The sequence below is a fragment of the Ruegeria sp. K5 genome (genome assembly GCF_056531805.1).
This window is the reverse complement of record NZ_JBQFML010000001.1, coordinates 612729-837221: the sequence shown is the minus strand read 5'-3', so window position 1 is coordinate 837221 and position 224493 is coordinate 612729. Positions and strand designations below refer to the sequence as shown.

At 59.0% G+C, this 224493-nt stretch carries 225 protein-coding genes, 5 tRNA genes, 1 other RNA gene and 1 pseudogene (2 of these 232 running past the window's edge); 123 read left to right on the top strand and 109 right to left on the bottom strand.

Annotated features, from left to right (window positions below; genetic code table 11):
• Window positions 1–1027, bottom strand: partial view of a dihydroorotase gene (pyrC, locus tag ACR0MO_RS04275; protein WP_170451124.1) — the 5' portion only. It extends 11 nt beyond the left edge of the window; only the first 1027 of its 1038 coding nucleotides appear in the window; it begins with the start codon at window positions 1025–1027; the stop codon falls past the left edge of the window.
• Between the two features lie 133 nt (window positions 1028–1160).
• Between pyrC and ACR0MO_RS04270 the strand changes: the two genes are divergently transcribed.
• The gene (locus ACR0MO_RS04270; RefSeq protein WP_170518257.1) at window positions 1161–2069 is read left to right on the top strand and encodes an AAA family ATPase; all 909 of its coding nucleotides are present in this window, start codon (window positions 1161–1163) and stop codon (window positions 2067–2069) included.
• Window positions 2070–2127: 58 nt separating this feature from the next.
• On the top strand, window positions 2128–3384 hold the full coding sequence (locus ACR0MO_RS04265; RefSeq protein WP_480889861.1) for a vWA domain-containing protein: 1257 nt from the start codon (window positions 2128–2130) through the stop codon (window positions 3382–3384).
• A 3-nt stretch (window positions 3385–3387) separates the two neighbouring features.
• Here the strand turns inward: ACR0MO_RS04265 and ACR0MO_RS04260 are convergent, their stop codons facing one another.
• Window positions 3388–3888, bottom strand: coding sequence for a hypothetical protein (locus tag ACR0MO_RS04260; RefSeq protein WP_170451001.1), 501 nt, complete (start codon window positions 3886–3888; stop codon window positions 3388–3390).
• Window positions 3889–4108: 220 nt separating this feature from the next.
• Here ACR0MO_RS04260 and ACR0MO_RS04255 point away from each other — a divergent pair, with 220 nt between their 5' ends.
• From ACR0MO_RS04255 to ACR0MO_RS04235, 5 genes are all read left to right on the top strand, one after another.
• The gene (locus ACR0MO_RS04255) at window positions 4109–5077 is read left to right on the top strand and encodes an XdhC family protein (protein ID WP_170518262.1); all 969 of its coding nucleotides are present in this window, start codon (window positions 4109–4111) and stop codon (window positions 5075–5077) included.
• Entirely contained in the window at window positions 5074–6075 is a 1002-nt protein-coding gene (locus ACR0MO_RS04250) for a molybdopterin-binding protein (protein ID WP_480889858.1), read from the top strand. Before ACR0MO_RS04255 ends, ACR0MO_RS04250 begins: the two co-directional genes overlap by 4 nt.
• A gap of 153 nt (window positions 6076–6228) precedes the next feature.
• Window positions 6229–6714, top strand: a complete 486-nt coding sequence (locus ACR0MO_RS04245; RefSeq protein WP_170518265.1) for a (2Fe-2S)-binding protein — start codon at window positions 6229–6231, stop codon at window positions 6712–6714.
• A gap of 79 nt (window positions 6715–6793) precedes the next feature.
• Window positions 6794–9205: a xanthine dehydrogenase family protein molybdopterin-binding subunit gene (locus tag ACR0MO_RS04240; RefSeq protein ID WP_480889856.1), complete on the top strand. Its 2412-nt coding sequence runs from the start codon at window positions 6794–6796 to the stop codon at window positions 9203–9205.
• A 43-nt stretch (window positions 9206–9248) separates the two neighbouring features.
• A complete protein-coding gene (locus ACR0MO_RS04235) occupies window positions 9249–10040 on the top strand; it encodes an FAD binding domain-containing protein (protein ID WP_480889853.1) in 792 nt (263 codons plus the stop codon).
• 47 nt (window positions 10041–10087) lie between these two features.
• On the opposite strand, the gene ACR0MO_RS04230 is transcribed toward ACR0MO_RS04235, so the two are convergent.
• On the bottom strand, window positions 10088–10987 hold the full coding sequence (locus ACR0MO_RS04230; RefSeq protein WP_480889850.1) for a MurR/RpiR family transcriptional regulator: 900 nt from the start codon (window positions 10985–10987) through the stop codon (window positions 10088–10090).
• 89 nt (window positions 10988–11076) lie between these two features.
• On the opposite strand from ACR0MO_RS04230, the gene ACR0MO_RS04225 reads away from it, so the two are divergent.
• Window positions 11077–11838: a beta-keto acid cleavage family enzyme gene (locus ACR0MO_RS04225; RefSeq protein ID WP_480889847.1), complete on the top strand. Its 762-nt coding sequence runs from the start codon at window positions 11077–11079 to the stop codon at window positions 11836–11838.
• Window positions 11835–13157, top strand: coding sequence for an aspartate aminotransferase family protein (locus ACR0MO_RS04220; protein WP_480581394.1), 1323 nt, complete (start codon window positions 11835–11837; stop codon window positions 13155–13157). The genes ACR0MO_RS04225 and ACR0MO_RS04220 overlap by 4 nt, the downstream gene beginning before the upstream one ends.
• Before the next feature lie 8 nt (window positions 13158–13165).
• Here the strand turns inward: ACR0MO_RS04220 and ACR0MO_RS04215 are convergent, their stop codons facing one another.
• The 8 genes from ACR0MO_RS04215 to cobA all read right to left on the bottom strand — a co-directional run bounded on the left by ACR0MO_RS04215 (window position 13166) and on the right by cobA (window position 20159).
• Window positions 13166–14407: an aromatic ring-hydroxylating oxygenase subunit alpha gene (locus ACR0MO_RS04215; RefSeq protein WP_480889843.1), complete on the bottom strand. Its 1242-nt coding sequence runs from the start codon at window positions 14405–14407 to the stop codon at window positions 13166–13168.
• Between the two features lie 110 nt (window positions 14408–14517).
• Window positions 14518–14979 (bottom strand): translation initiation factor IF-3, encoded by a 462-nt coding sequence (gene infC / locus ACR0MO_RS04210; protein ID WP_480582217.1) that lies wholly within the window; start codon window positions 14977–14979, stop codon window positions 14518–14520.
• Window positions 14980–15224: 245 nt separating this feature from the next.
• Window positions 15225–16076: a ferredoxin--NADP reductase gene (locus ACR0MO_RS04205; protein WP_170450982.1), complete on the bottom strand. Its 852-nt coding sequence runs from the start codon at window positions 16074–16076 to the stop codon at window positions 15225–15227.
• 106 nt (window positions 16077–16182) lie between these two features.
• Window positions 16183–16590, bottom strand: coding sequence for a DUF934 domain-containing protein (locus ACR0MO_RS04200; protein ID WP_480889841.1), 408 nt, complete (start codon window positions 16588–16590; stop codon window positions 16183–16185).
• Entirely contained in the window at window positions 16587–17348 is a 762-nt protein-coding gene (locus tag ACR0MO_RS04195; RefSeq protein ID WP_480625956.1) for a phosphoadenylyl-sulfate reductase, read from the bottom strand. Before ACR0MO_RS04195 ends, ACR0MO_RS04200 begins: the two co-directional genes overlap by 4 nt.
• A complete protein-coding gene (locus ACR0MO_RS04190; RefSeq protein ID WP_480889837.1) occupies window positions 17338–19002 on the bottom strand; it encodes a nitrite/sulfite reductase in 1665 nt (554 codons plus the stop codon). Before ACR0MO_RS04190 ends, ACR0MO_RS04195 begins: the two co-directional genes overlap by 11 nt.
• A gap of 66 nt (window positions 19003–19068) precedes the next feature.
• On the bottom strand, window positions 19069–19383 hold the full coding sequence (locus tag ACR0MO_RS04185) for a DUF2849 domain-containing protein (RefSeq protein ID WP_170450972.1): 315 nt from the start codon (window positions 19381–19383) through the stop codon (window positions 19069–19071).
• Window positions 19383–20159, bottom strand: coding sequence for a uroporphyrinogen-III C-methyltransferase (gene cobA / locus ACR0MO_RS04180; RefSeq protein ID WP_480625958.1), 777 nt, complete (start codon window positions 20157–20159; stop codon window positions 19383–19385). Before cobA ends, ACR0MO_RS04185 begins: the two co-directional genes overlap by 1 nt.
• A 144-nt stretch (window positions 20160–20303) precedes the next feature.
• On the opposite strand from cobA, the gene ACR0MO_RS04175 reads away from it, so the two are divergent.
• Window positions 20304–20783 carry an Lrp/AsnC family transcriptional regulator gene (locus ACR0MO_RS04175; RefSeq protein ID WP_170518306.1) on the top strand — a complete coding sequence of 160 codons (480 nt, stop codon included), beginning with the start codon at window positions 20304–20306 and terminating at the stop codon, window positions 20781–20783.
• 148 nt (window positions 20784–20931) lie between these two features.
• Here the strand turns inward: ACR0MO_RS04175 and ACR0MO_RS04170 are convergent, their stop codons facing one another.
• Window positions 20932–22113, bottom strand: coding sequence for a cytochrome P450 (locus ACR0MO_RS04170; RefSeq protein ID WP_170453043.1), 1182 nt, complete (start codon window positions 22111–22113; stop codon window positions 20932–20934).
• 47 nt (window positions 22114–22160) lie between these two features.
• On the opposite strand from ACR0MO_RS04170, the gene ACR0MO_RS04165 reads away from it, so the two are divergent.
• The 6 genes from ACR0MO_RS04165 to ACR0MO_RS04140 all read left to right on the top strand — a co-directional run bounded on the left by ACR0MO_RS04165 (window position 22161) and on the right by ACR0MO_RS04140 (window position 29108).
• Window positions 22161–23894: an ATP-binding protein gene (locus ACR0MO_RS04165; protein WP_170450966.1), complete on the top strand. Its 1734-nt coding sequence runs from the start codon at window positions 22161–22163 to the stop codon at window positions 23892–23894.
• The gene (locus ACR0MO_RS04160) at window positions 23891–25120 is read left to right on the top strand and encodes a sigma-54-dependent transcriptional regulator (protein ID WP_480889834.1); all 1230 of its coding nucleotides are present in this window, start codon (window positions 23891–23893) and stop codon (window positions 25118–25120) included. Before ACR0MO_RS04165 ends, ACR0MO_RS04160 begins: the two co-directional genes overlap by 4 nt.
• 368 nt (window positions 25121–25488) lie before the next feature.
• Entirely contained in the window at window positions 25489–26490 is a 1002-nt protein-coding gene (locus ACR0MO_RS04155; protein WP_170621739.1) for a DctP family TRAP transporter solute-binding subunit, read from the top strand.
• A 114-nt stretch (window positions 26491–26604) separates the two neighbouring features.
• Window positions 26605–27282 carry a TRAP transporter small permease gene (locus tag ACR0MO_RS04150; protein ID WP_480889831.1) on the top strand — a complete coding sequence of 226 codons (678 nt, stop codon included), beginning with the start codon at window positions 26605–26607 and terminating at the stop codon, window positions 27280–27282.
• Window positions 27282–28658 carry a TRAP transporter large permease gene (locus tag ACR0MO_RS04145; protein WP_170450958.1) on the top strand — a complete coding sequence of 459 codons (1377 nt, stop codon included), beginning with the start codon at window positions 27282–27284 and terminating at the stop codon, window positions 28656–28658. The genes ACR0MO_RS04150 and ACR0MO_RS04145 overlap by 1 nt, the downstream gene beginning before the upstream one ends.
• A gap of 138 nt (window positions 28659–28796) precedes the next feature.
• Window positions 28797–29108 carry a DMT family transporter gene (locus ACR0MO_RS04140; RefSeq protein ID WP_170450956.1) on the top strand — a complete coding sequence of 104 codons (312 nt, stop codon included), beginning with the start codon at window positions 28797–28799 and terminating at the stop codon, window positions 29106–29108.
• Between the two features lie 15 nt (window positions 29109–29123).
• On the opposite strand, the gene tpiA is transcribed toward ACR0MO_RS04140, so the two are convergent.
• Window positions 29124–29873 carry a triose-phosphate isomerase gene (gene tpiA / locus ACR0MO_RS04135; RefSeq protein WP_480889829.1) on the bottom strand — a complete coding sequence of 250 codons (750 nt, stop codon included), beginning with the start codon at window positions 29871–29873 and terminating at the stop codon, window positions 29124–29126.
• A 126-nt stretch (window positions 29874–29999) separates the two neighbouring features.
• On the opposite strand from tpiA, the gene ACR0MO_RS04130 reads away from it, so the two are divergent.
• Entirely contained in the window at window positions 30000–30911 is a 912-nt protein-coding gene (locus tag ACR0MO_RS04130; RefSeq protein WP_480889826.1) for an isopenicillin N synthase family dioxygenase, read from the top strand.
• On the opposite strand, the gene ACR0MO_RS04125 is transcribed toward ACR0MO_RS04130, so the two are convergent.
• Entirely contained in the window at window positions 30908–31273 is a 366-nt protein-coding gene (locus ACR0MO_RS04125) for a HesB/IscA family protein (RefSeq protein ID WP_480889824.1), read from the bottom strand. The two genes, ACR0MO_RS04130 and ACR0MO_RS04125, sit on opposite strands and share 4 nt — an antisense overlap.
• Window positions 31274–31469: 196 nt before the next feature.
• Here ACR0MO_RS04125 and ACR0MO_RS04120 point away from each other — a divergent pair, with 196 nt between their 5' ends.
• Complete coding sequence (locus ACR0MO_RS04120; protein ID WP_480872817.1) at window positions 31470–31808, top strand: hypothetical protein; 339 nt, start codon at window positions 31470–31472, stop codon at window positions 31806–31808.
• 222 nt (window positions 31809–32030) lie between these two features.
• On the opposite strand, the gene ACR0MO_RS04115 is transcribed toward ACR0MO_RS04120, so the two are convergent.
• From ACR0MO_RS04115 to ACR0MO_RS04105, 3 genes are all read right to left on the bottom strand, one after another.
• Window positions 32031–32393 carry an SUF system Fe-S cluster assembly protein gene (locus tag ACR0MO_RS04115; RefSeq protein ID WP_170450947.1) on the bottom strand — a complete coding sequence of 121 codons (363 nt, stop codon included), beginning with the start codon at window positions 32391–32393 and terminating at the stop codon, window positions 32031–32033.
• 90 nt (window positions 32394–32483) lie between these two features.
• Window positions 32484–32762 carry an NfeD family protein gene (locus ACR0MO_RS04110; RefSeq protein ID WP_170450945.1) on the bottom strand — a complete coding sequence of 93 codons (279 nt, stop codon included), beginning with the start codon at window positions 32760–32762 and terminating at the stop codon, window positions 32484–32486.
• Complete coding sequence (locus tag ACR0MO_RS04105) at window positions 32762–33652, bottom strand: SPFH domain-containing protein (RefSeq protein ID WP_170450943.1); 891 nt, start codon at window positions 33650–33652, stop codon at window positions 32762–32764. Before ACR0MO_RS04105 ends, ACR0MO_RS04110 begins: the two co-directional genes overlap by 1 nt.
• Window positions 33653–33828: 176 nt before the next feature.
• Between ACR0MO_RS04105 and ACR0MO_RS04100 the strand changes: the two genes are divergently transcribed.
• The 4 genes from ACR0MO_RS04100 to lon all read left to right on the top strand — a co-directional run bounded on the left by ACR0MO_RS04100 (window position 33829) and on the right by lon (window position 39057).
• Window positions 33829–34740, top strand: coding sequence for a nucleoside hydrolase (locus ACR0MO_RS04100; RefSeq protein WP_170450941.1), 912 nt, complete (start codon window positions 33829–33831; stop codon window positions 34738–34740).
• A 63-nt stretch (window positions 34741–34803) separates the two neighbouring features.
• Window positions 34804–35934, top strand: a complete 1131-nt coding sequence (gene tgt / locus ACR0MO_RS04095; protein WP_170450938.1) for a tRNA guanosine(34) transglycosylase Tgt — start codon at window positions 34804–34806, stop codon at window positions 35932–35934.
• 92 nt (window positions 35935–36026) lie between these two features.
• On the top strand, window positions 36027–36422 hold the full coding sequence (locus ACR0MO_RS04090; protein ID WP_480889820.1) for a DUF6636 domain-containing protein: 396 nt from the start codon (window positions 36027–36029) through the stop codon (window positions 36420–36422).
• 226 nt (window positions 36423–36648) lie between these two features.
• On the top strand, window positions 36649–39057 hold the full coding sequence (lon, locus tag ACR0MO_RS04085) for an endopeptidase La (RefSeq protein WP_480625966.1): 2409 nt from the start codon (window positions 36649–36651) through the stop codon (window positions 39055–39057).
• Between the two features lie 50 nt (window positions 39058–39107).
• Here the strand turns inward: lon and ACR0MO_RS04080 are convergent, their stop codons facing one another.
• The 3 genes from ACR0MO_RS04080 to ACR0MO_RS04070 form a co-directional block, all read right to left on the bottom strand.
• The gene (locus ACR0MO_RS04080) at window positions 39108–40694 is read right to left on the bottom strand and encodes an APC family permease (protein WP_480625967.1); all 1587 of its coding nucleotides are present in this window, start codon (window positions 40692–40694) and stop codon (window positions 39108–39110) included.
• Between the two features lie 106 nt (window positions 40695–40800).
• A tRNA-Val gene (locus ACR0MO_RS04075) sits at window positions 40801–40875 on the bottom strand.
• A gap of 111 nt (window positions 40876–40986) precedes the next feature.
• Complete coding sequence (locus tag ACR0MO_RS04070) at window positions 40987–41724, bottom strand: porin (RefSeq protein WP_480625968.1); 738 nt, start codon at window positions 41722–41724, stop codon at window positions 40987–40989.
• A 334-nt stretch (window positions 41725–42058) separates the two neighbouring features.
• On the opposite strand from ACR0MO_RS04070, the gene ACR0MO_RS04065 reads away from it, so the two are divergent.
• The 4 genes from ACR0MO_RS04065 to ACR0MO_RS04050 all read left to right on the top strand — a co-directional run bounded on the left by ACR0MO_RS04065 (window position 42059) and on the right by ACR0MO_RS04050 (window position 46256).
• A tRNA-Asp gene (locus ACR0MO_RS04065) sits at window positions 42059–42135 on the top strand.
• A gap of 45 nt (window positions 42136–42180) precedes the next feature.
• Window positions 42181–42257 (top strand) — tRNA-Asp (locus ACR0MO_RS04060).
• 179 nt (window positions 42258–42436) lie between these two features.
• Window positions 42437–45295, top strand: a complete 2859-nt coding sequence (gene uvrA / locus ACR0MO_RS04055; RefSeq protein ID WP_170621747.1) for an excinuclease ABC subunit UvrA — start codon at window positions 42437–42439, stop codon at window positions 45293–45295.
• Window positions 45296–45386: 91 nt separating this feature from the next.
• Window positions 45387–46256 carry a fused MFS/spermidine synthase gene (locus tag ACR0MO_RS04050; protein ID WP_170621748.1) on the top strand — a complete coding sequence of 290 codons (870 nt, stop codon included), beginning with the start codon at window positions 45387–45389 and terminating at the stop codon, window positions 46254–46256.
• A 1-nt stretch (window position 46257) separates the two neighbouring features.
• On the opposite strand, the gene mmsB is transcribed toward ACR0MO_RS04050, so the two are convergent.
• From mmsB to ACR0MO_RS04030, 4 genes are all read right to left on the bottom strand, one after another.
• Window positions 46258–47130, bottom strand: a complete 873-nt coding sequence (gene mmsB, locus ACR0MO_RS04045; RefSeq protein ID WP_170450924.1) for a 3-hydroxyisobutyrate dehydrogenase — start codon at window positions 47128–47130, stop codon at window positions 46258–46260.
• Window positions 47131–47133: 3 nt separating this feature from the next.
• On the bottom strand, window positions 47134–48174 hold the full coding sequence (locus ACR0MO_RS04040; protein ID WP_170450922.1) for an enoyl-CoA hydratase/isomerase family protein: 1041 nt from the start codon (window positions 48172–48174) through the stop codon (window positions 47134–47136).
• 7 nt (window positions 48175–48181) lie between these two features.
• Window positions 48182–49324, bottom strand: coding sequence for an acyl-CoA dehydrogenase family protein (locus ACR0MO_RS04035; protein ID WP_480889816.1), 1143 nt, complete (start codon window positions 49322–49324; stop codon window positions 48182–48184).
• Window positions 49325–49438: 114 nt separating this feature from the next.
• Complete coding sequence (locus ACR0MO_RS04030; RefSeq protein ID WP_170734676.1) at window positions 49439–50554, bottom strand: carboxylate-amine ligase; 1116 nt, start codon at window positions 50552–50554, stop codon at window positions 49439–49441.
• A 140-nt stretch (window positions 50555–50694) separates the two neighbouring features.
• Between ACR0MO_RS04030 and ACR0MO_RS04025 the strand changes: the two genes are divergently transcribed.
• A complete protein-coding gene (locus ACR0MO_RS04025; RefSeq protein WP_480889814.1) occupies window positions 50695–51546 on the top strand; it encodes a class I SAM-dependent methyltransferase in 852 nt (283 codons plus the stop codon).
• A 71-nt stretch (window positions 51547–51617) separates the two neighbouring features.
• The gene (locus tag ACR0MO_RS04020) at window positions 51618–52094 is read left to right on the top strand and encodes a fasciclin domain-containing protein (RefSeq protein WP_170450914.1); all 477 of its coding nucleotides are present in this window, start codon (window positions 51618–51620) and stop codon (window positions 52092–52094) included.
• A 69-nt stretch (window positions 52095–52163) separates the two neighbouring features.
• On the opposite strand, the gene ACR0MO_RS04015 is transcribed toward ACR0MO_RS04020, so the two are convergent.
• Together ACR0MO_RS04015 and ACR0MO_RS04010 are read right to left on the bottom strand one after the other, a co-directional pair.
• On the bottom strand, window positions 52164–52748 hold the full coding sequence (locus ACR0MO_RS04015) for a L,D-transpeptidase (protein WP_170453041.1): 585 nt from the start codon (window positions 52746–52748) through the stop codon (window positions 52164–52166).
• Between the two features lie 203 nt (window positions 52749–52951).
• Complete coding sequence (locus ACR0MO_RS04010) at window positions 52952–54451, bottom strand: CoA-acylating methylmalonate-semialdehyde dehydrogenase (protein ID WP_170450912.1); 1500 nt, start codon at window positions 54449–54451, stop codon at window positions 52952–52954.
• A gap of 105 nt (window positions 54452–54556) precedes the next feature.
• Between ACR0MO_RS04010 and ACR0MO_RS04005 the strand changes: the two genes are divergently transcribed.
• The 3 genes from ACR0MO_RS04005 to coaD all read left to right on the top strand — a co-directional run bounded on the left by ACR0MO_RS04005 (window position 54557) and on the right by coaD (window position 56532).
• On the top strand, window positions 54557–55459 hold the full coding sequence (locus ACR0MO_RS04005) for a LysR family transcriptional regulator (RefSeq protein WP_170621753.1): 903 nt from the start codon (window positions 54557–54559) through the stop codon (window positions 55457–55459).
• Between the two features lie 59 nt (window positions 55460–55518).
• Window positions 55519–55956 carry a CBS domain-containing protein gene (locus ACR0MO_RS04000; RefSeq protein ID WP_170621754.1) on the top strand — a complete coding sequence of 146 codons (438 nt, stop codon included), beginning with the start codon at window positions 55519–55521 and terminating at the stop codon, window positions 55954–55956.
• Window positions 55957–56040: 84 nt separating this feature from the next.
• Window positions 56041–56532 (top strand): pantetheine-phosphate adenylyltransferase, encoded by a 492-nt coding sequence (gene coaD / locus ACR0MO_RS03995; protein WP_170450906.1) that lies wholly within the window; start codon window positions 56041–56043, stop codon window positions 56530–56532.
• On the opposite strand, the gene gap (ACR0MO_RS03990) is transcribed toward coaD, so the two are convergent.
• From gap (ACR0MO_RS03990) to gap (ACR0MO_RS03980), 3 genes are all read right to left on the bottom strand, one after another.
• Window positions 56524–57528 carry a type I glyceraldehyde-3-phosphate dehydrogenase gene (gene gap / locus ACR0MO_RS03990; RefSeq protein WP_170450904.1) on the bottom strand — a complete coding sequence of 335 codons (1005 nt, stop codon included), beginning with the start codon at window positions 57526–57528 and terminating at the stop codon, window positions 56524–56526. The two genes, coaD and gap (ACR0MO_RS03990), sit on opposite strands and share 9 nt — an antisense overlap.
• 93 nt (window positions 57529–57621) lie before the next feature.
• Window positions 57622–57765 carry a hypothetical protein gene (locus ACR0MO_RS03985; RefSeq protein ID WP_170450902.1) on the bottom strand — a complete coding sequence of 48 codons (144 nt, stop codon included), beginning with the start codon at window positions 57763–57765 and terminating at the stop codon, window positions 57622–57624.
• 71 nt (window positions 57766–57836) lie between these two features.
• Entirely contained in the window at window positions 57837–58838 is a 1002-nt protein-coding gene (gene gap / locus ACR0MO_RS03980; protein ID WP_170450900.1) for a type I glyceraldehyde-3-phosphate dehydrogenase, read from the bottom strand.
• A 181-nt stretch (window positions 58839–59019) separates the two neighbouring features.
• Between gap (ACR0MO_RS03980) and ACR0MO_RS03975 the strand changes: the two genes are divergently transcribed.
• Together ACR0MO_RS03975 and ACR0MO_RS03970 are read left to right on the top strand one after the other, a co-directional pair.
• Complete coding sequence (locus ACR0MO_RS03975) at window positions 59020–59991, top strand: DUF808 domain-containing protein (RefSeq protein WP_480889811.1); 972 nt, start codon at window positions 59020–59022, stop codon at window positions 59989–59991.
• A gap of 89 nt (window positions 59992–60080) precedes the next feature.
• On the top strand, window positions 60081–60881 hold the full coding sequence (locus tag ACR0MO_RS03970) for a thioesterase family protein (protein ID WP_480889808.1): 801 nt from the start codon (window positions 60081–60083) through the stop codon (window positions 60879–60881).
• A gap of 48 nt (window positions 60882–60929) precedes the next feature.
• Here the strand turns inward: ACR0MO_RS03970 and tkt are convergent, their stop codons facing one another.
• Window positions 60930–62951: a transketolase gene (tkt, locus tag ACR0MO_RS03965; protein ID WP_170450894.1), complete on the bottom strand. Its 2022-nt coding sequence runs from the start codon at window positions 62949–62951 to the stop codon at window positions 60930–60932.
• A gap of 236 nt (window positions 62952–63187) precedes the next feature.
• Between tkt and ACR0MO_RS03960 the strand changes: the two genes are divergently transcribed.
• Genes ACR0MO_RS03960 through ACR0MO_RS03950 form a run of 3 tightly spaced genes read left to right on the top strand, consistent with a single transcriptional unit; the run spans window position 63188 to window position 64787 of the window.
• Entirely contained in the window at window positions 63188–64045 is an 858-nt protein-coding gene (locus tag ACR0MO_RS03960) for a coiled-coil domain-containing protein (RefSeq protein ID WP_170621758.1), read from the top strand.
• Window positions 64045–64440, top strand: coding sequence for a cell division protein ZapA (locus ACR0MO_RS03955; protein ID WP_170621759.1), 396 nt, complete (start codon window positions 64045–64047; stop codon window positions 64438–64440). Before ACR0MO_RS03960 ends, ACR0MO_RS03955 begins: the two co-directional genes overlap by 1 nt.
• Window positions 64437–64787, top strand: a complete 351-nt coding sequence (locus tag ACR0MO_RS03950; protein ID WP_170621760.1) for an MliC family protein — start codon at window positions 64437–64439, stop codon at window positions 64785–64787. The genes ACR0MO_RS03955 and ACR0MO_RS03950 overlap by 4 nt, the downstream gene beginning before the upstream one ends.
• Before the next feature lie 7 nt (window positions 64788–64794).
• Here ACR0MO_RS03950 and grxD read toward each other — a convergent pair whose 3' ends face one another.
• From grxD to ACR0MO_RS03925, 5 genes are all read right to left on the bottom strand, one after another.
• The gene (gene grxD, locus ACR0MO_RS03945) at window positions 64795–65157 is read right to left on the bottom strand and encodes a Grx4 family monothiol glutaredoxin (RefSeq protein WP_170450887.1); all 363 of its coding nucleotides are present in this window, start codon (window positions 65155–65157) and stop codon (window positions 64795–64797) included.
• Window positions 65158–65227: 70 nt separating this feature from the next.
• Window positions 65228–65464 carry a BolA/IbaG family iron-sulfur metabolism protein gene (locus tag ACR0MO_RS03940; RefSeq protein ID WP_039530494.1) on the bottom strand — a complete coding sequence of 79 codons (237 nt, stop codon included), beginning with the start codon at window positions 65462–65464 and terminating at the stop codon, window positions 65228–65230.
• Window positions 65465–65609: 145 nt separating this feature from the next.
• The gene (gene purL / locus ACR0MO_RS03935; RefSeq protein WP_480872788.1) at window positions 65610–67769 is read right to left on the bottom strand and encodes a phosphoribosylformylglycinamidine synthase subunit PurL; all 2160 of its coding nucleotides are present in this window, start codon (window positions 67767–67769) and stop codon (window positions 65610–65612) included.
• Window positions 67770–67959: 190 nt separating this feature from the next.
• Window positions 67960–70212 (bottom strand): mechanosensitive ion channel family protein, encoded by a 2253-nt coding sequence (locus tag ACR0MO_RS03930; protein ID WP_480889805.1) that lies wholly within the window; start codon window positions 70210–70212, stop codon window positions 67960–67962.
• A gap of 270 nt (window positions 70213–70482) precedes the next feature.
• A complete protein-coding gene (locus tag ACR0MO_RS03925) occupies window positions 70483–71391 on the bottom strand; it encodes a LysR family transcriptional regulator (protein ID WP_170450880.1) in 909 nt (302 codons plus the stop codon).
• A 169-nt stretch (window positions 71392–71560) separates the two neighbouring features.
• Between ACR0MO_RS03925 and ACR0MO_RS03920 the strand changes: the two genes are divergently transcribed.
• The 10 genes from ACR0MO_RS03920 (at window position 71561) to ACR0MO_RS03875 (ending at window position 83006) form a co-directional block, all read left to right on the top strand.
• Window positions 71561–74980 carry an indolepyruvate ferredoxin oxidoreductase family protein gene (locus tag ACR0MO_RS03920; RefSeq protein WP_480889803.1) on the top strand — a complete coding sequence of 1140 codons (3420 nt, stop codon included), beginning with the start codon at window positions 71561–71563 and terminating at the stop codon, window positions 74978–74980.
• Between the two features lie 79 nt (window positions 74981–75059).
• Entirely contained in the window at window positions 75060–75938 is an 879-nt protein-coding gene (locus ACR0MO_RS03915) for a lysophospholipid acyltransferase family protein (RefSeq protein ID WP_170518396.1), read from the top strand.
• A gap of 8 nt (window positions 75939–75946) precedes the next feature.
• The gene (locus ACR0MO_RS03910) at window positions 75947–76756 is read left to right on the top strand and encodes an aspartate/glutamate racemase family protein (protein ID WP_170518399.1); all 810 of its coding nucleotides are present in this window, start codon (window positions 75947–75949) and stop codon (window positions 76754–76756) included.
• A gap of 94 nt (window positions 76757–76850) precedes the next feature.
• Window positions 76851–77879 (top strand): N-acetyl-gamma-glutamyl-phosphate reductase, encoded by a 1029-nt coding sequence (gene argC / locus ACR0MO_RS03905; protein WP_480889801.1) that lies wholly within the window; start codon window positions 76851–76853, stop codon window positions 77877–77879.
• Between the two features lie 7 nt (window positions 77880–77886).
• Window positions 77887–78333 carry a cytochrome c maturation protein CcmE gene (gene ccmE / locus ACR0MO_RS03900; protein ID WP_170450870.1) on the top strand — a complete coding sequence of 149 codons (447 nt, stop codon included), beginning with the start codon at window positions 77887–77889 and terminating at the stop codon, window positions 78331–78333.
• A 150-nt stretch (window positions 78334–78483) separates the two neighbouring features.
• A complete protein-coding gene (locus ACR0MO_RS03895) occupies window positions 78484–79095 on the top strand; it encodes a holin-associated N-acetylmuramidase (protein ID WP_480889799.1) in 612 nt (203 codons plus the stop codon).
• Window positions 79086–79664: a holin family protein gene (locus ACR0MO_RS03890; protein WP_480889796.1), complete on the top strand. Its 579-nt coding sequence runs from the start codon at window positions 79086–79088 to the stop codon at window positions 79662–79664. Before ACR0MO_RS03895 ends, ACR0MO_RS03890 begins: the two co-directional genes overlap by 10 nt.
• A gap of 75 nt (window positions 79665–79739) precedes the next feature.
• Window positions 79740–81704, top strand: a complete 1965-nt coding sequence (locus tag ACR0MO_RS03885) for a heme lyase CcmF/NrfE family subunit (protein ID WP_480890877.1) — start codon at window positions 79740–79742, stop codon at window positions 81702–81704.
• Window positions 81701–82156, top strand: coding sequence for a cytochrome c-type biogenesis protein (locus ACR0MO_RS03880; RefSeq protein ID WP_170734692.1), 456 nt, complete (start codon window positions 81701–81703; stop codon window positions 82154–82156). The genes ACR0MO_RS03885 and ACR0MO_RS03880 overlap by 4 nt, the downstream gene beginning before the upstream one ends.
• Window positions 82157–82229: 73 nt before the next feature.
• A complete protein-coding gene (locus ACR0MO_RS03875) occupies window positions 82230–83006 on the top strand; it encodes an enoyl-CoA hydratase-related protein (protein WP_480889794.1) in 777 nt (258 codons plus the stop codon).
• A 6-nt stretch (window positions 83007–83012) separates the two neighbouring features.
• Here the strand turns inward: ACR0MO_RS03875 and bmt are convergent, their stop codons facing one another.
• Window positions 83013–84029 (bottom strand): betaine--homocysteine S-methyltransferase, encoded by a 1017-nt coding sequence (gene bmt, locus ACR0MO_RS03870; RefSeq protein ID WP_480889792.1) that lies wholly within the window; start codon window positions 84027–84029, stop codon window positions 83013–83015.
• Window positions 84030–84154: 125 nt separating this feature from the next.
• Window positions 84155–84475, bottom strand: a complete 321-nt coding sequence (locus ACR0MO_RS03865; RefSeq protein ID WP_170450857.1) for a DUF1476 domain-containing protein — start codon at window positions 84473–84475, stop codon at window positions 84155–84157.
• Window positions 84476–84663: 188 nt separating this feature from the next.
• On the opposite strand from ACR0MO_RS03865, the gene purC reads away from it, so the two are divergent.
• From purC to ACR0MO_RS03835, 6 genes are all read left to right on the top strand, one after another.
• Window positions 84664–85419 (top strand): phosphoribosylaminoimidazolesuccinocarboxamide synthase, encoded by a 756-nt coding sequence (gene purC / locus ACR0MO_RS03860; RefSeq protein WP_480889789.1) that lies wholly within the window; start codon window positions 84664–84666, stop codon window positions 85417–85419.
• A 264-nt stretch (window positions 85420–85683) separates the two neighbouring features.
• Window positions 85684–85914, top strand: a complete 231-nt coding sequence (gene purS, locus ACR0MO_RS03855) for a phosphoribosylformylglycinamidine synthase subunit PurS (RefSeq protein WP_117872765.1) — start codon at window positions 85684–85686, stop codon at window positions 85912–85914.
• 25 nt (window positions 85915–85939) lie between these two features.
• Window positions 85940–86608: a phosphoribosylformylglycinamidine synthase subunit PurQ gene (purQ, locus tag ACR0MO_RS03850; protein WP_170450854.1), complete on the top strand. Its 669-nt coding sequence runs from the start codon at window positions 85940–85942 to the stop codon at window positions 86606–86608.
• 36 nt (window positions 86609–86644) lie between these two features.
• Window positions 86645–88423, top strand: a complete 1779-nt coding sequence (locus ACR0MO_RS03845; protein ID WP_480625980.1) for a sensor histidine kinase — start codon at window positions 86645–86647, stop codon at window positions 88421–88423.
• An 11-nt stretch (window positions 88424–88434) separates the two neighbouring features.
• Window positions 88435–89769, top strand: a complete 1335-nt coding sequence (locus ACR0MO_RS03840; RefSeq protein ID WP_170450850.1) for a sigma-54-dependent transcriptional regulator — start codon at window positions 88435–88437, stop codon at window positions 89767–89769.
• A 518-nt stretch (window positions 89770–90287) separates the two neighbouring features.
• On the top strand, window positions 90288–93140 hold the full coding sequence (locus tag ACR0MO_RS03835; RefSeq protein ID WP_480889786.1) for an Rne/Rng family ribonuclease: 2853 nt from the start codon (window positions 90288–90290) through the stop codon (window positions 93138–93140).
• 50 nt (window positions 93141–93190) lie between these two features.
• Here ACR0MO_RS03835 and ACR0MO_RS03830 read toward each other — a convergent pair whose 3' ends face one another.
• The gene (locus ACR0MO_RS03830; RefSeq protein WP_170450846.1) at window positions 93191–93424 is read right to left on the bottom strand and encodes a sulfurtransferase TusA family protein; all 234 of its coding nucleotides are present in this window, start codon (window positions 93422–93424) and stop codon (window positions 93191–93193) included.
• Window positions 93425–93537: 113 nt separating this feature from the next.
• Here ACR0MO_RS03830 and ACR0MO_RS03825 point away from each other — a divergent pair, with 113 nt between their 5' ends.
• The 4 genes from ACR0MO_RS03825 (at window position 93538) to ACR0MO_RS03810 (ending at window position 97849) form a co-directional block, all read left to right on the top strand.
• The gene (locus ACR0MO_RS03825; RefSeq protein ID WP_170450844.1) at window positions 93538–94290 is read left to right on the top strand and encodes a cytochrome c biogenesis protein CcdA; all 753 of its coding nucleotides are present in this window, start codon (window positions 93538–93540) and stop codon (window positions 94288–94290) included.
• A gap of 55 nt (window positions 94291–94345) precedes the next feature.
• The gene (locus ACR0MO_RS03820) at window positions 94346–95548 is read left to right on the top strand and encodes a hypothetical protein (RefSeq protein ID WP_170450842.1); all 1203 of its coding nucleotides are present in this window, start codon (window positions 94346–94348) and stop codon (window positions 95546–95548) included.
• Entirely contained in the window at window positions 95545–96894 is a 1350-nt protein-coding gene (locus tag ACR0MO_RS03815; RefSeq protein WP_480889784.1) for a cytochrome P450, read from the top strand. The genes ACR0MO_RS03820 and ACR0MO_RS03815 overlap by 4 nt, the downstream gene beginning before the upstream one ends.
• Window positions 96895–96967: 73 nt before the next feature.
• The gene (locus ACR0MO_RS03810) at window positions 96968–97849 is read left to right on the top strand and encodes a fructose bisphosphate aldolase (RefSeq protein WP_170621770.1); all 882 of its coding nucleotides are present in this window, start codon (window positions 96968–96970) and stop codon (window positions 97847–97849) included.
• A 3-nt stretch (window positions 97850–97852) separates the two neighbouring features.
• On the opposite strand, the gene ACR0MO_RS03805 is transcribed toward ACR0MO_RS03810, so the two are convergent.
• The 4 genes from ACR0MO_RS03805 to fumC are packed head-to-tail and all read right to left on the bottom strand — an operon-like array spanning window position 97853 to window position 100303.
• Window positions 97853–98455, bottom strand: coding sequence for a DNA-3-methyladenine glycosylase I (locus ACR0MO_RS03805; protein ID WP_170450836.1), 603 nt, complete (start codon window positions 98453–98455; stop codon window positions 97853–97855).
• 59 nt (window positions 98456–98514) lie between these two features.
• A complete protein-coding gene (locus ACR0MO_RS03800; protein WP_170621772.1) occupies window positions 98515–98736 on the bottom strand; it encodes a ribbon-helix-helix domain-containing protein in 222 nt (73 codons plus the stop codon).
• Entirely contained in the window at window positions 98733–98909 is a 177-nt protein-coding gene (locus ACR0MO_RS03795) for a DUF4169 family protein (protein ID WP_170450832.1), read from the bottom strand. The genes ACR0MO_RS03800 and ACR0MO_RS03795 overlap by 4 nt, the downstream gene beginning before the upstream one ends.
• Window positions 98909–100303 (bottom strand): class II fumarate hydratase, encoded by a 1395-nt coding sequence (gene fumC, locus ACR0MO_RS03790; RefSeq protein WP_480889781.1) that lies wholly within the window; start codon window positions 100301–100303, stop codon window positions 98909–98911. Before fumC ends, ACR0MO_RS03795 begins: the two co-directional genes overlap by 1 nt.
• Before the next feature lie 207 nt (window positions 100304–100510).
• Here fumC and ACR0MO_RS03785 point away from each other — a divergent pair, with 207 nt between their 5' ends.
• Window positions 100511–101074 (top strand): hypothetical protein, encoded by a 564-nt coding sequence (locus ACR0MO_RS03785; protein ID WP_170450829.1) that lies wholly within the window; start codon window positions 100511–100513, stop codon window positions 101072–101074.
• A 29-nt stretch (window positions 101075–101103) separates the two neighbouring features.
• Here ACR0MO_RS03785 and ACR0MO_RS03780 read toward each other — a convergent pair whose 3' ends face one another.
• The 9 genes from ACR0MO_RS03780 to ACR0MO_RS03740 all read right to left on the bottom strand — a co-directional run bounded on the left by ACR0MO_RS03780 (window position 101104) and on the right by ACR0MO_RS03740 (window position 108102).
• Window positions 101104–101562 (bottom strand): ClpXP protease specificity-enhancing factor SspB, encoded by a 459-nt coding sequence (locus ACR0MO_RS03780; RefSeq protein WP_170450827.1) that lies wholly within the window; start codon window positions 101560–101562, stop codon window positions 101104–101106.
• Between the two features lie 76 nt (window positions 101563–101638).
• Window positions 101639–102892: a chromate efflux transporter gene (gene chrA / locus ACR0MO_RS03775; RefSeq protein ID WP_480889778.1), complete on the bottom strand. Its 1254-nt coding sequence runs from the start codon at window positions 102890–102892 to the stop codon at window positions 101639–101641.
• Window positions 102889–103704, bottom strand: a complete 816-nt coding sequence (locus ACR0MO_RS03770) for a chromate resistance protein ChrB domain-containing protein (protein WP_480889775.1) — start codon at window positions 103702–103704, stop codon at window positions 102889–102891. The genes chrA and ACR0MO_RS03770 overlap by 4 nt, the downstream gene beginning before the upstream one ends.
• Before the next feature lie 129 nt (window positions 103705–103833).
• Window positions 103834–104265: an ester cyclase gene (locus ACR0MO_RS03765; protein ID WP_170450821.1), complete on the bottom strand. Its 432-nt coding sequence runs from the start codon at window positions 104263–104265 to the stop codon at window positions 103834–103836.
• A 100-nt stretch (window positions 104266–104365) separates the two neighbouring features.
• Window positions 104366–104713: a transfer-messenger RNA gene (ssrA, locus tag ACR0MO_RS03760) on the bottom strand.
• 36 nt (window positions 104714–104749) lie between these two features.
• Window positions 104750–105112: a DUF4345 family protein gene (locus ACR0MO_RS03755; RefSeq protein WP_480889771.1), complete on the bottom strand. Its 363-nt coding sequence runs from the start codon at window positions 105110–105112 to the stop codon at window positions 104750–104752.
• Between the two features lie 64 nt (window positions 105113–105176).
• Window positions 105177–105827, bottom strand: coding sequence for a hypothetical protein (locus ACR0MO_RS03750; RefSeq protein ID WP_480889768.1), 651 nt, complete (start codon window positions 105825–105827; stop codon window positions 105177–105179).
• Between the two features lie 13 nt (window positions 105828–105840).
• Window positions 105841–107241 (bottom strand): selenium-binding protein SBP56-related protein, encoded by a 1401-nt coding sequence (locus ACR0MO_RS03745; RefSeq protein WP_170518475.1) that lies wholly within the window; start codon window positions 107239–107241, stop codon window positions 105841–105843.
• Between the two features lie 129 nt (window positions 107242–107370).
• The gene (locus ACR0MO_RS03740; RefSeq protein WP_170518477.1) at window positions 107371–108102 is read right to left on the bottom strand and encodes a GntR family transcriptional regulator; all 732 of its coding nucleotides are present in this window, start codon (window positions 108100–108102) and stop codon (window positions 107371–107373) included.
• A gap of 86 nt (window positions 108103–108188) precedes the next feature.
• On the opposite strand from ACR0MO_RS03740, the gene ACR0MO_RS03735 reads away from it, so the two are divergent.
• From ACR0MO_RS03735 to ACR0MO_RS03645, 19 genes are all read left to right on the top strand, one after another.
• Complete coding sequence (locus ACR0MO_RS03735; protein ID WP_170450812.1) at window positions 108189–108980, top strand: DUF2182 domain-containing protein; 792 nt, start codon at window positions 108189–108191, stop codon at window positions 108978–108980.
• A 4-nt stretch (window positions 108981–108984) separates the two neighbouring features.
• Window positions 108985–109689 carry a DUF1326 domain-containing protein gene (locus ACR0MO_RS03730; protein ID WP_170450809.1) on the top strand — a complete coding sequence of 235 codons (705 nt, stop codon included), beginning with the start codon at window positions 108985–108987 and terminating at the stop codon, window positions 109687–109689.
• A complete protein-coding gene (locus tag ACR0MO_RS03725; protein ID WP_480889766.1) occupies window positions 109689–110216 on the top strand; it encodes a DinB family protein in 528 nt (175 codons plus the stop codon). The genes ACR0MO_RS03730 and ACR0MO_RS03725 overlap by 1 nt, the downstream gene beginning before the upstream one ends.
• On the top strand, window positions 110217–111320 hold the full coding sequence (locus ACR0MO_RS03720) for a dimethylsulfoniopropionate demethylase (protein WP_480889763.1): 1104 nt from the start codon (window positions 110217–110219) through the stop codon (window positions 111318–111320).
• 103 nt (window positions 111321–111423) lie between these two features.
• Window positions 111424–112419 carry an acryloyl-CoA reductase gene (gene acuI, locus ACR0MO_RS03715; RefSeq protein WP_170450802.1) on the top strand — a complete coding sequence of 332 codons (996 nt, stop codon included), beginning with the start codon at window positions 111424–111426 and terminating at the stop codon, window positions 112417–112419.
• 168 nt (window positions 112420–112587) lie between these two features.
• Complete coding sequence (frr, locus tag ACR0MO_RS03710) at window positions 112588–113151, top strand: ribosome recycling factor (RefSeq protein ID WP_170450800.1); 564 nt, start codon at window positions 112588–112590, stop codon at window positions 113149–113151.
• A 9-nt stretch (window positions 113152–113160) separates the two neighbouring features.
• Entirely contained in the window at window positions 113161–113892 is a 732-nt protein-coding gene (locus tag ACR0MO_RS03705; protein WP_170450798.1) for an isoprenyl transferase, read from the top strand.
• Complete coding sequence (locus ACR0MO_RS03700; RefSeq protein ID WP_170453037.1) at window positions 113889–114671, top strand: phosphatidate cytidylyltransferase; 783 nt, start codon at window positions 113889–113891, stop codon at window positions 114669–114671. Before ACR0MO_RS03705 ends, ACR0MO_RS03700 begins: the two co-directional genes overlap by 4 nt.
• The gene (gene dxr / locus ACR0MO_RS03695; protein WP_170450795.1) at window positions 114671–115843 is read left to right on the top strand and encodes a 1-deoxy-D-xylulose-5-phosphate reductoisomerase; all 1173 of its coding nucleotides are present in this window, start codon (window positions 114671–114673) and stop codon (window positions 115841–115843) included. Before ACR0MO_RS03700 ends, dxr begins: the two co-directional genes overlap by 1 nt.
• Before the next feature lie 4 nt (window positions 115844–115847).
• Window positions 115848–117200 (top strand): RIP metalloprotease RseP, encoded by a 1353-nt coding sequence (gene rseP, locus ACR0MO_RS03690; RefSeq protein ID WP_170621781.1) that lies wholly within the window; start codon window positions 115848–115850, stop codon window positions 117198–117200.
• Between the two features lie 79 nt (window positions 117201–117279).
• Window positions 117280–117408 carry a hypothetical protein gene (locus ACR0MO_RS03685; protein ID WP_480708172.1) on the top strand — a complete coding sequence of 43 codons (129 nt, stop codon included), beginning with the start codon at window positions 117280–117282 and terminating at the stop codon, window positions 117406–117408.
• A 127-nt stretch (window positions 117409–117535) separates the two neighbouring features.
• Window positions 117536–119896: an outer membrane protein assembly factor BamA gene (gene bamA / locus ACR0MO_RS03680; RefSeq protein WP_170450791.1), complete on the top strand. Its 2361-nt coding sequence runs from the start codon at window positions 117536–117538 to the stop codon at window positions 119894–119896.
• A gap of 6 nt (window positions 119897–119902) precedes the next feature.
• Window positions 119903–120487, top strand: a complete 585-nt coding sequence (locus ACR0MO_RS03675) for an OmpH/Skp family outer membrane protein (protein WP_480889760.1) — start codon at window positions 119903–119905, stop codon at window positions 120485–120487.
• Window positions 120488–120559: 72 nt separating this feature from the next.
• Entirely contained in the window at window positions 120560–121033 is a 474-nt protein-coding gene (gene fabZ, locus ACR0MO_RS03670; protein ID WP_170450786.1) for a 3-hydroxyacyl-ACP dehydratase FabZ, read from the top strand.
• On the top strand, window positions 121030–121815 hold the full coding sequence (lpxA, locus tag ACR0MO_RS03665) for an acyl-ACP--UDP-N-acetylglucosamine O-acyltransferase (protein ID WP_480889758.1): 786 nt from the start codon (window positions 121030–121032) through the stop codon (window positions 121813–121815). Before fabZ ends, lpxA begins: the two co-directional genes overlap by 4 nt.
• Before the next feature lie 4 nt (window positions 121816–121819).
• The gene (locus tag ACR0MO_RS03660) at window positions 121820–122614 is read left to right on the top strand and encodes an LpxI family protein (protein WP_480581247.1); all 795 of its coding nucleotides are present in this window, start codon (window positions 121820–121822) and stop codon (window positions 122612–122614) included.
• Window positions 122614–123780, top strand: coding sequence for a lipid-A-disaccharide synthase (gene lpxB / locus ACR0MO_RS03655; RefSeq protein WP_480889754.1), 1167 nt, complete (start codon window positions 122614–122616; stop codon window positions 123778–123780). The genes ACR0MO_RS03660 and lpxB overlap by 1 nt, the downstream gene beginning before the upstream one ends.
• Window positions 123773–124348 (top strand): hypothetical protein, encoded by a 576-nt coding sequence (locus ACR0MO_RS03650; RefSeq protein ID WP_480872754.1) that lies wholly within the window; start codon window positions 123773–123775, stop codon window positions 124346–124348. The genes lpxB and ACR0MO_RS03650 overlap by 8 nt, the downstream gene beginning before the upstream one ends.
• 83 nt (window positions 124349–124431) lie before the next feature.
• Window positions 124432–124977, top strand: a complete 546-nt coding sequence (locus ACR0MO_RS03645) for a carboxymuconolactone decarboxylase family protein (protein ID WP_170518515.1) — start codon at window positions 124432–124434, stop codon at window positions 124975–124977.
• Here ACR0MO_RS03645 and mnmA read toward each other — a convergent pair.
• The gene (mnmA, locus tag ACR0MO_RS03640; RefSeq protein WP_480889752.1) at window positions 124974–126119 is read right to left on the bottom strand and encodes a tRNA 2-thiouridine(34) synthase MnmA; all 1146 of its coding nucleotides are present in this window, start codon (window positions 126117–126119) and stop codon (window positions 124974–124976) included. The genes ACR0MO_RS03645 and mnmA overlap by 4 nt on opposite strands.
• A 129-nt stretch (window positions 126120–126248) precedes the next feature.
• On the opposite strand from mnmA, the gene sciP reads away from it, so the two are divergent.
• The 5 genes from sciP to ACR0MO_RS03615 all read left to right on the top strand — a co-directional run bounded on the left by sciP (window position 126249) and on the right by ACR0MO_RS03615 (window position 132040).
• Window positions 126249–126542 carry a CtrA inhibitor SciP gene (gene sciP, locus ACR0MO_RS03635; RefSeq protein WP_170450771.1) on the top strand — a complete coding sequence of 98 codons (294 nt, stop codon included), beginning with the start codon at window positions 126249–126251 and terminating at the stop codon, window positions 126540–126542.
• Window positions 126543–126626: 84 nt separating this feature from the next.
• A complete protein-coding gene (gene ctrA, locus ACR0MO_RS03630) occupies window positions 126627–127343 on the top strand; it encodes a response regulator transcription factor CtrA (RefSeq protein ID WP_170450769.1) in 717 nt (238 codons plus the stop codon).
• A 123-nt stretch (window positions 127344–127466) separates the two neighbouring features.
• Window positions 127467–129719 (top strand): NAD-dependent DNA ligase LigA, encoded by a 2253-nt coding sequence (ligA, locus tag ACR0MO_RS03625; RefSeq protein ID WP_480889749.1) that lies wholly within the window; start codon window positions 127467–127469, stop codon window positions 129717–129719.
• Window positions 129716–131806, top strand: a complete 2091-nt coding sequence (gene recG, locus ACR0MO_RS03620) for an ATP-dependent DNA helicase RecG (RefSeq protein WP_480889746.1) — start codon at window positions 129716–129718, stop codon at window positions 131804–131806. The genes ligA and recG overlap by 4 nt, the downstream gene beginning before the upstream one ends.
• Before the next feature lie 111 nt (window positions 131807–131917).
• Window positions 131918–132040, top strand: a complete 123-nt coding sequence (locus tag ACR0MO_RS03615; RefSeq protein WP_480581227.1) for a hypothetical protein — start codon at window positions 131918–131920, stop codon at window positions 132038–132040.
• A gap of 186 nt (window positions 132041–132226) precedes the next feature.
• Here ACR0MO_RS03615 and ACR0MO_RS03610 read toward each other — a convergent pair whose 3' ends face one another.
• Complete coding sequence (locus ACR0MO_RS03610) at window positions 132227–132865, bottom strand: MarC family protein (RefSeq protein ID WP_170450764.1); 639 nt, start codon at window positions 132863–132865, stop codon at window positions 132227–132229.
• 59 nt (window positions 132866–132924) lie between these two features.
• A complete protein-coding gene (locus ACR0MO_RS03605; protein WP_170450762.1) occupies window positions 132925–133377 on the bottom strand; it encodes an iron-sulfur cluster assembly scaffold protein in 453 nt (150 codons plus the stop codon).
• Window positions 133378–133425: 48 nt separating this feature from the next.
• On the opposite strand from ACR0MO_RS03605, the gene hisI reads away from it, so the two are divergent.
• Window positions 133426–133815 carry a phosphoribosyl-AMP cyclohydrolase gene (gene hisI / locus ACR0MO_RS03600; protein ID WP_170450760.1) on the top strand — a complete coding sequence of 130 codons (390 nt, stop codon included), beginning with the start codon at window positions 133426–133428 and terminating at the stop codon, window positions 133813–133815.
• A 54-nt stretch (window positions 133816–133869) separates the two neighbouring features.
• On the opposite strand, the gene gluQRS is transcribed toward hisI, so the two are convergent.
• The 4 genes and pseudogenes from gluQRS to ACR0MO_RS03580 form a co-directional block, all read right to left on the bottom strand.
• On the bottom strand, window positions 133870–134751 hold the full coding sequence (gluQRS, locus tag ACR0MO_RS03595) for a tRNA glutamyl-Q(34) synthetase GluQRS (protein ID WP_170450758.1): 882 nt from the start codon (window positions 134749–134751) through the stop codon (window positions 133870–133872).
• The gene (locus ACR0MO_RS03590; protein ID WP_170450756.1) at window positions 134748–135362 is read right to left on the bottom strand and encodes a methyltransferase domain-containing protein; all 615 of its coding nucleotides are present in this window, start codon (window positions 135360–135362) and stop codon (window positions 134748–134750) included. The genes gluQRS and ACR0MO_RS03590 overlap by 4 nt, the downstream gene beginning before the upstream one ends.
• Before the next feature lie 37 nt (window positions 135363–135399).
• Complete coding sequence (gene trmFO / locus ACR0MO_RS03585) at window positions 135400–136740, bottom strand: methylenetetrahydrofolate--tRNA-(uracil(54)-C(5))-methyltransferase (FADH(2)-oxidizing) TrmFO (protein ID WP_480889744.1); 1341 nt, start codon at window positions 136738–136740, stop codon at window positions 135400–135402.
• Between the two features lie 257 nt (window positions 136741–136997).
• A pseudogene (locus tag ACR0MO_RS03580) lies at window positions 136998–137792 on the bottom strand (enoyl-CoA hydratase); the annotation flags it as partial.
• 49 nt (window positions 137793–137841) lie between these two features.
• Between ACR0MO_RS03580 and ACR0MO_RS03575 the strand changes: the two are divergent.
• On the top strand, window positions 137842–138285 hold the full coding sequence (locus ACR0MO_RS03575; protein ID WP_480889742.1) for a PaaI family thioesterase: 444 nt from the start codon (window positions 137842–137844) through the stop codon (window positions 138283–138285).
• A gap of 60 nt (window positions 138286–138345) precedes the next feature.
• Here ACR0MO_RS03575 and ACR0MO_RS03570 read toward each other — a convergent pair whose 3' ends face one another.
• On the bottom strand, window positions 138346–138573 hold the full coding sequence (locus tag ACR0MO_RS03570; protein WP_170450749.1) for a YjiS-like domain-containing protein: 228 nt from the start codon (window positions 138571–138573) through the stop codon (window positions 138346–138348).
• 99 nt (window positions 138574–138672) lie between these two features.
• Here ACR0MO_RS03570 and ACR0MO_RS03565 point away from each other — a divergent pair, with 99 nt between their 5' ends.
• A complete protein-coding gene (locus ACR0MO_RS03565) occupies window positions 138673–140076 on the top strand; it encodes an aminotransferase-like domain-containing protein (RefSeq protein ID WP_480889739.1) in 1404 nt (467 codons plus the stop codon).
• A gap of 4 nt (window positions 140077–140080) precedes the next feature.
• Here the strand turns inward: ACR0MO_RS03565 and ACR0MO_RS03560 are convergent, their stop codons facing one another.
• A complete protein-coding gene (locus ACR0MO_RS03560; RefSeq protein ID WP_480889736.1) occupies window positions 140081–140827 on the bottom strand; it encodes a glycoside hydrolase family 19 protein in 747 nt (248 codons plus the stop codon).
• Between the two features lie 259 nt (window positions 140828–141086).
• On the opposite strand from ACR0MO_RS03560, the gene rplM reads away from it, so the two are divergent.
• Window positions 141087–141545: a 50S ribosomal protein L13 gene (gene rplM / locus ACR0MO_RS03555; RefSeq protein ID WP_039536983.1), complete on the top strand. Its 459-nt coding sequence runs from the start codon at window positions 141087–141089 to the stop codon at window positions 141543–141545.
• Between the two features lie 6 nt (window positions 141546–141551).
• Entirely contained in the window at window positions 141552–142037 is a 486-nt protein-coding gene (gene rpsI, locus ACR0MO_RS03550; protein ID WP_170518545.1) for a 30S ribosomal protein S9, read from the top strand.
• A 57-nt stretch (window positions 142038–142094) separates the two neighbouring features.
• Here the strand turns inward: rpsI and ACR0MO_RS03545 are convergent, their stop codons facing one another.
• From ACR0MO_RS03545 to ACR0MO_RS03505, 9 genes are all read right to left on the bottom strand, one after another.
• Entirely contained in the window at window positions 142095–143255 is a 1161-nt protein-coding gene (locus ACR0MO_RS03545; protein ID WP_170450741.1) for an ABC transporter substrate-binding protein, read from the bottom strand.
• Window positions 143256–143281: 26 nt separating this feature from the next.
• Window positions 143282–145168, bottom strand: coding sequence for an AMP-dependent synthetase/ligase (locus tag ACR0MO_RS03540; protein ID WP_170450739.1), 1887 nt, complete (start codon window positions 145166–145168; stop codon window positions 143282–143284).
• 5 nt (window positions 145169–145173) lie between these two features.
• Window positions 145174–145947 (bottom strand): ABC transporter ATP-binding protein, encoded by a 774-nt coding sequence (locus tag ACR0MO_RS03535; protein ID WP_170450737.1) that lies wholly within the window; start codon window positions 145945–145947, stop codon window positions 145174–145176.
• On the bottom strand, window positions 145944–146708 hold the full coding sequence (locus tag ACR0MO_RS03530) for an ABC transporter ATP-binding protein (RefSeq protein WP_170450735.1): 765 nt from the start codon (window positions 146706–146708) through the stop codon (window positions 145944–145946). The genes ACR0MO_RS03535 and ACR0MO_RS03530 overlap by 4 nt, the downstream gene beginning before the upstream one ends.
• Window positions 146705–147802, bottom strand: a complete 1098-nt coding sequence (locus ACR0MO_RS03525; protein WP_170621795.1) for a branched-chain amino acid ABC transporter permease — start codon at window positions 147800–147802, stop codon at window positions 146705–146707. The genes ACR0MO_RS03530 and ACR0MO_RS03525 overlap by 4 nt, the downstream gene beginning before the upstream one ends.
• A 3-nt stretch (window positions 147803–147805) precedes the next feature.
• Window positions 147806–148681, bottom strand: a complete 876-nt coding sequence (locus tag ACR0MO_RS03520) for a branched-chain amino acid ABC transporter permease (RefSeq protein WP_170450732.1) — start codon at window positions 148679–148681, stop codon at window positions 147806–147808.
• Window positions 148682–148750: 69 nt separating this feature from the next.
• A complete protein-coding gene (locus ACR0MO_RS03515; RefSeq protein WP_480626003.1) occupies window positions 148751–149779 on the bottom strand; it encodes an alcohol dehydrogenase catalytic domain-containing protein in 1029 nt (342 codons plus the stop codon).
• Between the two features lie 190 nt (window positions 149780–149969).
• Window positions 149970–150527: a hypothetical protein gene (locus tag ACR0MO_RS03510; protein ID WP_480780586.1), complete on the bottom strand. Its 558-nt coding sequence runs from the start codon at window positions 150525–150527 to the stop codon at window positions 149970–149972.
• A gap of 232 nt (window positions 150528–150759) precedes the next feature.
• Window positions 150760–150849 (bottom strand) — tRNA-Ser (locus ACR0MO_RS03505).
• A gap of 123 nt (window positions 150850–150972) precedes the next feature.
• On the opposite strand from ACR0MO_RS03505, the gene ACR0MO_RS03500 reads away from it, so the two are divergent.
• The 9 genes from ACR0MO_RS03500 (at window position 150973) to ACR0MO_RS03460 (ending at window position 158402) form a co-directional block, all read left to right on the top strand.
• A complete protein-coding gene (locus ACR0MO_RS03500) occupies window positions 150973–151815 on the top strand; it encodes a DUF2059 domain-containing protein (RefSeq protein WP_170518569.1) in 843 nt (280 codons plus the stop codon).
• Window positions 151812–152615 carry a DUF2059 domain-containing protein gene (locus ACR0MO_RS03495; RefSeq protein WP_480780587.1) on the top strand — a complete coding sequence of 268 codons (804 nt, stop codon included), beginning with the start codon at window positions 151812–151814 and terminating at the stop codon, window positions 152613–152615. The genes ACR0MO_RS03500 and ACR0MO_RS03495 overlap by 4 nt, the downstream gene beginning before the upstream one ends.
• Window positions 152616–152822: 207 nt before the next feature.
• The gene (locus ACR0MO_RS03490) at window positions 152823–153434 is read left to right on the top strand and encodes a 50S ribosomal protein L21 (protein WP_480780694.1); all 612 of its coding nucleotides are present in this window, start codon (window positions 152823–152825) and stop codon (window positions 153432–153434) included.
• 11 nt (window positions 153435–153445) lie between these two features.
• Window positions 153446–153715, top strand: coding sequence for a 50S ribosomal protein L27 (gene rpmA, locus ACR0MO_RS03485; protein WP_039535512.1), 270 nt, complete (start codon window positions 153446–153448; stop codon window positions 153713–153715).
• Window positions 153716–153810: 95 nt separating this feature from the next.
• Window positions 153811–154419, top strand: a complete 609-nt coding sequence (locus ACR0MO_RS03480; RefSeq protein WP_480581192.1) for a LysE family translocator — start codon at window positions 153811–153813, stop codon at window positions 154417–154419.
• The gene (locus ACR0MO_RS03475; protein WP_170450716.1) at window positions 154416–154952 is read left to right on the top strand and encodes a GNAT family N-acetyltransferase; all 537 of its coding nucleotides are present in this window, start codon (window positions 154416–154418) and stop codon (window positions 154950–154952) included. The genes ACR0MO_RS03480 and ACR0MO_RS03475 overlap by 4 nt, the downstream gene beginning before the upstream one ends.
• 37 nt (window positions 154953–154989) lie before the next feature.
• Entirely contained in the window at window positions 154990–156024 is a 1035-nt protein-coding gene (obgE, locus tag ACR0MO_RS03470; protein ID WP_170621802.1) for a GTPase ObgE, read from the top strand.
• Window positions 156012–157118 (top strand): glutamate 5-kinase, encoded by a 1107-nt coding sequence (gene proB / locus ACR0MO_RS03465; protein WP_170518581.1) that lies wholly within the window; start codon window positions 156012–156014, stop codon window positions 157116–157118. The genes obgE and proB overlap by 13 nt, the downstream gene beginning before the upstream one ends.
• Window positions 157119–157139: 21 nt before the next feature.
• The gene (locus ACR0MO_RS03460; RefSeq protein WP_170518584.1) at window positions 157140–158402 is read left to right on the top strand and encodes a glutamate-5-semialdehyde dehydrogenase; all 1263 of its coding nucleotides are present in this window, start codon (window positions 157140–157142) and stop codon (window positions 158400–158402) included.
• Here the strand turns inward: ACR0MO_RS03460 and ACR0MO_RS03455 are convergent.
• On the bottom strand, window positions 158399–158995 hold the full coding sequence (locus ACR0MO_RS03455; RefSeq protein WP_170518587.1) for a histidine phosphotransferase family protein: 597 nt from the start codon (window positions 158993–158995) through the stop codon (window positions 158399–158401). The genes ACR0MO_RS03460 and ACR0MO_RS03455 overlap by 4 nt on opposite strands.
• Window positions 158996–159035: 40 nt before the next feature.
• Between ACR0MO_RS03455 and ACR0MO_RS03450 the strand changes: the two genes are divergently transcribed.
• From ACR0MO_RS03450 to tsf, 5 genes are all read left to right on the top strand, one after another.
• Entirely contained in the window at window positions 159036–159218 is a 183-nt protein-coding gene (locus ACR0MO_RS03450; RefSeq protein ID WP_170450705.1) for a DUF3553 domain-containing protein, read from the top strand.
• Between the two features lie 99 nt (window positions 159219–159317).
• Entirely contained in the window at window positions 159318–160073 is a 756-nt protein-coding gene (olsB, locus tag ACR0MO_RS03445; protein WP_170518591.1) for an L-ornithine N(alpha)-acyltransferase, read from the top strand.
• Window positions 160074–160078: 5 nt separating this feature from the next.
• Complete coding sequence (gene olsA / locus ACR0MO_RS03440) at window positions 160079–160915, top strand: lyso-ornithine lipid O-acyltransferase (RefSeq protein WP_170450701.1); 837 nt, start codon at window positions 160079–160081, stop codon at window positions 160913–160915.
• Between the two features lie 166 nt (window positions 160916–161081).
• Window positions 161082–161861 carry a 30S ribosomal protein S2 gene (gene rpsB, locus ACR0MO_RS03435; protein WP_170450699.1) on the top strand — a complete coding sequence of 260 codons (780 nt, stop codon included), beginning with the start codon at window positions 161082–161084 and terminating at the stop codon, window positions 161859–161861.
• A 77-nt stretch (window positions 161862–161938) separates the two neighbouring features.
• Entirely contained in the window at window positions 161939–162814 is an 876-nt protein-coding gene (gene tsf, locus ACR0MO_RS03430) for a translation elongation factor Ts (protein ID WP_170450697.1), read from the top strand.
• Between the two features lie 369 nt (window positions 162815–163183).
• Here tsf and ACR0MO_RS03425 read toward each other — a convergent pair whose 3' ends face one another.
• From ACR0MO_RS03425 to ACR0MO_RS03415, 3 genes are all read right to left on the bottom strand, one after another.
• Window positions 163184–163939, bottom strand: a complete 756-nt coding sequence (locus tag ACR0MO_RS03425) for a LuxR family transcriptional regulator (RefSeq protein WP_170518593.1) — start codon at window positions 163937–163939, stop codon at window positions 163184–163186.
• Window positions 163936–164385 (bottom strand): type II 3-dehydroquinate dehydratase, encoded by a 450-nt coding sequence (gene aroQ / locus ACR0MO_RS03420; RefSeq protein WP_170450693.1) that lies wholly within the window; start codon window positions 164383–164385, stop codon window positions 163936–163938. Before aroQ ends, ACR0MO_RS03425 begins: the two co-directional genes overlap by 4 nt.
• A 122-nt stretch (window positions 164386–164507) precedes the next feature.
• Window positions 164508–165509 (bottom strand): NADPH:quinone oxidoreductase family protein, encoded by a 1002-nt coding sequence (locus tag ACR0MO_RS03415; RefSeq protein WP_480889727.1) that lies wholly within the window; start codon window positions 165507–165509, stop codon window positions 164508–164510.
• 125 nt (window positions 165510–165634) lie between these two features.
• Here ACR0MO_RS03415 and ACR0MO_RS03410 point away from each other — a divergent pair, with 125 nt between their 5' ends.
• Window positions 165635–166453: an SDR family oxidoreductase gene (locus ACR0MO_RS03410; RefSeq protein ID WP_480889724.1), complete on the top strand. Its 819-nt coding sequence runs from the start codon at window positions 165635–165637 to the stop codon at window positions 166451–166453.
• Window positions 166454–166468: 15 nt separating this feature from the next.
• Window positions 166469–167497, top strand: a complete 1029-nt coding sequence (locus tag ACR0MO_RS03405) for a phosphotransferase family protein (RefSeq protein WP_480889721.1) — start codon at window positions 166469–166471, stop codon at window positions 167495–167497.
• A 17-nt stretch (window positions 167498–167514) separates the two neighbouring features.
• Here the strand turns inward: ACR0MO_RS03405 and ACR0MO_RS03400 are convergent, their stop codons facing one another.
• Window positions 167515–168120, bottom strand: coding sequence for a DsbA family protein (locus ACR0MO_RS03400; RefSeq protein ID WP_480889719.1), 606 nt, complete (start codon window positions 168118–168120; stop codon window positions 167515–167517).
• Between the two features lie 171 nt (window positions 168121–168291).
• Between ACR0MO_RS03400 and ACR0MO_RS03395 the strand changes: the two genes are divergently transcribed.
• Complete coding sequence (locus tag ACR0MO_RS03395; protein WP_480889717.1) at window positions 168292–169512, top strand: serine hydrolase domain-containing protein; 1221 nt, start codon at window positions 168292–168294, stop codon at window positions 169510–169512.
• Window positions 169513–169561: 49 nt separating this feature from the next.
• The gene (locus tag ACR0MO_RS03390; RefSeq protein ID WP_480889716.1) at window positions 169562–170431 is read left to right on the top strand and encodes an acyl-CoA thioesterase; all 870 of its coding nucleotides are present in this window, start codon (window positions 169562–169564) and stop codon (window positions 170429–170431) included.
• Here ACR0MO_RS03390 and ACR0MO_RS03385 read toward each other — a convergent pair.
• The 12 genes from ACR0MO_RS03385 to ACR0MO_RS03330 form a co-directional block, all read right to left on the bottom strand.
• On the bottom strand, window positions 170428–171195 hold the full coding sequence (locus ACR0MO_RS03385; protein WP_170518616.1) for an SDR family oxidoreductase: 768 nt from the start codon (window positions 171193–171195) through the stop codon (window positions 170428–170430). The genes ACR0MO_RS03390 and ACR0MO_RS03385 overlap by 4 nt on opposite strands.
• A 163-nt stretch (window positions 171196–171358) precedes the next feature.
• On the bottom strand, window positions 171359–172588 hold the full coding sequence (locus ACR0MO_RS03380; RefSeq protein ID WP_170518620.1) for an acyl-CoA dehydrogenase: 1230 nt from the start codon (window positions 172586–172588) through the stop codon (window positions 171359–171361).
• A gap of 135 nt (window positions 172589–172723) precedes the next feature.
• Window positions 172724–173413 (bottom strand): phosphate regulon transcriptional regulator PhoB, encoded by a 690-nt coding sequence (phoB, locus tag ACR0MO_RS03375; protein ID WP_170450676.1) that lies wholly within the window; start codon window positions 173411–173413, stop codon window positions 172724–172726.
• 12 nt (window positions 173414–173425) lie between these two features.
• Window positions 173426–174127: a phosphate signaling complex protein PhoU gene (gene phoU, locus ACR0MO_RS03370; RefSeq protein ID WP_170450675.1), complete on the bottom strand. Its 702-nt coding sequence runs from the start codon at window positions 174125–174127 to the stop codon at window positions 173426–173428.
• 25 nt (window positions 174128–174152) lie between these two features.
• Window positions 174153–174941, bottom strand: coding sequence for a phosphate ABC transporter ATP-binding protein PstB (gene pstB / locus ACR0MO_RS03365; RefSeq protein ID WP_480582213.1), 789 nt, complete (start codon window positions 174939–174941; stop codon window positions 174153–174155).
• Between the two features lie 23 nt (window positions 174942–174964).
• Complete coding sequence (gene pstA / locus ACR0MO_RS03360) at window positions 174965–176296, bottom strand: phosphate ABC transporter permease PstA (protein ID WP_480889712.1); 1332 nt, start codon at window positions 176294–176296, stop codon at window positions 174965–174967.
• Window positions 176293–177765, bottom strand: a complete 1473-nt coding sequence (gene pstC / locus ACR0MO_RS03355) for a phosphate ABC transporter permease subunit PstC (RefSeq protein ID WP_480889709.1) — start codon at window positions 177763–177765, stop codon at window positions 176293–176295. The genes pstA and pstC overlap by 4 nt, the downstream gene beginning before the upstream one ends.
• Before the next feature lie 86 nt (window positions 177766–177851).
• Window positions 177852–178892 (bottom strand): substrate-binding domain-containing protein, encoded by a 1041-nt coding sequence (locus tag ACR0MO_RS03350; protein WP_170630032.1) that lies wholly within the window; start codon window positions 178890–178892, stop codon window positions 177852–177854.
• 191 nt (window positions 178893–179083) lie between these two features.
• The gene (locus ACR0MO_RS03345; protein WP_170518626.1) at window positions 179084–180130 is read right to left on the bottom strand and encodes an ATP-binding protein; all 1047 of its coding nucleotides are present in this window, start codon (window positions 180128–180130) and stop codon (window positions 179084–179086) included.
• A gap of 28 nt (window positions 180131–180158) precedes the next feature.
• On the bottom strand, window positions 180159–180683 hold the full coding sequence (locus tag ACR0MO_RS03340) for a gamma carbonic anhydrase family protein (protein WP_480889706.1): 525 nt from the start codon (window positions 180681–180683) through the stop codon (window positions 180159–180161).
• Window positions 180680–181321 (bottom strand): guanylate kinase, encoded by a 642-nt coding sequence (gene gmk, locus ACR0MO_RS03335; RefSeq protein ID WP_170450661.1) that lies wholly within the window; start codon window positions 181319–181321, stop codon window positions 180680–180682. The genes ACR0MO_RS03340 and gmk overlap by 4 nt, the downstream gene beginning before the upstream one ends.
• Before the next feature lie 17 nt (window positions 181322–181338).
• The gene (locus tag ACR0MO_RS03330; RefSeq protein ID WP_480889704.1) at window positions 181339–182229 is read right to left on the bottom strand and encodes a YicC/YloC family endoribonuclease; all 891 of its coding nucleotides are present in this window, start codon (window positions 182227–182229) and stop codon (window positions 181339–181341) included.
• Between the two features lie 297 nt (window positions 182230–182526).
• Here ACR0MO_RS03330 and ACR0MO_RS03325 point away from each other — a divergent pair, with 297 nt between their 5' ends.
• Entirely contained in the window at window positions 182527–183147 is a 621-nt protein-coding gene (locus ACR0MO_RS03325) for a PAS domain-containing protein (protein ID WP_480889701.1), read from the top strand.
• 51 nt (window positions 183148–183198) lie between these two features.
• Here the strand turns inward: ACR0MO_RS03325 and ACR0MO_RS03320 are convergent, their stop codons facing one another.
• Window positions 183199–184569 (bottom strand): class II 3-deoxy-7-phosphoheptulonate synthase, encoded by a 1371-nt coding sequence (locus ACR0MO_RS03320; protein ID WP_170450655.1) that lies wholly within the window; start codon window positions 184567–184569, stop codon window positions 183199–183201.
• A 168-nt stretch (window positions 184570–184737) separates the two neighbouring features.
• Between ACR0MO_RS03320 and ACR0MO_RS03315 the strand changes: the two genes are divergently transcribed.
• Window positions 184738–185742, top strand: a complete 1005-nt coding sequence (locus ACR0MO_RS03315) for a GlxA family transcriptional regulator (RefSeq protein WP_170450653.1) — start codon at window positions 184738–184740, stop codon at window positions 185740–185742.
• Here ACR0MO_RS03315 and ACR0MO_RS03310 read toward each other — a convergent pair whose 3' ends face one another.
• Complete coding sequence (locus ACR0MO_RS03310) at window positions 185743–186837, bottom strand: PQQ-dependent sugar dehydrogenase (RefSeq protein ID WP_170450651.1); 1095 nt, start codon at window positions 186835–186837, stop codon at window positions 185743–185745.
• A 161-nt stretch (window positions 186838–186998) separates the two neighbouring features.
• On the opposite strand from ACR0MO_RS03310, the gene ACR0MO_RS03305 reads away from it, so the two are divergent.
• The 8 genes from ACR0MO_RS03305 (at window position 186999) to ACR0MO_RS03270 (ending at window position 194080) form a co-directional block, all read left to right on the top strand.
• Window positions 186999–188180 carry an ABC transporter substrate-binding protein gene (locus tag ACR0MO_RS03305; RefSeq protein WP_170450650.1) on the top strand — a complete coding sequence of 394 codons (1182 nt, stop codon included), beginning with the start codon at window positions 186999–187001 and terminating at the stop codon, window positions 188178–188180.
• Between the two features lie 126 nt (window positions 188181–188306).
• Window positions 188307–189095, top strand: a complete 789-nt coding sequence (locus ACR0MO_RS03300) for an ABC transporter ATP-binding protein (RefSeq protein WP_170450648.1) — start codon at window positions 188307–188309, stop codon at window positions 189093–189095.
• A 108-nt stretch (window positions 189096–189203) separates the two neighbouring features.
• Window positions 189204–189917, top strand: a complete 714-nt coding sequence (locus ACR0MO_RS03295; protein ID WP_170518649.1) for an ABC transporter ATP-binding protein — start codon at window positions 189204–189206, stop codon at window positions 189915–189917.
• A gap of 316 nt (window positions 189918–190233) precedes the next feature.
• On the top strand, window positions 190234–190578 hold the full coding sequence (locus tag ACR0MO_RS03290; RefSeq protein WP_170450644.1) for a hypothetical protein: 345 nt from the start codon (window positions 190234–190236) through the stop codon (window positions 190576–190578).
• Window positions 190579–190837: 259 nt separating this feature from the next.
• Window positions 190838–191191, top strand: a complete 354-nt coding sequence (locus ACR0MO_RS03285; RefSeq protein ID WP_170450642.1) for a hypothetical protein — start codon at window positions 190838–190840, stop codon at window positions 191189–191191.
• 117 nt (window positions 191192–191308) lie between these two features.
• Complete coding sequence (locus ACR0MO_RS03280; protein ID WP_170450640.1) at window positions 191309–192319, top strand: branched-chain amino acid ABC transporter permease; 1011 nt, start codon at window positions 191309–191311, stop codon at window positions 192317–192319.
• Complete coding sequence (locus tag ACR0MO_RS03275) at window positions 192316–193629, top strand: branched-chain amino acid ABC transporter permease (RefSeq protein ID WP_170450638.1); 1314 nt, start codon at window positions 192316–192318, stop codon at window positions 193627–193629. Before ACR0MO_RS03280 ends, ACR0MO_RS03275 begins: the two co-directional genes overlap by 4 nt.
• Before the next feature lie 196 nt (window positions 193630–193825).
• Window positions 193826–194080, top strand: a complete 255-nt coding sequence (locus tag ACR0MO_RS03270) for a hypothetical protein (RefSeq protein ID WP_170450636.1) — start codon at window positions 193826–193828, stop codon at window positions 194078–194080.
• A gap of 1 nt (window position 194081) precedes the next feature.
• On the opposite strand, the gene ACR0MO_RS03265 is transcribed toward ACR0MO_RS03270, so the two are convergent.
• Window positions 194082–195629, bottom strand: a complete 1548-nt coding sequence (locus tag ACR0MO_RS03265; RefSeq protein ID WP_480889698.1) for a helicase HerA-like domain-containing protein — start codon at window positions 195627–195629, stop codon at window positions 194082–194084.
• A gap of 454 nt (window positions 195630–196083) precedes the next feature.
• On the opposite strand from ACR0MO_RS03265, the gene ACR0MO_RS03260 reads away from it, so the two are divergent.
• Window positions 196084–196662: an invasion associated locus B family protein gene (locus ACR0MO_RS03260; protein ID WP_170450634.1), complete on the top strand. Its 579-nt coding sequence runs from the start codon at window positions 196084–196086 to the stop codon at window positions 196660–196662.
• Window positions 196663–196714: 52 nt separating this feature from the next.
• Here the strand turns inward: ACR0MO_RS03260 and ACR0MO_RS03255 are convergent, their stop codons facing one another.
• Genes ACR0MO_RS03255 through ACR0MO_RS03240 form a run of 4 tightly spaced genes read right to left on the bottom strand, consistent with a single transcriptional unit; the run spans window position 196715 to window position 200957 of the window.
• Window positions 196715–197923: a beta-ketoacyl-[acyl-carrier-protein] synthase family protein gene (locus ACR0MO_RS03255; RefSeq protein ID WP_170450633.1), complete on the bottom strand. Its 1209-nt coding sequence runs from the start codon at window positions 197921–197923 to the stop codon at window positions 196715–196717.
• A gap of 9 nt (window positions 197924–197932) precedes the next feature.
• A complete protein-coding gene (locus ACR0MO_RS03250; RefSeq protein WP_170450632.1) occupies window positions 197933–198190 on the bottom strand; it encodes an acyl carrier protein in 258 nt (85 codons plus the stop codon).
• Between the two features lie 32 nt (window positions 198191–198222).
• Window positions 198223–199314, bottom strand: coding sequence for a UDP-3-O-(3-hydroxymyristoyl)glucosamine N-acyltransferase (lpxD, locus tag ACR0MO_RS03245; protein WP_170450631.1), 1092 nt, complete (start codon window positions 199312–199314; stop codon window positions 198223–198225).
• 35 nt (window positions 199315–199349) lie between these two features.
• The gene (locus ACR0MO_RS03240) at window positions 199350–200957 is read right to left on the bottom strand and encodes a L,D-transpeptidase scaffold domain-containing protein (RefSeq protein ID WP_170450630.1); all 1608 of its coding nucleotides are present in this window, start codon (window positions 200955–200957) and stop codon (window positions 199350–199352) included.
• A 352-nt stretch (window positions 200958–201309) separates the two neighbouring features.
• Between ACR0MO_RS03240 and mepK the strand changes: the two genes are divergently transcribed.
• Entirely contained in the window at window positions 201310–201879 is a 570-nt protein-coding gene (gene mepK, locus ACR0MO_RS03235) for a peptidoglycan L,D-endopeptidase MepK (protein WP_170450628.1), read from the top strand.
• A 109-nt stretch (window positions 201880–201988) separates the two neighbouring features.
• Here the strand turns inward: mepK and ACR0MO_RS03230 are convergent.
• The 10 genes from ACR0MO_RS03230 to iscR all read right to left on the bottom strand — a co-directional run bounded on the left by ACR0MO_RS03230 (window position 201989) and on the right by iscR (window position 209787).
• Window positions 201989–202065 (bottom strand) — tRNA-Arg (locus ACR0MO_RS03230).
• A gap of 66 nt (window positions 202066–202131) precedes the next feature.
• Window positions 202132–203352, bottom strand: coding sequence for a cysteine desulfurase (locus ACR0MO_RS03225; RefSeq protein WP_170450626.1), 1221 nt, complete (start codon window positions 203350–203352; stop codon window positions 202132–202134).
• 12 nt (window positions 203353–203364) lie between these two features.
• Window positions 203365–203931 carry a YIP1 family protein gene (locus ACR0MO_RS03220; protein WP_170450624.1) on the bottom strand — a complete coding sequence of 189 codons (567 nt, stop codon included), beginning with the start codon at window positions 203929–203931 and terminating at the stop codon, window positions 203365–203367.
• Entirely contained in the window at window positions 203928–204413 is a 486-nt protein-coding gene (locus ACR0MO_RS03215) for a YIP1 family protein (protein WP_170450622.1), read from the bottom strand. Before ACR0MO_RS03215 ends, ACR0MO_RS03220 begins: the two co-directional genes overlap by 4 nt.
• Window positions 204413–205693, bottom strand: coding sequence for a SufB/SufD family protein (locus tag ACR0MO_RS03210; RefSeq protein ID WP_170450620.1), 1281 nt, complete (start codon window positions 205691–205693; stop codon window positions 204413–204415). The genes ACR0MO_RS03215 and ACR0MO_RS03210 overlap by 1 nt, the downstream gene beginning before the upstream one ends.
• The gene (sufC, locus tag ACR0MO_RS03205) at window positions 205693–206448 is read right to left on the bottom strand and encodes a Fe-S cluster assembly ATPase SufC (protein WP_170450618.1); all 756 of its coding nucleotides are present in this window, start codon (window positions 206446–206448) and stop codon (window positions 205693–205695) included. Before sufC ends, ACR0MO_RS03210 begins: the two co-directional genes overlap by 1 nt.
• A 49-nt stretch (window positions 206449–206497) precedes the next feature.
• Window positions 206498–206701, bottom strand: a complete 204-nt coding sequence (locus tag ACR0MO_RS03200) for a hypothetical protein (RefSeq protein WP_170450615.1) — start codon at window positions 206699–206701, stop codon at window positions 206498–206500.
• The gene (gene sufB, locus ACR0MO_RS03195) at window positions 206701–208221 is read right to left on the bottom strand and encodes a Fe-S cluster assembly protein SufB (RefSeq protein ID WP_170518684.1); all 1521 of its coding nucleotides are present in this window, start codon (window positions 208219–208221) and stop codon (window positions 206701–206703) included. The genes ACR0MO_RS03200 and sufB overlap by 1 nt, the downstream gene beginning before the upstream one ends.
• An 18-nt stretch (window positions 208222–208239) precedes the next feature.
• A complete protein-coding gene (locus tag ACR0MO_RS03190; protein ID WP_480581117.1) occupies window positions 208240–209283 on the bottom strand; it encodes a cysteine desulfurase family protein in 1044 nt (347 codons plus the stop codon).
• A gap of 45 nt (window positions 209284–209328) precedes the next feature.
• A complete protein-coding gene (gene iscR, locus ACR0MO_RS03185) occupies window positions 209329–209787 on the bottom strand; it encodes a Fe-S cluster assembly transcriptional regulator IscR (protein ID WP_170450610.1) in 459 nt (152 codons plus the stop codon).
• A gap of 177 nt (window positions 209788–209964) precedes the next feature.
• On the opposite strand from iscR, the gene ACR0MO_RS03180 reads away from it, so the two are divergent.
• The 6 genes from ACR0MO_RS03180 (at window position 209965) to ACR0MO_RS03155 (ending at window position 215806) form a co-directional block, all read left to right on the top strand.
• Complete coding sequence (locus ACR0MO_RS03180) at window positions 209965–210618, top strand: alpha/beta hydrolase (RefSeq protein WP_170450609.1); 654 nt, start codon at window positions 209965–209967, stop codon at window positions 210616–210618.
• Entirely contained in the window at window positions 210618–210863 is a 246-nt protein-coding gene (locus ACR0MO_RS03175) for a hypothetical protein (protein ID WP_170450608.1), read from the top strand. Before ACR0MO_RS03180 ends, ACR0MO_RS03175 begins: the two co-directional genes overlap by 1 nt.
• A complete protein-coding gene (locus tag ACR0MO_RS03170; protein WP_480889695.1) occupies window positions 210860–212023 on the top strand; it encodes an HD domain-containing protein in 1164 nt (387 codons plus the stop codon). The genes ACR0MO_RS03175 and ACR0MO_RS03170 overlap by 4 nt, the downstream gene beginning before the upstream one ends.
• A gap of 380 nt (window positions 212024–212403) precedes the next feature.
• On the top strand, window positions 212404–212739 hold the full coding sequence (locus ACR0MO_RS03165; RefSeq protein ID WP_480889691.1) for a DMT family transporter: 336 nt from the start codon (window positions 212404–212406) through the stop codon (window positions 212737–212739).
• Between the two features lie 76 nt (window positions 212740–212815).
• Window positions 212816–214633 carry a translational GTPase TypA gene (gene typA, locus ACR0MO_RS03160; protein WP_170518697.1) on the top strand — a complete coding sequence of 606 codons (1818 nt, stop codon included), beginning with the start codon at window positions 212816–212818 and terminating at the stop codon, window positions 214631–214633.
• A gap of 462 nt (window positions 214634–215095) precedes the next feature.
• Window positions 215096–215806, top strand: a complete 711-nt coding sequence (locus ACR0MO_RS03155; RefSeq protein WP_170518700.1) for a hypothetical protein — start codon at window positions 215096–215098, stop codon at window positions 215804–215806.
• A 77-nt stretch (window positions 215807–215883) separates the two neighbouring features.
• On the opposite strand, the gene ACR0MO_RS03150 is transcribed toward ACR0MO_RS03155, so the two are convergent.
• From ACR0MO_RS03150 to recA, 4 genes are all read right to left on the bottom strand, one after another.
• Window positions 215884–216507 (bottom strand): transglutaminase-like cysteine peptidase, encoded by a 624-nt coding sequence (locus ACR0MO_RS03150; protein ID WP_170450598.1) that lies wholly within the window; start codon window positions 216505–216507, stop codon window positions 215884–215886.
• Between the two features lie 372 nt (window positions 216508–216879).
• On the bottom strand, window positions 216880–217167 hold the full coding sequence (locus ACR0MO_RS03145; RefSeq protein WP_170450596.1) for a DUF1330 domain-containing protein: 288 nt from the start codon (window positions 217165–217167) through the stop codon (window positions 216880–216882).
• A 1-nt stretch (window position 217168) separates the two neighbouring features.
• Window positions 217169–219841 (bottom strand): alanine--tRNA ligase, encoded by a 2673-nt coding sequence (gene alaS, locus ACR0MO_RS03140; protein WP_480889687.1) that lies wholly within the window; start codon window positions 219839–219841, stop codon window positions 217169–217171.
• 177 nt (window positions 219842–220018) lie between these two features.
• Window positions 220019–221086, bottom strand: a complete 1068-nt coding sequence (gene recA, locus ACR0MO_RS03135) for a recombinase RecA (protein WP_170450592.1) — start codon at window positions 221084–221086, stop codon at window positions 220019–220021.
• Between the two features lie 192 nt (window positions 221087–221278).
• Here recA and ACR0MO_RS03130 point away from each other — a divergent pair, with 192 nt between their 5' ends.
• Window positions 221279–221872 (top strand): gamma-glutamyl kinase, encoded by a 594-nt coding sequence (locus tag ACR0MO_RS03130; RefSeq protein WP_170450590.1) that lies wholly within the window; start codon window positions 221279–221281, stop codon window positions 221870–221872.
• 88 nt (window positions 221873–221960) lie between these two features.
• Here ACR0MO_RS03130 and ACR0MO_RS03125 read toward each other — a convergent pair whose 3' ends face one another.
• Window positions 221961–224252 (bottom strand): two-component system sensor histidine kinase NtrB, encoded by a 2292-nt coding sequence (locus ACR0MO_RS03125; protein ID WP_480780608.1) that lies wholly within the window; start codon window positions 224250–224252, stop codon window positions 221961–221963.
• A gap of 111 nt (window positions 224253–224363) precedes the next feature.
• On the bottom strand, window positions 224364–224493 hold the 3' portion of the coding sequence (locus ACR0MO_RS03120; RefSeq protein WP_480889683.1) for an RsmB/NOP family class I SAM-dependent RNA methyltransferase. Its footprint extends 1028 nt past the window's final position; 130 of the gene's 1158 nt are visible here — the last part of the coding sequence; its start codon lies off the right edge, out of view; its stop codon occupies window positions 224364–224366.

Sequence of the window (224493 nt, the reverse complement as noted above, 5' to 3'; positions counted from 1 at the left end):
GCCAGTGCAGGGGAAAACCGGGGTCGAACACGGTAACCGGGCCATCTCCGGTTTCGATCTTGTCGGGGTATTCGACCGGTTCGCCTTTGGTCAGCGTGATCGAACCTTCGTTCACAGGCAGGCCATAGAAGGCAGGCCCGTTCAGGGAAACGAACCCTTCCAGCTTGTCCAACGCCCCTTCGCGGTCGAACATCTCGGCCACCAGCGACATGGTGTTGGTCGCCGTGAAGCACCCCGCGCACCCACAGGCCATTTCCTTGTTGTCATCGGTATGAGGCGCGCTGTCGGTGCCCAGGAAATAGCGTGGATCACCCGAGGTCGCGGCTTTCAGCAGCTCTAACCGATGCTCCTCGCGCTTGGCGACGGGCAGGCAGTAGTAATGCGGTTTGATCCCGCCAACCAGAATGTGGTTGCGGTTGATGATCAGGTGATGCGCCGTGATTGTTGCGCCCAGATCGGTGTCGTTGGCTTTGACGTACTGAACACCGTCACGGGTCGTAATATGCTCCATCACCACCCGCAGGCCCGGCGTGGACTTGCGGATCGGGTCCAGAACGCGGTCGATGAACACCGCCTCGCGGTCGAAAATGTCGATCTCGGCATCTGTCACTTCACCATGCACACACAGGGGCAGGCCAATCTCGGCCATGCGTTCCAGCACAGGGCGTACATTGTCGAAATTCCGCACGCCGGAATGCGAATTCGTCGTGGCCCCCGCCGGATACAACTTGACCGCCTTGACCAGCCCGCTTGCATGGGCAGCGGCCAGATCGTCCGGGTCCGTATCCTCGGTCAGGTACAGGGTCATCAGTGGTTCAAAGGATATCCCCTCGGGCAGCGCGGCCATGATGCGCTCGCGATAGGCGGCGGCATGGGCACCGGTCACCACCGGGGGCACCAGATTGGGCATGATGATCGCACGGCCAAAATGGCGTGCGGTTTCGGGCAGAACGGCCTGCAGCATCGCGCCATCGCGCAGATGCAGGTGCCAGTCGTCGGGGCGGCGGATCGTGATGCTATCGGTCATGACGCACCCGCTAGCACAGACCCCGCCGCCGGAAAAGACCTTGTCAGCGCGCAGGATCGCCGTACCTCTTCCCCCACCGCAGGCTTGACGAAGACCCCGGCCCATGACCTGTTAGGCCGCAAGGAGAACATGCATGACCCAACCAAGTTCCATTGATGCCGTTCAGCAAACACTGGGCGCGCAAGGTTACGTGTGCGGCCGGGCATTGGCGACGGTGGTTTTTCTGGCGCTCAAGCTGGGCCGCCCGCTGTTTCTGGAAGGTGAGGCAGGCGTTGGAAAGACCGAAATCGCAAAGGCATTGGCCGCGGGTTTGGGGCGCCGCCTGATCCGCCTGCAATGCTATGAGGGGCTGGATGCCTCCTCAGCCGTCTATGAATGGAACTTCCCGGCGCAAATGGTTGCCATCCGCACGGCTGAGGCCGCAGGCGGTGCGGACCGAACAGCCCTGCAAACCGAGCTGTTCTCGGACGATTACCTGATCGAACGCCCTTTGCTGCAAGCCATGCGACCGGATGAGCACGGCGCGCCGGTTCTGCTGATAGACGAACTCGACCGCACCGATGAACCTTTTGAGGCGTTCCTGCTGGAAGCGCTCAGCGACTTTCAGGTCACAATCCCCGAACTCGGCACCGTCCACGCGCCCGAACCGCCCATCGTCATCGTCACCTCGAACCGCACGCGCGAGGTGCATGACGCCCTCAAACGCCGCTGCCTCTACCACTGGGTCGACTACCCCGACTTCAACCGCGAGATCGAAATCCTGCACGCCCGCGCGCCCGAGGCCGCCGAGGCGCTCAGCCGCGAGGTTGTCGCCTTTGTTCAACGCCTGCGCACCGAAGACCTGTTCAAAAAGCCGGGTGTGGCTGAAACCATCGACTGGGCCAAATGCCTGCTGGCGCTGGACGTCATCAATCTCAGCCCCGAGGTTATCGGCGATACGCTCGGCGCGATCCTGAAATACCAGGACGACATCCAGAAACTGCAAGGCTCTGAGGCCAAACGCATTCTGGATGAGGCAAAAGCCGACCTCGAACCCGCTTGATGCTTCTTCTGTTTAAAAATACCTCGGGGGTATGGGGGCAGAGCCCCCATGAAAGGTAATGGCCGAACACCTCACGCTCGACACCCCCGCAGATCCGAAACTGGCGCAAAACATCACCCATTTCGCCCGTGCGCTGCGCAAGGCGGGACTGCCCATCGGGACAGGTCGGGTGGTCGACGCAATTCGTGCCGTGCAGGCGGCGGGTTTCACCCAACGGCAGGATTTCTACTGGACCCTGCATGCCTGTTTCGTGAACCGACCTGAACATCGCACCGTCTTTGCACAGGTTTTTCGCCTCTACTGGCGCGACCCGCGCTATCTGGAACACATGATGTCCATGATGCTGCCCGCCATTCGGGGCGTGCAGGAAGAACGTAAAGCAGACGCTGCCGAAAAGCGCGCAGCCGAGGCGCTGCTGGACGGGGTTGACCGTGATCTGCCCGAGGCTGCGGAAGATGAAGGCGAAACCGAGCTCGACATTGACGCCTCGCAAACCGCGTCTTCCGAAGAACGCCTGCGCAGTCTGGATTTTGAGCAGATGAGCACGGATGAAATCGCGCAGGCCAAACGCCTTCTGGCGCGTCTTGCCTTGCCGGTTCATCCGATTGCCAGCAGGCGGGCGCAGGCCAACCCTCTGGGCCACCGCATCGACCGCGCCAGAACCCTGCGCGCAGCCATGCGTCAGGGTGGTGAGATACGGGACATTGCGCTGCAAAAACCTAGGCCACGCTGGCCCAATCTTGTGGTTCTTTGCGACATCTCGGGTTCAATGAGCCAATACAGCCGCTTGATCCTGCATTTCCTGCACACCGTCTCGAACGCCAAAGGCGCGGGATGGGCCAAGGTCCACGCTTTCACCTTTGGCACAAGACTGACCAATATCACCCGCCACTTGCACCAACGCGACGTGGACGCCGCGCTGGCCGCCGCCGGGGCCGAAGCGCAGGATTGGGAGGGTGGCACACGGATCGGGGACTGTCTGCACGCGTTCAACCGCGACTGGTCGCGGCGCGTGATGGGGCAGGGTGCCGTTGTTCTGCTGATCTCGGACGGGCTGGATCGTGGCGACACGGACGCCTTGGCGAAAGAAACCAAACGTCTGCACCTGTCGGCGCGCCGTCTGATCTGGCTCAATCCGTTGCTGCGATGGGATGGGTTCGCACCAAAGGCGCAGGGTGTGGCTGCCATGCTGCCGCACGTGGACAGCTTCCGCGCCGGTCACTCGATTGCATCGCTCGAAGATCTGGCGACCGTCATTTCGGAACCACAGGATGTAGGTGAGAAAGCGCGGCTGATCTCCGCGCTTTCCGGCTAAGCGTCAGCCCAGCTGTTTTTCATTGCACTCGCGCGCCATTTCGATGGCTTTGTAAGTGCCGGTCAGATCGACAGTGAATCCAAAGGATTTTTCCGGGAACACGATCATGACCTTCTGTTTGGCCAGATCTTCCGCGAATTGCGGATCGTCCGACAGCACGTAGCCGCCTGAATATCCCTTGGTGATGTTTCCCTTCATGCCCGTGGCCTCGCCCAGATACAGGTTGTCGCCCAGAATGATCGCCACGGCTTCTTTCTCACCGCGCTTGATGTCCGTTTCGGCTTTGGTAAAGACGCCGACATAGCCCACGGCGCGATCCTCGGTCAGGCCCATTTGAACCACGTTTTCCGAGTCATCGATCGCTTCGATCAGGCAGGATTTCTTTTCATTGTCGATGAAGACCTTCCAGCCTTCGACCTCGCCATAGCGTTCAAATGTATCAGCCCAGGCTGCGGTTGACGCCAACAGCCCAAAGGCTGCGCCGAGTGTAAGAATGCGTTTCAACTCTCTGTCTCCGTTTTGAAAATGGGGGCACGTCCGGGATTGGCCCCGAAGGTAGCTGCAGGCTAAAAGCACGGGCGCAGACAATCAATGCTTTGCTTATGTGAATACGAAGGAGCCTTCGCCCCCAAGCGACCTCGTCCTTGAGCGGGGACCGCCCCCCACATGCTTTTCTTCCCGCTTTTCCTGACTATGTTGAGTCCGATGACCTCAGGAGGCTTCGATGGAGCGATTCGACAACAGCCCGGAAACCGCTTTGGACTGGCACCGCAAAGGACGCGGTGCGGCCTTGGCGACGGTGGTCGAGACCTGGGGCAGCGCACCGCGCCGGGTGGGCGCTCAGTTGGTGATTGGCGGTGATGGGCGGATCGAAGGGTCCGTGTCCGGCGGGTGCGTCGAAGGCGCGGTGATTGTCGAGGCGCTGGAAGCCATTGATGAGGGCGAGGCACGATTGCTGGAGTTTGGTGTCAGCGACGAAGACGCCTTTGCTGTGGGTCTGGCCTGTGGCGGCACCATCCGGGTTCTGGTTGAACCGGTTGGCCGCGTCCTGCCAGAATCGATGCTGGCCGAACTGGTCGCCGCGCGGGCAGCGCGCGAGCCGCTGGCTTATGAGGTCAATATCAACAGCGGCCACCGCGCCCTGCGGCGCAACAAATACCCCGACCGACTGCGTATGGACCGGTCAGGGTTCGAAGAGGATGCAGAGACCTTTGTCGCCGTCCATAACCCGCCGTTGCGCCTGATCGTCGTCGGTGCGGTTCACATCGCGCAGGCTCTGGTGCCAATGGCGCGGATTGCGGGATATGACCCGGCCATCGTGGACCCGCGCGATGCCTTCGCGTCGGATGCGCGTTTTCCCGGTGAAAAGATTCTCACCGATTGGCCGGACGAAGCCGTTTTGAAACTGGGACTGGACACGCGCACAGCGGTTGTTCTGCTGACCCATGACCCCAAGCTGGACGACCCCGCGCTGCAAGCCGCGTTGGAGGCGGACGTGTTCTACATCGGCGCGCTGGGGTCAAAGCGAACCCATGCCAAACGGGTCGAGCGTATGGTTGCTGCCGGGTTTACCGATGCGCAGATCGGCAGAATACACGGGCCAATTGGTCTGGACATCGGGGCCACTGATCCTTCGGAAATTGCCGTTGCGATCCTGGCTCAGATGACGGCTGTTCTGCGAGGCAAGGCATGAAGTTTGGCCCGGTGCCCGTAGCCGATGCAAGCGGGGCGATTCTGGCGCATTCGGTCATGGCCGCGGACCGCAAACTGCGCAAGGGTCTGAGACTGACCGAAGATCACATCGCACAACTGACACAGGCCGGTTTGACCGAAATTGTCGTGGCCCGTCTGGAACCCGGCGACTGTCACGAGGACGAAGCGGCTACGCTGCTGGCCAAGGCTTTGGTACCTGACCCGGCAGCGGCGAACCTGCGCGTGACCGAAGCATTTACGGGGCGCGTCAATCTGCTGGCCAACGGGCCGGGCGTCGTGGCGCTGGACGTGGCCGCGCTGGAGCAATTTAATCAGGTCAACCCAATGATCACCGTCGCCACAGTTCCGCAGCATCAGCAGATGAGCGACGGCGGAATGGTCGCGACGATCAAGGTTATTTCCTACGCCGTGCCCGAAGTAGACGTTCAGCGCGCAGCAAGCCTTGCGCAAAGCGCAATTCAACTGATTGCGCCGGTTCACAAGACCGCTGGTCTGATCGTGACGGATATTCCCGGCGGACCACCGAACGAAAAAGGCATCGCGGCCATGCGGGGGCGGGTCGAACTGTTGGGGATGGAGTTGTGCGACGTGCAGATCGTCGCGCATGACACCGATCCCCTTGCGAAGGCCATTGCCGGAACGCAGGGCGACGTTCTGATGATCCTGACCGCCTCGGCCACCTCGGATGTGGATGATGTGGCACCTTCGGCTGTGCGGGCAGCGGGTGGGGCGGTGGATCGGTTCGGCATGCCGGTCGATCCCGGCAACCTGCTGTTTCTGGGCGCGATGGGGGATCGGCCCGTGATCGGCCTGCCGGGTTGCGCACGCTCGCCTGCTTTGAACGGCGCGGATTGGGTTCTGTCCCGCGTTGCCTGCGGTGTCGAGACCACAGGCGCGGATATTGCGGCCATGGGTGTGGGCGGATTGCTCAAGGAAATCCCGACACGACCTCAGCCGCGCGCCCAGCGCAGGCCGTGACGCTACGGCATTTTGACCTCTATCCCCGCCACTTTAGGTTATGAGTGTTAAGCGACGCTTGGGGCGTTGAACGCGACAAGATTTTTGTTCTCAAACGAAAATTCCCGTGTTTAACTCGGTCGCAAGGGAGAAAATCAAAACTGGGAGGAACTCATGACACAGGTCTCAATGACCGTGAACGGTAAATCCGTAAGCGGTGACGTCGAAGGCCGGACCCTGCTGTCCAGCTTTCTGCGCGACCACCTGTCGCTGACGGGCACACATGTAGGCTGCGACACGGCCCAATGCGGCGCCTGTGTGGTGCATGTGAATGGTGAGGCGGTCAAATCCTGCAACATGCTGGCGCTTGAGGCTGATGGGGCCGACGTGGGTACCATCGAAGGGCAGGCCAATCCGGACGGGTCGCTGAATGTCATTCAGCAGGCATTTCAGGATCACCACGGGCTGCAATGCGGGTTCTGCACGCCGGGTATGGTGATGAGTGCCGCGGCCCTGCTGAATGACAGTCCGCGCCCGACCGAGGCCGAGATCCGCAAGTATCTGGAAGGCAACCTGTGCCGTTGCACCGGATACCACAACATCGTCAAGGCGATCATGGCCGCTTCGGGTCAGGACGCCAGCAGCATCGCTGCCGAATGATGCCACTGCGGGCGTAAGGGAGACGCCCGTGGGATGACAGAGGATGCATCCGCATCCGTTTATGGGAGGAGAACAAGCAATGCCCAAAGACAGTGGCATCGGAGCCAGTTCCAAGCGCCGCGAGGACGTGCGCTTTCTGACCGGAGCAGGCAATTACACCGACGACATCAACGTACATAACCAGGCCTATGTGCATTTCCTGCGGTCCGACATAGCGCATGGGCGGATCAAATCCGTCGATACTTCGGCGGCCGAGGGGATGCCGGGTGTGGTCAAGGTTTTCACCGGCAAGGATTTCGAAGGCGTGGGCGGGATGCCCTGCGGCTGGGAAGTGACCGACAAGCACGGCGCGCCCATGCAGGAACCTCCGCATCCGATTCTGGCCCAGGGCAAGGTGCGCCATGTAGGCGATCCGATTGCCGCCGTTGTGGCCGATAGTCTGGAACAGGCCCGCGACGCCGCCGAGGCGATTGAGGTCGATATCGAAGAACTGCCTGCCGTGATCGACATGAAGGCCGCCGCGCAGGATGGGGCGACGCTGGTCCATGACGATCTAAAAAACAACATCTGCTATGACTGGCAGTTGGGTGAGGCCGACGATGCCAAGGTCAATGAGGTGTTTGCCAACGCGGCGCATGTGACCACTCTGGATCTGGTGAACAACCGATTGGTTGCTAACCCGATGGAGCCGCGCGTTGCTGTCGCTGAATACGCTCGGGCGACCGAGGAATATACGCTTTATACCACCTCGCAGAACCCGCATGTGATCCGTCTGCTGATGTGCGCCTTTGTTCTGGGCCTGCCTGAACACAAGGTCCGTGTGGTCGCGCCGGATGTTGGCGGTGGTTTCGGCACCAAGATCTTCCACTATGCGGAAGAGGCGTTCGTGACATTTGCCGCCAAGGCCTGCGGCCGTCCGGTCAAATGGTCGTCCAGCCGGTCCGAGGCGTTCATGTCGGATGCTCATGGTCGCGATCATGTCAGTACCATCGAACTGGCGCTGGATGCCGATAATAACTTCATCGGTCTGCGCACGAATACCTTCGCGAATCTTGGGGCGTATCTGTCGACCTTCTCGAGTTCAGTGCCCACATGGCTGCACGGCACGTTGATGGCGGGCAACTACAAGACGCCGGTCATTCAGGTGAACGTTAAGGCGATGTTTACGAACACTGTTCCGGTGGATGCTTATCGCGGTGCGGGTCGACCCGAGGCGACGTTCCAGTTGGAACGCGTGGTGGACAAGGCCGCGCGCGAGTTGGGCGTCGATCCGATTGCCCTGCGCCGCCAGAACTTTGTCACCCAGTTCCCCTATGACACGCCGGTGGCGCTGACCTATGACACCGGCAACTACAATGGGACTATGGACAAATTGGAGGCCGCCGCCGATCTGGCGGGCTTTGCCGCGCGCCGGTCGGCCAGTGAAGCCAATGGAAAACTGCGTGGTCTTGGCATCAACTGCTATATCGAGGCGTGCGGGATTGCGCCCTCGAACATCGTTGGCATGTTGGGGGCCCGCGCGGGTCTTTATGACGCGGCGACGGTGCGGGTGAATGCCACCGGTTCGATCAGCGTCATGGTCGGCGCGCATAGCCACGGGCAGGGGCACGAAACCGCTTTCCCGCAGGTTGTGGCCGACATGATCGGCATCGACGAGTCGATGGTTGAGATTGTGCATGGTGACACCTCGAAGATCCCGTTTGGGATGGGGACCTATGGGTCTCGGTCTCTGGCGGTCTGTGGCTCGGCCATGGTCAAGGCGACAGAGAAGGTGATCGAGAAGGCCAAGAAGATCGCCGCCCATCTGCTGGAAGCGTCCGAGGCTGATATCGAGCTGAAGGATGGTCAATTCAGCGTGGCAGGCACCGACAAGTCGGTGGCCTGGGGCGATGTGACCCTGACCGCCTACGTGCCGCATAACTACCCGCTGGAGGTGGAGCCCGGGCTGGAAGAGACCGCGTTCTACGATCCGGCCAACTTCACCTTCCCGGCAGGGGCCTATGCGTGTGAGGTCGAGGTCGATCCTGAAACCGGTCAGGTCAGCATCGAAAAGTTCACCGCTGCGGATGACTTCGGCAACATCATCAACCCTATGATCGTTGATGGTCAGGTTCATGGCGGGATCGGGCAGGGGATCGGTCAGGCCCTGCTGGAGAACTGCGCCTATGACGAAAACGGGCAACTGCTGAGCGCGTCTTTCATGGATTACGCGATGCCACGCGCAGATGACGTGCCGTTTTATGGCGTGGATCATTCCAGCCAGACGCCGTGTACGCATAACCCGTTGGGGGTGAAAGGCTGTGGTGAGGCCGGGGCGATTGGCTCTCCGCCTGCGGTGGTCAATGCGGTGCTGGATGCGCTGAATTCGGGCGGCAAGGCGGTCGATCACATCGACATGCCCGTGAGCCCGTCGCGCGTTTGGGGGGCGAAAAACAGCGGAGAGTTTGGGGTGCGAGGGGCCACCCCTTCGCGCTCCCCGGGATATTTATAGCCAGATGAAGGGCGGATCCGCGCCTTTCGGAAAGGAAGACGAAATGTACAATTTCGAGTTTGAGAAGCCCTCGACCATCGCGGATGCGGTTGCTGCGTTAGGGTCTGAAGATGCGCAGGCGCTGGGGGGTGGGCAGACGCTGATTCCGACTCTCAAGCAGCGGTTGGCTGCGCCGTCGAAACTGGTGTCGATGAGCGGGATTGCCGAGATGCAGGGGGTTTGCATCGAGGATGACGGCTTGGTCGCTATTGGCGGGGCGACACCACATGCGGTGGTGGCGCGCGAGGCTGCGGGAAACTATCCGGCGTTGGCAGCGCTGGCGGGCCAGATCGGTGATCCGGCGGTGCGTAATCGCGGCACCCTTGGCGGGTCCATCGCCAATAACGATCCGGCGGCGTGTTATCCGGCTGGTGTGTTGGGATCGGGCGCGACGGTTGTGACCAATACGCGGCAGATTGCGGCGGATGATTTCTTTGACGGCATGTTCAGCACGGCACTGGATGAGGGTGAGATCATCACATCGGTCCGGTTCCCGGTGCCGCAGGCGGCGAGTTATCAGAAGTTCCTGCAGCCAGCCTCGCGCTTTGCCCTGGTCGGTGTGTTTGTGGCGCGGTTCTCGGATGGTGCACGTGTTGCCGTGACGGGGGCCAGCGAGGATGGCGTGTTCCGGTGGTCCGAGGCCGAGGCGGCGCTGAAAACTGCGTTCCGTCCTGATGCGTTGATGGATCTGAAGGTCAACCCGATGAACATGATTGCCGATCTGCATGGCAGCAAGGAATACCGTGCGCATCTGGTTGGGGTGATGACCAAGCGGGCCGTTGAAGCCTGTATGTGAAGCTGGCAGGTTTTTCTGGAAAGCCCCGGCCCGTGCGCCGGGGCTTTTTATGTGCTGCGTATTCTGGGCAGTTTCGGGGCCTGCCAATAGGCGCCTGTATCCTCGCGAGCCTTTTCATAGGCTTCGACCCGGCGTCTGGCGTCTTCGCCACCCGCGGAGAAGAGATGGCTTAGAAGGCATTCCAGCACGGCCATCGCCCCGGAAAAGCTGGAGAAATGGTGCATCGACCGCGTGCTGATCTGTAAGCTGACATCGGGTCGCAATCCCGGCGCGATCACATCGCTGTCCGAGATCAGGATGATCCGGACCCCTTTGTCTGCCGCAAAGCGCATGGTGCGGATGGTTTCTGCCGAATAGGGCCGCAGGGTCATGGCCAGCAGGCAATCGTTGCTGTCCGCGTCCAACAGGTCGTCGGTGGCAGAGCCCATGTGCCGTGGCACCAGTTGCAGGCCGGGATGGGCCATGCGGCCTGCGTAGTGGAAATAGTAAGCCAGGGCATAGCTGGCCCGCGTCGCGGTGATGAAACAGCGCTGCGCGTTCAGAATAAGGTTGGTCGCGTCCCTGACGTCGCCGGGGTCCATCAACCGCAGTGATCTTGTAACCACATTCAACTCGTTGCGGGCGAAATCGGCCTGGGCTGCGCTGAACGGCCCGTCTGTCCCTTGGCGTGACAGCCAGTCCTGATGCAGGCGGTCCTCTCCGTCCGTGACCAGAGCATGCCGGAACGGGCGGCGGAAGGCGTCGTAGCCGTCAAACCCCATACGCTGGGCAAGGCGCACAAGGACGTTTGAACTGACACCGATCTTCTCGGCTGTGATGCGGATCGGGTCGAGGCCAAAGTCGCCGGGATGGTCGATCACGTATTTGGCCGCCGCCTGCAATTGCGCCGGCATGTGGTCGATGTCGTGTCTGAGAGCGTTGGTCAACTGGTTGAGGGTGTCGGTCATGGTGTGAAAGAAAACATATGTTTTTAAATTATCCAATTGAAAACGTCCGGGGCATGGATAGATCGGCTATGTGTTTGACGGAGCAACCGATGACCGACCTGCCAAAGCAACCCTACATCCTTGTCGCACCCAATGGCGCGCGGCGCGGGCATGTGGATCACCCGCACTTGCCAGTTACCATGGAAGAGACGGTCCAAACCGCGCGGGCGTGTCGTGAGGCTGGGGCAGATGGCTTGCATCTTCATATTCGGGATGCGCACGGGCAGCATTCGCTGGATGCAGGGCGGTATCTCGAAGCCGTCGTGGAACTGAAAAAGCAGGTGCCCGATCTGGACATTCAAATCACGACCGAAGCTGCGGGCATTTATGGCGTTGATGCCCAGTATGGGTGTTTGCGACAGGTGCGGCCCGGTTGGGCATCGGTCTCGGTGCGCGAGATCGCGCGGGCGCCAGAGATGGCGGATCGTGTCTATGGGCTGTGTCAAGATCAGGGGACGCGCGTTCAGCATATTCTGTATGATGCCGAGGATGCCGCATTGCTGACCGAATGGCAGCGCGCAGGCACTGTCCGAGAGGGGCAGGAGGATCGCCTGTTGGTTCTGGGACGCTATTCGACCGGTCAGGTTTCGTCGCCCGAGGATCTGGATCAGTTCCCGCAGGATCGCTCACCTTGGATGGTGTGCGCCTTTGGGCCGCGTGAACATGCGTGCTTGTACAAGGCCGCGCAGCGCGGCGGTGATCTGCGGGTCGGGTTCGAAAACAGTCTGACGAATTCTGACGGACAGCCATGGGCTGACAATGCGGCGTCGGTTGCGGCGCTGGTGTCTTTGATCAAGGGAGTTTCGAAATGAGCCATGTTTTTCCGCGCCACACCAAGGCTGCTTTGCCCGTCGCCGCCGGGGGCGAGGGGTGTTACCTGATCGATGCCGACGGTAAACGATATCTGGATTGTGGCGATGCGGCGGTGTCCTGTCTGGGGCATTCCAATCCTGCCGTTATCGAAGCGGTTCAAAAGCAGGTCGAACAGATCGCTTTTGCTCATAGCGGGTTCATGACCTCGGAACCTGCCGAGGCGCTGGCGGATTTGCTGATCGAGCATGCTCCGGGTGATCTGGATCGGGTGTATTTTGTCTCGGGCGGGTCCGAGGCGACCGAGGCCGCGATCAAGCTGGCGCGGCAGTATTACCTTGAGATCGGCCAGCCCGAGCGCCGCCATGTAATCGCACGGCGGCAAAGCTATCACGGCAACACGCTGGGGGCCTTGTCGGCGGGCGGCAATGCCTGGCGGCGCGCGCAATTTGCGCCGATGCTGATCGAAATGACCCATATCGCGCCCTGCTATGAATATGCCGAGAAGCCCGAGGGTGAGAGCAGTTTTGACTACGGCCAACGTGTCGCCAATGAGTTGGAGGCCGAAATTCTGCGGCTTGGTCCCGAGACGGTCATGGCGTTCATGGCCGAGCCGGTTGTCGGGGCGACGCTGGGCGCTGTTCCGGCGGTGGACGGGTATTTCAAGCGGATTCGCGAAATCTGCGATCAGTACGGCGTGCTGTTGATCCTGGATGAAGTCATGTGCGGCATGGGGCGGACCGGGCATCTGTTTGCCTGCGACCGTGACGGGATCGCTCCGGATATTCTGTGCATCGCCAAAGGGTTAGGGGCTGGCTATCAACCGATTGGCGCAATGTTGTGCACGGGCAGGATCTATGAGGCCATTCAGAACGGCTCTGGCTTCTTTCAGCACGGGCATACCTATATCGGCCATCCGGTGGCCACGGCGGCGGCTTTGGCGGTTGTTAGCGAACTGACCGGGCGAGATCTTCCCGCGCGCGCCGGTGTGATGGGTGAAAAACTGCAATCGGCGCTGGAAGCTGCCTTTGGCCAGCACCCGAATGTGGGCGATATTCGCGGGCGTGGCCTGTTCCGGGGGATCGAACTGGTTGCGGATCGGGACAGCAAGACCCCGTTCGATCCGGCGCATGGTGTGGCCGGAAAGATCAAGAAGGCGGCAATGGCCGAGGGGCTGATCTGCTACCCGATGTCGGGAACCCGCGACGGCAAGAACGGCGATCACATCCTGCTGGCACCGCCCTTCATCATCGAAGAGCCGCAGATTGACGAGTTGGTTTCAAAACTGGCGAAAGCCATCGATGCGACGCTTCCGGTCTGAAAAAGGGGTCAGAGGGCCGTGTTCTGCATGGCCTTCTGATAATGCGCGTTGAATGCCATGATCGGATGCTCTGACTGGGACGAGCAGGCATTGTCCACCACCAGCGCACCATGACCAATGGCACCGCTTTCCAATCCGCGCTGCACCGAATCCACAATCGGGCCGTCCTCGGCAAAGGTGGTGGTGCGGTGTTGCAGGATGATCTCGCGCTCAACCGTGTTGGGGGTGGCGTCGGGCAGCCACCAGTCGACCTCGATCTTGGTGGAGTTTACGCTCAGCGGTTTCCAGCGATAGGTGTTCACGATGCCACCGGGATAGACTTGAAGCGCGAACAGGGGAAAGAACCACCAGGTCAAGAATTTGTCCGTGCGCGCAGCGGGGTCCGCCACATACTCATAGGATTTCTGGGAATCCGGCCGAGCCGGGCTTGCGTGGCGAATGCCATAATCGTGACCGCGCGTCTGGTATTGATCCGGGTCGACAACGCCTGTCGTCAGGGTCTTGTGCACCACGGCGCAGTGGTAGCATTCGTTGAAATTCTCCGCCACGACCTTCCAGTTCGCACTAGCCAAGCGTTCCGTGCGATCGGCGCGCTGGTAGGTGGGCAGGTTGGGGGCATAGTCCGAAATCTCGCCAAGCGCCTCCTGTGCCAGTTCGGCCATCGGGCGTGCATCCGCATCCAGATTGACCAGGATCAGCCCAAAGAAGACCTCAATCCGCACCGGGCGCAGTTTGTACTGGCTTTTGTCGAACCCGGGAAAGGCAGTGGCATTTGGGGCGGCGCGCAGCTGACCGGTCGTGTCATAGGTCCAGGCGTGATAGGGGCAGGTCATCTTTTTGGCGCAGCCCTTGCCATTCAGCAGCTCATGCCCGCGATGCACGCAGACATTGTAGAAAGCGCGGATTTCACAATTCTGACCCCGGATCACAATCACCGAGATGCCGCTGATATCCTCGACAACATAGTCTCCGAGGTTGGGCAGGTCGGTTACATGGCCAACCAGTTGCCACGCGCGTCTGAATATGCGGCTGCGTTCGGTGGCAAACACGGCCTCGTCGCAATAGGCCTGCGACGGAAGCGACTGATAAACGCCGCCGGCAAAAGACATTTCACCCATCGTAGCCTCCCAAGGATCCGTGGCATTCGGATTGATCCAAACCCCGATCCACATCTTTCCGGATTGCGCCAAGGCGGCGTCGAAATCAGAGCGTCTGAAATCGACCTGTTGTCGCTTTCCGGCTTTCAGCATGTGCGGATTATCTCGATGGGATGCAAATCGCGATCAATGACGTTCAGGTGAACAAAAAAACCCTGCCAGATCGTCTCTGGCAGGGTTCGAATTGGGATTGCTTGCCGGGGTTATTTCTGCGGCAGCGGGCCGATCATCATTATCATCTGACGGCCTTCCATCTTCGGCATGTTCTCGACCTTGCCGATATCCTTGATGTCTTCGGCTACGCGTTCCAGCAGTTCGCGCCCCAGGTTCTGGTGCGCCATCTCACGACCGCGGAACCGCAGGGTGACCTTGACCTTGTCGCCCTTTTCCAGAAACTTGAAGACGTTCTTCATCTTGACGTCATAATCATGCGTGTCGGTGTTGGGCCGGAACTTGACCTCTTTCACCTCGATGATCTTTTGTTTCTTGCGGGCCTCGGCTTCGCGCTTCTGCGTTTCGTATTTGTACTTGCCAAAGTCCATGATCTTGCAGACCGGCGGATTCGCGTTGGGCGAGATCTCGACCAGATCGAGGCCGGCATCGGCGGCAAGTTGCATGGCTTTGGCGGGATGAACCACCCCGACATTTTCACCTTCAGCACCAATCAGGCGGATTTCGGGGGCACGGATTTTGTCGTTGACGCGCGGTCCGGTATCTCTCTGCGGCGGCGCGTTGTGGGGTCTGCGAGCTATGGGTTCATTCCTTTGATGATTGCAGAATTTCGAGCCCGGAATTTAGACCGGGCCGGGCAGCGTTTCAAGCAGCATAAACGCCTGTAAGTCGGAAATTCCCGTGAATTATCGCGGGAATCGGCTGGCCGGGTCAGGAAAGGCCCGGCCAGCCGTGTCGATCAGCCGACAAATGCCTTTTCGATCACGAATTCCTTGGGTTCCGAGTTTGCGCCCTCGCGCAGGCCGAACTCTTCCAGGATTTCCTTGATGTCCAGGTTGAAGGCCAGCGAGCCGCAGACCATCGCGCGGTCGGTTTCGGGCTTGATGCCGCCTTCGATGCCCAGATCGGCAAACACGGTGCCGTCTTTCAGAAGTTCCGTAATGCGGCCCATCTTGGGGCTCTCTTCCCGCGTTGTTGTCGGGTAGTAGCGGATCTTGTCGGCAAAGCCTTCGCCCATCAGTTCGGCCAGCAATTCGTCCTGACGAATGCTTTCAATCAGCTGGCGGCCATATTCCAACTCGGCCACTTCGCGGCAGGTGTGGGTGATGATGACCTCATCATAGTCCTCATAGGTCTGCGGCTCGCGCAGCAGCGAGGCAAATGGCGCAAAGCCGGTGCCGGTGGCAAAGAACCACAGACGTTTGCCGGGCAGCAGGGCATCATGGACCAGAGTGCCGACGGGCTTGGGCCGCAGGATGATCTGATCGCCGGGTTTGATATGCTGCAGCTTCGAGGTCAGCGGGCCGTCCTGCACCTTGATCGAGTAGAATTCGAGCTCTTCATCCCACGAAGGCGAAGCAATCGAATAGGCGCGCAGCAGAGGTTTCTGACGCCCGGTCTTGGGGTCGGGGTCGCCCATCAGGCCGATCATCACAAACTCGCCCGAGCGGAACCGCAGCGTCGCAGGGCGCGACACTTTGAACGAGAACAGGCTGTCGGTCCAATGCTTCACATCGGTCACAGTCTGCGCGTCGGGCAGTACGGGGGCCTTTACGGCGGTTGCTTCACTCACGGGTTTCATCTCTGTCATCGTTTCACTGCCGGTGAGGTAAACCGACATCTCCGTTTAATCTTTGATCCAAGTCAGGAAAAGGGGACAGTTTGCCCCCTTCCTTCACAAGCTGGCGATGGCGGTCTTAGCCGCGCAGGCGGGCCTGGTAGTTATTCTCTTTCCAGTCGGCGCGGGCCAGCCACTGATCTTCGGGCTGACGGGTCGCCAGGGCGTTGTCGATTTCAACTTCGTCAAACCCGCTGCGGCGGGCCATGGCGTATTGGTCGGCCAGAACGTGCCCCTTGGCGCGCAGACGTCCGGTAAAGCCTTTCAGACGCAGCACGCGCGCGATGGTGAACCCACGCCCATCCGCCGAGGACGGAAAGTCCACGCGTACCATTTTTGCGCTGCCCAGACGGTCAATCAGCTCATCCGGGTCGGTGTCCGAGGCCACATCCAGCGCCACAACATCATTCGCGGCGTCTTCCAGGGCCACAAAGCCGTCGGTCCAGTCATCGGGGGCGAACCCCTCATCCGTTACGATTACGTTCATGTTTTCTCTCCGGCGCGCACCATTTTGCCATCGACAAAATGGATGCCGCATTCTTCCTTGTTCTGGTCGCGCCAGCGCCCGGCGCGGGGGTCTTCGCCCTCTTTGACCGGCGAGGTGCAGGGCGCACAGCCGATCGATGGGTATCCTTTAGCCACCAGCGGATGCCGGGGCAGGTTGTTTTCTTCCATATAGGCGCGCACATCTTCGGGCGCCCAATGGGCCAGCGGGTTCACCTTGATCCGGCCTGTTCCGTCCTCGACCTCGAAGAAATCGAGCGCGGCGCGGGTGCCGGACTGGAATCTCTTGCGCCCGGTAATCCAGCCGCAATACCCGGTCAATGCCTGTTGCAGCGGGAAGGTTTTGCGCAGGTTGCAACACGCATCCGTATCCCGCAGGCGCAGCGCGCCATAGGGGTCTTCCCGCTGAATGTCCTGATCATCCGCGCGGATGATATGAACGTTTTTCAGGCCCAGACGCTCGCTGACCTCCTGCTGGTATTCCAGCGTTTCGGTAAACAGCATCTGCGTGTCCACAAACAGCACGGGGGTCATCTTGTCGACCACCGCCGCCATATGCAGCAACACCACCGATTCCGCCCCAAAGCTTGAGACCAAAGCAAGCTCGTCGATCTCTTCGATTGCGCCATGCATGACGTCATGGGCGCTGTGGTGGCGGAACCGGTTGTTCAGCGCGTCAACCTTGTCGGTCAGCTCGCGCCTGTCTGCACCCAGTTCCGTCTGGATAAGGTCAAGCGGCATTCGCCTGAGCCTCGGGGTAGAGGGCCGCCTTGAACGGAGCCATACCGACGCGGCGATATGTTTCCAGGAAGGTTTCTTCGGCGCTCTCACGCTGGTTCAGGTAGGTGTCAACGATGCGTTCGACGGCTGGCACGATCTCGTCATAGGCAAAGCCCGGACCGGTGCGGTCGCCAACGGCGGCTGTTTCGGTCGCGTCACCACCCAGCGTGATCTGGTAGTTTTCGACGCCTGCGCGATCCAGACCCAGAATGCCGATATGGCCCACATGGTGGTGACCACATGCGTTGATGCAGCCCGAGATCTTGATTTTCAGGTGGCCGATATCATGCTCCAGCTTCAGCTCGTCAAACCGGGTCGCGATTTCCTGCGCAACCGGGATCGAGCGGGCCGTCGCCAGCGCGCAGTAATCCATGCCGGGGCAGGTGATGATGTCGCTGATCAGGCCGATATTGGCTGTGGCCAGTTCGTGTTCTTTCAGCTTGGCATGGATCGCGGGCAGGTCCGACTTGTGGACATGGGGCAGGATCACGTTCTGCTCATGGCTGATACGCAGCTCGTCATAGGCGAAGGTTTCGGCCAGATCGGCCATTACGCGCATCTGCTCGGCAGTTGCATCACCGGGCGTTGCGCCGTGCTTTTTGATCGAGATCGTGACAATCGCGTGGTCCGCGTTCTTGTGCGGCGCGATGTTGGTATCGACCCACGAGCGGAATACCGGATCGTCGGTATAGGCGCTTTCGAACGACGCAACCGAACCTTCGCGGAAGGCAGGGGCAGCAAAGTGGCCCTTGATCTCTTCCAGCAGGTTCATGTCCGCGCCCTTGAACTGCGGGCGGACCTGCAGGAAGCGCTCGTTCACCTTGGCGCGGATGGCGTCGATGCCATGCTCATGCACGGTGATCTTGATACGCGCCTTGTACTTGTTGTCGCGGCGGCCGATCTGGTTCCAGACGGAAACGGTGGCCTCAAGATAAGCCAGCAGGTCGTCAAAGGCGACAAATTCGGACAGTTCCTTGCCGATCATCGGCGTACGGCCCAGACCGCCGCCCACGATGACGCGGGCACCCAGAACGCCGTCACGCTCGATCAGTTGCAGGCCGATGTCATGCGCTTTGATCACGGCGCGGTCGTTTTCGCTGCCGGTGATGGCGATCTTGAACTTGCGCGGCATGAACTGGAATTCCGGGTGATCGGTGGACCACTGGCGCAGCAGTTCTGCGTAGGGGCGCGGGTCGGCGATCTCATCCGCGGCGGCACCGGCAAAATGGTCGGCGGTCACGTTGCGGATCGTGTTGCCTGAGGTCTGAATGGCGTGCATCCCAACTTCGGCCAGCGCGTCCAGCATATCCGGCACGTCGTTCAGTTTCGGCCAGTTATACTGGATGTTCTGACGGGTGGTGAAATGGCCATAGCCCTTGTCCCACTTCTCGGCCAGCAGGGCCAGTTGGCGCATCTGCGCGCTGTTCAGCGTTCCATAGGGAATGGCGACCCGCAGCATATAGGCGTGCAGTTGCAGATACAGGCCGTTCATCAGGCGCAGGGGTTTGAATTCATCTTCGGTCAGCGAGCCGTCAATACGACGCTCGACCTGCGCGCGGAACTGTTTGTTGCGCTCTGCCAGGAATGCTGTGTCGAACTCGGAGTAGCGATACATATCTAGCTGTCCTTAGTTGCAGCCCCGAACTTTGGGGCCTTTGGGGAGAGGAAGAGGGGCCAGAAGTCAGGCCCGGGGCTGCGTTTCAGTTTCCTGCTTGCCATGGGCATAGTTCGAGGGCCCGGTGCGGCGGAACTCCTCGCGGAAATGGGTGGGTTCGGGGCCGTTTGCGCCAGCGGCTGCATCGGCAAGATAGGCACCAACGATCTTGTTGGCTTGGCGGGCGGCGTCCAGCAGACGGACCTGCGCGTGGGCTTCATCAGTGATCAGCTCGGCCTCGGACAGATCGCGCGACCAGCGGTCATCCTCGGTCTGGTAGATCACGTCGCCTTCCAGCAGGTCATTTGCAGTGACAACTTTAGGGGTAAAAGCGCGGGCCATCAGGCAAGCTCCTTATTGAATTCGGTCAGGGCCTCGGCCGCTTGGCGCGGGGCAAGGCCATAGAATGTCAGAACCGGGCCGTCCATTTCGGCGGCACTCAGGTCGGTGGGCAGTTGATCGAGCGTGCTTGCCACAACGCGCTGATCCGGGCGCGAGGCATTTTCGATCAGTGTTACAGGTGTGGCGCGGTCCGCGCCGTGCATGATCAGGCGACCCTGGATGAAACGGGCGGATTTCTTGCCCATGTAAATCGCGGCAACCGATCCCTCGCGCGCCAGAGCGGTCCAGTCGTGATCGGCGAAACCCTTCATGTCATGCCCTGTCAGAAACCGGACCGAGGAATTGCGCCCACGCCGGGTCAGGCTTTGACCGATGCCCGCAACGGCTGCAGAGGCCGCAGTGATGCCGGGAACGATGCGCCACGAGATACCAGCAGCCTCAACCGCTTCGATTTCCTCGTCCAGCCGCCCAAACACGGTGGGGTCGCCGGATTTCAGACGCACAACGCGGTTGCCTTTCAGGGCATAATCGACCAGCAGTGCGTCAATATCGGCTTGCTTCCATGACGGGCCGAACCCAGCCTTGCCAACATCCACCAGATGCGCGCTTTGCCCGGCAAGGGTCAGGACGTCTTCGCCGATGAGACGGTCATGCAGAACGACATCCGCGCGCTCAAAGGCTTTCAGGGCCTTGAGCGTCAGCAATTCCGGATCACCGGGACCAGCGCCGACAAAGTCGACATGTCCTGTGCGTCCTGTTTCGTTCGTAAGCTGCATCAGATCGTCCAGAGCTTGGTTTGACTTGCCCTACAATATAGGAAATATTCCCACCAAACCGCCATATCGCGGAATAAATAAGAACGTGCGTCTTCTTAAGCGACCTGTTTGGGACGAGCGTTTCGAAACTGAAGGAAAAATGGAATGTCGGTGCGGATAGACGATACGGATCGGAAAATTCTGGCTGAGCTGCAGCGCGATGCCAGCCAGTCGCTGGACGAAATAGCAGCCCGGGTCGGCAGTTCCAAGACCCCGGTTTGGAATCGAATCCGCAAGCTCAAAAGCGCCGGAATCATTGGTCAGCAAACGGTATTGCTGGACGCCGAAGCGCTGGGGTTCGAGGCCACTTTTTTTGTTCTGATCCGCACATCCGAGCACGAAGCCGACTGGCAGCGTAAGTTCCTGAAAGCCCTTCGGGATCAACCCGAAGTGCAAGAGGCACACCGACTGGCAGGGGACATCGACTATATTCTGAAAGTACGGGTTAAAAATGCCCGCGCCTATGATCAGTTTTACCAGTCTCTGATATCAGAGGTTCGTGTCCACAACGTCACCGCATTGCTGTCAATGGAAGAGATCAAGTCCACGACCATGCTTCCCTTGAACGCCTTGGCCAGCACCTAAGGGGGTTGGGGGCGCTGCCCCCGCCGCCCCTGTCGGGGCGACTCCCCCGGGATATTTCCAGCCAGATGAACAGGGGATCCAGACTTCATCTGGCTAAAAATATCCCCGCCGGAGGCATCGCGCGGAACGCGCGATTTGATTTTAGGCTTCAGGCCAGAACCATTAGGTGTTCAAGGCCGTGAAAATGGTAGCTGTCCGAGTATGTTGGCGGCTCGGTCAGGTGCAGATTGGGGCATCTGTCGAACAGGATGGGCAGAGCGATGCGCATCTCGAGCCGGGCCAGGGGCGCGCCAACGCAAAAGTGCAGGCCGCCGCCAAAGCTTGAGTTTGTTTTGACCGGACGCTTTGGATTGAAGATATGCGGGTCCGGCCATGCCTCGGGGTCCCGGTTGGCGGCACCCAGCAACAGCGCAACCTGATCGCCGCGTTTGAAGGAATGGCCAAAAACCTCAACCTCTTCATAGGCATAGCGGGTGAACATATGCAGGGGCGGATCGAAGCGCAGGATCTCCTCCACAGTGCCATCGATTGCATCCGGCCCGAGGGTACTGCTGCCCAGACCGCATTGAAGAAGGGTTTTTACACCATTCCCAAGTGAGTGGACCGTCGCCTCATGCCCTGCATTGAGCAGTAAGATGCAGGTGGCGATCAGTTCATCGGTTGACAGCCTGTCGCCTTCTTCTTCTGCCGCAATCAGGCGGGTGATCAGGTCGTCACGCGGGTCGGTGCGTCGTTGTTGGATGTAACCGTCTAGAAAGGCGGTGAAATCCTGTGCGGATTGCGCTGCGTTCTGTTCAGTCTCTGACGTGCGGCTTGCCTGATACATCGCGACCATGTCGTGGGACCATCTGAGCAGGTCGGGGGACATGCTTTCGGGCACCCCCAGCAGGCGGCAGATCGTTATGACAGGAACTTGCGTGCAATAGGCATCCAGTAAGTCGAAGGGCCGGTCCGGAAACTGATCAATCAAGTCATGGCACAGGGTTTCGATCGACGGGGCCAAGGCGGCAATGGCGCGCGAGGTGAAGGCCCGTGTGACCAAAGCCCTCAGCCGCGTGTGGCGGGGTGGTTCAGTCTCAAGCAGCGAATGAGCCTCGACCGCCAGCCACGGGGCCAGGTGATCCGGGCCGGGTTTTGCAAGCTCAGCAGGGATTTCGCGACCAAAGCGGCGGTCGCGCAACAGCGCGTGGACCGCCTTGTGCGAAACGGCGGCGACCATGTTGTAGTCGCTCCAATAAACCAGATCTCCATGCGCGCGGGCTGTGTCATAGAACGGATAGGGGTCCTGAACGAAACCCGGATCGGTCGGAGATTGAGAGACGGTCTTCATGCGGCGCAGACTTGCCATCAGGCGGCGTGAATGCAAGACCCTATGTCATGCAAAGGTTTTGGGTCATTTGCGGTTTCCTGATCGCGGTCGGTTTATTGTCGGCAGGTGTCTGGTCCTACGGGTATCGGCAGGCGCTGTCGCAGCTGAGTGAAAAGGCCGAAGCCGATCTGGAGCTTGCCGCCGACCGGCTGAGCACTCAGATGCAGGTCTATCAGGAGCTTGCGGTTCTGATGGCAGGTCACCCGACGCTGGCCGCGCTGGAAACGTCCCAGCAGCAGCAAGAGGCGCGCAAGGTGCTATTGGATGTGGCCGACAAGACAGCTGCGGTCAACATGATGTATCTGGATCGAACTGGCCGCGTTCTGGCCTCGGCCCAGCCAGTTGCGCAACGCAGCATGGCGGGGCATCCCGCGTTTGAGCGTGCATTGCAGGGCGCGATGGGCAGTGCGCATGGTGTCGAAACCGAAAGCGGAAACAGGATCTATTCCTACGCGGCCCCGGCTTTTGGTCCAGCCGGACAGGTCGTAGGGGCCTTGATGGTGTTCGCAGATGTTCAGGATGTCGAACAGACCTGGCGCGGCAGTACCGAAGCGGTTTTCTTTGTTGATCACAACGGCGTCGTCTTTATCTCGAACCGGTCCGATCTGTTGTTCTGGTACCGCGCCGACGGGCAGCGGGGGTTGACGCCGCCCGAGGGCGCGCCAGTCGATTTTGCCTCGTCCTGGGTTGGCGGGCACGAGTTATGGCGGTTGAACTGGGGCCGTTACCTGCCGCAGCACGCGCTGCATCTGACGCTTGATCTGCCGGTGATCGACATGACCGCCGAGGTGCTGGTGGATGTGGCCCCGGCGCGCCGGTTGGCCGGGTTGCAGGCGGCGGCGGTGGCCGCGATCTGTCTGGCCTTTGGCGCCTTGTTGTTTCTGGCCACCGAGCGGCGGCGTACTTTGGCCGAAGCCAATGCCGTGCTTGAAGGCCGCGTGGCAAAGCGAACACGGGATCTGACGACCGCCAACACAGCCCTGCGGCGCGAAGTGGCTGAGCGGCAGGAGGCGGAGGCTGCCTTGAAGCAAGCTCAGGCGGATTTGGTACAGGCTGGTAAGCTGAGCGCATTGGGTCAGATGTCGGCGGGCATCAGTCACGAATTGAACCAGCCCTTGATGGCCATTCAACAGTTCGCCGACAATGGTGCAGCCTTCATGGAGCGGGGGCAGGGTGAAAAGGCCGGAAAAAACCTTGGCCGTATCTCGGAAATGGCCGCGCGCATGGCGCGGATCATCAAGAACCTGAGGGCCTTTGCGCGCAACGAAAGCGAGCCTATGGGCAAGGTCGATCTGGTTCAGGTGATCCAATCGGCGATTGAACTGACAGAGGCAAGATTGCGTGAAGAAGGGGTAACGTTGGACTGGACCCCACCGACCCATCCGGTGAATGCGTGGGGCGGTGAGGTTCGTTTGGCGCAGGTCTTTGTGAACCTGATCAACAACGCCATCGACGCGATGAGCGGGCAGGCAGACAAGCGTATCTTGATCGAGATTGGAACCGGAGATCGCGTTGTTGTGGCGATACGCGACAGCGGGCCGGGTATCGAAGACCCCGACAAATTGTTCGAGCCGTTTTATACCACCAAATCCGTCGGCTCGTCCGAAGGCATGGGGCTGGGCCTGTCGATTTCTTACGGGCTGGTGCAGAGTTTTGGCGGCAATATTCGCGGTGCGAACGCCGAAAACGGCGCGGTATTCACTGTCGAGCTTGAGTATTTCAGAGAGGAAGAGGTTGCATGACACGCAGGGTCCTTCTGGTCGATGACGATGCCGCCGTGCGTGAGGCGCTGGCGCAGACTTTGGAACTGGCCGAATTCACGCCGGTTCCGGCAGGATCCTTTGTTGCGGCAAAGGATCATATCCGGGCGGATTTTCCCGGTGTCATCGTCTCGGACATTCGGATGCCGGGGCGTGACGGTTTTCATCTTCTGACCTATGCGCGCGATGTGGACCCCGAACTGCCGGTGATTCTGTTGACCGGTGAGGGGGATATTCCGATGGCGGTGCAGGCCATGGGGCAGGGGGCGTTTGATTTTCTGGAAAAGCCCTGCGCGGCCTCGGATCTGCTGGTGGTGCTTGAACGCGCTTTTGCGCAGCGGTCGCAGGTCATGGAAAAGCGTGCACTGAAGTCCGAGCTTGAGCGCGGCGATCCCGCAGCGCGTTTGTTGTTCGGCCTGTCACCACAGGCCGAGGCGTTGCGCGAGCGGGTGCGAAACGTTGCCCCAACCGGGGCCGAGGTTTTGGTGACAGGGCCGCCGGGCAGCGGGGTGTCCAAGGTGGCCGAAGTTGTGCATCTGATGTCTCCTGTTGCACAGGGTCCCTTTGTGAAGCGCGCGGGATCCGCGTTGACTGCTGAGGAGCTACTGCAAGGGTGCGAGGATGCTGCGGGCGGGTCCTTGTTTCTGGATGAGATCTCGGCAATGCCGCAGGCCACGCAATATGCGGCTCTGGAACGGATTGAACAGGGTACGGATGCCCGGATCCTTGCGGGAACAACAGCGGATCTGGCTGCGCTGTCGGACGAGGGGCGTTTCAACGCCGATCTGTTCTATCGTCTGGACGTGATGCAGGTGCGCATTCCGTCTCTGGCCGAGCGACCCGAGGATATCCCGGTCATCTTTCGTCACTATGTGGCGCAAGCCGCCGAACAGGCCGGTATCCCCGAGCCCGAGATCACCTCGGACCATCTGGCGTCGTTGATGGCGCGCGATTGGCCGGGGAATGCACGGTCGTTGATGTCTGCAGCGATGCGATTTGTGTTGGGCATGCCCGAGGATGTCGCTCAGGCCGCGGAACTTGGGTTGAGCGATCAGATGGCGCGGGTCGAACGGTCGTTGTTGATTGCGGCTTTGGGGCGGCACAATGGCAAAGCCTCGAACGCGGCAAACGCACTGAAACTGCCGCGCAAGACGTTCTATGACAAGCTGGCGCGGTATCAGATCCGCCCCGAGGATTATCGCAGATAAGCAGACACTCCCGCCAGCTTTGCCCGCATTTTCATCCGGTCAAAGCTGTTGGGCCGGGCAGCCCGCTGGCGCGGGCTGCGGTGGGTGTGATGGGGCAAAGGGATTGATTCTGGACCGGTGATTCGAAAACCGTGCGGATTTCCGCACATCTTGGTTTTCCGCTGTGCGGATTTCCGCACATCCTTGGCTGGGTGATAAAATACGTGCCTTAAAGGCATAATTTAAGTGGCTGTTATTATTTTAAAATTGCCGACCCGTCATCCCCGGAATCAAAACGTTGTGCGGTAGGATTTGATTCGCTTCACTGCCCGGCATGCGGTGCCCCTGTGGCATCTGATGGAATGTATTGAAGTCTGGGAGGAGAACAGATGAGAGTTTTGACAACAGCCGCGACGGCTCTGGCATTGGCGGTAACCGCCTCGGCGGGTATTGCGGCGTGCGACGATGGTGAAATCGTCGTCAAGTTCGCGCATGTGACGAACACCGACAAGCACCCGAAAGGCATCGCTGCCTCGCTGCTGGAACAGCGTGTCAATGATGAGATGAACGGCGTGATGTGTATGGAGGTCTATCCGAACTCGACGCTCTATAATGACGACAAGGTGCTTGAGGCGATGCTGCAAGGCGACGTGCAACTGGCCGCGCCGTCGCTGTCGAAGTTTGAGAAGTTCACCAAACAGTTCCGCCTGTTTGACCTGCCGTTCATGTTCAAGAACATCGATGCCGTGGACGCGTTCCAGGCCTCGGCCGATGGTCAGGCGATGAAGGACAGCATGCAGCGCCGTGGCCTGCAGGGGTTGGCCTTCTGGCACAATGGCATGAAGCAGATGTCGGCGAACAAGCCGCTGGTTGATCCGTCGGATGCGGATGGTCTGAAATTCCGCGTGCAGTCCTCGGACGTGCTGGTTGCGCAGATGGAAGCGATCGGTGGCAGCCCGCAGAAGATGGCGTTCTCGGAAGTGTATGGCGCGCTGCAACAGGGCGTTGTGGACGGGCAGGAAAACACCTGGTCGAACATCTACGGCAAGAAGTTCTTCGAGGTGCAGGACGGCATCACCGAGACCAATCACGGCATCATCGACTATCTGGTCGTGACCTCGGTGGATTGGCTGGACAGCCTGGACCCCGAGGTGCGTGACCAGTTCATGACCATCATGGACGAAGTGACCGAAACCCGGAACAAGGAAGCCTTTGCCGTGAACGAAGCGGCCAAAGCCTCGATCACCGACGCGGGTGGTATCATTCGTGAACTGAATCCCGAACAGCGTCAGGCCTGGGTTGATGCGATGAAGCCCGTCTGGGATCAGTTCGCTGGTGACGTGGGTCAGGACAAGATCGACGCCGCACAGGCCATCAACGCCGGGTTCTGATCCGGTCAGGCCGCGCGTCCGGGGACTGGGGAGTTAACGACGCGCGGCCTTGGCGGGCCGCTTCAAAGGCCCGCCGCAAATTACTCTCATCACCAAAAATGCGGGGACAGAAAGATGTCTGGTGCGAAATCCGGCCCGGCTGGGCTGGTCGACCATATCGAAGAGACCGTGATTGCATTGCTGCTGGGCCTGATGACGGCCGTGACCTTTGCCAATGTGATCGCCCGGTTCTTTTTTAACTCGAACATACTATGGGCGCTGGAACTGACGGTGTTCATGTTCGGCTGGCTTGTGCTGCTGGGCGCGTCATATGCGGTCAAGAAACACGCTCATCTGGGGGTCGATGCGATCCTGAACATGCTGGCCCCCGCGCCGCGTCGGATCCTGGCGCTGATCGCCGTGGCCTGTTGTCTGGTGTTCTCGCTGCTTCTGCTCAAGGGCGCCTATGACTATTGGGCGGTATTTGCTGACCTGCCGCCCACATCGGGTCGCTGGTTCCCGACCGGGTTCAATTTCGACGCCCGTAGTCAGAGTTTCTATGAAGTTGATGATATTCCGATGATCGCACCGCTTCGGTTCCTGGAAGACCTGATTAACTATGGCGAATATTACGAGAAACTGCCCAAGGTCGTTCCTTATTTCATCCTGCCTTTGTCGATGCTGCTGCTGGTGATCCGCTTTACGCAGGTTGCCCTGCAGATTTGGCGCGGTGAAACGGACCGTCTGGTCGCCAGCCACGAGGTTGAGGACGAGATCGAAGAAGTGCGTGCGCAGCAGGGAGGGCATGACTGATGGACGTTGTACTTCTCTTCTCGATGGTCATTGGCCTGCTGCTGATCGGGGTTCCGATTGCGGTGGCGCTTGGCCTCAGTTCGACCCTGTTCCTGCTGATCTATTCCGACAGTTCGCTGGCTTCGGTCGCGGGCACGCTGTTCGAGGCGTTCGAGGGGCACTTTACCCTGCTGGCAATCCCGTTCTTCATTCTGGCCTCGTCCTTTATGACAACAGGCGGTGTGGCGCGGCGGATCATCCGGTTCTCGATTGCGTGCGTGGGGCATCTGCCCGGTGGTTTGGCAATTGCGGGGGTCTTTGCCTGTATGCTGTTTGCTGCGCTGTCCGGGTCGTCCCCGGCGACCGTTGTGGCCATCGGCTCCATTGTCATCGCCGGGATGCGTCAGGTGGGTTATTCCAAGGAATTCGCCGCCGGTGTGATCTGTAACGCGGGGACGTTGGGCATCCTGATCCCGCCCTCGATCGTGATGGTTGTCTACGCGGCAGCCGTCGAGGTCTCGGTCGGGCGGATGTTTCTGGCGGGTGTCATTCCGGGCCTGATGGCCGGTCTGATGCTGATGATCACCATTTACGTTATGGCCAAGGTCAAGAACCTGCCCAAAGGTGACTGGAAGGGTTGGGGCGAGATTTTCACCTCGGCACGTGAGGCCGGTTGGGGATTGTTCCTGATCGTGATCATCCTCGGCGGCATCTACGGTGGTATCTTTACACCAACCGAGGCCGCAGCGGTGGCCGCTGTTTACGCCTTCCTGATTGCCAGCTTTGTCTACAAGGACATGGGGCCGCTCAGTACGGAAGAGGGGACGGCGAATATTCCGCTGTTCAAGAAACCGCATGCGCTGGTCACCGCGTTCTTTCACCCTGACACCAAGCATACGCTGTTCGAGGCTGGTAAACTGACCGTCACGCTGTTGTTCGTGATCGCCAACGCGCTGATCCTGAAACATGTGCTGACCGACGAGCAGGTCCCACAGCATATTGCCGAGGCGATGTTGTCTGCCGGTCTGGGTCCGGTGACCTTCCTGATCGTAGTCAACGTGATCCTGCTGATCGGTGGTCAGTTCATGGAACCTTCGGGGCTACTGGTCATTGTCGCCCCGCTGGTGTTTCCGATTGCGATCGAGCTGGGCATCGATCCGATCCATCTGGGCATCATCATGGTGGTGAACATGGAAATCGGGATGATCACGCCTCCGGTTGGGTTGAACCTGTTCGTGACGTCCGGCGTGGCAGGCATGCCGATGATGAGCGTCGTGCGGGCTGCATTGCCGTTCCTGGCGGTGCTGTTCGTCTTCCTGATCATGGTGACGTATATCCCGTGGATTTCGACCTTCCTGCCGAACTCGGTCATGGGGCCGGAGATCATAACAAACTAGCGATTTGGTGGCCGGGCGGCGTTTCGCCCGGCCACACACTTGAACCCGGGGCAGGGATGCCTATCTCGGGGTCAGAGGACGACCTCCCCACCACGGGCAGATCATGCGGGACGACCCGCGTTGACAAGGGGTCATCTCATGGCATGGATCATGCTAGTTTTTGCCGGAATTCTCGAAATTGTCTGGGCGGGTGCGATGAAGCAATCCGCTGGTTTCACGCGGCTTTTGCCAACCGCGATCATGGGGATTTCCATGATCGGCTCGTTTGGTTTGCTGTCACTGGCGATGCGGGATCTGCCGCTGAGCACCGCCTATACGATCTGGGTCGGCATCGGCGCGGTCGGCGCGTTTCTGGTCGGCGTCACGGTGCTGGGTGAGGCGCTGACGCCCATGCGCCTTCTGGCAGCGGCGTTGATCATTGCCGGGATCGTGACGATGAAGCTGGCCTGATTGTGCTGCCCCGGCTCAGATGCCTTCCAGCGCCTCGATGATGCCCGAGAAATCCGCAGCTTTCAGGCTGGCCCCGCCGACCAGCGCGCCGTCTACATTCGAAACACCGAAAATTTCGGCCGCATTGGACGGCTTGACCGAACCGCCATATAGCAACCGGACCGAGCGGCCGACGCCCTCACCAAACCGGCGTTCCAGACGGGCGCGGATGAAATCATGGACCTCACCGATCTCTTCCAGCGTCGGAACCTTGCCGGTGCCGATGGCCCAGATCGGTTCGTAAGCGACAATCAGATTCTCGCCGGTTGACTGATCCGGGATCGAACCCGACATCTGCCCGCCGATGATGTCCAGCGTGTTGGCGGCCTCGCGCTGTTCGAGGCTTTCGCCGACGCAGATGATGGCTTTCAAGCCTGCATCCATGACTGATCTGGCCTTGGCGCGCACGTCTTCGTTTTGCTCGCCATGATCCACGCGCCGTTCCGAATGGCCCAGAATGACTGCCGTGGCACCGGCGTCTTGCAGCATCTCGGCGCTGATATCACCGGTATGCGCGCCCGAGTGTTCTGCGTGGCAGTCCTGCCCGCCGACCGAGACGCCAGTACCCTCAACCATCTCGGCGGCGCGGTGCAACAGGGTGGCCGGGGGACAGATCAGAATATCGACCGAAGGCGAGGGGTGCTTGGCCGCAAGTTGCTTTAGCTCGGCAAGCGCTGCGCCGGTTCCGTTCATTTTCCAGTTTCCAGCCGCCAGCTTGCGCCGCATATCGAACTCTCCCTGCGAATTTGGTTGTTTGGGCCATCGGATAGCATCGATGATCGGACCTTACAATTGCGGTTGCAGTTCATATCTGTGACGGGCAGTTTCCACGCTGAGTCTTCCGAGGATGCCATGATCGACAACCTTGATCTTGAAAAGCTGGACAACCGGGACCCGCAAGAGCTTGCGCGATTGCGGCAAGCCGTCGGACAGGTTGGGTTTTTGAAGGTGCGCAACACAGGGCCGACGCGGGAACGCATTCAGAACGTGATTGCGGCCTATTACGACTTTTTCCGCTTGCCCGAGCAGGACAAACGCGCTGTCGACATGGCTGTGACCGGTTCCAATCGGGGCTGGGGCGCGCCGCAGTCAGAGCAGGTTGATCCGACAGCCAATCCGGATTTCAAGGAAGTGTTCGATTGCGGCTATGAACTGCCGCAGGACAACCCATACCGCGCCCAGAACCTGAGCGTGTATGCCCCGAACCTGTGGCCCGAGGAACCAGAACACTTTCAAGATACCATTCGCGCGTATTACGCCGATGCCTGCGATGTATCCATGCGGGTGTTGCGCGCGATTGCTGTCGCCTTGGGGCGGGACGCGAGCAGTTTTGATGCGGCCTTCGACACGCCGATGGCCCTGCTGCGCGGGAACTACTATCCCCAGCGGCCTGTCTGGGCCGGAGACAAAGACTTCGGCATTGGCGCGCATACCGACTACGGCTGTCTGACCTTGCTGGCCACCGACGGCACATCCGGATTGGAAGTACGGATGCCCGATGGGGCGTGGGAGAAGGTTCAGGCCGAACCGGGTGTCTTTGTGATCAACTTCGGTGAGATGCTGGAGTTCTGGACCGCAGGCCGCGTCAAGGCGACCGAGCACCGGGTAATTGGCTGGTCCCACGAACGGATCTCGGTCCCGATGTTCTTCAACCCAACCTACGACACCAATGTCGCTCCGCCGGGGTCAGGGCAGGTGATTTCGGCCGGAGATCACCTGACGAAACGTTTCAATGAAACCTATCTGCACCTGAAATCGGCTTAGGGCTGCGATGTAAGGCTTTCGTCAAACTTGATCGACTCGCCACAACCGCAGGCATCGACCACGTTGGGGTTTTTGAACTTGAACCCGGATTCCAGCAGCGAGACCTCGTAATCGATCTCGGTTCCGAACAGGAACATCTGCGCCATAGGGGCGATTATCACGCGCGCGCCGTCTTGCTCGACCACCTCGTCATGCGGGTCGGCCTCGTCGACATAGTCCATGGTGTATTCCATGCCTGCACAGCCGCCTTTTTTCACACCGATACGCAGACCAGTATGACCGCCGGATTTCATTAGGCGGGTGATCTGCTCTGCAGCTTTGGGCGTTATGGTCACGGCCTGTTTGCCGGGAATGCCGAACATCTGTGTCTCCGTCGTCGCGCGTTACCGCTAATTTAGGGGCGTATCCCGGCAGGCTCAAGTCGGTGCGATTGGATGTTGTGAAATTTACCACCAGCTTGCGCGGGTTGCGTTGACGTGACGGATGCGCGTAGCCTGACACAAGACAGTTTGCCAAAGTCGGCCAGAGATCAAATTACATTTGGGGAGTTATATTGAAATGAATGGGTTACGCGACAAAGCTAATGCAATTTTTTATACTGCTTTGATCGGCACCGCAGCCATGATCACGGCCATTCCCGCTTATTCGGACACAACACTCAAGCGGCATCCGATCAATTGTGCCACAGCCGAAGGGGATCTGCGGGCGATTGCATCGGAAAAGAAACACGCTCAGGACCAGCAATTGGAAAGCGTCGCCGCGATCACTCCGGCAGGTGCATTACTGGGTCTTGTGACCGGGACCGAGAACAAAAGATTGCAAATGCTGTCCGGCGACTACGTCAAAGAGCTGGACCAGCGGGCCGCAGACATCAAAGCGACCTGCGGTCTGAGTTAGGCCCCAGCGCATCCGGAAAAAGAAAAGACCGCTCTCGGGCAAGAGCGGTCCAATTTCCGGGCCGGGGATGGGGGATGGCACAGTCGGTACCGGCCCATGCGCATGACAGAATTAAACCTTGGCGGTTGTCGATGCGCCGTATGTGTCCCGCAGAAATGTGACAGCGGGCCTACAGTTCGGTAACGGATGGATTAACCTTTTGTGACAATGCCTTAAGCGCGATCACATGAACCCGAGTTCAAGCCGGGCTTCGTCCGACATCATCTCCATGCCCCAGGGCGGCTCCCACGTCAGTTCAACGTCCACTTCCTTGATCCCCGGAACCGGTTCGATGGCCTCCATGATCCAGCCGGGCATATCGCCCGCAACCGGGCAGCCGGGCGCGGTCAGCGTCATGATCACCTTGACCGCATTGTCGTCCTTGATGTCGATCGTATAGATCAGGCCGAGGTCATAGATATTGACAGGAATTTCAGGGTCATAAACCGTTCTGCACGCCTCGACCACCTGGTCGTAAAGGGGGTGTTCAATTGTCGAAGGTGCAATCAGCGGTGTGCCTTCTAAGTGTTCGCTCGGGTGCGTCATCTTCGCCTCGGGTCGGTTGCCTGAGTGATTATATAGGGAATGGCTGTGGCAGCGTCCAGTGCTGCAAAGGCCGCCGCGCGACCCTTGACGTTAGTCGTTGATATCATGCTCAAAGGTTTTCACCTGCCCATGCGGGTGCGCAAAGGTTCGGCGCAGGCCCAGCCACGCGATCAGCGACAGCACCGCGAAGATCAGCAGCACAACCGGCAGCGATGGGGCAAGCCCTGGGATGAGCAGCAGCAGCCCGGTCACCGCGGCCCCGATGGCAAAGCCCAGAAAGATAAAACCGGGCAGAACGATTTCGAGGATGCCGAGCGCCAAAGCGCCCGCCAACCAGATCCACCATGTCAGCCAGAAGGGGTCGGCCATCACTTGCCTCCTTTCAGCATCTTGAACGCATCGCCAAAGGCTTCCAGAGCATTTGCAGGCAAGACAATCGTTTGTTTGCCGGTGCCATTGCCCAGCGCGTTCAGCGATTCTACCTGTTTCAGGGCGACCTGATACTGCGCGGCCTCGATCCCGTTGTCCTGAATGGCCTTGGCGACGACGCCGGTGGCATATGCCTCGGCCTCGGCCTGAATGCGGCGGGCTTTGGCGGTTTGTTCTGCGGCATAAAGCTCGGCATCGGCCTGCAGTTCCACGGCGCGTTTCTGACCTTCGGCTTCGGTCACCTGCGCGCGGCGGGCGCGTTCGGCGTTCAGCTGTTGCAACATCGCGTCGCGGGTGGCCTGATCCAGGTTCACGTCCAGAATCTCGGCCCGGGTCACTTCGATGCCCCAGTCATCCACGGCGGTTTCGACGCTTTCCTGAATCTGAGCGATCAGCTGGGCGCGGTTCGACTGGACCTCATCCAAATCCATTTTACCGATCTCGGCGCGGACGATACCGGCAACGGTGGTGGCAATCGCGCCGTCCACGTCGCGGATACGGTAAACGGTCTTTTCAGGCTCAAGAATGCGGTAGAAGACCGAGGTGTCGATCTGAACCAGCACGTTGTCCTTGGTGATCGCGTCTTGTGTCGCATTGGGCAGCTGGCGTTCCAGAATGGATATCTTGTGGCGTGCAACATCCAGAAACGGAACGATAAAGTTAATGCCCGGTCCAAGCACAGAATGCAGGCGTCCGAACCTTTCAACCACGTATTTTTCGGATTGGGGAACGATCTTTATGCCTTTGAGCGTAACGATGACCACCAGAATGGCAGCCAAAAAGTAAATGATATTCGACGAAAGCAATCCGATGATCTGCTCTTCTGTCATAACTGTCCTCTTTTATTGTGTACATTGGTATACATTAGGGGATTGAGTCGCCCGATTTCAACTCTGGTATGGCGTGAATGCAGGCGGTTGCAAATAGCGGTATGCCTCATTCGGACGGTTGCAAGCGGTGACAGTGATCGCTTTGCATCTGTGCCTGATTGCGCTATCGGAGCGGGATGAAACTGATTATCGACACAGACCCCGGTATCGACGATGCCATGGCCATCGCCTACGCCGCTGCCGCGCCCGAGATTGATCTGATCGGGCTGACCACTGTTTTTGGCAATACGCATGTCCACCAGTCCAGCCGAAACGCCCGGTTTCTGGTCGATAAGCTGGGTTTGGGAATTCCGGTCGCCCAAGGCGCGCCGTTTGCCCACGGGCAGGACAGCCACAGCCCGTCCGAGCATGTGCATGGTCCCGAGGGTTTTGGCGATTTGACCGATATTCCCGAGATCGGGCAGAACCACGACTTGTCCGCGGCCGAATTTCTGGCGGACATGGCGCGCCAGCATAGGGGTGAGCTGGTCGTCTGCGCCGTTGGTCCACTGACCAACATCGCCGACGCCATGAAGCTGGATGCCGAGTTCGCGCAGAACCTCAAGCGGTTGGTTGTCATGGGTGGCGCTGTCTATTGCCCCGGCAATATCACCGAACATGCCGAGGCGAATATCTACCACGACGCCAAGGCAGCCAATGCGGTGTTCGCCGCGCCACCAGAGACAGTGGTCGTAGGTTTGGATGTCACGCTGAAAACCCTGTACGAAACCGCAGATTTCGAGGCGCTGGCAGATCAGTCGCCCAATATGGGCGCATTCCTGCGCGATATTTCGCGGTTTTATCTGAAGTTCTACAAGGATATCGGCGGGTTGGAAGGCTGCGGCCTGCACGACTCGACCGCAGTAATCGCCTGCACCCATGATCATATGTTCGAGATCGTTCAGACCGGTTTGAACGTCACCACTGAAGGCGCTGCGCTGGGGGCCACGGTGCCACATGACGGTCGCCCAAAGGTCTCGGTCTGTCGGGATGTGGACGGGGCAGGGGTGGTGGATCTGTTTACGGCCCGCGTCGCCTCGTTGCCCTGACGGGTTGCAAAGCACCGGTGGATCGGGCAAAGCCTGCCCGGTTCCGCGATCAGAGACGATGATATGACCCAGCAGTTTTCTTTTGAGCTGAAAGCCACCGATGGCAAGGCCCGTACCGGCGTGATCAACACGCCAAGGGGCGAGGTGCGCACGCCGGCCTTCATGCCGGTCGGCACCGCGGCGACCGTCAAGGCGATGATGCCGGAAAGCGTGCGTGCAACCGGGGCGGATATTCTGCTGGGCAACACCTATCACCTGATGCTGCGTCCCACGGCCGAGCGGATTGACCGTCTGGGGGGCCTGCACAAATTCATGAATTGGGAGCGGCCCATTCTGACGGATTCGGGCGGGTTTCAGGTCATGTCGCTGGCCGGGCTGCGCAAGCTGACCGAGAAGGGCGTGACCTTCAAATCTCATGTGGATGGGTCCAAGCACGAACTCACGCCGGAACGCTCGATGGAAATCCAGCGCCTGCTGGGCTCGGACATTGTGATGTGTTTCGACGAATGCCCCTCGCTGCCCGCCGACCGGGAGCGGATTGCCGAGTCGATGCGCCTGTCGATGCGGTGGGCCGAGCGGTCGCGCGATGCGTTCGGGGATCGTCCGGGTCACGCGCTGTTTGGGATCATGCAGGGCGGTTTGGAACAGGATCTGCGGGAAGAAAGCGCCGAGGCGTTGAAAGCCATCGGTTTCGAAGGTTACGCCATTGGCGGTCTGGCCGTGGGTGAAGGGCAGGAGGCGATGTTTGACTGCCTCGACTATGCCCCCGATTTCCTGCCCACCGACAAGCCACGCTATCTGATGGGCGTGGGCAAGCCGGATGACATCGTCGGCGCGGTGGCGCGCGGTGTGGACATGATGGATTGCGTCCTACCGTCGCGCTCTGGCCGTACCGGACAGGTTTTCACCCGTCGTGGCGTGGTGAACATCAAAAACGCGCGGCATGCGGACGACCCGCGCCCACTGGATCAGGAATGCTCGTGCCCGGCCTGTTCGAATTATTCGCGCGCCTATCTGCATCATGTGTTCCGGTCGAACGAGATGATCTCGGGCATGTTGTTGACCTGGCACAACCTGCATTATTTCCAGGAGATCATGCAGGGCATGCGGGATGCCATCTCGGCCGGAAGCTTCGATGCGTGGCAGGCCGATTTCCATGCAACGCGCGCGCAGGGCGATATCGAGCCGCTATAGCCGTCCCGTTCGGGTGACAATTGCGTGGTTTTCAGGTAGTCTGAGGACACTTTAAGCAATGTTATTTTTAGTTCGTGACCCGGAGAGTTTTTATGTTTCGCCTTTTTCTCGGCGCAGCAATTTTCTGCGCGACACCTGTCATTTCAGATGTCTGGACCTTTGAAACCCCTTCCGAAAATATTCAGTGTTCGGTGGGCGAAGGCGCTGAGTCTTCTGATATCCAGTGCACGATAATCGAAAAGTCCGGCCAGCCCGCGTTACCTCGGCCTTCCGACTGGGGCCATGATTTCCTGATGTTCAATACCGGCCCCGTGGAAATGCTGTGCCAGCCGCTGAATCGAAACCGCGGCGGGTTTAACCGTGCGGAATATGGTGTCACGGGCCAGTTTGGTGGGTTTACCTGTAGCTCCTCGCGGAAAGGTCTGGAGTGTCGCAATCAGGACGGCCACGGGTTTTTCCTGTCCCGCGCCGTGCAGCGCGTGTTCTGATCTTTTTTGCCTGCGTATTTCTCACGCAGGGTGCGTTAATTTCGGTGGATATGTTTCCGGGACGCCTTGCAGTCCGGAAAACCTCGGGTCATGCTGCGCCAGAGACATGATGGTGAGGTTGAAATAGGGCGGTGACAGCCCCACCTTTAACCATCCAAGACAGGAGACGGCCAAGCGTTGCCTCAAGCAGGGACCAGAGCCGTCTTGCCAACGATAAGGATAGAGCATGCAAGAGCCTCTGAATTCCTCATACCCCGTCCTGCCGCTGCGCGACATTGTGGTTTTCCCGCATATGATCGTGCCGCTGTTCGTGGGCCGAGACAAATCGGTCCGCGCGCTGGAAGAGGTGATGCAGGATGATAAGCAAATTCTGTTGTCCAGCCAGATCGACCCCGGTGTCGATGATCCGGAAGTGGACGGCATCTATCAGGCTGGTGTTCTGGCCAACGTCCTGCAACTGCTGAAACTGCCCGACGGCACCGTCAAGGTGTTGGTCGAAGGACAGGCGCGTGTGCAGATCACGGAATTCCTTGAAAACGATCAGTTTTTCGAGGCGCGTGCCGAGTATCTGACCGAAATCCCGGGCGATGTGACCACCACACAGGCGCTGCTGCGCACTGTAGCGGATGAGTTCGAGCGCTACGCAAAAGTGCGCAAGAACATCCCCGAAGAGGCTCTGACCGCCGTTGGTGAAACCACCGAGCCTGCCAAGCTGGCCGATCTGGTGTCGGGTCATCTGGGTATTGAGGTTGAGCAAAAGCAGGAACTGCTTGAGACGCTCAGCGTCAGCGAACGGCTTGAGAAGGTCTATGGCCTGATGCAGGGCGAAATGTCGGTTCTGCAGGTCGAGAAAAAGATCAAGACCCGCGTCAAATCCCAGATGGAGAAGACGCAGCGCGAGTACTACTTGAATGAGCAGATGAAGGCCATTCAGAAGGAACTCGGCGATGGTGAGGACGGTTCGAACGAAGTCGCCGAGCTGGAAGCCAAGATCAACGAAACCAAGCTGTCGAAAGAGGCCCGCGAAAAGGCTGAAGGCGAGCTGAAAAAGCTTCGCAACATGAGCCCGATGTCGGCCGAAGCCACCGTCGTGCGCAACTATTTGGACTGGATTCTGTCGCTGCCGTGGGGCACCAAATCCCGCGTCAAAAAGGACTTGGGCCGCGCGCAGGACATTCTGGACGCTGATCACTATGGGCTTGAGAAAGTCAAAGAGCGGATCGTCGAATATCTGGCGGTTCAGCAGCGTTCGAAAAAGCTGAAAGGCCCGATCCTGTGCCTTGTTGGCCCTCCCGGTGTGGGTAAAACCTCGCTGGGTAAATCGGTTGCAAAAGCCACGGGGCGCGAGTTTATCCGCATCTCGCTGGGTGGTGTGCGCGACGAATCCGAGATCAGGGGCCACCGTCGCACCTATATCGGCTCAATGCCCGGCAAGATCATTCAGGCGCTGAAAAAGGCGAAAACCACGAACCCGCTTATCCTGCTCGATGAAATCGACAAGATGGGGCAGGACTTCCGTGGCGACCCGGCCTCGGCGATGCTGGAAGTGCTGGATCCGGAACAGAACAGCACGTTCATGGACCACTACCTTGAGGTCGAATATGACCTGTCCAACGTGATGTTCCTGACAACCTCGAACAGCTACAACATGCCGGGGCCTCTGCTGGATCGGATGGAAATCATCCCGCTGGCCGGTTACACCGAAGAGGAAAAGAGTGAGATCGCCAAGCAGCACTTGATCAGCAAGCAGGTCAAGAACCACGGTCTGAAAGCCAAAGAGTTCGAACTGACCGATGAGGCGCTGCAAAAGATCATCCGCACCTATACCCGCGAGGCGGGCGTGCGGAACCTTGAACGTGAAATCGCCAAGGTTGCGCGGAAATCGCTGACCAAGATCATCAAGAAAGAGGCCGAGACCGTGACGGTGACGCCGGACAATCTGGATGATTTCTTGGGTGTGCCGAAGTTCCGCTATGGCCTGGCCGAGCAGGACGACCAGATCGGCGTCGTGACCGGTCTGGCCTGGACGTCCGTGGGCGGTGATCTGCTGCATATCGAGGCGCTGAAACTGCCCGGCAAGGGTCGGATGAAGACCACCGGTAAGCTGGGCGATGTGATGAAGGAATCCATCGACGCGGCCTCGTCCTATGTGCGGTCGATCTCACCGAAGATCGGGGTGAAGCCGCCGCAGTTCGACAAGCTGGACATTCACGTCCACGTGCCGGATGGGGCAACGCCCAAGGACGGCCCCTCGGCGGGTCTGGCGATGGTGACCTCGATTGTCTCGGTCCTGACCGGCATTCCAGTGCGCAAGGACATTGCCATGACGGGCGAGGTTTCGTTGCGCGGCAATGCGATGCCCATCGGTGGTTTGAAAGAGAAACTGCTGGCGGCGCTGCGCGGTGGCATCAAGACGGTTCTGATCCCGGAAGAAAACGAAAAGGATCTGGCCGAGATTCCGGACAATGTGAAAGAAGGGCTGGAAATCATTCCCGTCAAACATGTCTCGGAAGTATTGAAACAAGCACTGGTGCGCGAGCCAGAGCCCATCGAATGGGACGAGGCCGCCGAGGAAGCTGCTGCCGCTGCGACAAAGGCTGCGGAAAACGCAGGCCCATCAGCGACGGCGCATTAAGCGTGCGGAAAAGATTGAAAAGGCGGGGCCGGACCCCGCCTTTTTTCGTTTCAGAACCCAATAATCGGTTTTTTGGGGTCCAGTATCTCTTCTTCCGCAATGTATTGTTGAAACTTTTCATCCCGTAGGGCGGACCGAACGGCGAGGGCGAAAACTACCGCCGAGAACAGGGTGCAGAGTACAATGTCCCACCCGAACGGAATTTGCTTCAGCGCGCCGTCACCGAACTGACCGAGGTATGAGATCAGGCCGATGCCCGCCAGATAGGGCACCAGCCACAGCGCCTCGGTCACGTCCATCTCATCCAGCCGACCCCAGAACCGGACTAAAAGCAGGACCATCCCTGCCATCAGCGCGATGCCCAGCCGCCATACGGTGTCCCAGCCGCTCCAATAGACGACCAGAGTTGCAACGGCGAAGGCGGTGACGGCCACCAGTTTGACGGCGGGGATGCGGATGGATCTGGGGTGGTCGGGCATCAAGCGGCGCAGGCAGACAACGGCGATTGGCCCCACCGCAAAGGACAAGACAATTGCGGCCCCGTTCAGGGCGATGACTGTGGTAAAGGGCACCGTCAGCAGAAACACAATGCCGATCACAAAGTTCAAGGCCAGCGCCCAAAGCGGCACGCCAAACGTGGACAGAATCGTCAAGCGCTGCGGCAGGAACCCGTTCTTCGACAGGGCGAGCGCGATGCGGGCATTCGACCCGGTGGCCACAAGCCCGTTACCGAAGGGGCCAATGACCGATCCCACATTCAGCAGGCTGAGAAACCAGACCATACCAACGGACATGATGACCGCATCCAGCGGGCCTTCGCCGCCAAAGGTCAGGTTGCTCCACCCGTTTTTCAGCATGTCGGCGTCAAGCGCGCCGATGAATGCGACTTGCAGGCCCAGATAGATGGCGGCGCACAGAATGATCGACAGGATCAGCGCGGCGGGAATATCGAATTTCGGGTTCCGAACCTCTCCGGCCATGTCGACCACGTGGCGGAAACCGATGAACGAAAAGATCACCCCTCCGGTCGATACAGCGGCCATGATGCCTTGCAGACCGTAAGGTGCGAATCCGTCGGGGTGCGAGAAATTCTGCGTGTCAAACCGGCTGGCAATCAGAAGCACCGACAGCACAATCGGAAATGCAACCTTGGCCCATGTCAGCGCGGCGTTGACCTGGGTGAAGAACTTGACGCCCAAGGCGTTGATGGCCACGAACAGCAGCATGAAGAACAGGGCCACTGCAATACCCGCGCCGGTCAGATCTCCGGTCGCTGCGGTGTGGAGCCACGGGGCGTAGGGGGCCAGGTATTTCAACATTGCCTCGACTTCGATCGGGGCCGTGGTGTTGTAGCCGATCCAGGCCGTCCAGCCCATCGCCATCGACACGATGTTGCCGTGCGAGAACTGTGGTACGCGGGCGATGCCGCCGGGGATCGGTAGCATGGCCGAAATCTCGGCGAATGTAATGGCAAGGATGAACATCGCTACCGCGCCAATGATCCATGACAGGATCGCAGCAGGGCCTGCGTGTTGCACCGCCAGCAACGGCCCAAACAGCCATCCTGACCCGATGATTCCGCCGACTGAAATGAAGGTCAGACCCACAAGGCCAATATCCCGCTTCAGTTTGGCCATGCGTATCCTCTTGTTCACGCGCCGTTAATTCAGCGATTGTGAAAAGGATACGCAGTTACAACGCCCGGTGGCAAGCTGGGTGGAGTCACACGATTGGAAAGGGGAATGGTGGGTGATAAGAGATTTGAACTCCTGACATCTTCGATGTGAACGAAGCGCTCTACCACTGAGCTAATCACCCATAGGGCGGCCTCTTACCGCAGGTCTTGGTGCTCTGCAAGGGCGGGAAGATCAGTTTTCCCGGCTAACATGCGCAAAACGGAAGGCCCCGGAAAACCGGGGCCCTGGTGTTTTACAGACCGGGCAGGCCAGGCAGTTTGGCCAGAACGCCGCGACGGCCAAATGTCGTGCCGCGATCGTTGCCAAAGTTCACACGAACGCCGACGCCCACATAGGCCTCGTTCGAGCTGCCGGAAACCAGCGGGGATGAGATATGTGCGACGCCGATATTGCCATAAACTTCGGCGTTGTCAGCGGCGGCATAGGTGGCGCCGATTGCAAACAGGTTGTAATCCAACGCACCGACAAAGTTGTCGACAATGTCCCAGCTTGCGGTGAAGTCCCAGCGGTCACTCAGTTCGGTTTTGGCCGAAACTCCGAAGATTGTTCCGTCCAGACCAGAGACGTTGCTCAGTTCCTGGCGACCGATATAACCTTCGATCTCTGCCGGGCCTGCGTCGAAGCCACCCTCGATTCCGAAAAAGTCGAAATCAGCATCTTCCAACTTTTCCTGACCGTAGAACGCACCAAACGACGCGTTGCCGCTGGTGTGCAAGTTGGCATGCAGTGTCCAGTTCGTTGCGGTTTCGCCGAGGTCCTGAAAACGATAGCCGCCCAGATCCAACTGGGCGCTGAACGCGCGGGTGAAGGCCAGTTCAGCAGCTCCGTTCAGGTTGTAGACGTCACCAAAATCGGTGTCGGTGAAGGTTGAATACCCCAGATCAAGATAACCGCCTGTAAGTTCGACAGCCTGCGCCGCGCCGGTCGACAGGGTTGCTGACAGGGCGCTGTAGATAAAGAGTTTTTTCAAGATTATGCTCCGATCTTTTTTTGTTGGCCGGGCCCCGGAATGTGGCCCTTTTTGCGCGCGCAGCATTAGGTTGATTCTGCTTTGCGGTGTATTGATTCACTTGAATTAACTGGTGCTGTTGCCGGGGTGTCACATTGAGGGTGAAGCATGCTGTTTCTGTGCGGAAATCCACGGACAACCGCGTGCCATTTGACCGTATCCAGAAAACTGACGCCGCCGCCCGGACAGCGGCATGCGTAAAATTCTGGAATTCGGAAAAAACTTCAAAACGCCGCTTGACGATGCCGGGGCGGGGCCATAATACACCCCAACGTTCAGAGCGAACGTGCAGCGGGCGGTTGTAGCTCAGTTGGTTAGAGTACCGGCCTGTCACGCCGGGGGTCGCGGGTTCGAGCCCCGTCAACCGCGCCATCGCTGCAATCCTTGGTCCAGGATAAAGGCCATGAAAATAGATGCGCGGTTGTAGCTCAGTTGGTTAGAGTACCGGCCTGTCACGCCGGGGGTCGCGGGTTCGAGCCCCGTCAACCGCGCCATTTTCTCCTTTAGTTTACACCTCAGACCATCAGCGATTGCCCTGCAAGGCCCAACTGCGTCGCGCCTTGTCAGTAGGTGTCGGCAATAATTGGTTCGTTCACACTTTGTTCTAACTTTTCTGTTGGAGACTCAGCGCCGCTCGCCTATTTCTAGGACACTTGTCTGGTTGGGGGCCTGAATGGCTGAGCTGAAGAACATCGAAGTGCGCGGCGCGCGCGAGCATAACCTGAAAGGGATCGACGTCGATATTCCACGGGATCAGCTGGTGGTGATCACCGGTCTGTCCGGCTCGGGCAAATCCTCGCTGGCGTTTGACACGATCTATGCCGAAGGTCAGCGCCGCTATGTCGAAAGCCTGTCGGCCTATGCGCGTCAGTTCCTGGACATGATGGAAAAGCCTGATGTGGACCATATCAGCGGTCTGTCCCCGGCGATTTCCATCGAACAAAAAACGACGTCGAAAAACCCACGTTCCACCGTGGGTACTGTGACTGAGATCTACGACTATATGCGTTTGCTCTTTGCGCGCGCAGGAACGCCTTACAGCCCTGCGACCGGTTTGCCGATCGAAGCGCAGCAGGTGCAGGACATGGTCGATAGGATCATGATGATGGAGGAGGGGACGCGCGGCTACCTGCTGGCCCCTATCGTGCGCGACCGGAAGGGTGAATATAAGAAAGAGTTTCTGGAACTGCGCAAACAGGGCTTTCAACGTGTGAAAGTTGACGGCGAATTCTACGAGTTGGATGAGCCTCCGACGCTGGACAAGAAATTCCGTCACGACATCGACGTTGTGGTCGACCGTCTGGTTGTGCGCGAAGGGATGGAAACCCGGCTGGCCGACAGCCTGCGCACGGCCTTGGATTTGGCGGATGGGATCGCGATTCTGGAAACCGCCCCGCGCGAAGGTGACCCGGAACGCATTACGTTCAGTGAGAATTTTGCTTGCCCGGTCAGCGGCTTCACCATTCCCGAAATTGAACCACGCCTGTTCTCGTTCAACGCCCCTTTCGGGGCATGCCCGGATTGTGACGGTTTGGGGGTCGAGCTGTTCTTTGACGAACGCCTCGTCGTGCCGGATCAGACATTGAAGCTGTACGATGGTGCCTTGGCCCCATGGCGCAAAGGGAAGTCCCCGTATTTCCTGCAAACCATCGAGGCCATCGCGCGGCATTATGAGTTCGACAAGAACACGCCGTGGAAGGATTTGCCCGCCAAGGTGCAGCAGGTCTTCCTGCGCGGCTCGGGCGATGAGGAAATCCAGTTCCGCTATGACGAAGGCGGGCGGGTCTATCAGGTCACGCGCAGTTTTGAGGGCGTGATACCGAACATGGAACGCCGCTATCGCGAGACCGACAGCGCGTGGATTCGCGAGGAATTCGAACGGTATCAAAACAACCGCCCCTGCGGCACCTGCGAAGGCTACCGCCTGCGCCCCGAGGCGTTGGCGGTAAAGATCGCGGGCCTGCATGTGGGTCAGGTGGTCGAGATGTCGATCCGCGAGGCGCTGGCTTGGGTTGAGGATGCGCCGAACCATCTGAGCGTGCAGAAGAACGAGATCGCGCGCGCCATCCTCAAGGAAATCCGCGAACGCCTTGGATTCCTGAATAACGTTGGTTTGGAATACCTTACGCTGTCACGTTCAAGTGGCACACTGTCCGGAGGGGAAAGCCAGCGTATCCGCTTGGCCAGCCAGATCGGCTCGGGCCTGACGGGTGTTCTGTATGTACTGGACGAGCCATCCATCGGCCTGCACCAGCGCGACAATGACCGACTGCTGGGTACACTGAAGAACCTGCGGGATCAGGGGAACACGGTCATCGTCGTAGAACATGACGAAGAAGCCATTCGCGAGGCGGACTATGTGTTCGACATTGGCCCCGGCGCGGGTGTGCATGGCGGGCAGGTGGTCAGTAAAGGAACGCCAGCGGAAATCACGGCTGACGCCGCTTCGATCACGGGTCAATATCTGGCCGGCACGCGAGAGATTTCGGTGCCGACCGAACGGCGCAAAGGTAACAAAAAGAAGGTTTCGGTTGTCAAAGCGACGGGAAACAACCTGAAGAACGTCACCGCCGATTTTCCACTGGGTAAATTCGTCTGCGTGACCGGCGTGTCCGGGGGCGGCAAATCCACGCTGACCATCGAGACGCTGTTCAAAACCGCCTCGATGCGTCTGAATGGCGCGCGTCAGACACCCGCGCCATGTGAGACCATCAAGGGGCTGGAATTTCTGGACAAGGTTATCGACATTGACCAACGGCCCATCGGGCGGACTCCGCGTTCGAATCCAGCGACTTACACGGGGGCCTTCACCCCGATCCGCGACTGGTTCGCTGGCCTGCCCGAGGCAAAGGCGCGCGGGTACAAGCCCGGGCGGTTCAGCTTCAACGTCAAAGGTGGCCGTTGCGAGGCGTGTCAGGGTGACGGTGTCATCAAGATCGAGATGCACTTCCTTCCCGACGTTTACGTGACCTGCGAGACCTGCAAGGGTGCGCGCTACAACCGCGAGACGCTGGAGATCAAGTTCAAGGGCAAATCCATCGCCGACGTGCTGGACATGACGGTGGAGGACGCGCAGGAGTTCTTCAAAGCCGTGCCGTCGATCCGCGACAAGATGGATGCGCTGGCGCGTGTGGGGCTGGGCTATATCAAGGTCGGTCAACAGGCCACGACCCTGTCAGGGGGCGAGGCGCAGCGGGTTAAGCTGTCGAAAGAGCTCAGCAAACGTTCCACCGGGCGCACCTTGTATATTCTGGATGAACCGACCACGGGTCTGCATTTCGAAGATGTGCGCAAGCTGTTGGAAGTGCTGCATGAATTGGTCGATCAGGGAAATACGGTTGTTGTAATCGAACACAATCTGGACGTGGTGAAAACCGCCGACCATATCATCGATATCGGCCCCGAAGGCGGTGACGGTGGTGGTGAGATTGTCGCGACCGGCACCCCGGAAGAGGTGGCCGAGGTCGAGCGCAGCCACACCGGGCGGTATCTGAAACAGATGCTTGATGCAAAGGCGGTTGCCGCCGAGTAGCCCGCTCACGCATACTGCCAGGAATACGTCTATTGGGGACGGCGCCTGGCAAATCGGCGGTGTCGGTGCGTCCAACGCGAACGGAGGTCGCATGGCCGATCCAGATCCGACCGTGTTCACCTCGGCATCCTTACCCGGCTCAATTGCACAGCGGCTGAGGCATTTGCAGGATCTGCCGGATGGTTTGGTCGAGCATCGGCAGGGCCAAATCGGTCAGGTGGTCGTTGCAAAGAGCGGGAGCGAGCTGTTTCTGGTGTTTTGCCCCAGCGGAGTTCCTCTGACCAACGACGCGCTCAGCGGAGTCATGTCGCGCATTGATCTGACAAACCCGCTGACTCTGACCGGTGGTTATACGCAGGCGATGCTGTTGTGCCTTGCTTTCGTGCCTCGGCCCGAGCGCGTCTATGTCATGGGCGGTGGCGGTGGGCGGGTGCCCACGGTTCTTCATGCGCTGCTCGATGATGTCATGATCACCGGCTCGGAGATTGATCGGGAAGTTCTTGACCTGTCATACCGGTATTTCGGTCTGAAAGACGGTCCGCGCCTGCGGATTTCCTGCGCCGACGGCAGCTTGCATTTGGCCGAACAGTTGGACGCGCAATTCGACCACATCTATCTGGATTGCTTCGCGGCGGACGGGCGTGTGCCGCAGTCCTTGTCCACGCCCGCGTTCTTTGAAATGTGCGCAAGCAAGCTAAGGCCCCGGGGCGTGGTCTGCATGAATCTCGTGGACAGCGACCCTCGGCTGTCTGAGCAGAAAGCGGACTTTCAGGCGGTTTTTGCAGATGCCTGCATGGTTGAAGTCGAGGGCACGCATGTTCTGTTCGGATGCAAAGAGGCGTGTGCCGATCCGGACAGTGTTTCGGCATCCGCGCGCGCGCTGCAAACGCGGATGCCGTTTGGGTTTGATTTGTCCGAATACGCAGATCGGCTTTGTATCTTATCCCAAGACGAAAGTTAGATCAGCCGCGACCGCGTTTCTCGAATCGAGGCAGCATGGCACTGAAATCCATACCATTCCCGTCTTCACCTTCGACGAATTGTTCATACAACGCCGTTGCGGCTTGCCCCATCGGAGTGTCCGCATCGGCGCTTTCGGCGGCTTGCTGGCTGAGGCGCAGGTCTTTCAGCATCAGCTCGGCGGCAAAACCGGGTTGGTAGCCGTTATCCGCAGGGCTGGTTGGGCCAACGCCGGGGGCGGGGCAATAGGCGTTCATGGTCCAGCTATAGCCGGAGGACGTGCTGACGACGTCGAACATTTTTTGACGGTCCAGCCCCAGCTTGTCAGCCAATGCAAAGGCTTCGCAAGTAGCGATCATGGTGACGCCGAGGATCATGTTGTTGCAGATCTTGGCCGCTTGACCGGCCCCGGCTTCGCCGCAGTGCACGGCCTTTTGCCCCATGATCTCGAACAGGGGGGCAGCTTTGGCAAAGGCGTCTTCGGATCCACCGGCCATGAAGGTCAGCGTGCCTGCCGAGGCGCCTCCGATCCCGCCCGAAACAGGAGCATCGACTGAGAGCAGCCCGGCTGCACTGGCCTGATCGGCGACCGCGCGAGCGCTGTCGACATCGACGGTTGAACAGTCGATCAGAGCGGCACCGGATTGCATATGGGGGATGATCTGATCGGCGACGGCGCGCAGGATGGCTCCGTTCGGCAGCATGGTGATGACGGCGTCCGCGTCCGCTACGGCCTCGGCAGCTGTCTCAACATTGGTGACACCGTCCACGCTGACCCCTGCGGTATCAAAACCGCGCACCGTGTGACCGGCTTTGGCCAGATTGGCCGCCATGGGCGCGCCCATATTGCCCAGCCCGATAAACCCGATTTGCATGACTTACTCCTCCTCGAATGTCAGGGCGTCTTTGCCCAGCGGCTGTAACATCTTTGACACCGCGACTGCTGGCACGGCCATATCCATATATTGCCAGCGGGGATTGCGGTCCTTGTCGATGATCTGAGCCCGGATGCCCTCCAGAAAATCACCATGTTGCATGGCGCGGAAGGTGAAACGGTATTCCATTTCCAGCGCCCGGCGCATGGTCAGAGACTCTCCCCGCAGGCGGTGCAGCATTTCCACCGTGCAGGCCGCCGACAGCGGCGCGTTCCGTTCCAGCTTGGCCTGCGCCTTCACCGCGAATTCGGAACCACTGCTCCGCAAGTTGGTGAGAATATCGCCGAGTGTCTCACCATCGAAGGTGCTGTCAATTTCGGGTTGCAGACCGGCAAGTTCACCGTTGGGCGGCGTGGCGGCATGTTCGCCAATCAGATCGGCGCTGCCGGACGCCTCCAGCATGTCGATCAGATCAGCCCATTGATCCTGCGGAATGAAATGATCGGCGAACCCGGCAAGGATCGCATCAGCGGGGCCCATGCGGTGCCCGGTGATGCCCAGAAACTCACCCAATCGACCGGGGGCCAGCGCCAACATCAGCGTGCCGCCGACATCGGGAACCAGCCCGATGGAGCATTCGGGCATCGCGATCTGAGAGCTTTCGCCGACAACCCGGTGGCTGCCGTGGCAGCCGATTCCGACGCCGCCGCCCATGGTGAAGCCTTGCAGGAAGCTGATGACAGGTTTGGGGTATTCGAAGATCAGGGCGTTCAGCCGGTATTCGTCGCGCCAGAATGTCTGACCATAGGCGAAGTCGCCCTGGACTCCGGTCTGGTAAAGTTCAGCAATGTCCCCTCCTGCGCAAAAGGCCTTGTCGCCTTCGGCGTCGAAGATGATCAGATCGACCGCATCATCCTCGCGCCAGTTGCGCAGGGCTGTGTCGATGGCCATGCACATATCATAGGTCAGCGCATTCAGCGCCTTGGGGCGGGTCAGGGTGATGCGCCCGGCGCGGCCGGTTGTGCGGATGTCGATGTCAGACATGTAACCTTTAGCCTTGTGCAATCATCTGGCGCGCGACGATCACGCGCATGATCTCGTTCGTGCCTTCCAATATCTGATGCACCCGCAGATCACGCACAAGCTTTTCGATGCCGTAATCGGCCAGATAGCCGTAGCCGCCGTGCAGTTGCAGGCACTGATCGACGACCTTCGATCCGGTCTCGGTCACGAATTTCTTGGCCATGGCGCAGAATTTGGTCGCATCCGGAGCGCCTTGATCCAGTTTCCAGGCCGCTTGGCGCAGAAAAGTGCGGGCGGCCTGCAGCTCGATCTCCATATCCGCCAGGCGGAATTGCAGGGCCTGGAACTGGTCGATGGATTGGCCAAAGGCTTTGCGTTCGGACATGTATTGCAGGGTCATGTCCAGCCCGGCCTGTGCCGCGCCCAAGGAACAAGAGGCGATGTTCAGACGCCCGCCATCCAGACCCTTCATGGCGTATTTGAACCCGTCGCCTTCAACGCCGACCAGATTGCCGGATGGAATTTTGCAGTCGTCGAACTGGACCTGCGCGGTGGGTTGGCTTTTCCAGCCCATCTTTTGTTCCAACGCACCAAAGCTGAGGCCGGGTGTTCCGTCTTCAACATAGACGGTCGAAATACCCTTTGGGCCGTCCTGACCGGTACGCACCATGCAAACATAGGCGTCCGAATATCCTCCGCCGGAAATAAAGGCCTTTGACCCGTTCAGCGTGTACCCTTCATTCGTGCGTTCGGCGCGGGTTTTCAGCGCGGCCGCGTCCGAGCCTGAGCCCGGTTCGGTCAGACAGTAGCTGAGCACTGTGTTCAGGCTCAGCACGCTTGGCATAACTTGGGATTTAAGGTCGTCGCTGGCGAAGCTGTCCAGCATCTTGGCGCACATGTTGTGGATCGACAGAAACGCCGCGACCGAGGGGCAGGCCATCGACAAGGCCTCGAAAACCAGTGTCGCGTCCAACCGGGTCAGGCCCGACCCGCCGCTGTCCTCGGACACGTATAGCGCACCGAATCCAAGTTCCCCGATCTTGGGCCACAAGTCCTTTGGAATGGTGCCGTCGCTTTCCCATTGGCGCGCGAATGGGGCGATGTTTTCCTGCCCAAACGCATGTGCCATATCGAAGATGGCTGTCTGTTCCTCGGTCAGCCCGAAATCCATGGCGTACCCTCCCGCAGGTAAAGAATTGAACGCTTGTTTATTTCGCAATCGTTACAGAAATTTTGCAAGATCAGCAATCGTTCGCGGGCTGCGCGGCGACTACGCGCCGCAGGGTCACAGATCGGCGTGAAACTCTTCGATCAAATGGCGAACGACCGCCTGACCGGGGTCCTCGCCTTTGGCAACAGCTTCGGCATGCGCGCGCCGTTGACGTGTGGCCGAGGTCCCGTTTTCGGCAATCTGCCGCAATCGCGCGAGTTCGGTCATGGTGCCCAGCGCCTCGGCATCTTCGGCCAGCATGCCCATAAGTTCGCCCATAAGTTCGGCCATCGGTTTGATCGAGCGATCCCCGAAATCGATCAGCCCTTCGCCAACCCCATAGCGCTGCGCGCGCCACCGGTTTTCACTGATCAGGAACCGATCATACTGACGCCACCGCAGGTTTCGCGCCTTTAGGCGGCACAGCATTCGGGTCAGGGCCTGCACCAGGGCCGCCAGCGACAGCGTATGTTCCAGCCGGGGTTGCACATCCATGATGCGGGTTTCCAGCGTCGGAAACCGGTGCGAGGGGCGCAGGTCCCACCAGATTTTTGAGGTATCCTCGATCACGCCCAATTCGACCAGAACGCCGGTGGTGCGCTCGTATTCGGACCAGCTGTTATAGTCAGGCGGCAGCCCAGTGCGCGGCAGGTTGTCGAAGACGGTCAGGCGGTAGGAGGACAGGCCCGTATCCTCTCCGTTCCAGAAGGGCGAGGATGTGGACAGCGCCAGAAGGTGAGGCAGAAAGTAGCAGAGCTGGGGCATCAGGTCAGCCCGCAGCGCCGGATCCTCGACCCCTACATGAACGTGCATTCCGCAGATCAGCATCCGTCGCGCAACACCACCCAATGCATGTTGCAGGGCATCGTAGCGTTCCTTCCGGGTGTGGTGCTGATCCTTCCAATTGGCGAACGGGTGGCAGGATACCGCAATCGGGCTGAGGTTATATGCGGCGGCGTGTTTCGACACACAAGATCGCAGCCGTTTCAGATCCTCACGCGCGCCTTTGATCGTGGTATGAGGGCGCGTGCCGACCTCGATCTGGCATTGGAGGAATTCGGGACTGACTTGACCTTCGAAATCGGCCTGGCAGGCTTCCATCAGGGCGGCGGGGGCTTCGGTCAGTTGCAGGCTGTCGCGGTCAACCAGCAGATACTCTTCTTCAATGCCCAGCGTGAAATCCTGCTGCATACGCGGACCTCCCTTTGTTTTACGACCTCAGTGAATACGGAAATCGGCGTTTTGCCAAGGGTTTGCCGTTCTGCCGCTTGCGAAGGCCCATGCCGGAAAGGTATGGAAATGCAGAAAGCCACCGAACCGGAGCGACGCGCGTGAAACTCAGAAAATTCCCGAAGATCAACGAAGCGCTTGATGAGTTGGGGGTGAAACTGATCGACAAGGCCGCCGAACAGGACGAACGCGCACGGCTTGAAGCGTTCGAGCGGGCAGGGGGGCTGACCAAACCGGCATATGCTCTGTCACCGGGGATGGAGGGGTTCGATATCGAGCCGCTGAAACAGGAGTTTGCGGAACACCGCGACGCCTTGGCCGCGTTGAAGGACCCAGCGCGCAATCAGACCGGTTATCGCCTCGGCAATGGCTACTATGACAGCCCTGACGCGGATGCGCTGTACCTGATGATCCGAAGGTTTCAGCCAAGACAGGTTATCGAGGTCGGCTGCGGAAATTCGACCCGCGTCACACGTCAGGCGATCATCGATGGTGGGTTGGAAACCAAGATCACGGCCATCGACCCATACCCCCGCGCGGATATTGCCCATGTGGTGGATGCATTCGAGCAGAAACGGCTGGAGGATGTGGACCCCGCGCTGTTCGACCAATTGGAGGCCGGAGATGTCCTGTTCATCGATTCCAGCCATGTTGTTCGGATGTCGAACGATGTCGCGCACCTGTTCTGCCGCATCATTCCCAGCCTGAAACCGGGTGTTGTCATCCACGTGCACGATGTTTTTTTGCCATATGAATATCCCAAGCGGTTCTTCTATGACTGCCCCGGTTGGGGTGAACAGTACTTGTTGCACGCTTTGCTGCAATCTGGTGCGTTTTCAATGCTTTGGCCGGGATACTACCTGCAACAGGAGCGTCCGGATGCCGTCGAAGCCTTGCCGTTTTTGAAAGAGGGTCGCGCCCAGAGTATCTGGGTTCAGATCAAGGAACAGTGATCTCAAAGTGATCCGGTGTGACAAAAGGCCCGTACCCCTTTCCATAACAAGCTGGAGAGGAGAAGACAGCCATGTTTCGTCGCACGTTTATGGGCGCTGCCGCCGCACTCGCATTTGCCATGCCGCTGAAGGCCCAGGCTGCTGACATTGTCGATACCGCGGTATCTGCCGGATCGTTCACCACCCTGGTCGCAGCCGTTCAGGCGGCTGGTCTGGTCGATACGCTGAAGGGCAATGGCCCGTTCACCGTGTTTGCGCCGACGGATGAGGCGTTTGCAGCATTGCCCGAGGGGACTGTCGAAAGCCTCTTGCTGCCCGAGAACAAGGATCAGCTGGTTGAAATCCTGACCTATCACGTGGTCCCGGCCAAGGTGATGTCAGGCGATATCGCTGGCAAGCGCGCGAAGGTTCTGACCGTGCAGGGCGACCGTCTGAGCGTGAATGCGCGCAACGGCGTGAAGGTCAACGGTGCCGAAGTCGTGCAGGCCGATATCGAGGCCAGCAATGGCGTGATCCATGTGGTCGACGCGGTGATCCTGCCGGAATAAGCGCCACGACCGCAGAAAACAAAAGCCCCGGTCCTGATGGCCGGGGCTTTTGTGTAACTGATGATCAGATCAGACCAGACGTACCTGCGTGCCGATCTGGACCAGCGGATACAGCTCTTCCACATGCTGGTTATACAGTCCGATGCAACCGGATGAGCTCTGACGACCGATTTTGCGCGTATCATGGGTGCCGTGCACCAGATAGGCGGGCCAGTCCAGATACATGGCGCGGGTGCCCAACGGGTTGCCCGGATCGCCGCCATCCATCCGGACAGGCAGCGAAGGATCGCGTTCCCGCATCGACGCGGTCGGTGTCCAACTTGGATTTTCGGCCTTGCGCACAACTTTGGTGTAACCGCGCTTGGTCAGTTCTTCGCTCATCGGTACAGAACTTGGGTACAGCTTATAGGTCCCGTCAGGACCCCAGTAATGTACGGCACGGCTGGTGATGTCGGCCAGCAGGCAGCCCGAGCCAAGCTCGTCAAAGTGATCCTGCCAGTTCTGCTGAGAGAACGAGGATACATTGCGGCGCACCGGCAACTGCGTGCTGATCGCGTCTTCGGTCTGCGGGAAGGCATCCGTGCTTTGCGCGCGTACAAGCGCGGGCGTTGCCAGAACGGACGCGACCCCCAAAAGGGCCGAGCGGCGGGTCATACGGGAATTGGACAAAACGGCCTCCGATATTTTTGAACTGCTCGATCAAAAAATTTGAGAGTAAATTATTTGTGCAGAATGCGAATTTCCAGCCTGTGAAACCTGAATTTATCGTGAAGGTGCGGGTTTTCTGGGGCATTGGCGAGTCTTTGCCACAAAAAACCCGGCCAAATGGGCCGGGCTTGAGGGTGTCATGGCTCAGATCAGTCCATGGCTTTGAAATTGAACTCGCCACCTTCCTTGATGCCCGACGGCCAGCGGGCCGTCACGGTCTTGGTGCGCGTGTAGAACTTGAAGCTGTCCGGTCCGTGCTGGTTCAGGTCCCCGAACATGGATTTCTTCCAGCCGCCAAAGGTGTGGTAGGCCAGCGGCACCGGGATGGGAACGTTGATGCCGATCATGCCGATGTTGACCCGGTTGGCAAAGTCACGCGCTGTGTCCCCGTCGCGGGTGAAGATCGCGGTGCCATTGCCATATTCGTGGTCCATCGCCAGCTTTAACGCCTCTTCATACGACTCTGCGCGCACGGTCGACAGGACGGGGCCAAAGATCTCTTGTTTGTAGATGTCCATATCGGGTGTCACATGGTCGAACAGGTGCGGCCCGACAAAGAAGCCGTCCTCATACCCCTGAAGGCTGAAATCGCGGTTGTCCACGACCAGCTTTGCGCCCTGTTCCACACCTGAGTTGATCAGGCCGAGAATACGTTCCTTTGACGCGGCGGTCACGACCGGACCCATGTCAACGTCATCGCCTGCGGTGTAGGGGCCGACCTTCAGCTTTTCGACGCGCGGCACCAGCTTTTCGATCAACGCGTCGGCGGTATCCTGACCCACGGGAACCGCAACCGAAACGGCCATGCACCGTTCACCCGCCGCGCCAAATCCTGCACCGACCAAGGCGTCGGCAGCCTGATCCAGATCCGCATCGGGCATCACGATCATATGGTTCTTGGCGCCGCCAAAGCACTGTGCGCGTTTCCCGTTCGCGGTGGCGCGGGAATAGATATACTGCGCGATCGGGGTCGAGCCCACAAATGACACACCTTGAATGATCTCGCTATCAAGGATGGTGTCGACCGCCTCCTTGTCGCCATTGACGACCTGGAAGACGCCTTTCGGCAGACCGGCCTCGACGAACAGTTCCGCCAGCATCAAGGGGACCGAGGGGTCACGTTCAGACGGCTTCAGAACCACGGCATTCCCGCAGGCCAGTGCCGGACCGACGTGCCACAAGGGCATCATGGCGGGAAAGTTGAAGGGCATGATCGACCCCACAACGCCCAGCGGCTGACGCATCGAATACATGTCGATGCCGGGGCCTGCGCTGTCGGTGAACTCTCCTTTCAGCATTTGCGGCGCGCCGATGCAGTATTCGATCACTTCCAATCCACGCTGCAGATCACCCTTGGCATCAGGAATGGTTTTGCCGTGCTCGCGGCTGAGCGCCTCGGCCAGCTTGTCCATGTCGCGGTTCATCAGATGCACCATCGCCATCATCACGCGCGCGCGCTTTTGCGGGTTGGTCGCGCCCCATGCGGGTTGGGCAATCGCGGCCTGTTCAATGGCGGCCGTCGTTTCAGCGGCGCTGGCCATCGGGCATTTGTATTGCACTTCGCCCGTTGCAGGGTTGAAGACGTCGTCAAACCGGCCTGACGTGCCGGCCACTTGCGCGCCATTCAGGAAATGGGTCAGGTCTTGCATTGATATCTCCTCCGAACGTTTGGGCGCAGGATAGGCTTGCAAAAATCACCCGAACAGAGGAAATGTTCGAAAAATACGCGCTGGGAAAAGCACGGAAGGCAAAGCATGGACCCAAATTGGGACGATATGAGGGTTTTCCTGGCCGTCGCGCGCGAGGAAAGCCTGTCTTCAGCGGGTCGTATCCTGAAAATCGATCCGGCCACGGTCGGTCGGCGCATTGCCCGGCTCGAGGCCACTTTGGACGCGCCGTTATTTACCAAATCGCAGCAGGGGTACATCCTGACGCGGGCAGGTCAACGCTTGCTGGATCACGGTCTGCAAGCCGAAGAGGCGATGCGTGCCGCCGCCGGTGCGGTGGTTGGCTCGACCAAATCGCTTAGCGGTCAGATCCGGATCGGGGCGCCGGATGGGTCGGCCAACTATCTGTTGCCGCAAGTCTGCGCCAAGATCAGCGATGCCAACCCGGATCTGGACATTCAGATCCTCGCCTTGCCCCGGATCATCAACCTATCCCGGCGCGAGGCCGATATGGCCGTTACCGTAAGTGCTCCGACGGCGGGAAAATTGCTGGTCAAGAAAATCAGCGACTATCGCCTGCACATGGTCGCCGCGCAGGATTATCTGGATCGTCATGATCCGATCCGCAAGGTTGGCGATCTGAAAGGGCACCGTCTGATCGGGTATATCCCGGACATGATTTTTGACCGGGAACTGGATTATCTGAATGACATCGGCGTTGACCGTGTCGCGCTTGCATCGAATTCGGTCTCGGTTCAGTTGCGGCAGGTGTCGTTGGGTACCGGGGTCTGTGTCGCGCATGATTTCACCCTGCCGTTCCATCCGAACCTGAGGAAAATCCTGACGGACCAAGTACATTTGACCCGCAGTTTCTATCTGGTCCGGCATCAGGGCGATCAGCGCAATGAACGCCTGAACCGCTTTGCCGAGGCGCTGACGCAGGGCATCCGTGAAGAAGTGACGCGGCTGGAAGCCGCCGCCGAAGCTTGACAGGTTGTCCTAATCGCGCAACGCTTTGGAATAAGTTTATTATTCCGGAGGTGTTCTTAATGCTCGTTCAGGCCATTCTGAAGTCCAAGGCCGCAGAAGGCGTGGTCACGGTTCAACCTTCAGCGACGGTCTCTGAGGCGTCAAAAATCCTGGCGGAGAAACGGATCGGGACCGTTGTCGTATCCGAAGACGGTGGGCAGACGGCGGTGGGCATTCTGTCCGAACGCGATATCGTCCGCGAACTGGCTGCCAGCGGCAGCGGGTGCCTGAATCAGCCGGTGAGCTCCTACATGACCGCAGACCTGGTTACGACCACGCGGCAGGCAACGGTGCAGGACATCATGTCACGCATGACCGAAGGGCGCTTTCGCCACATGCCGGTCGTAGAAGAAGGCAAGCTGGTCGGCATTGTTACCCTTGGCGATGTCGTCAAGGCGCAACTGGCGGAACTGGCGATGGAAAAGGACGCCCTTCAGGGCATGATCATGGGCCATTGACTTGGTCGGGGGCGTTTCCACCCCTTGCACCTGCGTCAAAGTTATGTTTGCTAGCGCAGAAATAATGTTGCGCAGGAGATCCTGATGCGGGTTGGATTGTATCCGGGAACCTTTGACCCGATTACCCTGGGTCATATTGATATCATCCGTCGGGCCTCTGCGCTGGTGGACAAGCTGGTGATCGGCGTTGCGATCAACCGCGACAAAGGGCCGTTGTTCTCACTGGAAGAACGTGTCGCCATGATCGAGGCGGAATGCGCGCATCTGACCGAACAGACCGGCACCGAGATCGTTGCTCATCCCTTTGAAAATCTGCTGATCGATTGCGCCCGCGATGTGGGCGCCCAGATCATCGTGCGCGGTCTGCGGGCTGTGGCCGACTTTGAGTATGAATTCCAGATGGTCGGCATGAACCGTGCCCTCGACGATTCAATCGAGACCGTGTTTCTGATGGCCGAGGCGCGGCACCAGGCCATCGCCTCGAAACTGGTCAAAGAAATCGCGCGGCTAAACGGGGATGTGTCGAAATTCGTCACACCCAGCGTCCACGCGGCCTTGCGCGACCGCTTAGGCTAGGGCACCCATCGCGGCGGCTGTGTCCAGCATCCGGTTCGAGAAACCCCATTCATTGTCATACCACGCCAGCACCCGCACAAGGGTGCCGTCGGTGACCTTGGTTTCGGCCAGCGACACGGTCGAGCTGTGGGAATCATGATTGAAATCGACCGAGATCAAGGGCCGGTTTTCCGCAGCCAGTACGCCGGGAATTTTCGCAGCAGCATCGACGAACAGCGCGTTGACCTCATCCTCGGTCGTCGGGCGCGATACCTCAGCCACCAGATCGACAACCGAGACGTTGGGGGTAGGAACCCGGATCGCCTGACCGGTCAGCTTTCCGGCAAGTTGCGGCAGCACAAGCCCGACCGCAGCAGCCGCGCCGGTGGTTGTCGGGATCATCGACAAGGCGGCAGCGCGCGACAGGTAAGGGTCTTTGCCCGCCGTATCATGCACCGGCTGGCTGGCCGTATAGGCGTGAACGGTGGTCATGTTACCATGCACAATGCCAAGCCCCGCATCCAGCGCCGCGGCAACAGGTGACAAGCAGTTGGTGGTGCAGGACGCGTTCGAGACGATGATGTCGTCTGCGGTCAGTTCGCTGTCGTTGACACCGAAGACCACGGTTTTGACCCCACCATCGCCACGCGCGGGGGCCGAGATCAGCACTTTCTTCGATCCGTTCTTCAGATGACGCTCAGCGGCTTCACGCGTCCGGAAGACGCCGGTGCATTCCAGCACGACATCGACGTCCGACCAATCCAGCGCTTCGGGATCGCGTTCACTGGTCAGACGGATGGGGCCCGCGCCGACGTCAAGACCTGCGTCGCTTAGGGTGACTGTGTTGGGGTAACGGCCATGCACGCTGTCAAATTCGAACAGATGCGCGTTCATTTCGGGTTTCGCCAGATCGTTGATCGCCACGATCTGCACATCCGTGCGGCCCGATTCCATGACCGCCCGTAGCACTCCGCGCCCGATCCGTCCAAAGCCGTTGATTGCCAGTTTGAGTGTCATGTCGCGCTCCGTTTCATTCGTCAGAGAGTCCCGAATTGGGCTTGGTTAGCGCTAACAATTCCAGATTGGCGCGAATGTCAAGAAAAACCTCCGTCAGCGCCAGAAAGCGACCCAGTCCAGGAAGGCGTAAAGCTTCTTGCTGAGGAACACCAAATGCTCGGGTCCGAACAGCGCATAGTCCAGCACGATCGCGCCGAGGATAAGCAATCCGAGCCAGATGGCGAGTTGATTTGTCATTCTGTCCCCGAACGAAAACACCCGCCCAGATAACCTGAGCGGGTGCAAAGCTACAAGCGAAGTCCGAAGGGTCAGTTAAGACGACCCATTGCAACGGCAACGTCTGCCATGCGGACCGAAAAGCCCCATTCGTTGTCATACCAGGCCAGCACGCGGACCATGCGGTTGTCGACAACACGGGTCTGGTCGGGTGCGAAGATCGAGCTTTCTTCGGTGTGGTTGAAGTCGGTCGAGACCAGCGGCGCGGGCTCGTACCCCAGAACGCGCTGCATCGGGCCTTTGGCGGCTTCTTCGACGATGGCGTTGACCTCTTCGACGGTCACATCGCGCGAGGCGCGAAAGCTCAGATCAACGGCCGAGACATTCGGTGTCGGCACGCGGATGGCCGAGCCGTCCAGACGACCCTTGAGGTTGGGCAGCACTTCACCCAGCGCTGCGGCGGCACCGGTCGAGGTTGGAATCATCGACATCGCGGCAGCGCGGGCGCGATACAGATCGCTATGGCGGCGGTCCAGGGTCGGCTGGTCGCCGGTATAGGCGTGGATCGTGGTCATGATGCCATGTTCGATGCCGACACCTTCATCCAGAACCTTGGCAAGCGGGGCAAGGCAGTTCGTGGTGCACGAGCCGTTCGACACCATGTTGTCATTCGCGGTCAGGGTGTTGTGGTTGACACCAAACACGATGGTCTTGTCGACATTCTTGCCCGGTGCGGACAGCAGAACCTTGCCGGCGCCACGCTCAAGGTGCGTTTTCGCCTTGATGCCGTCATTGAACTTGCCGGTGCATTCCAGAACGACATCGCAGCCTTCCCAGTCCAGCTCGTTCATGTCGTAGGTCGAGAACATCTGCATCGGGCCGCGACCCAGATCCATGGTGTTTCCGTCAATCGATACATCGCGCGGGAAACGGCCATGAATGCTGTCATACTTCAACAGATGCGCCGAAGTCTCCAGCGGGCCGGTTGCGTTGACCTTGATCACTTCGATGTCGTTGCGGCCAGAGGCGGCGATATGCGACAGGGTACAGCGGCCAATGCGGCCAAAACCATTGATGCCGACCTTAATGGTCATGAGATGTCTCCAGATGCGCTTGCGTTGCTGGCCATATAGCGGCGAAATTGGAATCTCAAAAGGGCAAAAGCGGCATATTTTTAAGGTGTTAGCGCAAACCTCACGCGATTGCGCTAACGCTTGCGCTAGCTGTGAGATCGGGTAGGGTCGCGGTGCGACAGGTGACAGGAAAGGATGCGCAATGAGCGGTCTGTTGGCCCTTTTGGACGACGTGGCGGGGATTGCCAAGGTGGCTGCGGCCTCGGTCGATGATGTGGTAGCAGCGGCCGGTAAGGCCGGGGCCAAGACGGCGGGCGTGATCATCGACGACGCGGCGGTGACGCCGAAATACGTTCAGGGTTTCGCACCTGCGCGCGAGTTGCCGATCATCTGGCGCATTGCACGCGGGTCGTTCTTCAACAAGCTTATCCTGCTTTTGCCAGTCGCGCTGTTGTTGGCGAATTTCGCGCCGTGGCTGATCACTCCGCTACTGATGCTTGGCGGGTCTTATTTATGTTTCGAAGGGGCCGAGAAGATCTTTCACGCCCTGTTCCCTCATGGCAGCCACGCCATCGAAGAAGACATGAGCGTGCGCGATCCCGGCCACCTTGAAGAACAAAAGGTCAAGGGCGCGATCAAGACCGACTTTGTCCTGTCGGCTGAGATCATGACGATTGCACTGGCGGCGATTGAGGCCCCGAATATCTGGATGCAGGCGGCGACTCTGGCAGTAGTGGGCATCGGCGTGACCGTGGCCGTTTACGGATCGGTCGCATTGATCGTGAAGATGGACGATGTCGGGCTGTTTCTGGCGCAGAACGCGCCAACGCCGATTGGGCGTGGGACAGGCCGGGGTCTGGTCAAGGCCATGCCGGTGGTCATGAAAATTCTGTCCATCGTCGGCACGGCGGCGATGTTGTGGGTCGGCGGATCGATTGTCATCCACGGGATGGAGGTTCTGGGCTTTGGCTGGCTTGGTCATCATATTCACGATTGGGCTTATGCGCTTGGTCATATGGCATCCGGCCAGTGGGTCGGTGTGATTGAGTGGGTGTCCAAGGCGACTATGGACGGCGTGTTCGGTCTGGCCTGGGGCTTTGTTCTGATCCCGGTCGCGACCAAGGTTGTCGGTCCGATGATGGGCGCTTTCAGCGGATCAGCCGAGAAGCACTGAAGCAGAATACGAATGTGACGTTGGGTTGTGATGGTGATGTGTTGTCAGGCGGCTAGTGTCGGGTGAGACACAGAAGAATTGGAACCCTCATGCCCAATCAGTCTTTGATCGATGTTCTTGAGGCGCGGGTCGCCAAAGACAACGGCCTGAGTTTCACTGTGCCCCAGAACTGGATGCAGGGCCGCACGACCTTTGGCGGGTTTTCCTCGGCCCTGATGCTGTCAACTGTCCACGCACATCATAAGGGCCTGCCGCCTTTGCGATCCGCTCTGATCAATTTCACAGCCCCGATTGGCGCTGCGCCCACGATCAGTACCGAGGTTTTGCGCCAGGGCCGCAATGTGACAATCATCAGCGCCCGCGCCGAGATTGAAGGGCAGGTGGCGGCAACCGCCACTTTCTCGTTCGGTCATGCGCAGGACAGCCATGTTGCATTTGACCACCCCGCAAAACCCGCCCCGGACCCCGAAGCCTGTGATCCCTATTTCCCGCCGGGCTTGCCGCGTCCGCCAATTCCGTTCCTTGAGAATTTCGATGTCAAACGGGTGGAAGGCTCTTTGCCGTTTTCGGGTGCGGAACACGGGTACTTGCGTTTATGGGCGCGGCACCGTGACCCGCGAATGTGGGATCGGATGGAAGGGCTGATCTCGGTCGCGGATCTGCCACCGCCTGCGATCTATCCGACCTTGAAGAAACCCGGCCCGAATTCATCAATGAACTGGATTTTCAACGTGTTGTCCGAGGATGTTCACACTCGCGATGGCTGGTGGCTGCTGGAACATCAACTGACGGCAGGGCGCGACGGTTATAGCTCGCAGGTCATGCGGGTGTGGAATACCGACGGCGATCTGATCGTGGACGGGATGCAGTCGGTTATCATCTTCGTCTGACAAAAAAGCCCCGGCGCTGGCCGGGGCTTTTGGGTTGAGCGCTTGGGTTTAGCCCAGCAATTCCTTGACCTTGGCGACGGTCGCTTCGGCGGTGATGCCGAAATGCTTGTAAAGCTCACCCGCAGGGGCCGATGCGCCAAAGCTAGACATGCCGATGAAGCCCGCTTTGGCTTCGCGGCCACGCTCGCCCAGCAGCCAGCGATCCCAGCCACCGGCGCGAACGGCGGCCTCGATCCCGACGCGCACGGCACCGGCGGGCAGAACGCGCTTGCGATAAGCTTCGTCCTGCTGCGCGAACAGCTCCATGCAGGGCATCGAGACGACGCGGGTGCCGATGCCTTCGGCTTCGAGCATCGCTTTGACGTCCATCGCCAGCGAAACCTCGGACCCGGTGGCAATCAGGATGGCCTGACGTTTGCCTTCGGCCTCGGCCAGAACATAAGCGCCTTGCGCCGTCAGGTTCTTGGTCTTGTGATCCTTGCGCACGGTCGGTACGCCCTGACGGGTCAGTGACAGGACCGAGGGGCTGTCCTTGAAGGTCAGCGCCAGTTCCCATGCCTCAGCCGTTTCAACTGTATCGGCGGGGCGGAACACATAGGTGTTCGGCGTCGCGCGCGAGATTGCCAGATGCTCGACCGGCTGGTGGGTCGGGCCGTCTTCGCCCAGACCGATCGAGTCATGGGTCATCACAAAAACCGACGGGATCTTCATCAGTGCCGCCAGACGCATGGACGGGCGGGCATAGTCGGTAAACGCCATAAACGTACCGCCATAGGGGCGGATGCCGCCATGCAGCGCCATGCCGTTCATCGCGGCGGCCATACCGTGTTCACGGATACCGTAATGGATGTAACGACCCTTACGGTTTTCCGGCAGGAACACACCCATATCGGCTGATTTAGTGTTGTTCGAACCGGTCAGGTCAGCCGAGCCGCCAACGGTTTCGGTCATGATCGGGTTCACGACGTTCAGAACCTTTTCAGACGAGGCGCGGGTGGCCAGCTTGGGCTGATCTTCCGACACCTGCTTTTTGAACGCACGGATTGCGCTGGCCAGTTTCTTGGGGGCCTCAAACGCGTAGGCACGGTTGAATTCGGCCTGTTTGCGTTCGGACAGTTGCGCAAAACGTTCTTCCCATGCGGCACGTTCAGCAGCACCGCGCGAGCCGATGGCCTCCCAAGCGGATTTGACATTCGCGGGGATTTCGAACGCATCATGCGGCCAGCCATAGCCGTCTTTGGCGGCTTTCAACTGATCCTGATCGGTCAGCGCGCCGTGGCCTTTCGACGTGTCCTGCGCCGCGTGACCCAGCGCGATATGGCTTTCACATGCGATCATGGTCGGCTTGCTGGATTTCTTCGCGTCCACGATAGCGGCATCGATGGCCTTGGGGTCGTGGCCGTCGATCTCGATCACATGCCAGCCCGAGGCTGCGAAACGGCGCACCTGATCGGTGCGGTCTGCAATGTCGACGGTGCCGTCGATGGTGATGTTGTTGTTGTCCCAGAAGACGATCAGCTTGCTGAGTTCGTGACGGCCCGCCAGGGTGATCGCCTCTTGGCTGACACCCTCCATCAGGCAACCGTCGCCTGCGATCACGTAAGTATAGTGATCGACAACCTTCTTGCCGTAATGGGCGCGCTGAATTTCCTCGGCCATGGCAAAGCCAACCGCGTTCGAAATACCCTGACCCAGCGGGCCGGTGGTGGTTTCAACGCCATCGATCAGGAAGTTTTCCGGGTGACCGGCGGTTTTCGCGCCCAGCTGCCGGAAATTCTTGATCTCGTCCAGTGTGACGTCGGCATGACCCGTAAGATACAGCAGCGAATAGACCAGCATCGAGCCATGGCCTGCCGATAGGATGAACCGATCACGGTCGGGCCAGCTGGGGTTTGCGGCGTCGAATTTCAGGTGCTTTTCGAACAGCACGGTCGCAACATCGGCCATGCCCATCGGCATGCCGGAATGGCCGGAATTGGCGGCGGCGACGGCGTCCAGGGTCAGGGTGCGGATGGCCGCAGCTTTGTCCCAGTGTTCGGGGTTGGCATTGCGCAGCGCAGTCAGGTCCACGGGCGTTGTTCCTTTGGATTTGAAGCAGATTGCGCGCTCAATAGCATCCACCCCTCAAAGTGCAAGCAGAACCGCGTGTCACAAAGACCAGGCGCTTCAAGAGAGCAGTCCAAGTTGTTGAAACCAAACAGTGGGTATTTCCCGCCGCATTCCGCTAAACTACTTGCAGGCGGGGGATGACGTTGATTCGGGTCACCCTGCAACAGAACGAACCTTGATAAAGAGGTGACAGGGGCATGAGCCAGATCGAGGAATTACAGCATCGCATTATTGCAGCGATGGAGCGCATTGGCGCGGGCGTCGACGCCTTGCAGGACGCAGCCCCCGGCAGTGGCGACGCGGATGAAGGGTTGAAGGCCGAGCTTGAGGATGAACGCGTCGCGAACGCTCAGCTACAGGAACGGCTGAAGTCCCTGAAAGAACGGCATGAACAGGAAGTCGACGGGCTGCGCGCAGAATTGGATCAGGCCCGCGGGGCCTCGGGCGATGGGTCCGAAACCGAGACACTGCGCGAACAACTGGCCGAGGCGACTGCAAAGCTGGCATCGGTCGAAGCGGCCCGTGCGGAATTGGCCGACGCCAAGGCCGCGTTGGAAAACTCGGAAGAACTGGACACACTGAAGGCCGAGAATGAACAGCTGAAAGCCGAGCTTGAGGAGCTTGATGATACCGCGCCCTTGCAGGCCGAGTTGGAACAGCTTCAGGCGCTTGTGGCGCAGGCCAAGCAGATTGAGGCGGAAAACAGCCGGTTGCGGGCGGAACTTGCCGATACGGAACGTGTTGGCGACCTGAGCGCCGAGCTTGAGATGTTGCGCGCCGAACGGGCCAGCCATGGGGCAGCGATGTCTCGGCTGGATGATGATCTGCAACGGATGCGCAAAGCCAACGAACAACTTCGCGGCTCGGTAGATGAGTTGCGGGCCGCAGCGGAACAAGGCGTGACAGATGCCGAACTTCTGAACCGGGCGACGATCGCGGAATTGGAGGCGACGCGCGCAGCGCAGGCAACCGATGCGGCTGAGGCCCACGCGGTTCTGGCGCGGCTGGAGCCGTTGCTGAACCAGGCGAAACTTGCGGAAGGTGAGGTGGAATAATGCCCGAGGTTACCATTCATATCGGCGGGCGCGGATTCGATGTGTCCTGTCAGGACGGGGAAGAGGTGTTTCTGCAATCCGCCGCAAAGATGCTGGATGATGAGGCTCAGGTCCTGTCGGATCAGATCGGCCGGATGCCGGAATCCCGGATGCTGTTGATGGCGGGTCTGATGCTGGCCGACAAAACGGCTGCGACCGAGGATAAGGTCAAGGCGCTGGAAGCCAAACTGGCCGAGGCCGAAACCGAGCTGAACACCCTGCGCAACGCCCCTGCGCCCGAGCCGGAACGGGTCGAGGTTGCGGTGGTTCCGCCTTCGGTGACCGATACGCTGGCCGAATTGGCGGCACGGGCCGAAGCCATTGCCTCGGTCGTTGAGGAGAAGAAATCCCAATGAACAAGCTATGTGTTCTGGCCGGTGGCGCACTGGTCGCGATGTCTGCTTCGGCAGCGTTGGCCGAGATCGACATTCTGTCTGTGACCTTCGCCTGCGAAAACGGTGTGCCGCTGCCGGTCACCTATTTCAACGCTGCTGACGGGACGGGTGCGGCGGCGACTATTGTGGACAACACCCTTGTTGCGTTGCGTCAGGTCGAAAGCGGTTCGGGCATCCGCTACGAATCCGTCGACACGGAAGGCACCTATGTTCTGCGCTCGAAAGGGTGGGACGCGTCCATCAGCTATCTGGCGGCAAGCGATGCCGCCAGCGAGCAGGTGATCTATCAGAATTGCTCCAGCCGCTAAGGCTGGATCACGCGTTTGCTTCGCGGATTTTGTCTGCGGCTTCCTTGTTGTAGCCAACGCCGTTTTCGTCAAACAACGTGTCCAGTTCACCCGACAAGGTCATCTCGGTTACGATGTCGCAGCCGCCGACAAACTCACCTTTGACATATAGCTGCGGCACGGTCGGCCAGTCCGAGTAGTCCTTGATGCCCTGACGCACCGCGTCATCGGCCAGAACGTTCACGTCGGCATAGTCGACGCCCATATAGTTAAGCACGCCAGCCACACGGGATGAGAAGCCACATTGTGGCATCTCTTTGGTGCCTTTCATATACAGAACCACGTCATTGGCTTTGACGGTTTCATCGATCTGGGTTTTCACATCGGTCATTTCGCGTTTCCTTGTGGTCTTCCCTTTAGGGAATGCATTGGGATCTCTGTTTTCTGCGGAAAACCAAGAGCTATTCTGGGACTTTCGTGGTCAGCGCCAGCGCGTGCAACTCTCCGTCCGGGCCGTCCATCTTGCCTTTCAAGGCCGCGTAAACGGCGCGTTGCTGCTGAACGCGGTTTTTGCCGCGAAAGCTTTCGTCCACGACCATGGCGGACATATGCACGCCATCGCTGCCGCCAACCTGAATTTCCGCGTTGGGAAAGCTCTCGCGCAGCAGGGTTTCAATTTCGTGGGCGCTCATCGGCATGTAGATTTACTCCTGAAAGTCTTTCCCAAGATGTAGAGCGATGGGGCGGGGCGTGCAAGATGGCACGCGCGGACAAAACCGGCAAATCCTGCGCTCGGTTGCGCGCGCAGGATGTCCGTATTTGGGACGAGAAGAAGCCTGTAGGTCAGGCAACAGCCGCCGCAAAGCTGGTGCGGAACGTGTCTTGCAAATCCGCCAGCGATGCCTCGGACGCGCCGATCTTGACGCTGTCGCCGGTGAAACGACCGACCGAGACCAGCGGTACACCGGCCTGACCGGCGGCGATCATCAGCGCCTCGGCCTGATCAAAGTTGCAGGCGACCAGATAGCGGGCCTGATCCTCGCCGAACAGGAACTCGGTCGGGGCTTCGTCGAGTTGGACGCCTACGCCAGCTGCCTCGGCCAGTTCGAACGCGGCCAGCGCCAGGCCGCCATCGCCCAGATCGGTGCAGGCCTTGATCATCTCGCGGTTGGCGCGGATGAAATCACCGTTGCGTTTCTCAGCGTCCAGATCGACATGCGGGGCGTCGCCGTCTTCGCGATTGAACACTTCGGCCAGCAGGGCGGATTGGCCAAGATGGCCATTTGTCTCGCCGATGATCAGGGCAACATGGCCCTCGCGAACCTCATTGCCGATGATTTCATCGGAATGGTTCAGCAGACCCACGGCACCGATGGTCGGGGTGGGCAGGATCGCCTGACCGTCGGTCTCGTTATAAAGCGACACGTTGCCGGACACGATGGGCATGTCCAGCGCGCCGACGGCGGCGCCGATGCCCTGAATGGCACCAACGAACTGACCCATGATCTCGGGCTTTTCGGGGTTGCCGAAGTTCAGGTTGTCGGTGGTGGCCAGCGGTTTGGCCCCGACGGCAGTCAGGTTGCGATAGGCCTCGGCCACCGCCTGTTTGCCGCCTTCGACCGGGTTGGCCCGCACGTAGCGCGGCGTCACGTCGCTGGTGAAGGCCAGCACCTTGTCAGTGCCGTGGACGCGGACCATGCCTGCGCCCAGGCCGGGTGTGCGGGCGCTGTCGGCCATGACCATGGTGTCGTATTGTTCATAAACCCATTGCTTGCCCGCGTAGTTGGGCGAGGCGAGCAGGGCGCGCAGACCGTCAATGGGATCGATCTGCGGTACATCCTCCAGCGGTGCGGCCTCGGGGGTTGGCTCCCATGGGCGGTCGTATTCCGGCGCGGTCGAGGACAGTTTGGACAGGACCAGATCGGCTTTGACCTCACCATTATGCATGATCAGAAAGCGGTCTTCGGCAATGGTCTCGCCAACGATGGCAAAATCCAGATCCCATTTCTCGAACACGGCGCGGGCCTCGGCCTCAAGCTCGGGCTTCAGCACCATCAGCATGCGTTCCTGAGATTCCGACAGCATCATCTCGTACGCTGTCATGTTCTCTTCGCGCTGGGGGACGTTTTCCAGATCAAGGCGCACGCCCAGACCGCCCTTGTCGCCCATTTCCACGGCAGAACAGGTCAGACCCGCCGCGCCCATATCCTGGATCGAGATCACGGCACCGGTCTGCATCAGCTCCAGCGTCGCCTCCATCAGGCGCTTTTCGGTGAAGGGGTCGCCGACCTGAACGGTGGGGCGCTTTTCTTCGATAGTGTCGTCGAATTCGGCCGAGGCCATGGTCGCACCGCCAACGCCGTCACGGCCGGTTTTCGCACCCAGATAGACGACCGGCATCCCGACGCCCGATGCGGCCGAGTAGAAAATCTTGTCGCTGTCGGCCAGACCGGCGGCAAATGCGTTCACAAGGCAGTTGCCGTTATAGGCGGGATGGAACCGCACTTCGCCGCCGACGCAAGGCACGCCGAAACAGTTGCCATAGCCGCCGATGCCTTCAACCACGCCGTTCACCAGTTGACGGGTCTTGTGGTGGCCGGGCTCACCAAACGACAGCGCGTTCATCGAGGCGATGGGACGCGCACCCATGGTAAAGACGTCACGCAGGATGCCACCCACGCCAGTGGCCGCACCCTGATAGGGTTCGATATACGAGGGGTGGTTGTGGCTTTCCATCTTGAAGACCACGGCTTGTCCGTCGCCAATATCGACTACACCGGCGTTTTCGCCCGGACCGCAGATCACCTGAGGGCCAGAGGTCGGCAGGGTGCGCAGCCATTTTTTGGACGACTTGTAGGAACAGTGCTCGTTCCACATGGCCGAGAAGATGCCCAATTCGGTGAAGGAAGGCTCGCGCCCGATGATCTCGAGGATCATGTCGTATTCCTCGGGCTTGAGCCCGTGTGCGGCAATCAGATCGGGTGTGATAGCGGGCTCTTGCATCGTCTGTCCTGTGTCCAAGTGGGCCGAGATTGCGCGCCTTTTAGGGCAAGGGGCGGCCTGTGGAAAGGGCCAAGTCAGCGCAGGGCGGTTATGGCAAAGAAAAACGGAACCGACGGTAGGGGCGGTTCCGTGTTCTTTCCTTGCAATTCAGCGGCCAGCCATCAACAGAATGAGGGCTGGCTGCGTATCGTTACGCGGGGTTTTGCGCCTTGTTGGCGGCATCCGCCGCTGCTGCACCTACGGCTGCCTTTTGTTCATCCGTCAGGTTCTCGGCCTCATCCAGACCCGGGATCGCAACACGCACTTCGCGGCGGGCAAAGTCGATGCCGTTTTCCTTGAACGACGCCTTGACCCGATTGAAGATTTCCTTGCGCAGGGTGAATTGTTTGCCCGGCTTGGCCATGAACTTGCCGCGGATGATCATGCCGACATCGTCAAAGTCGAACACACCCTGCGACTTGAAGGGCTGCAGGAAGCCATCCTTGTGAGTCTCGTCCTCCATCATCTCGGCACCGATCTTCTTGAAGATCTTCTTGACCTTGTTGGGGTCGGTGTCGAAAGGCACGGTGAATTTCAGCTTCATGATGACCCAGTCGCGGCTGTAATTGGTCAGCTTCTGAATCTCACCGTAAGGAATGGTGTGCACCGGCCCGCGATGGTGGCGCAGTTGCATCGACCGGATCGAGATCTTCTCGACCGTGCCGGTGGTGCCGCCCACATCGACATATTCGCCCACGCGGAAGGCATCGTCGATCAGGAAGAAGATCCCGCCCACAATGTCCGAGACCAGTTTTTGCGCGCCGAAACCGATGGCCAGACCAAGGATACCGGCACCCGCCAGCAACGGCGTGATATCGAGACCCAAGGCCCCCAGCGCCAGCAGAAGGAAGATCACCGCAATCGCGACCTGAGCCGTGACGCGCAGCAGCGGCAGAACCGTCGCCAGACGCGATCCGCCCGAACCGCCGCCTTCGCCAGCCTCTTCATCGGGGCTTTGATCGGCGGTCATCTCTTTCGCCAGGCGACGGTTGATCCAAAGCGAGACGACCTCGTTCAGGATGTAGCCGACCGCGATGATGATGAAGAACTGGATCAGCCGGCTGCCTTCTTCCTGCGCGCCGCCTGCGATTTCCTGCAGGTTCAGGTTCCAGGCTTTGGCGATCATCAGGATCACAAGGATACCGGCCAGAACGCGACCAATGCGGATATAGCTGCGTTTGGTCGATCTGTAGGCCTGCTCGGCCACCGGGCCTTCGCCCAGCATTGGCGGTTGCAGGTGACGCACCAGACCCCGGATTAACGTATCCAGCGCAGGCGCGATCAGCAGCCAGAACATCGTGGCGAAATGCGCGCCCTGAACCAGAAGCGCAAGCGACGACGGATCGCGCTGAGCCACCAGAAACTCGACCAATAGCCAGATCGCCGCCGAGACACCGATCGCGAAGTAGGGATAGTAGTGCGCCACTTCCTCGTCGAATTTTGTGTGGTCCGGGTCGGTGCCCAGCATCATCTGCGACAGGCCCTCACGCGCTTTCCACGCGATGACGCCGATATAGATGTGAATCCCCGCGTTCAGCCAGAAACCAATGCGCGTCTCGCCGCTGGTGATCCCGTTCAGCCGGTTGAAGTGCAACAGGAACAGCGTGAAGCCGATCAAGATCAGCAGGCCAATCAGGTTACGATGCAGGTATTTCGCCCAGTGATCGTCAATATTGACCAAACGGTAATGCGGTTTTTTGGGTGCGAGAATGAAACGCGAGGCGGCTGCACCCAGTCGCGGAACCCAGATCAGATAGAACACGAAAGGCGCGGCATAGGTGATTTGTTCTGCAGACAAAAGGCCGCGACCGACCGCGCGGATCACCACATAGAACACCACAAGCCCGGCGATTTCTCGGCAGAAACGACCAAACAGGTAGCGGACGGCGCCCCATAGATCGCCTTCTTCTTCAACCTCAGCCTGTACATGCCAACGACGCGTCAGCAGCTCAAACAGCTTTTCCGCGATGAAGCCCACGACCAGAACACTCAGGACCAACCCCATAAGTGTAAGCGCTCCGCTGGCTCCAAAAGTTCCCGTGAAATTCGAAACCGCCTCGACCTGGGCATGGAAGATGTTCGGCACAGTCATGATGACCTGCGTCCACGACGTCACCATTTCGGTCCAGATTTCGTTGAGTTCCGTGATCGGATCATCAACTTCTTCCGCCTCTGCCGCGTTTTTCTCGGCAACGGCATCCAGACGCTCCAACAGGATCGACCTGACCTGATCGTCCGACATGCGGGCCACCAGACCATCTACCTGTTCCGGGGTCAGGTCCTCGGGGATGGTCACTGTGGCATGTGCGTCCGATGACGACGTTGTGGCGATTTGCGCATGCAATGGCGCGGTCATCAGCACAAATGACAAAAGCGCCGCCAAAAGGCGTAGGGGGTGGAACATTGATTTGTCCTCGATCGCGAAAAATTTAGTTGTTTTTCGGGATCATAGGCACAAGCCGCCAGATTTCCCAGCAGTTTCACCGCCCTGACAACCCGTGAAACCAAAAAAAAGGCCGAGCACTAAGCTCGGCCATAGTCCAACAGGGAGGTATGAAGATGATGAGCGTTTCAGCATCACCGCCTTCGAGTGCTCATTTAGGGATCAGTTTGTTAACGTTCAAGGAGTTTCAGACTGTGCATTGGACAACCCTGATATGCCCTGCGCGCATATCTATAGTTTACCCAATTTCTTCAACTGCTTGCGTTGTTCAATGATTTCGGCCTGAACAAAATCGCGGAACGCTGCAACGCGTTTAGAGTGCCGCAATTCCTCGGGGTAGGCCAGATAAACCGGAACATCGGCGGTTTCGATATCGGAAAGGACCGGGACCAGATGCGGGAAATCCTGCGTGACATAATCGGGTAGAACGCCAATGCCCAGATTGTGCAGCACGGCCTGCAGGACGCCGAAGTAGTTGTTCACCGTCAGCAGCGACCCCGGATTATAGGTCATCAAATGGCGTACCATTGACGCGCTTGCCCCGACCTGAGGCGCTGCGGGGGTTTGGCAGATCAGGCGATGATCCTTGATCTCGTCCAGCGACTTCAGGTTGCCGCCATGCGTTTCGATGTACTCCTGCGTGGCATACAGCGTCATCTGTACAGTCATCAGCCGCTTGCGCACCAGATCGGCCTGGCTGGGTTCTTTCATGCGGATGGCAACGTCGGCCTCACGCATGGGCAGGTCCAGAACGCGTTCTTCCAGCATCAGGTCGATGTTCAGATCGGGGTATTGCTCGTAGAGCTTTGGCAGGCGCGGGGCCAGCCACAGGGTACCAAAGCCGAAGGTCGTGGTAACACGCAGGACGCCGAACACCTCATCCTCGCTGTCGCGGATGCGGGCAGCTGCAGCGTCGAGGCGTTTGGACATGGCCGAGGTCGCATCGAACAACAACTCACCCTGTTCGGTCAGGATCAGGCCACGGGCGTGACGGTGAAACAGGGTCGCATCGAGTGATTCTTCCAGCGCGCGGATCTGACGGCTCACGGCGGATTGAGACAAATTGAGCTTGTCCCCCGCATGGGTCAGGCTGCCTGCATCTGCAACCGCGTGAAATATCCTAAGCTTATCCCAATCCATCGCCGCAACTTTCGTTATCCTCGGGAAGGCCTATATGAAATAGGTAACAAGTTCCACAAACAAACGGTGAAATCGTTAGGTTTCAGTGGATAAACTCTATACAGGTCAGCATTTGTGACCTAATATGCGAGAATATGAAGCACACTGATCTGACGAGGGGAGACGTCTGATGAGTCAGCCACAAATATCGCTGAACGACCGGTTCGATCTTGAGAAATCGCCTGTTCTTTTGAACGGAACGCAGGCGCTGGTGCGTCTGATGCTGATGCAGCGCGCGCGCGACCGGCAGGCCGGGCTGAATACGGCGGGACTGGTGACCGGATATCGCGGTTCGCCACTTGGCGCGGTCGATCAGCAGATGATGCGGGCGCAGCGATATCTTGCCGAAAGTGACGTGACTTTTCAGTACGGTCTGAACGAAGATCTGGCCGCCACCGCGTTATGGGGCAGTCAGCAGGCCGGATTGCGCGGCGATGGGCGCTATGATGGTGTGTTCGGTCTTTGGTACGGCAAAGGGCCGGGTGTCGACCGGTCGGGCGATGTGATGCGTCACGCCAATATGGCGGGCACGGCACAGCATGGCGGCGTGCTGATGGCGATGGGGGATGACCACACGGGCGAAAGCTCGACCGTTTTGCACCAATCCGAGTGGTCTTTGGTCGATATGTATATGCCGGTGGTCAGCCCGGCGGGCGTGCAGGAGATATTGGACTACGGCATCTACGGCTTTGCACTCAGCCGGTTTGCCGGTGTCTGGGTTGGCTTGAAAACGATGAAGGACACGATCGAGGTGACCTCGGTCGTGGATGGCAGGCCGGACCGGGTGGGTCTGGTAATGCCCGAGTTCGACATGCCCGAGGGCGGACTGAACATCCGACTGGGCGACACGCCGCATCTGCAAGAGGCGCGGATCATCGACTATAAACGTTTCGCGGCCGAGACGTTTTCTCATGCCAACAAGCTGGATAAACGGGTCTGGGGCAAGCCGGGGGCCAAGATCGGGTTTGTGGCGGCTGGCAAGAACTGGCTGGATCTGGCCCACGCGCTGTCGCTGCTGAACATTGATGAGGCCGAGGCCGAGCGCCTGGGTATCACCACCTACAAGATCGGGCAGACCTTTCCGCTGGATATGGCCGGGTTCCATGACTGGGCAGAAGGGCTGGACCTGATTGTTATCGTTGAAGAAAAGCGCAAACTGATCGAGGTGCAGGTCAAGGAAGCCATCTTTGACGACCGCCGGGGTCGCCGCGTTTACGGTTGGTACAAGGGCGGGGCCGGGACCTTGCACCGCGAGGAACTGTTCCCCACGCGCGGCGCGCTGGACCCGATCATGATTGCCGAGAAACTGGGTGAGATCCTGATCGAAGAGGGCCGCGATACCGATGGTGTTCGGGCGGGGCTAGAAAAGCTGTCCCAGGCGCGTCGGGCCGACAACGCCCAGGAAATCGCGACGCGTCTGCCGTATTTCTGTTCGGGCTGTCCGCATAACAGCTCGACCAAAGTGCCCGATGGCAGCCGGGCTTATGCCGGGATCGGGTGCCATTACATGGTGCAGTGGATGGATCGGGAAACGACCGGGTTCACTCAGATGGGCGGAGAGGGCGCGAACTGGATCGGGGAGGCTCCGTTTTCGACCACCAATCACGTGTTCCAGAACCTTGGCGACGGAACCTATAACCACTCGGGCGTGCAGGCGATCCGGGCCGCTTTGTCGGCGGGCACGAACATCACTTTCAAAATTCTGTTCAACGACGCGGTTGCAATGACCGGTGGACAGGGAAACGAAGGCGATCTGACCGCCGAACGGATCGTGGCCGAGGTCAAGGCCATGGGTGTCCAACACGTAGCGCTGGTTTATGACGAGAAAGAAGACGTGAACCTTGGCGCCTTGCCCTCCGGTGTGGAAACCTTCGAACGGGCCGAGTTGATGCAAGTGCAGGATCGGTTCCGCGAGATCGACGGTGTCTCGGTCATTGTCTATGTCCAAACCTGCGCTGCCGAAAAGCGCCGCCGCCGCAAGCGAGGGGAATTCCCGGACCCGGACAAGCGCGTCTTTATCAACACGGATGTCTGCGAAGGTTGCGGCGATTGCGGCGTGCAATCGAACTGCGTCTCGATCGTGCCCAAGGAAACCGAACTGGGCCGCAAGCGGGCGATTGATCAATCAAGCTGTAACAAGGATTTTTCCTGCCTGAACGGGTTCTGCCCGTCCTTTGTCACCCTGGAAGGGGCGAAAATCCGGAAAGAGGCGACGAAACAGCTTGATCTGCCCGATCTGCCACTGCCGGAGCTACCGCAGATCAAGGGCACGCATAACGTGGTCATCACCGGGGTTGGTGGCACGGGCGTCGTGACCCTTGGTGCTATTCTGGCGCAGGCCGCGCAGATAGATGGCAAGGGCGCGGGCATGATGGAGATGGCGGGTCTGGCGCAAAAAGGCGGCGCGGTTCACATCCACTGCCGTCTGGCCAACAAGCCGGAAGACATCAGCGCCATTCGCGTGGCCACCGGTGAGGCGCACGCGCTGATTGGTGGCGATTTGGTGGTGTCAGCCGGGGCCAAGACGCTGGGCCTGACACGGGCCGGACAGACAGGTGCCGTGGTCAACAGCCACGAAACCGTAACCGGCGACTTCACCCGCGACACCGAATTCCGCATCCCGGCCGATCAGTTGGAACTGGCCTTGCAGGCGCGGCTGAAAGACGATGTCACGCTATTTGATGCCACCGAGTTGGCAAAGGTGGTGATGGGCGATTCGATCTATTCCAACATGATGGTCTTTGGTGCGGCCTGGCAGCGCGGCGTCCTGCCGGTTACCTACGAGGCCATAATGGGTGCCATCGAACTCAACGGCACAGCGGTTGAGCGCAATAAACGCGCCTTTGATGTAGGCCGCTGGGCTGTTCTGCACCCGGACGAGGTGCAGGCGATGTTGTCGCCCTCGGTCACCGAGTTGCCGAAATCTCTGGACCAGATGATTGAGTTCCGGGCGCAGCACCTGACCAACTACCAATCCAAGCGGCTGGCCAAACGTTATCGCAAGCTGGTGGATGGGATCGAGGATGCCAAGATCCAGGAAGCGGCGGCCAAGGGATACCACAAACTGCTGTCCTACAAGGACGAATACGAGGTTGCCCGATTGCTGCTCAGCAGCCGGGACAAAGCGGCGGCGGAGTTTGATGGCGACTTCAAGATGACCTTCCATCTTGCCCCGCCGATCTTTGGCAGAGCAGGCGGTAACGGCAGACCGCGCAAACGCGCCTTTGGTGAGTGGATGCTGGGGCCGCTTAAGCTGATGGCGAAGATGAAGGTGCTGCGGGGAACACCTCTGGACATTTTCGGATACTCGGCCGAGCGCAAAATGGAACGCGCTTTGATCCGGCAATATGAAAAGGACATGAAGCAGGTTCTGCCTTTGGTGTCTCAGGACACGCAAGAAGCCATTGCCGCCCTGGCGCGTCTGCCGCTGGAAATCCGCGGTTTCGGCCCGGTTTTGCTGGAAAACGAGGCCAAAGCCGCGAAACGGCGCGAGGAATTGCTAGCGACCATCAAAAGTGGAGGGCCAGAACTGCGCGCTGCGGCGGAATGAGGCGTCACAAACCTGTCACGATAGCTAGGCAAAATTGCGCCTCAAACATATAATACAGGCGAACAACCGGAGTCCGTAAATGCCCTCGCGCCGTCATGTCGTTCGTGACATTTCCTACGCCCATTCCGCCGAAACCAAAGGCGGTCGGATGGTTATCAAGCTTATGGAGAATACAACGGGCCGAATGCGCCTGATCAAGCGTGCGGATGGGTATGAAAAAGACGTGGCCAAAGGGCGCGACTTCTGGGCCGTCATGGTCGAACGATATGGGCTGACGCTGGACGTTGTGGGCGGGTCGTTGTCGAATATCCCCAAGGACGGACCTTTGATCCTGATTGCCAACCACCCCTATGGCATTCTGGATGGTCTGATGATGGGGCATATGCTTTCCGAGACGCGCGGCGATTTCCGCATTCTGGCCCATAGGGTGTTCCGCAAGGCCGAGGAATTGAACCGCATCATCCTGCCGATTTCGTTTGATGAGACGAAAGAGGCGATGAAGCTGAACCTGGAAACCCGCAAAACCGCGCTGAACTATCTGGGGGATGGCGGGGCGATTGGGATTTTCCCGGGCGGTACGGTCAGCACGGCGGTCAACCCGTTTGCCTATCCGATGGATCCGGGTTGGCGTGGGTTCACTGCCCGAATGGTGGCAAAATCGAATGCGACCGTGGTGCCGGTGTTTTTCGACGGGCACACCTCTCGCCTGTTCCAGATCGCCAGCCATTTGCACAACACGTTGCGCATGGGATTGCTGATCAAAGAGTTCAAGAAACGCGTCGATACCCCGGTCAAAGTGGTGATTGGCGAGCCCATCGGGCGCGATGTTCTGGACCCGTTGGGCAAGGATACGCGCAAGATGATGGATTTCCTGCGCAAAGCCACGTATGAGCTGTCTCCGACACCGCTGAAGTCGTATGACTACGGCTATGAATTCGAGGAACGGCATCGCGCCTGAAGGGGCAAATGGCAGTAGGCATCTTTGATTCCGGTTTGGGCGGTCTGACCGTCCTGAACGCCGCGCAGAAACACCTGCCGGACGTTGATTTCCTGTATTTTGCGGACAGTGCACACGCGCCTTACGGTGTGCGCGACGCCGAGGATATCTATCAACTGACCCGCAAGGCGGTGCACGAACTGTGGGATCGCGGCTGCAATCTGGTGATTCTGGCCTGCAATACCGCCAGCGCCGCTGCGCTGCGGCGGATGCAGGAAGCGGGTGTGCCCGAGGGTAAGCGGGTTCTGGGCGTTTTCGTTCCTCTGATCGAAGCTCTGACTGAACGGCAGTGGGGCGACAACTCACCCCCGCGCGAGGTTGCGGTGAAGCACGTTGCCCTGTTTGCCACACCTGCCACCGTATCCAGCCGGGCCTTTCAGCGGGAACTGGCGTTCCGCGCGATTGGCGTCGATGTCGAGGCGCAGGCCTGCGGTGGTGTGGTCGATGCCATTGAAGATGGCGACATGATTCTGGCCGAGGCATTGGTACGCAGCCATGTGGATGCGTTGAAACGGAAAATGCCCGACCCTCAGGCCGCGATTCTGGGCTGCACCCATTACCCGTTGATGGCCGAGACTTTTCAGGCCGCGTTGGGCCCGGATGTTCAGGTTTTCAGCCAGGGCGATCTGGTTGCCGCAAGTCTGGCGGACTACCTGCAACGCCACCCCAACATGCTGGGCGACGGCACGAGCGGATTCCTGACCACCGGCAAGCCGGGTTTTGTCAGCGATCGGGCGACACAATTCCTCCGACGACAAATCTCGTTCGAGGCGGCCTGATTTAGGTCAAGGACGCGCCCCTTCCAATTTTCTAAATCCAAGACCGTCACATCGGCGGTCATGAAATGTGACACATGGAAAGAAGAGGTCTGACATGACCCACAAAATCGCAATTCTGGGCGCATCCGGTTATACCGGCGCCGAATTGGTGCGGCTGATCGCCGAGCACCCGAACATGGACATCGTCGCGCTGGCGGCCGAGCGTAAGGCAGGCATGAGCATGGCGCAGGTCTTCCCGCATCTGCGGCATATGGACCTGCCGGATCTGTGCAAGATTTCGGAAATCGACTTCTCTCAGATCGATCTGTGTTTCTGCGCTTTGCCACACAAAACCAGTCAGGATGTGATCCGCGATCTGCCGAAGACCCTGAAAATCATCGACCTGTCCGCAGATTTCCGGCTGCGGGACGCGGATGAGTACGAAAAATGGTACGGCAATCCGCACAGTGCGTTGGAGCAGCAGGAAGAGGCTGTCTATGGCCTGACCGAGTTCTACCGGGACGAGATCCGCACCGCTCGGCTGGTGGCTGGTACAGGCTGCAACGCGGCGACGGGGCAGTATGTGCTGCGGCCGTTGATTTCGGCTGGTGTGATCGATCTGGACGATATCGTGCTGGACCTGAAATGCGCAGTCTCGGGTGCGGGGCGGTCTTTGAAAGAGAATCTGCTGCACGCCGAGTTGAGCGAGGGGTATAACGCCTATGCCATCGGTGGTACGCACCGGCATCTGGGTGAGTTTGATCAGGAATTCTCGAAACTCGCCGGGCGCACGGTCCATGTGCAATTCACCCCCCATCTGATCCCGGCGAACCGGGGGATTCTGGCGACGACCTATGTAAAGGGCGACCCGCAGAGCATCTATGAGACGCTGGCCAAGGCCTATGAAGGCGAGCCGTTCATTCAGATGCTGCCAATGGGCGAAGCCCCGTCGACCCACCATGTGCGGGGCTCGAACTTCTGCCATATCGGTGTGGTGGCTGACCGGATCGAACGGCGCGCGACAGTGGTCGCTGCGCTGGATAACCTGACAAAAGGTAGCAGTGGGCAAGCCTTGCAGAACGCCAACCTGATGTTAGGTGAGGATGAAACCCGGGGGCTGATGATGGCCCCTCTATTCCCGTGAGGACGGTATGAAAACGCTCAAGAAACGTCGTCGAGTTCAGATCATTCTGGTGGCCGTTGTCGCCCTTGTGGCGTCGACGGCGTTGATTGGGTACGCAATGCGCGACGGCATCAACTTTTTCCGCTCGCCCAGTCAGGTGATCGCGGAACCGCCCGCACCGACCGAGGTGTTTCGTATCGGTGGCCTGGTCGAGGAAGGCTCGATCATTCGCGGGCAGGGCGAGACTGTGCGTTTTGTCGTGACCGATGGCGGCGAAAGCGTGCAGGTGGCGTTTACCGGTGTTCTGCCGGATCTGTTTTCTGAGAATCAGGGCATGGTGGGGACCGGAAGTTACGTGAATGGTGTCTTTGAAGCCACTGAAATACTTGCGAAACACGATGAGACTTATATGCCGAAGGAAGTAATGGATGCTTTGAAAGAACAAGGCGTCTACAAGGGGCCTGAGGAAAGCTGAACGCAGCTGCGCTGCGTGCCTCCGGCGGAGGTATTTTTGAACAGAAGAGGCAGGGGCGTTGCGCGTATCAGGCGGCAGCGCCCTGTTTCGTTTGGGGATGTAAACTGTCTTGCGTGACCGTTTTGCCCGGCAGATTGGTCAGGGGAAGATATGCAGACGGTTCGACAGATAGCGGCAGAGATCGTAGCGCGGGAAGGCGGATTTGTGGACGACCTGGACGATCCGGGCGGGGCCACGAAGTTTGGCGTCACCATTCACACCATGCGCAGGCTTGGGTTGGATTTGAACGGCGATGGGCAGGTCGACACCGCTGATGTCCGGGTGCTGAGCCGTGGGCAGGCGGTCGATATTTTCGTGCGGCACTATTTTGAGAAGCCACGCATTGCCGCTTTGCCCGATATTCTGCACGCGACGGTGTTTGACATGTATGTCAACGCGGGTGCGCAGGCGGTTCGAATCCTTCAGCGGTTATTGCGCGAGATGGGCTTTGATGTGGCGGTTGATGGGGTCATTGGGCCGCAGACGGAACGCGCCTGTGAAGAGGCGTTGCGCCCTGACGCTGTTGCCCTTCGGGATGCATATGGCGTGGCGCGCCGAAACTATTATTTCCGGTTGGCGGATCGACGCCCCGCAACGCGAAAATACGCCCGCAGCCGTGCCGGTGGGAAAGGCGGATGGATCAGGCGGGCCGAGGAGTTCATTTCGCCCAAATACCACATGGGCGACGTTGAGTTTCAAAGGAGAGTTGCGGTATGGGGTTGATTACGGGGTTATTGGGTTTTCTGTTCGGCGGCGGGCGCAACGTGGTGCGTGAAACTGCGGAAATATTCAGAGAAAACTCCGAAGAAGGGGCCAGGCGGGCGCTGGCCGTGCAAGGGCAGGCGATGGCGCAATTCCGGGCCGAGTTTCAGGTGCCGCGCAAAGGTGCGTTTGATCGGTTTATGGACGGGCTGAACCGCGTACCGCGCCCGGCGCTGGCGTTCGGAACGCTGGGCCTGTTTGCGGCGGCGATGATCGACCCATTGTGGTTTGCCGCGCGGATGCAGGGGATCGCACTGGTGCCTGAACCTTTGTGGTGGTTGCTGGGTGTCATCGTGTCGTTCTATTTCGGTGCGCGGCATCAGGCCAAGGCGCAGGATCTGCAGCGTGAGATATCTCAGACCATGTTGCGGGCCCCGCAGGTCATGGACAATCTGCGCGCGCTGAGGGAGTTGCGCAGTGACAGCCCGGGCGCTGCCGATACCGGCCCGGATGCCGGGTTGCAGCTTGAGGTGATGCGCGCCGATCCCAATCCTGCATTGGTCGATTGGAAACGGTTGCGCAGCGCCTGAACCGCGACACTATGTGCGCCTGAAATCGGCGAAAGTGATTGGCGATCAGGAAGCCTGCGGAGTATATCCATGGGCATGATTACAGAGCTCGGTCACTTCGCCTTAATTCTAGCCTTTCTGGTCGCCATCGTGCAAAGCGTGGTGCCCCTTGTCGGCGCTGCCAAGCGGTGGACCGGGTGGATGATATTTGCGGAACCTGCCGCGATTTCACAGTTCCTGCTGACCGCATTTTCATTTGGGGCCTTGGTCTGGGCGTTCACAAGCTCGGATTTCTCGCTGCGGATCGTGGTTGAAAACAGTCACTCTGCGAAACCGATGATCTACAAGATCAGCGGGACATGGGGGAACCACGAAGGGTCGATGCTGCTATGGGTGCTGATCGTGACTCTGTTTGGTGCCATGGCAGCGGTGTTTGGGGGTGGCTTGCCGCCGACGTTGAAGGCACGGGTGCTGGCTGTGCAATCGGCCGTGGCGGTGGCGTTTTTTGCCTTTATCCTGTTCACTTCGAACCCGTTCGACCGGCTTGCCGTTGCGCCCTTTGATGGGCGCGACCTGAACCCGCTGCTGCAGGACCCCGGTTTGGCGTTTCACCCGCCGTTTCTGTACCTCGGCTATGTGGGCCTTAGCATGGCCTTCAGCTTTGCCGTCGCCGCGCTGATCGAGGGGCGGATTGATGCCGCCTGGGGGCGGTGGGTGCGACCATGGACACTGGCGGCCTGGGTCTTTCTGACCATCGGTATCGCGCTGGGATCGTGGTGGGCGTATTACGAGCTTGGTTGGGGTGGGTTCTGGTTCTGGGACCCGGTCGAGAATGCCTCGTTCATGCCGTGGTTGCTGGCGGCGGCGCTGTTGCATTCGGCCATTGTGGTTGAAAAGCGCGAAGCGTTGAAAAGCTGGACTATCTTGCTGGCGATCATCGCCTTTGGGTTCTCGCTGATCGGGACGTTCATCGTACGGTCGGGCCTGCTGACATCGGTGCACGCCTTTGCAACGGATCCCGAGCGGGGCGTGTTCATCCTGATGATCCTTGTTTTCTTCATCGGCGGCGCACTGACCCTGTTTGCGGCGCGCGCGCAGGCGATGGAGGCTAAAGGCGTCTTTGGCGTTATCAGCCGTGAAAGCGCGCTGGTGGTGAATAACGTTCTTCTGGCCGTCAGCTGCTTTGTCGTATTCGCCGGGACCATGTGGCCGATGGTGGCCGAGATGATGTTTGATCGGAAACTCTCGGTCGGGCCGCCGTTTTTCAATGTCGCCTTCACGCCGTTCATGGTGCTGCTGGGTCTCGTTCTGCCCATTGGTGCGATGCTTCCGTGGAAACGGGGAAAGCTGGGCAAGACGGCCTGGTCCCTGCGCTATGCCTTTCTGCTGGCCGTGGCCTTGGGGCTGTTGGTTTGGGCAATGCAGACCGGGCGCAGCGCGCTGGGTCCGGTGGGGCTGTTCCTTGGGGCCTGGATCACGCTCGGCGCAATTATTGATCTGTGGAGCCGTACGGGCCGAAAAGGCAATCTGAAACGGCTGTTCCGCCTGCCGGGGGCCGATTGGGGCAAGGCCGTGGCCCATACCGGGCTGGGCGTCACCATCTTCGCCATCGCCGGTCTGACCGCGTGGGAGGTTGAGGATATTCGGGTCGCCCAACCCGGTCAGCCGTTCGAGGTGGGGCAGTTTACCCTGACGCTGGAAGATGTGCGGCGCGTGCAGGGGCCGAACTATTTTTCGACCACGGCTGATGTTCTGGTTGAATCCGGCGATCGGGTGATTGGCACTTTGCACCCAGAGAAACGAGACTATCCGGTGGCGCGCATGCCCACCACCGAGGCGGCGATTGACTACCGGGTTCTGCGTGACCTTTATGTGGTGATTGGCGATCAACAGGCCGATGGGGGCTGGGTGATGCGGACCTATATCAAACCTTTTGCCAACTGGATCTGGGCGGGATGTATCCTGATGGCGCTGGGTGGTGTTCTCAGCCTGTGTGACCGTCGTTTCCGTGTCGCTGCTGGCGCGCGCAAGACGCCCTCGGCCGGAGTACCTGCGGAATGAAGCGTCTGATCTTGATCCTGATGCTGCTGGCGACGCCCGGATTTGCCGTGCAGCCTGACGAGGTGTTGGACGATCCGGTTCTGGAACAGCGCGCGCGTGACCTTAGCACGGGGTTGCGCTGTCTGGTGTGCCGGAATGAAAGCATCGATGAAAGCAACGCGGACCTCGCCCGCGATCTGCGCCTGTTGCTGCGGGAACGGCTGGTCGCGGGGGATACAGACGAGCAGGCGATTTCCTTTATCGTCGATCGCTATGGCGAATATGTGCTGCTGAAACCGAAAGTTACGGGATCCAACCTGATGCTGTGGCTGGCTGGTCCGCTGATGCTGCTGGTTGCGGCTGGCATGGGGTGGAGCTTTGTTCGAAGCCGTTCCAAAGTTCAGGCGGCGGGCGAGACGGATACGCTCAGCGACGAAGAAAAGGAACGGCTGCGTCAGATTCTGGAAGATTGACGCGCGGTTCCACTTCCCCTTGTCCTGCGAATACGTCAGGGTTCGCTGAAACTGTCGCCAGGGGAGGCTTTGCATGGATTATGAAACGATCCTGTTGGACATCACGGACGGGCTTGCCGTTCTGACATTCAACCGTCCGGACAAGATGAACGCTCTGACCACGCAGATGCGCGCGGAAATCACCCATGCCATGAAACACGCTGCTCGCCACGCGCGCTGCGTTGTTTTGACTGGGGCGGGTGGAGCGTTTTGCTCGGGGCAGGATCTGGGCGATGCGTCATCGACCGGGAAGATCGATCTGGAACGGTCCCTGCGTGATGAGTATCAGCCGATGCTTGAAACCATCCATGACTGCCCGGTTCCGACCATTGCCGCCGTGAACGGCCCGGCTGCCGGGGCAGGGGCAAATCTGGCGCTGTGTGCCGATGTGGTGATCGCAACCGAAAGTGCGTATTTCCTGCAGGCTTTTGCCCTGATCGGACTGTTGCCGGATGCGGGCGGAACCTGGTTCATGCCGCGTCAGATGGGACTGGCCAAGGCGATGGGGGCGTCGCTGTTTGCCGAGAAAATCAGCTCCCGTCAGGCGGATGACTGGGGTCTGATCTGGGAAGCGGTCGCGGATGAGGATTTTGCCGCGCATTGGCGCAAGCGGGCCACCTATCTGGCCAATGGCCCGACCGCAGGTTTTGCCGCGATGAAACAGGCCCTGCGCGGAACATACGAAAACACGCTGACGCAGCAGTTGACGACCGAGGCGCATTTGCAGGGCGAATGCGGACGTTCGCGTGACTTTGCCGAAGGTGTTGTGGCCTTTCTGGAAAAGCGCCCCGCCAAATTCGAGGGGCGCTGATCGCAATCAGGCACGGCGGCGACGGCGCGTGCGCCGTTCCGGCGCTGCCGCATCCTCGCCCGTGCCGTCCGAGGCCGAAGTGAACGACCCCAACGCGTCGGTGATCTGATCCAGCGTTGGACGTTCCGTGCGCGGCGTGGTGTCCAAAGCGCGGCGCATCTTTTCCAGATGCGCGGGCATGGTACCACAGCAGCCACCGATGATGGTGGCCCCGGCATCGCGGGCCATCACGGCGTATTGAGCCATCAGATCCGGCGTGCCGTCATAGTGGATGTGACCATCCACATATTTCGGAATACCCGCATTGCCTTTGGAAATCAGCGGGCGTTCGGTGCCCTGAGCCGCAAAGCCCAGAACCGTGCGCAGAATGTCCGACGCGCCTGTGCCGCAATTCGCGCCAAAGGCCACTGGCGGGTTGGGCAGGGTCTCGACCAGCAGGGCCAGATCGGAAGAGGTCACGCCCATCATGGTGCGCCCGGCGGTGTCAAAGCTCATGGTGCCACACCAGGGCATGTCGGCCAGTGCAAACGCCTCGGCGGCGGCGCGGAATTCCTCGGGCGCGCTGATGGTTTCCAGCCACAAGACGTCAGCGCCACCTTCTTTCAGCGCCTCGGCCTGTTCGTGAAACATCTCGACCGCTTCCGCATGGGACAGGCTGCCGACAGGCTCCATGATCTCACCGGTCGGGCCGACGGACCCGGCCACGATCACGGTGCGCCCGGCCTTGTCCGCCACTTCACGGCCCAGTTCGGCCCCGATGCGGTTCAGCTCACCCACGCGATTCTGTGCGTCATGCAGTTTCAGCCGTGCGGCCGTGCCACCAAAGGTGTTGGTCAGAAACAGATCGCTGCCCGCATCGACCGAACCCTGATACAGCGCCCTGATCTTGTCCGGCGCGTCAACGTTCCAAAGCTCGGGCGCATCGCCGGATTGCAGGCCCATATTGAACAGATTGGTGCCGGTCGCGCCGTCTGCCAGAATGGCATCGGCGGTGTTCAGAAGTTCAGTCAGCGCGTTTGTCATTGGGGTATTCCGAAGCAAGGCGTAATGCGCCTGTAAGAAAAAAGAGACGCCCCGTGTCTCATGACAGGGGCGTCAAATCAAATTCATATTACTCATGAAGATCATGAGCAATTCTGTGAGAAGGGTCAGATATCGGCCTCGGCCATGACCTGTTCTTTGGCCTCGACCAGCAGCTCGACCATCTTTGAACGGATTTTGGCTTCATCCGCCAGATCACCCAGATAGCCTTTGACCGCGTTGACCACGTCATCCTCGCTTACATTTTGCAGGTCCGTGTGCACCAGTTCCTGCCCGTATTTGCGCGCCTGTTCAACGGTCTCGCCCTTCAGGGTCGAGGCCCAGACAGCCATAAACCGGTTGCGGCGCATCCGGGCGATGAACTGCATCTTTTCGTCATGTGCAAATTTCGATTCAAACGCAGCTTCACGCTCGTCAAAAGTGGTCATGGGACAGGGGCCTCTTGGGTTAGGATGTCTGCATTGATGCATATGACCATACGGGACCATCGGTGCAAGGTATTTGCGCTGTGTCAAAGTCTCGCTGGTCTGTAAACTTGCGGGAAGAGGGGGCTTGGACTATGAGGACGCCAACGTGAGGGGACTCGATCCCTCTGATCAGTCTGGAAAGGTCGCTTATGGCGCGTCGCAAGAAAATCTACGAAGGCAAAGCCAAGATTCTGTATGAAGGCCCCGAGCCGGGCACGCTTGTGCAGTATTTCAAGGATGACGCCACCGCGTTCAATGCGGAAAAGAAGGACGTGATCGATGGCAAGGGCGTGTTGAACAACCGCCTGTCCGAGTTCTTCATGAACGGTCTGAACCAGATCGGCGTGCCCACGCATTTCATCCGCCGCCTGAACATGCGCGAGCAACTGGTGCGCAATTGCGAGATTGTGCCGCTGGAAGTGATCGTCCGGAACTATGCCGCAGGGACGATGTCCAAACGTCTGGGCATTGCCGAAGGCACGCAGTTGCCGCGCCCGATTGTCGAGTATTGCTACAAGGATGACTCGCTGGGCGATCCGCTGGTCACCGAGGAACATATCGCCGCCTTCGGGTGGGCCAGCCAGCAGGACATGGACGATATTCTAAGCCTTGCGCTGCGGGTCAATGATTTCATGAGCGGCCTGATGCTGGCTGTCGGAATTCGCCTGATCGACTTCAAGATCGAAATCGGGCGCGTTTTCGATGGCGATTACCAGCGCTTGATCGTGGCCGATGAAATCAGCCCCGATAGCTGCCGGTTGTGGGATATTGAAACCGGTCAGAAGCTGGACAAGGACGTATTCCGCCGTGATTTGGGCAATCTGACCGACGCCTATTCGGAAGTTGCACGTCGTCTGGGTGTGCTGCCGAAAAGCAACGTGACCAAGCCAACGTTGATCAACTGATCCCTTTGGCTGATGAAACAAAGCGCCACCGCGAATCCGGTGGCGCTTTTTTGTTGGGATTGAAAGCCCGTCCAGTGTGACCGCCCTTTGCGGATTCAGAGCCGCCGAATTGCCTGGCTTTGTCGCACATGCCCGTCGGTGGCGGCCAGAAAACGACCTGCGTCAAACTGCGGTGCAAACAGGGTTGTCCCAAGGCCGCAACCACGCTATCCCCCGCGCAACGAAATGGGCCCTGACGCGCGGCCCGCAGGTGGAGTTGCGAAAATGAAAGCACGGGTGCATGTGATGCTCAAGAACGGGGTGCTGGACCCGCAGGGCGAGGCTGTGCGGCACGCATTGGGCGCCATGGGCTTTGATCAGGTCGAAGGTGTGCGCCAGGGCAAGGTGATCGACCTTGAGCTGGCAGACGGCGCGACCGAGGCTGACGTGACCGAGATGTGCGAGAAGCTGTTGGCCAATACGGTCATCGAACGCTACGAGATCGAACTGGTCTGATATTACCCGCAAAGGAGGGTCTGCCATGCGTGCTGCCGTCATCGTATTCCCCGGCTCGAACTGCGACCGGGACCTTGCCGTGGCTTTCGAACAGGCCGGTTTTCAGGTCGATATGGTCTGGCACAAGGATGCGGCATTGCCGGACGGGATCGACATCGTCGGCGTTCCGGGCGGCTTTTCCTATGGCGACTACCTGCGGTGTGGCGCGATTGCGGCCCAATCCCCGATCTGCAAGGCGGTTGTCGAACATACCGAGCGTGGCGGCTATGCCGTGGGTATCTGCAACGGCTTTCAGATCCTGACCGAGACCGGTATCCTGCCGGGCGCGCTGTTGCGTAATGCGGGGCTGAAATACATCTGCAGAACTGTCGGCCTGAAGGTCGAAACCAGCAACAGCGCCTTTACCGAAGGCTACAATGCTGGCGACGTGATTGGCATTCCGATTGCGCATCACGACGGCAACTATTTCGCGGATGATGCCACATTGTCCACGCTGCGCGATCAGGACCGGATAGCGTTCACCTATACCGAGAACCCGAACGGCTCGGTCGGGGATATTGCTGGTATTTTGTCGGAAAACCGTCGTGTTCTCGGGATGATGCCGCACCCGGAACGGGCCGCGGATGAAGGTCACGGCGGCACCGATGGTACGGCATTGTTCCGCGCATTGTCGGGCGTGCTCGCTCCGGCGTGACTTGAGGTTGGGCCCTAGCGCGCGTACCTTCTGGGTATGAGTACCGAGGTTCGCACAGGCTGGTCCAAACTGGCACGACCCTTTCGCGGGGCACCTCTGGGGTGGCGGCTGCGTCTGGCCATCATCCTGCTGCTTTTGGTCACGGTAGCAACGGTCTGGATCACCAACCGTCTGCTGACCGACCGCTTCACCGAAGACACCCGAAACAGCGCCGAACTGCGGCTGGCGCTTGATTCCGGCAACTTGCTGAGCGAGTTGCGCCGCAACGCCATTGTTCCGCAATTGTTGTCGCGCGACCCCACCCTGATCTCGGCGTTGCAATCCAGCGATTATACGCTGTCCACCCAACGCCTGATTTCGTTCGTGGAAGAAATCGGCGCCGCGTCGCTGATGCTGCTGGATGGAGACGGGCGTACGGTTGCCGCCACCGACCGAAACCGACTGGGTGAGGCGCATCGAAACGCGCCTTATTTCGTGGATGCAATCCGGGCCAATTCGACCTTGTTTTCGGTCATACCAAGGGAATCCGGCGGCTACAGCTTTGTCTATTCGCGCCGAATTCAAGGTGCGGCCGAAATCCTCGGCGTGATCGTGGTCGAGGTCGATTTGCAGAAATTCGAGCGGGCCTGGGCAGGTATTTCGCACGCCGTTCTGGTGACCGACAGCACCGGCAACATCATCCTTTCAACCGAGCCGCAATGGCGCGGTCTGGATGAGACGTCGGCGATGCTGCGCCAGCCGCCTCAGGGCGCAATTCAACGCGCGATCCGGGCCACGACCGATTGGACGGCGCTTCCGCCCGACGCCTACCTGCAGGGTGAGGCGGTGATGCGAATGGAAAAACGCATCCCGTTCCGCGGCTGGCAGATGACCTCGTTCACCTCGTACGAGTCGGTGCGCGAGCGGGTGAACAGCGTGCTTGCGCTGGAAATCATGGGATTTGCGATTCTTCTGGCGCTGACCTTCTATGCGCTCAGCCGTCGGGCCACCTTGCGGATGGCCCTGTTCCAGCGCGAGTCGGCAGAGCTTCGCGCATTGAACACAAGGCTACAGCGGGAAATCGCTGAGCGGGAAAGGGTTGAAAAGACGCTGGATTTGGCCGAGCAGACCCTTGCCCAAAGCTCGAAACTGGCGGCGTTGGGCGAGATGTCTGCGGCGGTGAGCCACGAGCTCAATCAACCGCTGGCGGCGATGAAAACCTATCTGGCTGGCGCGCGTCTGCTGCTGCGCCGCAACCGCCCCGAAGAGGCGCTGGCCAGCTTTGGCCGCATCGATGGGCTGATCGAGCGCATGGGTGCGATCACACGGCAACTGAAATCTTACGCTCGCAAAGGGGCAGATGCGTTTTCACCTGTGAATCTTGGTGAAGCGCTGGCCTCGTCCCTGTCGATGATGGAACCGCAACTGCGCCAGCGACATGTGAAGATCACTCAGATCCTGCCGGAAGAACCTGTGGTGGTGATGGGTGACCGGATGCGGATTGAGCAGGTAATGGTCAACCTCTTGCGCAATGCGCTGGACGCCACCAAATCGGTGGCAGAGCCGGATGTGGAAATCATCCTGGCAGCGGGTGATACGGCGGTGCTGACCGTGCGCGACAATGGCTACGGGATCGAGGATATCGAGAACCTGTTCGAGCCCTTCTACACCACCAAGCAGCCCGGCGATGGCGTCGGACTGGGGCTTGCCATCTCGTCCGGGATCGTGAACGACCATGGTGGACGGCTAACCGCGCGCAACGGACAACACGGCGGCGCGGTGTTCGAAATGCAATTGCCGATACTGGGAAGCGACGGCCTTGAGGCCGCAGAATAAAAGGGAAGACTATGGCACAGGCCATGAAGATCGCCATTGTGGATGATGAACAGGACATGCGCCAGTCGATCAGCCAATGGCTGGCATTGTCCGGATATGACACCGAAACCTTTGCCAGCGCCGAAGATGCGCTGAAGGTGCTGGGGCCGGACTATCCGGGCATTGTGATCTCGGATATCAAGATGCCCGGGATGGATGGTATTCAGCTTTTGAAAAAGCTGATGGGGGCGGACAGCACTCTGCCGGTGATCATGATCACCGGTCACGGCGATGTACCCATGGCGGTTGAGGCGATGCGGGTTGGGGCGTTCGATTTCCTTGAAAAACCGTTCAATCCGGATCGCATGTCGGAACTGGCCAAACGCGCCAGCAATGCGCGGCGTCTGACGCTGGACAACCGGGCGCTGCGGCGCGAGTTGTCGGGCGGCACCCAGATCATGAACAAGCTTATCGGGGCCAGCCCGGTTATGGAACGCCTGCGCGAGGATATTCTGGATCTGGGTCAGGCGGACGGTCACGTTTTGATCGACGGCGAGACCGGAACGGGTAAGACGCTGGTAGCCCATGCGCTGCACGCGGTTGGCAGCCGGGCGGGTAAGAAGTTCGTTCTGGTGTCCTGCGCAGCGCTGGAAGAAGAGGCGCTGTCCAAACGCCTGTTTGGCCCGATGATGCCCGAAGACGCTCAACTGCCCGCGATTGAGGAAGCCCGTGGTGGTACGCTGGTACTGGAGGATGTGGAGGCCCTAAGTGACACGCTGCAAGCGCGTTTGCTGAGCGTGATGAACGAACAGGGCACCCCGGCGGAAACACGCATCGTTGCGATTTCGAACCTGCAAGAGGCCGGAAAAACCAGCGAAGACGTGCTGCGCCCGGACCTGTTCTATCGGCTTGCCGCGCTGCGGATCACCATGCCGCCGTTGCGTCAACGGGGCGAAGACATTCTGACCCTGTTCACCCGCCTCAGCGAGCAATTTGCCGAGGAATATGGCTGTGATGCGCCGCAGGTCAGCGCTCAGGAAGCGGCGCAGCTGTTGCAGGCCCCGTGGCCGGGGAATGTGCGTCAGTTGATCAACATCGCCGAACGGGCCGTGCTGCAATCGCGGCGTGGGTCGGGGACGATTGCATCCTTGCTGATGTCGGATCACGAGGAAATGCAGCCGGTGATGACCACCGAAGGCAAGCCGCTGAAAGAATATGTCGAGGCATTCGAGCGGATGCTGATCGACAACACGATGCGGCGACATAAAGGTTCTATTGCCTCGGTCATGGATGAGCTGTGCCTGCCGCGTCGGACGTTGAATGAGAAGATGGCGAAATACGGGCTTCAACGGTCGGACTATTTGTGAGGCCGGGGAGGGGGGCCAGCCCCCCTCTTGAGCCATAGGCTCAATTCACCCCCCGAGGTATTTTTAAACAGAAGAAGATGGGCGCGGCGCGTTTGAGATGGACGGGATGCAGTTTGCCCATTGTGTTTTCCACAGGACTGCTTTTATTGTGTCCGAACGGGCCGGGCCATTTTTGCGCCTTTAAGCCCCGAATCTTTGAGTTTCGCTGCGTCGCAGCAGGTGATCTTTTGTTTTCACCGCGAAGCAGACCGATTGTGCCTCGATCCATGGGGCAGTTGAGTACCTGAGCCCGATGCGTCGGGTGAAAGGAATAAATGGGCAGGCAGCGATCCCAATCGCGCCTGTCGGAGAAGGACCGCGATGACGCGCGCGCAACGTTTGAGAGACCGGGCAGGGGGCCATAGCGCCAGACCCTGCCGCGCGCCGTCCGATATCGCCCTGACAAGACACCTCCCCAAAAGCGCCTGTCCGCCTGGACGGGTCAGGACAACGCGTTTGGCGCGGTGCACCAAGGACACATGGCTAAGAAAATGCTTATCGATGCCACCCACGCGGAAGAAACCCGCGTCGTGGTGGTCGACGGAAACAAGGTCGAGGAGTTCGATTTTGAATCCGAAAACAAACGCCAGCTTGCTGGCAACATCTATCTTGCAAAAGTAACCCGGGTCGAGCCGTCGCTGCAGGCGGCCTTTGTGGATTATGGCGGGAACCGGCATGGGTTCCTGGCATTTTCCGAGATTCATCCCGATTACTACCAGATCCCCGTCGCCGACCGTGAGGCGCTGATGGAGGAAGAGCGCGCTTATGCCGAGGCCATGAAGGCACGGGATGAAGCGGAAGAGGCCAAGCCGAAAAAACGCCGGTCGCGGTCGCGGACCAAGGCGGCGGATGTGAAATCCGATGATGCGGTCGAGTCGATTGAAGTGTCGTCCGAACCGAGCGGCATGGAAACCATCGATCTTGAAGACGGGGAAGAGGCGGAACTGGCGGTGCCCGAGGGGACCTCACCGGTTGATTTGGTTGCAGACACTCCGGTGGAAGAGCCGGTGGATGAGGAAACGCCTGCAGAAGACGCGGCGGATGTAGCGGTCGAGGCCGATGAGCAGGCCGCGGAAGAAACTGACTCTGCGGCTGAGACGCGAGCAGAGGGTGAGGCCGATGCAGAGGTGGACGCCTCGGCAGAGGACGCTGCGGACTCGTCGGACGAGGTGAGCGAGCCAGAGCAGGCTGAAGAAGAAGCCAAGGCCGATGCCGAAGGTGAGAACCCCGAAGACGGTAACGCACCATCGGATGCAACTGCCAAGGATGCTTCGATTGAATCGGTTGCGGATGAAGATGACAGCGAGGATATTCGCCCTCCGCGCAAGCCGCGGCCGCGTCGCTACAAGATTCAGGAAGTCATCAAGGTGCGCCAGGTTCTGCTGGTGCAGGTCGTCAAGGAAGAACGCGGCAACAAGGGTGCTGCGCTGACCACATATCTGTCGCTGGCCGGGCGCTACTGCGTTCTGATGCCAAACACCGCGCGCGGTGGCGGGATCAGCCGTAAGATTACCAATGCCCCCGACCGCAAGAAGCTGAAAGAGATTGCAGCCGAGATCGACGTACCGACCGGCGCGGGCCTGATCATCCGGACCGCCGGGGCCAAACGCACCAAATCCGAGATCAAGCGCGACTATGAATACTTGCAGCGTCTGTGGGAGCAGATCCGCGAGCTGACGTTGGAATCCATCGCGCCCGCAAAAATCTACGAGGAAGGCGATCTGATCAAACGGTCGATCCGCGATCTCTATAACCGCGATATCGATGAGGTTCTGGTCGAAGGCGAGGGCGGGTATCGCATCGCCAAGGACTTCATGAAGATGATCATGCCGTCCCACGCCAAGAACGTGAAACGGTATGAGGACGCGCTGCCGCTGTTCGCGCGTTATCAGGTGGAAAGCTATCTGGCGGGGATGTTCAACCCGACTGTGCAGTTGAAATCCGGTGGCTATATCGTGATCGGCGTGACCGAGGCGCTGGTGGCGATCGACGTGAACTCGGGCCGGGCCACCAAGGAAGGCTCGATCGAGGAAACGGCGCTCAAGACCAACCTTGAGGCGGCTGAGGAAGTGGCGCGGCAGTTGCGTCTGCGTGACCTTGCCGGACTGATCGTCATCGACTTTATCGATATGGACGAGCGCAAGAACAACACCGCTGTTGAGAAGCGCCTGAAAGACAAGCTGAAAACCGACCGTGCGCGCATTCAGGTTGGCCGCATCTCGGGCTTTGGCCTGCTAGAGATGAGCCGCCAGCGCCTGCGCCCCGGTATGCTGGAAGCGACCACGCAGCCGTGCCCGGCCTGTCATGGCACCGGCCTGATCCGCTCGGACGACAATATGGCGCTGTCGATCCTGCGTCAGATCGAAGAGGAAGGCACCCGCCGCCGCTCGCGCGAGGTGTTGGTGCGTTGCCCGGTGAGCATTGCAAACTTCCTGATGAACCAGAAGCGCGAGCATATCGCTCAGATCGAGGCGCGCTATGGTCTGTCGGTACGGGTCGAAGGTGATCTGCATCTGGTCAGCCCTGATTTCTCGATGGAGAAATTCAAGACCGCCAGCCGGATCGTGCCCGAGGCGACCGCGCCTGTTGTGTCTGCGGATGCCTCGCTGATGGATCTGGTCGATGCGACCGATGAGGATGAGGCTGAAGAGGAAACCGTTCAGGCCGAGGAAGAGACCAAGCCCAAGCGCAAGCGTCGCCGTCGCCGTCGGAAGAAGGGTGGCAATGCGGCTGAACAGCAAGACGCCGGGGCGGATTCTGATGCCGTGAGCGAAGAGGCCGGTTCTGACGAGGATGGCTCTGACGATGCAAAGCCCCAAGAGGGTGCCGACGCGTCCGAAGATGAGGACAAGCCCGCGAAGCCAAAACGCCGCCGTGCACCGCGTCGTAAGAAGAAGGATGCGGAACCGGTTGCGGCCGAAACTGAGGCAGAAACCGGTGACCCGGAAACGGCGGAAACGCAGGTGACTGAGGAAGCCCAAGCTGAGCCTGTTGCGGAACCCGAGGCCGAAGAGCCTGTTGCAGAACCCGAAGCCGAAGACGTTGCCGCAGAAGCCGAAGCCCCTGCAGTGTCTGAGCCCGAAGAGGTTCAGGCTGAGGCTGTTGAAGTCGCTGAGTCGGTGGAAGAGCCAATCGAAGCCGCAGACGCTCAGGAAGACCCTGCTGAGGCGGAAGAGGTTACAGCCGAACCTGTCGTCGAAGACACGCCTGCCGAACCGGTAGCAGAAGAAACCGCAGCCGAACCGGTCTTGGAAACGGTGGCGGAAGAGCCCGAAAAGCCCAGCGAACCGCCAAAACCCAAACGGCGCGGATGGTGGTCCTTGGGCCAGTAAACAAAAGAAAGGCGGGCCAGGTGCCCGCCTTTTTCTTTGGCTCGATCCGATCAGGCTGATTTTTGGATCAGATAGACCTGATGGCCGTTCTCTTCTTCCTGCGACAGCAAGTTATGGCCGCTTTCCATGCAGAAATGTGGAACATCGACGATTGCGGCTGGGTCATCCGCCAGCACACGCAAAAGCCCCCCAGCAGGCAGGGATTTCAGCCGCTTTCGGGCCTTCAGAACGGGCAGGGGGCACAAAAGCCCTAGCGCGTCGAGTATCTCGGGTTCGTCAGTCATGTTGATTGAGATATTTCCAACAGGCGACGCTGTCCAGCATGCAACATACGACCACGAGGATGTGACTGAATGGCCCCGTGACGAAATCCACCTGATACCATATGTGCTTAGTCATGTTCGGAATTGATATCATCGACGCGGGGCTGCTGCCCGCCATGTTCATCGCCATGATCGGTGGGTTGATCAGTTTTCTGTCGCCCTGCGTTCTGCCGATTGTGCCGCCCTATCTGGCATATATGAGCGGCGTGACCATCAATGAGATGCAGGATGAGGCACGCGCGCGGCGCAAGGCGACCCTGTCGGCGCTGTTCTTTGTTCTGGGCCTGTCGACCGTCTTTCTGCTGCTGGGCTTTACCGCCTCGGCGTTTGGGGCGTTTGTGCTGAAGAATCAGGTGCTGTTTGCAAAGCTCTCGGGCGCGGTGGTTATTGTCTTTGGTCTGCACTTTCTGAACGTTTTCCGCATTCCGCTGCTGGACCGCGAGGCGCGGGTTGAAACCGGTGATTCCGGAGGCTCGGTGTTCGGCGCTTATATCCTTGGTCTGGCCTTTGCCTTTGGCTGGACGCCCTGCATCGGCCCGCAGTTGGGAGCCATCCTGTCCCTGGCGGCGTCAGAGGCATCGGTTGCGCGCGGCACGTTGTTGCTGGGTGTTTATGCTGCGGGTCTGGGCATTCCGTTCCTGCTGGCGGCGATGTTCCTGAACCGCTCGATGAGTGTGATGAACCGGATCAAGCCCTACATGGGCACGATTGAGAAGGTGATGGGCGGTCTACTGCTGTTCGTTGGGATCATGCTGATCACCGGCCTTTTCACCGAATTCAGCTGGTGGCTGCTGGAAACCTTCCCGGCACTGGCGGTTCTGGGCTGATCCTCCTTACCTTGGCCGCAATGCTGCGTTAACCTGCGCAGCAGAAGGTAAGGCCATGAGCAGTCACACAAATCAGCCTCAGGTGAGTAAACGCCGGGTGTTCTACATCCCTGGCTACGACCCGATTCCGGCGCGCCGGTACCGTGAGCTGTATCGGACCGAGTCGCAGGCGCAGGCCGAAATTTCGGGCTATGAGATTGCTATGTCTCCCAAACCTGTCGAAGGACCATTTGGCTGGCACGTGACATCGGCTCAGGATGGCATGGAGGTCCAGACGGACATAGACGTTCTGGTCTGGTCCGACATCGTGCGCGACAGCATGTCCGGGTCGATTTTGGCGACCTATCTTCAACTCGGGCGCACGGCGTGGACTTATATCTCAACCGGCACGCTGAAACGGCTCAGTCAGTTGCGGAAAGGGCCGGTGATCGCGGCGCTGTATCCGGTTGGCATGCTCTTACTGCAATTGGCGGCTGCGATGATCGTCGTGGCGGTTGCGGTGGCTACTCTGGGTTTGTGGGGTCTGTTGCCCTCATTGGCTTTAGCTTACCTGCTGCTTCAATGGTTTCGAAAGATCGATAACCGGTTGTTCGCCTACTACCTCATGCACGATTACGCCTATTCAGCGCAGCTGAACGGGGAAACTCCCGCCGGGCTGCAGGATCGTTTGGATGAGTTTGTGCACCTGATTGATGCCGCGTTTGACACGGACGTGGACGAGGTTCTGGTCGTCGGCCACAGCTCTGGCGCGCATCTGGGTGTGTCCATTCTGGCCGATTTGATCCGCGCGCGCGGCGATCTGCCGAACCGCCCGGCTCTGTCCTTTTTGACCCTCGGCCAGGTGGTTCCGATGGTCTCGTTTCTGCCCAACGCCACAAAACTGCGGGGTGATCTGCGGTTTCTGTCGTCGCAAAAGGCCGTGACCTGGGTCGATGTTTCGGCGCCGGGCGATGGGTGTTCCTTTGCCCTTTGCGATCCGGTTGCGGTTAGCGGGGTGGCCGGGCCGGACAAGATCTGGCCGCTGGTCCTGTCTGCGGCGTTCACTCAGACTCTGTCGCCTGAACGCTGGCGGGAATTGCGTTGGAAATTCTTCCGGCTGCATTTTCAATACCTTTGCGCTTTTGACCAACCCGGAACCTATGACTACTTCCGCATCACGGCGGGGCCCCAGACACTGGGTGCACGGTTCAAAGGGCGAACCCCGTCCAAAACCCGCATCGAGACCGCGGTTTCGAAACATACGAGTGTCGACGCATGACCCCTCCAAAGCCGCGCTCTCGTCCTGATCGTGTTTCGCTGTGGCGCTATCTCAAACTGTTCCGCCGCGATCTGCTGTCCGCGCAGCCCGAGCGGTTGTACCGCGCCTGGATGGCCGAGTTTCGAACGCCTTTCTTCCGGTCCTACATGATTAATCAGCCGGACCTGATTGACACCGTTCTGAAAAAGCGCCCCGACGACTTTCCTAAGTCCAGCCGTATCAGCGAAGGGCTGCGCCCATTGTTGGGCAATTCGGTCTTCCTGACCAATGGCGACGTCTGGAAACGCCAGCGCCGCATCATTGACCCCGCTTTCGAGGGCGGACGTCTGAAAGACACGTTTCCCGCCATGCTGGCCGCCGCCGACGCCTGCGTTGAACGGCTGCGCGGTCAGGCCGGGGCTGAGGTCGAATGCGAAGAGGTGACCAGCCACGCCGCTGCCGATGTGATCTTTCGGACGCTGTTTTCCGTACCGATCGAGCATGAGATCGCCGCCGAGGTGTTTCGTAAGTTCCGAACCTATCAGCGCGAACAACCGTTGCTGAATCTGGCGGCCTTTGTGCCGCTGCCACGCTGGTTGCCCCGGTTGCATTCGAAACGCACCCGTCAGACGGCTCGGGAAATCCGCGACCTTATCGCCAGACTCACGTCCGAGCGGGCCGTGGCGATTGCCCAAGGCGAGGCCCCGGATGATCTGGCAACCAAGATCATGACGACGCCTGATCCCGAAACCGGTGCGTGTTTTGACACCGAAGAGATGATCGATCAGGTCGCGATCTTCTTTCTGGCGGGCCATGAAACCAGCGCCTCGGCGCTTGCGTGGACGTTGTACCTGATGGCGCTGTACCCTGAGTGGCAGGAGAAAGTCGCGCAAGAGGCCGAGGCGTTGGACGTCCCCTCCTTCGCCGTCATGTCCAAGCTGAAGCTCAGCCGTGATGTGTTTCGCGAGGCATTGCGGCTGTACCCGCCGGTGCCGATGATGGTGCGGCAAGCCTCTTGCCCTGAAAGATTTCGCAATCGCGAAGTGCTGAAGGGGTCCCAGATCGTTATCAGCCCGTGGCATCTGCACCGCCAAGAACGGTTGTGGGATAACCCCGACGCATTCGATCCGGCACGCTGGCACACCGAAAATGGCAAGTCCTGTCAGCGCGACGCCTATATCCCGTTCTCCACCGGCCCGCGTGTCTGTACCGGGGCGGGGTTTGCGATGGTCGAGGGGCCGTTGATCCTTTCCACGCTATTGCGCAGGTTCAGATTCGAAACAATCGCCGAAAAAACACCGGTTCCGGTGGCCCATCTGACCGTCAGATCGAAAGACGGCATTTGGTTGCGCGTGGTTGAGCGCTAACAAACTATCATCGCCCAACGCCGTGCTGTATGCGAAGAATGAAATCGGAATCATTCTTGAACGGGAAAACATTATGTCCAAAGCAGAACAGCGCGCGCAGATGTCCAATGGCGCAGGGTTTATCGCAGCACTGGATCAAAGCGGCGGATCGACTCCCAAGGCGCTGGCGCTTTATGGCGTGGATGCCTCGCAATATGGATCGGACGAGGAAATGTTCGGCGAAATCCAGCAAATGCGCGCGCGGATTATTCTGGCGGATGACTTCACCAAGGACAAAGTGATCGGCGCGATCCTGTTCGAACGCACTTTGGGCGAGGAAATCGAAGGTCGCAAAGTGGCCGATTATCTGTGGTCGGTCAAAGGGATCGTGCCGTTCCTGAAAATCGACAAAGGGCTGGAAGATCAGGCCAATGGCGTTCAGATGATGAAGCCCATTCCGGGGCTGGCTGAAACCCTGGGCAAGGCTGAGGGCGTGTTCGGGACCAAGGAACGCTCGGTCATCCACGAAGCCAACGCCGAAGGCATCGCCGCTGTGGTCGCGCAGCAATTCGACGTTGCGCGCGAGGTTGTCGCCGCAGGCATGGTTCCGATCATCGAGCCTGAGGTGAACATCAACTCGGACACCAAGGCCGAGGCCGAAGATATCCTGAAGGGTGAGTTGCTGAAAAACCTCGACCAGTTGGACGAGGGGCAGGATGTGATGCTCAAGCTAACCATCCCGAGCAACGCGAACCTGTATGACGAGGTTGCAGATCATCCGCGCGTCGTGCGTGTCGTGGCGCTGTCGGGCGGGTATTCGACCGAGCAGGCCTGTGATCTTCTGGGTCAGAACGGCAAGATGATCGCCTCGTTCTCGCGCGCATTGACCGAAGGACTGTCGAAGCAGCAATCAGAAGCCGAGTTCAACGCGGCTTTGGGCGGCAATATCGACAAGATCTTCAACGCGTCCTGCTAAGCCTCAGACCGGTTTGACAAAATCGCGGCGCATCTGCGCCGCTTTTTCCCGGCATAAGCAGCCCTCGGCATGGTCATTGACCAATCCCATCGCCTGCATGAAGGCAAAGACCGTGGTGGGTCCGACGAATTTCCAACCGCGTTTCTTCAGGTCCTTCGACATGGCGATGGATTCAGCCGAGGTTGAGGCGCTGCGTGGCGGCGGCGGGATTTCCGGCTCATACCGCCAGACATAAGCGGCCAGAGAGCCTTCCGAGGCGACCAGTTCTTGCGCGCGGCGGGCATTGTTGATCACCGCTTCGATCTTGCGGCGATGGCGGATGATGCCTGTGTCCTGCGACAGACGTTCGACATCTGCATCGGAAAACTCGGCCATCCTGTTGAAATCAAACCCACAAAAGGCTGCGCGAAAATTCTCGCGCTTGCGCAGGATCGTCAGCCAGCTGAGGCCGGACTGAAAGCTTTCAAGACACAGTTTCTCGAACAACCGTTGGTCGTCGGCCACCGGGTATCCCCACTCATTATCGTGATAGTCCGGAAACTCGGGCGCGGCCAAAGACCACGTGCACCGAGGTTTTCCGTCTGGGCCGATGGCTGTGTCCGTCATGCGCGTACCCTTTTTGTTCTCACCTCACGCTACACGCATTGCAAGCGTGCTTGCAAGGGTCAAACCTTGTCGCGGTACCAGTTCAATATGAAGACCCGAATAGCGGATGCCAGGCCTGTTTCGGGATCACGAGCCACATCAATCTCTGCCGCCAAAGCATTGATTGGTTGATCTTTTTCCTGTGCAATATCCCGAAAGGCCCGCCAGAACTCATCTTCCAGAGACACCGAAGTGCGATGCCCTTTAAGCGTCAGGGACCGTTTGACGGGACGGCCGCTCATTCATCCAACTCGTGATTGTCCAGGTCGCGCTTCTGCTTGTCCTGCCGCAGTTTCACGACGTCTTTTTCGGCCTTGGTCCGCCCAAAGGCGACAGCGTTCTGATCTGCGCGGGCCTTCTTTTCGGCCCGCGCCCTTTCTTTGCGAAACCGGTTCAGATTGACCGGCTTGCCCATCAGTTTTTCGGGCCGATCATCTGCTCGGGCCGGACAACGGCGTCAAAGGTTGCCTCATCCACAAAGCCCAGCGCGATGGCCTCTTCCTTCAGGGTCGTCCCGTTCTTATGCGCGGTCTTGGCAACGGTGGTGGCGTTGTCATAGCCGATCGTGGGCGCCAGTGCGGTGACCAGCATCAGCGATTCCTTCATCAGCTTGTCGATGCGCGGTTCGTTGGCCTTGATGCCCAACAGCATCCGTTCGGTAAAGCTGTCGGCAGCGTCACCCAGCAACTGGATCGATTGCAGCAGGTTGTAGGACATCATCGGGTTATAGACGTTCAGCTCAAAATGCCCCTGCGACCCGGCAAAGGTCATCGCGGCGTTGTTGCCCATTACATGGGCCGCGACCTGAGTCAGCGCCTCGGCCTGAGTCGGGTTCACCTTGCCCGGCATGATCGATGAGCCGGGCTCGTTTTCAGGCAGGATCAGTTCACCGAGACCAGAACGCGGGCCGGAGCCCAGAAACCGGATGTCATTGGCGATCTTGTAGCAACTGCCTGCAATCGTCGCCAAAGCACCAGACAGGAAGACCATGGCGTCATGGGCGGCCAGCGCCTCGAACTTGTTCGGGGCCGTCACAAAGGGCAGGCCGGTGATCTCGGCCATATGACCTGCGACCGCTTCACCCCATCCATTCTGGGTATTCAGGCCGGTGCCGACGGCTGTGCCGCCTTGCGCCAATTCATAGATCCCCGGCATCGCCGCGTGCACGCGGGCAATCCCTTGACGGATCTGGTGGGCGTAGCCGCTGAATTCCTGACCCAATGTCAGGGGCGTTGCGTCCTGAGTATGGGTCCGGCCGATCTTGATGATGTCCTTGAACTCTTCGGCCTTCTGTTCCAGCCCCGAGGCCAGTTTCTCAAGACCCGACAGCAACACGTCGCGCACGCTCATCGCGGTGGCGATATGCATGGCGGTGGGGAAGGTGTCGTTCGAGGACTGACCCATGTTGCAGTGATCGTTCGGGTGCACCGGGTCTTTCGAACCGATCACTCCGCCCAGAATCTCGATGGCGCGGTTTGCGATCACCTCGTTCGAGTTCATGTTCGACTGCGTGCCCGAACCGGTCTGCCAGACGACCAGAGGGAAGTTGTCGTCAAACTTGCCCTCAAACACCTCACCGGCCGCCTGAATGATCGCGTCAGCGATTTTGGCGTCCAGCTTGCCGGTCGCCTTGTTTTCCATGGCGCAGGCTTGCTTGATCACGCCCAGCGCGCGCACGATGGCCACGGGCTGTTTCTCCCACCCGATGGGGAAGTTCATGATCGAGCGCTGCGTCTGCGCCCCCCAATACTTGTCGGCAGGAACCTCGAGCGGGCCAAAGCTGTCGGATTCGGTGCGGGTCTGAGACATCTGTCACTCCGTCTGGTATGCAGTCGTATGCCGTTTAGCGGCCACAACGCCGTGACGCAATCGGCCAGTTGCGCGCACCTTAGACATACGGTCCCGAAAGGTATAGCCGCCGGATGGCATCATTTTAATTTGCACCGCACAGGATTGTGCCATTGTGCGCACCGCGCGCTTGTTTAGAATAAGGTGGCTGCGGTCGAGGAGGTTTAAATGCCCGAATCTGAACGGATATCGCCAATCAAAGCCATCGCGGTGGCTTTGGCCGCAACCTTGTGGATCGCAGTTCTAAGCGTGTCGGCCCGCGCCGCCGACGTAACGCCGTTTGTCGGAGACTATATCGGTTCGGCAAATGTGGTGGACGCGGACGGAACAAGCACGCCCCGAGACATGAGCGTTTCGATTCACGAGACCAAGAACGGCTTTAATGTCAGTTGGAAAACAACGACCTACAAGCTGGACGGGCGCGTCAAGGAACAGGCGTTTTCAATCGATTTCCAACCGTCTGACCGGCCCGACGTGTTCGCCGCCGCGATGAAGCGCAATGTCTTTGGTCATGAGGTTCCGTTGGACCCCATGAAAGGTGAACCCTTTGTCTGGGGCCGCATCGACGGGGACACGATGACCGTGTTTTCACTGTTTATCGATGAGACCGGCGGATATGAATTGCAGCAGTTCGACCGCACTCTGGCCGAGGGTGGTCTGAACCTGTCCTTCTCGCGCTTTATCAACGGCGAAAAGTCCCGCTCGGTCGAAACGTTTCTGAAGAAACAATAAACCCCGCGTGGGTCGCAGGGTTTCAGGGCCTATTTGCGGAAGCTGTCCAACGAGACGACGTCTGCGTCGTGGTGTTCCTCAGGCTCTTCAACCTCAATCGACTCTTCGATGAAGTTGTCTTCTTCCAGCTCGTCCTCGGGGCTTTCGAACCGCAGGCCAAACTCGACGGACGGGTCCACGAAGGTTTTGATGGAGGTATAGGGGATATACAGCGGCTCGGGCGCGTCGCCGAAGTTCAGCGTGATGGCAAAGCCGGTCTCGCCAACCTCAAGGTTTTCGAACCAGTGCTGCATGACAATTGTCATCTCTTCTGGATACCGCTCGCGCAGCCAATCCGCGATCTGCACGCCGGGTTCACGGGTGTCGAAGGTGATGAAAAAATGATGGGTGCCGGGCAGGCCGGTTTCGGAAACGCCGGTCAGAACCGTTTTGATGAGACCGCGCATGGCGGTGTGCATCAGGTTTCCATAGTCGATGTCTTGCGACATGTGTGATCCTCGAAAGTGGTTATCCCCAGCATAGGCGTTTTAACTGGAAACGAAAGAGCAGGTATGGCCGGATTGATCAGAATAGATGGATGGCCATGCCAGCCAGAGCCATCAGCGCCAGTACCGTTGCCATCCCCAATTTTGCCTTGAAAATCAATAGACCTGCGGCAAATGTCAGGGCCAGAGCAGTATAATTTGCGGATAACACGTCCGGAACAGGAGTTGACAGCGGCCCCCAGCTTGCCTGACCGACCACATCAAAGAGAACATTTAGGGCGAACCACACGGACAGGTTGAGAATCACACCGACCACCGCCGCCGTGATGCCGTGCAGCGCGGCTGTCAGCCTTGGCCTCGTCGCAAGGCTGTCCAGATAGGGGGCGGCCAGAAAAATCCAGAGGAAACAGGGAACAAATGTCGCCCATAGCGCCACAGCACCCGCTGCCAGGGCCAATGTGACGCCGCCGTTTATCTGCCCGGTCAGCATGGCAACGAACTGCGTCACCAGAATCAGTGGCCCCGGCGTTGTTTCGGCAAGGCCCAGCGCGTCGATCATCTGGCCTGTGCTGATCCAGTTGTATTGATCGACGACCGTCTGCGTCATGTAGGCCAGAACCGCGTAAGCGCCGCCAAAAGTCACAACCGCCAGTCGGGCAAAGAACCAGCCCAGATCGCTGAGCAGTTGGTGCCCCGACAGTGTCAGCAGGACCAGCGGTCCCAGCCACAGGGGCAGCCAAAAGGCTATCGTACGAAACGGTTTTGCCAAGGTAGTTGCTGCGGTGGGTTCGGGTGCGGGGCCCGCGCCCTTGAAACTGAGATACCCCCAAAGAGCAGCCGTCAGAATGATCAAAGGGAACGGAATGTTGAACAGGAAAATCCCCAGAAACCCGAGACCCGCGAGGATGCGGTGTTCCACATCCGACAGCGCCTTGCGGGACAGTTTGAGCAAAGCCTGTAGGACAATCACGATGACCGTGGCCTTGATCCCAAGAAAGGCCGACTGAACCAGGGGCAGGGTGCCAAATGCTGCGTAAAGCATCACCAAAGCCGCGATCACAATCGCGCCGGGCAGCACAAATAGCGTTCCGGCAATCAACCCGCCGGTCACGCCGCGCAGACGCCACCCCGCATAGGTCGCCAGTTGCATGGCTTCGGGGCCCGGCAGCAACATGCACAAGGACAAGGCTCGCAGATAGGCTTGCTCATCCAGCCAGGGCCGACGTTCAACCAACTCGTGATGCATCAGCGAAATCTGGGCGGCCGGGCCTCCGAAGGACAGAAGGCCAATCCTGCCGAACACCTGCATCAGTTCTTTGAGCGATGGTGTCATGAACTGCGATCCGTCGGCCAGTCGTGGGTTTCCTCAAACCCGTCGCGCGCCCAGCGATACAAGGCATCATAGAGATGCATCCCGACCTCAAGGTTTTCGTGATCGTCACGATATTGTCGGGACAGGCCGACCGAGATGGCCAGTAATCCGGCGGCCTCGGGGGCAAGGTCGTGGCGATTGGTGTCGGCTGCCCGCACCACGGTTGCAAGCCGATCCAACGCTTCGGAGCGTAGGCACAGCTCATCCAACAGCGTATCAAATGTGCAGGCGTCGCCTCGATGGCTCCAGAATGCGTTTTCGATGTCAAAGGGCGTGGCGTTGAATTTTTCTGCGACGCTTTCCACCTCGGCTGGCGCGACGAACAGAAACTTGGCCTTGGGGTCGACAAAGCGACGGATCAGCCAGGGGCAGGCGATACGGTCAATCTTTGGACGGTGCCGCGTGACCCACAATGTCTGCCCGTTAACCGGCGACGGCACAGACGCGGTCGGAATACGCAGGCCGTCCGGCAGGTCGCGCCAACCATACATGCCGCCTTCCAGATACTCAGCGGCGCAGCCTTCGCTGCGCAGCCACGAGACGACGCCCTGACTGAGTTTCTTGCCCTTTTGACAGATGATGACGCTGCGGCGATCCGAGACCAGCCGCACAAGCCCCGCAATATCGGCGGCCGGGTGCCGGAATGAACCGGGGATTAAATACGGATCCTCTGCAAAATCTTCGTCCAGACAAATATCCACCAGCATCGGAGCCTGAGGTGTTCCGATCAGACGCGACAATTGCTTTGGGGTAATGGAGTTTGGCGATGCCATGGCATGTTCCTTGTAGTCTCGGATACATGCGAAACTTGGGCTGACGCCTCACGGGGCGTTCGCAATCTTACCCCATGGCTCTAGCTACCGTGCAAGCCGCCCATGGGTCAAGATTGCACCGCCTTTGGATCAGGCCCAATCCAGCCTTTGCCCCGTCATACATACCGGCAGCGTGTCCTGCGGAAACTGACCCAGCTGTTCGAAAAGCGAGACGAAATCGAACTGATTATAGGCTTCGACCATCTTGTCGCCCTTGAATCGCGCCATGACCTGCCCGGTGACCTCCAGCGGTGCCCCGTTATCGGCGCGGAATGTTTTGACGTGAAGAATGGCTGAAACCCAATCGCCGTTTTCGATGATTTTGGGCATCTCAACGGTGATCTCGCCAAGGATATGACGGAAGGCCATGACCAGATCGCGGAAATCGTCGGCGCCCACCTGCATCTCCGGGATCAACCCTTCAGCCATCGTATCGGGCGCAAAATACTGATCGATCGCTTCGGTATTTCCCTGTTCCCAAACCTCGGCGTACCATGCTTTTAGGATATCTGTGTGCTTCATCCCGGCTCTCCTGTCTGACTGGGATGACAGTGGACAAAAGGGATGAACAAACTCTAAATCTGCGCAGAAAAAGAATTAAACTTAGACATAAGGCTGTGGAAATGCAGGTTTCTGTTGCCAGGTACCTGCGAACCCCGCCTTACGCGGCTAGGCGCAAGGGCTTAGATTTCGGTCTTGTTACTGCTTACGCAGCAACTGCAACCGGAGCACGATTGTCGTTTGCAATTGTACTATTTTCGCCGGTAACGGTGGCAGACAGCCGAGACAAAGCTAACCCCTTTAGACGTTCGTCGATCCTGTTTCGGCCCCAAAATCCCCAAACGAAGGATGGTTGGTGGAGCCGCCGGGTACCGCCCCCGGGTCCGATCCGCTTATTACGAGCGCGTTTATGTCCATAGTCCCGAAGGACATCCCCTATATAGGTGAGGCAGCGCTGGGTTGCAAATCCAGATTTTTGGATGCGGATACGTGCAAAAACAGATGATTACGTTGTTTTGTTGAAGTTCGCTGCAATCAGCCAGACGGCCAGTACAAATTCGATTCCACCAAAAGTGGCTGCTTTGACGAATGGCGGGTTGTCCAACGCCAGCGACACGAACCGCCCAAGCGCCGCCCCTGCGTAGACCACGCCCAGCATTGTGTAGGCCATCGGCGCGTTCAGCCAGATCACGGCAATGCCGGTTACAACAAACAACCCTCCGACCGAGGCGCGCAATTCACTTAGGCCCATTGTGCTGTCGGTCGGGGCCAGATCCAGCGCGTTGGCGGTGTGGGCGGGGGCCAGAAAGCCGAAAAGGCCGAATCCGATGGTCAGCAAAGCGACGATTACATTCAAGGTTGTTACCATTTCGGCCTCTTCCAACTTGCTTATCCGACGACAACGGTAATCCGTTGTTTTCCGAAGAAAAGCACTAAATCGCCGACCACAGCCCCAGAACTCCAACCAGAATCAGACTAAGCGCCCAGATCAGTTCCAGATTGAACCAACTGCGGGACAGGAATTGCAGGCCCAGCCAGCGATAGACGGCATAGGCTAAAAGACCGCCGCCAAGGATCATTGCGGCGGTATGCAGCGCCGCCACGCCCAGAACCAGCAGGCCATTCGTTGTCATGATCTGCGAGATTGCCTGATGCCCGGCATCCAATTCATCCAAGCCGCACAGGCCCAGATAGATCGGAACCATCATCAGCGCGGCCCCATGCGCCAGCGCCACCAGAAAGGACCAAAGCGCCAGTTTCCTTGGGGGGACGCGCGACAGGAATCGCGGGTGGCGCTGGGTGAGGGCGATATAGAGACCCATCGCGATGACGATCAGCGCCGCCCCGATGCGAATCTCGCGTTGGTAGTCAACCAGTACGGCCATCAGGGCAAAGGGCAGCAGGACACCCAGCATCGCCACGAAATGCCCGCCAGCCAAGGCCGCCAGCGCGCGCCACAGGGCGGATTGGCGCTGCTCCATCAATGCCGAAGAAACAGCCAGCGGCCAGCCCATTCCGGGGTTCAGCCCGTGATATGCGCCGCTGAGAACAACGGCCAGCCAGAGACCAGCCGTTGATGTCATCAGAACCTCCAACTCAGACCGAGGGGTAGCAGAAGCTGTCGGTCGAGCAGTCTCCGCCCTCCAGCCGGATCTGGTGGCTGCGGTAGCCGTCGGGGAATTCGACCCAGAAGTTCGGGTCCAGCGTCAGGCCACCGTTTTCGCCAACATCGGCCTTGACCATCGCCGCGCCGCGTTCGCCGGGATAGAACTGATCATCCCATGTGGAATAAAGTGAGTTGGTCCAGTAAACGCGTTTACCGTCCCGGCTGATCTCGACCATCTGCGGGCCGTAACCAAAATCCTGACCGTTTGGATGTTTGGTTTTCTTGACGATACCACCGATTTCAACCTTGCCCGCCAGCGTCGGGTTCATCGGGTCCGAGACATCGTACTGATGCATCTCACCCGTACCCCAGCAAGCGACATAGAGATACTTGTCGTCGAGGCTCAGGTCGATATCAGTGACCAGCGGCGGAACGGCCGAGAATCCCTTCAACAGATCGGGCAGGTCATCCGGGTCGGCTGGTTGCGGGTCGATGGTGATGGTCTTTTTGGCCTCGAACGTGCCGTCCTCATTGCGCCACCACGTGAAAATCGCGCCTTGCAGGTTGGTGGTGTCCACAACCACGCCGCAGAACCCGTATTGCTTGACCGGATCATGGGCCGGGCGGATTTCCAACGCCATCTGATGGTTTTCACCCAGATCGATGGTCTGGATATTGGTCCGGTTGCGCAGGTTCCAGAAGTGGATGCTGTGACCGTATTTGTTCGACAACAGATCCTCGGCCACGATGCCGTTTTCGAACTGCGGAGGAAGTCCCCATTCGGAACTGACCATGTAGTCGCGCGGCAGGTTCCACCAGAAATCATAGTGCTTGTCCTGCACGCCGCGCTCGATCTCATACCGCCCTATGATCTCAAAGCTTTGGCAATCCATGATGAAGATACCCGGAGGGCCATCTGTTCCGTCTTCACCGCCACCACCCAGCGTGCTGACATAGATGCCTTCGGGGCCGCAATGGATGGTGTGAGGGCGGGAATATCCTGTTTTTGCAAAGACTTCTTCGGGTTCGATGATCTTGTGGATCTTGGCCTCAAGCGGGTTCTTGACGTCGATCACGTAAATCCGGCTCGACCGAATACCCGGAATAATCAGATAGCGCCGTTCCAGAAACGCATGGCCGGTCAGCGGTGACAAGGCCGAGGAACAAGCGTTCCAGCCAAAATGATGAAACTCATCGCCTTTTTCCGGCATCATCACCTTGTGGACGATCTTGCCGAAATCGTCGGATGTCGGATCGACATTCACAACCGCCAGCCCGTCGGGTTGCGAAAAATCCGGGCTCAGCATCAGCGTAAAAGCAAGCGTCTCGGCGGGGCCCTCCATCGCCAGCTTGGCGGATGGATAAAAGGTTGGGTCCGGTCTTGTGTTCATAACGTCCTCCCGTAAGCAATTGATATTCAATTTGTATTGAGAGTTCCGGTCTTGGCGCCGGGTGACATCCTGCCTGCTCTGTCTTCCTTGTGCCTGTTCGTCTGCGTCAGTCTTGGGGCCTGAAAAGGATCAGGCGGGTTTGCGTTTGCGTTCGGCCACGTCCTGGGCCAGTTGGCGGGTGTAAGCTTCCAGTTCGACCAAGGTGGCATCGACCGTTGTGGCGTCATACGCTTCAAGTGCGTCGGCGATCTTGGTGTGAAGCAAGATGATCTCTTCGCGTGACCTTGCTGTGAAGGTGATCATGTTCATCAGGGGCTGCATTGCCTCGACTGCGCCTGCCAGTTGATAGGACAGAACCGGATTGCCGGCGCCATCCACCAAAGCCCGGTGAAAGGCGACGTCCGAGGCGCAAAACGCCTCATCCGTCAGGCCGGGCTGCGCCTGTCGGAAAATCTCGGCCCGCATGGTGGCGAGTTGATCTGCCGTACGACGCTGCGCAGACAGGGGGGCGCAGGCGCGTTCCAGCGCATATCGCGCCTCGCAAGCCGTATCGAAGCGCACCGCGTTCATCGACAGCAAAAGGGTTGAGGTGGTGATCTGCTGCGAATACGCGTCTTCAAAACTGATGCGGTTCACAAAGGCCCCGCCGGTTGCCCCGCGCTGGGTGCGGATCAGGGACTGTGCCGCCAGACGTTTCAGCGCCTCACGAACCGTTGGGCGCGAGACCTGAAATTGGTCGGCCAATTCGGCCTCGGACGGCAAACGCTCATCCACGATCAACTCACCCGAGACAATCGCATCGCGAATGGCCTGCGCGATTTGCGCGGACAGGTCTGCGGTTTTCTGTGGGTTAATCTTCATTTTGCACGCGGCTTTACGATTTTATTTGTCTGACATTTAAAAGTCTGACATTTGAAAAGCAAGGGAGTTGAGTCGGAGGGGATCACATGAGTCGCGCAATGCTACGCAGCGGGATGTGGCTGGCGTTCTATGTGCTGATCCTGTGGGCCTGGTGGGTCATGTTCTCGATGAGCCGCGACATGGACCTGGATTGGATCGGTCGTCCGGGTCCGATGGGACAGGCCATGGCGGCGATGGATCCGCGTATGGACATGTATATGCCCATGGCCGAGTTTGGTCCGCTGTTCTGGATGTGGGCGATCATGATGGCGGCGATGATGCTGCCGACTCTGGTGCCAACCCTGCGCGGCTATGACGACCTGATCCGCAGCGCCAACGGCACGCGCGCCGGATGGCTGGGCGTTCTGACCGGTTACTTCATCGTCTGGGTGGGCTTCGCGGCGCTGATCACCGGCGTTCAACTAGCTCTGTTGTTTGGTGGGGTCGTTGACATGTTGGGCATCGCCAAGTCCAACTGGGTGGCCGGAGGGTTGCTGATCGTCGTCGGTGCCTTCCAGTTCACCCGCGTGAAAGAGGTCTGCCACGGCGTCTGCCATGCGCCGATGACCTATTTCCTGGGCCATTGGAAAACCGGTTTCGCAGGCGGCGTGAAAATGGGGCTGGGCCTTGGCGCGTTTTGCGTGGGCTGCTGCTGGGGCTTCATGGCACTTGGCTTTGTTGGCGGTGTCATGAGCCTTTTGTGGATGGGTCTAGCCACCCTGTTCATGGTTTTGGAAAAACTTCCCCAGATCGGGCATGTTGTGACCCGACCCATGGGGTTTGCGTTGATTGCAGGCGGTCTTGTCCTGTTGATCTATCCCTTTGCATACGGAGGATAAGCCGATGGCAAAAAACAGAAAACCCGAAGCGGACAGGCTTCCCATAAGTCAGCGGATCGACAGCCGTATGCCCAACCCGAAACGGCGCGAGATGAGCCCGACGGAATGGGCCATCAAGGGCGAACTGATCCTGAACTGCTCGTGCGATGTGTTTTGTCCCTGCGTTGTCTCGCTGGGCGCGCACCCTCCGACCGAGGGGCATTGTCACGCGTGGATGGGTGTCATCATTGATGAGGGGCATTACGAGGGTGAGGACCTCTCGGGTCTGTGCGTCGGCCTGCTGGTCGACATTCCGGGCCGTATGGGCGAGGGGCAATGGAAAGTCGCCGCCTATGTGGACGAACGTGCCAGCGGCAAGGCGTATAACGGGCTATTGCAGATTTTCAGCGGTCAGGCGGGCGGCACCACCGGCCTGTTCACCATGCTGGTGAGTGAGATCATCGGGGCCGAGCGGGCTCCGGTCGCCATCGAGCGCGACGGCACCAAGCGCCGGATCGTGATCGGTCGCAAAGTTCAGGGTGAGATTGAGATGCTGGCGGGCAAGGATCCCGAGCATCCCGTGATGGTCTCGAACTCGAAATACTGGATGGGACCGGACATCATCGTGGCGCGCGGTACCAAGTCCAAGGTGCGCGATTATGGCCGCGTCTGGGATTTCGGCGGCAAATCAGCCGAGATTTGCCCCATCGATTGGCATGGGCCAAAGTGATGATTACCGGAGCCTATGCGCGTGAAATGTCGCGCTATAATCAATGGCAAAACAGTCAGTTGTCAGAGTTTCTTCAAGCATTGACCCCTGAGGAACTAACGCGAGAACGCGGGGCGTTTTTTGGCTCGATCCTGGGCACAGCGAACCACTTGCTGTGGGGCGATTGGATCTGGATGTCCCGGTTCGACAAGGGGCCGGGCCCGGAAAGCAACATCCATCGCAAAGGCGGCGGCATCCATGAAAGCGTCTATCTGTGCCCTGATCTGGCCAGTTGGCTGTCTCTGCGTAAGACCGTGGATACCCGGATTGCAGATTGGGCGAACACGTTGGGTGATGATCTGATCACCGGCCCGTTTACCTGGTATTCGGCGGCAAAAGAAGGTGATATTACATTGCCTTACGCGCAATGCATCATGCATTTTTTCAACCACCAGACGCATCATCGTGGTCAATTGCACAAAATGCTGACCGAGACCGGGTCTGAGGCCCAGGTCAGTGATCTGGTTTTCCTGCCGCAGGAGGGCTGAATGCCGCAAATATCCTTGTCTCGCCGCTTGCGGCGCACGCCCTTTTCCGACGGGGTCGAGGCTGCGGGGGTTAAAGGCTATACGGTTTACAATCGCATGTTGTTGCCGACGGTTTTTGAAAGTGTCGAAGCCGACTATCGCCATCTGAAAGAGCATGTTCAGGTCTGGGACGTATCCTGCGAGCGGCAGGTGGAACTGCGCGGCCCGGATGCGGCGCGGCTGATGCAGATGCTGACGCCCCGTGACCTGCGCGGGATGCTTCCGGGGCAGTGCTATTACGTGCCCATCGTGGATGAAACCGGTGGGATGCTGAACGATCCCGTTGCGGTGAAACTGTCCGAGGACCGTTGGTGGATTTCCATTGCCGACAGTGATTTGTTGTTGTGGGTCAAAGGATTGGCAAATGGGTATCGGTTGGACGTGCTGGTGGACGAGCCTGACGTCTCGCCTTTGGCAGTTCAGGGGCCCAAGGCCGATGAGTTGATGGCGCGTGTCTTTGGGGATCGGGTGCGAGATATCCGGTTTTTCAAGTTCGATATGTTCGAGTTCGAAGGTCGCGATCTGGCTGTTGCGCGATCAGGCTATTCAAAACAGGGCGGGTTCGAGATCTATGTCGAGGGCTGCGATATCGGGATGCCGCTTTGGAACGCGCTGTTCAAGGCGGGCGAGGACCTTCAGGTGCGGGCCGGGTGTCCGAACCTGATCGAACGCATCGAGGGCGGCCTATTGTCTTATGGCAATGACATGACGGACGACAACACGCCGCATGAATGTGGACTGGGCAAGTTCTGCAACACGCACACGGCCATTGGCTGCATCGGGCGCGATGCCTTGTTGCGCGTGGCCAAGGAAGGCCCGGTGCAACAAATCCGTCCGATTGCGATTCAGGGCGACCCGGTGCCGCCCTGCGATCGACCCTGGCCGGCTTTTGTGGATGGGAAACAGGTGGGGCAGGTGACCTCGTCTGTTTGGTCGCCCGATTTCGAAACGAATGTCTCCATAGGCATGATCCGCCTGAGCCATTGGGAACCGGGGACCGAACTGGATGTTGAAACGCCGGATGGCACGCGCCGCGCGCAGGTGAAGGCGCATTTTTGGGTTTAGAGGGGGAAGGGGGCTCTGCCCCCGTCGCTGCGCGACTCCCCCGGGATATTTTTAGCCAGATGAAGACTCGGATCTGGTTTTTTGGAAACGAAAGGAACTGCAAATGTTCAATGCGTTGGTAATGGACAAGGATGAAGAAAGCGGGCTGGCGAGCGCTTCGGTCAAGCAGCTTTCAGCAGATGATCTGCCCCATGGTGAGGTGACGGTTGCCGTCGAATACTCGACAGTGAACTATAAGGACGGTCTGTGCATGTCGCCCAAAGGGGGCGGGTTGGTGCGGTCGTACCCACATGTGCCGGGCATCGATTATGCGGGTACGGTCGAGGCGTCCTCGGACGATCGGTACGCGCCCGGCGACAAGGTGGTATTGACCGGTTGGCGCGTGGGTGAGGCGCATTGGGGCGGATATTCGCAGAAAGCCAACGCTTTGGCGGATTGGCTGGTTCCCTTGCCGGACGGGCTGAGCGCGCGGCAGGCGATGGCGGTGGGAACTGCTGGTTTCACGGCCATGCTGGCTGTCATGGCGTTGGAGGATCATGGTCTGTCCCCGGACAAAGGTCCGGTTCTGGTCACCGGTGCCGCAGGCGGCGTTGGGTCCGTGGCGACCGCCATTCTGGGCAACCTGGGTTACGAGGTCGCCGCCGTGACCGGGCGGCCCGAGACCGGGGATTATCTGAAGTCGCTTGGGGCCACGACCATTGTGCCGCGTGAGGAGTTGAACGAGACCACCAAACGCCCGCTGGAAAGCGAAACCTGGGCGGGTTGTGTGGATGCTGTTGGCGGAGAGATGCTGGCGCGGGTGCTGGGGCAGATGAAATACGGCGGCTCGGTCGCGGCCGTAGGTCTGGCCGGGGGCGCGGGGCTGCCTGCGACAGTGATTCCCTTCCTGTTGCGCGGTGTGAACCTGCTGGGCATCGACAGCGTGATGCAGCCCTATGAAAACCGCGTGCGCGCGTGGCAGCGGATCGCGACCGACCTGCCTATGGATAAGCTGGAGGCGATGGTGCACCCCGCCGCGCTGTCCGATCTGCCCGGACTGGGCGCGGATATTCTCAAAGGTCAGGTCAAAGGGCGCGTGGTTGTCGACGTGAACGCCTGATCTGACATGGCAGCCGGGGCGTGCCTGTCCCGGCTGATCAAAACCTGGCGAAAAAGGACCGAAACAACTCTGGTCATTGGCACAATTCCTGATCATGATTGCTATACATCCCAAGTGCGATGGCGTAAGACCCATCCAAACAGCACCTGAAGACGGGGAGTGAGCAGCATGTCTGACGACTTCGAACTGGACACCGATGATCTGAAGCGCCGCATGGAAGGCGCGATGTCCAACCTCAGAACCGAATTTGCCTCACTGCGGACCGGGCGGGCTTCGGCCTCGATGCTGGAGCCGGTGATGGTGGATGCTTATGGGTCGATGACACCGATCAATCAGGTTGGCACGGTCAATGTGCCCGAGCCCCGGATGGTGACGGTCAATGTCTGGGATAAGTCCCTGGTCGGTAAGGTGGAAAAGGCAATCCGTGAAAGCGGGCTGGGGATCAATCCACAGCTAAACGGCACGATCATCATGTTGCCGATCCCCGAACTGAACGAAGAACGTCGCCGCGAGTTGGGCAAGGTCGCCGGGCAGTACGCCGAAAGCGCCCGGGTTTCGATCCGGAATGTGCGCCGCGACGGGATGGACCAGATCAAGAAAGCCAAGGCTGACGGCATGTCCGAGGACGATCAGAAGTTCTGGGAAAGCGAAGTGCAGGACCTGACGGATGAGATGATCAAGGCCGTTGATGCCGCGCTTGAGACCAAGCAGTCCGAAATCATGCAGGTCTGAGCCGGTCTCATGCCCAAAGATCCCCACACCGAGCCCTGTGCTGGTCCGCGCCATGTGGCCATTATCATGGATGGCAATGGCCGTTGGGCGCAGGCGCGCGGTCGGCCCCGGCTGTTTGGGCACCATGCAGGCGCACGGCGCGTGCGCGAAGTGGTTGAGGCCTGCCCGGGACTGGGGATCAAATACCTGACAATCTTTGCCTTTTCGACCGAGAATTGGAAGCGGACACAGGTCGAGGTCGCCGGGCTGATGAGCCTGTTTCGCCGGTATATCCTGAAAGAAACCAAGACGCTGGCGGATAACGGCATTCGTGTGCGGTTCATCGGGGATCGGGTGCGCCTGGATTCCAAGTTGACCGATCTGATGGATTCTCTTGAGGAAGAGACCAAGGATAATGACCTTGTCCATCTGACGGTGGCGCTGAACTACGGCGGTCGGGATGAGGTTGCGCGGGCCACCAAACGTCTGGCCAGTGATGTCGCCGAGGGGCGGTTGAAGCCTGAAGATGTGGATGAAGAAACCCTGCCGAAATATCTGGATACCCGGGTTCTTCCCGACCCTGATCTGGTGATCCGCACCAGTGGTGAGGCTCGGATTTCGAACTTTCTGCTCTGGCAGTCGGCCTATTCCGAATATGAGTTCATCGACACCTTGTGGCCCGATTTCACCGCCGCTGAACTGGAACGCCTGTGTCGCAACTACGGCTCGCGCGAGAGACGCTTTGGGGCAGTTCCGGCATGAGCGAAGGCCGATGGTCTGATCTGACGACGCGGGTTCTGTCCGCCATTGTGCTTGTGGCCATCGGCTCGATCGAGGTGTGGCTGGGCGGTCTGTGGTTCGAGGCGTTCATCGCCATCGCCTGCGCCATCATGACATGGGAACTGGTTCGGATGATCGAACCGCAGCGCATGGGTGTGGCGGTTCAACTGGGCATTCTGACGGGCATCGCGGTGGTTCTGAGTTACCATGTGCCGCCGCTTTACAAACTACCGATCTTGCTGGCCCCGGCGCTGGTGGGGGCCGGGCAGGTCAGCCACTCCAGGGGGCTGTACGCCATCTTTGTGATCTGGATTGCCGGGGCAGGGCTGGGATTTATCTCGATCCGCGAGAATATGGGGTTCGGCTGGATGATCTGGCTGATCGCCATTGTGGTCGCCACCGATGTCGCGGGTTATTTCGTGGGCAAGGCCATCGGCGGGCCGAAGTTCTGGCCCAAGGTCAGCCCCAAGAAGACATGGTCTGGTACGGCAGGCGGTTGGGTCGCTGCTGCTATTGTCGGGGTCGCGTTTGCCGCCCATGGCGGGTTTGGCGTTCTGTTCGTAATGGTCTCGGTCTTTGCGTCCATGGCCAGTCAGGCAGGCGATATCGTGGAAAGCGCGGTAAAGCGCAGGTTCGGGGTCAAGGACAGCTCGAACCTGATACCGGGCCATGGCGGGTTTCTGGACCGGTTTGACGGCATGATGGGTGCGGCCCTGTTTGTCTTGCTGGCAGGCCTGCTTTATTCACCCGGGGCAATGTGATGCGCAAAGTATCGATTTTTGGCGCGACCGGTTCTGTCGGTCAGAACACGATTGATCTGATCGCGCGGGATCCGCAGGCCTATGACGTCGTTGCGCTGACAGGTGGTGCGAATATCGAACAGCTTGCTGCTGATGCCCGTCGATTGAAGGCCGATTTGGCCGTCACGGCCTTTGAGGATCGCCTGCCGGACCTGCGCGACGCGTTGCAGGGGTCTGGTGTCGAAGCTGCCGCAGGATCTCAAGCACTGACCGAAGCGGCGGCGCGCCCGGCGGATTGGGTCATGTCTGCGATTGTCGGAGCCGCCGGTCTTGCGCCGGGGATCGAAGCGTTGAAGCAAGGCGCGACACTGGCGCTTGCCAACAAAGAAACGCTGGTTTGTGCCGGGCCTTTGGTGCTGGAAACAGCCAAGACCCACAATGCCCGCCTGCTACCGGTGGACAGCGAGCATTCGGCCGTGTTTCAGGCACTGTTGGGGGAAGAGATTGATGCGGTCGAGCGCATCATCATCACCGCCAGCGGCGGCGCATTCCGGGACTGGCCGCTGGACGATCTGGCCAAGGCGACGGTCGAACAGGCCTCGAGCCACCCGAATTGGGATATGGGTCAGCGGATTACCATCGATAGCGCGTCCATGTTCAACAAGGCACTTGAGGTCATCGAAACGAAAGAGTTCTTTGGCGTCGCCCCGGATCAGATCGAGGTTCTGGTCCATCCCGAATCCATCGTTCATGCGCTGGTCGGGTTTCGCGACGGGGCGGTGATGGCCCATTTGGGCGCGCCGGATATGCGCCACGCCATTGGATTCGCGCTACATTGGCCCAATCGGCAGGACTTGCCCGTTCAGCGGCTGGATCTGCCCGCCATTGGGCAGTTGAACTTCCAGGACCCCGACCTGGCCCGCTATCCGGCGCTGAAACTGGCGCGGGACGTGATGGCGCGCGGGGGCTTGTCGGGGGCTGTGTTCAACGCGGCCAAGGAACGGGCGCTGGATCACTTTATCGCGGGTCGAATCAATTTCCCCAGCATGGCGGATATTGTCGCAATGGTTCTGGACAGATTCGAAGCGGGACATAGTCTTATTGATGCCGCTTTGACTCTTGATAACGTACAGCAAACGGACCAACTGGCACGGCAATGGGCGGATGAAGCCGTAAGCAAACGAGCAGGATAGACATTTGGACCTACTTTCCCTGATCCCGCAATTTGGCAATTTGCTTTGGACCATTGTGGCCTTTGTCATCGCCTTGTCCGCCATTGTCGCGGTGCACGAATATGGCCATTACATCGTCGGGCGCTGGTCAGGCATTCATGCCGAGGTGTTTTCCATCGGGTTCGGCCCGGTGCTGTGGAGCCGCATGGACAAGCGCGGCACCCGCTGGCAGATCGCTTTGCTCCCCTTTGGCGGCTATGTGAAGTTTCTGGGCGATGCCAACGCGGCGTCGGGCAAGGACGAAGAGGCGATGGAAGAGATCGCCGAACAAAGCCCCAAAGAACTGCGTCGCACGATGCACGGCGCGCCGCTCTGGGCGCGGGCGGCCACTGTTGCGGCGGGTCCTGTGTTCAACTTTGCAATGTCGATCATCGTGTTCGGGCTGATCTTCTGGTCTCAGGGCGTTTCGCGCGAGCCTTTGACCGTGGGTGAGTTGCAACCCCTGCCGGGCACCGTTCAGGGTTTGCAGGTCGGTGATGAGATCGTCGCAATCGCAGGCATCCAAACACCGGATTTCGATGAGGAAAGCACCTGGAGCGAGTTCACCGACTCGCTGCCGGTTGAGCCAGTGCTGGACTACACGGTCATTCGCGATGGGCAGACCATCGATGTTGAAGCCCCGTGGCTGTTTCCGCCGCTGATCCGTCAGGTCGCGCCGCGCAGCGCGGCCATGGATATCCAGCTTGAGCAGGGGGATGTCATCACCTCGGTAAATGGTGAACCGATCTTTGCGTTCGAGCAGCTCAAGGAATTTGTCGAAAGCTCGGATGGTCGGGTTCTGTTGCTGAATGTCTGGCGCGACGGGGCCGATCTTGAGTTTGCACTGGCCCCGCGCCGCACGGATGAACCGAAGTCTGATGGCGGTTTTCAGACCCATTGGCGCATCGGTATCGTCGGTGGAATGATGCTGGAACCTGCAACCCAGCCTGCGGGTCTGTTTGACTCGCTAACAGGCGGCGTCAATCAAACGATCCGCATCATCGAAGGATCGCTGTCGGGGATGTGGCATATGATCACCGGCGCGATCAGCACCTGCAACATCTCCGGCCCGATTGGCATCGCCGAGACGTCGGGCGCAATGGCCAGCCAAGGCGCGCAAAGCTTTATCTTCTTCATCGCCGTCCTGTCCACCGCAGTCGGGTTGCTGAATCTGTTCCCGATTCCGGCTCTGGATGGTGGTCATCTGCTGTTCTACGCCTATGAGGCCGTGACCGGAAAACCACCCAGCGACATGGCATTGCGGATTCTGATGACCGTCGGAATCACGGTTATTCTCAGCCTGATGTTGTTCTCGGTGACCAACGACCTGTTTTGCTGATTGTGGCGCAAGCCACACAGGAAAGCCGCATTTTTGCCGCATTCCGACGGTAAGGTTTGCGCGACGTTGAGGGGCGATCATGACCAAAGCACTGCGCAAATCCTATCGGAGTTTTAGCTTCCTGTTCATGCTGAACTGGGATGTGTTGCTGAGTTTTGCCGTCACCGCTCTGGCACTGGCCGCTGGTGCCTATCTGGCGGGATTGTGATTCTGACCAACCGTCTTTTCACGCCCTAAAGGCCATCAAATGCCGGATGCGCTTTTTGGCCTTTTGACAACCCCATCCATTCCCGCTACTCAGCATTAAAGTCTTAAAATTCTGGGTTGAGAAAAAAATGACCGACGGGCGAGGCGCGGGCACATCCTGCGGGGGGCGTAAGTCTACAAACAAGATTTTGTGGCAATCGCTGACGTTTCTTTTCCTTTTTGTTGCCGCCAGCTTACTGGCTTTGCCGAATACGGCGCAGGCGCAAAGTTTCACCATCAACTCGTTCGAGGTGGAAGGAAACCGCCGCATCGAGACGGGGACGATCATCGCCAGAACGGGGATCGAACCGGGGCAAACCGTCACAACCGGTCAGTTGAACGACGCGTTCCAGCGTTTGCTTGACAGTGGTGTTTTTGAAACAGTCGAACTGACCCCGCGCGGTACAACCCTGCTGATCGAGGTTCAGGAATACCCGACGATCAACCAGATCAGCATCGAAGGAAATCGCCGCGTCAAAGACGATGTCCTGCTCGAAGTGATTTCGTCCCAGCCACGACGCGTTTTCACCCCTCAGGTCGCGGAAACCGACGCAGATCTGATTGCCGAGGTCTATTCGGCCCAGGGCCGGGTCGCAGCAACTGTAATCCCGCGCATCATCCGCCGCAGCGATAACCGTGTGGATCTGGTCTTTGAAGTCGCCGAAGGCACAACGATCGAGGTCGAGCGTGTCAGCTTTGTCGGTAACCGGGCCTATTCGGACCGCCGCCTGCGCCGTGTGCTGGAAACCAAACAAGCAACCTTCCTGCGCACCTTCTTCCGTAGCGACACCTTCATCGGTGACCGGATCGAGTTCGACAAACAGGTTATCCGCGATTTCTACCTGTCACGCGGCTATATCGACTTTCGCGTAAACAGCGCAAATGTGGAATTCACCCGCGAGCGTGATGCCTTCTTCCTGGTCATGAACGTGACCGAGGGGCAGAAATTCTCGTTCGGCAAGATCACGACTGTCAGCGAAATTCCCGGCGTCGATCCGGCCCCGTATCAGGAAGCGCTGAAGATCAAACCGGGCGTGACCTATTCGCCCACGCTGATCGAAAACTCGATTGCCCGGCAGGAGCGTTTGGGGATCCGGCAAGGTGTCGATTTCCTTCGAGTCGAACCTCGGGTGACCCGCAACCCACGCGATCTGACGTTGGATGTCGAATTTGTCCTGAGCAAGGGACCACGCATTTTTGTTGAGCGGATCGACATTGAAGGCAACACCACCACGCTTGACCGCGTAATCCGGCGTCAGTTCGACACGGTCGAAGGCGACCCCTTCAACCCGCGTGAGATCCGGCAGGCAGCGGAACGCATCAACGCACTGGGCTTTTTTGCCGTGGCGAATGTCGAGCCGCGCGAAGGATCCTCGCCCAGTCAGGTTATTCTCGATGTGGATGTCGAAGAGCAACCGACCGGATCGCTCAGCCTTGGTGGTAGCTTCTCGGCTTCGGATGGCTTCGGGATTGCGATTGGCCTGAACGAGTCCAACTTCCTCGGTCGCGGCCAGAACCTGGGTTTGACCCTATCGACGGCGCAGGATTCCGAGCAGTACACCATCAACTTTACCGAACCTTATCTGCTGGGACGTCGTCTGCGTTTCGATCTGGGCCTCGGTCTGGCCGGTACGAACTCGGGTTTTGCAAGCTACGACACCGAGCGCGTGTTCTTTAACCCGCAGCTGACCTACGCGATTGGCGAGCTGTCCTCGCTTCGCCTGCGGTACGGCTGGGAACGCAGTGAGATGACGCAGCAGGATGATGAGATCAACGGCGCGGTCATTTCCTCGGAAATCGATCAGGGCAAGCGGACAACCAGTTCAATCGGTGTGTCTTATGTCTATGACAGCCGTCTTGGCGGCCTGAACCCGAATGCCGGTGTGCTGTTCGAAGTTGGTGTTGATGCGGCCGGTCTGGGTGGCGACAACGAGTTCTTCAGAACAACCGCGCGCGGTATCGCACAGACCCGCGTCCTAAGCGAAGAAGTGGTATTGCGCGCGACACTGGAACTGGGTGCGCTGCATTGGACAGGCAACGATTTCAGCCGCACAATTGACCGCTTCCTTCTGGGGCCGAACACATTCCGCGGGTTTGAGCCCGCAGGTCTTGGCCCGCGTGACCTGTCCAACGGTCAGGACGATGCCATCGGCGGCAACTACTACTGGGTTGCCCGGTTCGAGTCGGATTTCCCCTTGGGCCTGCCAGAGGAACTGGGTCTGCGCGGCGGTGTGTTCTATGACGTCGGGAACCTCTACAACATCGACAACGTGAATACGGCGGGGGCGAACATCGTCGGGGCCAACGGATCGATCCGTCACGTTATCGGCGTCTCGGTCCTGTGGGAAACGCCCTTCGGCCCGCTGCGGTTCAACTTCTCGAAAGCTCTGAAAAAAGAAGAGTTCGACAACGAGCAGAACTTTGACCTGACCGTTCAAGCCCGGTTCTGATCCGCAATGCGGTGGATTTGCAAACGTCTCATTCAGGGCCCTTTGAGGGTCCTGTGTGTTTTTCTGGTTCTGTTTGGCGTGACATCAGCCGTGGCGCAGCAATTGGGCGTCACGCAGACCGTTGTGCTGACAGTCTCAAGCGATCGCTTGTTCACCGAATCCGAATTTGGCCAGCGGGTGCTGCGAGAGATCGAGCAGGAAGGCACGCTGCTGTCCGAGGAAAACGAACGGATCGTTGCCGAGCTAAGCACTGAAGAAAAGGACCTGACCGAGAAACGTGCCGAATTGGCGCCCGAAGACTTCCGTCCTCTGGCCGAGGCATTTGATCGCAAAGTGCAGTCGCATCGCGAGGGTCAGCGCGCCAAACTGGATGCCCTGGGCCGCATCAGTGAAGAAAGCCGACAAAAGTTCTACGAATTGGCGCGCCCGGTCCTGATCGATCTTATGCGTGAAAACGGGGCGTCCATCATCCTCGAACGCTCCAGCGTGCTGCTCAGTTCGGACACTTCGGACATTACCAGCGCCGCGATTGAGCGTATCGATGCTGCAATCGGTGATGGAACCGGCTTGCAGGACGGGACAGGCGAATAGGTTTGCTTGCCCTTGCGGGCCTGTATTGCTAACCACGCTGAAACTGAGAATGCAAAACGGGACATTTGAATTATGACCACGGAAACCAAAAGCGCTGACATTCAGCTGATCCAGCGGATTTTGCCGCACCGCTATCCGTTTCTGCTGGTCGATAAGGTGGTCGATATTACCGATTACCACTCGGCCCGTGGCATCAAGAATGTCACCATGAACGAGCCGCATTTCCAGGGCCACTTCCCCGGAACCCCGATCATGCCTGGCGTGACAATTGTCGAGGCGATGGCTCAGACCGCCGGTGTTATGCTGGGCGTTGGCATGGATGTGATCGACACCGAACTGCTGATCTATTTCATGAGCATCGACAAGTGCAAATTCCGTCGCAAGGTTGTTCCGGGTGACGTGCTGGAAATGCATGTCGAGACGATCCGTGGCAAGAAGGGCGGCAAGCTGTTCAAGTTCAGCGGTCGTGCAACCGTTGAAGGCGAGGTTGCAGCGGAAGCTGAGTTTTCGGCCTATGTTGACTGGGACATGGAAAAGACAACATGAGCGGCATTCACCCCAGTGCAATCATCGAAGAAGGCGCCCGGATCGGGCAGGACTGCGTCGTTGGGCCGTTCTGCTATGTCGGGGCGCAGGTCCGGTTGGGGGACCGGGTCGAGCTGAAGTCTCATGTTGTTGTCACCGGCGAAACTTCGGTTGGCGACGACACGGTGATCTTCAATTTCTCGGTCATCGGTGAGATCCCGCAGGACCTGAAATTCGGCGGCGAGAACACACGTCTGGAAATCGGTCAGCGCAACCGGATCCGCGAACATGTGACCATCAACACCGGCACCGAAGGCGGCGGTGGTGTGACCCGCATTGGCGATGACTGTTTGCTGATGGCCGGTGTTCACGTGGCCCATGATGTTCAAATCGGCAACCGTGTGATCATGGTGAACCATGCAGGTGCGGCAGGTCATTGTATCATCGAGGATGACGTGATCGTGGGCGGAATCTCGGGCCTGCACCAATGGGTGCGTGTGGGTCGCGGTGCCATTATCGGCGCGCTGACCATGGTGCCCAACGACGTGATTCCCTACGGGCTGGTACAGGCACCGCGCGGTGAGTTGGATGGTCTGAACCTGGTGGGCCTCAAGCGTCGCGGCGTGTCGCGCGCTGATATCTCGGCTTTGCGGGCGGCGTTCCGCGAATTGTCGGGCGGCGAGGGCACCTTTCAGGAGCGCGCCCGGCGCGCGGGTGAAGATACCGAAAGCGAATATGTGCGCCGTATTGTCGACTTTGTGACAGGTGACACGGACCGGTCGTTCCTGACCCCAAGGAAGTAACCCCATGCTGGCATTGATTGCGGGAACGGGTGTTTTACCGGAGGAGGTTGCGTCTGCGCTGGCAGAGCGGCCTTTGATCTGTGCAATGGAGGGGTTCGAGCCCGATAACCTGACACCCGATCTGGTGTTTCCGCTGGAACAATTGGGCAGTTTCATCGCCGACCTCAAATCGCGCGGCGTGACCCAAATTTGCATGGCAGGCGCAGTTCGGCGGCCCAAGGTGGATCCCGCGCGCATCGATGCGGCGACGCTGCCTTTGGTGCCGATCCTGCAGCAGGCAATCATGTCTGGCGACGATGGTGCCTTGCGGGCGGTGATCGGCATCTTCGAGGATGCTGGCCTGACCGTTCAAGCCGCGCATGACATTGCGCCCGATTTGCTGCCTCCGCTTGGTTGCCTGACCGAAGCGCAACCGTCCGAGGCTGATCTGGCTGACGCTGAGCGCGCCGCAACTGTTCTGCGCGCAATGGGCAACGCTGATATCGGACAGGCTTGTGCGGTTTCGCAACGGCAGGTGCTGGCCGTCGAAAGCATCTTTGGCACCGCCTGGATGCTGCAATCTCTGACTCAGCGGCCCGATGCTGGCGGCGGTGTGTTGTTCAAAGGCCCCAAACCCGATCAGGATCGTCGGGCCGATTTGCCTGCGATCGGACCCGATACCGTGTCCGGCGCGGTGGCTGCGGGCCTTGCGGGGATCGTCATCGAAAAGGGCGGCGTTCTGGTGCTGCAACGCGAACGCGTGATTGCCGAATGCGACCGTCTGGGGCTGTTCCTTTACGTGCGCGAGCGGGCCTCCTGATGCGTGTTTTTCTGGTCGCCGGGGAACCTTCGGGCGACCGGTTGGGCGGCGCGCTGATGGAGGGACTACGGACCCTTGTCCCCGAAATCGAATTCGATGGGGTAGGCGGGCCCCTGATGCAGGCGCAAGGGTTGGAAAGCCGCTTCCCGATGGCCGAACTGAGCGTCATGGGGCTGGTCGAGGTCCTGCCCAAGTTCTTCCACCTCAAACGCCGGATCGCCGAGACTGCGCAAGCGGTGCTGGATACGCAGCCCGATGTGCTGATCACTATCGACAGCCCCGATTTCTCGCTGCGTGTGGCAAAACTGGTGAAGGCGGCCAGCGACATTCGCACCGTGCATTACGTGGCTCCCAGCGTTTGGGCCTGGCGTCCGGGGCGGGCGGACAAGATGGCCAAGGTGATCGATCACGTTCTGGCCCTGCTGCCATTCGAGCCGCCTTATATGGAACGCGCGGGGATGGAGTGCGACTTTGTCGGCCATCCGGTCGCCAGCGAACCAATTGCGACCGAGGCGGATATCCACGATTTCCGGGCCGCCTATGATCTGGGCGATGCGCCCATTCTTCTGGCCTTGCCGGGTTCACGCCGGGGCGAGGTGGATCGCCTTGCTCCCGTCTTTGGGAAGGCGCTGCGGCAGTATCTCAAAACCCGACCAGACACGCGCGTCGTGGTGCCCGCCGTGGCCCATATGGTCGATACAGTGGCCGAGCATCTGCGCGACTGGCCCGGATCGCCAGTTGTAATCGACCCAAGAAATGTGCCCTCGGATCAGGCAGTGGCCCAGAAACGAGCGGCCTTCGCGGCGGCTGATCTGTCGCTGGCTGCGTCGGGGACGGTCTCGCTGGAACTGGCGGCGCAGGCAACGCCTATGGTGATTGCCTACAACCTGAACTGGCTAACGACCCTGATCGCCAAACGCATGGTGCAACTGGACACCGTGACTCTGGTCAATCTGGTGTCGGAAACCCGGGCCGTTCCCGAATGTCTGTTGGATGACTGCCAACCGGGCAAGATCGCCATTGCGTTGACGCAGGTGTCGGATGCACCGGATGCCCAGCGGCAGGCCATGGAGATCACCATGGAGCGTCTGGGCCGTGGCGGCGAAGCGCCGGGTCTGCGGGCGGCCAGATCGGTTTTGCAGCGCATGACGGTCGCAGATGGGTGAATACCTGCTCTTTGCGGTGTCCGCCGGGATCGCGATGGTGTCGACCAATCTGGATAATCTGGCGGTGTTGCTGGGGCTGATGCTGGTCATGGATCACAAGCGGGCCGTGGCAGGGTTCGCCGTGGCGCAGGCGATTGTGCTGTCGCTGGCTTTCGCGGTGGCCATCGGTGTCAGTCAAAGCGGTCTTCCGGGCTGGATCGGGTATCTTGGGCTGATCCCCCTGGCCCTGGGGCTTCGCGGTATTTGGCAGCAGTTTTCGGGGGCCGAGCGACAGGCGGATGAACCCAATGGGGCCGTGACCTCGGTCGTGACCCTGTTTCTGAGCTTGTCGGTGGACAGTTTCGCAGTGATGACCCCGCTGCTGGCGGATTCGGCCCCGGTTTTCCGGCTGACCGCCCTGATCGGAGCGATTTGTGCTGCGGTGCTGTTAGCCTCGGTCGCTGCGTGGGGGGCACCTTATGCGCAAAACCTCGGGCCTCGTGTCGCGCGTCTGGATCGGATCGCGCCGTATATTATGGTCTGTGTCGGTCTTTACATCCTGCTCAATTCGCCGACCGACGTGCTTTGATCCGCCGTCTCGGCGTTGTGATCGCCGCGCTGTTGTCGCGGCGATCTGGCCCTGCAATATCCTGCGGCCAAAGGAGATCGCAGATGACCCGCATTCCCCCATTGACCGACGATCAGATGACCCCGCAGGCCCGCGCGGCCCATACCGAGCTGGGTGCATACGGCCCGTTCGACAACTGGGCGCGGGTGGCGGCCCATTGCCCGCCGGTGTTGGAACACGTGAGCGGAATGCTGACCGCATTGCGCGCGCAGGAAACTCTGCCGCGCCGGGCGCTGGAACTGGCGATGGTGACAGTGTCCAAGCTGAATGCCTGCGACTATTGCGTGTCACATCACGCGCCATTGCTGACGGTTGCCGGGCTCAGCCCAGAAGGCGCGGCGCGGTTGCCCGATGTTACAGATCACCCTGAACTGGACGCCTGCGACAAGGCGGTCGTGCTCTACGCTCAGGCGGTGACAACCCGCTCAGGCCGCATGCGCGACGCCGAGGTGTCCGACCTGCGGGAATGGTTCAGTAACGCGCAGATCGTCGAGTTGACCTGGCGCATCGCGCTGTGCGGCGCGTTCAACCGGTTCAATGATGCGCTGCAAATCCAGATTGAGCCCGAGGTCGATCCGGTCTCGGCTTAATACCCGCGCCAGATCCAGCCACCGCCATAGATGCGGCTGCCCTCATTGGCATAGAACACGCAGGCCTGACCCGGAGAGATGCCTTCCTCGGGCGTCAGCAACTCGACCTCAGCCGTGGTGTCCGACAGGGGGCGGATGATCGCCTCACGCGGGGGGCGGGTCGAGCGAACTTTGACCGACAAGTGCCATTCACTGCGTGAGGTGAAGGGTTCATCGCCCAGCCAGTTGATCTCGCGCACGGGAACGGTGCGGGTGGCCAGCATCTCTTTTGGGCCGACAACAACCTGTTTCTTATCCACGTCCAGCTTGACGACATAAAGTGGCTCGCTCAGCCCACCGATGCCAAGACCGCGCCGCTGACCGATGGTGTAGTGAATCACCCCGTCATGCTGCGCCAGAACGCGGCCATCGGCGTGCACAATCTCACCGGGTTCCGCAGCACCGGGGCGCAGTTTTTCGATCACGCTGGCATAGTTGCCGTTGGGCACAAAACAGATGTCCTGACTGTCGGGCTTGTCGGCCACGGCCAGCCCATATTGCGCCGCCATTTCGCGCGTTGCGTCTTTGGAGGGCAGGTGGCCCAGCGGGAAGCGCAGATAATCCAACTGTTCGGGCGTGGTTGAGAACAGGAAGTAGGACTGGTCGCGGTTTGCATCCTCGGCACTGTGCAATTCCGGGCCGTTCGCGCCCATCTTGCGCTGAATATAGTGACCGGTGGCCATGCAATCAGCTTCCAGATCCTTGGCGGTTTCCAGCAGATCCTTGAATTTCACCCGTTCATTGCAGCGGATACAGGGCACCGGTGTCGCGCCGGCCAGATAGCTGTCGGCGAATTCGTCGATCACCGCGTCCTTGAAGATGTTCTCGTAATCCAGAACGTAATGCGGAAAGCCACGTTCCTCGGCCACGCGGCGCGCGTCGTGGATGTCGATCCCTGCACAGCATGCACCTTTCTTGGCCAGCGCCGCGCCGTGGTCGTACAGCTGCAAGGTCACTCCCACCACGTCATACTCCTGATCGGCCAGATAGGCTGCCACGACGGAGCTGTCGACGCCGCCAGACATGGCAACAACCACCCGCGTTTCCGAGGGAGGTTTGGCAAAGCCAAGCGAATTGAGTTGGGTCTCGGCGGCGAGGGCCATGGCGATTCCAGTCCGGGTTAAGAAAGACCGGCAGAATATAGGAAAATTCTAGACACTCTCAAGGGGCGGTTTCACCCGGCATTAAGTAGGCTGGTGCCAGCTTTGATGCAGCAGGAAAAGGGTTGAAAGATGTATTTGCACAAAGTTGAAGGACCGCGGTCCGTAACCCTGCCGGATGGAACGATTTTGTCCCGCGCCGATCTTCCGCCTTCGGACACGCGGCGCTGGGTGGCCTCGCGCAAGATCGTAGTCGTACGCGGGGTGCTTTATGGGCTGATTACGCTGTCAGAGGCCAAGAAGCGCTATGGCATCAGCGATGAAGAGTTCAACACCTGGGTCGCAGCGGTTGCCGAGCACGGTGTTGAGGCGCTGAAAGTCACCGCCTTAAAAAAATATCGACAACCTAAAGGAGAAAGTGAATAAATGATTCAACGGTAACGTCAGATTAACCATTCTTGGTCAGGTTTAATTTTAATTGGAATATTTGACCCGAATTGGAGCAGTGAAATGAGAATACTTCTTGTCGAGGATGATCCGACCACGTCCAAAAGCATCGAACTGATGCTGACGCATGCAAACCTGAACGTGTATGCGACGGATCTGGGGGAAGAGGGGATCGATCTGGCAAAACTCTACGATTACGACCTTATTTTGCTGGACCTGAACCTGCCGGACATGAATGGGCACGAAGTTTTGCGGCAATTGCGGATCGCGCGGGTAGAAACACCAATTCTGATCCTGTCGGGCGCCGATGATACCGAGAGCAAAATCAAAGGGTTTGGCTTCGGGGCTGACGATTACCTGACGAAGCCGTTCCACCGCGAAGAACTGGTGGCACGCATTCACGCGATCATCCGCCGGTCCAAGGGGCATTCGCAATCGGTGATCCATACAGGTCGCGTCGCAGTCAATCTGGATGCGAAAACAGTCGAAGTAGATGGCAAGACGGTTCATCTGACCGGCAAGGAATACCAGATGCTGGAGCTGTTGAGCCTGCGCAAGGGGACGACTCTGACCAAAGAGATGTTTCTGAATCATCTCTATGGCGGCATGGACGAACCCGAACTGAAAATCATCGACGTTTTCATCTGTAAGCTGCGTAAGAAACTCAGCAACGCGACCGGCGGCGACAACTATATCGAGACAGTTTGGGGCCGTGGTTACGTTCTGCGTGACCCGCAAAGCAACACGGTGGACGAGACCCGTATGGCCGTCGGCGCCTGACACAAGAACACCTGTGCCGCCGGTGGTCCAGGGCGGCACCCGCACTCACGGATCAGCACGTCTGGACCTGGCCATGGCCTCGCCCTATCACTGATGTCCAAGAAGACGTGACAGGGCGAGGCCATGAGCAACTCCATTACACCCGCAGACATGACCGAAGACGAGGCCCGCGCCGAGCTGGAGCGTTTGGCCAAAGCGCTTTTGCGGGCCAATCGGTTGTACCACGCCGAAGACGCGCCCGAGATTTCGGATGCGGAATACGATTCTCTGAAACGCCGCAATGCCGAGATCGAGGCGCAATTCCCGCACCTGAAACGCGCCGACAGCCCCAGCGAACAGGTCGGCGCCCGGGCCGCAGACGGATTCTCCAAAGTCACCCATGCGATGCGCATGATGTCATTGGGAAATGCCTTTGATGACGAGGACGTAGGCGATTTCGACCGGTCGATCCGAAAATACCTCGGGTTGGCCGCAGGCGCGCCGCTGGCCTTTACGGCGGAACCCAAGATCGACGGTTTGTCCCTGTCCTTGCGTTATGAGGACGGTGAATTGGTTCAGGCCGCAACGCGTGGCGATGGCGAGGTGGGCGAGAATGTCACCGCAAACGCCCGCACGGTTTCGGACATCCCGCAAAGGATCAAAGACGCGCCAGCCGTTCTGGAGGTTCGGGGCGAGGTGTATATGTCCCACGCGGATTTCGATGCGCTCAACCAGCGCCAGACGGAGAGCGGAGGGAAGACATTCGCCAACCCCAGAAACGCGGCCGCCGGGTCCTTGCGACAACTGGATGCGGAAATCACCCGCGCGCGACCTTTAAGGTTTTTTGCCTATGCCTGGGGCGAGGTGTCAGAGCCGCTGGCGGACACTCAGATGGGTGCAATTGAACGGCTAAAGGATTTTGGGTTTTCGACCAATGCCTTGACGCGTCTTTGTAATGCGACAGAAGATATTCTCGCGCATTACCGCGATATTGAAGCGCAGCGATCGACCCTTGGGTATGACATCGATGGGGTCGTCTACAAAGTGAACGACCTGGCGCTGCAAGCGCGGTTGGGGTTCCGGTCCACGACGCCTCGCTGGGCCATCGCCCATAAATTCCCCGCTGAACTGGCCTGGACCCGGTTGGAGGCAATCGACATTCAGGTCGGGCGCACCGGTGCCCTCAGCCCCGTGGCGCGCCTGCATCCGGTGACGGTGGGCGGCGTCGTCGTATCCAACGCCACTTTGCACAATGAAGACTATATTGCAGGTCGGGACGCCAAGGGTGGCACCATCCGCGACGGCAAAGACATTCGGGTCGGCGATTGGGTGCAGGTCTATCGCGCCGGGGACGTGATCCCCAAAGTGGCCGATGTCGATCTGACCAAACGCCCGGCAGACAGTATCGCGTACGCTTTCCCGCAAGAATGCCCCGAATGCGACAGTGCCGCCATCCGCGAAGATGGTGATGCCGTCCGGCGCTGTACCGGCGGGCTGATTTGCCCTGCGCAAGCGGTTGAAAAACTGAAACACTTCGTATCCCGGAAAGCGTTCGACATCGAAGGGCTGGGGGCCAAACAGATTGAGATGTTTCATGGCGATGAGGTTCTGCCAATCAACACTCCGGCGGATATTTTCACGCTGCAGGCGCGCGACACGGGCAATCTGGCTCGGCTCAAGAACCGGGATGGATGGGGTGAGACGTCGGCCAGGAACCTGTTCGACGCCATTGATGAGAAACGAACCATTGAACTGGGGCGCTTGCTGTTCGCCCTTGGCATTCGCCATGTCGGAGAGGTTGGCGCGCGCGACTTGGCGCTACACTACCTGACTTGGGAGGCTATGGCGCAGGCGATTGACATGACCCGCCCGGCCGCACTGGCGCAGCGGCGTGCTGATCAGGCTGAAGAGGCCGAGCGCATCGCCGCCACCGAAGAAAACCGTCGGGCCCGCGTTAAAGAAGCACGCGACGCTGCAATCGCAACTTCGGATGTACCCGAGGCCGCTGCCACGGCCTGGTCCGATTTGATTGGCATCGACGGCATCGGCGCAACGCTGGGCCTGTCCCTGTCGGATGCCTTTGCCAATTCGGATGAGCGCCGCGCTTTCGATGACCTGATCCGGCATTTGACGATCATATCACCCGACGCCCCTGCATCGGACAGCCCGGTTGCAGGCAAGACGGTCGTCTTCACCGGAACGCTGGAAAAGATGACCCGCGCCGAGGCCAAAGCGAGGGCTGAGGCTTTGGGTGCCAAAGTCTCAGGCTCGGTCAGCAAAAAAACCGATCTGTTGGTGGCCGGGCCCGGGGCCGGATCCAAGGCCAAGAAAGCCGCAGAACTGGGTATCAAAACGCTGGATGAGGATGGCTGGCTGCAGCTGATCGACGGCGCATGAGCGGACGGCCCGAACAACTTTTCCCGCTGTTTGCCGGGTTGGAAACGCTGGAGGGTGTCGGCCCCAAAACCGCACAGGCCATGGTTCAAAGCGGGGTCGAAAGCCCGCGCGATGTGCTGTTTGGGCTGCCATATGCCGTGGTTGACCGGCGCAGGCGTGACACGATCCAAGGGGCTGATCTGCCGACAACTCTGACGGTTGAGGTGACTGTTGGCCCGCACCGTCCGCCCCGAAACAAAGGCGGGGCCTATCGGATTCATGTCGAAGACAGTCAGGCCGATTTTCAACTCGTGTTCTTTCACGCGCGGGGCGATTACCTGAAGAAGGTGCTGCCGCAGGGATCGCGCCGGGTGATCTCGGGCAAGTTGGAGCTGTTCGACGGGATTGCGCAGATGGTGCATCCCGATCACATGCTGCCGGTCGAGCAGGCCCGGGACATTCCCGAATTCGAACCGGTCTATCACTTGACGCAAGGGGTGACGCAAAAAACGGCGTACAAGGCCGCGCGCAGCGCGTTGGCCCGCGCGCCTGAATTGGCCGAATGGATTGATCGGGCTCAAGTGGCTCAGAAAAAATGGACAAGCTGGCATGATGCGGTTCACGCCGCCCATCATCCGCAGGGCGCCGATGATGTGGCCGCGTTCTCTCCGGCCCGGGAACGTTTGGCCTATGATGAGCTTTTGGCGCATCAGTTGACCCTGGCTCTGGCGCGGCAGATCGAACGCAAGGCGCGGGGGATCTCCAGCGTCAGCACCGGGGCGTTGCAGTCCAGAGTTCTGCGGAGCCTGCCGTATCGACCGACCGGGGCGCAAACCCGCGCGATTGAAGAGATCTCGGCCGATATGGCGTCGGACTTGCGGATGAACCGGTTGCTGCAGGGCGATGTGGGGGCGGGGAAGACACTGGTCGCGTTCATGGCGCTTCTGATCGCGGTTGAGGCTGGCGGGCAGGGCGTGATGATGGCCCCGACCGAGATTCTGGCCCGTCAGCATCTGGAAGGCCTGCGCCCCTTGGCCGAAGAGGCCGGAGTTGTTCTGGAAATCCTGACCGGACGCGACAAGGGATCCGAGCGTCGCGCCAAGCTTGAGGCTTTGGCGCGTGGCGATATTCAGATCCTTGTCGGCACCCATGCAGTGTTCCAAAGCGACGTGGCATTCAGAAACCTGCGGCTCGCCATCGTTGACGAACAGCACCGGTTCGGGGTGCGTCAACGGATGGAATTGTCTGAGAAAGGACAGGGCGCCGATGTCTTGGTGATGACCGCGACTCCGATCCCGCGCAGCCTGGCGCTGGCGCAATATGGCGACATGGATGTTTCAGTTCTGGACGAAAAGCCGCCCGGGCGAAAGCCGATCAAAACCGCGATTGTCAGCACTGGGCGCATGGATGAGGTCGTCGCCCATCTGCGTCGCGCGATTGATGAGGGGCGACAGTGCTATTGGGTGTGTCCCTTGGTCGACGAATCCGAGGTGTCTGACCTGACCGCGGCCGAGGAACGGTTCAAGCGCCTGCGGGCAGTGTTGGGCGAAGGCATCGTTGGGCTGGTGCATGGTCAGATGCCGCCTGCTGAAAAAGACGCGGCCATGACAGCCTTTCAGAACGGGGACATCAAGGTTCTGGTGGCCACGACGGTCATTGAGGTCGGTGTGAACGTACCCAATGCCACGATCATGGTGATTGAACGGGCCGAGATCTTTGGTCTGGCGCAACTACACCAACTGCGCGGTCGCGTCGGACGGGGCGACGCGGATTCGACCTGTTTGCTGATGTATCAAGCGCCGCTCAGCGAAGGCGGGCGCAAGCGGCTGGAAGTGCTGCGCGAGACCGAGGACGGCTTTCGCATCTCGGAAACGGATTTGCAGATGCGCGGCGCGGGCGATCTGATCGGCACGGCGCAATCCGGGTTGCCGAAATTCCGCATTGCCGATCTGGAGCGGCAGGCCGGGTTGATGGAGGTTGCGCAATCCGATGCCCGCGCGTTGTTGAATGCGGACCCGAAACTGACCTCGGACCGGGGCAAAGCCGCGCGTGTTCTACTGTGGCTTATGAAACAGGATCAGGCGATCCGTTTGATTTCAGTGGGTTAGATTATAAATCCCTTAAAGTTCACAAATGTTCTCAAAAAGTTCTTTACCGACTCGGCAAAATATGAGAACAAAAGGTCAACAAAGGATTAAATCCCTGACCGGAGGTGACCCATGCTGACCCAGATCAAGACAGTCTTTACCCGCTCGCAACCGACCATCCTGCAGGATGCGGTGGGTGTGGCCTCCTTGGTCGTTATGCTGATGGTTGCCCTTCACCTTCCGATTGGATTCTAAGCCTTTCTGCCTGCGCTCTCGTGCCGACTAACCCGCGCCTGTCATCCCCAATACGATCAAGGGTGACCTGCCTGTCCCAAACCCCTTGAAGGGGCCATGCCTCGGCCCCGCGCGGTGTCCCGGACCCCACACGAGAAACGCATTGCCTGCCGCCGCCCTTTCCGCCCGGAAGGTGCGGCGGTTTTTTTATAGCTGACCGGTTTTCATGATTTCCAGCATCGCAGACAGCACCGAATTGACTGCGACCGAGGCCAGGATCATCCCCATCACCCGGCTGATAATCGCGGCACCGGAATGCCCGATCAGGCGAATGATCGGCTCGGCCAGCAACATCAGGACAAAGGCAATCACCAGAACCGACAGCATGACCAGCGCGGTAATGCCCTGATCTGCCGCGCTGTAACGGTTGTTGTCGGTCAGGATCACAATCGCCAGCATCGCGCCCGGTGAGGCGAGGGACGGCACGGCAAGCGGAAAGATGGCCGGGTTATGCGTGTGGGTTTTGTCGTCCTTATCATCCTCGGCGGCGCGTTGTTCCATGTCCTGCTTGCTTTCGCCAAAGATCATGGTCAGCGCGAACAGGAACAGGATGATCCCGCCAGCCACCTGAAATGAATTCAGGCCGATATCCAGCGCCTCGATCAGCAACTGGCCGAACACCAGGAAAAACAGCAAAACGCCGGCGCTGATCAAGGCGGCCAGAACAGCGGTGCGCCGTCGCGCGGCGGCCTCAAGCCCGGCGGTTACGGCAATGAACACAGGAATCGTCCCGATGGGGTCAATCACGACCCACAATGTCACGAAATGTTCGAGTAAATTGTTCACACCCATCTCTCCGCCAAATTTTGACTGACGTTAGACGGGATTGCCGCAAAACGCTACGATCAGGCGCAGTTGGCCTGTTCAGCTTGCGCAATTGCTTCGGCGGTGGCGTCAAGACACAAAAGGATCGAGGCGTGGCGGTTCTTATAGTCCCGCGCGGGTATCAGCACCTCTAACCCGTCAAACGGCGCGTCGGGGACCGGCCCGTCTTTTTTCAGCATCGCAGCCAGTTGATCCCGAGCAGTTTCGATCTGCGCCCGCGTGGCCCCCAACACCGCGTCTCCGACAACCGAAGCCGATGCCTGACCCAAAGCACAGGCTTTCACGTCCTGCCCGAAAGCGGCGACTCGGCCATCCTGTACCTTCACGTCAACGGTCACGGTCGAACCGCATAGCGGGGACCGTTTTTTGACCGTCGCATCGGGGTTATCCAGCCGATCCAGATGCGGAATATCCGCCGCGAGCGCCAGAATGCGTCCGGAATAGAGCTTTATCAGATCGTTCTCGCCGCTCATGGCTTTCCCTCGTTGCGTGTTCCCCATACATAGTGGTCAGCCCCCGGGATGCAAAAGGTTTTTGTCATGTCTGACCCTGTCGTGTTTGACCCATCGACTTTGAAATATAACGAGGCTGGGTTGATCCCCGCCATCGCGCAGGATCACACATCCGGCGAGGTGCTGATGATGGCCTGGATGAATGCGCAGGCGGTGGAACGCACGTTGGAAACAGGGCGCGTCACCTATTGGTCGCGGTCGCGGCAGTCCTTCTGGATCAAGGGTGAGTCTTCGGGACACACTCAGGAACTGGTCGATTTCCGTGTCGATTGTGACAGGGACTGCCTGTTGGTTCTTGTTGATCAGAAAGGTCCCGCTTGTCACACCAACCGGCGCAGCTGTTTCTATACGGCCATTCGGGACGGAGATGAGACCGAGTTGATGAAACCGATGGAGTGAATGGCGCAAGCGCCATGCCTTCGGCGAGAGTATTTTTAAAAAGATGAAGCGCGGTCAGAGGCCGACCATGACGCGGATGTCCTGAGGCGACGCACCTTCGGATCGGTATTTTGAGATCGCGCGCGCGTCGTCGCGTTTTGCCAGCCGTTTTCCATTTTCGTCCCGGACAAGGTCGTGGTGGAGGTATTCAGGCGTCGGCAGGTCCAAAAGGGCTTGCAGCAGCACATGGATGCGGGTGGCTTCGAACAGGTCCTGCCCACGGATAACCCGTGTGATGCCTTGCTCGGCATCGTCCAGCACGACGGACAGATGGTAGGATGTGCCCATTCCCCGGCGCGCGAGGACCACGTCACCGATGGTTTCGGTCAATTCTTTGGGTGTGAAGGTGACAGTACCCGTTTCGCCGTTTGGCCCCTGGCCGAATTCGGCAAATTGACCTGCAGTGGGGTTTTTATCGAAGACGTGGCGCGCGGCTTTGGCCATGTCCAGTCGTAGTGCCTCGGTCCTTGGTCGGGGCGATGTTCCCCGCGTTTGGGGGCGGTTCCGGCAGGTTCCGGGATAGATCAAACCGTCCGGACCAAGCAGCGGCGCGCCCTCTTGCGGGGCGCTGACCGCCGCCCCGATGTCTTTGCGGTTGCAAGTGCAGGGATAAAGAAAGCCGCGTTGCCAGAGGCTGTCCAAAGCCGCGTCATAGATGGATTGCCGCTGCGACTGGCGCAGCGTCGGCTCGGGCCAGTCAAGGCCCAGCCAATGCAGGTCGTCATAGATCTGCTCTTCCCAGTGAGGCCGGGATCGGGATTGGTCGATATCTTCGATCCGCAGCAGAAAGGCACCGCCCTCGGCAGCCGCCATGTCACTGGCCAGCAGCGCCGAATAGGCGTGACCCAGATGAAGGGGACCCGTCGGAGAAGGCGCGAAGCGCGTGGTAAAAATCACGTTTTTTCTAATACATACACGTCAGATTTCATGTCCAGGCCGGGTAAATGCGGGCCATGTTCCCGGAACAGAAGACGCGCAGCCCCCATATCGAGCCAGTCGTTCAATCGTGACGTGTAGCTGTGATCCGCAAGCGTATGATCGTTAAAGGAAAAGGCCAGCTTTCCACCCTTGGGAAGCGCGTGCATAAGCATGTCCAGAGTTTCCGGCGGAGCGGCCCCCGAACCAATCACACCGATAGCCGTGATCGCCGCATAGGCATCTGGGGTCAACGGTGCGGGTTCGGTAATTTCAAAGCTCTTGAGATCCCGGTAAACAGCTTTGTCGCGCGCAACCTTCAGCATGTTTTCGGTTGGGTCCATGCCATCAAGCACTTCGAACCCGGCCTTGCGAAGCGCGACGCCGGACAGGCCGGTGCCACAGCCGTAATCCAGAACTGGCGTCAGGGGTTCCGGCATTTTCGACCAGAGCGCCTGGGCCACGCGGTCGGGGGTGGCATAGCCTTGCTCGGCCACCTCGGCCTCGTAGGTCGCGGCCCATTTCTGATAGTGGGCTTCGGTTTGTTCGGGTGTTTCCAGATCGTAGGTGCTTTTAAAGAATTCGTCGCTCATAACCACATGGTAGGCTGATCAACGGCGTCGCGTCCAGTCAGCACGCGGCCAGCCAGTTGGTCCATTCTTCTTTGGCGCGATCTGTGTAGGCTTTGTAACGGTCTTTGCGGCCGCGACGGCCACCCTTCAGGCCATCGACCGGGCGGAACAGGCCGAAATTTACGTTCATAGGCTGAAAGGTCTTTGCCTCGGCCCCGCCGGTGATGTGGTGGATCAGAGCGCCCATGGCGCTGTCTTGTGGCACTTCCGGCAGAGTGCGCCCCAGAATTTCAGCCGCTGCCAGACGACCGGCCAACAGGCCCATCGCGGCGCTTTCGACATACCCCTCGACCCCGGTGATCTGACCGGCAAAGCGGATATTCGGTTTCGATTTCAACCGCATCTGCGCGTCCAGCAAAGTGGGCGAGTTGATAAACGTGTTGCGGTGAATACCGCCCAAACGTGCGAAACTGGCGTTTTCAAGCCCGGGGATCATGCGGAACACCTCGGTCTGTGCGCCGTATTTCATCTTGGTCTGGAAACCTACAATGTTGAACAGCGTGCCCAAGGCATTGTCGCGACGCAATTGCACCACCGCATGAGGTTTCACGTCCGGCTGATGCGGATTGGTCAGGCCGACAGGCTTCATCGGACCGTGGCGCAGGGTTTCGCGACCACGCTCGGACATCACCTCGATCGGCAGACAGCCGTCAAAGTAACCTGCCGTCTCGCCTTCGTGGAACTCGGTCTTGTCGGCGGCCAGCAGGGCATCAATGAAGGCCTCATACTGGTCGCGGTCCATTGGGCAATTCAGATAGGCTGTGCGTTCCTCTTCCGTCTCGCCCTTGTCATAGCGTGACTGCATCCAGGCCTGGCTCATGTCGATGCTGTCAGCATAGACAATGGGGGCAATGGCATCGAAGAAGGCCAGCGAGTCCGCACCGGTTTCGGCCCGGATTGCCTCACCCAAAGCCGGAGAGGTCAGGGGGCCGGTGGCAAAGATCCAATGCCCGTCATCGGGAAGGGATGTGACCTCTTCGTCCGTCACGGTTACACGGGGATGGGCGCGCAGCTTGGCGGTGACATCCTCGGCAAACGGATCGCGGTCGACGGCCAGTGCGCCCCCGGCGGGCAGGCGGTGCGCATCGGCGGTGGTCATGATCAGGCCGTTCGCGGCACGCATTTCCCAGTGCAGCAGGCCCACGGCGTTTTGTTCGTCATCGTCGGACCGGAAGGAATTCGAACACACCATCTCGGCCAGATTGCCGGTCTGGTGCGCGAATGTGCCGACATTGGGGCGCATTTCATGGATCACAACATCCACGCCCATCTCGGCGGCTTGCCATGCGGCCTCGGACCCGGCCATGCCGCCGCCCACGATATGCAAAACTTGTGTCATGCGCTGCCACATAGGGCAGGGGGCAGGCAGACGCAACTCAACCCTGTCAGTGGCGTCGAATTTTATGGGAGGGTCTTGGGGTCGCCGCTGCGGGAATGTCAACGCCGGTGAGAGAAACCAGCTTGGAGGGACCTTCCGCCCACGGCGACCCAAAAGTGTACCTGAGGCCTCAGCCTCGTCTCAGCTTTGCCACAGTGTCGCCCTTTTGAAAAGTGCAAAAATGAAAACAGTGGCAAAAAATGTACCTAACAATTGCGTCATTGCGTCCAATTCGGGGGGCGTTTCTCAATAAAGGCGGAAATGCCTTCTTCTGTGTCCCGATGCAGCATATTCTGCGCCATTACCTCTCCGGTATAGGCGTAGGCCTGATCCAGCGGCATCTGAAGCTGTTGATAAAACGCCTCTTTTCCGATTTTGACGGCCGTTCCCAGCTTGCTGCCCAATTGCTCGGCCAATGAGATCGTTTCATGCTCCAGCAGCATTTCGGGCACGACGCGATTGACCAGACCCAATTCCGCGGCCCGTTCAGCCGAGATGAAATCGCCCGTTGTCAGCATCTCAAACGCATGTTTTCTGGGGATATTGCGGCTGAGCGCGACCATGGGGGTCGAGCAGAACAGCCCGATATTCACACCATTCACGCCAAATCGCGTGCCCTCGGCAGCGACCGCCAGATCGCAGGTTGCCACCAACTGGCAGCCCGCAGCCGTGGCGATGCCGTGCACTTGCGCGATAACCGGTTGCGGAAGTGTCTGAATGGACATCATCATTTTGGCGCAGCGCGCGAACAGGTCCTGGAAATAGGCCTTGCCGCCATCCTCGGACTGGCGACCGGCTGTCATCTGTTTCAGGTCGTGCCCGGCACAAAAGGCCTTGCCCGCGCCCGACAGCGTGATCGCTCGAATCGAGCTGTCCTCGCGCAGCGCGTCGAACTCGGATTGAAGGGCCGCCAGCATCTCATCGCTCAGGGCATTCAGCCTGTCAGGCGCGTTCAGTTTCAACTGAGCAACCGCGCCTGTGTCGTTACGTTCCAAAATTGCCATCTTGCCCTCCCGCTGGCTGTTGGTCCAACTCTAGGGCGCGACGTTCAGGAGGGGAAGTATGGGTTTAGCGCTGCAGAAGGACGAACTGTCACAATACCTTCACCAGGTATTTCCGCAGGTGAAACAGGATTTTGTTGTCGAGGACCTGACCGAAGACAGTGTGACCATGCGGATGATGGTGGCCGAGCGTCACTTGCGCCCCGGTGGCACCGTATCTGGCCCGTCCATTTTCAGCCTGGCGGATGTCAGCGTCTATGCGATGGTTTTGGCGCGCAAGGGGCGTCAATCCCTGGCAGTTACCACCAGCGGATCACTGGATTTTCTGCGCAAACCGGAAGGCGGCAAGGATCTGATCGCCGAATGCCGGTTGCTGAAACTGGGGCGCAGCCTTGCGGTCGGGGATGTGCTGATCTTCTCGGAAGGGTCGAACAAGCCTGTGGCGCGGGCCAATATGACTTATTCTATCCCGCCCGAAGGTTCGGCTGCGGCGAAATTTGGTTGAAAAAGGGCCGGGGACGAACCCCGGCCTAGGAAGAGGTCCCGTGATGGGACTGGGGATAATTCAAAGCTGCCAGAAATAGCGTTTTACTTCGCGTGTGGCTTGCATGCGGGTCAAACCCACATCTTCAAGCAGCCTGTCATCCAGATAGCTCAGGTTAATACGACTGCGACGACGGCGTTCCCATTGAGTGACCGCCGCCGCAAACCGCACGGCCAGCGCGGCGATCAGCGGCAGCCTGGGGCTGTCGTTCAGCAGCAAGAGGGCGGGGTTGTGCATTGTGCGTGTCATCTCAGTATTCCTTTCAAATTGTATTGACACAAAGCATTGTTGTTCGGTACAGTTGCTTGATACATTCGATATTGTGTCAAATGCAAAGGAAGAATTGTAATGGATACAATTTGGCCAGAAGCACTGCCAAAATCCAAGGGGCCAAAATACACTCTGGTCGCCGACACAATACGAAAAGCCATCGAAAGCAAAACGTTAGACATCGGAACCAAGCTGCCGCCGGTGCGTGAGCTGGCGTATCGATTGAAAATCACTCCAGGCACAGTTGCGCGGGCTTATACGATTCTGACGGACGAAGGCTTGCTACAAGCCGAGGTTGGGCGTGGTACATTCGTGGCCCCGCCAAAATCACCGATTCTGGACGATGTCTGGGCACGGCAGCTGCATCTGAGGGACGACAAGTACAATGCCAATGTCAGCCTGTTCAGCCCGCGTTTGGCAGATGCCGGGCAGGTGGCGTTGATCCGGGAGTGTCTGCAAAAGGTCTCGCAAGCCGATCCGGGGCTGTTTTTGAATTATCCAACGCGCGATGCGTATCAACCGATGCGTCAGGCGGTTGTCAACTGGTTGTCGGACTTGCCTTTGGGTGCCGTCTCGCATGACGACATTGTACTGACCCACGGCGGTCAGAACGGGCTGTGTCTTGTGTTCCAGACAATCCTGCGCGGTCCAAAGCCGACTGTTCTGGTCGAAGATCTGTCTTATGCCGGGTTCCGTCGGGCCGGAGAGCTGATGCGGGCCGAGGTCATTGGTGTGAAAATGGACAAATGGGGCATCGACCCGCAAGCGATGGAGCATGTGCTGCGGCAGAACCAGGCGCAGGCTGTTTGCGTCTCGCCCGAAGTGCAAAACCCAACCGGCGCACATACGCCATTGGAGCGGCGCAAAGAGGTTGTCGAAGTGGCCCGCCGTTTCGATCTGCAAATCGTTGAGGATGATTGTTATCGTATGGGCGACGCGCGCGAACCCAGCTATCGCGCTTTGGCACCGGAACGGGGTTGGCATGTCTCGTCAATCTCGAAAACCCTGACCCCGGCCTTGCGGGTCGGGTTTGCCATTGCTCCGAAGGAACGCAGCGTGGATCTGCGACGCTCGGCCGAATACGGGTATTTCGGTCTGGCGCAGCCACTTGCGGAACTTACCCGGTTGATCCTTTCCGATCCCCGCACCCGTCAGATCGCGCAGGACGTAAGGTCCCGTATGGGCGAATATGTGCGGGTAACGGTGAATGCGTTGGGGGGCTTTGATCTGAACTGGGCGCCGGATGTGCCCTTTGTCTGGCTGAACCTGCCATCCGGCTGGCGCGCCGCCGCCTTCAGCCGCGCGGCTGAGCGGGAAGGGATCCAATTGCGATCCGCGGATGAGTTCGCCTTGCGCGACGGGCGCGCGCCGAACGCTGTGCGTATCGCAATGAACGGTCACGTCTCATTGCAGCGGTTCGAGGATGCCATGCTGCGGCTGCGGGCACTGCTGGACAATCCACCTGAACAAATCAGCGTCTAAGCGGTTACAACTCGTCCAGATAATCCTCGGCCAGATCGGCGATTTCCTTTTGCTTGTCGGTGCCATTGATGACTCGCCGCGCCTCAAGGAAATCGGTCTTACCTTTCGAGACATAATCTTCCAGCTTTCGCCCCGTGAATGTGCCGATCTTCATGCCGTGGGCGATGGTGAACAGGGACGCGTCGTGCCGAAGGGCCAGATCGGGATCACCGACCAGATCAAGCCCCAGAATGCTGGAATACACCTTGTAATTATTCTCCCACGTCAGTTGCACATAGCCGCGTCCGTAATAGGGATAGTAGCGAAAGTTGTCCCTCCGCCACTTTTCACTGAGCCAGTAGGCTTCCTTTACCGGTTCGAAAGTGTGCCCGGTTTCCCACTGCGCGGTTGCAAGGCCGTAGGCGATCTGGGTCTTCAATCCCAAACCGATAAAGCGGAACATGGCGGCGATGCTGTCTTTGACTTCATCCTTACTGTCGGCGGGCATTGCGAGGATTGTGCGCAGCCGCTTGGCCTTTTTCTTCAGGTGATCGATCACAGCATCAGAGACGACCGAGGGATGGCCATTTCCGATGTCCTGCACCAGTTCGGCAAAGGCGTTTCGGGTTTTAGGCCCGATCAACCCATCCGCTTCGCCAAGGGGGTGGGCGCAGATGGCTAACCCTCTTTGAACGGCGGCCAGACGGGTTTTGTTCAGGTCATCCAGTCGTGTACCCGGATCGATTTTGTCTAACGCGGACAGGTCCAGCATGTTCCCCTCCTGAAATATGTGCTTGCGATGCAATCGCGTTTTGGAAACTGTCAGAAATTGAAAAATAGGGCAGCAGGATACTGCGCGAGGTGGAATTTCGATGGGGTAAAATAATACCTATTTTATAAAGCATTGTAATTACTATATAAAATAAGGTTTTCGGTTGTTGACGCGGCATTCCAGCGCGACTAAAACCCGTCCATCGAATTCGGGCCGCTCCGCTGGGGCGGTCTTTCACATCAAACAGGACTATCCTGCCATGAAAACCTTTTCTGCAACACCTGCAGACATCGACAAGAAATGGATCCTGATCGACGCCGAGGGCGTTGTTCTGGGCCGTCTTGCCTCGATCGTCGCCATGCGCCTGCGTGGCAAGCACAAAGCGTCGTTCACCCCGAACATGGACATGGGCGACAATGTCATTGTGATCAACGCTGACAAAATCCAGATGACCGGCAAGAAGCGCGAAGAAAACTTCTACTGGCACACTGGCCACCCGGGCGGCATCAAGTCGCGCACCAAACAGCAGATCCTGGAAGGTGCACACCCCGAGCGCGTCGTGACCCAGGCGGTCAAGCGCATGCTGCCGGGCAACCGTCTGGCGCGCCAGCAGATGACCAACCTGCGCGTTTATGCCGGTGCCGAGCACCCTCATGAGGCGCAAGCGCCCGAAGTTCTGGACGTCAAGTCCATGAACAAGAAAAACACCCGGAGCTAATGACCGATGGCTGATCAGATCAATACTCTCGAAGAGCTGAGCGCCGTCGCAGGCGTCGAAACCGTAGTCGAAGAAGTCATCGCACGTGAACCCGTGCGTGACGAACTGGGCCGTTCGTATGCCACCGGCAAGCGTAAAGACGCTGTTGCCCGCGTTTGGATCAAGCCGGGTTCCGGCAAGGTCACCGTGAACGGCAAAGACCAGGACAAGTACTTCGCGCGTCCCGTTCTGCAGCTGATCCTGCGCCAGCCGTTCCAGGTTGCCGGCGTGGAAGGTGAGTTTGACGTTGTTGCAACCGTCAAAGGCGGTGGCCTGACCGGTCAGGCCGGTGCGGTCAAGCACGGCATCTCGAAAGCGCTGCAACTGTACGATCCGTCGCTGCGCGGCGCTCTGAAAGCCGCTGGCTTCCTGACCCGCGACAGCCGCGTTGTGGAACGTAAGAAATACGGTAAGCGCAAAGCGCGTCGTTCGTTCCAGTTCTCGAAGCGTTAATCGCTGCGGAATACGACATTCGAAGGGCTCGCATTTGCGAGCCCTTTTTCTTTGCGATTACTCTTCGTAGACCAGTTTCCACGCCCCGTTTTCGACCACGTTCACAAAGACCGTGTCCGCGCCCTGATGGTCATCCGGGCCGTAGGTGATGTGGTTACCGACCAGTTCGTCGGTGTAGTCCAGCGACTCCATTGCCGCGATAAAGCTTTCATGGGTCAGGTCCGGACCGGCGGCCTCTAGCGCCTTGACCATCATTTCCGCAGCGGAATAGCCCAGCATCGCAAAGCCAACCGGATCTTCACCCGTTGCGGCCTTGTATTCCTCGATAAACGCAGCCGGCGCAGGTTCGTCGGCGCGTGCCCAAAGATCCTTCCACGACGCCGCCGCGTAGAAACCGTCGGTCACACCGCCCGGCACCTGCGCGACAACGGTCAGGAAGCTGGCCGAGGTGCCCAGGAATTTCATGTCGGTCAGGCCCATTTTCTTGGCAGTCCCAACGACCGTGATCGCCTGCCGTACGCCAAGCGCCATGGTGACGATGTCGCAGCCCTCTTCCTTGAGTTTGCTTAGCGAGCCGACAAAGTCCGTCTCATCCGGCTTGTGGGTGGTTTCGGCGACAAAGGAAATCCCGGCTTCTTCAGCCCCGGCTTTGCTGCCTTCCAGAATTTCCTCTCCAAAATCGGTGGGAAGATACATGGTGCAAACAGATTGTGATCCAAACTCACCGTTGAGGTATTTCACGCCAACCCGGGCCTGATCATAATAGGTCGAGAAGGATGTGAACTTATTGTCCATCGGTTCCTGCAGCATCTGCCGCGCGGCGGTCAGAGGGGCAACGTTGGGAATACCTTTGGGGTCCAGCAACTTGAACCCGGCCAGGTTCATCGGTGTGCCCAGCGATTGCAGCATTGCAAACACCTTGTCGCGGTTCAGCAGCTTGTTATAGCCCTGCATCGCGCGCGGCATCTGATAGCCATTATCCTCGACCACATAGCGGATCGAGCGACCATGCACGCCACCTGCCGCGTTCACCCGATCAAAGACCACATTCGCGCCTTTGGTGGCCGGAACACCCACGGCGGCGAAAATACCGCTCAGATCATTGACCGAGCCGATCACGATCTCATCGTCAGTGACCCCTTGCGTTTGCGCCCAACCCATCGTTGCCGCTGCAGTCAGCGCCGCAGCAACAGTCAGCCGGTTCCTCAGCTTGCTCATCTTTCTCCTCCCGTTTTATCCCTTGGTTAACTGTACATATCTTCAATCAAATGTGCGTGTTTCTTTTCCACCAGCCCGCGTTTCAGCTTCATCGTGGCTGTCAGTTCGTCATCCTCGGCCGTCAACAATACATCGATCAGGCGGAAATCCTTGATCTGCTCTACCCGCGCGAAATCGGAATTGACCGAAGCGACTTCGGCACCGATCAGGTCCTTGATTTCGGGTGCCGCGCAAAGTGATGCGAAGTTCGAGAAGGGGATTTTGCGGTCTTGTGCGAATTTCTCGACGTTTTCCTGATCGATCATGATTAGCGCGGTCAGGTATTTGCGCTGATCACCCACGATCACCGCGTCCGAGATATAGTGGCTGAACTTCAATCGGCTTTCGATTTCAGCCGGGGCGATATTCTTGCCGCCCGCCGTGATGATAATGTCCTTCATCCGACCGGTGATCGAAAGAAACCCGTCCTCGTCAATTTTCCCGACATCGCCGGTGCGCAGCCAACCGTCGGTGGTAAAGCTTTCAGCGGTTTTGGCGTTGTTGCGCCAGTAGCCCTGAAAGACATTCAGGCCCTTTACCTGAATTTCCCCGTCGTCCGAGATACGCATGGCACACCCCTCGACCGCGCGGCCAATGGTGCCGACGCGGTTGTCTTCGATCGTGTTCAGGGATGCCAGACCCGAGGTCTCGGTCATGCCAAACCCTTCGATCAACGGGACACCAATGGCCCAGTACCATTTCAGCAGATCAGGTGAGATCGGCGCCGCCCCGGACCCGCCGCGGCGCATTTTGTCCATGCCCAGCATCCGCCGCAGATTGCGCAGCACCAGATGATCCCAGACCCAGAACCGCGCGGCAATACTGGTTGGGACAGGCTGGCCTGTCGTCAGGTACTCGGCCCTTGCCAACCCGGCCTTTACCGCCAGACCAAAGGCCAACCGGCCCAGCGGCGTGGCATCCTGCGACATGATCTGGACCTGCGCATAGATCTTCTCCCACACACGGGGAACAGCGGTGAATGTGGTGGGCGAGACCTCTTGCAGGTTGGCGAACACCGTTTCCGGGCTTTCGGCGAAATTGACGGTGCAGCGGGCGGCCAAGGGGAAAAAGACGGAAACATCCCGTTCGAGAATATGGCACAGGGGCAGGAAGCAGAGCTGCTCGTCGCTGGCCAGGGTCGGCAGCGCCCTTGCACCGCATTCGATACCGGCCAGAATGTTCTCGTGACTCAGCATCGCGCCTTTTGGTTGGCCAGTGGTGCCCGAGGTGTAGACCAGCAAGGCGGTGTCCTGCGGTTTGGCAAGGGCAATTTCGGCCTCGAACCGGCTCGGATCTTCGGCTTCGGCCTGTTTGCCAAGCGCATAGAGGTCTTCGATCATCATACAGCGGGGATGATCCAGATCGTGCAGACCTTCGTCTTCCAGAATGATGACCTTCAGCAGCCCCGGAACCTCGTCTTCGACCTCAAGAAACTTGTCCAGTTGTTCTTCATTCTCGACAACCAGAAACCGGCTATCGCTGTCATTGATCAGGTATTGCACCTGTTTGGCCGCGTCAGTGGTGTAGATTCCGGAAGAAATACCCCCAACGCCTTGGATGCCCATATCGAACCAGGCCCATTCCTTACGGTCCTCGGACAGGATCGAGACCACTTCGCCGCGCTCAAGCCCAAGTTTGCGCAGCGCCAGACCGATCCATTTGGCGTGTTGCCAATAGTCGGTCCACGAATAGGACTTCCAGATGCCCAGATCCTTTTCCCGATGGGCCGAGCGATCACCCAGTTCCGCGCAGCGGCTTTGGAAAAGGTCCGAGATCGTGATGCAGCCATCCACGCGCACGGGGCGCTGACCGGGCGTTGCGTTCAACTGCACGCCGTTGATCGTGATCTGAGGGGGCAGGGGGGTGCTGTCCATCCGTGTCACCTCCACGTCTTTTTCCGCTTCCAGCGGCGGTTTTCCCGCGCGCCTTCTTCCTGCACGCCCAGATAGAAATTCTGGATGTCCTCGGATTGCAGCAATGTGTCGGCAGCCCCATCCATGACGATGCGTCCGACCTCCATCACATAACCATGATGCGCCAGTTCCAGCGCCGCGTGGGCATTCTGTTCAACCAGCATCATCGTCATGTTCTGTTCGTCATTCAACCGTTTGAGGATGCCGAAGATCTCCTGAACAAGCAGCGGCGACAGACCCAGCGAGGGTTCGTCCAGCAGCATGATCTTTGGACTGGCCATCAGGCCCCGGCCAATCGCCAGCATTTGCTGCTGACCGCCTGACAGGGTTCCGGCCTCTTGTGCGCGACGCTCTTTCAGAACCGGAAAATAGCTGAACACCATCTCGCGATCCTGTTCGATCTGGGCTTTGTCCTTGGCCGTGTAGGCCCCGAGGCTGAGGTTTTCGTTCACGGTCAGCAAGGGAAACACCTCGCGCCCCTCGGGGACATGAACGATGCCTTGTTGCACAACCTTATGCGGCTCGGACCCCTGAATATCCCGCCCGTCGAAGGTGATCTTGCCTTTTTCGGGGTCCATGACGCCCGAGACGGTTTTCATCAGCGTGGTCTTACCCGCGCCATTGGCCCCAAGGATCGAGACGATCTGACCCGGATGCACATCCAGCGAAACACCGCGGATGGCCATGATCGGGCCATAGAAGCTTTCGATATTGCGGATTTTCAGGATCGGCTCGCTCATGAGGCTTTCCCCAGATAGGCCTCGACCACGGCGGGGTGGGATTGCACCTCGGCGGGTGTTCCAAGGGCCAGTTTGGCCCCGTCCGCCATGGCCAGAACGCGGTCAGACACGCCCGAGACCAGACCCATGTCATGTTCGACCATAAGCACGGTGATCCCCATCTGCCGCCGGATGTCATCGATCCACCAGCGCATATCCGTGGTTTCCTCGACCGACAGGCCTGAGGCTGGTTCGTCCAGCAGCAACAGCTTTGGATCGGTGGCCAGCGCGCGCGCCACCTCGACCACTTTGCGCACACCGTATGGCAGGCCCGAGATCATCTTGTCGCGATAGGCCTGCAGGTCGAGGAAGTCGATGATCTGTTCGACCTTCTCGCGGTTTTCCAGTTCCTGCCTGCGGGCCGAGGGTAGGAACAGAACCTCGGACAGCAGGTTGGTTTTGCGGTGCCGGTGCCGACCGACCAGCAGGTTTTGCAGCACGGTGGCATGTTCGAACAACTCGATATTCTGAAAGGTCCGCGCCACGCCAAAGGCGGCCACGCCCGAAGGTTTCACCCGCAACAGATCATGCCCGTCAAAGCGGATCGAGCCCGCGACCGGGTCATAGAAGCGTGAGATCAGATTGAACACAGTGGACTTGCCCGCGCCGTTGGGGCCGACGATGGCAAACACCTCGCCCTCCTCGACCTCAAACGACAGATTGTCGACCGCGGTGACGCCGCCGAATTTCAGGGTGACGTTCTCGAACTCCAGCAGACTCATCTCAGACGCTCCGTCTTGAGATAGGATTTCTGCCGTTTGAACATGTCCTTGCGGTAGAAGGGGAACAGCTCGAACCAGGTGCGGATTTTCAGCCAGCGGCCATACATGCCCAAGGGTTCGAACAGGATGAAGGCGATCAGGATCATGCCGAAAATGCCGAATTCCAGCCCCGGAATAGCGACTGTACTGCCGCCGAACAGGACACCCACATACTCCTTCGAGATTGACAGGAATTGCGGCAGGAAGCCGATCACGATAGCCCCCAGAAACGCGCCGTGGATCGAGCCCAGCCCACCAATCACAATCATCATCAACAACTGGATCGAGATCAGAACTGAGAAAGTTTCATTGTTGAACGCCCCAGAAAACATGCCCATCAACGCGCCGGCCCAGCCGGTTACGGCACAGGACAACGCGAACGAGATCATCTTGGTTCGGGCAATATCGACCCCCATGGCTTGCGCGGAGACTTCCGAATCCCGCACGGCGATGAAGCTGCGCCCCAAAGGTGCGCGCAGCAGGTTGATATAGCCCAGCGTGACCAGAACAGCGACGCTCAGCACCAGCCAGAAGAATGGGGCGGGGGTGCCCCAGCGATCCACACTCAGGCCAAAGATGTCGACGCCGCCGATGAACTTGCCCGCCACGCCACCCGTCAGAGGCTCGGCCAGAACGATCACGTCATCCATCAGGATGGACAATGCCATGGTAAAGATCGCCAGATAGATCCCGTGCAGGCGCAGGGCAGGGATGGCCACGGTGACACCGGCTATTCCGGTCAGGACACCGGCCAGCGGGAAAGCGATCAGGAAGGGTACGCCAGCCTCGATCAGGATCACATTGGCATAACAGCCAAAGGCCAGAAATGCAGCGTGACCAAGGCTGACCTGCCCCGTATGGCCGGTCAGGATCATCAGACCCAGACCGGCGATGGCCCAGATCAGGACATTGGTCAACTCACCCAGATAAAAGTCATCCAGCCACCACGGGGCAACCGCGACGACGACTAGCAGGAGCAGATACAGAACCAGTTGGTAGCGGTCCTTCCAGGGCCGAATATCCTGCATGTAGTTGGTTTTGAAAACGATGCGCATCGATCAGACCTTCTTGACCCGAACCTGGCTGAACAGGCCGTTGGGCCGGAAGATCAGCACGGCCAGCAGCAGCGCATAAGGGGCGATCTGGCTGTAGCCTGCGGCGATATAACGGCTGGCAAACGGCTCGATCACGCCGACGATCAGACCACCCGCCAACGCGCCGGGCAGGCTGCCGAAGCCGCCAATCACGGCGGCAGCAAAAGCCTTGATCCCCAGCAAGCCCGTCGTTGGATCGACCGAGCCCTTCGCGGCGAAGAGGATACCGGCGATCCCGGCCACAACTCCGGCCAGCGCCCAGATGAACCCCTGCACGCGCTTGACCGGAATGCCCATGTAATAGGCCGCCAACTGGTTCTGTGACGCACCCTGCATCGCCAGCCCCAGCTTGGTTCTGCTGAAGAACACATAAAGACTCCAGGTCAGCAGGATGGTGACGACGATGACAGCAACGTCCTCCATCCCCAGAACAAGCCCGCCAAAGCGGACCTCTTTTCCGGCCAGTGGGTTTTGCAGTGTCTGCGGCTCGTGCCCCCAGATCAGCCCGGCGACAAAGCGGATCACAAAACCCAAAGCGATGGTCAGGATGACAACGGCGGTTTGGCTTTGGCCGAACATGCGGCGAATGATCAGGCGGTCCAGCAGATACCCCAGCGCCCCCATGATACCCAGAGAAATCGGCAATGCCATCCAGAAGGGCAGGCCCATATATTCGGTGTTTGTCAGGCCGATCGTGACAAAGGCCCCCAGCATCATGAAATCGCCTTGTGCGAAGTTCACCGCTTCGGTCGCCTTGTAGATCAGGACAAAACCAAGCGCGATCAGGCCGTAAACACACCCGTTCGCCAGCCCGCTGATCAGCAGCTGCGCGTTATCCAAACTCACCTCCCCATGCCGGTTGTCCGGTTCGTGTCCAACCCGCACAGCAAAGGTGCGGCGTTCGTTCTACTATGGCGTGATAATCACCTTCCCGTCACTCTTTTTTAGCGCATCGGCAAGATTTGGGATCAGATTCCTGAGTGTAAGCCGTTCTGACACATCGGTTTTCCATCGCCCATCGGCAAACCGGGCCTGAACTTCGGTCACAACGCGCATCTGGTCTGCGGGCGGCGTGGACATCATCCATTGCGTCAGCCAGAAGCCTTCGATCCGCTTGCCCATAAAGATCAACTGACCGGTTTGCGTCAGCGTCGGGGCCTCGTTGCCCAGCTTGCCATAGCACACCCACTGCGCCTTGTTTGGCATGGCACAGAACACCTGTTCCGAGAGTTGATCCATCACCGCATCCAGAAACATGCGAGGTTTCAGTGTGCGGCTCAGCTCGGCGAATTTCTGGCCCACATCAGGGTCCGAGGCGACCAGCACCTCGGACGCGCCAAGGTCTTTGAGCATATCGACAGTCTCGGCCCGCCGGACCAGAGCGATGGGTTTCAGACCCAGATCGCGCCCCAAGCTGCACATCAGCTTGCCCAGTTGGCTGGTCGCGGCCGAGATGACAAAGGCGTCGCCTGCCTCTTTCGCCATGTCGACCATTGCCATCGCGGTCAGCGGGTTGACGATCTGAGCCGCACCGTCATCGTCCGAGATGTCCGGGCGCAGCGGGATGCACATCTGCATCTGGGTCACCACATACTCGGCCCACGCGCCCGAACCTGCCGCCACAAAGGCCACGCGCTGATCCTGTAACGACTCGGCCCCTTTGCCGGTGGCCACCACATCGCCGCACCCCTCAAAACCCGCCGCAGCCCCCTTGACCCGAGGTTGTCCGTACTCGCCCTTGATGAAATGCAGATCCGATGGATTGACCGAGGCTGCACGCAGCTTGATCAGAACCTGACCGGGGCCGGGCTGGGGAACGGGCAGTTCCGCTTCGGCCAGCCAGTCATCGGCATCCTCGATCACCGGGCCGGTCATGGTGCCGGAATAACCCTCATGCCTGAGGATGGTTGCGAACATGGAAGAGGGGATATCGGTCACGGTTACGTCCTCAAAATTGTCGCCGTTGTATCGCTTGAATCCGAAGGACCCTGCGAAATGGCGATGGTTTGGGTGTAACGTGAGCCAAGCAAATGGGGGCTGCTGCGTCAATCGCGCGGATACCTGACCCAACGGAAGGGACGGTAACGTCCAAAAAAGGGGTCAGCCCTGAAAGCTGACCCCCGTTTTTTTATTGTTGCGTCAACAGATTGCGCAGGTCCTGGATCTTTTGCAAAATCGTCTCGGGCGAGGCTTTGATCTCATCAAAGATCTGGATCGCCTGGGTTTTCAGCTCTTCCGACAGCGCGCTGTCCTGAACCGAGGCAACCATGGCGTCATAGTCGAACTGCTGCGCGGTCAGCATTCCGTCCTGCAGCCACGAGTTGAAGAGTTCCTGACCCTGACCTGCCAGCGCCGCAACCTGATCGCCAGCCTGCTCGGCCGCATCCGCGGCTTGATCCGCGACCGAAGACGCGGCCTCGGCTGCCTGATCCGCAGCAGCATCCAACGCTTCCGAGGCGGTATTCTGCGCGGACTCAACCGCGTCAGTCACAGCCTCTTGCGCGTCGGCCACCGCGTCGCTTGCCGCGTCTTGTGCCTCTGTCGCCGCGTCGTTCACAGCTTCGGCTGCATCTTGTGCGGCGTCCTGCAATTGCTCTGCCGGGGTGGGCTCGGGTTGGTTCAGATAGTAATAGCCGCCAGCGCCGATTGCAGCGATGACAATGGCCAGAATAAGAGTACGCGACATGTGAATCTCCTTTGGAATTTGTGTCGCCGGGATGCGGCAAAACTAACTGTTCTCAAAGGGGAATTCCGCGAGTTTTTCTGCATCTGCGAGATATGCGCCATGCTACGCTGATCCAGCCGGTCCGGCACGGCAATAACACGCCAACCCGCACGATGATCTTAGATTTCTGGCCACACACCACTTGAAAGTTGCGCGCTCTTTGACGTCGGAATTTCTGGCTACTCTGATTGAGTGGCGGAGAGACAGGGATTCGAACCCTGGGTGGGCTTGCACCCACAACGGTTTTCGAGACCGCCCCGTTCGACCACTCCGGCACCTCTCCGCGGGGGTCTGTGAGGGGGGGATTTAGTGAGGAACGGGCAGGGGTGCAAGCAGAAAATTCCTCAAACTCAGAAAGCCGTGATTTTCCATTGCCTGCCGGATCAAAACACCTAGGCTGATGGGTATGACACATCATGCCCAACGCCTTGCTCTTTCGTTTTTGGCCCCGCTTATCGCGCTGTTGCTTTTGCCTTCACTTGTGGCCGCAGCCAATCGTGACCGGATTGAGGCTTTTCTGACCACCACGGGATTTGACGTTGCCCTGGAAAGCATCGCACTTGCGTCCGGGTCGGCACCGCAAATGCTTGGAATAGACCCGGACGGATTCGGCTCGGACTGGACGCGCCTGACGGAAGAGGTGTTCGACACCGAGGGCATGCATGAAACAGCCGTGTCGATCCTTGAGCAGACCCTGAATGACGAGGCTTTGAACCATGCGGTTGACTTTTATGCCTCGGATCTGGGTCAGCGCCTGGTCGTGGCCGAAAATGCCTCGCACCTGAAAGAGGATGAGGACGGCAAGCAACTGGAAGGACAGCAGATCTTTGCCGCGCTGGTCGAGGCGGGGTCGCCACGGGTTGAAAGCTACAAGCGCATGAACGCGGCGATTGACTCGTCGGGGACTGCATTGCGGGCCTTGCAGGAGATTCAGGTGCGGTTTCTGCTGGCGGCAAGCGCTTCGGGCGTTATCGAATTGCAGCTGAGCGCGGATGAGTTGCGGGAAATGCTCAAACACAATGAGGCCGGGATGCGCCAATCGCTGCAATTGTCGGGGCTGGCGGGGGCTGCGTATACCTATCAGAGCTTCTCGGACGCCGAAGTGGATGACTATGTCGAGGCGCTGGAACACCCTCTGATGCAGGAAGTCTACGAATTGCTGAACGCAATCCAATACGAGATCATGGCCATGCGGTTCGAAGTTCTGGCAGCCCGAATGGCTGAATTGCACCCCGCGCAAGACATATGATGCGTCTGCTGGCACTTATTCCCGCGCTGCTTTTTTGGGTTGCGCCCGGCTTTGCCAGTGAAAAGGTCGAACGGCTGGCCCTGGCCATGCATTTAATGCAGGCGATGGACATTATTGTCGACGAAGGCGACACCCAGCGGCAGGAACTGGACAAGACCCTATTGGACAATTCCGGTGGCGAGTTCTTTGAGGCGCAGGTCGAGGACATCTTTGACCCTGTCTGGATGCGCAACCGGATGACCGACGCTTTTGAGGTCGGACTGACCGATGCTCAACTGGATCAGGCAATCGTGTTTTTCGAAAGCGACCTGGGACAGACCATTATCACGCTGGAAAACTCGGCCCGGCGGGCATTTCTGGATGAAACCATCGAGGATATGGCGCGGGAGGCTTATGAAAATGCCTCGAAGGACGACGTGCATTATGAACTGGTGGACGAGTTTATACAGGTAAACGATCTGATTGACCTGAACGTTCAGGGCGCGCTGAGTGCCGATTACAATTTCTTCAAGGGGTTGGAATACGGCCCCAGCTCTGACGATGCCGAGTTGCTGGCGCAGCTTTTGGCCGAACAGGATGCGGTTACCGCAGATACGACCTCATGGGTCTATTCCTTTCTGCTGATGGCCTATGCCCCGCTGGACGAGACGCAGATGCGCGAATACATTGCCTTTTCCCGAACCGAGACGGGCAAGGCCCTGAACGACGCCTTGTTTGACGGGTTCGACCGGATGTTCGATGGAATTTCCTTCCGCTTGGGCGAGGCCGTTGCACAGGTTTTGAACGCCCCGGATCTTTAGGCCCGGTTGGGTGTTGACTTTGCCCCGCAATCTATGGATAAGCGCGCATCCCGGCCGGTTTTCCGCGCCGGGTCTCGTTATTATTTGACCCATCGGGATTGTCCCGGGGTCGTCACACAGCCCGAAAAGGGCGCGCTGTTCGAGGTGGCGAAAGCCGGCAACACCCATACGGGGACCACAGAACGCGGGTATGAAAAGGAAAGACGCATGTTTGCGGTCCTCAAGACTGGCGGCAAGCAGTACAAGGTTCAGGCGGGTGATATCCTCCGCGTTGAAAAACTGGCTGCCGACGCAGGTGAAAAAGTTCAATTCAACGACGTTCTGATGCTGGGCGGTGACGCACCGGTCGTTGGCGCGCCGTTCGTCGAAGGCGCAGGCGTTCAGGCCGAAGTGATCGAACAGGTCAAAGGTGACAAGGTCATCAAGTTCGTCAAACGCCGTCGTAAGCACAGCTCGAAGCGTACCGTTGGCCACCGTCAGAAACTGACTCTGGTCAAAATCACCGACATCCTGTCGTCGGGCGCTGACAAGTCTGGTATCAAAGCTGCAACCGGTTCGGCACCGGCAGGTGAGGCGGCTCCGGCTGCAAAGCCCGCCAAAAAAGCTGCTGCAAAAGCAGAAGCTCCGGCTGCCGCTGCTTCTGACGATCTGACCGCGCTGAACGGTGTCGGCCCTGCCGCTGCCAAAAAGCTGGCCGAAGCCGGTATCGAGAGCTTTGCCGCTCTGGCCGCCTTGTCGGACGAGCAGATTGCTGCTATCGACACCATCAAAGTGAAACCCGAATGGGTTGAGCAAGCCAAAGAGCTGGCTCAGGGCTAAGGAGAGAGAGAATGGCACATAAAAAAGCTGGCGGTTCCTCCCGTAACGGTCGCGACTCAGCGGGTCGTCGCCTTGGCGTGAAACTCTATGGTGGCCAGGCAGCCATCGCAGGCAACATCATCGTACGTCAGCGCGGCACCAAGTTCTGGCCGGGCGAAGGCGTAGGCATGGGCAAAGATCACACCATCTTTGCAACCACCGATGGCGCCGTGAAGTTCCACAAGGGACTGAAAAACCGCACCTTCATTTCGGTCCTGCCAGTGGCGGAGGCCGCAGAGTAAGCCGAAACCCATAAGGTTAATAAAAAATTCATGGGGGACCGGCAGAAAGTGCCGGTCCCTTTTTCGTTTTAACGCAGTCGTGATTGACCACCCGAATGACAGTCGCCACCACTAGTTTCCTGATCTTTGCCGCCAGCCAGGTCGGCACGCCGGGACCAGCCAATATGGTCCTGCTGGGAACAGGTGCGCGCTATGGTTTTCGGGCGGCGTTGCCTTTTGTGGGCGGCGTTATTCTGGGCAAGCAGTTGATCATCTGGCCTGTTGGGTTCGGGCTGATGCAGGTGGCCGATCAGGCGCCGTTGGTGTTTGAGGTGCTGAAATATGCCTCGGCCGCTTATATTATCTGGCTGGCGTGGAAGATTGCCAATCTGCGGCTGTCGCGCGGAAACGCTGACACGCAAGTGCCGGGTTTTCTGGCCGGGCTGATCGTTCACCCACTGAACCCCAAGGCCTGGGCGATGATCATTGCCGGGTTTACGGGCTTTGTGGCCGCGGGCACATCAAGTTTTGAAGCGACGTTAACAATCGCTCTTTGCCTGTTGTTTTGTCAGGTCTTATTGCACCCGGTCTGGACTTTTGCAGGCGATCGGATCGCCCAGACGGTTGAAGGTCGGCCTGCGGAAAAATATCTGATGTGGACGTTAGCCAGTTTAACCGTTGCGTCCGTACTTTTTGTGTTGTTCGGAGGAGGAACGCACTCATGAAACTTGAGACGATAATCAATCAGCCGGTCATCGAAACCGAGCGGTTCGACCTGCGCCCCCTGCGCCGGTCGGATATGGGTCTCATTGAACATTATGCAGGCGATGAGCGCGTGGCGCGGATGACGACGTCGATTCCGCACCCATTGCCACCGGGCTCGATTGAGGCCTTTGTGACCCGTTCGATGGCCGAAGACCGGGACGAAGACGTCTGGGCGATGGACGCCACCAAGGATGGCGGGCCTGAACTGATCGGCCTGATCTCGTTGCAGCGGCTGGATCGCAACCAGTCCGAGGTCGGCTATTGGGTCGCTCCGGTTTACTGGAACACAGGCATCGCGTCCTTGGCGGTCGAGGCTCTGGTTCTGGCGAATCCGCTGGAAAACTCGACCATGTTCGCCAGCGTGTTTCAGGACAACCCGGCCTCGGCCCGGGTGCTGACCCATTGCGGGTTTGAATATCTGGGGGACGCCGAAAGCTATTCGGTGGCGCGCGACGCAAATGTGCCCACCTGGACCTATAGTAAAAAACTCTGACTTGTGGCCGATGGGGCCTTTGCAGTAGGGGACTGACATGAAATTTCTCGATCTTGCAAAGGTCTACATCCGGTCCGGGGCCGGCGGTAGCGGCTGCGTCAGCTTCCGACGCGAAAAATACATCGAATACGGCGGACCCGATGGCGGGGACGGCGGTAAGGGCGGGTCTGTCTGGGCCGAGGTTGTGGATGGGCTGAACACCCTGATCGACTTCCGCTATCAACAGCATTTCTTCGCCAAGAACGGCCAACCCGGTCGCGGTCAGCAACGCACCGGCAAGGATGGTGACGACATTATCCTGCGCGTGCCTATCGGGACCGAGATCCTGGACGAGGATGAAGAGACCGTCATTTGCGACCTGACAGAGGTTGGACAGCGGTTCCTGCTGGCCAAGGGCGGCAATGGCGGGTTCGGCAACCTGCACTTCAAATCGGCCACCAACCAGGCCCCGCGCCGCGCAAATCCGGGGCAGGCGGGGATTGACCGCACCATCTGGCTGCGGCTGAAGCTGATCGCGGATGTGGGTCTGCTTGGCATGCCCAACGCGGGCAAATCGACCTTTCTGGCCGCCACGTCGAATGCCCGGCCCAAGATCGCCGACTATCCGTTTACGACGCTGCATCCCAATCTGGGTGTTGTTGGCGTCGATAACGTCGAATTCGTCGTGGCCGATATCCCCGGCCTGATCGAAGGGGCGCATGAGGGGCGGGGGATCGGCGACCGGTTCCTAGGACATGTGGAACGCTGCGCGGTTCTGCTGCATCTGGTCGATGGCACCTCGGAAACCGTGGTCGAAGATTATCGCACCATCATCACCGAACTCGAAGCCTACGGCGGAGAGCTGGCGGACAAGCCGCGCATCACCGTGCTGAACAAGATCGACGCTTTGGACGAGGAAGAACGCGACCTGATCAAGGCCGAACTTGAAGAGGCAGTTGGTGGCCCCGTCATGACCATGTCAGGTGTTGCTCATCTCGGCGTGACCGAAGTGCTGCGGGCCTTGCGCGCGCAGATCGACGAAAACCGCCTGCGCCAAAAGCCCGCTGAGGAGGCTCAGTCTTGGCAACCCTGACCGCAGCACGCCGCTTGGTGGTCAAGATCGGGTCTGCCTTGCTGGTGGACCGGCACACCGGTTTGCTGCGCTCGGACTGGCTGAAATCACTGGCGCAGGACGTGGCGTGGCTCAAGGGGCAGGGCGCGGATGTCATTCTGGTGTCCTCCGGCTCAATCGCATTGGGTCGCGGCGTTCTGGGATTGCCGATGGCAGACTTGCCACTGGAGAAATCGCAAGCGGCAGCGGCAGTGGGTCAAATCAGGCTGGCGCGCGCCTATGAAGAGGCGCTTGCCCCTCATGACATCACCACGGCTCAGGTGCTGGTTACGCTGGAGGACAGTGAGGATCGGCGGCGCTATCTGAACTCGCGCGCCACGCTTGAGACTTTGTTGGGGCTGGGTGTTGTGCCCATCGTCAATGAAAACGACACCGTCGCCACGGACGAGATTCGCTATGGCGACAATGACCGTCTGGCCGCGCAAATCGCGGTGACGGTCGGGGCCGATCAGCTGATCCTTCTGTCCGACGTCGATGGGTTCTATTCCGGCAATCCGAACGAAGACCCCTCGGCCACCCGCTATGACACCATCGACACCATCACGCCCGAGATTGAGGCGATGGCAGGCGATGCCGGGTCCGGCCTGTCCAAAGGCGGGATGAAGACCAAGTTGCTGGCCGCCAAAATGGCGACTGCGGCGGGCTGTGACATGGCGATAACCGAAGGATCGCCCATCAACCCATTGAAATTGCTTGAAAATGGCGCGAACTGCACGTGGTTCACGGCGACGTTGGACCCGCATGCAGCCCGCAAGCGCTGGATCTCAGCCATGAAACCACGTGGGGAGATCAAGGTGGATGCGGGTGCCGCAAAAGCGCTGGCCAATGGCAACAGCCTGCTGCCCGCCGGTATCGTCGAAGTCACCGGAGATTTCGGGCGCGGCGACCCCGTTGCAATCCTCGACCCGCAGGCGCGGCGACTGGCGCAAGGGATCAGCCGCTATACCGCGCAGGAAGCGGACGCGATCAAGGGGCGCAAATCCTCGGAGATTGAGGCGACGCTGGGCTATCCCGGTCGCGCGGCGCTGATCCACAGGGATGATTTGGCGCTGTAATGGCGCAGAAAGGCATATGATATGAAGGACCTCGACAATATCCCCGCCCTGATGGCCGACCTTGGCAAACGCGCCAAAGAGGCTGCGCGCGAACTGGCCTTTGCCAGCGCCGAGCGCAAACATGCGGCCCTGATCGCGGCTGCTGAGGCCGTTTGGGCCAACCGTGCGGAAATCATCGAGGCCAACAAGAAAGATCTGGAGTTTGGTCGTGACAAGGGCCTGAGCCCCGCAATGATGGATCGCCTGATGCTGGACGAATCCCGCATTCAGGGCATGGTTGACGGGCTGCGCACTGTCGCGGACCAGACCGACCCTGTGGGTGAGGTGATCACCGAATGGGACATGCCCTCGGGCCTGAATATTCAGCGGGTGCGCACGCCGTTGGGTGTGATCGGCGTGATTTACGAAAGCCGCCCCAATGTGACGGCAGACGCTGGGGCCTTGTGCCTGAAATCCGGGAATGCGGTGATTCTGCGCGGTGGATCCGAAAGCTTCCACTCCTCAACTGCCATCCACGCGTGTCTGGTCGAAGGGTTGAAGGCCGCGAAACTGCCTGAGGATGCGATTCAACTGGTGCCGACCCGGGATCGCGCCGCGGTTCAGGAATTGCTGACCATGACCGATTACGTCGATGTCATCGTACCCCGTGGCGGCAAAGGCCTTGTCGGGCTGGTTCAACGCGAGGCGCGCGTTCCGGTCTTCGCGCATCTGGAAGGCATCGTGCATATCTACATCGACAAAGCCGCTGACCCGCAAAAGACGCTGAACGTGGTGCTGAACGCAAAAACCCGCCGGACCGGAATTTGCGGCGCGGCTGAGTGTCTTCTGGTCCATCAAGATGTCGTAGACACGCTGGGGCGTGACGTGATCGCGGCGCTGATTGCAGCGGGTGTCGAGGTCCATGCCGAGGGCGCTCTGGCCACCGAAGGGACCGTAGCAGCCACTGCCGATGATTGGGGCAAAGAGTTTCTGGACAGCATCATTGCCGCCAAACCCGTTGCCGATATCGACGCGGCGATTGCGCATATCCAACAGTTCGGTTCGAACCACACTGACTGTATCATGACCGAGGACACTGCTGCCGCCACACGCTTTTTCGAACGGCTCGACAGTGCGATTTTGATGCACAACGCCTCAACCCAGTTTGCCGATGGTGGTGAGTTCGGGATGGGCGCTGAAATCGGGATTGCTACCGGCAAGATGCATGCGCGCGGACCGGTAGGCGCGGCGCAACTGACCAGTTTTCAGTATCTGGTGCGCGGCAACGGCACCACCCGCGCCTAAAACCGAAGGGCGACGCGGGTTGAGTTGGTTTCAACACCAACCCGCCGCCCCATCGCGGTTGCCGTCTCCGGCAGAAGGGCAAATTGCACCTGCGCGGGCGTGACTTTTTTGGGAAACCGCCCCGTTGTGACGTTCTTCCAAAGATCAGGGTCGACATTCAGTTTGTCCGCCGTCCCCGTCACCTGCCAGCCGGTACCGTTGACTGAAATCTCGACCTCGCCACCCAAGGGCATCGCGCTTTCGCAACACATCAGGGCGAGAAAGGCCAGCTTGACCTGATTGCGCGGCACCGGCTCGGTCAGGTTCCAGTTCACCCGCACGCGACCGGCGCGTTCGATATCCTTCAGCAATTCGGCGACTTCGGTCTTCCCCAGCGGCTGATCGCTGGCCGACCCGAACGCCACCCGAAAGAACCGGATACGCGCGCCCGCGCTGCCAACACTGCCCGAGATCAACTCCATCTCGGGGCCTTGTACTGCGCCAACCAAGTCCAACAACTCTAACCCGTTGGTAATCGCCCCGATCGGGCTGATCAGATCGTGACAGATGCGCGAGCCGATCAGCTCGGCCAGGTTGACGTCCGTAGCGCCCATGCGTACCTCCTGCTGTATCTGCCACCGGACCGGAGCCCAAATGTCAGACCTCAATGCCATTCTTGCACCGGGCATGTATGTCCGCCACCCGGATTTCCCCGATTGGGGTATCGGACAGGTGCAGTCCAACATCGCAGGCAAGATCACCGTTAACTTTCGCGAGCAGGGGAAAGTGGTAATCGACGGGACACGCATTGCCCTGGTGCCGGTCTTTGATCCGTGAAACTGGTTTAGGAAAGGTTAACGCTGAACACCAGATGTGGCCGTGTTGCCTTTACGTGAAAACCTGCGGTATCAGCCGGGGGCAATTCAAAGGATAGACATGCCGGATTCAGGCCCCTCATTTACCATCAAACTCGCCGAGACCGAGGATGACCTGCGCGCCGCGCAGCGGCTGCGCTATGATGTCTTCGTGCGCGAACTGGGCGGCGGCGGCGAGATGGTCGATCACGACGCGGGTCTGGAACAGGACAGGTTCGATCCATATTTCGATCATATGCTGGCCATCGACGACCTGAGCGGCGAAGTTGTGGGCGTTTACAGGCTGTTACCGGGCGAACGTGCTGCGGAAATCGGGCAGTTTTATTCCGAAGACGAGTATGATCTGACCGTTCTTAAGCAAAGCGGGCGCAAGCTGTTGGAATTGGGCCGGTCCTGCCTGCATGCAGATTATCGGGGTGGCACTGCGATGTATCACCTGTGGAATGGCTTGGCCGCCTATGTGAACGAACGCGGGATCGAAGTTCTGTTCGGCGTCGCCAGCTTCCACGGCACCGATGTTCAACCCCTCGCGCAATCCCTGTCCATGCTGCACCACAACCATCTGGCCCCCGAGGATCTGCGGGTGCGGGCACAGCCGGACGTGTTTCAATCGATGGATCTGGTCGCGCCCGAAGACCTCGACCGCCGCGCCGCGATGGTGCAGGTGCCCGCGCTGATCAAAGCCTATCTGCGTTTGGGTGGATTTGTGGGCGAGGGGGCCTTTATCGATCATGCGTTCAACACCACGGATGTCTGCCTGATCCTGGATACCGCCCGCATGAACGAGCGGCAAAAACGCATCTATGGTGGGGCGTAACGGGCGTGAACGATCCATTGTGGAATAGTGACGAGGCACCTGACCCGATCAATCTGGGTCCGCTGGGCTGGGTTCTTGTCATCTTGCGCGGGGTGCCTCTGGCGCTTTTGGTGTTTGGGGGCCTGATCGTCCTTCTGACCATTCGCCTGTTCGAACTCCCTCTCTTCGGGGTTCGTCGTCCGATTACTCCGTTCATCGCGCAATTTGTGTGCCGCAATGCACTCCGGTTTCTGGGTATCGGTTTTCGAACGTCGGGCGAGTTGATGCAGCAGCGCGGAGCTGTGGTGGCGAACCACACGTCCTGGCTGGACATCTTCGCCCTGAACGCGCGCAAGCGGATTTACTTTGTGTCCAAGGCCGAGGTCGCGAAATGGCCCGGAATCGGCTGGCTGGCCCGTTCGACCGGAACCGTATTTATCGAGCGGAACCCAAAAAAGGCGCGCGAGCAGACCAAAGTGTTCGAGTCTCGCCTGAAGGCCGGACACAAACTGTTGTTCTTCCCCGAAGGGACTTCGACCGATGGATTGCGGGTTTTGCCATTTAAAACAACGCTCTTCGCGGCATTCTTCGCAGATGAACTGCGTGATTTTATGTATGTGCAGCCTGTTTCCGTCGTGTTTCACGCGCCAAAGGAGCAACCGGATCGGTTCTATGGCTGGTGGGGTGATATGGAGTTCGGTCCGCACCTTCTCAAGACACTCGGCGCACTGCGTCAGGGTTCGGTCGAACTGATTTACCACGCGCCCGCCAAGGTCAGCGACTTTGAAAACCGCAAGGCGCTGGCAGCCCATTGCGAAGAGGCCGTGCGGCATGCGCACAGCCTGGCGCGGCTTGAAAAATAAGGGCAAAAGGCCCTTGCACTGCATCAAAACCTGCCGTATACGCGCGCCATTCAAACCCGCAGGCGGGGTTTGGGCTTTTTGAGGGAGACATCCTCATCAAGACCGCCGGTTGGAGCATCCGCTTCTTTCACCCCCGCCCAGGCGTAAACCGGAAAAGGAAAATAGCATGGCTCTTCCCGAGTTCTCCATGCGTCAGCTGCTGGAAGCTGGCGTTCACTTTGGTCACCAGACACAGCGTTGGAACCCCCGCATGGGCCCGTTCATCTATGGTTCGCGCAATGGCATCCACATCATGGACCTGACCCAGACTGTTCCGATGCTGGACCAGGCGCTGCAGGCCGTTCGTGACACCGTTGCAAAAGGTGGCCGCGTTCTGTTCGTTGGTACCAAGCGTCAGGCCGCCGGCCCGATCGCCGAAGCCGCTGAAAAGTCGGCTCAGTACTACATGAACCACCGCTGGCTGGGCGGCACGCTGACCAACTGGAAAACCGTTTCCCAGTCGATCAACCGTCTGAACCAGATCGACGAAGCGATGGAATCAGGCGCCGAAGGCCTGACCAAGAAAGAGCGTCTGGGCATGGAACGTGACCAGGCCAAGCTGCAGGCGTCGCTGGGCGGTATCCGCGAGATGGGCGGCGTTCCTGACCTGCTGTTCGTCATCGACGTCAAAAAAGAAGCACTGGCCATCGCCGAAGCCAACAAGCTGGGTATCCCGGTTGTGGCCGTTGTCGATACCAACTGCTCGCCCGACGGCGTTGACTATATCATCCCCGGCAACGACGACGCAGCGCGCGCCATCGCTCTGTACTGCGATCTGGCAGCCCGTGCCGCGTTGGACGGCATGACCGCTCAGCTGGGTGCCGCAGGCGTTGACCTGGGCGAGTTCGAAGAAGCCCCGGTTGAAGAAGCCGTTGCAGAAGAAGCTGAAGCACCTGCCGAAGCGTAAGCTGCCCGTCACGTAAATGACATATGGGGCAGGGTATGACCTGCCCCAATTCCGTTTGAATTGAGGAGAGCCAAGAGATGGCAATCACAGCAGCAATGGTTAAAGAACTGCGCGACGCAACCGGCGCAGGCATGATGGACGCAAAAAAAGCGCTGACCGAAACCGGCGGCAACATGGACGAAGCCGTTGACTGGCTGCGCACCAAAGGTCTGGCCAAAGCGGCCAAGAAATCGGGCCGTACCGCAGCAGAAGGTCTGGTTGCTGTTCACGTCAACGGTGGCAACGGTGTTGCAGTCGAAGTGAACTCGGAAACCGACTTCGTTGCGAAAAACGCCGAGTTCCAGGAAATGGTTGGCAAGATCGCTTACGCAGCCGAAGGCGTCGACAATGTCGAAGCGCTGCTGGCCGCTGATCTGGGTGGAAAATCCGTTGCCGACACCCTGACCGACAAGATCGCCACCATCGGCGAAAACATGTCGGTACGCCGTATGGCCAAGCTGTCGGGCGACACTGTTGTGTCGTACGTCCACAACGCAGCCACCAACGGCATGGGTAAAATCGGCGTTCTGGTCGCTCTGACCGGTGGCGACGAAGCGATCGGCAAGCAGGTTGCGATGCACATCGCTGCTGTGAACCCGGCAGCTCTGTCCGAGGCCGACATGGACCCGGCAGTTGTCGAGAAAGAAAAGCAGGTTCAGATGGACATCGCCCGCGAATCCGGCAAGCCGGAGCAGGTGATCGAGAAGATGATCGAAGGCCGCATGAAGAAATTCGTCGCGGAATCGACTCTGCTGAACCAGTCGTTCGTTGTGAACCCTGACCTGACCGTTGAAGCAGCGGCCAAAGAAGCGGGCGCAACCATCACCGGCTTCATCCGTCTGGAAGTTGGCGAAGGCATCGTGGTCGAAAAAGAAGACTTCGCAGCCGAAGTCGCCAAGGCGGCCCAAGGCTAAGCGACCATTCAGGGCCTCGTCAGAGGCCCGACACAACAAAAAAAACCGGTTACGCCCAGCGTAACCGGTTTTCTTTTTTTGGCCAACGTCAGGCCGACGCAAACCAAGAGGAAGAAGGATGGAGGGCCCCGCATGATGGGGATGGTCGAGGCCCCCCAAATTTCCGACCTCGTGACGCGGACAAATAGGCGCCTCAGTGTCAGAGTGACCAGAGAGCTCTGAAATTGCAAAGGTCTGATCGATGTGTTCCCTGGCTAAAGCCACCACTCACGGAACAATATCAATCTGCAACTTTATCGCGTAAACCGGAAGTCATGATTTCCTTACCTAAGGTAAATTGACGCAGTTTAGCGTCAGAAATCAACAACATCAGGCCTCCATGATGAACATTTGGTTGTGTAGCGAGGCCTTGAGGACCGCTTGCGCGGTGGTTTCAACCGAAAGCGACTCGCGCGCGAGCCTCAGATGCTTTTCCACGGTGGCCGAGGTCAGCCCCATCAGCAGCGCAATGTCCTGAGTCGTCTTGCCATCCCCAACCCATTGCAGCGCCTCGCGCTGTCGTTTGGTCAGCGCCCGGTTCGGGGGATTGTAGGGCAGGGTCAGGATCTTGAGATGCGCCATGTTGTTCATCAACAGGATGTCTTCGCCATGCTCTGCCCAGATCTCGTCAACTTCATCCTGACTTGGCCCACCTTTTGCGGACAGTGAAATCGCACCCTTCGACCGCATTGAGACGGAATTGAAGCTAACCGTGTAGCCCGTCACAACGCCCATCGACTTGTTGAACTCAAAGACCTTGCGTTCCTGCGCCGTCATACGACCGCTGGACATCATGTCCTGGATCATCCGCCAACTGGCAGCGCCTTCGTTGTCCAGCGCCCATTTGAGCATCGGAGCATGGAAGTACAGCCCGCCCTTCAGAAAACCATCCACGTAGTTGTGGCAGTGATTGGTCAGGATCACGAAATCCTCGGGGTCGCCCAGCGAGGTTTCGGTGCGGAACTGCGTATAGCCATAAATCAGCCGGTCAAAGCCATATTCGGCCATCTGCCGGCAATGCGCGTCCCACAGTTCTTCCAGGGTTTTGGCATAGCTTACGAAATGCAGGTATTCTTTCAGAGTCATCCGGCACCTCTTGACCCCAAATGGGCGGCCAGCGCGTCAAGCGCCAGAACATAGCTCTGCGCCCCAAACCCGCAAATCTGCCCCAGCGCTACCTTTGCAATATAAGACGTATGGCGAAAGGTTTCGCGGGCGTGGATGTTGGACAGATGAACTTCGACCATCGGAAGTTCGACAGAGGCAATCGCATCCATCAGCGCGATAGAGGTATGCGTATACGCACCCGCGTTAAGAACCAGACCGTCCTGCGCGCCCCGCGCCGCATGAATCGCGTCGATCAACGCGCCTTCGTGGTTGGATTGGAAATGCGTGACGTTCAGGCCGATGGACGCACCATGTTCGACACACAAATCCTCGACCATCTGCAAGGTGGTGCTGCCGTAAACCTCGGGCTGGCGCGTGCCCAGCAAATTGAGGTTCGGACCATTCAAAACCAGAACGTTATTCATGTCTTTACTATCCCCATTACAGGTTCATAGACATGAATAGGCCAGATTGTCTACCGCGCTGTGTCGCATTGCAGCATAAGCGCCACGGGCTGTGATCTTGTGCCGCTTGTTCAGCGCGAATTTCAGTCTGAACCGGGTGTGACGACCAGCTTTCCCAGAACCGAACGCCCAGCCAGCAGATCCAGCGCCTGTCCGGCTTTGGCCAGCGGGAATCGATCATTGATGCGCGGCTTGATGTGTCCCGCAGCATAAAGGCCAAACAGCTCGGCAACGTTTTCCGCGTGCCCCTTTGGGTCACGGAATACGGACGCGCCCCAGAATACGCCAACGACCTGACACCCTTTGAGCAAGGGCAGGTTCAGCGGGATGTTCGGTATCCCAGCCGGGAAGCCGACAACCAGAAAGCGTCCGTTCCACGCCATACTGCGCAGGGCGGGCTCGGCAAAGGGTCCTCCGACCGCGTCATAGACGACATCCACACCATTTGGCCCGGCCAATGCTTTGATCTGGCCCGAGAAGTCCTTTTGCGCCTGTTTGTCCATGTCTTTCGGGTACACGATGGTTTCATCCGCGCCGACCTGACGACAGAACTCGGCCTTGTCCTGCGACGACACCGCCGCAATCACCCGCGCACCCATGGCCTTACCCAACTCAATTGCAGCCGAACCGACGCCTCCGGCCGCGCCCAGAACCAAGAGGGTTTCGCCGGATTGCAGATGCGCGCGGTCTTTCAGGGCGTGGTACGAGGTGCCGTAGGTGAAAATGAAACAGGCGGCGTCCTCATACGGCATCTCGTCCGGAATCTTGATCGCCGTCGCAGCCTTGAGTGTCAGATGCGTCGCAAACCCGCCGTGACCAGTCAGCGCCAGCACCCGATCACCCGGTTCAAATCCGGTGACGCCTTCACCGATGGCCAAAACCTCTCCGGCAATTTCTCCGCCGGGGACGAAAGGGCGCGGGGGCTTCATCTGATACAGATCGCGGATGATCAGCGTGTCGGGGAAGTTCACGCCAGCCGCTTTCACTCCGATCAACAGATCGCCTTTGCCGGGGGTTGGATCGGGCAGGGTGGTCAGTTCCAAAGTCTCGGGCCCGCCGGGCGCGACGCTGAGTAATGCTTGCATGTTGACCCTGATGTCTCTGTTATTCTGTCACAGGAAGCTTTGGTGCAGGATCATGTGTTGTCAACGGGCCATCCCCTTGGTTCCCGCAACGGCACCTGCCCACAGATGTCAGTGAGGAGCAGACCATGACCCCCGAGACCCTATTTTCGCTGCAAGGCAAAACCGCGCTGGTGACAGGTGGTGCAACCGGCATTGGGCGCATGGCGGCCGAGGCTTTGGTCAGGGCTGGTGCCCATGTCCTGATCGCCTCGCGCAAAGGCGATGCCTGCGCAGCGGTTGCCGAAGAGCTGAACGCGCTGGAATCACCGGGCAGCGCGGTTGGATTTGCCGGGGATCTGGGAAGCCAGGAAGGGATTGATGCACTGGTTGCGGACATTAATGCGCGCACTGATCGCCTTGATATTCTTATGAATAATTCCGGCGTTAGTTGGGGCGCGCCAATGGGGCAGTTCCCGTATGACGCTTGGGACAAGGTCATGTCCGTCAACGTTGCTGGTATATTTGATCTGACCCAGAAACTGCTGCCCTTGCTGATGAAGTCCGGCACCGCCGAAGATCCTGCGCGGGTCGTCAATGTCGGCTCGGTCATGGGTGAGGTTCCGATGGGCGATGGGGCCTATAGCTATTCGGCGTCCAAGGCAGCGGTGCTGCACCTGACCAAAATCTTGGCGAAAGAGTTGTCGCCTTACCATGTCACCGTAAACGCCCTGGCACCGGGGCCGTTTGTGTCGCGCATGACAGCTTTTGCCACAGCGGACGAAGATACCCGCGCAAAGGTCGGCAAATCCGTCCCTCTGGGCCGCGTGGGCCGGGACGAGGATATTGCGGGCTGTATGCTGTTTCTGTGCGGACGCGGTGGCAGTTACGTGACCGGTGCGGTTATCCCGGTGTCAGGTGGCATTAACGTTGTGACCGCTGGCAATATCTTTGAAGCTGCGTTCTAAGTGCGAGGGCCAGTTATGAGCACCGAAACCGATCTGGACCTGGATGCCATCGACGCCTACCTGTCCCAACATCTGGCGGCGTATGAAGGTCCGCTGGACGCCACGAAATTCGCCATCGGCCAGTCGAACCCGACCTTCCGGTTGCGTACGCCAAAACAGTCGTACGTTTTGCGCCGCAAACCCCCGGGTGTGCTGCTGAAGTCCGCCCATGCGGTGGATCGAGAGTTCCGGGTGCAACGCGCCCTTGCCGACAGCCGCGTTCCGGTGCCGCGCATGCTGTTACTGTGCGAGGATGATTCGGTTATCGGATCGGCCTTCTACTTAATGGAACATCTGGAAGGCCGGGTTTTTCTTGAGCCGCAGATGGAGGGCGAAAGCAACGATGCCCGCCGCGCGGTCATCGACGAAATGAACCGGGTTCTGGCAGAGTTGCATATGGTGGACATCGACGCCGCTGGTCTGACTGACTACGGCCCGACGGGGAACTATTTCGAACGCCAGATCTCACGCTGGACCAAGCAATACCGCGCATCCGAAACCGCGAACATTGCGGACATGGACAGGTTGATCGGCGCGCTGGAGACGTCGCTTCCGCAGGATGACGGGCAACGGACGCTGGTGCATGGTGATTATCGCATCGACAATCTGATGTTCGCCCCAAATGGCACAGATTGCATCGGTGTTCTGGATTGGGAACTGTCGACCATCGGCCATCCCTATGCAGATCTGGCCGCCGTGATCATGCAGTGGCAAATGCCTCCGGGAAAAGAGGGGCGCGGGCTGGCGGGAATCGACCGGGATGCTCTGGGCCTGCCTAGCGATCGGGCCTTTATCGCACAATATTGCGAACGACGCGGTCTGCCAGGGATCGACAATTTCGGCTTCTATCTGGCCTTCAACTTCTTTCGGATGGCGGGGATTTTGCAAGGCGTCTACAAACGCGCGCTGGATGGCAACGCATCCGATCCAAAACGCGCCCAAGCGTTCGGAGCCTATGTTCCCATCTTCGCGCAACACGGGCTGGCCGCGCTGGAACAAAGTTAGGTTGGGTCGTCAAGCATTTAACTTTTCAGAGAAAGCTCAAGGTCGAGATTGGCAAGGCTGTTCTTGCCAAAAAACATCTCGGACCCCACGAACATGCTGGGAACACCAAAGGCGCCGCGTCTGACGATGTCCTTGGTCTGTTCTTTCAGCAGTTGCTTGGTCTCAGGTGCGGCGATTGCTTCGCGGATCTTGCGGACGGGCAGTTCGGCCTCGCGCAGGATCTCGGACAACACATTCAGCTCATCGACCTTTTGACCATGCACCCAAATCGCATCAAATACTGCGTCTATATATTTGTTTTCCCATGGCTTTCCGGATGCAAAATACGCGCCGCGCATGGCGAATTTGGTGTTCACCGGAAAATGCGGGCTCATGTGAAAGCTTACGCCGCGACGGCGGGCAAAGCGATGCAGATCATGGGTCAGATAGGATGATTTCTGACGGTTTTCTGAAAAAGCCTTGAACGGGCTTTGGTTATGCGTGGATTTGAAGATAACCGGCAACATCACCGGGACCGGCACGACCGTCGCCTTGTGCCCCTTGGCGATTTTCGGCAGCATTTTATACGCGAGAAACGCATTCGGGCTGCAAAAATCGTAAACGAAATCTATGGTTTGCGCCATGTCGGTACTCCAGAGGAAGGTGTCGGCAGATCTTTAGAACAGGCACGCAACGAATCTGCGACGGGGGCAGTCTTTCATAGAAAGTAATCGCTTATGGCCTGCACATTGCAAGGGACAAACTTCGCGGTGCTGGCATAGGGTGAAATCAGGCAGCTTTCAGACAGGTTCACCATGACATTCTTCGACCCAAACCGCCTGAACCGCATCCGCACCTGGATGGATCGGTATGTCACGCAGCGAAAATACGCGGGCAGCGCGTTTTTGTTGACACATCAAGGCTCCGAAGTGTTCTTTCACGCCTGCGGCCAGCGCAGTGTTGAAAATAATCTGCCGTTTCAGCGGGACACGCTGACCCGGATCTACTCAATGACCAAACCGATCACGTCGGTCGGGCTGATGATGCTGGCCGAGAAGGGGCTGTTCCACCTGGATGCGCCTCTGTCCGATTTTCTTCCGGAATTCAGTGGGATGCAGGCGCTTGTTCCCGGTGCCGAACGGCTGGATCAAACCGAGGATGCACCGACGCCGACGCTTCATCAGTTGCTGACGCATACCAGCGGGTTCAGCTATCCGTTCAATCCAGGCCTTTTGCCCAAAGCGATGGATGAACAGGATCTGTTATTCAAGCCTAACCAAGGGCTTTTGGCAGATCGTATCCGTGATCTGGCCGCGTTTCCGCTGGCGTTTCAACCCGGTACGCGCTGGGAATACTCGGTCAGCACGGATGTGTTGGGCCGCGTGATCGAAATCGTGTCCGGCTTGCCGCTGGATCGGTACTTCGCGCAAGAGATATTCGCACCACTTCAGATGACCGAAACCGGCTTTTCGGTGCCTCAAGGGGCAGGGGACCGGTTTGCCTCGCTCTACTCGCCCTTGTCCGGCGACGCCATGGCGCTGAACTCTGCCGAGCGGGGCACGGAAACTCTGCGCCTTGTGGATGAGGCCGGATCATCGCCCTTTGAACGCACGACCACATTTTCCGGCGGCGGCGGGTTGATCAGCACCATCGACGATTATGCGCGGTTTGTCGAAATGCTGCGCAATCGGGGGGCTTTTGACGGTCACCGTCTGCTGGGGCCGAAGACCGTAGACTTCATGCTTTGCAACCACTTACCGGGCGATATTGCCTCGATGGGCCCCAGCAGTTTTGCGGAACAACCGATGGAGGGGATGGGTTTTGGTCTGGGCGGATCGGTCGTCCTGAACCCGGGCAGGGTGCGTGTGCCGGGGTCGGTCGGGGATTTCAGCTGGGGCGGCATGGCCTCGACCTATTTCTGGCTCGACCTGAAAAACGATCTGACAGCCGTGTTTTTTACGCAATTGTCGCCATCCAGTTCCTATCCGTCCCGGGCCGAGTTAAAGGCGCTGGTTCTGGCCGCCATGATTGAATGATCCGATACCGGCTGATACCCAAAACACGATCACTTCCGGAGACAGGACCATGACCGAAGCCGAACGTATTCTTCTTGACCTTCTGGATATTGAACGGCTTGAGGTTGATCTGTTCCGGGGCACCGGGTCTGGCGGCGAAACCCCGACCCGCATCTTTGGCGGGCAGGTGATCGCCCAGGCCCTGGCCGCAGCCTATCGAACGGTTGAGGATCGGCTTTGCCACTCTTTGCACGCCTATTTCATTCGTCCCGGCGATCCATCCATTCCAGTTATTTATCAAGTTGATAGGGCGCGGGATGGAGGCTCTTTTACAACTCGTCGGGTCGTCGCGGTTCAGCATGGGCGGCAAATTTTGAACATGTCGGCTTCGTTTCATGTTCAGGATGAAGGATGGGAACATCAGCATGCGATGCCAGCACTGAACGGGCCGGAAACCTATCCGTCCCGAGCCGAGCTTCGGGGCAAATACATTGACCGCGTTCCCGAGAGACTTCGCAAGGAACTGATGCGCGAACGTCCTATCGAGGTACGAGAGGTTGGGCATCTGGACCCGTTCAATCCAGCGGTGGCAGATGACCGCAACCAGATCTGGTTCCGCATGGGGGCCGCCGCAACCGCCGACGCCCGAACGCAGCACCTGTTGCTGGCATATGCCTCGGATATGGGGCTGCTGAGTTCGGGAATGCGCCCGCATGGGCTAAGCTGGTTCACCGGACAGGTGAACGGCGCAAGCCTTGATCATACAATGTGGTTTCATGCGCCGGTGCGTTTCGAGAACTGGCATCTTTACGCGATGGATTCACCGTGGTCAGGGCAGGGACGCTCGTTCAATCGCGGCTCGATCTATTCGCAGGACGGCGTTCTGGTTGCCTCAGTCGCGCAGGAAGGTTTGATGCGCAAGCCACAGTCGAGAGTTTAGTTATCTTCCACAAACTGTTGATTTAAATTCCGCATTCCGTCCAACCAACGATCATAGTCGGCGGATTTGAGGCGGATGTAATCCAGAACCTGAGGGTGTGGCAGAACAAGAAACTGTTCGGCGCGAATGGCCTCGACACAGGCGTTTGCGACGTCTTCGGGTTCCAGCATTCCGTCTATGGCGGCGACCGAAGCCTCGTGCCCGCGCGTCATCTCGGACCGCACGGCCTGAGGGCACAGGACCGATACGCCCAGGCCTTTATGGCCATAGGTCAAGGACAACCATTCGGCAAATCCGACGGCTGCGTGTTTCGTGACCCCATACGGCGCTGCGCCCGGTTGGTTCAAAAGTCCGGCTGCTGAGGCCGTGATCAGCACATAGCCTTTGCCACGTTCGATCATGCGCGGCACCAGATGACGCGCCATCCAGACATGAGACATAACGTTGATGGTCCAGATCCTGTTCCAGTCGTCATCCGGAACATCCGGGCCGCCAAGCGTCAGGATGCCAGCATTTGCACAGAACAGATCTATCGGCGCGATCTCGCTTTCAACATGATCGATCAAAGCTTTGATCTGCGCTTCGCTGGACACATCACAGGGATAGGCATGGCCGCCGATACCAGCGGCAACGGCTTGTGCGGCTGCAAGATCAATGTCCGAACACACGACCGTCGCACCGTCCTGCGCAAACCGCTCGGCCAGACCCTTGCCAATGCCGCCAGCGGCGCCGGTTACAACAACTGTTTTTCCATTTAGATCCATGGGGCGTTTCCGATGTGGTTCAGTTATGTGCGCTAAGCGTCAGGTTTTGCAGTGTTTTCAAATAATTTTATTTTACATAATACTGATTATGCGTTTATCTGAATACTGCTCACACTGCCGCCAATCGCGCGGTTGGCGGCAGATTTGGGATTAGGCGCAAGACTTAATAAAACGCCTGCAGCCCTGTCTGAGCACGCCCCAGTATCAACGCATGGACATCATGCGTGCCTTCGTAAGTATTCACGGTCTCCAGATTGACCATGTGGCGGATCACGTGGAACTCCAGCGAGATTCCGTTGCCGCCGTGCATGTCACGGGCCATGCGTGCAATATCCAGCGCCTTGCCGCAGTTGTTGCGTTTCACAATCGACACCATCTCGGGCGCGGCCTCGGCCTGGTCCAACAAACGACCGACACGCAAGCTGGCCTGCAGACCCAAGGCGATCTCGGTCTGCATATCCGCCAGTTTGCGCTGGAACAGTTGGGTCTGTGCAAGCGGCTTGTCGAACTGCTTACGGTCCAGCCCATATTGACGCGCTGCGTGCCAACAGTGTTCCGCAGCCCCCATGACGCCCCAGCTGATGCCGTACCGCGCGCGGTTCAGACAGCCGAACGGACCTTTCAGGCCCTGAACATGCGGCAGCAACGCGCCCTCGCCCACTTCAACGCCATCCAGAACGATTTCACCGGTGATCGACGCGCGCAGGCTTAGTTTGTTTTGAATCTTCGGCGCGCTCAGGCCTTTCAACCCTTTGTCCAGAACGAACCCGCGAATTTTGCCGTCATGTGCATCGGACTTGGCCCAGACGACGAATACATCCGCAATCGGAGCGTTGGAGATCCACATTTTGCTGCCGGTCAACCGGTAGCCACCGTCGATTTTCTCGGCCCGCGTTTTCATGCCTGCGGGATCCGAGCCTGCGTCCGCTTCGGTAAGACCAAAACAACCGATCCATTCGCCAGAAGCCAGTTTCGGCAGGTATTTTTGACGCTGTTCTTCGCTGCCGTAAGCATAGATCGGATACATGACCAGCGAGCTTTGCACCGACATCATCGAGCGATAGCCGGAATCCACACGCTCAATCTCGCGCGCTACAAGGCCGTAGGACACGTAGTTGCCGCCCAAACCGCCGTATTCCTCCGGGATCGTGGTGCCCAGCAGGCCCATCTCACCCATCTCACGGAAGATCTCAGGATCGGTTTCTTCGGTCTGGAAAGCGGCAGTCACGCGCGGCAGCAGCTTTTCCTGAGCATAGGCCCGGGCGCTGTCGGTAATCATCCGCTCGTCTTCTTGCAGTTGGTCAGACAGGCGGAACGGGTCTTCCCACGAGAATTTACCCAGATCCGGCGCGTCCTTGGCCCGCAAGGTCGGTTTCGTTTGAGGCGCGTTCATTGTGCTTCTCCGCTTGATCAGATTTGCTGCACCCTAACGTGGGTCTGGCGCAAAAAACAGCAAGAGTTTGGCACGTGTCCACAAGCGATTGTCATGGGCAGGAAACCGGTGTCCGAGGCCCCTGCCCTTGATGTGTTATCCCAAAGCGTAACCGGCGCCGCGCACGGTGCGCACAGGGTCTTCACCGCCATGTTGCGTCAATGCCTTGCGCAGCCGACCGATATGAACATCGACGGTCCGCGTATCGACATAGATGTCGCGGCCCCAGACCCGATCCAACAGTTGCTCGCGGCTCCAGACGCGTCCCGGTTTTTCCATGAAGGTACTCAGCAGCCTGAACTCGGTCGGGCCCAGTTTCAGCGGCTTGCTGTCGCGGCTGACCTTATGCGTCTCGGAATCCAGAACAATGTCGTCGAACTCCAACAGGATGCCCACGGTCGCCGGGCGCACGCGCCGCAATTGGGTGCGCACGCGGGCCATCAGTTCGACCACCGAATAAGGTTTGACAACATAGTCGTCTGCACCGGTTTCCAGACCGCGCACCTTGTCGACCTCTTCCGAGCGCGCAGACAGCATGATGATCGGGATCGAGCGGGTATCAGGCCGGGTTTTCAGCCGCCGACAGACCTCGATCCCGCTGAGATTGGGCATCATCCAGTCCAAAACGATGATGTCGGGGCTGTCTTCATCCACCAAAAGCAATGCTTCATCACCGCTGGCGGCTTTGGAAACCCGAAACCCTTCGGCCTCAAGGTTATAGGCCAGCACTTCACGCTGGGCGAGCTCATCCTCGACAACCAGGACAGTTGGCTGATCTGCGGACATCTTCTGCGTCTCCTAGACGGTTTGCGACGTGGTGTCGGCCTTGGGCCGCGCCTCGGCCGGGCGTTCACCCGTGACCAGATAGACCACCTGTTCGGCAATCGAGGTCACGTGATCGCCCATCCGTTCAATATTCTTGGCGATGAAATGCAGGTGCATACAGGCCGAGATGTTGCGCGGGTCCTCGGCCATATAGGTCAGGAACTCGCGGAACAGGCCGTTATACATCTGGTCTACATCTTCATCACGGTTGATGACATCGGTCGCCAGTTCGGCATCGCGCTGGATATAGGCGTCCAGGGCGTCACGCAGCATCCTTTCGACTTCGCGCGCCATGCGGCGCAGGGCGGCGGCACTGCCATTGACCTCGCCTGCATCGACCAGAACCGTGGTACGTTTGGCGATGTTCTTGGCATAATCGCCGATCCGCTCGAGGTTGCCCGACACTTTCAGCACCGAAAGGACCAGACGCAGGTCGCTGGCTGTCGGCGCGCGCAGCGCGATCAGGCGGGCGGTTTCCTCATCGATCACCTCTTCCAGCGCGTCGATGGCCTTGTCACCCTGCCGCACTTCCTGCGCCAGTTCCACGTCGCGGGATTCAAGCGAGCGGGCGGCGCTCATGATGGCGGCTTCGACCAGGCCGCCCATCTTCATGATATGCGCCTGGATGGCCTCAAGGTCACGATCGAAAGCAGATGCAATATGTTGTTCGCTCATATCGGTCATATCTGAATACCTGTGCTCAGCCGATGCGGCCTGTGATGTAGCTTTCCGTGCGCGGATCTACGGGGTTGGTGAAGATCTGACCGGTTTCTCCGAACTCGACCAGATTGCCCAGATGGAAGAACGCGGTTTTCTGGCTGACGCGCGCGGCCTGCTGCATCGAATGGGTGACGATCACCACCGAATACTGCGCGCGCAGTTCGTCGATCAGTTCCTCGACTTGCGCGGTCGCAATGGGGTCCAGCGCCGAGCATGGCTCGTCCATCAACAGAACTTCCGGCTCAGTCGCTACGGCGCGGGCGATGCACAGGCGCTGCTGCTGACCACCCGACAGGCCGGTGCCCGGGGCATCGAGACGGTCTTTGACCTCATCCCAGATCGCACCGCGGCGCAGGGATTTCTCAACGATCTCATCCAGTTCCGCCTTGTTCTTGGCCAAACCGTGGATGCGCGGACCATAGGCTACGTTATCATAGATCGACTTGGGAAACGGGTTCGGTTTCTGGAACACCATGCCGACCTTGGCGCGCAGCTGCACCGGATCGACGCGTTTGTCATAGATGTCTTCGCCATCCAGTTTGAAACTACCCTTAACGCGCGCCACGTCGATTGTGTCGTTCATCCGGTTCAGGCAGCGCAGAAAGGTGGACTTACCGCAGCCCGACGGGCCGATGAACGCGGTGACGGTTTTGTCTTCGATATCGACATTCACATCTTTGATGGCGTGGGTGTCGCCGTAGTAGACTTGGCAGTCCCGGCACTCCAGCTTGATTTCATTGGTGTCCACTTGTCTCTCCACTCGCGACATGTCGTTCATAGTATAGCCCCATTTTACCAGCGGCGTTCAAAGCGGCGGCGCAGGATGATTGCAATGATGTTCATGGTCAGCAGGAACATCAGCAGAATGATGATCCCGCCCCAGGCCTTTTCGTAGAAACCCACATCGGCGCGGGCGGCCCAGGTGTAGATCTGGGCGGGCATGGCCGAGTTTGCCTCGGTAAACCCGGCAAGGAAGCCGTCGGGGTAGCCACGGGCCACAAAGCCCACCATCCCGATCAGCAGCAGCGGGGCGGTTTCCCCCAAAGCCTGCGCCAAACCGATGATGGTTCCGGTCAGGATGCCGGGTGCAGCCAGCGGCAGAACGTGGTGGAACACCGCCTGCATTTTCGAGGCCCCTACCCCAAGCGCCGCGTCACGGATCGACGGAGGAACCGCCTTCAGCGACGCGCGGGTCGAGATAATGATCGTCGGCAATGTCATCAGCGTCAGCACCAGACCACCGACCAGCGGGGCCGATTGCGGCAGGTGCATGAACTGGATGAACACAGCCAGACCGAGGATACCGAACACAATCGACGGAACAGCGGCGAGGTTCGAGATATTTACCTCGATCAGATCGGTAAACTTGTTCTGCGGCGCGAATTCTTCCAGATAGATCGATGCCGCCACACCAATCGGCAGGGACAGGCCCAGAACGACCAGCATCATGAAGAACGAACCCACGACCGAGGCGCCGATACCAGCACCGCCGGGGTTGTCCACGCCCGAGTCTGCGCCGGTGATGAAGGGCCAGTTGAAGACCTGCTTGATGATCCCGGCCTCTTCCAGCGCATCCACCAGATCCAGGTCGCTTTTCTGAAGGAAGCGGCTGTCCTGAATGCTGTCGCGCGACACTCGGCCCTTGTAGTATCCGTCCACCCGGCTGGACGCTGCCAGATCAAACTCAACCGGTTGGCCCAACTGATCCGGGTTGTCCGCATAGAACGTCCGAATGGTTCCGCCGACTTTACCCAGAAGACGCTCAATCGCGGCCTCGTCGAAATCGACCTCAAGTCCGCTTTCATCCAGCTCTTTGTTCAAGGCCGCGATGAACAGGTCAGAATAGGCCTTGGTCTTGAACAAGGTGCTTTCGGCTTCTTCCTGTTCCTGCTCGGTCAGTGTGAATTCCACGCTGACAACGGTCCGGGTAAAGGCCGGGATTCCTTCGGACAGGATCGAGGCGAACAGGACGAGCAGAAAGAACAGGCCGGTGGCAATGGCCACGATCCCATAAACGCGAAAGCGTTTTTCGGCATTGGCACGTTTGCGGGTATGTGCGTCTGACGCCGTGAGCGACACAGATTTGCGACGCGGCTCAGAGGTTTGCATGCTTGCGTCGGTCATTCGTACTGCTCCCGGTACTTGCGCACGATGTAAAGGGCAAAGACGTTCAGGCCCAGCGTGACAACGAACAGTGTCATGCCAAGCGCAAAGGCAACCAGCGCTTCGGGCGAGGCAAAATCTGCATCACCGGTCAGCTGGCTTACGATTTTCGCGGTGACGGTTGTCATCGCCTCAAAAGGGTTCAGGCTAAGCCGCGCTGCGGCCCCTGCCCCCAGAACCACGATCATGGTCTCACCAATGGCGCGCGAGGCTGCCAGCAGGATGGCCCCCACGATCCCCGGCAACGCGGCAGGCAGAACCACCTGACGAATGGTCTCGGACTGCGTGGCACCCAACCCATAGGACCCGTCACGCATCGCTTGCGGCACGGCGTTGATGATGTCGTCGGACAGGGATGAGACAAACGGGATCAGCATGATGCCCATGACCAGACCGGCGGTCATCACAGCCGTACCGGCTTTCATCCAGCCCAAACCTTCATCGCCGAAGACACCCAGCAGCATCGGGCCAACGGTCAGCAGGGCGAACAGGCCGTAGACGATGGTCGGGATACCAGCCAGAACTTCGAGCAGCGGCTTGGCAATCGAACGAACGGCGGGCGAGGCATATTCGCTGAGGTAAATCGCAGCGAACAGGCCAATCGGCACCGCCACAAGCAAGGCAACGACCGAGATATACAGCGTGCCCCACAGCAGCGGCAGGATGCCAAGATCCGACGCGCCACCCCGGCCCGAAAAGCTGGGCGCCCAGGTGGTGCCAAAGAAGAAATCAGAGGCGGGGTATAATCGGAAGAACTCCCACGTGTTGAAGACCAACGACAGAACGATGCCGACGGTTGTCAGGATGGCGATGGACGCGGCGGCCAGTAGCAAAATGCGAACGCCCTGCTCAACCACATTTCGGGCGCGATAGCTGGCATTGGTTTGCACCAGGCTGACGGCTGCGCCTGTCAATGCAACAAGGATCACAGCGATCGTCATCACCAGATAGCCGCTTGCATTCATCACGCGATAGCGCTGCGCGGCTTGAAGAACCGGTTGCGTGATGGTCGATGTCACAACCTGCCCGGCGTCTTTCAAAAGTTGCGTGATGTCGGCGACATCCGCGCTTGGGTTTTGGGCGACGGCCTCATCCAACTGACCCTGAGTGATGGCGGCATCCAGCCCCGACGCGGTACGGCGCACCTCGGCCATGACCAGCCCGCGCGACGAGCCTTCCTGAATGGCCGAATCCGGGATCATCCCCGAGATCTGAGAGTTCACGAATAACGGCTGCGCCAGCAGCCACACTATCAACAACCCAAAGGCAGGTATGACCACCTTCAGCGCGACATTGGCACCGTAAAAGGACGGAAGGGAATGCAGTTCCCGACTGTCGCCCCCGGCGCTTTGCAAGGCGCGAGACCGCCCCATCACATAACCGACTGCCGCTATCGCCAAGACAATCAGAAAAAGCCAAATTATCGGCATAACGCCCCCACAGGTCTTGATCGGGAAGAGAAGAAACATGGGGGCGGCACAGAATGCCGCCCCCCGCAAATCATATCGAAGGGGGCTTAGCTGCCCGAACCCATGGTGACTTCGTTGGCAATCGCTTCCTGAGTTTTTGTCAGCTCAGGGTCAGCAACCAGACCATAGTTGGCCAGCGGGCTCGACGGGCCAGCAATTTCGTCAGCGGTGAAGAACTGAGCGTATTCTTTCAGGCCGGGGATCACGCCGATATGGGCTTTCTTCACGTAGAAGAACAGCGGACGCGACACAGGGTATTCACCGGTCGAGATGGTCTCGGTCGACGGTGCGATACCGGACATGGTCGCAACTTTCAGCTTGTCGGTGTTGTTCTCGTAGAACGCCAGACCAAAGACGCCGATGCCGTTCGGGTTGGTGTCGATACGGGCCAGGGTTTCGGTGTAGTCGCCGTCGATGTCGACCGACTTGCCATCGGTGCGCACGTCCAGACATGCATCTTCGGCGTCATCTTCGCTCATGCCGCCTGCAACCATGGCTTCCATTGCACCGGTTGCTTCACAGCCGATCAGCAGAACTTTTTCTTCGAACACTTCACGGGTGCCGTGCTTGGTGCCCGGAATGAAACCGGCGATTTCAACGTCAGGCAGGTCGCCGTTGAATTCGGCCCAGTTGTTATAGGGGTTGTCGACGATCTCGCCGTCTTTCAGGACCTTCGCGCCCAGAGCGTTGAAGATGTCCGCAGGCTCAAACGCGGTGAAGGCAGGGCCAGACTGTTGGCTTGCAAAAACGATGCCGTCATAGCCGATGCGGACTTCCATGATGTCGGTCACGCCATTTTCGGCACAGGCTTTGATTTCTTTTTCGCGGATGGCACGCGATGCGTTTGCAACGTCGATGGTGTTTTCGCCAACGCCCTCACAGAAACGCTTCAGACCCGCCGAAGAACCGCCCGATTCGACAACAGGTGTCGGGAAATCGGTGTTTTCACCAAACAGTTCAGCAACGATCGAGGCATAAGGCAGAACGGTCGACGAACCGGCAACCTGTACGTTGTCACGAGCTGCAGCAGTGGTTGCCGAGACGGCAGCGATTGCCAGCGCAGATGCCGACAGTTTTACAAAGGACATTTCAGTCTCCCTGAAAAGTAGAACTTGATCACCCCCATGATGATCTTGCGGGCACGTTTAAGTGAGGTGCGTAAGCCTTTTGTGACAGGTATGTAACAGCTTTATGACAGTCGTTATGAAAACTGAGTGACCTGACGCAAAGCTGCCATGCGCCGTTTACATACCGGCGGGTTCAACCACGGACCCAGTCATTACCGTGGTAAAATAACAGTAAAGACCGATCCCTTGCCCAGATCGCTTTCCACGCGCAACCGCCCCCTGTGGCGATTGACGATGTGCTTTACAATCGCCAACCCCAACCCGGTTCCACCCAATTGACGCGAGCGGTGGCTGTCGGCGCGATAGAATCGCTCGGTCAGGCGCGGCAGGTGCACCGCATCGATGCCCGGGCCTTTGTCCACGATCTGAACCCGAACCGCCGGGCCGCGCATGGCTGTGTCACGCTCGGACGGGACAATGCGCACTTCGACACTGCCGCCGCTGCCGCCATATTTGATGGCGTTCTCGATCAGGTTCGTGAACACTTGCCGCAACTGGTCGCTGTCGCCGATCAAAGACACCGGGTCCTGCGGCGCGTTCAAATTCAGGACGACACTGGCATCCTCGGCCAAGGGTTTCAGCGAATTCAGCGTCGATTGCAAAAGCCCCGTCAGTTCCAGCTGTTCTTTGGGGCGCACCCTCTCTTCGCTTTCCACACGGTTGAGCGACAGCAGATCGCCGACAAGCCGGTTCATCCGGTTCGCCTCATCCGTCATGATCTGAAGAAACCGATCCCGCGCCGCTGCGTCCTCGCGCGCGGGGCCGCGCAGGGTTTCAATAAAGCCCATCAGCGCGGTCAGGGGCGTGCGCAATTCATGACTGACATTTGCGACGAAGTCACGGCGCATCTGGCTGGCCTGTTCCAGATGGGTAATGTCCTGAAAGATGGCCAGAACCGCCCCGCCCGAGACGGCACCGACACCGTTCATATAGCGGCACTGAACTTCGAACGTGGTGTCCTGCGCGCCGTCATTGGACAGATGCCGGGTTTTGCTGGGCCCTTTGCTGCGCAGGCTCTGCTCCATCGCGTCGATCACCTGCGGTTGGCGCAGGATGGTCGCGAAATGCCGACCTTGCATATTTTGCCCCAGCAGCGTGCGGGCATCGGTATTTGCGGCGATGATGCGCTCGGTCTGATCTACCATCAGCGCGGGCATCGGAATGGCCGACACTATTTCCGCAAGCAGGTCTTCTGACATCGGCTGATTCCGTACTTGTCCCGATCTTTCAGGACACAGGCCTCATGGTTTCGCGAAATTTGCGCATGTTCTGCTGATAGTGCAGCGCGCTGAACGTGATCCGCTGGGCCGCGGCATCATCCAACTGGCGCACAACCTTGCCTGGCGATCCCATCACCAGTGAATTGTCCGGGATTTCCTTGTTCTCGGTAATCAGGGCCCCTGCCCCGATCAGGCAATTCTTCCCGATCTTTGCCCCGTTCAGAACAATCGCGCCCATACCGATCAGAGTGTTTTCACCGATGGTGCAGCCATGCAGCATGACCTTGTGACCAATGGTGCAGTTCGCCCCGATGGTCAGCGGATAACCCGCATCGATATGCATGACACAGTTTTCCTGAACATTGCTGCCTGCGCCCACCCGAATCTCTTCATGATCGGCCCGGATCGTGCAGCCGAACCAGACCGAGGCGCCTTCTTCCAGAACGACCTTGCCGATCAGATTGGCATCCGGCGCGACCCAGGTGTCCTCGTGGATCTGAGGGACGTGATCTCCCAATGCGTAAATTGTCATGACAGGGCCTCGAATTCGTTTTGTAATGTGCGGACGTGGTCTTGAAGTTTCGGCTGTTGAATGCGGCGCATCCGTTCGGCACTGACGATGGTTTTCAGCTTTTCCTCGGTCGCGTCCAGATCATCATTGACCAGAACATAGTCGTAATAGCCCCAATGGCTGATCTCATCCCAGCTTTTCAGCATCCGCTTTGCGATCACATCTTCGCTGTCCTGACCCCGGCCTTCCAGACGGCGGCGCAGCTCGGGGATCGAAGGCGGCAGGATGAAGATCGACAGCGCGTGCTTGCCAAGGTCCGAGTTACGGATCTGAACTTCACCCTGCCAATCGACATCGAACAGCACGTCCTTGCCCGCATCGATCGACTCGCGCACCGGGCCAGCGGGGGAGCCGTAAAAATTGCCGAACACATGCGCATGTTCCAGCATCTGGCCGTTGGCGACCTGCTGTTTGAACTCATCCTCGGTCTGAAAATAATACTCGCGCCCGTGTTCTTCGCCCGGACGCGGGGCGCGGGTTGTGGCCGAGATCGAGAATTCAAGGCCGGTGTCCCAGGCCATTAGCCGGCGGGCCAAAGTGGATTTGCCCGCGCCGGATGGCGAAGACAGGATGATAAGTAGCCCGCGGCGATCTGCCATTTCAGTTCTTCCTATTTTCATTCAACATTCTGCACCTGCTCGCGCATCTGATCGATCACGACCTTGAGTTCCAGCCCGACCGACGTCAGTTCCGCGCTTTGCGCCTTGGAGCATAGGGTATTGGTCTCGCGATTGAACTCCTGCATCAGGAAATCCAGTTTCCGCCCCACGGCCCCTTCCTGCGCCAACAGATCGCGCGCGGCGGCGACATGGGCGGTCAGGCGGTCAATCTCTTCCGTGATGTCGGCCTTCACCGCGATCAGCGCCAGTTCCTGCGCCACCCGATCCGGGTCGGCACCCTGCGCATTGTCCAGCACCCGCGCAAGGTTGTCGCGCAGCGCGTCTGCCATCTTGTCCTTGCGCTGTTCGGCCAGATCGGCAGCCTGCGTTGTCAGGGCTTCAACCTGATCCAGTTGAGCGCGCAGGATCTGGGCCAGCGCCTCCCCCTCGGTCCGGCGCATGTCGATGAAAGCCGCCAACAGGGGCGCAAACTCGGATGTCAGATGCGCAACCAGAGGCGCGGGATCATCGGCTTCGGTGCCTGCGTCCATCATCCCCTTCAGGGCCAGTAAATCGGTCGCCGTGGATGGGGCTAAGGCAATCCCCTTGGCCTGAGCCATCTCTTGCGTCTGCTGCAAGGCGTCCAGCGCCGCAGCCATTGCGGTTGCGTTTAGGGCCAGATCGGGTTGCGATTCATCCCGGCTGAGGCGCATCGACAGGGTCACGTTGCCCCGGCTCAGCGATTTGGACAGGGTGGCGCGCAGCGCAGCCTCAAGCCCGGTCAGCCAGTCCGGCACACGGATGCGCATGTCCAGGCCCTTACCGTTGACGCTACGCAGCTCCCAACTCCAGCTATGCGGGCCAAACTCCCCCGTCCCCGAGGCGAACCCGGTCATGGATCTGATCATGACTGCCCTTTCTGTCCCACACGTCTTTTTCTTGTCTGCCGCACCTAATGCCATTGGCTGGTCCAGAGCAAGAGTTTGCTCAACACGCAATTCATCCGCAGAAGTTAACCATTCGTTAAAGAATTCCTCCAAAATTGTATTAACCCGTGTCAATTTGGCCGTAGCACAGGCTGTCGGGCCGCGAATGCCCCCGATGCACTGCATTTTAGAAAATTGCGATCAATTGACGGTAGGGTGATGGTAATGAAAACCTTTTTCGGGACTGGCTCCGGCTCAGAATTTGGAAAGATCGTCGCAATGGATCGCTTTGACAGTGGACGCTCTCTTTCGCCGATCCGTCAGGCCGAGGCGTATTGGACCGCGTTGCTTTCGGAAGACGGTGTGCCCATGCGGTCGCAGATTGACCCGCGTGGATTGGAAAACGTTCTGCAATACACGTTCATTGTGGAACGCATCGCGCCCGGTCTGGCCCGGTTCCGGCTGGCGGGCACACATCTGAACCAGCTTGCCGGTATGGAAGTGCGCGGTATGCCGTTCACCGCCTTTTTCGAAGCTAATTCCCGGCCCAAGGTCAAAGACACGCTGGAACAGGTGTTTTCGGCCCCCGCAACGGCCGAGATGGGGCTTGTGTCCGGCGGAGGGTTCGGTCGCGCCCGCCTGCAGGCCCGTTTGATCCTGTTGCCGTTGAAAAGCGATCTGGGCGATGTCAGCCGGATCATGGGCGTCATGCTTTGCGATGGCACTATCGGCCCTACTCCGCGCCGCTTCACGATCTCGGACCAGCGTATCAAGCCGGTGTCCGAGTTGCAGACCCCAGCGGCACCTGCGGCCAGAGAATCCGCAGGCTTTGCCGAAGATCAGGCCGGATTCAAACCGGCGGCAAGCCATCTGCGGCTGGTTGTTTCCAGAGACGACTAACGAAAAACGGCGAGCCATTGGCCCGCCGTTTCGCATTCATATCTGCCGTGTTCAGCCTGCGGCGCGTTTCGAGCCGTTCCGGCGCAGGTTGGTCAGTTCTTCTGCCACCAGGAAGGCCAGTTCCAGCGACTGCGACGCATTCAGGCGCGGATCACAGGCGGTATGGTAGCGGTCGGACAGGTCTTCTTCCGTCACGGCCCGCACGCCGCCGGTGCATTCGGTCACATCCAGACCTGTCATCTCGAAATGCACGCCGCCGGGAATGGTGCCTTCGGCCTGATGCACACCGAAGAAGTCGCGCACCTCGCGCAGGACGGAATCGAACGGACGTGTCTTATAGCCTGTGGCCGACTTGATCGTGTTGCCATGCATCGGGTCGCAGACCCAAGTGACCTTGGCCCCTTCTTCCTTCACGGCCTTGACCAGACGCGGCAGATGCTCGCCTGCCTTACCAGCCCCGAAGCGTGCGATCAGGGTCAGGCGACCCTCTTCGTTTTCGGGGTTCAGCTTGGCCATCAGAACCTTGAGGTCTTCGGCAGTTGTTGTCGGGCCACATTTCAAACCGATCGGGTTCTGAACGCCCCGGCAGAATTCCACATGCGCACCGTCAGGCTGACGGGTGCGGTCGCCGATCCAGATCATGTGACCCGAGCCAGCCAGCCAGTTGCCCGAGGTGGAATCCAGACGCGTCAGCGCCTCTTCATATTCCAGCAGCAGACCTTCGTGGCTTGTGTAGAATTCAACGGTCGAGAATTCATGCGTGGTATCCGCCGTGATCCCAGCGGCATCCATGAAGTCGATGGTGTCCTGAATGCGGTCGGCAATCTCGGAGTATTTCTGCACGTCCTGCTCGTCCGTGAACCCAAGGGTCCACGAGTGAACGCGGCTCATATCCGCGAAACCGCCGGTCGAGAAGGCGCGCAACAGGTTCAGCGTCGCCGCCGCCTGCGTGTAGGCCTGAAGCATCTTGGCCGGATTCGGAATCCGCGCCTCAGGGGTGAACGCCAGTTCATTGATGATGTCGCCGCGGTAGCTGGGCAGTTCCACGCCATCCACAACCTCGGTCGGCGCGCTGCGCGGTTTGGCAAACTGGCCCGCCATGCGGCCCACCTTGACCACTGGAACCTTGGCACCATAGGTCAGAACCATCGCCATCTGCAGCATCACCTTGAACGTGTCACGGATCGCATCCGCGCTGAATTGTTCAAAGCTTTCAGCGCAATCCCCGCCCTGCAGCAGGAAGGCCTCGCCGCGACCGGCGGCACCCAGATGTTGCTTTAGACGCCGCGCTTCGCCCGCAAAGACCAGCGGGGGATACTGCGAAAGCTGAGCCTCGACTTTGGCCAGCGCGGCCGCGTCGGTATAGTCTGGCATCTGAACCCGGGGCTTGTTGCGCCAGTTCGATTTTTGCCATTCGGTCATAGCTTTGATCTCCGCTGAAGTGTTCAGGTCGCTTCTATACAAAATGCATTGCAGAGTGACCATATCCCATTTGCGCCTCTTGACGCCGGAAACAAGCTTTGAGCATGGTGTCTGGCAAATCACACGCGACGTGGGTTCAGCCGTCGTGGATTCGGGGAAACAACAGCCATGCAAGAGCAACGCCAAGTTGTCACAGTGGACGGCGGGTCGGATAAGCCTGTCAATTTCGTATTCATTTTGCTGGACAAGTTCTCGCTTTTGTCGTTCGCGTCTGCGCTGGACAGCCTGCGCATTGCCAACCGAATGGCCGGGCGCGAGATCTATAGCTGGTCGTTGGTCGGCGAAGGCGGCGAACTGGTGTCGTGTTCCGCCGGAACAACATTCAAGCTCGATTCGGACCTTGAAGAGCTACATCGCGACGATTTGATCCTGGTGTGCGGCGGGGTGGACGTTCAAGCTTCGACGACCAAGAAGGTTCTGAACTGGCTGCGGCGCGAGGCGCGCAAGGGTCTGAAGATTGGCGGTCTTTGCACCGCCGCCTATACGCTGGCCAAGGCCGGATTACTGGATGACAAGCGGGCGACGATCCACTGGGAAAACGCCGACAGCTTTTCAGAAGAATTCGACGCGGTCGAATTGACCAAATCCGTGTTCATCGTGGACGGCAACCGCATGACAACGGCGGGCGGTACATCCTCGATCGATCTGATGCTGAAGCTTATTGCGGATGATTACGGCGAGGAACTGGCCAACGCGGTGGCGGACCAGATGATCTATTCCTCGATCCGCACCGATCAGGACACCCAGCGCCTGTCCACCCCGACCCGGATCGGGGTGCGGCACCCAAAGCTGAGCCAGGTCATCCTGATGATGGAGAAAAACACCGAAGAGCCGATTTCGCCCTCGATCCTTGCCAAAGATGTCGGCATGTCGACCCGCCAGCTGGAACGCCTGTTCCGCCGGTATCTGAGCCGGTCTCCCAAGCGGTATTACATGGAGCTGCGCCTTCACAAAGCGCGTAACCTGCTGATGCAGACCGATATGAGTGTTATCAACGTGGCCTTGGCCTGCGGCTTTGCCTCACCCAGTCATTTTTCGAAATGCTACCGCGCGCATTACAACACCACGCCTTATCGCGAACGCGGCTCGCAAAGTGGGCGGCTGTCGATCTGATTAGCCGGGTGTGAGCCTGTAAACAGCGCCCTGCCCGACAGAAATGAACCAGATCGATCCGTCCGGTCCTTGAACAATGTCGCGGACGCGTTCGGTTTCCGGGCCTTTGATCTGTTCAACCTCGCGCAGGGGTGAGCCGGACAGGCGTGCGATGTAGTCGAACTTGAGCGAACCTACGAAAATGTCGCCTTTCCATTGCGGGAACATGTCACCGGAATAAACCAGCAGGCCCGATGGCGCGATTGAGGGGTCCCAAAAGAGCGCCGGTTGCTCCAGACCCGGTTTTGACGTCCCCTCTCCGATTTTCTGACCGGAATAATGGGTGCCGTACGAGATCACGGGCCAGCCATAATTCTTACCCGGTTGAACCAGATTGACCTCATCCCCGCCGCGCGCGCCGTGTTCGGACACCCATAATGTTCCGCGCGCATCCAGACCGGCCCCTTGCGGGTTTCTGTGGCCATAGGACCAGATTTCTGGTCGAACACCGGATTGCCCGACAAACGGATTGTCCGCAGGAACCGAACCATCGCGGTTGATCCGAATGACCGACCCCATATGGGTGCTGGTGTCCTGCGCCGAAGGCCGGTCGCCCCGGTCTCCGATGGTAATGAACAGGGTCCCGTCCTGCGCCTCGACCACGCGCGAGCCGAAATGGCGACCGCCAGAGCCGCCCGGTTCGGCCTCGAACACGACCCTGACATTGGTCAGCTTGTCCCCACGCTCGGAAAGGCGCGCAACGGCCATTGCGGTTCCCGCGCCGCCTGATTGCGGTTTGGAGAAGGTCAGAAAAATCTCTCGGCTGCGGTTAAAGTCGCGGGGAATGGTGACATCCAGCAAACCGCCCTGCCCCGAGGCAGCGACTTTTGGCACGCCCGATACATTCCGGGCCGCGCCATCAGACACATGGATCAGCGCGCCATCCCGCTCGGTCACCAGATAGCTGCCGTCGGGCAGAAGACCCAGCGCCCAGGGCGTATCCAGCCCGCCCAACATCTTTGTAGCCCGAACCGGGCCGTCGGCTGTCTGCAATGTCTGGGCATAAGCCACACCGCCGGACCAGATCAGAACGAAAAACGCGAAAAGCCGGATCATATGTGACCTCCATCAGTTGGGGTTCAGTCGTCAGGGCAAGCCGATACGTCAAACAGATAGGTGCGCTTTGTCAAAAAGCAGGACCTCTATAAGACTTTTCTTTTCCCGATAGCTTGCCTAGGGTCGTGCCCAGTTAGACTACGACATCAGGGAGTAACCTTATGAAAAAGCTGCTTACAGCAACTGCAGCAACCGCTCTGCTGGCGGGCACCGCCATGGCCGAGGATGTAAAGCTGGGCATTCTGTTCGGTTTCACCGGCCCCATCGAATCTCTGGCACCGGCCATGGGATCGGGCGCGGAAATGGCGATTGCCGAGGTCAGCGAGTCGGGCAAACTGCTGGACGGCAAGACAGTTGTTGGCACCCGCGCCGATACCGGCTGTATCGACAACGGTCTGGCCACCTCGAACGGTGAGCGCATGATCGCGGATGGCGTTGCCGGCATCATCGGCGGTGACTGCTCGGGCGTGACCGGCGCGATCCTGCAGAACGTGGCGATTCCGAACGGCATGGTCATGATCTCGCCGTCGGCCACGTCGCCCGGCCTGTCGACCATGGAAGACAACGGCCTGTTCTTCCGCACCGCCCCGTCGGACGCGCGCGAAGGTCAGGTGATGGCGGACATTCTGAATGACCGTGGCATTAGCTCGATCGCGCTGACCTACACCAACAACGACTACGGCAAGGGCCTGGCGGATGCGATCCAGTCCTCGTTCGAGGCGTCGGGGGGTGAAGTGACCATCGTGGCCGCGCATGAAGACGGCAAAGCCGATTACTCGGCCGAAGTGGGCGCGCTGGCCTCGGCCGGTGGCGACATTCTGGTTGTCGCGGGCTATCTGGATCAGGGTGGTCTGGGCATCATCCAGTCGGCGCTGGACAGCGGCGCGTTTGACACGTTCGGTCTGCCTGGTGGCATGATCGGTGACTCGCTGCCTGCGAATGTCGGCCCCGACCTGAACGGCTCGTTCGGGCAGATCGCCGGTTCGGGTGGTGAAGGCGCCGAGAAGTACTTTGCCATGGCAGAAGCCGCGGGCTTTGACGGCTCGTCGCCGTATTCGCCTGAATCCTATGACGCCGCCGCGCTGTTCATGCTGGCGATGCAGGCCGCAGGGTCCACCAACCCGGCGGATTACGGTGCCAAGGTGATGGACGTCGCGAACGCGCCGGGTGAGAAGATCTATCCGGGTGAGCTGGTCAAGGGTCTGGAGCTGATCGCTGCGGGTCAGGACATCGATTATGTCGGCGCTTCGGGTGTTGAACTGATCGGCCCCGGCGAAAGCGCGGGCTCGTATCGTGAGATCGAAGTGACCGACGGCGAGAACAAGACCGTCAACTTCCGTTGATCCTGCGCTAAGCGTCATAAAACAAAGCAGCCCGGGCCTTGTGTCCGGGCTGTTTCAATGAAAAAAGGCCGCACCTCGGGTTCGAGGATGGGATAAGAACGCCGAAAACGGCGGCTAGGGGAAAAGATGATCGTCGTCGAGGACGTGCACAAGCATTTCGGCGGATTTCACGCGGTGGATGGGGCATCGCTGGAAATCCAGAAGGGTTCGATCACCGGGCTGATCGGCCCGAACGGTGCCGGAAAAACCACGCTGTTTAACGTGATTGCGGGTGTTCTGCCACCGACGTCTGGCCGCGTGTTCATGGATGGCGAGAACATTACCGGCCTGCCCCCGCATGATCTGTTCCACAAGGGTTTGCTGCGCACGTTCCAGATCGCGCATGAGTTTTCCTCGATGACCTGTCGCGAGAATCTGATGATGGTGCCGGGCGCGCAGGCCGGGGAATCGCTGTGGAACACCTGGTTCGGACGCAAGCGGATCGCGGATGAAGAACGCGCGCTGAAGGCCAAGGCGGATGAGGTTTTAGAGTTTCTGACCATCGAACATCTGGCCGACCACAAGGCCGGTCAGGTATCGGGCGGGCAGAAGAAACTGCTGGAGCTTGGACGCACCATGATGGTTGACGCCAAGATCGTGTTTCTGGACGAGGTTGGTGCAGGCGTGAACCGCACCCTGCTGATGACTATCGCCGACACAATTCTACGCCTCAATAAGGAACGCGGCTATACCTTTGTGGTCATCGAGCATGACATGGATTTCATCGGCAAGATTTGTGATCCGGTCATCTGCATGGCCGAAGGCAAGGTTTTGGCCGAGGGGACCTTGGATGAGATCAAGGCCAATGAGCATGTGATCGAGGCCTATCTGGGGACCGGGTTGAAAAACAAAGACAAACTGGAGGCAGGCGCGTGAATGGAGTGATCCAGATGTGCGCCTGCGGCGCGCTTGAATTGTTTGATTGGGGGCTCTGCCCCCATGACCCCCGAGATATTTTTAGCCAGATGAAGAAGGATCCTGTGAATGGCTGAGCCGTTTCTGATCGGGGACACCATGACCGGCGGTTATGGCAAGGGGCCGGATATTCTGCATGACTGCACCATCGCCGTGGACAAGGGCGAGATTGCGGTGATCGTTGGCCCGAACGGGGCCGGTAAATCCACGGCGATGAAGGCCGTGTTTGGGATGCTGGACGTGCGCGCTGGTTCTGTTCGGCTGGACGGAGAAGATATTACGTCATTGTCCCCGCAAGACCGGGTGAACAAGGGGATGGGCTTTGTGCCGCAAACCCAGAATATTTTTACCTCGATGACGGTGGAAGAGAACCTTGAGATGGGGGCTTTCATTCGTCGAGATGACATCAGCCAAACGATGGAGCAGGTCTATGATCTGTTCCCTATTCTGCGCGACAAGCGCAACCAGGCCGCCGGCGAACTGTCCGGCGGTCAACGCCAGCAAGTTGCCGTGGGCCGCGCGCTGATGACGCAACCGAAAGTGCTGATGCTGGATGAACCCACCGCCGGTGTCTCGCCCATCGTGATGGATGAGTTGTTCGACCGGATTATCGAGGTATCGCGCACCGGGTTGCCGATCCTGATGGTCGAGCAGAACGCCCGTCAGGCGCTGGAGATTGCGGACAAGGGATATGTGCTGGTACAGGGCCGCAATGCCTATTCCGGCACCGGAAAGGAACTGCTGGCAGACCCGGAAGTGCGTAAGAGTTTTCTGGGCGGCTGACTCCGGTATCCTTGCGCGCGGAGGATTGAGTGATTCCGCGCCAAAGTAAGGCGGTTTTGCGGCGAAGATGCTCGGCGTTAGAGGTCGCCTTTCAAAGATGCATTGTAAGCTTATGTTATTACACATCTAATCAGCATCACGACGGTTCGATGTAGCTGCCATTCAATCCAAAGATTGCCCGCTTAAGGATACATTCCGGTCAGAATATTCTCCTATCGCGTGCGTGCTGATGGTCCAGTTCCATCTGCGCCTGACATCGCGCTGCTCGGATTGGCGTGCGCACAACATCAATGAAGAACGACAGGAAACAACAAAAATGACAAAATGGATGATGGCGACGCTGTTCGCATTGGTGGCGTCGGGTGCCGCAGCAGAGGAGCATGTTTTTTCGTGCGTTTCAAATCTGGACGGAACTGAATTTGTCCTCAACAGCGCGTCGGAAGGCAGCGCGGGCACGATTTCGACCATCGACATCGCTGGCGACACTGTGGCCTTTGACGCCCAGGTGTTGAAAGGTGTTGGCAGTGTTACTTTCCTGTCGATGCAGGAAACGCAGGTTCTGACCTATGTCGTGAACTTTTCCGACATGACCTATGATTTGTCGATCAATGGGGAACACTCGGCAAATGACAAAGGGACGTGCACGGAAGGGCAAGTTTGATCTTGGCACGGTTGAGTAAAATTAACCGTTAAATATCAATGTGATATAATTCTTCATTACACGGAATATTCACCGCGACTCAACTGACGGTGAGAACGGATGTAACACCGTTTCCCGACCGACTTTCTGGCTTAGGTCTATTGATGTGATCCGTGTTTGGATTCGACGCCAAACCTGATCTCATCAGACCTAAGACCAGGCGGTAGGTGGCGTGAATACCAGCGCCCCGTAGACCGCCCAAAAGTTGGAAATGTGACCGATGAAGAAGATGATCGCCTTGACCCTTTCGCTGCTGATCCCCCAGCTGGCCTCGGCCCAGAATGCAGGCCCACTGGACGGCGCGGATTTTGTCGTCAATTGCGTGTCGGACAAAGACGGCAGCTCGGTGACCCTCGCCCGTTCGGGTGGCACCAACAAGGGCTATATCGTGACCGACGCCATCCGGGGCGAAGCGACCATCCTATCGGGCATCGGGTCGTTGACATTTCTACACCTGATGGAGCGGGACGTGATCACCTTTGTGGTTGATTTCGACAACCTGAGCTATGACCTGACAATCAAGGGTCCGCACGCCACCCAGGACCATGGTGCTTGTGATGATCCGATAAGCTGACGGATCGTACAATTTTCTCACTGGAACTGTAATTTACGGCCCAAAAACGGGCGCAAAATATTGTGCCCGGCAGGCAGGGCATGCCATAAGGCTGCACTCGGACAGTGAGAAGAACTGATGGATTTACTGAACGCGCTTGTTGCGCTTGCGAATTTTGTGATCGTTCCTGCGATTGCCTATGGGAGCCAACTTGCGCTGGGGGCGCTGGGCGTCACTCTGATCTACGGCATCCTGCGGTTTTCCAACTTCGCCCATGGCGATACGATGGCCTTTGGCGCGATGATCGCCGTGCTGGTAACCTGGGGCCTGCAGGCTGCCGGTGTCAGCTTTGGGCCGCTGCCGACCGCTCTGCTGGCGCTGCCCTTTGCGATCCTAGGCTGTATTGTTCTGGTTCTGATCACGGATCGGCTGGTCTATCGGTTCTATCGCGAGCAAAAGGCCAAGCCGGTGATCCTTGTCATCGTGTCGATGGGCGTAATGTTCATCATGAACGGGTTGGTTCGCTTTGTTATCGGACCCGACGATCAGAGGTTTTCCGACGGCGCGCGGTTTCTGATTTCCGCGCGGGATTTCAAGTCGATGACCGGGCTGAGTGAGGGTCTGGCGATCCGCACATCCCAAGCGATTACCGTTGTTGTAGCCGTCGTTGCGGTAGCTTTGCTGTTCTGGTTTCTGAACAAGACGCGCACGGGCAAGTCGATGCGGGCCTATTCGGATAACGAAGATCTGGCCCTTCTGTCCGGTATCAACCCCGAGCGCGTTGTGATGATCACCTGGATCATCGTGGCGGCACTGGCGACAACCGCCGGGGTGCTTTACGGGCTGGATAAGAGCTTCAAGCCCTTCGTCTATTTCCAGCTTCTTCTGCCGATCTTTGCCTCGGCCATTGTCGGCGGGCTGGGCAACCCGCTGGGCGCAATTGCCGGTGGCTTCATAATCGCATTTTCCGAGGTGACGATTACTTACGCCTGGAAAAAGGTCCTGACCTATCTCGCGCCAGAGACGCTGGCACCGTCGGGTTTGGTGCAGTTCCTGTCCACCGATTACAAATTTGCCGTCAGCTTTGTGATCCTGCTGATCGTCTTGCTTTTTAAGCCCACGGGCCTGTTCAAAGGGAAAGCGGTATGAGCGAAGCAACCAAAAACACGCTTCTGTTTGCCGTGGTCGGCGGGCTGATCCTGATGACCGGTTTCACGCAAAGCTGGAACGCGGCGATTCTGATCCTGAACATGGGGCTGATCTCGGCCATCATGTCGATTGGGGTGAACTTGCAATGGGGCTTTGCGGGCCTGTTCAACGTTGGCGTCATGGGCTTTGTCGCGCTGGGCGGTCTGGCTGTTGTGCTGGTATCTACGCCGCCGACGCCCGGGGCGTGGTCCTCTGGCGGGTATGGCATTGTGCTTGCTTTGCTGTTGGGTGCGGCGACCGTTGTTGCGGCTGTTATGGCGGCGCAGAAACTGCCCAAGGGCAATGTGCGCAACCTGTCCATCCTCGGTATCCTTGTGGCTGGTTTTTTCATCTATCGCGCGGTGTTTGACCCCAGCGTTGCGGGGGTCGAGGCCATCGATCCTGCGATTGCGGGCAACCTTGGCGGCCTGAACCTGCCGGTTCTTCTGGCCTGGCCTGCGGGCGGGCTGCTGGCGGCGGGCGCGGCCTGGCTGATCGGGAAAACGGCTTTGGGTCTGCGGTCCGACTATCTGGCCATTGCCACGCTTGGTATCGCCGAGATCATCATTGCGGTCCTCAAGAACGAGGATTGGCTGGCCCGCGGCGTCAAGAACGTCTACGGCCTGCCTCGCCCCGCCCCCGTGGTCGGGTATGAGATCGACCTGCAACAGGATCCCGGATTCATCGCGCGTGCGGAATGGCTGGGGCTGGACCCGGTAACTGCCTCGACGTTGTCCGTCAAGCTGGGATACTCGCTGCTGTTCCTGATCGTTCTGCTGGTGCTGCTGTGGATGGCGCAAAAGGCGCTGCACAGCCCCTGGGGTCGCATGATGCGCGCGATCCGCGACAACGAAGTGGCTGCCGAGGCGATGGGCAAGGATGTCACCCGCCGCCATTTGCAGGTGTTTGTTCTGGGCTCGGCCATTTGCGGGATCGCTGGTGCGATGATGACCACGCTGGACGGGCAGTTGACCCCCAGCGCCTACCAGCCGTTGCGCTTTACCTTCCTCGTCTGGGTCATGGTGATCGTAGGCGGCTCGGGCAACAACTTTGGCGCGGTTCTCGGCGCGTTCCTGATCTGGTTCCTGTGGGTTCAGGTCGAGCCGATGGGTCTATGGATCATGAACCTGATCACCTCTGGCCTGCCGGACGGCAGCGCACTGAAAGCGCACCTGATCGAAAGCGCCGCGCATATGCGCCTGTTTACCATGGGGCTGGTGCTTTTGATTGTTCTCAGATTCAGTCCAAGGGGCCTGATCCCCGAGAAATAGGCTGAAATCTTCTCAAATCACAAAGCCGTGTCGGCGAATACCGGCGCGGCTTCTTGATTCTTAAAGATTTTTTGCCTAAACCAACCCACCATTCCCGACATTGGATACGTCTTCATTTCTGTCGACGCTCACTCACACACCCTCTCGCCGGTCTTATGAGGCCAGTTACCCAGTCTAAAGAGTAGATCTTAGAACCATGAAAAAACCACTCAGCAAAGTTGTCATCCTGTTGCCGCTTGTTGCGGCAGTTGCGGCCTGTGTCCCCTCGCCCGAAGATCTGGAAACCACACCGGTCAAGGTCAACACGCCCGAGGGTGTTGTGACCTGTCAGCTCTATCGCCATGACCGCGTGACCTGGGACCGGGCCATTGATTTCCCGGCGACCAAGATGTCGGTGCGTCAGGCTGATGCCTATTGCCGTCAGGAAGGCCAGCGCCGCCTGAAAGGTTGAGCTAGCGGTTTCGGAACAATCCACCCAAGATGCCGCGCACGATGCGGCGACCGGTGGTGCCTTTCAGTTCCTTGATCACGGCCTCGCTCATCGCGGTGGCAAACGTGTCTTTCTTGCGCGTCACGCGCGAGGAAGACCGCCCCACCCGACTGCCCGAATATCTGCGGGCCGAGGCGAATTCGCGCTCCATAGCCGTCTGCATTTCCACAACCTCTTCGGCTTCGGCGGCTTCGGCTTCCTTGGCGGCGGCCTCGGCGCGGGCCTGAAGGATCTCAAAGGCCGATTTTCGATCCACGGGTGTGTCGTATTTTGCAGCCATTGGTGACGCAGTCATAACCTCCTGGCGTTCAGCGTCAGAAATCGGCCCCAACTGGGAAGCCGGCGGGCGGATCAGTGTACGTTCGACAATGCCCGGCACACCCTTCTTTTGCAGCATTGATGTGACGGCTTCACCCACACCGACCTCGCGGATTGCCTCTTCGGTGTCAAAAGCTGGATTCTCGCGATAGGTTTCTGCGGCAAGGCGCAGGTTCTTCCGGTCGCGCGCGGTAAACGCCCGCAAGGCGTGCTGCACGCGATTGCCCAACTGTCCCAGAATATCTTCGGGTATATCGGCCGGATTCTGCGTGATGAAATAGACCCCGACACCCTTGGAGCGGATCAAGCGCGCCACCTGTTCCACCTTGTCGATCAGAACCTTCGGCGCATCCTCGAACAGCAAATGGGCCTCATCGAAGAAGAAGACCAGCTTGGGTTTCTCGGGGTCACCAACCTCGGGCAGTTCTTCGAACAACTCGCTCAGCAGCCATAGCAGGAAAGTTGCATAAAGGCGCGGCGATCCCATCAGTTTGTCCGAGGCAAGGATGTTCACAACACCCTGCCCGGCCTCATCCGTGCGCATCAGGTCGGCGAGGTCCAGCGCCGGTTCCCCGAACAGCCGCGTGCCGCCCTGGTTCTCCAACACCAGCAACCGGCGCTGGATCGCACCGATTGAAGAGGTCGAGACATTGCCGTAACGCAATGAAAGCTGCGCCCGGTTCTCACCAATCCAGACCAACAGCGCTTGCAGGTCCTTGAGGTCCAGCAGCGGCATGCCTTCTTCATCGGCCACACGGAAGGCGATGTTCAGTATCCCCTCCTGCGCTTCGCTCAACTCCATCAGGCGGGACAACAGCAACGGCCCCATCTCGGTCACTGTCGTACGAACCGGATGCCCCTGCTCACCAAACAAGTCCCAGAAGGTCACCGGGCAAGCACGGTACGCGAAATCGGTGAATCCGATCCGCGTGACGCGATCCATGAAAGCCTGATGCAGTTTGTGTGTCTCGGTTCCCGGCAATGCCAGCCCGGACAGGTCACCTTTGACGTCCGACAGGAAAACCGGAACGCCTGCCTTGGAAAACCCTTCGGCCAGAATTTGCAGCGTCACCGTCTTGCCGGTCCCGGTGGCCCCGGCAATCAACCCATGCCGGTTCGCGTATTTCAGCGTCAGCCCCTGCGGCTGGCCATAGTCCTGACCGCCGCCGCCCAGAAAGATATCTTCGCCCATGTTTTCACTGCCTTATGTCTCACCGATCCGGACCCAGCATACAAAGTTAACCTTTGACTGCGATAGTCATTTTGCGCGCTTTGCGGTGCCAGCCGCAAAGGCGCACTTCCTCCCTGTTGACTGGCCGTGCCTTCGGGCACGGCTTTTTTGCCCGTTCACGCGGATTAAACTGAACTGACGAGTATATTAAAAGTTCAGGTTAGCAGTTGACCACCGCGTCCCCCTCTCGTAACGTCTGCCACATAACTAAGTCGGCCAGTCCGACGGGGAGAAACATTTATAGAAGGGAGCTGCTCCACCAGCTCCCTTTTTCTTGTTTTTAAGGGGTGGAAACCCTACCTGAGTGGCAAGAAATTGTTCATTTTCGAACCGACCCATCGCTTAGTGCCTGACACCAGCCGTGAACGGTGCTAGAGGAAGAAAAAAAACTCAATCACCAAATATCGAGGCATTCATGATCAAGTCACTCCTTTCGATCAATACGCTCGCTGCTGTCCTTGTTTGCGGCGCTGTCAGTGCACAGGAAACCTCGGAACCCGAGGCCGATAACGGGCTGGACCTGGGCGAGACCGGTCCGCGTGCGGGCGAACAGTTCGTCAAAGAAACTTCCGGCGACTGGGAGGTGTCCTGCATCAAGGCGCAGGAAGGCGAAGACCCATGCGCCATCGTTCAGGTTCTCAACGGCCAGCAAGGCGATCCGATTGCCGAGGTGTCCATTGGCAAACTGCCCGAAGGTGGGGCCGCCGTGGCCTGGGCGAATGTGATCGTTCCGCTGGAAACCCTGCTGCAGGCGCAACTGGCGCTGTCCATCGATGGCGCGCCGCGCAAGCTGTATAACTATCACCACTGTGTGCCGGTCGGCTGCGTCGCCCAACTGGGTCTGAGCCAGGGTGACATCGATGCCATGAAGGCGGGCAGCAAGGCGACCTTCTCGCTGGTGCCCGCACGCTTCCCGGATCAGGTTCTGACCATGGACATGTCGCTGTCTGGCTTCACCTCGGGGTTTGACAGTCTCAGCGTCAACGTAAACTGAGCGATGCTTTCGTCGCCGCAGTGGAAACGCTGCGGCGACTTTCGGGCTGTCGTCAGACTTTCTTCAAAGCCAGAACAGCATTCAGGCCGCCAAAGGCAAAGGCGTTGCTGAGGGCAACATCCACCTTGGCCTCGCGCGCCTCGTTCGGTACCACATCCAGCGCGCATTCCGGATCGGGTTCCTCGTACCCGATGGTCGGCGCAATAACGCCATCCCGCAGAGCCATGATGCAGGCCAGCAATTCGACAGCACCAGTGCCGCCGATCAGGTGCCCGTGCATGGACTTGGTGGACGAGATCATCAGGTCATCCGCATGCGGCCCGAACACGTCTGCAACTGCGGCGCATTCCGTTTTGTCATTTGCTGCCGTTCCGGTGCCATGCGCGTTGATATAGCTGACATCGCTGGCGTTCAGCTTTGCGTCAGCCAAAGCCCCGGCCATGGCGCGTGATGCGCCCTGCTTGCTGGGCATGACAATATCGGCCGCATCCGAGGACATGGCGAACCCGACGACCTCGGACAGGATTTCTGCACCCCGCGCGCGGGCATGTTCGTATTCCTCGAAGACAAAAATGCCGGCACCTTCGCCCTGAACCATCCCGTTACGGTTGGCGCTGAACGGGCGGCAGGCGTCTTTGGACATGACGCGCAAGCCTTCCCAGGCTTTCACGCCGCCAAAACACAGCATCGATTCCGACCCGCCGGTGACCATCGCAGGCGCAGCACCGCTGCGGACCATCTGGAACGCTTGCGCCATCGCATGGTTCGACGATGCGCAGGCTGTTGAAACGGTAAAGCTGGGTCCTTTGAGGTTATGTTCCATTGACACATGGCTGGCGGCCGCATTGTTCATCAGCTTTGGCACAACAAAGGGGTGCACGCGGTTTTTTCCGTCTTCGTAGACCGACCGGTAATTGTCGTCCCAGGTCGAAACACCGCCGCCTGCCGTGCCCAGCACGACGCCGGACCGGGCCGCCAATTCCCCGTGGAATTCGATCCCCGATTGCTCGATGGCTTCTTTGGCTGCGGTCAGTGTGAACTGCGTGAACCGGTCATACAGAGACATCTGTTGGCGATTAAAGCGCCCTTCGGCCTCGAACCCGCGCACCTGACCGCCGATCTTGATGGCCAGACGATCGACATCGCGAAACTCCAGTTCCGAGATACCGCAGCGCCCTTCACGCATGGCCTCCAACGTGTCGGGGACAGAGTGACCCAGCGAGTTGATGGTGCCCGCGCCGGTGATAACAACCCGTTTCATTGTTCCGGGTCAGACCTTTTCCGACACAAGCTGTTCGATGCCCGCAATGATCGCGGCCACGTTCGAGATGTCGAAATCGTTCGATTCAGGTTCGTTGGCGTTGAAGGGAACCGAGATGTCGAACTCTTCCTCGATCGCAAAGATGCTTTCGACCAGACCCAGACTGTCGATGCCCAGATCTTCCAGCGTGCTTTCGGGTGTCACATCCGATGGCTCCAGCACGGCCTGCTCTGCAATGATTGCGATGACGCGGTCGCTGATGCTCATATCGATCCCCTGATTATCAATCTGAGGATGATTTAATCGCTCGGGGGCTGTTTGGAAACAGCCTTTTTAAGTGCCTCAACGTCGCGGGCCAGACGCGGCAACCGGCGTTGCGCTTTGTAGATGTCGGTATGGGTTTCCATCTTGATCCCCGGATAGCCCATGATCACCCGACCGGCGGGCACATTGGACAGGATTTTGGTGCCGCCACCCGAGATTACGCCGTCGCCGATGAAAATGTTGTCCACCACGCCGGTCTGGCCGCCCAACACCACGTTGTTGCCAATATCGACCGAGCCGGACACGCCGGTCTGTCCGCACAGCAGGCAGTCACGCCCCACACGGGTGTTGTGGCCCACATGCACAAGGTTATCCAGTTTCGACCCATCGCCGATCCGGGTGTTGCGAATTGTGCCATTGTCTACGGTACAGTTCGAGCCGACCTCGACATCGTCACCAATTTCAACCGCGCCCAGAGAATGAATGCGCAGCCAGCTTTGCGCCTTCGCCTCACCCTGATCCCCCATGGTTTTGCGCGCGTTTTCTGCGCCAGATACTTCGGGAGTTACAAAGCTGAAACCGTCTCCACCAATCCGCGCGCCCGGTTGGGCGATAAAGCGATCCCCGATCTGAGCGCGCGCGCCGATGCTGACCATTTCGCGCAGCAGCGCCTGTTCGCCAAGAACAGCGTCGATACCAATCGTGCAATGGGCGCCAATTACCGATCCGGCCCCGATCCGCGCCCTGGCCCCGACAACCGCCAAAGGCCCAATCGACACATCTGCGCCAATCTCTGCCGTCGGATCAATCACGGCCGAGGGGTGAATGCCGGGCTCAACCCCCTGCCCGCGATCCAGCATCGATGTTATGCCTGCCATCGCCATGCGCGGACGTTTCACAAAAATCGCCGCGCGCAGGCCCATGGCCTGCCAATCCGCACCTTCCCACAGAACCGCCGCGCGTGCCTCACCACCTGCCAGAGCCTCGGCATATTTCGGTGACATCGCCATGGCCAGATCGGTGGGTCCGGCGTCACCGGGCTCGGCCGCGCGCACAATCGTCAGGCCGGTGTCGCCCTGGCACTCGGCACCAAGGCTGTCGGCGATTTGCTGAATGGTAAACTGCATGGCGGGCTTTCTTTCGGCAGGATTTGCCCCCGTGCTTACCCCTGAACGTCCGGCAGGGCTACCCCTGCCTTTTGCAGCGCGTCCCAAATCTTGGCGTCGCGGTTGTAGACGTCGCGGCGATACTGCACCTCGCCCTTCGGGCCCATATAGGCGGTGCGATAGATCAGATGCACCGGAACCTTCTGGTCCAGTTTCACTGTGGTTTCCTTGCCGGTATTCAGCACTCGGTGAAAAAACGCTTTTGGGTCTTCCTCTTGCTTGGCCAGCAACGCATAGGCGAATTCGAACGGTTGCGCCAATCGGATACAGCCATGCGAGAAGGCCCGCACCTCGCGCGCGAACAGAGATTTCTGAGGCGTATCATGCAGATATATGTTGTACTTGTTGGGGAACATGAACTTCACCAGCCCCAGTGCATTGCTTTTGCTCGGCGGTTGACGCATCGCAAACGGGAAGTTGCGCGCGGTGAATTGGGTGAAGTCCACGGCCCCGCGGTTGACCTGACGGCCACTGCGATCGGTGATCTGGATATGACCCACGGCATTCGGGTTGGATTGCAGCTTGGGCAGATATTCCTTTGTGATGATCGAGCGTGGCACATACCAGCTGGGGTTGATCACCATATGCTCCATCTCGTCCGAAAACTCGGGGCTGCGGCGGTCATGCACGTTTTTGCCGATTACTGCGCGGGTCTCGAACGTGACCTGCCCGTCATCGACGATCTTGGCAGAGAAATCGGCCTGATTCACCAGAATATGGCGGGTCCCACGTTCACGCGGCAACCAACGCTCGCGTTCCAGCGCCACCAGAACCGACTTCAACCGGTCCGATGCCGGGCGGTTCAGTTCCGAAATCGTGCCCTGCCCGGCAACACCGTCCGGCTCCAACCCATGCGCGGTTTGAAAGCTGCGAACAGCCTCAAGCAAAGTGGCATCAAACGAAGGGCTGGCAGTGGGTTTTAGATAGCCCATCGCCACCAAACGGTTGCGCAGCTTGATGACATTTGGCCCTGAATCCCCAAGTTCCAGCTTGGCCACCGGAACACTCGCGCCCCAGCCGCCCTGATCGACCAGAGCCTCCAGTGCGAGTTTCTGCTTCATCAGCGCACGATACTGGCGCGTCTGCGGTGCGAGCTGATCCAGATAGGCCGCACCATGCGTGTTCAGTTGCTGCAGATGTTCCTCGGGGCTGCGCCGTTCCACCTTGCGGACCAGCCCGTCGTCAATGCTGGCCGGGCGCAGGGCACCGGAATACAGATCGTCGGCGTAAGCCAGAAACACCCGCGTCAGTTCAGCCTCGACCGCGCCCAAATCCCGAACAGATCGCGCCTGCCGCATCTGTTCAACCAGCGCGTCTACATCGTAACCTGCTGAGGGCAGACCGTGCATATGGCTGTTGGACAGCGCGTTGATCAACGCGGCGCGCCGGTCGGCATGATCTTGCGAGGCTCCGACCCAGACAGGCGAAAACCCGTTGGTCCGGTAAAACGCCGCAATATCGCTGGATGTCGGAGTGTGCTCGGCCACAGCCATTTGAAACGCGGTGCCCTGAATCGGGTCAGACGTTGTGTTGGCAATGGCTGCTGTGGCCGCAAAACATGCCGCGACAAGGATACTGGTACTGGTCCGCAATACTGAGAACATGGGATGCCCTTGGTTATTCAATAGTTTGCGCTGATGGGGATGCGCCGAACAAATATCATTTTTGCACTCTGCCTTTGTCTATTCACAAATTCCTTACTCGGCCTCTTCTATTTCGGCCTGATGCGCGTTTGCATCGAAGCGGTGCCGAAACGCCTCAATTGCGCAAAAAATGTGCCGGTTGCCCCATCTGCGCAAAAAACTGCCGAAAATTCCCCCTTGAAAAGGTGAGTATCAAACACTTCTTGGCGACCGAATCCGATTGTGCCATAAATTCGCCATCTGGGATGGGAAAATATTAATACAGCGCGCGTAACATCGTGCGCAGGCAGGAACAGTACGGGACGAAACAAAAATGACCAAGAGCAGTACATCGGGCTTGACCCGGCGTGCCCTATTGGGGGCATTCGCAGCCACAGCAGTTGCTGCAGCACCGACTTATTCCAATGCAGCAGGTTTTCTTCGCGGCGGCGGCGACATTCGTCGTATCCGCATGTATTCCGGTCGCACAGGCGAACGGATCGATATGATATATTGGGTTGACGGCAAATACATCAAGGATGCTGTCAAGGAAGTGAACCATTTCATGCGCGACTGGCGGACCGATCAGGTCAAAAGCATGGATTTGCGCACGGTCGACATCATGGCCGCCGCCCACAATCTTCTGGACGTGAACGAGCCTTACATGCTGCTGTCCGGCTATCGTTCGCCGCAGACAAACGCCATGCTGCGTTCCAGATCGCGCCGCGTTGCCCGGAACTCCCTGCACATGCAAGGCCAGGCGGCAGACCTTCGCCTCGGCTCGCGTTCCGTCTCGCAAATGGCCAAAGCGGCGATGTCGTGTCGCGCGGGCGGTGTAGGCCAATACTACCGGTCGAACTTCGTACATATGGATTGCGGCGTGGTCCGCACCTGGCGCGGCTAATCCGCCTCGCCAATACCAATTGTTCCGAACCCCCGCAGATCGTCTGACGGGGGTTTTGTTTTGCGCAATGCGATCCGACCGGAGCGCGGATGCTAAACCTAGTGAAAGATGGCGCACCTGAGAGGATTCGAACCTCTGGCCTCTGCCTTCGGAGGGCAGCGCTCTATCCAGCTGAGCTACAGGTGCCTTGGCCGTTAGCTAACCTTGTTCCGGGTCGGGTGCAACTGGAAATCTGCGCGACCCGGCAAGGTTTCACGCAAACAAATCATGCGCCAGTTCAAGCGCTTCGATCAGCGTGTCGACCTCATCCGTGGTATTATACAGGCCAAAACTCGCCCGGCAGGTCGCAGTGACGCCCAGATGATCCATCAACGGACCCGCGCAGTGATGACCGGCGCGCACGGCGACGCCCTTTTTGTCGAGGATGGTCGAGACGTCATGCGCGTGCCCCGCCCCATCGAGCGTGAAGCTGAAGATCGCGGCCTTGTCCGGGCGGGTGCCCTGGACCTGTAGCCAGTTCAACCCGGTCAGGCGTTGCATCGCATAGTCGCGCAGGCTGGATTCATGGGCGGCGATGTTCTCCATCCCCAGATCCATCATGTAGTCCAGCGCCACGCCCAAACCGATGGTTTGCACGATGCCGGGTGTTCCGGCTTCGAACTTCATCGGCGGGTCGTTATACGTGATCTGGTCCTTGCTGACCTCTTTGATCATGTCACCGCCACCAATGAAGGGGCGCATTTCGGCCATACGCTCGGATTTGATGAAGATCGCGCCGGACCCCGAAGGGCCGTAGAGTTTGTGCCCGGTGATCGCGTAGAAATCGCAGCCGATCTCATCGACGCTGACCGGCATATGAACCGCGCCCTGACTACCGTCCACCAGAACCGGAACACCTTTGGCATGGGCGCCTTCGGTGATGGCTTTGACATCTACAACCGTGCCCAGAACGTTAGAGCACTGCGTCACCGCCACCAGTTTGGTTTTGGGCCCGATCGCATCCAGAACGGCCTGCGGATCAAGGCCGCCATCTGCATCCACATCGACCCATTTCAGAACAACGCCCTGCCGTTCGCGCAGGAAATGCCAGGGCACGATATTGGCGTGATGCTCCATCACGCTCAGCACGATTTCGTCGCCTGCCTCAAGCCGGGGCATGGCCCAGCCGTACGCGACCAGATTGATCCCTTCGGTGGTGCCCGAGTTCAGGACTATCTCGTTCTCATTCGCCACCCCAAGGAACCGCGCAATCGTGCCACGAACGCCTTCGTATTTCTCGGTCGCGAGGTTTGACAGGTAGTGCAAACCGCGATGAACGTTCGAATATTCCTCGGCATAGGCACGGGTCACTGCATCTATCACCGCCTGAGGTTTCTGCGCCGAGGCCCCGTTGTCCAGATAGGTCAGCGGCTTGCCGTTCACCTGCCGCGACAGGATCGGAAAATCAGAGCGGATTTTCTGCACATCATACATAGGGCTGTCTTCCTAGACGGGCGCCACGGGGGCGAGCATAAGGACAAAAGGAACCGCAACCAAAGCGGACAACAAAACCACACCGAACGATTTCCAAAGCGATCCGAACTGATGCGCCTCGTTCAGGAAATGCAACGTGATGTAGAGACTCAGGATCGCGGTGGCCAACAGCAACACCGCCATCAGAAACGGGATCGTCAGGCTCAGGATCAGGACGCCAAGCAATGCCGCGATCTGCAGGTATTGCACCCAGACGATCAGCACCATCATCCCCTCGAACCGCGCCGTTCCACCCAGAAAACGGCCGACGAACAGGAAGGCAAGGATACTGAACATCATCGTACCTGCCGAGCGAACCAATACAATCGGAACGCTTTCCGTAATCGGGCCAGCATCGCCTTCGACAACCGGAATCGACAGATCAATGCCCAACTGGATTATGCAGTTCAGCACAACGGCAAGGAAAAACGCCAGCCAAAGCACCTCGCGCCCCGGGTTCAGGGCCAAAAGCTGACGCGCCGCCTCGGCGGGTTGTCTTAGCGTCAGAACCGCCAGTTGACCCAGGTTCGGAGTATTCATTCAGCGGACCTTTGTACTTGTCGCAGTCCGGATAACCAGAACCAGACAAAAACGGCAACCCAAATCAAACCCACAAGGGTCAGCGTTGGACCAGAGCCGATGAACCCGGCGACCAGCCCGTTCAGCAAAACCAAGGGGGCGGAAGACAGCAAGGCCCAGAACAACGCCAAACGCGCGCCATAGGGCGTCCCTTTGCCACCCGCCAAACGCGCGGCCCAATGCGAGATCAGCGCCAGACTGTAAAAGAACAACGGCAGGATAAAGACCGAGCCCAGCAAGGCACCGCCCAGCAGCATGTTCAGCTCCACCCCTTCAAGATGCGCACGGCGCGCAAGGCTTGGCATCTGGGCGATGAAGGACACAATGCAGAAGGCCATGACGAAAATCAGCGCCCGGTCTTCGCGCGGCCCCATATCCAGAAGCCGGCGCACGACACGCCCCGGCCCCCGGTATGTGGCAACGATATCTGACGACACAGGCATCAGCTACGGCGCGCCAACCAACCTTCCAGACGGCTCACGATGGCCTCGGCCAATGCGCCGTCTTCGATCTCGTCGACGGCCTCGGCCAGGAACGCCAGCGTCAGCATGTTGGTCGCGTCCTTGGTCGGAACCCCGCGCGAGCGCAGGTAGAACAGCGCGGTCTCGTCAATCGCGCCCGAGGTCGAGCCGTGCGAGCAGGCCACGTCGTCGGCGTAGATCTCAAGCTCGGGCTTGGCGAGGAACTGGCTGTCATCATCCAGAAGCAGCGACTGGCTGATCTGATAACCGTCGGTTTTCTGAGCACCTTCTTTCACAAGGATCTTGCCCTGAAAAACGCCGGTCGCACCGTTGCGCAGCACTTTCTTGAACACCTGACGGCTTTCGCAATTCACCGCGTCATGGGTGATGAAGACGGTGTCATCGTGATGAAAGTCACCATCGCCGACACAGGCCCCCGCCACATGCGCGACGGCGCCATCGCCGGTCAGTTCGACAACCTGTTCATTTCGGGTCAGCACACCATTCACGGTCAGGGTGAAGGACTTGTAGACAGACTCGGTGCCCAGACGGGTGAACATATGGGTCGCGGCCCGACGCTCCCAATCCCTGCCCTGCGCGCGGACGTGATGCAGCGTGCCGTTATCGGCAATGTCGATCTCCATACACTTGTTGAAGCGCGACGCGGCGGGGCCGGTTTCCAGAATGGTCGCCTCGGCACCGCTTTCGACGCGGATTACGTGGTGCAGGATCGCGTCAGACGTCGCGGACTCGTGCCGGTAGATCAGGTTGATCGGCTTGGACGGCTTGCCCGTTACATGAATGGCAACCCCGTCCGACGCAAAGGCGGTGTTCAGCGCGGCCAGTGGGCGCTGCACCGGAACCTGTCCGCGGGCTTCCAGAACGCCATACAGGTCTTTGGCCCAGTGGATATCCTTGCAGCAGATATCCTCCAGACGATCAATGCTCACGCCTTCCTGCGTCAGATCATCTGATTCCTCGGCGCTGAAAACACCGTCGATAAACACGATCTTGAGGCGGTCGAACTCGTCGAACACCAAGGGTTCATCATCCACGAAGACTGCAGCGGGCATGGCCGCAGGCGCGACCAGAGTGTCGGGCCGTGTGTATTTCCAATATTCGTCGCGACGGTTGGGCAGACCCATCTCAAGCACGCGGGCCAGCGCATCTTCGCGCGCGGCGCGGGTGCATCCGGCATCCGGCATGGTCAGCGCTGCCAGCCGCGCCTCGGTTGCGGTTTGTTTGACTTCGGGCAAGGCCATCAGTTCACCTCGGCAAGAATGTCGGCATAACCGTTGTTTTCGACCTCAAGCGCCAGTTCCGGGCCACCGGATTTGACGATGCGACCGTTCGCCATGATGTGCACCACATCGGGTTTGATGTGATCCAGCAGGCGCTGATAGTGGGTGATCACAAGGAACCCGCGCCCTTCGTCGCGCAGCGCGTTCACACCTTCGGCCACCAGCTTCATCGCATCCACGTCAAGGCCCGAGTCGGTCTCGTCCATGATGCACATCTTGGGCTCCAGCATGGCCATCTGCAGGATCTCGTTGCGCTTTTTCTCACCGCCCGAGAAACCAACGTTCACAGGACGTTTCAGCATGTCCGCGTCGATCTTGAGGGTCTTGGCCTTGGCGCGCACCTCTTTCAGGAAGTCGGCTGCCGACAGTTCCTCTTCCCCGCGCGCCTTACGCTGAGCGTTCACGGCGGTGCGCAGGAAGGTCATGTTGCCGACGCCCGGAATTTCGACCGGGTACTGGAACGCCAGGAACACACCAGCAGCGGCGCGCTCTTCCGGCTCCATCTCCAACAGGTCTTCACCGTTCAAAGTGGCCGAACCGTCGGTCACTTCGTATCCATCGCGGCCCGACAGCACATAGCTGAGCGTCGACTTGCCCGAGCCATTCGGCCCCATGATCGCGTGTACCTTGCCGGCCTCGACCGTCAGGTCCACACCTTTGAGGATCTGCTTGTCTTCTTCTTCAAGCTGTACGTGCAGGTTCTTGATTTCCAGCATGTTTTGTCCTTTTGCATCTCGCAAGGGGCATCGTCGCCCCGATAAATCCCTATCCCAGTACCTTGCGGATCAGCCGTGCAGCAATCCAACCCAGGATTACCCCACCACCAACCGCCCAGACCGGGTTGATGAAAGCCATGTGATTGATGTTCACGTAAGCCACCCCCAGCAGGCCGCCCAAAACCGGCAGCGCATAGCCCAGCCAGGTCAGCACATCATCCTTCTGGATGCCGTTCCGGGGTGACCGCGTCATCAGCCGACAGAGCCTTCCAGTGAAATCGCCACCAGTTGCTGCGCTTCCATGGCAAATTCCATCGGCAGCGCCTGCAACACGTCCTTACAGAACCCGTTCACGACCAGCGCCACGGCCTCTTCCTCATCCATGCCGCGCTGACGGCAGTAGAACAGTTGATCGTCATCCACCTTCGACGTCGTCGCCTCATGCTCAACGCGGGACGAGTTGTTCTTGACCTCGATATACGGAACTGTATGCGCGCCGCATTTGTCGCCGATCAGCAAGCTGTCACACTGCGTATAGTTCCGGCTGTCCTTGGCTTTCGGATGCATCGAGACCAGACCACGGTATGTGTTCTGCGCCTTGCCCGCACTGATGCCCTTGGACACGATGCGCGACTTGGTGTTCTTACCCAGATGAACCATCTTGGTACCGGTATCGGCCTGCTGATAGTTGTTCGCAATCGCGATCGAGTAGAACTCACCTTGGCTTTCATTGCCGCGCAGGATGCAGGACGGGTATTTCCAGGTCACGGCCGAACCGGTTTCGACCTGAGTCCACATCACCTTGGACCGATCACCCCGACAATCGGCGCGTTTGGTTACGAAGTTATAGATGCCGCCCTTGCCGTTCTCGTCCCCGGGGAACCAGTTCTGAACGGTCGAATACTTCACCTCGGCGTCTTCTTCGACAATGATCTCGACCACAGCCGCGTGCAATTGGGCGGTGTCACGCTGAGGTGCAGTACAACCTTCCAGATAAGACACGTACGAGCCCTTGTCGGCGATGATCAGCGTGCGTTCGAACTGACCGGTATTCTCCGCGTTGATGCGGAAATAGGTGCTCAGCTCCATCGGGCAGCGGACGCCCGGCGGGATGTAGACGAACGAGCCATCCGAGAACACGGCCGAGTTCAAAGTGGCATAGAAGTTGTCCGACACAGGGACCACGGTGCCCAGGTATTTCTTGACCAGCTCAGGATGTTCTTTGATCGCCTCGGAGATCGAACAGAAGATCACCCCGGCCTTTTTCAGTTCGGCCTGGAATGTCGTCCCGACCGAAACCGAGTCAAACACCGCGTCCACAGCGACCTTGCGGCCTTCGGCGGGCGCATCTTCGGCCCCTTCGACCCCGGCCAGAATCATCTGTTCTTTCAGCGGGATACCCAGCTTTTCGTAAGTCGCCAACAGCTTGGGATCGACGTCATCCAGCGACTTCGGCTTCTCCTCCATCGATTTCGGACGGGCATAGTAATACTGGTTCTGAAAATCGATCGGCGGGTAATGCACCATGGCCCATTTCGGCTCATCCATTTTGGTCCAGCGCTCGAAGGCCGACAGACGCCATTCGGTCATCCATTCAGGCTCTTCGTTCTTTTCCGAAATCAACCGCACGATATCCGGGTTCACGCCTTTGGGCGCATACTCCATCTCGATATCGGTGTCCCAGCCGTATTTGTAGGTTCCGACCTCGCGTACCGCATCCACGGTTTCCTGATCGACACCTTCTTTCACCTGGGTCTGGTCCAAAGCGGCCATAACTTACCCTCCGTCAGATCACGCGGCGCGCGCGCGATGCTTTTTCTCTTTCTCAAGCCACGTTTCAGCGAAACGCAGCACATTCTCTTTTGTTGTCAAAGGACCCAGCGAAACGCGGATCGCGCTGGCTGCTGTGACCTCATCAAATCCCATTGCAGTCAATACCGCGCTGGCACGAACCTTGCCGCTGGAGCAGGCAGAGCCCGCACTGACTGCAAAACCCGACAGGTCCATCTGCATGACCTGCGTCTCGCCCTTCCAGCCGGGGGTCGCGAAACACAGAGTGTTCGGCAGTCGCTTTTGACCTTTCCCGACAAAAATAGGTGATTTAACTCCGGCCTCAAGAGCGTTTTCTAGAATATTTCTAAATTCTTCGACCTGCTCCCAAACACCGTTGGCCAAATCCCGCGCGGCTGCTTCAGCTGCAGCCCCGAACCCCGCGATTCCAATCACATTTTCAGTTCCGGACCGACGCCCCATTTCCTGTCCGCCGCCCTTGATCTGCGCCGCCAGATCAGTGCCGCGTTTCATCACAACCGCGCCAACGCCCTTGGGCCCGCCCAGCTTGTGAGCTGAGATCAGCGCCATCTGCACGTCCAGCCAATTGAACGCAACAGGCAATTTGCCAAACGCCTGCGTGGCATCCGTCACGGCCAGACCCGACGGCAAGGACTGCACAATACCGGTTTCGGAATTGGCCAGTTGCAGTGTGGCGCGCGCCGGATCTTCCAAAGAAACCAGTCCCGTTGATAAAACAGGAATATCTTCATCAATCCAGGCTCTTACTGCATCATGTTCAATCGCGGGCCCATGCATATCGCGCCCTGCCAGCGTCAAGGCCGCACCCTCGGTCGAGCCTGAAGTGAACACCACATCCGCTCCATCCGCCCCAAAGGCCGATGCGACCTGCGCCCGCGCGCGTTCGATCAGCGCCTTGGCGGCACGCCCTTCTGCATGGACCGAGGACGGGTTCCCGCAGACCTCCATCGCCGCGATCATCGCGTCCCGCGCTTCGGGTCGCAACGGCGTGGTCGCGTTATGATCCAGATAAACGCGATTCATGGATGCATCTTTTTTCGGTTGCCTGTAACGTGAAACACCATCGCCTTACTCATCCACCACAGCGAACAGGCTGGGAACAGCAGGACAAGGCGCCAGATCGTTCTTGATCACATCCGACAGCCGCGTCTGATGCAGGAATACGTAAACATGCGCGCTCAACCCCTCCCACAGACGATTGGTCAGGGATTGCGCGCGACTGCCCGAGGACGCGCCGGATGCACCTGCCCCTTTGGTCATCGCGTCAACGGTTTCGTCAACGGCTGACAGAACCTCGACCACGCGAATGTCCGAGGCCGGGCGCGCCAGTCGATAGCCGCCACCGGGGCCACGGACCGAAGACACAAGCTCGGCCCGGCGCAGCTTGACGAACAATTGCTCAAGATACGGTAGCGATATGTCCTGACGCTCTGAGATCTCGCCCAGCGTCACAAGCTGATCCGAGGGCTGCAGCGCAATGTCAGCCAGCGCAACCATGGCGTAACGACCTTTCGTCGAAAGCTTCATTGACAATCCCTCATGGCAAGATGCGCGCGAAATCATTGACGCCGCCGCCGCCAGTGCGTATCTCCGACGGACAGCGACGGTACGCGCCGCTACATATTAGAACCGTTCTAAGGTGCCCGACGATTATCGTCAAGTATATCCGGGCTCTCGGAAGAAAAAGACAGGACCAAAGCACACATGCCCGAGGTGATTTTTCCCGGACCCGAAGGCCGCCTGGAAGGCCGTTACCACCCGCAAAAGGAAAAAGACGCACCGATCGCCATCGTGTTGCACCCGCACCCACAGTTTGGCGGGACCATGAACAACAAGGTCGTCTACAACCTGCACTATGCGTTCTACAACATGGGTTTCACCGTGTTGCGCTTTAACTTCCGCGGCGTGGGCCGCAGCCAGGGCGAATATGATCAGGGCGTAGGCGAGTTGAGCGATGCGGCCTCGGCTCTGGACTACCTGCAGTCGATGAACAACAACTCGAAACACTGCTGGGTCGCTGGCTTTTCGTTCGGTGCGTGGATCGGGATGCAATTGCTGATGCGCCGGCCCGAAATCACGGGCTTTATCAGCGTGTCGCCCCCGGCGAACATGTATGACTTTTCGTTCCTGGCGCCCTGCCCGTCTTCCGGTCTGATCATCAACGGATCAGCCGACCGCGTTGCCCCTCCGGCGGACACCACATCGCTGGTGAACAAGCTGCATGAACAGAAAGGCATCACCATCACCCATAACGAGGTCGAAGGTGCAGACCATTTCTTCCAGGACCGTCACATGGATACACTGATCACCGATGTCAGCGACTATGTGAAACGCCGCCTGACCGAGACCACGCGCTGATGTCTGACACCATCACCACCCTCGCCGCCAAACTGGCCGAGGATACGATGAAGGTTATGGACGAAACCGGCGACGACCGGTTCTTTGTCGAGGTGGGTGAGGTTCTGGGCGCGGCGTCGCAATCGCTGGAAGAGGCATTTCTGACCGAAATCCGCGTCCGGATGGCGGAACGCAAGGCGCGCACCTTTGTGATCAAGCGTCTCAGCGACCACCGCTCAAAAGTGAAAGCTATCGAAAAGCAATGAGTGATCGTCTGTCGGCCCAAATCGCCTTTCTGAAACAGGCCGACAGGTTGAAAACAGTGGAACGGGCAAACGTCCTGCTGGACCTGTCCCGCTGTGAAAACTCGGCCGAGCATAGCTGGCATCTGGCCCTTTGGGCTTTGGTCATGGAGCCATTGGCCGGACCCGAGGTTTCGATTGACCGGGTGATCCGCATGTTGCTGTTGCATGATCTGGTTGAGATCATCGTGGGCGACCATCCGATCCATCTGCAGACCGACTGGCAGGCCGTCGCCAAGGCTGAACAAGCCGCGGCCTCGGAACTGTTTGGCCTGCTGCCCGCCGATCAGGCGGCGGAGTTTCAAAGCCTCTGGCAGGAGTTCGAGGCCGATCAATCCGCCGACGCCCGTTTTGCAAAAATTCTGGATCGCTCTCAGCCCCTATTTCAGGTGCTCTGCGCGCAGCATCCTCGGGCCGATCATATTGACGTCGTGCAAGATAATCTGGACGGTGGGCGCGCAGCTTATCTGGCGCAGGATTTCCCTTTGGCCTTTGGTCATGCGCGGGCACTGCTGGACGGCGCGGATACGGACTCCAACGCATTTACAACACGCCTGCCCTTCCTGGCCGAGGCTGATCAGTTGAAAACAGTCCTGCGCGCCTCGCGCCTGATGGCGTCCGACCGGTTTGAGAATTCTGCCGAGCATTCCTGGCACATTATGCTCTATGCTTGGGTCTTGGCGGAATATGCCGAGGACGGAGTGTCCGAGGCCCGCGCCCTGCGCATGCTGTTGCTGCACGATATCGTCGAAATCGACGCCGGAGATCACCCGATCCACGGACAAGTGGATCACGCCGCCCAAACCGCCAAAGAGGAGGCGGCAGCAAAACGTCTGTTCGGCCTGCTTCCCGAACCGCAGCAAACGCAATTCGCGGCTCTGTGGCACGAGTTCGAGGCGGCGGAGACGCCGGATGCGCGGTTTGCCAAGGCCGTTGACCGGTTCCAGACCCCGGTGGCCAATCTGGAAACAGGTGGCGGGTCGTGGGTCGATTACAACGTAACCTATGCTCAGCTGGAAACACGGGTACGACCGGCGGTTGAAGGCGGTGCCCCGCAGCTTTGGCAGTGGCTACAGCCGCAACTGTCCGCCTTTTTTCAATCGCACAGCACAGAGGACGCATAGCCATAAATAGGAAAAGGAGCCCAAAGGCCCCTTTTCCCTCTGCTTCGTTCTGATCGGCGCTTAAATTACGCTACCATCCAACTTTTCAACCATATTGGCTGCATCAGTATCGACGGACCCCCCGCCAGCAAGCCACCCAAGCGCTACGATAACAAACGCAGCAAGAATGACGGTTTTTGCAAATAACGTCATGAAACAATACTCAGTAACAAAAAAACCAATACACGGGGGAACTTTACACAAATTCAACTTTACCCATAGTCAGGTATACCTGACCTTCATGTTGTGGGTCGGCACTGCTTTCCAACTGAATGTGCTTGCCGCAGATTGCAAAGTCGTGGTCAAGCTTGCCTGGGTTTATTGAGACAAAGGTATAAAACATGCCCAAAGCCTACCTGATCCTGCTGCTCGCGGTCTTTGCAGAAACCGTAGGGACAACTGCGTTGCAGGCCAGCCAGCAATTCACGCGGCTTTGGCCGTCGGTTCTGGTCGTTGTCAGCTATGGGTTTGCCTTCTACCTTTTGGGCCTGACCCTGAAATTCATGCCGGTTGGTATCGTCTACGCAATCTGGTCCGGATTGGGGATATTCTTCATCGCAATAATTGGCTTCGTTGTCTTTGGACAAAAACTGGACATCTGGGCCGTTCTGGGGCTGACCCTGATCCTGGCCGGAATTCTGATCATTCACCTGTTTTCGAAGACTGCGGGCTATTGAACGCCTGTTAGGGGTGGTAACTTTGCGCGTGCCGCGTTATGCGCGCGGCAACTTCCCGTTCAAAGGCTGACCTCTCATGGACCTGCGCAACATCGCAATCATCGCTCACGTGGACCACGGCAAGACGACCCTGGTGGATGAGCTGCTCAAACAATCCGGCGCGTTCCGGGAAAACCAGGCCGTGGCGGAACGCGCCATGGACAGCAACGATCTGGAACGCGAGCGTGGCATCACCATTCTGGCCAAAGCCACCTCGGTCGAGTGGAAAGGCACGCGCATCAACATCGTTGACACCCCCGGCCACGCCGATTTCGGCGGTGAGGTTGAGCGGATCCTCAGCATGGTGGACGGCGTGGTCCTGCTGGTTGATGCTGCCGAAGGTCCGATGCCGCAGACCAAGTTTGTGACCTCCAAGGCGCTGGCGCTGGGCCTGCGGCCTATCGTTGTCCTGAACAAGGTCGACAAACCGGATGCCGAGCCCGACCGGGCGCTGGACGAGTGCTTTGACCTGTTCGCCAACCTCGGCGCCGATGACGACCAGCTGGATTTCCCGGCCATGTATGCCTCGGGCCGGTCCGGCTGGGCCGATATGGAGCTGGACGGTCCACGCAAGGACCTGACCGCCCTGTTCGACCTGATCGTGGATCACGTCCCCGCGCCCAAGCAGGCCGAAAAGAAAGACGAACCTTTCCGCATGCTGGCCACCACATTGGGCAGCGACCCGTTCATTGGCCGTATCCTGACCGGGCGCGTTGAAAGCGGCACCCTGAAAGCCGGTGACAGCCTCAAGGCGCTCAGCCGCGACGGTACGCTGATTGAAAACTTCCGCGCCTCGAAAATTCTGGCTTTCCGTGGTCTGGCGCAGCAACCCATCGATGTGGCCGAAGCAGGCGACATCGTCACCATCGCCGGGATGAGCAAGGCGACAGTCGCCGACTCGCTGGTCTCGCCGCAAGTAGACGAGGCCCTGCCCGCCCAGCCCATCGATCCGCCCACCATCACCGTAACCTTCGGCATCAACGACTCGCCCCTGGCCGGGCGTGACGGCAAAAAGGTGCAGTCCCGCGTGATCCGTGATCGCCTGATGAAAGAGGCTGAATCCAACGTCGCCATCCGCATCTCTGACACCCCCGGAGGTGAAGCGTTCGAGGTTGCGGGCCGTGGCGAATTGCAGATGGGCGTTCTGATCGAAAACATGCGCCGTGAAGGGTTCGAACTCAGCATCTCGCGCCCGCAGGTTCTGTTCCGCGAGGAAAACGGTCAGCGGCTGGAACCGGTCGAAGAAGTTACCATTGACGTGGATGACGAATACTCGGGCGCAGTGATCGAAAAAATCACCGGCGCGCGCAAAGGTGAGCTGGTCGAGATGCGCCCCGCCGGTGCGGGCAAAACCCGCATTATCGCCCATGTCCCCTCGCGCGGCCTGATCGGTTATCACGGCGAATTCCTGACCGACACCCGCGGTACCGGCGTGCTGAACCGGGTGTTCCATGACTGGGCCGCTCACAAGGGCCAGATCCCCGGTCGTCGCGCTGGTGTTCTGATCTCGATGGAAAAAGGTCAGGCTGTCGCTTACGCGCTGTGGAATCTGGAAGAGCGTGGTCGGATGTTTGTGGGCCCTCAGGCAGAAGTGTATCAGGGCATGGTGATCGGTGAGCATTCGCGCGACAACGATCTGGAAGTGAACCCTCTGAAGGGCAAGAAACTGACCAACGTGCGCGCCAGCGGATCTGATGACGCAGTACGCCTGACGCCGCATGTTCAGTTCTCGCTGGAAGAGGCGATTGCCTATATCGATGATGATGAACTGGTCGAGGTAACCCCCAACGCCATTCGTCTGCGCAAGCGCTTTCTGGACCCCCATGAACGCAAGCGCATGGCGAAATCCGCCTAAATTGTGGCGAATGATCGATTTCCAACTTGGAAACAATGACACGAGTGTGACATTTTTTCATCCATCCCAAAAATGATGAAAATGGGGAGACCTTCCGTAACGGCAGGTCTAACCCCTGTTTTTCATGGTCGTTCAACTTATAGTAAAGTTAAAATCAAGTGACTCACCCGATCCGGCCCTTGTAAATTCGGCCAGAGAAAGGTGTATTCATGACTAAAGTGTGACGTCGTTCATACAACGCACGGTTTCAATAGTGCATAAGATCGACGCAGTAAGTAATGAGTTTCAAGGAGTAGCGCCATGCGCATCAAGTCTCGTATACTACCCGTTATATTTGCATCAGCTACACTTCCTTTGCTCGCGGCTGGTCCCGCATTGGCTGATGGGAAATGTACAGTTCGGACCGCCAAACAGTCTGTATCGACGGAAACCCTGTGTGCTTGTACCGTCGTTGAATCCCGTATGCTGCGGTATCTGCAGCGCCGTTCGGATTTCGAAGATATTCTGGCCCGGACGCTTCAGACCTGCCCCGCGTTCGCAGCAGTTCTGACCGACTTCCCGACAGCGTCGATCGGCGCGCCGTCACAGCGTTCCGGCGACGGTCCGGCTGACGAAAACGGCGGTGGGTCCAGTTCTGGCGGAGGATCAAGCTCCGGAGGTGGGTCCAGTTCCGGTGGTGGATCAAGCTCTGGCGGCTCAAGCTCCGGCGGCGTGACGCCTACTGGCGGTTCCAGTGGTGGATCAAGCTCGGGCGGATCAAGTTCCGGTGGCTCCAGCTCCGGCGGATCAAGCTCAGGTGGCTCCAGCTCCGGCGGATCGAGCTCGGGCGGCTCCAGCTCCGGTGGGTCCGAAGGTGGCTCCAGCTCTGGTGGATCAAGCTCGGGTGGCTCCAGTTCCGGCGGTTCTGAAGGTGGCTCCAGCTCGGGCGGCTCAAGCTCTGGCGGATCAAGCTCCGGTGGGTCTGAGGGTGGCTCCAGCTCTGGTGGTTCAAGCTCGGGTGGCTCCAGCTCTGGTGGGTCCGAAGGTGGCTCCAGTTCTGGTGGGTCCAGCTCCGGTGGTTCCAGCTCCGGCGGTGGATCTGAAGGCGGCGGAACCGAAGGGGGTGACTCGCCCGAAGGTAACGGAACCGAAGGCGGCGGCTCGCCTGAAGCCGGTGATCAGGGCACGAACTAAGCTCGGGTTAGAATGCAAAAAAGCCAGCGGTTGCAACTGTCGCCGCTGGCTTTTTGCGATGCGTTCTTGGTCTTACGTTAACTGCTACCGTAGACACCAACCCAACGCCGAGGTTGTTTGGGATCCTGCATGCGAAGGAACAGATACTGGGTCGCGGACCAGGGCTTAATTCGATTGGTCAGATTGTCCAGAACCAAATCCCCCTGCGCCGAACGGTAGACCAATACAGCATGTGCATTGCGGTGTTTGTCGAGCACAGTTGCAATCAGCAGTTTTCTGGGATCGATACCTGCGTTGATCAGATCGCGCTTTTTCAGCAACGCGAAATCCTCGCAATCGCCACCGCGCGAGGTCGGAAGCGCCCAACGTTCGCGAGTTCTGTATTGCGATTGATCGGTCACTTCGCGAATGGTGGCGTTTACGTGGCGATTGATGCGCTGAACGATCTGCATCTCTTGCTGGCTGGTCAGCGACCCGGACCGTTTCGTGGTGCAGGCCCAATCATACTGGCGGCACAACTGACGTGCGCCGGTTGGCGGAGGGGACGCGGACACACTGGTGATGAAAGCCCCTTCCGAGGCCTGGGCAACGGTTGCCCCAAGGAACGTGCCAAAAGTAATGGCAACGACACCCAAAAAGCGCCCCGAACCTGCCGCAGCGCGTCCTAAGATGGACGTGAATTTCCCGCCATTCGATTTCATGCCTGTCCCTCGATCCAAGTCTCTCCGAGCGATTGTCGTCAAACCGGACCATATTCCGTTTTCAGAAACTATCCGTAAACGTGGCCGATTATGCAATCTAGGTCGAAACTGAAGGGGAAAAAGGGCGGAAATTCGTCACTTATTTTGACCATTTCGGGCAAGAAATGGGTTCAGATGGCCACAATTGTGACGGGAAACCTGAACGGACACTCGCCCGAGCAGGCTTAAGTGTATGACATTTATGAAGTAAAACTCACGCCTTTCGCGAGCCTGCTGTTGCCACAATCATGCCATCCGCGCCTTGGCTGATTTTCGCTTACATACGGCCCACTTGCACGCGACGCGCCCAAAACGCACCGCGCCTGGTGATTCTCAGTCGGTGATCTCAACCACCACCAACTCACGTTCGCTGGCATCGCGCGCGTGATCCAGCGCCGTTTGGTAGTCATCCGAATTGTAACAGTCCACCGCCGCTTCGACGGACGGGAACCGGGCGACCACATTCCGTGGCCGCTCTTTCCCTTCTAACTGAACGTAACGGGCGGCGCGGGCGATGAACTCACCGCCATGTTTGGCGATCGCGGGTCCGGCCAGCTCGGCGTATTTTCCATATGATTCGGCGTCGGTCACCGTTACGTGCGAAATCCAGAGTGCGGGCATGTTACGCTCCCAATACCTGTTCGGCGGCCTTGATCGCCGCGTCGGCGTTGGAGGCATCCTTGCCCCCGCCCTGCGCCATATCGGGACGGCCTCCGCCGCCTTTCCCGCCCAGTTCCACAACAGCGGCCTTCACCAGATCCACCGCGGAAACCGTGTCGGTCAGGTCCGACGTTACACCAGCCGCAACAGCGGCCTTGCCACCAGCATCCGCGATCAACAATACCGCGCCCGAGCCAAGACGGGCTTTGTGTTCGTCTATCAGCGCAGGCAGGTCCTTGCCCGATACACCGCTCAGCGCCTGGGCCAGGAACTTGATGCCATTGACCTCGCGCGCCTCGGCCCCGTTGCCCTGCCCCGCGCCGCCAGCCATGGCCAGATCCCGGCGCAGCTGAGCGACCTCGTTTTGCAGCGCCTTGCGTTCGTCCAGCAAAGATTTGACGCGGCTGACCACATCATCCGGCTGCGCTTTCAACTCTGTCGCGATCTGGGCCAGACGATGATCCTGCGCCGAAAGATAGCGGAACGCCTCATCCCCGGTCAGCGCTTCGATCCGCCGGACACCGGCGCTGCTGGCGCTGTCGCCCAGAACAACAAAGGTTCCGATGTCGCCGGTTTGGCGCACATGCGTGCCGCCGCACAGTTCAATCGACCAGGTCTCGCCATCCTGTCCCTTACCGGTCGGCGCTTTGCCCATCGACACAACGCGCACTTCGTCGCCGTATTTCTCACCAAACAAGGCCTGCGCACCCAGCCCCCGCGCGTCATCCGGGGTCATGATCCGGGTTTCGACGGTCGAGTTCTGGCGGATGAAATCATTCACCTCGCGTTCAACCTTTTGGATTTCGTCCAGCGTCAACGCTTTCGAGTGGCTGAAATCGAACCGCAGGCGGTCGGATGCATTCAACGACCCCCGCTGCGCCACGTGATCACCCAGTGTTTCGCGCAAGGCCTCGTGCAGCAAATGCGTCGCCGAGTGATTGGCACGGATCGCCGAACGGCGCGCGTGATCAACCTCCAACTCAACCGCGTCGCCCTTGGACAAAGTGCCGTGATCCACGGTCACTTTGTGCGCATAGACCTTTCCGTCTGCGAATTTCTTTGTGTCTTCGACGCGCGAAACATCATCGCGCTCCTCCAGCCGTCGAATTTCACCCGTGTCGCCAACCTGACCGCCGGCCTCGCCGTAGAACGGGGTCTGGTTCACCACGACCCAACCACTGTTGCCCTGCTCGATCTTGTCGACCAAAGCGCCATCGACGATCAGCGCGGCAACCTGACCTTCGGCTTTCTCGGTATCGTAACCCAGAAAATCCGTGGCCCCCGCGCTGTCCAGCACGTCGAACCAGACGGCCTGATCCGCTGCTTCGCCCGAACCCGCCCACGCGGCACGGGCCTTGGCCTTTTGCTCGGCCATGGCGGCGTCGAACCCATCGGTATCGACGGTTCGGCCTTTTTCGCGCAGCGCATCCTGCGTCAGGTCCAGCGGGAACCCATATGTGTCATACAGCTTGAACGCCGCATCGCCGGGCAAAGCCGCACCTTCGGGCAGGCCTGCAACTTCATCATCCAGCAGTTTCAGGCCGCGATCCAATGTCTGTTTGAAACGGGTTTCCTCAAGCAGCAGAGTCTCTTCGATCAGCGGCTGCGCCTGTCCAAGTTCGGAATATTGCGCGCCCATCAATTGCACCAGAGTCGGAACCAGCCGGTGCATAACCGGATCTTTTGCGCCCAGCAGATGCGCATGGCGCATCGCGCGGCGCATGATCCGGCGCAGCACGTAGCCGCGCCCGTCATTGGATGGCATCACACCATCCGCGATCAGGAACGAGGTCGAGCGCAGGTGATCCGCAATCACCCGGTGGTGCACGTTCTGGTCGCCATAGGGATCAACGCCAGTTGCATCCGCCGACGCCTCGATCAGCGTTTTGAACAGGTCAGTGTCATAGTTGTCATGGCTGCCCTGCAGCAGCGCGCCAATCCGTTCCAGCCCCATACCGGTGTCAATCGACTGCATGTCGAGTTCCACCATCGAGCCGTCCTCGAACTGCTCGTTCTGCATGAAAACGATGTTCCAGATTTCGATGAACCGGTCGCCATCTTCCTCGGCTGATCCCGGTGGCCCGCCCCAGATGTGGTCGCCGTGGTCATAGAAAATCTCGGTGCACGGGCCACAGGGGCCGGTCGGGCCCATTTGCCAGAAATTGTCACTGGTGGCGATGCGGATGATCCGATCCTCAGGCACGCCGACCTTTTTCCAGATCTCGAACGCTTCATCATCGGTGTGATAAACCGTTGTCAACAAACGGTTCTTGTCGATACCGAATTCCTTGGTGATCAGCTCCCACGCGAAAGGAATCGCCTCGGGTTTGAAGTAGTCGCCGAACGAGAAATTCCCTAACATCTCGAAAAACGTATGGTGCCGCGCGGTGTAACCCACATTGTCCAGATCGTTGTGCTTGCCGCCGGCACGCACACATTTCTGCGCCGTGGTGGCGCGCTGGTAGTCGCGGGTTTCAACGCCCGTGAACAGGTTCTTGAACTGCACCATGCCCGAGTTCACGAACATCAGCGTCGGGTCGTTGCGCGGCACCAATGGGCTGGACGCAACCACCTCGTGCCCCTGCTTGGCGAAGTAGTTCAGAAAGGTCGATCGGATATCGTTCAGCGTGGGCATCAGGCTCTCTCAGCGCGAAATCATACTCGTTTGCGCAGGTTTACCGCCGCGTCCGGGGAGTGTCCACAGCATAGCCGTTCCAAACGAAACAAGGCGGCCCCGATGGACCGCCCTGTTCCCAGTATTCTCAGCACCATCGGGGTGCCGGGGGATTTCTGCTGTTCCCGTCAGCGTCCTTTACGCTTCGAGGATGTCGTCATCATCGGCAGCGCCGGGCGGCATGTCGAAATCCAGACCGTGGGCCGCGCGAATCTTATCCTCAATCTCCAGCGCGATGCGGGAATTGTCGCGCAGGTATTGCTTGGCATTCTCGCGCCCCTGCCCGATCCGTTCGTCGCCATAGCTGAACCACGAGCCCGATTTCTCGACCACGCCAGCCTTGACGCCCAGATCCAGCAACTCACCCATCTTGCTGATACCTTCGCCATACATGATGTCGAATTCCACCTGCTTGAACGGCGGTGCCACCTTGTTCTTCACAACCTTCACGCGGGTCTGGTTGCCGACCACCTCGTCGCGGTCCTTGATCGCGCCGATGCGGCGGATGTCCAGACGGACCGAGCTGTAGAACTTCAGCGCATTGCCACCGGTGGTGGTCTCCGGGCTGCCGAACATGACACCGATCTTCATCCGGATCTGGTTGATGAAGATCACCATACAGTTCGAACGACTGATCGAGCCGGTCAGCTTACGCATCGCCTGGCTCATCAGGCGGGCCTGAACGCCCACGTTGCTGTCGCCCATGTCGCCCTCAAGCTCGGATTTCGGCGTCAGCGCCGCCACCGAGTCGACCACGACCATGTTCACAGCCCCCGAACGCACCAGCGTATCGGTAATCTCAAGCGCCTGTTCGCCGGTATCGGGTTGCGAGATCAGCAACTCATCCAGATCGACGCCCAGCTTGCGGGCATATTGCGGGTCCAGCGCATGTTCCGCATCGACAAAGGCGCAGACACCGCCACGTTTCTGCTGTTCGGCAATACAATGCAGCGTCAGGGTCGTTTTACCCGAGCTTTCCGGCCCGTAAATTTCAACAATCCGCCCCATCGGCAGACCGCCGATTCCCAGCGCGATATCCAGACCCAGCGATCCGGTCGAGCTTGCGTCGATATCCTGCTTGGCATCCTCGCCCAGCTTCATGATCGAGCCTTTGCCGAACTGCCGTTCGATCTGGGCCAGCGCACTGTCGAGCGCCTTTTGCTTATCCGCGTTTTTCTTGTCGCTCATCGTCAGAAGATCCGCCATTGTCCTGTCGCCTTCCCTTTTGTCACACCCTTTGCCGGGCGGCAATCGCTGCTTTGTTCGCCTCTTGTTCCTTATGGGACCAAAAAGAGAACATTTCAACTAAAACTTACAGAACTTACTTTTGGGCAATTGTGTTAAAGAGTCGTTTACGACACTCTGCCATCATGGTGAAATACAGTTCGGGGCCGATAAATGCTTGTTTTCTATAAAGAACGCCTTGCGTTTTTATCTGTCCCCAAGACTGGCAGCACGGCTTACCACACCGCGTTGGGTGCGCGGGCCGATCTGGTTGTGACCGGCCCGCCCGAGTTGAAACACGCGCCGGTGCGCCGGTTTGATCGGTTTTTTCAGAACATGTACCGAAAGATGTACGACACCGAGATGGAAATCATGGCCGTCGTGCGCGAACCGATTGACTGGCTGGGCAGTTGGTACCGCTTTCGCAGCCGCGAGGATCGGATCGGCCATCCCCATTCGACCCGCGATCTGAGCTTTGATGAGTATGTTCGCGCCTATATGCAGAACCCGCGCCCCGGGTTTGCGGATGTGGGCAGCCAAAGCCAGTTTTTTCGGACCAGAAACAACGGGGTCGGTGCGACCCATATCTTCAAATACGAACATCAGGACAAGATCCTGAGCTTTTTGCAGGACCGGTTGCAGATGGACATCTCTCTGCCGCGCGAGAATGTATCCCCGCCGGGCGACCTGACCCTGTTAGCCGAGACCGAACGAAAGTTCCGCAGCAAACACGCCGAGGAATTCGCAGCCCATGACGCCGCCCTTTGAAGCAAACCTTAAATCTGAGACGCGAATACCCTTGGGCGCTCGCGGGCCATTCGTGTCGCAGGGTAATTCAGGCTAAAGGTCGCACGCTTTAGGCAAGCTGCTGGTGCACGGCTTCGGTTAGCTGGTTTAGTGAAAACGGCTTGGGCAGGAAGGTCGAGTTGGCGATCTGTGGCCCTGAGTCTCCGAATGCACCTTCGGTGTAGCCCGACACAAAGACCACCCGCGCATCAGGCCGGGATTCTAACGCCTTGCCCACCCAGGTCGGCCCATCCATACCCGGCATGACCACATCGGTGACAAAGACGTCCACGATCAGGTCAGGGTCTTCCAGAAGGCGCAGGGCATCCTCGGCCGATTCCGCCTCGAGCACCGTATAGCCTTTCAGGCGCAAGGCCCGGGTTGCAAAGGCGCGAACCGGCGCTTCGTCTTCCACCAGCAGCACAACCCCTTCGCCCTGACGCGCTGATTGGACGACCGGTGGTGCCTCTTCCACCGCCTCCGGGGCCGAGGCCGAAGTGCAGACCGGCAGAAACACGGTGAAATCGGTTCCCCGCCCCGGCGCGCTGTCGACAAAGATGAAACCGCCGGTCTGCTTGACGATGCCATAGACGGTGGACAGGCCCAGCCCTGTCCCCTCACCCGTTCGTTTGGTCGTATAGAACGGCTCGAACACCTTTTGCAGTTTGTCGGCGGGAATGCCGATGCCGCTGTCGCTGACCTTTACAGTCACGTATTCGCCCGGCGGTACACTCGCACGGTCGCGGCGCAGGGGTTCTGTCAGGGCCAGCACCTCGGTCTCGATCCGAATCTCACCCCCATCCGGCATGGCGTCGCGTGCGTTGACCACAAGGTTCATCAGAACCTGCTCCAATTGGCGTTTATCGGCACGCACGGGTTTCAGCACCGGATCATGGCTGAGGGTCAACTGCACCTTTTCCCCCACAAGCCGGTTCAGCAAATGGATCAGGTCCGAGATCGTGTCGCGCAGGTCCAAAACCTCGGGTCGCAGGGTTTGTTTGCGCGAAAACGCCAGAAGCTGGCTGACCAAGGCTGCGGCGCGGTTGGCGTTCTGGTTGATCTGGACGAGATCGGCATAGTCGGGGTCGTTGTGGTCATGGCGCAGCAACAGCAAATCGCAATGGCCCGAGATGGCGGTCAGCAAATTGTTGAAATCATGCGCGACGCCACCCGCCAACTGCCCGACGGCCTGCATCTTCTGTCCCTGCACGAACTGGGCCTCAAGGGTCTTGAGCTCGGTCGCATCGTTCAGAACGGCAATCAGGCAGACCTGCCCGTCATCGATCACCCGCCTCAGCGTCACCTGCACGAAAATCTCTTTGTCATCGCGGGTAAGGCGCAGGAATTCGGACCGCTGCGTGTCTTCTCCGGCCGCGGTCCTTTCCAACCATTCGAGGATCGGATGGCCCAGCCCCTGCATGATGTGGCTAATGTTGGTGTGGTTCAGATGGCTTCCGCCCAGCAGTTTCAGCGCAAGACGGTTGGCTTCCTGAATCGTTCCGTCCGGCAGCAGGCACATGATCGGAACAGGCAGATCGGCAAAGCATGTTCCGACCCCATGGCTTGGTGTCTCGGCCAAAGGCACCAGCGCCAGATTGCGCCCAATACCCGAGCGCGACAGTTGTGTCACGGCGGCAGGCGTCGTGCCGTTTTGTGTTGTGAGTTGCCGAATTCCACCGTCGGGCCCAAGGCTATCCGGCAGAAACTGGTCCATTCTTTCGGGCCGAAATCCCAAAAGACGTTCGGCGGCGGCGTTAAGGTCCAGCACCACGCCGTTTCGCCCCTCGGTCAAAACAGGCAGGGACAGATCCGTCCACGGACCGCCGTCATTGAGATGAAACCGCCAGCAAAACAGGCCGTTTCCAAGCCCGAAAACAGAAACCGGGATGGTTGCGTCATGGGTGACAATATCCTCATGCGCGCGCCCCTGAGCCTGCGCCTGCGATTGAAGGCGCAGCAGAATCGCGGCGGGATTGGCAAAGACCGATCGCAAACATCTGGCCAGGCCTGCACCCGGATCGGCTTGAAACCTTTTTTGGGCCTGTGCGTTCGCGATAAGGATGTCGCCATGCGCGTTCGCGATCAGGCATGGACACGGGTCTTGCTGCGCAAAGGCGGCCATGACCGACGCCATCTGTTGCGCCGAGCGATTTGCCAGCATCGTCTTTGCGACGACGCCCAGCACGACCAACAGCAAGGACCCACCCGACACCCACAAGCCATACATCCAGTCCGAGGACAAAAAACCGGACATCGGCGCCAAGGTCAGAACAAGCGCCACAACAGCCAAAGAGCCTGCGCGCCACGCGGGCGGTGATTTCTGGTCGGGCGGATCAGAAAAAAACTCGGCAGCGTCGGACATGAACGGTTCGGTCAATTGGGCGTTGGGGTATTTCGACCCCAATTTGGTTAATTCCCGCTTAACGAAAATCGAACAACGGGCTTCTACCCAAGGTTGCTATTCGGTGACGCGCTACCACGTCAAGTGTGCCGTAAAGAATCCATCCGTGCCGTGTGCCACTCGCCACGATTTGCGCAGATGTTCATGCCATTCCGGGTTTGCATTCAGGAACGCGTCAACAACGTCTGCGTTCTCGCTATCC

Excerpts from the sequence above, each read along its gene's own strand:
- ACR0MO_RS04000 (WP_170621754.1), top strand. The coding sequence starts at position 55,519 with ATGCTCGTTCAGGCCATTCTGAAGTCCAAGGCCGCAGAAGGCGTGGTC.
- ACR0MO_RS03165 (WP_480889691.1), top strand. The coding sequence starts at position 212,404 with ATGCCCAAAGCCTACCTGATCCTGCTGCTCGCGGTCTTTGCAGAAACC.
- ACR0MO_RS03535 (WP_170450737.1), bottom strand. The coding sequence starts at position 145,947 with ATGAGCGAGCCGATCCTGAAAATCCGCAATATCGAAAGCTTCTATGGC.
- ACR0MO_RS03605 (WP_170450762.1), bottom strand. The coding sequence starts at position 133,377 with ATGAGCGGCGAGAACGATCTGATAAAGCTCTATTCCGGACGCATTCTG.
- lpxD (WP_170450631.1), bottom strand. The coding sequence starts at position 199,314 with ATGCAGTTTACCATTCAGCAAATCGCCGACAGCCTTGGTGCCGAGTGC.
- ACR0MO_RS03305 (WP_170450650.1), top strand. The coding sequence starts at position 186,999 with ATGAAAAAGCTGCTTACAGCAACTGCAGCAACCGCTCTGCTGGCGGGC.
- ACR0MO_RS03320 (WP_170450655.1), bottom strand. The coding sequence starts at position 184,569 with ATGACCGAATGGCAAAAATCGAACTGGCGCAACAAGCCCCGGGTTCAG.
- ACR0MO_RS03190 (WP_480581117.1), bottom strand. The coding sequence starts at position 209,283 with ATGAATCGCGTTTATCTGGATCATAACGCGACCACGCCGTTGCGACCC.
- ACR0MO_RS03560 (WP_480889736.1), bottom strand. The coding sequence starts at position 140,827 with ATGCTGGACCTGTCCGCGTTAGACAAAATCGATCCGGGTACACGACTG.
- sciP (WP_170450771.1), top strand. The coding sequence starts at position 126,249 with ATGTATTTGCACAAAGTTGAAGGACCGCGGTCCGTAACCCTGCCGGAT.
- olsB (WP_170518591.1), top strand. The coding sequence starts at position 159,318 with ATGCCGGATTCAGGCCCCTCATTTACCATCAAACTCGCCGAGACCGAG.
- ligA (WP_480889749.1), top strand. The coding sequence starts at position 127,467 with ATGAGCAACTCCATTACACCCGCAGACATGACCGAAGACGAGGCCCGC.
- ACR0MO_RS03405 (WP_480889721.1), top strand. The coding sequence starts at position 166,469 with ATGAGCACCGAAACCGATCTGGACCTGGATGCCATCGACGCCTACCTG.
- acuI (WP_170450802.1), top strand. The coding sequence starts at position 111,424 with ATGTTCAATGCGTTGGTAATGGACAAGGATGAAGAAAGCGGGCTGGCG.
- purQ (WP_170450854.1), top strand. The coding sequence starts at position 85,940 with ATGCGTGCTGCCGTCATCGTATTCCCCGGCTCGAACTGCGACCGGGAC.
- pstC (WP_480889709.1), bottom strand. The coding sequence starts at position 177,765 with ATGCCGATAATTTGGCTTTTTCTGATTGTCTTGGCGATAGCGGCAGTC.
- ACR0MO_RS04050 (WP_170621748.1), top strand. The coding sequence starts at position 45,387 with ATGGCCGATCCAGATCCGACCGTGTTCACCTCGGCATCCTTACCCGGC.
- ACR0MO_RS03460 (WP_170518584.1), top strand. The coding sequence starts at position 157,140 with ATGAAGGACCTCGACAATATCCCCGCCCTGATGGCCGACCTTGGCAAA.
- ACR0MO_RS03975 (WP_480889811.1), top strand. The coding sequence starts at position 59,020 with ATGAGCGGTCTGTTGGCCCTTTTGGACGACGTGGCGGGGATTGCCAAG.
- ACR0MO_RS03260 (WP_170450634.1), top strand. The coding sequence starts at position 196,084 with ATGATCAAGTCACTCCTTTCGATCAATACGCTCGCTGCTGTCCTTGTT.
- ACR0MO_RS03915 (WP_170518396.1), top strand. The coding sequence starts at position 75,060 with ATGCCCTCGCGCCGTCATGTCGTTCGTGACATTTCCTACGCCCATTCC.
- ACR0MO_RS03780 (WP_170450827.1), bottom strand. The coding sequence starts at position 101,562 with ATGTCGCAAGACATCGACTATGGAAACCTGATGCACACCGCCATGCGC.
- ACR0MO_RS03155 (WP_170518700.1), top strand. The coding sequence starts at position 215,096 with ATGCTGCGGTATCTGCAGCGCCGTTCGGATTTCGAAGATATTCTGGCC.
- trmFO (WP_480889744.1), bottom strand. The coding sequence starts at position 136,740 with ATGACACAAGTTTTGCATATCGTGGGCGGCGGCATGGCCGGGTCCGAG.
- mepK (WP_170450628.1), top strand. The coding sequence starts at position 201,310 with ATGACCAAGAGCAGTACATCGGGCTTGACCCGGCGTGCCCTATTGGGG.
- ACR0MO_RS03265 (WP_480889698.1), bottom strand. The coding sequence starts at position 195,629 with ATGGGCGAAGATATCTTTCTGGGCGGCGGCGGTCAGGACTATGGCCAG.
- ACR0MO_RS03380 (WP_170518620.1), bottom strand. The coding sequence starts at position 172,588 with ATGAACGCGCCTCAAACGAAACCGACCTTGCGGGCCAAGGACGCGCCG.
- ACR0MO_RS04185 (WP_170450972.1), bottom strand. The coding sequence starts at position 19,383 with ATGGCCCGCGCTTTTACCCCTAAAGTTGTCACTGCAAATGACCTGCTG.
- ACR0MO_RS03820 (WP_170450842.1), top strand. The coding sequence starts at position 94,346 with ATGAGCAGTCACACAAATCAGCCTCAGGTGAGTAAACGCCGGGTGTTC.
- ACR0MO_RS04195 (WP_480625956.1), bottom strand. The coding sequence starts at position 17,348 with ATGCCGCTTGACCTTATCCAGACGGAACTGGGTGCAGACAGGCGCGAG.
- ACR0MO_RS03885 (WP_480890877.1), top strand. The coding sequence starts at position 79,740 with ATGATTACAGAGCTCGGTCACTTCGCCTTAATTCTAGCCTTTCTGGTC.
- ACR0MO_RS03920 (WP_480889803.1), top strand. The coding sequence starts at position 71,561 with ATGAGTCAGCCACAAATATCGCTGAACGACCGGTTCGATCTTGAGAAA.
- ACR0MO_RS03730 (WP_170450809.1), top strand. The coding sequence starts at position 108,985 with ATGGCAAAAAACAGAAAACCCGAAGCGGACAGGCTTCCCATAAGTCAG.
- ctrA (WP_170450769.1), top strand. The coding sequence starts at position 126,627 with ATGAGAATACTTCTTGTCGAGGATGATCCGACCACGTCCAAAAGCATC.
- ACR0MO_RS04040 (WP_170450922.1), bottom strand. The coding sequence starts at position 48,174 with ATGTCTGACATCGACATCCGCACAACCGGCCGCGCCGGGCGCATCACC.
- purC (WP_480889789.1), top strand. The coding sequence starts at position 84,664 with ATGGCGCGTCGCAAGAAAATCTACGAAGGCAAAGCCAAGATTCTGTAT.
- dxr (WP_170450795.1), top strand. The coding sequence starts at position 114,671 with ATGCGCAAAGTATCGATTTTTGGCGCGACCGGTTCTGTCGGTCAGAAC.
- ACR0MO_RS03895 (WP_480889799.1), top strand. The coding sequence starts at position 78,484 with ATGCAGACGGTTCGACAGATAGCGGCAGAGATCGTAGCGCGGGAAGGC.
- ACR0MO_RS04150 (WP_480889831.1), top strand. The coding sequence starts at position 26,605 with ATGTCTGGTGCGAAATCCGGCCCGGCTGGGCTGGTCGACCATATCGAA.
- fumC (WP_480889781.1), bottom strand. The coding sequence starts at position 100,303 with ATGTCTCAGACCCGCACCGAATCCGACAGCTTTGGCCCGCTCGAGGTT.
- ACR0MO_RS04020 (WP_170450914.1), top strand. The coding sequence starts at position 51,618 with ATGTTTCGTCGCACGTTTATGGGCGCTGCCGCCGCACTCGCATTTGCC.
- ACR0MO_RS03590 (WP_170450756.1), bottom strand. The coding sequence starts at position 135,362 with ATGAGCGACGAATTCTTTAAAAGCACCTACGATCTGGAAACACCCGAA.
- ACR0MO_RS03800 (WP_170621772.1), bottom strand. The coding sequence starts at position 98,736 with ATGAGCGGCCGTCCCGTCAAACGGTCCCTGACGCTTAAAGGGCATCGC.
- ACR0MO_RS03540 (WP_170450739.1), bottom strand. The coding sequence starts at position 145,168 with ATGGACAGCACCCCCCTGCCCCCTCAGATCACGATCAACGGCGTGCAG.
- ACR0MO_RS04110 (WP_170450945.1), bottom strand. The coding sequence starts at position 32,762 with ATGGCCGACCCCTTCTGGCTGACATGGTGGATCTGGTTGGCGGGCGCT.
- ACR0MO_RS03545 (WP_170450741.1), bottom strand. The coding sequence starts at position 143,255 with ATGAGCAAGCTGAGGAACCGGCTGACTGTTGCTGCGGCGCTGACTGCA.
- ACR0MO_RS03495 (WP_480780587.1), top strand. The coding sequence starts at position 151,812 with ATGATGCGTCTGCTGGCACTTATTCCCGCGCTGCTTTTTTGGGTTGCG.
- ACR0MO_RS03315 (WP_170450653.1), top strand. The coding sequence starts at position 184,738 with ATGCAAGAGCAACGCCAAGTTGTCACAGTGGACGGCGGGTCGGATAAG.
- gap (WP_170450900.1), bottom strand. The coding sequence starts at position 58,838 with ATGACCATTAAGGTCGGCATCAATGGTTTTGGCCGCATTGGCCGCTGT.
- ACR0MO_RS03240 (WP_170450630.1), bottom strand. The coding sequence starts at position 200,957 with ATGTTCTCAGTATTGCGGACCAGTACCAGTATCCTTGTCGCGGCATGT.
- ACR0MO_RS03875 (WP_480889794.1), top strand. The coding sequence starts at position 82,230 with ATGGATTATGAAACGATCCTGTTGGACATCACGGACGGGCTTGCCGTT.
- phoU (WP_170450675.1), bottom strand. The coding sequence starts at position 174,127 with ATGAGCGAACAACATATTGCATCTGCTTTCGATCGTGACCTTGAGGCC.
- ACR0MO_RS03615 (WP_480581227.1), top strand. The coding sequence starts at position 131,918 with ATGCTGACCCAGATCAAGACAGTCTTTACCCGCTCGCAACCGACCATC.
- ACR0MO_RS03705 (WP_170450798.1), top strand. The coding sequence starts at position 113,161 with ATGCCCAAAGATCCCCACACCGAGCCCTGTGCTGGTCCGCGCCATGTG.
- ACR0MO_RS03955 (WP_170621759.1), top strand. The coding sequence starts at position 64,045 with ATGCCCGAGGTTACCATTCATATCGGCGGGCGCGGATTCGATGTGTCC.
- alaS (WP_480889687.1), bottom strand. The coding sequence starts at position 219,841 with ATGCCCACGCTGAACGATATCCGATCGACCTTTCTGAACTACTTCGCC.
- ACR0MO_RS04265 (WP_480889861.1), top strand. The coding sequence starts at position 2,128 with ATGGCCGAACACCTCACGCTCGACACCCCCGCAGATCCGAAACTGGCG.
- ACR0MO_RS03685 (WP_480708172.1), top strand. The coding sequence starts at position 117,280 with ATGACCAAAGCACTGCGCAAATCCTATCGGAGTTTTAGCTTCCTGTTC.
- ACR0MO_RS04145 (WP_170450958.1), top strand. The coding sequence starts at position 27,282 with ATGGACGTTGTACTTCTCTTCTCGATGGTCATTGGCCTGCTGCTGATC.
- obgE (WP_170621802.1), top strand. The coding sequence starts at position 154,990 with ATGAAATTTCTCGATCTTGCAAAGGTCTACATCCGGTCCGGGGCCGGC.
- ACR0MO_RS03450 (WP_170450705.1), top strand. The coding sequence starts at position 159,036 with ATGTCAGACCTCAATGCCATTCTTGCACCGGGCATGTATGTCCGCCAC.
- rpsI (WP_170518545.1), top strand. The coding sequence starts at position 141,552 with ATGGCTGATCAGATCAATACTCTCGAAGAGCTGAGCGCCGTCGCAGGC.
- ACR0MO_RS03270 (WP_170450636.1), top strand. The coding sequence starts at position 193,826 with ATGAAAAAACCACTCAGCAAAGTTGTCATCCTGTTGCCGCTTGTTGCG.
- ACR0MO_RS03650 (WP_480872754.1), top strand. The coding sequence starts at position 123,773 with ATGGGTGAATACCTGCTCTTTGCGGTGTCCGCCGGGATCGCGATGGTG.
- argC (WP_480889801.1), top strand. The coding sequence starts at position 76,851 with ATGACCCACAAAATCGCAATTCTGGGCGCATCCGGTTATACCGGCGCC.
- ACR0MO_RS03985 (WP_170450902.1), bottom strand. The coding sequence starts at position 57,765 with ATGACAAATCAACTCGCCATCTGGCTCGGATTGCTTATCCTCGGCGCG.
- ACR0MO_RS04035 (WP_480889816.1), bottom strand. The coding sequence starts at position 49,324 with ATGGATTTCGGGCTGACCGAGGAACAGACAGCCATCTTCGATATGGCA.
- gap (WP_170450904.1), bottom strand. The coding sequence starts at position 57,528 with ATGACACTCAAACTGGCAATCAACGGCTTTGGACGGATCGGGCGCGGA.
- ACR0MO_RS03565 (WP_480889739.1), top strand. The coding sequence starts at position 138,673 with ATGGATACAATTTGGCCAGAAGCACTGCCAAAATCCAAGGGGCCAAAA.
- ACR0MO_RS04240 (WP_480889856.1), top strand. The coding sequence starts at position 6,794 with ATGCCCAAAGACAGTGGCATCGGAGCCAGTTCCAAGCGCCGCGAGGAC.
- ACR0MO_RS03735 (WP_170450812.1), top strand. The coding sequence starts at position 108,189 with ATGAGTCGCGCAATGCTACGCAGCGGGATGTGGCTGGCGTTCTATGTG.
- ACR0MO_RS03940 (WP_039530494.1), bottom strand. The coding sequence starts at position 65,464 with ATGCCGATGAGCGCCCACGAAATTGAAACCCTGCTGCGCGAGAGCTTT.
- ACR0MO_RS03845 (WP_480625980.1), top strand. The coding sequence starts at position 86,645 with ATGAGTACCGAGGTTCGCACAGGCTGGTCCAAACTGGCACGACCCTTT.
- ACR0MO_RS03925 (WP_170450880.1), bottom strand. The coding sequence starts at position 71,391 with ATGGATTGGGATAAGCTTAGGATATTTCACGCGGTTGCAGATGCAGGC.
- ACR0MO_RS03700 (WP_170453037.1), top strand. The coding sequence starts at position 113,889 with ATGAGCGAAGGCCGATGGTCTGATCTGACGACGCGGGTTCTGTCCGCC.
- ACR0MO_RS04200 (WP_480889841.1), bottom strand. The coding sequence starts at position 16,590 with ATGAACGTAATCGTAACGGATGAGGGGTTCGCCCCCGATGACTGGACC.
- ACR0MO_RS03215 (WP_170450622.1), bottom strand. The coding sequence starts at position 204,413 with ATGCCTGTGTCGTCAGATATCGTTGCCACATACCGGGGGCCGGGGCGT.
- ACR0MO_RS03745 (WP_170518475.1), bottom strand. The coding sequence starts at position 107,241 with ATGAACACAAGACCGGACCCAACCTTTTATCCATCCGCCAAGCTGGCG.
- ACR0MO_RS04235 (WP_480889853.1), top strand. The coding sequence starts at position 9,249 with ATGTACAATTTCGAGTTTGAGAAGCCCTCGACCATCGCGGATGCGGTT.
- ACR0MO_RS04170 (WP_170453043.1), bottom strand. The coding sequence starts at position 22,113 with ATGAAGACCGTCTCTCAATCTCCGACCGATCCGGGTTTCGTTCAGGAC.
- ACR0MO_RS03720 (WP_480889763.1), top strand. The coding sequence starts at position 110,217 with ATGCCGCAAATATCCTTGTCTCGCCGCTTGCGGCGCACGCCCTTTTCC.
- ACR0MO_RS03910 (WP_170518399.1), top strand. The coding sequence starts at position 75,947 with ATGGCAGTAGGCATCTTTGATTCCGGTTTGGGCGGTCTGACCGTCCTG.
- ACR0MO_RS03785 (WP_170450829.1), top strand. The coding sequence starts at position 100,511 with ATGCCCGAATCTGAACGGATATCGCCAATCAAAGCCATCGCGGTGGCT.
- sufC (WP_170450618.1), bottom strand. The coding sequence starts at position 206,448 with ATGCTGGAAATCAAGAACCTGCACGTACAGCTTGAAGAAGAAGACAAG.
- ACR0MO_RS03325 (WP_480889701.1), top strand. The coding sequence starts at position 182,527 with ATGGATCGCTTTGACAGTGGACGCTCTCTTTCGCCGATCCGTCAGGCC.
- ACR0MO_RS04130 (WP_480889826.1), top strand. The coding sequence starts at position 30,000 with ATGATCGACAACCTTGATCTTGAAAAGCTGGACAACCGGGACCCGCAA.
- ACR0MO_RS03210 (WP_170450620.1), bottom strand. The coding sequence starts at position 205,693 with ATGGCCTTGCCCGAAGTCAAACAAACCGCAACCGAGGCGCGGCTGGCA.
- chrA (WP_480889778.1), bottom strand. The coding sequence starts at position 102,892 with ATGACACCATCGCTCAAAGAACTGATGCAGGTGTTCGGCAGGATTGGC.
- ACR0MO_RS03815 (WP_480889784.1), top strand. The coding sequence starts at position 95,545 with ATGACCCCTCCAAAGCCGCGCTCTCGTCCTGATCGTGTTTCGCTGTGG.
- ACR0MO_RS03395 (WP_480889717.1), top strand. The coding sequence starts at position 168,292 with ATGACATTCTTCGACCCAAACCGCCTGAACCGCATCCGCACCTGGATG.
- ACR0MO_RS03575 (WP_480889742.1), top strand. The coding sequence starts at position 137,842 with ATGGGTTTAGCGCTGCAGAAGGACGAACTGTCACAATACCTTCACCAG.
- ACR0MO_RS04100 (WP_170450941.1), top strand. The coding sequence starts at position 33,829 with ATGAAACTGATTATCGACACAGACCCCGGTATCGACGATGCCATGGCC.
- ACR0MO_RS03295 (WP_170518649.1), top strand. The coding sequence starts at position 189,204 with ATGGCTGAGCCGTTTCTGATCGGGGACACCATGACCGGCGGTTATGGC.
- ACR0MO_RS03415 (WP_480889727.1), bottom strand. The coding sequence starts at position 165,509 with ATGCAAGCATTACTCAGCGTCGCGCCCGGCGGGCCCGAGACTTTGGAA.
- ACR0MO_RS03390 (WP_480889716.1), top strand. The coding sequence starts at position 169,562 with ATGACCGAAGCCGAACGTATTCTTCTTGACCTTCTGGATATTGAACGG.
- ACR0MO_RS04160 (WP_480889834.1), top strand. The coding sequence starts at position 23,891 with ATGACACGCAGGGTCCTTCTGGTCGATGACGATGCCGCCGTGCGTGAG.
- ACR0MO_RS03125 (WP_480780608.1), bottom strand. The coding sequence starts at position 224,252 with ATGTCCGACGCTGCCGAGTTTTTTTCTGATCCGCCCGACCAGAAATCA.
- ACR0MO_RS03475 (WP_170450716.1), top strand. The coding sequence starts at position 154,416 with ATGAAACTTGAGACGATAATCAATCAGCCGGTCATCGAAACCGAGCGG.
- ACR0MO_RS04225 (WP_480889847.1), top strand. The coding sequence starts at position 11,077 with ATGACCGACCTGCCAAAGCAACCCTACATCCTTGTCGCACCCAATGGC.
- lpxB (WP_480889754.1), top strand. The coding sequence starts at position 122,614 with ATGCGTGTTTTTCTGGTCGCCGGGGAACCTTCGGGCGACCGGTTGGGC.
- ACR0MO_RS03350 (WP_170630032.1), bottom strand. The coding sequence starts at position 178,892 with ATGTCCTTTGTAAAACTGTCGGCATCTGCGCTGGCAATCGCTGCCGTC.
- ACR0MO_RS03890 (WP_480889796.1), top strand. The coding sequence starts at position 79,086 with ATGGGGTTGATTACGGGGTTATTGGGTTTTCTGTTCGGCGGCGGGCGC.
- ACR0MO_RS03385 (WP_170518616.1), bottom strand. The coding sequence starts at position 171,195 with ATGGATCTAAATGGAAAAACAGTTGTTGTAACCGGCGCCGCTGGCGGC.
- ACR0MO_RS04220 (WP_480581394.1), top strand. The coding sequence starts at position 11,835 with ATGAGCCATGTTTTTCCGCGCCACACCAAGGCTGCTTTGCCCGTCGCC.
- uvrA (WP_170621747.1), top strand. The coding sequence starts at position 42,437 with ATGGCTGAGCTGAAGAACATCGAAGTGCGCGGCGCGCGCGAGCATAAC.
- aroQ (WP_170450693.1), bottom strand. The coding sequence starts at position 164,385 with ATGAATAACGTTCTGGTTTTGAATGGTCCGAACCTCAATTTGCTGGGC.
- tgt (WP_170450938.1), top strand. The coding sequence starts at position 34,804 with ATGACCCAGCAGTTTTCTTTTGAGCTGAAAGCCACCGATGGCAAGGCC.
- bmt (WP_480889792.1), bottom strand. The coding sequence starts at position 84,029 with ATGACAAACGCGCTGACTGAACTTCTGAACACCGCCGATGCCATTCTG.
- ACR0MO_RS04010 (WP_170450912.1), bottom strand. The coding sequence starts at position 54,451 with ATGCAAGACCTGACCCATTTCCTGAATGGCGCGCAAGTGGCCGGCACG.
- ACR0MO_RS03410 (WP_480889724.1), top strand. The coding sequence starts at position 165,635 with ATGACCCCCGAGACCCTATTTTCGCTGCAAGGCAAAACCGCGCTGGTG.
- ccmE (WP_170450870.1), top strand. The coding sequence starts at position 77,887 with ATGAAAACGCTCAAGAAACGTCGTCGAGTTCAGATCATTCTGGTGGCC.
- ACR0MO_RS03455 (WP_170518587.1), bottom strand. The coding sequence starts at position 158,995 with ATGGGCGCTACGGACGTCAACCTGGCCGAGCTGATCGGCTCGCGCATC.
- ACR0MO_RS04105 (WP_170450943.1), bottom strand. The coding sequence starts at position 33,652 with ATGACAGAAGAGCAGATCATCGGATTGCTTTCGTCGAATATCATTTAC.
- ACR0MO_RS03930 (WP_480889805.1), bottom strand. The coding sequence starts at position 70,212 with ATGTTCCACCCCCTACGCCTTTTGGCGGCGCTTTTGTCATTTGTGCTG.
- ACR0MO_RS03675 (WP_480889760.1), top strand. The coding sequence starts at position 119,903 with ATGCGGTGGATTTGCAAACGTCTCATTCAGGGCCCTTTGAGGGTCCTG.
- rpsB (WP_170450699.1), top strand. The coding sequence starts at position 161,082 with ATGGCTCTTCCCGAGTTCTCCATGCGTCAGCTGCTGGAAGCTGGCGTT.
- ACR0MO_RS03770 (WP_480889775.1), bottom strand. The coding sequence starts at position 103,704 with ATGGCATCGCCAAACTCCATTACCCCAAAGCAATTGTCGCGTCTGATC.
- rplM (WP_039536983.1), top strand. The coding sequence starts at position 141,087 with ATGAAAACCTTTTCTGCAACACCTGCAGACATCGACAAGAAATGGATC.
- ACR0MO_RS03275 (WP_170450638.1), top strand. The coding sequence starts at position 192,316 with ATGAGCGAAGCAACCAAAAACACGCTTCTGTTTGCCGTGGTCGGCGGG.
- ACR0MO_RS03750 (WP_480889768.1), bottom strand. The coding sequence starts at position 105,827 with ATGACATCAACGGCTGGTCTCTGGCTGGCCGTTGTTCTCAGCGGCGCA.
- pstA (WP_480889712.1), bottom strand. The coding sequence starts at position 176,296 with ATGACCGACGCAAGCATGCAAACCTCTGAGCCGCGTCGCAAATCTGTG.
- ACR0MO_RS04245 (WP_170518265.1), top strand. The coding sequence starts at position 6,229 with ATGACACAGGTCTCAATGACCGTGAACGGTAAATCCGTAAGCGGTGAC.
- iscR (WP_170450610.1), bottom strand. The coding sequence starts at position 209,787 with ATGAAGCTTTCGACGAAAGGTCGTTACGCCATGGTTGCGCTGGCTGAC.
- sufB (WP_170518684.1), bottom strand. The coding sequence starts at position 208,221 with ATGGCCGCTTTGGACCAGACCCAGGTGAAAGAAGGTGTCGATCAGGAA.
- ACR0MO_RS03880 (WP_170734692.1), top strand. The coding sequence starts at position 81,701 with ATGAAGCGTCTGATCTTGATCCTGATGCTGCTGGCGACGCCCGGATTT.
- ACR0MO_RS04205 (WP_170450982.1), bottom strand. The coding sequence starts at position 16,076 with ATGACAGAGATGAAACCCGTGAGTGAAGCAACCGCCGTAAAGGCCCCC.
- ACR0MO_RS04115 (WP_170450947.1), bottom strand. The coding sequence starts at position 32,393 with ATGACGCACCCGAGCGAACACTTAGAAGGCACACCGCTGATTGCACCT.
- ACR0MO_RS04005 (WP_170621753.1), top strand. The coding sequence starts at position 54,557 with ATGGACCCAAATTGGGACGATATGAGGGTTTTCCTGGCCGTCGCGCGC.
- ACR0MO_RS03530 (WP_170450735.1), bottom strand. The coding sequence starts at position 146,708 with ATGAGTCTGCTGGAGTTCGAGAACGTCACCCTGAAATTCGGCGGCGTC.
- ACR0MO_RS03510 (WP_480780586.1), bottom strand. The coding sequence starts at position 150,527 with ATGTCGCGTACTCTTATTCTGGCCATTGTCATCGCTGCAATCGGCGCT.
- ACR0MO_RS04125 (WP_480889824.1), bottom strand. The coding sequence starts at position 31,273 with ATGTTCGGCATTCCCGGCAAACAGGCCGTGACCATAACGCCCAAAGCT.
- ACR0MO_RS04155 (WP_170621739.1), top strand. The coding sequence starts at position 25,489 with ATGAGAGTTTTGACAACAGCCGCGACGGCTCTGGCATTGGCGGTAACC.
- ACR0MO_RS03490 (WP_480780694.1), top strand. The coding sequence starts at position 152,823 with ATGTTTGCGGTCCTCAAGACTGGCGGCAAGCAGTACAAGGTTCAGGCG.
- ACR0MO_RS03225 (WP_170450626.1), bottom strand. The coding sequence starts at position 203,352 with ATGTATGATGTGCAGAAAATCCGCTCTGATTTTCCGATCCTGTCGCGG.
- fabZ (WP_170450786.1), top strand. The coding sequence starts at position 120,560 with ATGACCACGGAAACCAAAAGCGCTGACATTCAGCTGATCCAGCGGATT.
- ACR0MO_RS04190 (WP_480889837.1), bottom strand. The coding sequence starts at position 19,002 with ATGTATCGCTACTCCGAGTTCGACACAGCATTCCTGGCAGAGCGCAAC.
- ACR0MO_RS03825 (WP_170450844.1), top strand. The coding sequence starts at position 93,538 with ATGTTCGGAATTGATATCATCGACGCGGGGCTGCTGCCCGCCATGTTC.
- ACR0MO_RS03865 (WP_170450857.1), bottom strand. The coding sequence starts at position 84,475 with ATGACCACTTTTGACGAGCGTGAAGCTGCGTTTGAATCGAAATTTGCA.
- ACR0MO_RS03175 (WP_170450608.1), top strand. The coding sequence starts at position 210,618 with ATGTCTGACACCATCACCACCCTCGCCGCCAAACTGGCCGAGGATACG.
- recA (WP_170450592.1), bottom strand. The coding sequence starts at position 221,086 with ATGGCGGATCTTCTGACGATGAGCGACAAGAAAAACGCGGATAAGCAA.
- ACR0MO_RS03480 (WP_480581192.1), top strand. The coding sequence starts at position 153,811 with ATGACAGTCGCCACCACTAGTTTCCTGATCTTTGCCGCCAGCCAGGTC.
- ACR0MO_RS04270 (WP_170518257.1), top strand. The coding sequence starts at position 1,161 with ATGACCCAACCAAGTTCCATTGATGCCGTTCAGCAAACACTGGGCGCG.
- ACR0MO_RS03570 (WP_170450749.1), bottom strand. The coding sequence starts at position 138,573 with ATGACACGCACAATGCACAACCCCGCCCTCTTGCTGCTGAACGACAGC.
- ACR0MO_RS03285 (WP_170450642.1), top strand. The coding sequence starts at position 190,838 with ATGAAGAAGATGATCGCCTTGACCCTTTCGCTGCTGATCCCCCAGCTG.
- ACR0MO_RS03725 (WP_480889766.1), top strand. The coding sequence starts at position 109,689 with ATGATTACCGGAGCCTATGCGCGTGAAATGTCGCGCTATAATCAATGG.
- ACR0MO_RS03795 (WP_170450832.1), bottom strand. The coding sequence starts at position 98,909 with ATGGGCAAGCCGGTCAATCTGAACCGGTTTCGCAAAGAAAGGGCGCGG.
- ACR0MO_RS04090 (WP_480889820.1), top strand. The coding sequence starts at position 36,027 with ATGTTTCGCCTTTTTCTCGGCGCAGCAATTTTCTGCGCGACACCTGTC.
- ACR0MO_RS03740 (WP_170518477.1), bottom strand. The coding sequence starts at position 108,102 with ATGAAGATTAACCCACAGAAAACCGCAGACCTGTCCGCGCAAATCGCG.
- ACR0MO_RS04230 (WP_480889850.1), bottom strand. The coding sequence starts at position 10,987 with ATGACCGACACCCTCAACCAGTTGACCAACGCTCTCAGACACGACATC.
- recG (WP_480889746.1), top strand. The coding sequence starts at position 129,716 with ATGAGCGGACGGCCCGAACAACTTTTCCCGCTGTTTGCCGGGTTGGAA.
- frr (WP_170450800.1), top strand. The coding sequence starts at position 112,588 with ATGTCTGACGACTTCGAACTGGACACCGATGATCTGAAGCGCCGCATG.
- ACR0MO_RS03660 (WP_480581247.1), top strand. The coding sequence starts at position 121,820 with ATGCTGGCATTGATTGCGGGAACGGGTGTTTTACCGGAGGAGGTTGCG.
- tsf (WP_170450697.1), top strand. The coding sequence starts at position 161,939 with ATGGCAATCACAGCAGCAATGGTTAAAGAACTGCGCGACGCAACCGGC.
- ACR0MO_RS03810 (WP_170621770.1), top strand. The coding sequence starts at position 96,968 with ATGTCCAAAGCAGAACAGCGCGCGCAGATGTCCAATGGCGCAGGGTTT.
- purL (WP_480872788.1), bottom strand. The coding sequence starts at position 67,769 with ATGCAAGAGCCCGCTATCACACCCGATCTGATTGCCGCACACGGGCTC.
- rpmA (WP_039535512.1), top strand. The coding sequence starts at position 153,446 with ATGGCACATAAAAAAGCTGGCGGTTCCTCCCGTAACGGTCGCGACTCA.
- ACR0MO_RS03290 (WP_170450644.1), top strand. The coding sequence starts at position 190,234 with ATGACAAAATGGATGATGGCGACGCTGTTCGCATTGGTGGCGTCGGGT.
- ACR0MO_RS03340 (WP_480889706.1), bottom strand. The coding sequence starts at position 180,683 with ATGACAATTTACGCATTGGGAGATCACGTCCCTCAGATCCACGAGGAC.
- ACR0MO_RS03830 (WP_170450846.1), bottom strand. The coding sequence starts at position 93,424 with ATGACTGACGAACCCGAGATACTCGACGCGCTAGGGCTTTTGTGCCCC.
- ACR0MO_RS03425 (WP_170518593.1), bottom strand. The coding sequence starts at position 163,939 with ATGACTCTGAAAGAATACCTGCATTTCGTAAGCTATGCCAAAACCCTG.
- mmsB (WP_170450924.1), bottom strand. The coding sequence starts at position 47,130 with ATGCAAATCGGGTTTATCGGGCTGGGCAATATGGGCGCGCCCATGGCG.
- ACR0MO_RS04255 (WP_170518262.1), top strand. The coding sequence starts at position 4,109 with ATGGAGCGATTCGACAACAGCCCGGAAACCGCTTTGGACTGGCACCGC.
- ACR0MO_RS04140 (WP_170450956.1), top strand. The coding sequence starts at position 28,797 with ATGGCATGGATCATGCTAGTTTTTGCCGGAATTCTCGAAATTGTCTGG.
- bamA (WP_170450791.1), top strand. The coding sequence starts at position 117,536 with ATGACCGACGGGCGAGGCGCGGGCACATCCTGCGGGGGGCGTAAGTCT.
- ACR0MO_RS03130 (WP_170450590.1), top strand. The coding sequence starts at position 221,279 with ATGCTTGTTTTCTATAAAGAACGCCTTGCGTTTTTATCTGTCCCCAAG.
- mnmA (WP_480889752.1), bottom strand. The coding sequence starts at position 126,119 with ATGGCCCTCGCCGCCGAGACCCAACTCAATTCGCTTGGCTTTGCCAAA.
- ACR0MO_RS03400 (WP_480889719.1), bottom strand. The coding sequence starts at position 168,120 with ATGGCGCAAACCATAGATTTCGTTTACGATTTTTGCAGCCCGAATGCG.
- ACR0MO_RS03345 (WP_170518626.1), bottom strand. The coding sequence starts at position 180,130 with ATGTCAGAAGACCTGCTTGCGGAAATAGTGTCGGCCATTCCGATGCCC.
- ACR0MO_RS03950 (WP_170621760.1), top strand. The coding sequence starts at position 64,437 with ATGAACAAGCTATGTGTTCTGGCCGGTGGCGCACTGGTCGCGATGTCT.
- lon (WP_480625966.1), top strand. The coding sequence starts at position 36,649 with ATGCAAGAGCCTCTGAATTCCTCATACCCCGTCCTGCCGCTGCGCGAC.
- ACR0MO_RS04215 (WP_480889843.1), bottom strand. The coding sequence starts at position 14,407 with ATGCTGAAAGCCGGAAAGCGACAACAGGTCGATTTCAGACGCTCTGAT.
- ACR0MO_RS03960 (WP_170621758.1), top strand. The coding sequence starts at position 63,188 with ATGAGCCAGATCGAGGAATTACAGCATCGCATTATTGCAGCGATGGAG.
- ACR0MO_RS03310 (WP_170450651.1), bottom strand. The coding sequence starts at position 186,837 with ATGATCCGGCTTTTCGCGTTTTTCGTTCTGATCTGGTCCGGCGGTGTG.
- ACR0MO_RS03180 (WP_170450609.1), top strand. The coding sequence starts at position 209,965 with ATGCCCGAGGTGATTTTTCCCGGACCCGAAGGCCGCCTGGAAGGCCGT.
- gmk (WP_170450661.1), bottom strand. The coding sequence starts at position 181,321 with ATGGCAGATCGCCGCGGGCTACTTATCATCCTGTCTTCGCCATCCGGC.
- ACR0MO_RS03250 (WP_170450632.1), bottom strand. The coding sequence starts at position 198,190 with ATGAGCATCAGCGACCGCGTCATCGCAATCATTGCAGAGCAGGCCGTG.
- ACR0MO_RS03765 (WP_170450821.1), bottom strand. The coding sequence starts at position 104,265 with ATGAAGCACACAGATATCCTAAAAGCATGGTACGCCGAGGTTTGGGAA.
- typA (WP_170518697.1), top strand. The coding sequence starts at position 212,816 with ATGGACCTGCGCAACATCGCAATCATCGCTCACGTGGACCACGGCAAG.
- ACR0MO_RS03645 (WP_170518515.1), top strand. The coding sequence starts at position 124,432 with ATGACCCGCATTCCCCCATTGACCGACGATCAGATGACCCCGCAGGCC.
- cobA (WP_480625958.1), bottom strand. The coding sequence starts at position 20,159 with ATGCAGCTTACGAACGAAACAGGACGCACAGGACATGTCGACTTTGTC.
- tpiA (WP_480889829.1), bottom strand. The coding sequence starts at position 29,873 with ATGCGGCGCAAGCTGGCGGCTGGAAACTGGAAAATGAACGGAACCGGC.
- pstB (WP_480582213.1), bottom strand. The coding sequence starts at position 174,941 with ATGTCGCGAGTGGAGAGACAAGTGGACACCAATGAAATCAAGCTGGAG.
- ACR0MO_RS04175 (WP_170518306.1), top strand. The coding sequence starts at position 20,304 with ATGTCGGTGCGGATAGACGATACGGATCGGAAAATTCTGGCTGAGCTG.
- ACR0MO_RS04030 (WP_170734676.1), bottom strand. The coding sequence starts at position 50,554 with ATGCAGCAGGATTTCACGCTGGGCATTGAAGAAGAGTATCTGCTGGTT.
- phoB (WP_170450676.1), bottom strand. The coding sequence starts at position 173,413 with ATGTCCGCAGATCAGCCAACTGTCCTGGTTGTCGAGGATGAGCTCGCC.
- purS (WP_117872765.1), top strand. The coding sequence starts at position 85,684 with ATGAAAGCACGGGTGCATGTGATGCTCAAGAACGGGGTGCTGGACCCG.
- ACR0MO_RS03220 (WP_170450624.1), bottom strand. The coding sequence starts at position 203,931 with ATGAATACTCCGAACCTGGGTCAACTGGCGGTTCTGACGCTAAGACAA.
- ACR0MO_RS04080 (WP_480625967.1), bottom strand. The coding sequence starts at position 40,694 with ATGGCCAAACTGAAGCGGGATATTGGCCTTGTGGGTCTGACCTTCATT.
- ACR0MO_RS03200 (WP_170450615.1), bottom strand. The coding sequence starts at position 206,701 with ATGACGCGGTCACCCCGGAACGGCATCCAGAAGGATGATGTGCTGACC.
- ACR0MO_RS03145 (WP_170450596.1), bottom strand. The coding sequence starts at position 217,167 with ATGCCCGCACTCTGGATTTCGCACGTAACGGTGACCGACGCCGAATCA.
- ACR0MO_RS03840 (WP_170450850.1), top strand. The coding sequence starts at position 88,435 with ATGGCACAGGCCATGAAGATCGCCATTGTGGATGATGAACAGGACATG.
- ACR0MO_RS04165 (WP_170450966.1), top strand. The coding sequence starts at position 22,161 with ATGCAAAGGTTTTGGGTCATTTGCGGTTTCCTGATCGCGGTCGGTTTA.
- coaD (WP_170450906.1), top strand. The coding sequence starts at position 56,041 with ATGCGGGTTGGATTGTATCCGGGAACCTTTGACCCGATTACCCTGGGT.
- ACR0MO_RS03330 (WP_480889704.1), bottom strand. The coding sequence starts at position 182,229 with ATGATCAGATCCATGACCGGGTTCGCCTCGGGGACGGGGGAGTTTGGC.
- ACR0MO_RS03280 (WP_170450640.1), top strand. The coding sequence starts at position 191,309 with ATGGATTTACTGAACGCGCTTGTTGCGCTTGCGAATTTTGTGATCGTT.
- hisI (WP_170450760.1), top strand. The coding sequence starts at position 133,426 with ATGCAAAAGGTTTTTGTCATGTCTGACCCTGTCGTGTTTGACCCATCG.
- grxD (WP_170450887.1), bottom strand. The coding sequence starts at position 65,157 with ATGACCGATGTGAAAACCCAGATCGATGAAACCGTCAAAGCCAATGAC.
- ACR0MO_RS03835 (WP_480889786.1), top strand. The coding sequence starts at position 90,288 with ATGGCTAAGAAAATGCTTATCGATGCCACCCACGCGGAAGAAACCCGC.
- ACR0MO_RS04015 (WP_170453041.1), bottom strand. The coding sequence starts at position 52,748 with ATGACCCGCCGCTCGGCCCTTTTGGGGGTCGCGTCCGTTCTGGCAACG.
- ACR0MO_RS04250 (WP_480889858.1), top strand. The coding sequence starts at position 5,074 with ATGAAGTTTGGCCCGGTGCCCGTAGCCGATGCAAGCGGGGCGATTCTG.
- ACR0MO_RS03805 (WP_170450836.1), bottom strand. The coding sequence starts at position 98,455 with ATGACGGACACAGCCATCGGCCCAGACGGAAAACCTCGGTGCACGTGG.
- ACR0MO_RS03970 (WP_480889808.1), top strand. The coding sequence starts at position 60,081 with ATGCCCAATCAGTCTTTGATCGATGTTCTTGAGGCGCGGGTCGCCAAA.
- ACR0MO_RS03255 (WP_170450633.1), bottom strand. The coding sequence starts at position 197,923 with ATGAAACGGGTTGTTATCACCGGCGCGGGCACCATCAACTCGCTGGGT.
- ACR0MO_RS03500 (WP_170518569.1), top strand. The coding sequence starts at position 150,973 with ATGACACATCATGCCCAACGCCTTGCTCTTTCGTTTTTGGCCCCGCTT.
- ACR0MO_RS03755 (WP_480889771.1), bottom strand. The coding sequence starts at position 105,112 with ATGGTAACAACCTTGAATGTAATCGTCGCTTTGCTGACCATCGGATTC.
- ACR0MO_RS03150 (WP_170450598.1), bottom strand. The coding sequence starts at position 216,507 with ATGAAATCGAATGGCGGGAAATTCACGTCCATCTTAGGACGCGCTGCG.
- ACR0MO_RS03525 (WP_170621795.1), bottom strand. The coding sequence starts at position 147,802 with ATGCGCATCGTTTTCAAAACCAACTACATGCAGGATATTCGGCCCTGG.
- lpxA (WP_480889758.1), top strand. The coding sequence starts at position 121,030 with ATGAGCGGCATTCACCCCAGTGCAATCATCGAAGAAGGCGCCCGGATC.
- ACR0MO_RS03170 (WP_480889695.1), top strand. The coding sequence starts at position 210,860 with ATGAGTGATCGTCTGTCGGCCCAAATCGCCTTTCTGAAACAGGCCGAC.
- ACR0MO_RS04120 (WP_480872817.1), top strand. The coding sequence starts at position 31,470 with ATGAATGGGTTACGCGACAAAGCTAATGCAATTTTTTATACTGCTTTG.
- ACR0MO_RS03300 (WP_170450648.1), top strand. The coding sequence starts at position 188,307 with ATGATCGTCGTCGAGGACGTGCACAAGCATTTCGGCGGATTTCACGCG.